This is a genomic window from Clostridium sp. (genome assembly GCF_036660475.1).
Lineage (GTDB): Bacteria > Bacillota > Clostridia > Clostridiales > Clostridiaceae > Clostridium_J.
The window spans coordinates 1-198552 of the sequence record NZ_JAVXAO010000009.1; the positions used below are offsets into that span (position 1 = coordinate 1).

Genomic DNA, 198552 nt, shown 5'->3' on the forward strand with positions numbered 1-198552 from the left:
CCTATAAACTAGACACTTTTTTTATATGTGTCCGGTCTATAGGTACCATTTTAGTACTATTTATTATTTTCCTTTGTTTTTTCTTTATCTTTGTCTTTATCTCTACCATAATACTTGTCTATTTTTTCAACTACGTCCTTAGGTATTTCTCTAGGAACTGGGAATATCATAGAATTAACTATCTTCTCAGCAAATAGACCTACAAAACCTGTTAATTTTTCTATTTCTTCTTCTGCCATAAACTCCATTACATCATGTCTACTGTGATAAAACGCCGCCCCAGTTGCCCCGAATCTAGCAAAACTTATTGATGGAACTTTAGAATCTGCATATGGTGTAGAATCACTTGAGTATACATCCTGTTTTACTTCCATTGGAAACCCGACTTCTTTAGCCAAATATTCCGTCATATAACAAAGCCCTTTATCAGCTGTCACCATTGCATGATTTGTTCCTAATACTGGACCACCCATATCAACATTTATTGCTAACCCAACATTTTCAAGTTCCTTTTCATGCTCTTTAACATAAAATTTACTTCCTAAGAGACCTCTTTCTTCAGATCCAAACCATAGAAATTTAACTGTTCTCTTTGGCTTGTCCTCTATGAACTTTCTCAATATTTCCATAATAGCAACGGTTCCTACCCCATTATCATAAACACCTGTACTAAACGGTACGCTGTCATAATGAGCTACAAAATGTATCTCTTCCTTTGGATACTCAGTTCCCTTTATAGTTGTCATAACATTATAAGAATCCGTTTCTCCTTCATCTTGTACTAATGTAAATCTAATTTTTGTAGCCTTTCTACTGACTAATTCAATAGCATCCTTAACTCTTAAAGTAAGCCCTAGAATCTTCCCAAACTGCAAATGCCTTGGTCTTAACATTCTCTCATCTAAATCTGTTTTATCTTCTTCATCTACTGCAGTTCCACTAAAAGCTATAAATCCCTTAACTCCCGCTTTAGTAATATTTTCATAAACCTCATAATTCATCTTATTCACTAAAACTATTTTATCCTTCACATCAGCAAGATAAGCTTTTTCAGCTTGCTCTATGTATAAAAGTTCACATTCCATCCCCTCTTCTAATGTGCTCCCTGACATACCATAGCCCTTAACTGTATATTCCGCTTTATATGGCTCCAACACTTCTAGTTTAGCTGTTTTAATCACATAATGCGGAACTTTAAAAGCTTCAAGCTCTGCCTCAAGTCCCATACTTCTAATTTCATCCGCTAAAATATTAGCTGCCATAACCTCTTCCTTTGAACCGCTTGTCCTTACAAATCCTATTTTCTTTAAAAGCTCAACTTCTCTTTTCCCACTAATTTTCATATCCCCACATCTCCTAATCTAATTTATTATTAAGGATAAGTTATCAAATGTGTTCTACTATCTACCCATCCTTTTCAACTTTATTATATATATTTTACCATAAAGTAAATTGTTTTAATATTGAAATAGACAGATAAGATTTTATTCATCTTGTCTGCCTATTAAATAACCAATTTTTCACATTTAAACTATTTTATCTAAATTTACACCCTTTGTTGTATCAACAGCCATAGTATCCATCATCTCTTTCATTCCTACTGCCATTTCTTTCCCTGTGTTCATCTGAAGTTTAATAAGTGATAACTGAACTGCAGTAGCTAACGCTCCTTGATTCATGCTCATTGACATTCTTCCTATATCCATATATGTCAACCCCTTCTATTTCTATTTCTTCTTCATTTAATTTTGAATATTTCTTAATCTTCTCAATTGATTCTCCATCTATTAACATCTCAGTTAGTGTCCATTTTAAAGGTTGCCCTTTTCTTAACACATCCACATTATAGGGTACATTTTAATTTATTTGTTTACGGATTTTTTTCATAATAGTTTTAATATAAAAACCCCTTGAGTCTAACCTTGCTAAAATAAGATTATAAATTTTTTTGCATTTTTTAAAATTAAAGCTTAAGTTTAAAATATATATTAGTAGAAACCAGCAATTTCCCTAGATGTATTACGGCTACATTCCCTAAGGACATAAAAACACACAAATCTGTAGAATTTAAAATAACAAACATAAATTTAATTTTATATATGTGAGTTAGTATTAAAGAATATCTACAGGACATAGAAATGAGCGGTACCTTCCTTTGCTACTTTAATTGATATTTCAATTTTAGTAAAAACAATTAGCCATTAATAGCGGCGATTCTTTAATGCTTACGTTTATACAATATAAAAGTCATATTAAGTTTGTTATTGTTTTAAATTTATAATAAATCTAAAAAATTTACTATTTCAGTATCTTTATTAATTATAGTTTCAATTTGTTTTTTAATCTCATCAATGTATCCAAAACTAAAAACTATTAATATATCAACTTGATTTTCTTTTAAGTAACATGGGTCCACTATTTGTATATGAGTTTTCGGCGTATATAATCCCTGCATCATTGTATTATTATCACAAATAAATAATAATTTATTTCCATTTGGAATAGCGGCTAATGTCATTACGCCTCGGCCTCCCGCCCCAAATCCTGCTATTTTTTTACCCCTATTAACATTATCGCTTATAAACCTGTCAATTTTATTCAAACTTAAACTTAGGTCTTCGGAAAATTTTTCATATTCATTAAAATTTTTCGTTATTTTTTTTCTTGATTTTATTACTTCATTTTTTTTATTTTTTAATTTGGCTACAACTAATAATGAATTTGCTCTTTTCTCATTTTCCTTTAATAAATTAAAATCAACAACTTCAAAACCTACATTTTCTAAAATGACTTTAATAGTTTCTTCTGATAAATAAACTGTATGCTCATGTTCAAATAAGCAATATTCCTTTCTCTTTAGTATTAAATCCAAATTGTGAACCTCTAACACAATTAGTCCATCATCATTCAAAATCTTACTTATAATATTTAATGCATCCATTGGATCCGGTAAATGATCAAAAGTGTATTCAAGTATTACTAAATCAACCTTATTAAATTCCTTCAAAATACTTTCAGCTGCACTATTATCAAATAAACCATGGTAAACGGAAACCCCCCTGCTACGGCTTATATTACATAATTCCAGGGATGGTTCAACCCCTAAAACCTTCGCCCCTTTAATTTTAAAATAGTTTAATTGACTACCATCACTTGAACCAATCTCCAATATTTTACTCTGACTTGTTAAATTATAATTTTCCCACAATTTATCACATAATTTATGCATGAATCTATTAGCTGTTTCACTGCTATTTACACTATAATTATAATCATTGTAATATTCATTGCAAGCTATATCGAGCGATGTTTGTGAAACCAAACAATTTTCACAAACATTTATATTTATATCATACAAAACCTCATTACCTATCTTATTGATATCCATATTGTCTGTTAATGGCATCTGTTTGAGTGTAAGCCATTTTCTTAATTTTTCATTCTTACATATTCTACATGTATTTCTCTTAATTACATTAATTTTATCCATATCAATCAATCCTTCTTGCTTTAATATACTAAATAACTATACATTCAAAACCAACCTTCTACCCTTATTTTTCCAAACATATTTGAATGTTTAAATCGCATCTTTGGAGCCCTATACATACTTAAAAGTTATCAATGAATTTAATTACTTAAAGCTTTAATTACATAATTATATATGCTATCTTCATCTATATTATATTGTTTTCTAAAATACTCCCTACTCCCTGATGTATTCGCATATGTATCTGGTATACCAAATGATTTGAATACTATTGGCTTACTTATATTTTCTGTTATCACTTCTGATATAGCAGATGCTAGTCCACCTATTATGCTATGTTCCTCTATTATAAAAATATAATTTGTTTTTTCTATACATTCTTTTATAATGTCTCTATCAATTGGCTTTATAGTATGCATACTTATTAACTTAACACTATAGTTATCCTTTTTTAGCTTTTCAGCAATTTTTATAGATTGTTCTAACATATTACCAGTAGTTATTATTGAAATTTCATTTCCTTCAAATATCTCAATTGCTTTTCCTATCTTAAATTCTATGTTTTTATTCTTATGCAATATGGGCTCATTATTTTTATTTAACCTAATAAATGTAGGTCCTTCTATCCTAAGTACCTGTTCAACCGCACACTCTGTTTCAAATGGATCTCCCGGGCATATGACCTTCATATTTGGTAACGATCTCATTATTGAAATATCTTCTATAGAATGATGTGTAGCTCCTTGAGGACCATAACTTAATCCCCCACCTACACCTACAAGATTTACATTCAAATTTTGATAACATAAATCCACTCTTATTTGCTCAAAACACCTCATTGTTAAAAATGGGATTATTGAGTAACAATAGACCTTTTTCCCATTAAGTGCTAATCCTGCCGCAATTCCTATCATAGTTGATTCTGCTATTCCTACATTGATGAATCTTTCGGGAAATTCCTCTTGAAAATTTTCAAATACAGAAAATCCCAAGTCACCCGTTATTAGATAAATCTCTTTATCATCCCTAGCCATTTCTGTAAGCTTATTTATAAATGTCGACCTCATTTAAACTAACTCCTCCATTGCTGTTTTATACTGTATTCCATTTGGAGACTTGTAATGCCATTCCATTCTATCTTCCATAAAAGAAACACCTTTTCCTTTTACCGTATGTGCTATTATTACGATTGGCTTATTTTCTACTTTGTACGCATCTTTTAACGCTATGTATATCTCATTTAAATCATGTCCATTTATTTCTTTCACATTCCAATTAAACGCTTTCCATTTTTCTCCCAAAGGATATAATGAAGCAACCTCATCTACCCTTCCTAATCCTTGTAAATTATTATTGTCTATGATAACAATTAAATTATTTAATTTATTTGTTGTAGCGAATATTGCGGCTTCCCAAATACTCCCTTCATTGCACTCCCCATCTCCCATTATCACAACTGTCTTACATTCTTTATTATCATTTTTATCACTTAATGCTAACCCACACCCCATAGCTAACCCATGGCCTAATGACCCTGTAGAAACCTCAATTCCTGGCAAAGCATTTTTCTTAGGGTGACCACTTAAAGGCGATCCATCCATATAATATGTATCTAATATCTCTTCATCTATTAATCCACTTCTAGCTAAAACAGAATATAATCCCATTGATGCATGTCCTTTACTTAGTATTAGCTTATCTCTATTTCTATCTTTATAATTATCCTTGCTAATATTTAATATTTTAAAATATAGTATTGTTAATATATCAACTATTGACAATGATGAACCTACATGGGAGCTATTAGCTTTGTATGACATATTAATTATATCTTTTCTTATTACTTTGGATATTACTGCCAATTTGTTTATTTCATTCTGAACCATAATTTTATACTCACCTCCTAAATATCTTCATATAAGTTCATATTTTTACGATACCACTTTATACTCTCTCTAATTCCACTATTTACATTGTATTTTGGTATCCAATTAAATTCTTTTTTTACTAAACTCATATCTGCCTCCCAATTTAGGGTGTCAGATTTTCTACCATTTAGTTCACCCCATATAGGTTTTACTTCTGTTTTTGATTCCTCTATTATTATTTTAACTACCTCTTCAACAGAATACTGTCTAGCACTTCCCAAATTGTACACTTTACCACCTATATTTCCTTTAAATGCTACAATTTTCAAAAATTCTATAACATCCTTTATATAAATAAAGTCTCTAACCGCTATCCCATTTGCCAATTTAGGATTTTTATTTTTCAAACATGATAATATTACGCTTGGTATGAGCCTACTTTTATCTTCATATTCACCATAAACTGAAAATAATCTAACTGTTCCTATTGGTTTATTTTGTGTTTTATTAATCATATTACAATACATAGTTGCAGCAGCTTTCGAAACACCATACATATTAATAGGTTCCAAAAAATCTACTTCTTTCATTTTGTCGCTTTTAACACCGTATTCAGACGAACTTCCAACATTTACAAAAGATTTATAATCTACTTCTGTTAAAGCTTCCACTAAGTTTTTTGTTCCTATTATATTTGTTTCTACTATCAAATTATCATCTTCTTGAAAATAGTATGCACCATATGTAGCTAAATGAAATATATATTTTGGTTTAATAATTTCTGCTATTTTCTTTAATTCACTCTTGTTTTTCATATCACAATAGTAAATTTTCACTTTTTTTATAACCTTGCTCAATCTCCAAAGATCTGAAGTTTGCCTAACTATAATACTTACATTGTAGTTTTCACTAATTAAATTTTCCACCAAACACGCCCCAACAAACCCGGCTGCGCCTGTAACCAATATTTCCATCTAAATATCACCCTCTAAATCTTATATGTTCATCATTATTATATGTGTTGTTTCTGGTAAATGTATAACCGCAATATTACTGTTATCTACTAAAAATTCATCTACTGCTTTTTTTACCCCTGTAGCGCCCTCTTCTTTAGCTGAATAATCATGTATAAGAAAAAATCCTCCACTACATAATTTGGGATAAAAATAATTTAAAGATACCTTGCATGATTCATAAGTATCACAATCATAATATATAAAAGAAAACCTATTTTCATCTATGTCTTTAAAAACATTAGGTATAAACCCCTTTTTTATATTAACATCTTTAAAATCTTTAAATAAATCGACTACTTCTTCAAAAATCACATCTTTAAACATGCTTTTCAAGAACATTGGGTCATGTTGAGATATATAATCTTTAAACCCCTCAAAAGAGTCAACAATGTAATACTTTCTATAATCCTCATTAATAGTTTTATATAATGTTATAAAATATGAAAGTCCACATTTATATGCACCTAATTCAATTATACTACCCTCTATATTTTTAGTCTTTTTAATTATAGACATCATTATCCACGATCCTATTACCGCTGATTGATTATCTATTCTTAAATTTTTTAAAATACTTTTTGTAAACAAATAATCTTTTTCCTCTAAACATACATCATATTTACTAAGTTTATTTTTAATTTCATCTTTAATAAGTACGCTATATTCATCAAAATCATCCTTGTACCTTAATCCCATATTAGTTAATTCTTCACTTATCTCATTAACAACTTTAGATGACATTGCAAATATTATGATTTTAAAATCTGTATTTTTTTCATCACTTAAAAATTCCTTTAAATATTCTTTTCTATATACTTTAATTCCATATATATTATCTTTATCGAAATAACTATCTACTGCAAATAAAATATTTTTTCTTTTATCACTATTTTCATTTAAGTAATTTCTAAATGCAGCTCCAACTCCATATACAATAATATTTTCCATTACTTTGCCCACCTTTCTAACACACATTCCTATTTGCTACTTTTAAAAAATTTATATAATCTTTGATTCCAATAAAACTAACTTTTCACTAAGTTTTACACCTTATAAGCATAAGTTTAATTATGAATTTTAACTATACACTATTTCACTGACTCGTAACCTTCATCATTATTATTTGGATAAACAAACTAATAAATCCTTCTAAATACCACAATATAAAAATATCTGTTCTACACACAACTCATACATATTTTTATTTTTAATTATGTAGTTTTTATACCATTCAATTGTTAACTCAACACTTTTTTCTACACTTAACTTCGGCTTCCATCCCAAGTTACTTTTCGCCTTAGTGCAATCTAAACTTAATAAATTCGCTTCGTGAAAAATGTCATTATTATGTGCATTCACCCATTTACCGCTTCCCCAATAGTCAACTATTAGTTCACAGATTTTAGAAACTTTAACTGTTGAATTATTATCTGGGCCAAAATTCCAACCACTGCAATAATCGACACCATTTTCATACATTTTTAAAGCAAGACTTAAATATCCACTTAACGGCTCTAATACATGTTGCCACGGCCTAACTGATTCCATATTTCTTATTTGAATTTCCTTATGTCCAATTAAATTTCTTATACAATCTGGCACTAATCGATCCTTTGACCAATCTCCCCCACCTATAACATTTCCTGCTCTTGCTGATGCAATTGACTTAACATGACTTCCGTATATTTTGGGATCCATATATGAATTTCTATATGAAGAAATTAAGAGTTCACAACAACCTTTACTTGAACTATATGGATCATGCCCCCCCATTGGATCATTTTCCCTGTAGCCCCAAATTTGCTCTTTATTTTCATAGCACTTATCAGTTGTTATCATTACGCCTACCTTAACTGACCTTGTTTTCCTTATACATTCCAATACATTCAATGTACCTATTACATTTGTCTCATAAGTTTCCTTAGGTCTTTCATAAGCTAATCTTACAAGTGGTTGTGCCGCTAAATGAAAAACTATTTCTGGCTTATATGTTTGAAAAACTTCATAAAGTCTTTCTTCATCCCTTATATCACCTCTTATATCTACCACTTTTTCACTTAATCCCACAGCCATAAAATTATCCTTGCTTGTATATGGATCTAATCCATATCCGATAACCTTTGCTCCTAATTCATTCAGCCATATAGATAACCAAGACCCCTTAAATCCAGTATGCCCAGTAATCAATATGGTTTTATTTTTATAAAAACCATTAAATATATCTACTCCCATACTTTCCATTCACATTCTCCATTTCCCCACATTTTATTCACTACTTCAACATCTTTAAATGTATCTATAGCTGTCCAAAATCCTTTATGTTCATATACCGCAAGTTGTCCATCTTTTGCCATATTTATCAATGGTGATTGTTCAAAAAAACAATCTTCACTTGGTAAATATTTGAATATGTTTTTATTTAAAACCATAAATCCGCCATTAACCATATCTTTTAGTATTGGCTTCTCTTTAAATGACTTAACTATACCATCTTCAACTTCCATTAGTCCAAATGGAGAGATTGGATGTACCCCTGTCAATGTTGACATTCTCCCCTTTTTTCTATGAAATTCTATAAGCTTATTAATATCAATATCGCTCAATCCATCACCATAAGTAAACAAAAATTCATCTTCATCTATATATTTTTCTACTTGCTTTAATCTTCCACTTGTCATAGTTTCAATTCCTGTATCCACAATTGTAACATTCCAATTTTCCTCTTCGCTTGTATGATAATTTATTTCTTTACTACCATTTATCTTTAATGTAAAGTCATTATTTCTCCAATACATATCCATAAAATACTGCTTTATCATATCACCTTTATATCCAACACATAATATGAAATCATTTATCCCATAGCTTGAATATATTTTCATTATATGCCATATTATAGGTTTTCCTCCTATACTAACAAGGGGTTTAGGTCTATACTCTGTTTCTTCTCGCATACGTGTACCCTTACCACCACAAAGAATGACAACCTTCATTAGTTTTCACCTGCTTTTCCTATATTCTGTATTAATTCATAAATCTCCTCAAAATAAGTTTCACCTATATAATATTCCTTGAAATATTCTTCAAATCCATCCATATCAATATCAATTTTATTTTCAATTATATTCTTATACCATGGCAATATTGTCGTTTGTAATATCTTTTGCTTATCATTTTTTATATTTTCTTCACACAACCCATATTCCTTAAAATAATTCAAAATATCTAAATAATTTTTTATAAAAACTCTTCCAAAATTATATCCCGCTGGCTTATTTCCTTCATAATAAAAAATAGAACTTTTTATAACAATGAACTCAGGAGAACTCATCAATATCTTGTATTGTAAATATATTTGATTAAAACAGCTATCTATAAATTTAAATGGTTCTTCAACAACTTTGTAATCTTCTCTTTTTATTATTATAGAAGAAATAAACCCAGAATTAATTGAAGTCTCCCTTAAAAATTCATTAATCCCACTAAATGCCTCTATTTTATTATCGCAACTTATTACATTCAGAAAAAATAATGACTGTTTAGTATTAGTGTTTATAATATTCATTAGTTGATATATAGTATTATCTTTAAAATAATCGTCATCACCATGTAACATAATATATTTACCTTTAGATTTTTCAATGACTAATGCAACATTTTTATCTGCTCCAATATTATTTTTATTTTTATTATAAGTTATATTATTGTATAACCCTTGATATTTTCTAACCACTTCATCAGTATTGTCTTGAGAATCATTATTAGAAATGAAAATTTCAAACAGACTGTCATTCCCTATCTGGCTATATATAGAATGTAAGCACTTGTCTAATTCCTTTGCTCTATTAAATGTTGGTATACATATAGATATCAATGGTTGTTCGGCTCTGTTTTTTAATACTCTATCAACTTCATTTTGATTCTTAACCCTAATCCACTCTTGAGTATCTGTATCATAGATTTTTAGTATTTTTGCTGGACTTCCCCCAACCACCGAATAGTCTGGTATATCTTTTGTCACATAACTATTCGCTCCTACTACACATCCTTTTCCTATATTAACATTTCCAACTATAGTTGCATTAATTCCTACCCAAGAATTTTCACCTATATTAACACTATTGGTTACAGATGTAATACCTTGATTCATAATTGGTATTCCTATATTTTTATAATTATGTTCACAGTCTGCTATATATACATTAGGTCCAATGATTACATTCCGCCCAATGACACATTCATTCGAAACTGATATTGAAAATCGACTCCCAATACTACACCCATCATTGATTATTATTTTAGCTTTTTTATTTTTATTTGGCATACAATCATTAAGCCAACATCCATCTTTTATCGTTACATTATTTCCTATTGATACAGCATCAATATTATTTATATTAAACCCTTCCCCTAAACTTGAGTTTTCTGACAACTTGTAAAATTTCACACACCCATTTGATATATCACTTTCTTCTCTGTCATGATAATCTTTCAATTTATTTTTCTCAGTAAATTTATCATTTTTCAAGACATAACTTTCTTTTTTTTTCCTGCAAACTGCAATTAAATACATCGGCTCAAAATCTTTAAATTCCTCTATCCTTTTACACTCATAATCCTTTATATTATTCAGTCTAGAATAATCAATTTCTTCTTTCCCAAAGATTTGTCTAATATATTTATTTTTAATAATTTCTATATTTTCATTTACAGTCTGCCCATACAATTTAACTATATCAAACTTCGACGATAACTTTCCAATAAATTCAAGCGGTGAATATTCAAAAGAATGATATATGTTTTGCGGTTTTTCCCCAGATAATAACCCTGGATTTGTCGCATTTCTATTAGGAGTAGATACAATAAATATCCCCTCATCTGCTAATATTCTATTTGCTTCACTTATCAAATCATCTCCACACTCAATATGCTCTATTGTCTCAAATGATACAAATACATCTGCACTACTATCAGGCACATTTAGTCTTGTTACATCTCCAACTTCAAATTTTACATTTTTATACTCTCTGTAATTGTGCTTTGCGCTATCTACTGCCTCTTCTGAAATATCAAAACCCCTTACGCTCCTAGCTCCTGCCTTCGACAAAATCATTGACCCATATCCACTCCCTGAGGCTGCATCTATTACTATTCTATCTTTAACATATTCACTTGCTAGGTTGTATCTATTTAAATGTTCCAACATAACATCGCTATAATTTTCACGCACAAAATCATTAATTACTAATCTCTCGCCTGTAAATTGTATATTTTCCTGATTATCAACTTCATTTTGAGTAATAATCTGTGAATTAACACTTATATTATTACTCAATATATTAATACAATTCCTCATATCTTTTTTTGAAACTATTATTATATCAAACACTAAATCACCAAAATTTATATCATCTGAATTTTGAATATTTGTTAATATATTTAATTTATTCATAATGCTTAAAGTTTCTTTATTATTTTCCACCCCATAAATATTAGCATGTGGAATAACCTCTTTTATCTTAGTTAGTGTAGCCCCTATTCCACAGCCTATGTCTAAAACATTAATTTCCATATGCTTATTTAACATACTTACATCTATTTTAGCTAAAAGATCATATCTTAAATTTAATACTTCTTCACTTCTAAATCCCCATTTTTCTTCAAACTTCTTAGAATTAGTTGCTATTAATTTATTATATTTACTTGCATCCTTCGAAAAACTAACACTACCAAAATGATGAATATAGGTATCTTTACAAAGCAATAACTTATATCCTTCCATTACAATTCTAAGGCTAATATCATCATCCTCAAAATTTCCTGGTGTAAATCTTTCATCTAATAATCCTACTTTATCTAATACATTCCTCTTAATTAACATAGCAAACCCAACTAACTTTAGTCTTTGTTCATAAGAATTTTCATCAGCTATATTATTTTTCAAAGCAAAATCCATATATCCATCAAAGTCATCATAAGTTTCGCTAATTTGTTGATAATAAGATACACTATTACTTACAGCACCTGTAGCTCCAATTTTTTCATCAGAATACAATCCCATTCTTAAGTTAAATATAGAATTTGGCATTATTACTGTATCATTATTTAAAAGAAAAATATCATTGTTATTTTCTGCAAGTTCTATACCTTGATTGCAACCTGCTGGAAATCCTTTATTTTCTTCATTTAATATGTATTTTATTCCTTGCTGTTCTTTTATCCATTCAGCGGTTCCATCTGTTGACTTGTTATCTACTATTATAATTTCGCACTCTTCACCACTAGTATACTTTTTAATACTATCCATACAAACTTTTGTATAATCTAGATTATTGTATGTTAAAATAACTATAGAACATTTATTAACATTAATATCAAAGCTAGTTTCCAACTTTTTTTTTGCGGCTAAAATAACATCTCTATTGTTTTCATGTCCAGTATTATATAGTGCTTGTTCATAGCACAGAAATGCTCTATCATACTGATTATGCATTTCATATAAATTCCCCATGGTGAAGTATAAATCACCATTAAAGATGTTGCTCTTTAATCCTTCTCTAATGCATTCTAAAGCTCCACTATAATTTCCCTTGTATATTTCAACAATTGCTTCCATGCTTGCTACTTCATCGTCAGATCCAATAATATTTTTATATTGTAAAATTGTCTCTTCTGCTTCTTGTAACTTTCCTTCTTCTATGTAATTTTGAATTATTCCCTTTATTTCTTCATTATTCATATAAGTTTCCCCTTATTTTAGATTCTAAGTAATTTATTACGATAATTTATATCGTTACAATTCTATTATCGTGATTTCCGTTTAAAACTTTACACATATTTCACAGATTCGACATTTCACCACTAAACTAAACCTCAAGCCTATGCTATCAATTTTATATTTTATAAATAAACTTATCCACCTCAATCTACTTATCTCTAAAAGTTTTTTCATAGCAACTCACCAAACTAGTAATATTCTGTATAAAAAAAGTAGTACTATGAACCTAATCGTCATAATACTACTTTTAAAATTTTAATTATATATTATCTTAATAACTGAAGAACCCCTTGTGGTTGTTGATTAGCTTGAGAAAGCATTGCTTGTGCAGCTTGGTTAAGAATGTTGTTTTTAGAGAATGACATCATCTCTTTCGCCATATCAACATCTCTTATTCTTGATTCTGCTGCTGTTAAGTTTTCTGAAGCATTGTTTAAGTTAGCTATTGTATGCTCTAATCTATTCTGTACAGCTCCTAACTTAGATCTCTCAGCAGAAACTTTTGATATTGCATCATTTACTGTACAAATAGCTGCTGTAGCATTAGCTACTGTACCTACTGAAACTGCTGTTGTTGTTACTCCTAATGCAGTAGCTCCCATATTAGAGAATGTAACTGATATCTGTTGTCCACAGTTAGCTCCTACTTGGAAAGTAACTCCAGTACTTGCACTAGCGAACATCGCTTGTGTGTTGAATTCTGTTTGAGTAGATATTCTATCAATTTCTTCTGTTAAAGCAGTTAACTCTGATTGTATAGCAGTTCTATCATCTGATACATTTGTACCATTAGATGCTTGTACTGTTAACTCTCTCATTCTTTGAAGAATGTTGTGAGTTTCATTTAATGCACCCTCTGCTGTTTGTATCATAGAAATACCATCTTGAGAGTTTCTTGAAGCTTGATCTAATCCTTTGATTTGACCTCTCATTTTTTCAGATATTGAAAGACCTGCAGCGTCATCTCCAGCTCTGTTAATTCTTAAACCTGAAGATAATTTCTCCATAGATTTTCCTGCTGCATTAGTATTGATTCCCATGTTTCTGTGTGCGTTCATTGCATTCATATTGTGGTTGATAATCATAATATATTCCTCCTTGATTTTGACGGACATCCTTGTCCTAAATATTATTTTAAACCTTCTTCATAAATTATAAAGAAGAAATTTAACAAGTTTAGTTTTTAAGATCAATGGGTATATGCTTTATATCTTATATATAATTAATCGGAACACTTTAATGGAACTTTATACTATTGTAAATAATTTTTGTAATCTATTCCCCTATTATTCCTTTTATTTCAGCTACTATATTAATATCACTACAAACTTCTAAAGCTTTTTTATAGTAATAATCTTTCTCATCATTTCTTTGAATATTTTCAAAAACTTGCGCTAAATTATATAGTGATTCAAATTTATCTATACTCAACTCAACTGATAGCCCAATATTAATTAATGAATCATCAATTTCTCCATTAAAAAATTCTACAACACCTAAAGCATTTTTTATATCACCATCAAATAAAAATATCTTATCTATCTCCTTAAGTACACTTTTAGCTTCCCCTACCATATTCGCATCAACAAGCCCTTGAACTTCCTGTAATATATTTAGCTTTTCTTCTTTCATTTCAATAGTAATTTCTTTATCATCCATTTCTTTTATGTATAATTCTATTAATCTCTTATATTCAGGGTATTCTCTCAAAATTTTTCTTAAACCTTTCACATAAACTAATTTATTAACTGTGTATTCTTTAAGATTTTTTTTCAATTGTATCCATAATACTTCATCTCTTTTCAGAATTTTGTTATAATTTTCATCTTCCAAAACTTCTTCTTTATATATTCGCTTAATGTATAAAAATTTATTTATGTATGATCTATTTACTAAAGCCTTATACTTATTTTCCTCTATCGAATTGCTTCTTAAAAGCATATCTTCAACTTTTACTAGTAACATTAAAACATTGATATTGCTTGAAAGTAGATTTTCTTTACTATAATCGTATAAAACATTTAAACAATCATACTCTTTAGCCATATAATTAATATAATTATATTGGTCCCGACTTTCAAACTTCTCCAGATATTGTAATACACTATTACTATCTGTTACAGCTATTTTGAAAATTTCCCCCTTATATTTAGCAAATCCATCATACTTTACGTTATAATCATTGTTTTTGATTCCTTTATATTTAAAATTAATATAAAAATCCAAATTATTGTTTAGGCCCAATAACTTAGTATATATATCAAGTATTTGCTTGTCTAATTCTTCAAACCCTATTCTTTCCACAATCGAAATAATACTATCAATGTCTTTATCTTCAAATTCTGTAGTTTTGTAAAATTCAAAAACCTTTGAATACTTCTCTCTTTTAATTAACGAATATATGTAAACTTCACTTAAACTATTTTTATCTGATAATCCACTTAATTTATTATAGTATTCTTCAATTTCAAACAATTTTCCCAATTTAAAGTCAACCGTTATTTTATCTTTTATTACTTCATCTTTTTTACAATAAGAGTTGTTATTAACAGATATATCTTCTGGTATATATCCATTCTCTAACTTGGTATATAATTTAAAATATTTACTAATATATGTACTAGCTTCATCATACTTACTTAAAGCGATATACGATTTTAATAAAATATAGTAAAAATCCAAATGTTCGTTACTATATTTTATAGCTTCCTTAGCCACCTCTATAGCTTTCTCATTATTACCTTTTGAAACCAACGTCATTGCTAAAAAATGATATACATACAAATATCGTTCTTTATGATCTTCTTTTTTCACTAAATTATAAGCTAAAGTTATATTTTCAAAAGCTTTTTCGTTTTTATTTGCCATGCCATAGGTTTGCGCTAATTGAAAATAAGTATATATAGGTTCTTTTCCATCCTCTAAATCCTTTAATAACAATTTTAAATTTCTTTCATACTTATATTTCATAAGATTGAATGAAGTTGTCGAATAGCCATAATGTGTAAGCATTATATTAGTTAGCGCTACTGGTTGTGTTATTTTAGGTTGTTCATGAACTCTTCCTTCATAGCAAAACCCATCTACATTTTTAAATAACCTAACCAAAGTCCCCATCAAGTAGTCATTTTTATTTTCAGATAACATATTTTTAAACTTTATAGTTGCCGAGTTATAACCTTTGTAATTACCAGTATTAAAAAACTCTATTAAATACTTTACGTCTTCCAAAACCTCATCTGCATCTAATACTAAAATCCAATCTCCCTTACAATATTTAATGCTTCTATTTCTCATTTCCGCAAAATTATTTTCCCATTTATGTTCATAAACTTTTTCAGTGTAATCCATAGCTATATTAATAGTTTTATCCTCACTACCAGTATCCACTACTATAACCTCATAATCCAGTTTATCTTTCAAACCCTTTAAAGCCTCTAAACACTTCCCAATATTCTTCTCTTCATTTTTAACTATCATAGCTATACTCAATAACATAGTAACTACCTCCCTTGTATATATTAACTCCTTAAGTTCAAATTATATTAACATTTTTCGAATATTGCAATATACTTAAGGCTAAATGAAAAAGTAGTATTATGAATATATTCATCATAATACTACTTTTAAAATTTCAGTTATATATTATCTTAATAACTGAAGAACCCCTTGTGGTTGTTGATTAGCTTGAGAAAGCATTGCTTGTGCAGCTTGGTTAAGAATGTTGTTTTTAGAGAATGACATCATCTCTTTCGCCATATCAACATCTCTTATTCTTGATTCTGCTGCTGTTAAGTTTTCTGAAGCATTGTTCAAGTTAGCTATTGTATGTTCTAATCTATTTTGTACTGCTCCTAATTTTGATCTCTCTGCAGAAACTTTTGATATTGCAGCATTTACTGTACTAATAGCTGCAGTTGCAGTTGATGATGAAGTTACCACCACAGATGCTGCTGTTATTCCCAATGATGCTGATCCCATATTACAGAATGTAACTGATATCTGTTGTCCACAGTTAGCACCTACTTGGAAAGTAACTCCAGTAGTTGCACTAGAGAACATCGCTTGTGTATTGAATTCTGTTTGAGTAGATATTCTATCAATTTCCTCTGTTAAAGCAGTTAATTCTGATTGTATAGCAGTTCTATCATCTGATACATTTGTACCATTAGATGCTTGTACTGTTAACTCTCTCATTCTTTGAAGAATGTTGTGAGTTTCATTTAATGCACCCTCTGCTGTTTGTATCATAGAAATACCATCTTGAGAGTTTCTTGAAGCTTGATCTAATCCTTTGATTTGACCTCTCATTTTTTCAGATATTGAAAGACCTGCAGCGTCATCTCCAGCTCTGTTAATTCTTAAACCTGAAGATAATTTCTCCATAGATTTTCCTGCTGCATTAGTATTGATTCCCATGTTTCTGTGTGCGTTCATTGCATTCATATTGTGGTTGATAATCATAATATATTCCTCCTTGATTTTGACGGACATCCTTGTCCTAATATTATTTTAAACTTTCTTCATTTATTCTGAAGAAAAGATTTAACTATTAATGTTTCTTAGATAATCATTATTTAGTTTTTAGACTATACTTATTTATTCGAATCATTTATTAATAACTTTACACTTTAAGAGTAATTATTTATAGAAAATCATATAATTTTCTATAAATATCTAAAATATTTCTTATATTATATATTTTTATCATATTCCTCTATATAATTTTATATCTCCTTACTAAAAAAACTAACATTCCCAAACTTATTTCCATAACTATTGTTAGCTATCTTTTTCTTTTTTAAACTTCGGATTTCTTCCTTGACTTTATCCTTCTCAATTTTTAATATGGCGAAGGCTCTTTTTTCTATTTCCATTAAATTTAACTCATCTGAAATAGCTATTAATTCCTTTTTATCAAAACTCATTTCCTTGAGTCGATCTATTAACTTTTCCCTCTTATCTAAGTAACTAGCCCCGTCCCCATCATTATTGATCTCACAAATAAAATTAAGTGTAGCTTCCTTATATTCTAATAAAATATCTCTTAATTCCATATTTTATTGTCCTAACTGAGACATAAGGTAACTTTGTTGAGAGTTAAGCTTATTCATCATAGTTTCTAAGACCGCATACTTAGAGTATAGTGCTTGCTCTCTTCTTTTGAAATCTTTCTCCATATCCTTCATTTTTCTATCATATGTCTCCATTTTTTTAGTTAACTCATTAATCCCTGCTGAAGATGTGCCTTCAACACCAGCTTTCTTGATTAATCCTGCTGATACAGTAACTGTTTCATCATATAAAATCTTTTTTAATCTTTGGGCAATACCAGTTTCATTATATTTGCTTGTTTCATCTGTAATTGAACTGTCTGGCATAGAAATAAACTGATTCATTACACCCGCAAGATCCTTTTCTAATGCCTCCGTTAATTTACTTTCATCAATAGTAAATGTTCCGTTTTTAGTTCCCTGATAATCTTTTACAGGCGCAATCCCAATTTTCTCTAGATTACCACCTTCAACTAAACCTCTCATTGCAGATTTCATACTATTAGCTATCCTAGTAACATCAGAATCTCTATTTAATTGTCCCTTTTCAACCTTCTCATTCCATATCTTAATTTCTGTCTCTGACATCTCTTTTTTCTGTTCATCTGTTAGCGGCTTAAAGCTCTTATCATTTTTAGTCATTGTTAATGAGTTTAGCCTCTCCATCATTTTGTTGTAATCATTAACAAATCCAACAATCATATCTTTAATTCCTGATACTTGATTTTTACCTGTTATATTTACACCATCTTTTGGTATTTCTCCATTAATTGTAAATGTTATACCATCTAATGTAACAGTGTTTGAATTTCCTTTATGAGTATAAACTCCACCTTTATCATCTTTTATTATAATATTGGCATTAGTACCACCTGTAACTGTCGTTCCTTCTGCTTCAACCTTTTTAACATCAAATTTACTATTCACTCCTGCATCTGCTGATGTTAATTTTATATTACCACCAACCACTTCAGCTGTAACTCCTATATTATTATTTTTAAATAGGTTATTTAAGTAATCCTGTTGTTCTTTGTCTGTACCCGTCGGCAAATTTATATTCACAGCATTTCCATCAATAATAAACTTCCCATTAAGATTACCTTTAACTATAAGCACTTCTGATTTAGTAGCATTTTCTCCATTCTTAAATGGTATCTCTATTCCTCCTGCTTCAATTTTAGGTATTTTATCGACAGCAAGTTCACCTAAAACAGTATTATCTATCTTTAATTTTCCACCTTCATAAACTGCTTTTAGATTTTTGCTACTTAGCTTTTCATTTAATATTTTTATTCTATCTTCATCTGTTGCAGCTTCAGGAAATTCTAATCCGATAAGTTCACCATTAATTTTAATTCCCTTTAAATAATCCTCTAATTCCTTTCCAGTCTTTCCAACATCTAAAGTCACAGTACCTGCCGTTGCATCTTTGCCTAGAGTACCTGTACCAATCGGTGTTGTAGTTCCTCCAATCGTGAATGTACCATCTTTACCCAACACTGTAGATTCAAAAACAAATCCACTCTTATTTCCACCAGTTTCACCGCCAGCTAAATCACTATATCTAACTGTTACGTTTATCCCTTTTGCTTTTAACTGCTCATTTAAATCTTTAGCTTTTTCTCTTTCTGTAGCACCATTTTTCAAAGTAAACTTTTCTCCATTGACAACCACTTCAGTCCCTAATTCAGTTACTGTTGCCTTCGCTGCTGTGGCTGAAGTACCTGTAACTGTGTACTTACCTGCTTTTGCATCACTACTTCCAGTCACTGTTACCGCACCTGCATTAGATGATTCAAATGAAACCCCTTGCCAATTCTTACTTAGAAGTATACTATCACTCTTAGTAACATCAAAATATTTATTATAGAAATCTCTAGATGAACTAATAACTTCTCTATACAGCTTTTGTTTAATTTCAAGAATTTCCTTCTGTTGTTGCTGCTGTTGAATCTTTATCCTATGTGGTCTCATAGTATCCTTAACAATCTGGTCTACATCAAGCCCAGTGGCCATTCCTGTAATTCTCATTTTTTCTTCCTCCTTCTTAATCTACAGTGTTTTCATACTCAAAATTCTTTCAAACACTAATTATGTTGTTAATGTTTATATGAAACTTATTTTCTCTTTTTAGAAACTTCGTATGCTTCATTCCATATTTCTCTAACTTCCTCAATAAGCGGAATAACCTCGTCCATAATCTTTGCATCCTTTTTAATGTTCGCTTGAAAAAGTTTCTCATTTATAAAGCCATACACATTAAACATCTGCTTTGCCCAATCACCCGCATTAGTATCAATGGTTATTCTAAGTTCCGTAAATATATCCTGGGTCCTAGTTATACTTTCATGAGCACCTTTAATATCTCTCTCTTCTATTGCTAATTTACCCCTTTTAGCAAATTTCACTGCCCCATCCAATAACATTATTAACAATTGCTCCTTTGAAGCATAATTTATACTATTATTTTTATAAGCATTATAGGCGTTAGCACCTGCATTATACATTTTATTTTCCTCCTAGTTTTAAGCCTTCTTATCTATTAATACTCCAACCATTTCACACATTTTCGCCACCATATCAATAATTTTCTTCGATGGTAATTCTAACACTACTTCCTTAGTATCTTTATCAATTATTTTTATCATTATTTGATTAAACTTATCATGAACAGAGTACTCCGCGTAGACTCCTTCATCCTCTATGACCTTGTTAAGCTTATCAACTGCCTTATTCACATCTTCCTTAGTGTAATTCTCATTTTTACCATTTGATGAGTCCTTACTTATATTTCTAATATCTACACCTATATTTTGCACCTCACGAACCGCTCTTGTACCTTCCATGGCTTTTACAACATTTGTTCCATTAATCTCCATGATTATTCCCCCAAATATATTATTCAAATTTTTTAATTACATTTCTTCTTCCCTGAATTATGCAACTTTAAACGCCCCTACTTTTTACCTTTTAAAACTGCTAATAAATCCATATCGATTGTAGCAGCCTCTTTATTGGCTTCCCCAACTTCTTTATATAATTCACTTCTTAAAATCTTTATTTCGCGTGGTGCATCAATAGCAATTTTTACAGATCCATCATCTAATTTCGCTATTGTTATTTCTATATCATCACCAATTCTAATACTTTGACCTTGTTTTCTTGTTACAACTAGCATACTATCACTCCTTAATTAAGGGATGTTTAATGCTATAGTTTTCCCTATCCAAAATCATTTGATACCCCTGGTTGTTTTTTAAATTTATTATTATAGGAGCTTTTAAATTCGTAGTAATCTTTTTCACATTACTATGAAGAGTAACCGTATTTAAAATTAATACATCCTCTTCACTATCTATCTTAAGTTCTTTTATAACACCTTCTGGCAATTCAATCTCATAATCCACCTTGAAATCAAAGGGCATTACTGTTACAAATCCTACACTTTCATTGTCCGTAGATTTAAGTAACTTAAAAGGGCTATCTGCCTCTACATTTGTAAGCTTGAATTCTTTTAAATCTTCAAAACCCGGAATCCCACGATTAAAAGTGATTATTTTCTCATGAAAATCACTATGGCCTATGTCTAACGTCATGGTATCACCTCCATCTTGTTCCTCTCATAATTTTAATATTTGATTTAACTTATTGTTGAATATAATGCCTAATCCACCCTAAGTTAAATCAAATTTGAAACTCCTTCTCATATTCATTCGAATGAGTAACTTTCACTAACAAAATCATAGATTTCGAGTGTCAGTTATCTTAAAAAGTCCAATATTGATGGTTGAAGAATCTTTGCACTAGTTTGTAGTGCTGCCATATATACAGTCTGTGCAACACCCATCTCCATACTCTTTTCTACAAAGTCAATATCTTCATTAGCAGATAATATCTCTGTAAGATTCTCATTCTGTGCCACATTTAAATCCTTAGCACTTTCCATTCTATTTTGCATAGCTCCAACCTTCGAGTTCAGACTAAGCATATTATTAATAATTTGATCAATCTGTCCAAGATTTTCTCCAACAACCTTATCTTTACTATCAACGCTACTTAAATTGTTAATAATATCATCAAGTACTTTTGAAACATCTATATTTACGACATTACCATCTTTATCCTTAGTTTTAAAATTTAGCACCTCTAAAGCATTAACATTGTAATCCACCGTTACGCCTGATGAAATTTCTATTTTTAAGGATTGATCTATATTTGCTTCGCTACCACTAACAGATATTGAATTTTTCTTAGAAGATACAGAAATATCAAAACTACTACCGTCTGCAACTTTTGAAAAATCTAAATCTACCCCATCTACAGTAATTTTATTTCCATCCAATACTTTGTCTACACCATTAATTTTCACTGTACTGTTTATTTTATCTAGATTCTCAACCTTAATAGTTCCCGGTGTTTGGCCTTTGTATTTATCTGCATTACTAATTCCAACATCTAAATTTCCAGAAGTCATTTTAATTTCTTCAACCTTCACAGGCTTTGAAGCTCCATCTTTCCCACCAAATATGTACTTTCCATCGAAGCTTGTATTTAAAATCTGTCCAAACTCTGCAACCTTTTCATTTATCTCATCCTTAATTGCAGTAAGTTCGTTGCTTCCATAGGCTGCATTTCCTGCTGATACCATAAGTTCTCTTATTCTTTGAAGACAGCTTGTACCTTGACTTAACGCTGTATCTGTTGTATCCATCCAATTTGTAGCATCATCTATGTTTTTGTTATATTGCTTATTAGCATTTACCTCAGTGTACATTTGCATAGAACGAGCTACTCTAAAAGGATCATCTGAAGGTTTTGAAAATATTTTCCCTGTGTCTAATTGTTTTTGCAACTTGCTCATATTATTTAGGTTTGTATTCATATCGCCTAAAAATCCAGTTACCATTACTCCATGAGTTATCCTCACTAATATCACCTCTATATTAAACTTTTTATTTCATTTTAAAATATTATTAAAACTGTTATGGATATTATCTCAACTTAATTAATATGATTACATCCCAACTCTTATTTAAAATAATTTATCTTTCACTATCTAACAAGTCCAATCACTACATCCAAAAGCTGATCAACTGTAGATATTACCTTTGCATTGGCTTGGAATGCATGTTGAAATTGCACTAGATTTATCGCCTCTTCATCAAGAGATACCCCTGAAGTTGAAAGTCTTCTCTCTAAAAGACCTTTTAATAGTGAACCTTGATTTTTAACAATTCTACTTGCTTCTTGAGATTGAACTCCTAGTTTGTTTATAGTATTTTTAAAGAAACTTTCAATCTTTGTTCCTGAAGCTATTGGTTTAGAAGTAGGAACTCCATTTGGTTTTACATCAAAATGTTCAGCTACAAATTTTGTATAATTATAGTCTCCTCCACCTTGTATTTTAGCAATATTTAAGGCATAATCCCTTAATCCTGCAATAGCCAAGGCTCTGTCACCATCTGTAGATCCTGAACCACTATTTGCACCAGTTTGTATCTTCATAACATCCTTTAATAAATCTGGATTTATAGTTATATTCGCGGCTGTAACATTCTCAAACTGCTGCTCAAATGTCAACCCTGTCTTACCAATAGTAGTTGAATCCACAAAAAATGGAACTTTTGGATCTATTCCTTCAGCATGGACAGCATTAACTGCAAATGCAATACTTTTTGCTAGCGTATTTACCTGATCTATATACCCATCTACATCCTTTGATACTGATTGAAGTCCACCTAATTCTCCTGAAGGTGGATTGAAAATATGCTTACTATTAATAGTTATAATCGGATTTCCAGCTGCATCTAAATTCCCAGTATTTGTCCCTGCAATACTTCCATCCTCATTTGTAATAATAACTCGGCCTTCACTTAAAGCTTTATGTTGCTCTGGTGATAATTTTATAGTTTGGGTTACTTTGTTCTTCTCGGAAGTTGTATCCCCATTTTTATAATATGAAACTTCATATTCTCCCGCTGTTGCTGTTTCTTTTATTTGACTAACATACCCTAATTTATTTACCGGTTCTGAATCTTTATTTTTAATGAAGTTAATTAAATCATTTCCTTCTGGCTTACAAGTTACCCCGTTTAAACTTTGACTTTTTGTATCTATACCAAATTTTGTACTAAGTTCATCTAAAAGAGCATCTCTTCTATCGAGCAAATCATTTGGATTATTCCCTGCTATAGTAACAGTTATAATTTCCTTATTAACTGAATTTAATTGATCTAATGTAGTATTGATGTCAAATAAACTACTTTGAATTTCTTGTATAGCGTTATTCTTAGTATCATCTAGTTTTTTATAAGTATGATTAATCTCATCCATAAGAGCTTTTGCCTTCTGTGCAACTACTGTTCTTGCATCGGACTTGTCTGGATTCTTTGAAAGTGTCTGCCACGCATCAAAGAACTGCGACATTAACTCTGATATACCCGTATCTGAAGGTTCGTTGAAAATCCCCTCAACCTGTGAAAGATACTCTTGTCTTACCCCATAAATTCCAAGATGAGAACCTTCTTTTCTAATTTGATAATCTAAAAATTGATTTCTTGTTCTCTCTATGGATACCATTGATACTCCTGTACCAATCTGTCCAATCCCACCAGCTATTGTTTGTGGTCTTGCTGTTTGAAGAACCACGTGTTGCCTTGAAAACCCTGGTGTATTCGCATTTGATATATTATGACTTGTTGTATTAATAAACTGCTGTTGTGCAAACATACCAGTCTTTGATGTATTTAATGTTGCAAATAATCCTGACATTTGTATCCTCCTTATCTTTTAACTTTTCCATATCCATTGTAAGTGGCTACTTCCTGTTTAGGCCCCACCATAGCTAACATGGAATTTGTATAGCTAAGACTCTGTTTTATCAAGAGCTCATTGCTCTCCTTTTGTATTATTAAATTATTTAAGCTATTAGTTATTTTTGAATAGACCTCATTAAGCTCATCATCCCCTAATGTTTCCAGTATAATCTTAATAGAGTTTTGTCCTATAAGGCCTCTTCTTCTACCTTCACTTCTAGCTAGATTTCTACTACAATCATCTATATCCTTAACTATTCCCTCAAGCTTAAATACATCTTGATTAACTAGCAATTCATGCTGAAATTCTAAAACATCTACAAGCGCATCTATAGTCGCTAGTTCCTCCTCCAATATACTTCTAAGCTGATTTTTCATCTATTGTCCACCTTTCATCGACTTATTTATTTTTTGAAGGTGCCTGCCATAGCCTTCGCTAAAACCTTTGAATCCACCGTATATGTGCCATTTAATATGTCACTCTTGATTCTTTCTACCGCCTCACTACTCACACCTATACTCTCATCCTCCATAGCTAACTTATTTAAGCTCTTGCCTACAGAGGACAACTCACAAGTATCCTTTATAGGTTCTTTAGCCAAATTAGAATTATTCTTATTTTCAACTTTCCCATTAGTTTTATAGCTATTTACGTACAGAGCGTGAATGTTTCCGTTATTAATTTTCATGATTTCACTCCCAACTAATTCTCTATAATGTTATAGTCGGTTACATATCCCAAAAGTTTATAGAAAAAAGAAAAAAGTCTTTATTTATAAAGACTTTTTACTCTTTCTTCTCCACTGGCAATTTCAGTGATTTTTACTCCGAAGTTTTCATCTACTACAACTACTTCTCCGTAAGCAATTCTTTTTCCATTAATATAGATATCCACTGGCTCTTCTGCAAGTTTATTTAACTCTATTAGTGATCCTCTTGAAAGTGCTAATATATCTCTAATATTTTTCTTGGTTCTTCCAAGTTCTACTGATAGTTCTAATGGAACATCTAGTATTAAATCTATGTTCTTAGGCATATCTGTAGTTCTAACCTCTTCAAGTTGTCTAAAGGATGCCTGTTTTACATTTACTGGTTCTTCATAACGCTGATTTGAACCTGAATTTCTATCATTACCGTAACTTTGATTCATTTCTCTTGATTGCATACCTCTGTCATTATACCCATAATCCATAACTGGTTCCTTTGGTGCTACTGAATTATTTATAGTAGGTTCTACATAAGCTGACTCAACTGAAGATGTGCTCATCGTAGATCCTTCTGACCCTTCTGTTCCCATCATGATACTTACTATTTTTCTAGCCGTTGGAATAGGCAATATTTGAACGATATTACTATCTACTAAATCACCTATTGTCATTCTAAAGGATACCTCAACAATTTCATCATCATTATCTATTTTTACAGATATAGCCTCTGTATTTTCATCACATATTGCAGAAATTGGTGGAGAGATATTAACCTCTCTACTAAACATAGTAGCCATAGATGTAGCTGATGAACCTATCATTTGGTTCATAGCCTCTTGTACTGCGCTTATTTCAAGCTCTGAAAGTTCCTCTGGTGGGGTTATAATTCCATCTCCACCCATCATAAGATTTGCTATAACTGCAGCATCCGAAATATTAATTATAAATAAATTACCACCATCTATTCCGCTAGTAAATTGTACATCTAGTACTACATTTGGGGTTTTAAAGTTTTTTCTTAACTTATTTAACGTCGTTATACTTATAGTTGGAGTTGTAATATTTACAGGCTTTCCTACTACTGCTGAAAGTGCTGTAGCTGCTGTACCCATAGATATATTTCCAACCTCACCCAGTAAATCCTTCTCTAACTCAGATATTACTTCAACCTCAGTGCTATCTGACGAACTACTACCACCATTTAATAGTGCGTCTATTTCTTCCTGTGAAAGAAATGAATTATCCATCATTCTCAACTCCCTTGTCCATATATTCAATTATTTGAACTGCTTTGTTCTTACCCTTAAGACCAGGCTTAGCCGCAAACATAAGTTCATCCTCCACATAAATATCTACAGTGCTGTCACAGCTTCTATTTAATGTAATAATATCTCCCGTAAATAAATTCAAGAAGTCATTTACTGAAATTTTTGTCTCTCCTAAAACAGCTTTCATGCCTACATCAACATTTTTTATCGTTCTGTTTATATTTTTCTTAGCTTCTTCTCCCTGACCTTCATCAACTGTACTAAACCAGTTCTTAATTACTAATTTGTCTAAAACCTTCTCTATACTTATGTATGGAATACATATATTTATAAATAAATTAGTGTTAAACATCTCTACCCCAAAGGTTATAAGTGCTACTGGTTCATTTGGTGCAAGAATTTGATTTAGTGAAGGATTTGTTTCCATACTATCCATAATCGGTTCCACATCCATCACATCTTCCCACGCTAATTTAAGTTTAGAAATCAGTGATTGGTTAATGTGTTTGATTATATTCTTTTCTATATCCGTAAGTTCCTTGAACTTAGGAATCTTTCCACCTTTACCACCTGCTAAAACATCATATATTCTAAGTACAAACTCCTCATTAGTCTCTAATATTATTTGTCCATCTAATGGAGGCATTCTAAATAAACTAAGAACTGTAGTTGTAGGAATAGAGTGTATAAACTCTTCATAGGTGATTTGCTCCACACTTTCTATTTTAACTTTAACATTAGTCCTAACCTGCGCCGTTAAATAATTTGATATAATTCTAGCATAGTTGTCATGTATAACTTCTACCGCTCTAATTACATCCTTTGAAAACTTCTGTGGTCTCTTAAAATCATAATATTTTATCTTTGCTATCTGTTCCTCTTTTTCAATATCACTTTCTGCTAAATCACCCGATGATAATGCAGATAATAGTGCATCTATTTCACTTTGCGATAAGGTTTCTGCCATATTCAACCTCATTTCTACCCATTGGGTCTATTGTAGTAGCTTATCAATATCTATCATTGTTATTATTTGATTTCCAATATTCAATACGCCTTTAATAAATGGTCTTTCTTTATCTTCATGAACTTTTTTTATAGTTTCTTCATCAACATTCATAACTTCTTCCACATGATCAACTGTTATTCCAACCTGTTCCCCATTAATCTCCAAAACTATAATATTGTTATTACTTTCATCACTTTTTTTCATACCTAGTATGAGATTAATATCTAATACAGAAAGTATACTTCCTCTTAGATTTATTAAACCCTTAATATACTTTTCTGATTTTGGAACTGTTGTTATTTTCATTAGTCCATTTATTCCTTGAACCTTGCTTGTTTCTACAGCAAATCTTTCATCACCTATGGTAAAAACCACAACTTGCACCTAAACTCCCCCTTAACCTAATACTTTTTTTATTGCTTCAAGCACTCTATCTGCTTGGAAAGGCTTAACAATAAAATCTTTAGCTCCTGCTCTTATTGCATCCATTACCATACTTTGCTGTCCCATAGCACTACACATAACAATTTTTGCACTTGGATCAAAAGCTTTAATTTGCTTTACAGCCTCTATTCCATCCATCTCAGGCATTGTTATATCCATAGTAACTATATCCGGTTTCTCAGATTTATATAACTCTATTGCTTTAAGTCCATTAGCTGCTTCTCCAACAACCTCATATCCATTCTTTTCCAATATATCCTTGACCATCATTCTCATAAAAGTCGCGTCATCTACAATTAATACTTTTGCCATTTTAATAACCTCCGTTAATTTAATCCTAATGATTCTAATATTTTTTCTAAAGACCCTGGCATAGGGATAAAGTAAAAATCCCCTTTTAATTTTTCATTTTCTTGAGTAAATCCTGTTTCAATATCCAGTACACAGTCATTAAACTGGCCTGCCTCAATAAAACTTGTGGACAAAACTGCTGACAGCATGTCCTTTGTTACCGCTGGCACCGATGGAAATAATCTTAAATTTGTCATCTGTCCTATTGCATTCATATAGGTGGCGAATATTATGTTTCCTAACTCTCCAAGAACTGAATACCCCATTTCATTTAACTCATCTACATCTTGTTCGCCAACTAATATTTCTGCTATCCTCATCATTGTGGTTGTGTCAAATACAAATAGTATATTACCTGGTGCTTCTCCAAGTACCCTTGCAATTACCGCATAAACTATGGTTTCTTCATCAACTCTTTCAAATATATCTTCCAGAGAAATAACATTTACCTTAGGTACAGATATCTGTATTTCTTTACCTAGAATCTGAGCCATAGCTGTAGCTGCATTACCAAGTCCAATATTTCCAATTTCTCTTAATGCATCTATCTGCAATTCATTAAATTCCATGGTAAATTCCCCCTAAATAAGTGCAGCTACATCTAAAATCAAGGTCACTAAACCGTCACCTAGGATAGTAGCACCAATATATTCTTTTGTTGATTTTAAAATATTTCCAAAGGATTTTATAACTATTTCTTTTTGTCCTAGTAAAGAGTCCACCACTAATGCAAATTCTTTTTCTCCCACCTTAGCCAGTATTATATACTTTTTGCCATAATTTTCACTCTCAATACCTAATTTATCATTAATTCGCACTAATTTAAATACTTTATCGTTATAAACTACAATTTCTTTATTATTAGTCTTTTTAATTTGCTTTTCATCATACTCCATAACCCTATCTATAAACCCTAGTGATATTGCCATGGTTTCTGTACCAACCTTTACAAGTAAGGATTGTATTATCTGAAGTGTAAGTGGTAACTTAATTATAAATGTAGTTCCCTTACCTGTTTCACTTATAACATCTACAGTTCCACCAAGACTAGAAATTTTTGTTTTAACAACATCCATTCCCACTCCTCTTCCCGAAATATCTGTTACTACTTCATTAGTACTAAAGCCTTGTGCAAAAATAAGGTTTTTTACATCGCTATCAACCATACCTTCAGTATTAATTCCCATCTTTTCAGCCTTAGCTTTTACTCTTTCTACATCAATACCATTTCCATCATCCGATACCTTAATTACAGCCTTTGTTCCTTCAGAGTACGCTGTTAATTTAATTTTACCTACTGGATCTTTCCCCTGGGCTATCCTTTTCTCCCTAGATTCAACTCCATGATCTGCTGCATTTCTAAGTAGATGTATTAGAGGCTCTCCAATTTCTTCTATTACAGTTCTATCTAGTTCCGTATCTTGCCCTTTAACCTCAAAGTCAATTTCCTTATCTAGCTCCATTGATAAATCTCTTATCATCCTTGGGAATCTATTAAATACTACATCTAGTGGTAGCATTCTTATTTTCATTACTAATTCTTGAAGATCTGTAGTAGTCCTTGCTACCTGCTCCAAGGTTTCATTAAGTTCTACAATCTTGTGATTTGCAGTTATCTGTTCTAGTCTTGTTCTATGAATTACTAGCTCTGATACCATATTCATAAAATTATCTAATCTTTCTAGGTCGACCCTTACAGATTGTCCAACACCCTTATTTTTCTGCTTTGTAGTAGTCTTTACATTTGTTTCTTGATTATGCTTCTTTGAATCTACTTGTGAAGCCATTGAATTAGTAGTCTTACTCATATCATTTACATCTACTACTTTTCTTGAACTTACCTTTTGAGTATTAGACTCAAGTACTTCTTTTTCTTTAATTTCAACAGACTGCAATTTTTCAGCCCCTGAACTAGTTACAGCTACTTCATCAATTACATCATTCTCATCTTTTTCAATAAATTTATTTATCTTGGTTTCATTCTCTTTAGCCACTAAACCACTTATATCATTTACTATAACATCCCTCATCTCTGATATATTGGTAACGGCATTGCTAATAAAATTTAATTGTTGTTGCGTTATAAATATTAAATCAATTTCGAAATCAAAATTCTCACTCTCTAAATCCTCTAAGTTAGGATTTGATTTTATTATTTCACCATATTCTTCAAGTGTTTGAAATAATATGAATGCTCTAGCTGACTTTAATATAGTTTTTTCATCTAGCTCTACATGGATGTGATAAGCATTAAAATTGTTTATCTTCGCTTCTTTTAAAATATCTAAATCATACTCATTTATATTCAAATTAAAGGATTCTAATTCTTTTTCCTTATCTTCATTGACAAAATCACTTGTAATTTTAACTGCTCCAACCGATTCCGGAACTTCTGCTTCTATATTTCTACCGTCAACACATTGTCCATTCGCAATATTTACAAGCTCTGTTATTATATGATCAACTTGAAGATTCCCTTCTCCTCCATCTGATATATCGGTTACCATAGCTTCAAGCACATCTAGACAACTAAATAAAACTGTTACAACTTCATGTGTTACTTTAATTTCACCATTTCTAAACTTTGATAAAACATCTTCCATCTTATGCGTTAGCTCAGCCATTCTTGTATAACCCATAGTAGCAGCCATACCCTTTATTGTATGTGCAACCCTAAAAATTTGATTTAATATCTCTATATCCTCAGAATCATTTTCTAGTATAAGCAATGATTCATTTAATAATTGTAAATTATCACTTGACTCTTCTAAAAACATGGATAAATATTGGGAAGTATCCATTTTAACCCTCCTTAATCTTTCTTGTAACCCATCTATTAAATAAGCTTTAAAATTTGTTTATCTAGATGCTATTGTTATATTAAAAAGTTATTTATCTAAATGTTAATACCATATTTCACTACTCTTTAAATCACAGTTTTTTATATATAAATGTTGAAAGTTTTTCAAAACCAAAGTCTTTGTAACCATATATACTCTCTGTAGCCCCTATAAATAAAATTCCACCTGGATTTAAAGATTTTGAGAATTTATTATATATTTTTTCCTTTACCTCATTGGTAAAGTATATAACCACATTTCTGCATATAATTATGTCAAAGCCACCTTCATATTGGTCCATTATAAGATCATGTTTTTTGAAGGTTACTAAGTCCTTAATTTCCTTATTTATTATAAATTTATTATTTTCACATCTAAAATATTTTTTTAATTGTGCTTCTGGTACATTTTTAATATCTGAACTTACATATTCTCCAGCTTTAGCTTTGATTAATATATTACTATCTAAATCCGTAGCCAATATTTTATGATTTACATTTGGAGTTAACTCTCTTAGCATCATTGAAACCGAATAAGGTTCTGCCCCTATAGAGCATGCTGCACTCCAAATTTTAAGTGGTCTTTTATAATTTAATTCACTTTTTATAAGAGTATTTAACTCTTTAAATATTTGCGGATTCCTATAAAATTCAGTAACATTTATTGTTACATAATCCAAAAATCTACCTCGAATTTCTTTGTCACTTTTAATCATTATCATATATTCATCTAAGGATTTAGCCCCTGTTCTAGTCATTAATGTGAGTATCCTTCTATGAAGTTGATTAGACTTATATGCTGATAAATCTATATTGAATTCCTTTAACGCCCACTCTTCAAATTTTGTAAAGTCCATTTCTTTATCACATCCTCAGTACTATATTAGTGATTTTTTTACTAATATCATAAAGTGGAATCACCTCATCTACCATATTAGTTTCATATGCAGCTTTTGGCATTCCATATATTACACACGTAGATTCATCCTCTGAAATAGTTATCCCTCCAGATTTTTTTATCTCTACGATACCATTAGCTCCATCTTTTCCCATTCCAGTTAGGATTACTCCTAATATATTTTCTTTATATACCCTAGAAGCTGAAATAAATAGTTTGTCCACAGCAGGTCTAACACCCCATATCGATGGCTCTATATTTAAAGATATAACATTTTTATCTACCTCCATATGTTTTCCCCCCGGTGCTACATAGACTACATTCTTCTCTATTCTCATACCCTGAGTTGCTTCCACTACCTTCATTTCAGAGAATTTATTCAATCTTTCTGCGAATGCCTTTGTAAATCCAGCTGGCATATGTTGCACTACAAAAATTGGAACATCCAAATTCCCTGGTAACGTTGTAATCAAATTAAACAATGCCTTAGGTCCTCCAGTAGAGGCTCCAATTACTACTGCTGAAACCATTTTGTTTTTAATATTATTTCTGCTACCAGTTCTAATGCTAGTTCTTGAATTTTTGTTGTTTGGCAGCTTACTTATACCTGCCAAGCTAACACTATTTTTTTCTACCACATCAATTTTTACTGTAGTTTTTATATCTTGTTTTCTAATATATTTAGTTCCTCTAATTTTTGAAACTAACATATCCTGAACCTCATTAATATTTAGAGATATTGACCCAGAAGGTTTTTGAACAAAGTCTGTTGCTCCCTGTGCCAAACATTCCATGGTAACTTCAGCACCATCACCTGTTAAACTACTAAGCATTATTACCTTGGCTTTAAGATTAAGTTCGATTATTTTCTTTAAAGCCTCTATTCCATTCATTTTAGGCATTTCCACATCCAAAGTGATAACATCAGGAACTTGTTTTTCTAATTTTTCTAAAAGGTCCAGTCCATTTCTAGCAATATCTATAACTTCCATATCTTCTTCCATATTTATCATATCAGAAATTATCTTTCTCATTAATGCCGAATCGTCTGCAACTATTACACTAATCTTTTGTGTCATATGTAATCACTCCAATCTAATCTTTATACAACCCTTATTCCTTGACCCACAGTTTTAATATGTAAATCTCCATTTTCAGTATCAAAAGTTATAGTTCTTCCTTTGTTTCCACCAATATCTTCAGCATCTATTGGTATTCTTTGTTCCTTTAAAATTTCTTTAACTGCCATACTATTTCTAGCACCTATATCCATATTTATTTTACTATCTGAGAAGTTAAACATAGCTGCTCCCCCAGCAATCTTTGCCCTCAGATTTTTTGCCTCCGCTCCATTATCTATTAATTCTTTAATTAAAATAGGTATTGCGAGATTAGCAAATTTTATTTCATTGGAGATCTTGTTAAACTTTAAGCTATCTGGCAACATAATATGAGCAAGACCTCCAATTTTATTTTTTTTATCTATAATTGCTATTCCAACACAAGACCCTAGTCCAATAGTCATAATTCTATCTGGTGCTTTAGCTGTTTTATAATCTGCAATCCCTACTTTTATTTCTTTATAATCCATATTCTATCCTGTAATTTTTTCTTTTTCTTCTTTTGAGAGTAGTTCATTTAGGTTGAGAATTAAGATAATATTGCCTTTATCTTTTATTAATCCCTTTATATATCTTTTTGATATATTTGAAGATATATCAGGAGTTTTTTCTAATTTATCTGCACTTACAGTGATTACTTCATTTACTGCTTCAACTATTACTCCTATAGATTTATCACCATTTCTAGCTACTATTATGGATCCTTTTTTTTCCTTGCCATCGCTACCTAATATTCCAAACTTTTTGCCTAGGCTAATCACCGGAAGTATACCTTCTTGATAATTAATAACTCCTTCTAAAAAACTCTCTGAATCTGGAAGCTTAGTTGGCTCCTCATAATTCAGTATACGCTCAACATCTGTAATATCAGCTGCAAAGCATTGATTTCCTAATCTAAATATAAGTAATTTGAATTCTTCTCCCAATTTTACCACTCCTAAATTTTAAACTTGTCCACAACTAAATTTCTTTCTTTATTTATATATACATGAACATTTTTACAACCTTCATCTAATATTGTCATTGCTTCTCCAACTATGAACTTAGTGTTTATATGAGCTACATCACAGTATATATGTCCAGTTTTACCAACTGATAACTCTGTGCTAACGCCTGAGCTTGAACCAACGGTTTTAGCCCTTATTTCATTTACAGCATATACTTTTCCACCTCTAAGTTCCGATTGTCCATCTCCTGTAAAGCAAACACTATCCTCTGCATGTATATAAGATTTATATATACCCTTACCCTCTACTATCAAGCTTCCCGAGCATTTGATATTACAATCTTGTATATACCCAATTGTTGCATTTGATTTAATATCTGTCATATCATTTATACTTGAAATCTTTTCATCTATTAACTTACTTATTACTTGCAGTTCTTCAGCCTTGCTTATCAATATATAATTCCTTGTAACATATTTTATCCTAAGTATTTTAAACACTTTATTGTTTTCATCGTTAACTTGCCCCATTATCGTCAACAACTTTTTAATTTTCATATTAAAGTCTTTAAATTTACTTTCTATAACAAGCTTTATTATTTGCCCATCTGAAACAGAAACCTTTAACCCTTCATTATTTTTTATAGCTAATACTCCACTATATATTTTCTTAAAACTCTCAGAAACCTCACTTAAACTTTTCACATAATCCCCTAGTTCTGAAACTTCACTTATAACTTTAATATTAGAAGAGATTGCACTGCCTTTTATATTTAAATTCCCTTGAGACCAAATTTCACATCTAACTGCATTGCCATTAACTACCATAGAATTACCAGCCTTAACCTTCATTCCCTCTTTTATGTCTCCACCAACAACTACATCCCCTATGAAGTTAATGTCCCCCGTTGATATATCAACATCACCTATGACGTTATGCAAATTATTAACTTGAAAAATGCACCCCTTAACCTGAGGTCTTCCTTCAATTGTAGCCACAACAGTATCCTTATCCGAAAATTTACAGCCGGTTTTTACCATCATATCCTTTACTATTCTCTTTGGCGGTGACACCGTCTGAGAAAATAAATTAATTCCAACAGTTCCATCTTTTCCAACTGTGCGTTTTGCAAGAATTTGATTTTCCTTTACACTGGATATATTCCCTATGGATTTAAAGTTTACATTGCCATGTTCATCTGACTCAAAACTTCTGCTCCCACATTCAAAGTATATATCAAGAGTATCGTCTACTGGATTAATCGGTTCTCTACCTCTTGCTACAACTAAATCAACAACTTCAGACATCTGCAATGTAGATCTTAAAGCCTTAATATCTATTCCATATATTATACCCTTAGCCTTTAGTTCTCGTAAAATTTCATCTTCTTTAAACCTAGGTGGAAATTTTTCTTCCTTTACTTTAGCTTTTAATACAATTGATTTTTTTTCTTCAGTATCTTCAAGCTCATATGTTACTTTAGGAGAATATTGTATTGATATTGTTCCTATCATTTTATCTTCACTGATATTAATATTAAGCAGTCTTTCGCTATTGCTTTCCTCAAAGATAACTTCAATGCTACTTTGTGAATTCACTTTCGCTCTTTCTGCAACCTCTTTTCCATCTACCCATAATCCAATACTTTTATCCTTTATAATCCATGGTTCTTCAGAGTTATTAATATCACTTGTAATAATAATCTTTCCATTTACCACTTTTGCAGTTCCTGGGGAAATATTTTCTTCCATATTACCACCCCTATTTTCAATAAGTCTATGTTTTAATTAACCGTTAAATGATAAGATACCTTAATCACCCTTGTATTATCCCTTAGCCTTTATAATTTTTTTCATATCCAAACAATTTAGCTGAGCTAACATGAAGTCTTATCAACGGATTTTAAATCATAGCTTAATATTTAAAAACATAAAAAAACAATACTAAAATATACTATAATATATTATCGTATTGTTCCTGCTATACTTTACTATTTAATTGCCTTATAATTTTTTAAATTTTCTTTTATTTTTATGTCAAATTGATTTTTTATTTTATATATGGTATCTATAATTGATGAGTATTCAATGATTCCTTCAATTTCCCTTATGGGCAAAACGTTAGGAGATGTTCCTGATATGAAAAGTCCGTCCACCCCTTTTATATTGTCATAATTAATATTTTCTTCTTTAACCTTTAGATTAAGTTCTTTACATACTTTTATTATCTGTTCTCTCGTTATACCTGGAAGTACTCCATCTACTGGTGCTGTAAATACTTCATTTCCCTTAACCATAAATATATTAGATTTACTTCCTTCAGTGATATTACCTTCATGATTCACCAAAATAGCTTCATAACAATTACTTTCTTCAATTTTTCTATTCACCTTTTCTCTGAAAGAATTATCAATAACCTTAGCATTAGGATTATTGCGTTCACCAAAGTATAAAATCGTTTTAACTCCCTTCCTATACATCTCTTCAGTTGGATAGGAATGTTTTATAGAAAACATAAAAATATTTTCTTTATTAATCACTATCTTAATATTTCCATTCTCAACATTATTAGAGTTGATCAAATCATCCACAATTTTATTAACTCTATCCATTGTTATTGTTTTACTTTCCTTTGCTAATTCCAAGGATTTTTCAAATCTTAGTAAATGCTCTTTTAAAAATATTGGTACTCCATCAATAATCCTAATAACCTCATATATACATTTACCGTCTACCACATATTCTTCATTAAATTTTTCACTCGCGTAAACATGATCATTCTTTATAAAATATTCATTAATGCATGATTCCATACCTATCGCCACCTTAAAATTTCTAAATCATGAGTTTTTTTATAGTTAATCAAATATCCTTTTCCAACTAAATTAAGAAGAGGCAAATCCGAAAGTGAATCTGAAAACATATATGAATTTTTAAAATCGACCTCTATATTATCCTTTTTCAGTTCTTCTTTAAGCCTTCTAACCTTTTCTTCACCCTTACAATTTTCACCCACAACCCTTGGAGTAAACACTCCATCATCCATATTAAATTTTGTTCCTATAACCTTATCTACACCTTCAATATTATAAAATTCACTTACATAAAATTCAGGAGATGCAGAAATAAGGTACACCTTATATCCATTTTTCTTAAAATCCTTAATTGCCTTAATTCCGTCCTCATACAATATGTTTGAAATCTGATTTTTATAGAAATCCTTAACTAAAGCTTTTAATTCTTCTTCCTTAGTTCCTTCTAAAAACCTCAAAAACTTCTCCTTGGTTTTACTAGCATTATAAACCTTAATGCCGTAAAAAAGCCCTGTAACTATATGAGAAGGTAAATACCTTAATAATTTTTTATCACGCTTAACCATATATTTATATAATTCCATAGATGTTTCTTTTCTTGTCAAAGTATAATCGATATCGAATATAGCCAACTTTTCCATTTACTATCAACAACCCTCTTTTTTTAATTATAGATTTCAAATTATAAATTATAATTTATAATTTGAAATCTGTATCTTCCGTTCTTTAAAAATCCTTAAGGATCTTATCCTAAATTTTTAATTCTTAATTTTAAATTGTAAAAAGCCGCTATTAAATAGCAGCTTTTAATTTAATCAAATTAGTTTTCATTAGTCTCATTTGCAATTGTTTCTTCGTAGTATGCTCTTGCTTCATCATACTCATCATCTTCTGGAACAACTAATTCTCCAACTTCATCGTCTCCAACTACTTTGAATAAGTATATTGATCCATCATCTGGATTTTGAACTAAAGCATATTCGTTTTCTTTGAATAAGAAACCATCAACGATTTCACATGAAGTTACATTTCCTTCTTCATCTTCTAATTCAACGAACATTGATTCGTGCTCTCCACATCCACAACCACAACCTTCTTCTTCGTGATCATGACCTCCACAACATCCTTCGTGAGACTCTTCGTGATTGTGTCCTCCACAACATCCTTCATGAGACTCTTCGTGGTTGTGTCCTCCACAGCATCCTTCATGAGCTTCTTCGTGGTTGTGTCCTCCACAGCATCCTGTTTCTTTTTTATCTTCACTATGACCGCAACATTTATTTCCCATATTAATTGCCTCCTTAAATAATTTTTCTTTACAAGTAATTTTCCTTTTAATTGTACCCTTAAATCTTAAATTTTAGAAGGGTTTTTAAAATAATTTTTTGTTAAAATTTTAAAAAAAGCTGACAATAGGTTGCCCTAGGTCAGCTTTTCATGTTTTTTTGTAATATAAAGTATTATTTTAGATTAACTATATTATTGAGCTGCAAGTTTTTTATAGCCTGCTAATCTCTCTTTAGCATCTTCCTCAGTCTTAACAAATAATTCTTCTGCTACTTCTGGGAATAATTTTTGAAGTGATGCATATCTTACTTCACTTAATAAGAAATCTTTAAATGATTCTGTTGGTTCTTTAGAATCTAATGTAAATGGATTCTTTCCTTCATCTTTAAGATTTGGATTGAATCTGTATAGACCCCAATATCCACAAGCAACAGCTTTCTTAGATTCTAATTGAGTTGCACCCATTCCACCTTTAATTCCGTGGTTAATGCATGGAGCGTAAGCAATTATTAAAGATGGACCATTGTATGCTTCTGCTTCTCTTATAGCTTTAAGAGTTTGAGCTTGGTCAGCTCCCATTGCTATTTGAGCAACATATACATATCCATAGCTCATTGCCATCATTCCAAGATCTTTCTTCTTAGTTCTCTTACCTGAAGCTGCAAATTTTGCTATAGCCGCAGTTGGAGTAGATTTAGAAGACTGTCCACCAGTGTTTGAGTAAACCTCTGTATCAAATACAAATATATTTACATCTTCTCCTGATGCTAGAACGTGGTCAACACCGCCGTATCCGATATCATAAGCCCAACCGTCTCCACCGAAAATCCATTGAGATCTCTTAACGAAGAAGTCTTTGTGTTTGTATAATGCTGCCATTGATTCACAACAATCTTTATTTGCTTCAACTAATGGAAGAAGTTTTTTAGTTGCTACTTTTGAACCTTCTGCATCATTTTTATTTTCTAACCATTCATTTAAAGCTGCTTTTAATTCATCATTTGAAGTTTTTCCTGCTGCTTCAATTACTAGGTCAGTAAGTTTTTCTCTTAATTGGTTTGATCCTAAGAACATACCTAATCCATACTCAGCGTTATCTTCGAATAAAGAGTTAGCCCAAGCTGGTCCTTTACCTTCTTGATTCTTAGTATATGGAGTTGAAGGAGCACTTCCTCCCCAAATTGAAGAACAACCAGTAGCATTAGCTATCATCATTCTATCTCCAAATAATTGAGTGATAAGTTTAGCATATGGAGTCTCTCCACATCCTGCACAAGCACCACTGAACTCTAAAAGTGGAGTTTCGAATTGGCTTCCTTTAACAGATGCAACACCTAATAAGTTTTCTTTTTTAGGCATTTTAACTGTGAATTCCCAAGGACCTTTTTGATCCATTTGAGTGTCAAGTGGCTTCATAACTAAAGCTTTTTGTTTAGCTGGGCAAACTTGTGCACAGTTTCCACATCCAACACAATCCTCTGGAGATACTGACATAGTGAATTTCATTCCTTTGAACTGTCCACCTTTAGCATCTGCAAGCTTTATAGCTCCTGGCGCAGTCGCAAAATCTTCTTCTGTTCCAACATATGGTCTTATTGTAGCATGTGGGCATACATAAGAACATTGGTTACATTGAATACAGTTCTCTGGTATCCACTCTGGTACGTTAACAGCTATACTTCTTTTTTCATAAGCTGCTGTTCCGTGATCAAAAGTACCATCTTCTCTTCCTGCGAATGCACTTACTGGAAGATTATCTCCCTCTTGTCTATTCATAACTTCAACTATATTTTTTATGAAGTCTGGTTTTTCTACGTTAGTTGTTTTTTCCTCAACTGCATCTTTCCATGAAGCTGGAACTTCAACTTTAACTATAGCATTAACTCCTGCATCTATAGCGTCGTTGTTCATTTTAACAACTTTCTCACCCTTATTACCATAAGAGCTTTGAACTGCATCTTTAAGATATTTAATAGCTTCATCTACTGGTATTATTTCAGCTAATTTAAAGAATGCTGCTTGGCAAATCATGTTAATTCTTCCACCAAGACCGATTTCTTGAGCAACCTTTACAGCATTTATAGTGTAGAACTTAATATCATGTGCTGCAATGTATTTCTTCATAGCTGCAGGTAAATTTTGCTCTAACTCTTCTTGATTCCAGATACAGTTTAATAAGAATGTACCACCTTCTTTAATTCCTGCTAATACATCATAGCTATGAACATATGATTGGTTATGACATCCAATGTAGTTAGCTTGGTTAATTAGGTATGGAGATTTAATTGCTTTCTTACCAAATCTTAAGTGAGACATTGTTACCCCACCAGATTTTTTAGAATCATATGCAAAATATGCTTGAGCATACATATCTGTATGGTCTCCTATAATTTTAATTGCACTTTTGTTAGCTCCAACTGTACCGTCAGATCCAAGTCCCCAGAACTTACACTCTACTGTTCCTACTGGTGTAGTAGATATAGTTCTTGTAATTTCAAGTGATGTATTTGTAACATCATCTATAATTCCTATAGTGAATCCATTTTTAAGATCTTTTTCATTTAAATGATCAAATACTGTAACGATTTGAGATGGAGTAGTATCTTTTGACCCTAATCCATATCTTCCACCTATAATAACTGGTCTTTCAGCGCTATCATAGAATGCATTTCTTATGTCTTGGTATAATGGCTCTCCAGCTGATCCTGGCTCCTTAGTTCTGTCAAGTACAGCAATTCTCTTAACTGTAGTTGGCATATGTTTGAAGAAATGAGTTAATGAGAATGGTCTAAATAAATGAACTTTTAGTAGACCTACTTTTTCTCCTTGAGCTGTTAAGTAATCTATTGTTTCTTCAATAACGTCACATACAGAACCCATTGCAACAATTATTCTATCAGCATCTGGTGCTCCATAATAGTTGAAAGTGTGGTAATCTGTACCGATTTCTTTATTGATTTTTTCCATGTAGTTTTCTACAACATCTGGTATTGCATCGTAGAATGGATTTGCTGCTTCTCTAGTTTGGAAGTATACATCTGGGTTTTGAGCTGTTCCTCTAGTTACTGGATGCTCTGGGCTTAAAGCATTGTTTCTGTAAGCTTCAACTGCATCTTTGTTTAGGAAGTTACCTAGAGTTTCATAATCCCAAGTTTGTATCTTTTGTATTTCATGTGATGTTCTAAATCCATCGAAGAAGTGTAAAAATGGTACTCTTCCTTCAATTGCTGCTAAGTGAGCAATTGGAGCTAAGTCCATAACTTCTTGAACACTATTTGTTGCTAGTAGAGCAAAACCAGTTTGTCTTGCTGCCATAACGTCTTGGTGATCTCCAAATATTGAAAGTGCTTGAGACGCTAACGCTCTAGCAGTTACATGTAAAACTCCTGGAAGTAATTCTCCCGCAATTTTATACATATTTGGTACCATAAGTAATAGTCCTTGTGATGCAGTAAATGTAGTTGTTAATGCACCTGCTTGTAATGAACCGTGAACTGCTCCAGCAGCTCCTGCTTCTGATTGCATTTCCATTAATTTTAGTTCTTGTCCAAATACATTTTTTCTTCCTTGTGCTGCCCATTCATCACAGTGTTCAGCCATTGGTGATGACGGTGTGATTGGGTATATTGCTGCTACATCAGTATATGCATACGCTACGTGAGCTGCGGCCGTATTACCGTCCATAGTTTTCATTTTTCTCATTGTAAGCAACCTTCTTTCTTTTTTAAATATTTTAATTAGCAAAATCATAATACCAATTTAAATTGTTAAAATGCTATCACGAATTTACTTATATTTAGCATGTGTTAAGACGCTTAAACTTTCTATCCATTAATGATAATGTTTAACACGCCTCTTACACTTAAATTATACCCTAATTACAATAAATTTCAACCCTTTAACTCGAACATACTTTGTTAATTTAAAAATTATCCATCAATTCACTCTCTTCTGAATATTTTGGAACATAAATGTTATAATTTTTAAATTTCAATTCCTTTGCTAGAGATTCAATATTTTCACCCTCTCCATGCACAATAAATATTTTTTTAGGCACTGAATTCATACTCTCTACCCAGTTAATTAATCCCTTCTTATCAGCATGACCCGATAGTCCACCTATATAATGTATCTTTGCTTTAACTTCTATATTTTCACCACCAATACTAACTTCCTTATCTCCCTTCAAGAGGTTACTTCCAATACTTTTATTTCCTTGGTAAGATGTAATTATAATTCCACATTCACTTCTTGCTAAACTATTTCTTAAATGTTTTGATACCCTACCTCCATCATACATACCACCAGCAACTATAATCACAGCTCTTGACTTAACACTATCCAGCTTCTGTGACTCTTCAGTACTTTCAGTAAAGTGGAGACCTTTAAATTCCATAGGGTCATCGCCCCTCTTTATAAGTAGTTTCGCATCTCTATCAAAATAATCCTCATATTTTCTAAATATTTTAGTTATATTTGAAGCCAATGGACTGTCAACATAAACATTACATCCTTTGATTTCTCCACTTTCAATAGCACTATTTAACATATATATTATTTCCTGAGTTCTTCCTAATGAAAAACAAGGTATTATAAGGTTTCCTTCCCTATTCATAGTCTCTCTAACAATTTCTAAAAACTTAGGATAATTATCTTCTACCTCATGAATTTTATTACCATATGTACTTTCAATAATTAAGAAATCACCTTTAATATGATTTTGAGGATCATTTAAAATATCCTTGTTTATATTTCCTAAATCCCCACTATATATAAGTTTATTCCATTTACTTGCATTGACTTTGATTAAAATTTCACATATTGCAGATCCAAGTATATGCCCAGCATCTTTTAAAATTATTTTTATATTATCTTCAAGAATAATTTCCTCACCATAATTATAAACAATAAACTTATCTAAAGCTGCATTCACATCTTTCTCCTCATATAAAGGAATTAAAGGTTCTAGATTTTCCTTCTGCCTTGATAAATTATTAAAATATGTTTCTTCACCTTGAATTTTAGCTGTATCCTTTAAAAGATATTCACATAAATCCTTAGTTGGACTCGTACAAATAACTTTCCCCTTAAACCCACGCTTAAATAGTAACGGTATTCTTCCACTATGGTCCACATGACTATGGGATAATACTACATAGTCAATTTCTTCAGGATTAAAATCAAATACTTCATTATCATATTTATTTGTATCATGACTTTGAAATAATCCACAATCTAAAAGTATATTTTTATCATCAACAGTAAGTAGATGACATGAACCTGTAACACATTCCGTTGCACCCAAAAATCTTAATTTCACCATAATATAAATAATCAACTCCACTTCATATTTAGCCATGTCTTTACTTACTATTATGTACATATTCAATAGTATTTATTTTTGCAAAAATAAATACTACACCAACAATTTTGTCAGTGTAGTATTACTTATTATCATTTACCACTTATCATTATTCATCACTACTTATTACCACTCATTACTATTTATTGCTATATTCCTCTATAAGAGTGATTATATTAGAAATACTATCTCTTTGAGTACTATTACTCATTTTCGATATATATATTTCCTTATTTGCATTTAAAGCTTCTACTTTTTCTAAAAGCTCCAAAGCATTTAAATTTTCTTCTTCTATAACTACGCTATACCCAGACTTTTCAAAAGCTTTAGCATTTAAAATCTGATCCCCTCTACTAGCCTTCGCTGATAATGGTATCAAAATATTTGGCTTTTTAAGTGCTAAAAGTTCAAATATAGTATTAGAACCAGCTCTTGAAATTACTATATCCGCTAAGTTCATTAAATCTGATAGCTCGTCTTTAATATATTCATATTGAACATATCCCTCTGTTTTATTAAAATTTCTATTTAAATTTCCTTTTCCACATAAGTGTATTACATTAAATTTTTCTAACAAATCTTTTAAAGATTCTCTTACGCATTCATTTAAAATTCTAGATCCTAAACTTCCTCCAGTAACTAATATTACTGGCTTTTTATCTTTGAATCCACAAAACTCCCTAGCTTTTATTTTACTTCCACTAAAAAGTTCTTCTCTAATTGGAGAACCTGTAAGTACAGCCTTCTTCTTATTAACATGTTCCATGGCCTCTTTAAAAGTCACACAGATTTTTGTAGCATAAGGCATGGCTATCTTGTTTGCAAGCCCTGGTGTAATATCCGATTCATGTATTATTATTGGTATTCTATTAAAATAAGCTCCTAAAACTACTGGTACCGATACAAATCCACCCTTTGAAAATACTATATTAGGTCTTTCTTTTTTAAGTATAGCTTTGGCATCAAAAACGCCCTTTATAACCTTGAATGGATCTGTAAAATTCTTAACATCAAAATATCTTCTAAGTTTACCACTTGATATTGTATGATATTTAATTTTCTTTTCTTCTATAAGCTTTCTTTCAATACCATTCTCAGTTCCTATATATTGAATTTCATAGCCTAATTCCTTTAACCTTGGCATAAGCGCAATATTAGGAGTAACGTGTCCCGCTGTTCCTCCACCTGTCATAATGATTTTTTTGTTACTCAATTTAAAATCCTCCTAGATTAACATAGTAAAAACTAATTTTATCTCAAAGCCAAGTGTTCCTTACTATGTGAATTTCACATTACACTAGCTATATTATCTTTCTTATTAAGTTATGCCACAGATGCCTGTAAAAGTAAAGACAAAATGATAATTTTACATGAATATTAATACAATATAAGTAAATTACTCTGAATCTTTCCTTTGTTTCCTTCGTTTCTCTTAAATAATCTTTTTATATCCGGGTACAATACTATTATCACAACAAAGGAGGTGAAAACAAAATGACAAACAACAAATCTTCAAACAACCCAGTTGTACCTGAAGCAAAAGCTGGATTAAACAAATTTAAAATGGAAGCTGCACAAGAAGTTGGCGTTAACTTAAAAGAAGGATACAATGGAGACCTAACTTCAAAACAAGCTGGTTCTGTCGGCGGACAAATGGTTAAGAAAATGGTTGAATCTTATGAAAAAAATCTATAATTAACATTTGTAAGTAGCATGTGGTAAATTTATTATTTAAGAAGTTGACAAATGATTTTAAATAATAAGGGTTTCAAATAGTATGTTTGTTAACTTCTACTAACTTAATTTTAGAGGAGGAATGTAAAATGACAAGCAAAAGTAGATTATTAGTACCAGAAGCAAAAGCAGGTTTAGACAGATTTAAAATGGAAGCAGCTCAAGAGGTTGGAGTTAACTTAAAAGAAGGATATAATGGAGACTTAACTTCAAGAGAGGCTGGATCAATCGGCGGACAAATGGTTAAAAAAATGGTTGAATCTTACGAAAGAAATTTATAGAATAAATTAAATCTAGTAAATATTCTAAGTAATAAGTAAACCCCTAAATGGAGAGAGGCACCAATCGGTGCCTCTCTTTCATTTTAAGTTAGAATCTAAATCTTCATTTAGTTATTAGAACTCACTCGTCTAAATTTATATGAAGATAAGTTTTCTTTAATCTAAATGCATATGAAGATCAGCTTCCCTTATTTAGACACTCTAATATTTTTAACTTTAAGTTGTATACTTCTATTTCCCATAAATTCGTTAATATCAGGCTGAAATAACACATCTAAAAATAATCCTTCTGGTTTCATTAAATGACTTGTAAATCCATCACCATAAACTGATCTAAGTATATCCTCAACCTCTTCTTTTTTATTAAAATATAATCCATCAATACTTCTATCCGTATCTTCAACACTAAATCTAAATTTTACATGCTGCTGCTCACTACCTATAAACCTTATTCCATTAACCTTTACCCTAATTGATCCAAGGACAGGTCCCGGATTTCCCTTTCCAAAAGGTTCAAGTAATTCAAATTCATTTACAACTACCTCATCCACATAATTTAACTTTATAGGTGAATCCACCTTAATTTTCATAGCTAAATCATTATCATCTAATTTGCAATTTTTATTAATAAGTTCTCTAAATTTCGGAATATTATCTTCCTCTATGGAAAGTCCTGCCGCCATAGGATGTCCTCCAAATTTATAAAGAAGTTCCTTGCATTTCAGCATTTCTTCAAACATATTATACTCATCAATAGATCTTCCAGATCCCTTAGGCATTTCCTTACCCTTAGTTAATACGAAAGCTGGTCTACCATACTTTTCTTTAACTCTCCCAGCCACAATCCCTGCAATACTCTCATGAATATTATCCTTATAAACAACTATTACTTTATCATTTATCAAAGAACTATTTTCTATATCATAACAAACCTGTTCCACACTCTCCGTCGTTAAATCTTGTCTTTCCTTATTAAGATTAAACACCTTTGTAGAAATTTCATTTGCTAAACTTTCATCCTTACACAGCAATAACGCCAAAGACATCTCAGCGGTTTCAAGTCTACCTGTAGCATTTATGCAAGGTCCTATATTGAAGCCCACATTATAACAGCTAACCTGTTCTTTAATTCCTATAATTTTTTTAAGGGCAATAATCCCCTTATTATTAGTATTGGATAGAATTTTAAGCCCTTCCTTGGCAATGATTCTATTTTCATCTACCAAATCCACCACATCACAAATAGTTCCAATTGCTGCAAACTCCAAAAGTTCACTAGTATCATCCATAGACTTATTCAAAGTCTTGTATAGTGCCAATGAAAACTTATATGCAATTCCAGCTCCACAAAGAAGTTTAAAAGGATAATTGCAATCAGATCTCTTAGGATTTACTAAAGCATCACTATTGGGTAATATAACTCGCCTTTCACCATCTGCTTCTTCAAAAAGCAGTTCATGGTGATCTGTAATAATAACTTTTAACCCAAGCTCCTTAGCTCTTTCAACCTCTTTTATAGCAGATATGCCATTATCACAAGTAATTATAAGATCATAACCATCACTTGCAATAGTCTCAACCCTAGAAATGCTCATACCGTAACCTTCATTTTCTCTATGAGGTATATGATAATCTACATTTCCACCACAATTTTTAATAGCAGTATACAGAATAGCAGTACTAGTAACTCCATCCGCATCATAATCCCCATACACCATGATCTTTTCATCATTATTTATAGCCTCAACCATAATATCTATAGCTTTATCCATATCCTTTAGCAAATATGGATCATGAAGATTGTTCAAAGAATTATTTAAAAAGCCTTTAATCTTCTCCGAGCTATCAAACCCTCTATTAATTAACACCCTAAGTGTAATAGGTGTAATCTTCGTATCATTATATAATTTATTTATAACATCCATTGAACACTTTGTTTGCTTCCAAATTGTTTTCAAATAATCACCAACCCTTTTTTTCAATGTAAAATATAATTCATAATTCATAATTTTTAATTTTTAATTTTTAATTCCTAACTACAGAAACCGTTTCATTTTTGAACACCTTATTTATCATAGCAAGAATTTCATCTTCACTGCAACTATTTAAATTATAAAATTCATTGAATAGTAATTCACCTTTATCATACATTATCTCATAAACTACTAAATGCATAGATAAAACTATAGATTTTTCTAGAGCCAGCATCCTTTTAAGATTTTGACTTTTTTTATACTTTTTGAAAAATTCCTGATTGAAAATTCCTTTAGCACACTTAACAACTTCTATGCTGCCCTCAATTATACCTTGAACTACTTCAATATTTTCCTTTGATGTAGATAAAGTTATAGTATATAACTTTATGCCTTTCTCATTCTTAACTCTACCTTGAATATCATAAACTAAACCTCTCTTGGTCCTAATTTCATCATACAAAATTGAACTAGTTCCATCTGCAAAATATTCATTAAATAGATGGAGTAAAGTCACCTCTCTTTCAGAAATCTCATGGATAGGAAAAATATATTGAAGCTTGCAACCATTAATAGTATTATTTTCTTCTTCGAAAATACCATTTTTAGGATTTTCATAAAGAGGTAATTTACATGTTTCTAGTAATGATTTATCCAAACTACTTAATGTATTCTCTTCTTCAATACAAACGCCCAAGGCACTATTTATTATAGTTAAAACCTCTTCAACCTCCAAGGATGTCACCACAGATATAACACAATTATCAGCAGTATAAAACCTTTTATGATAAGCCTTAATATCTTCAAGTGTTATATCTTTTATTGTTTCTTCCCTACCAATAATTAGATTCTTAATTCTTCGTCCCTCAAAGCTATTATAAAAAAGAAAATCCTCGCAATGCTGAACCACATCATCGCTCCACTCTTTAAGCTCCTCTAAAATAACAGACATCTCTTCCTTAAAACCATCCACCCTAAAAGCAGGATTGAAAACCACATCACTATAAACCTGAAAAGCCTTTTCAAAATCCTCCCTCAAACAGCTACCATAATAAACAACATAAGGATAATTCGTCATAGCATTATGGAACCCAAGATACTCATTACACAAATCATTAATATCCTTCTCAGTCCTTGTATCCGTCCCCTTAAACACCATATGCTCCACAGCATGAGCAATACCTAAATTATCATTCCCCTCAGTATTTGCACCAGCCTCAAAACCTATAGTAAAAGACGTAATATTCCCCGGAACTCTCTCATATAAAACCTTTATCCCATTTAAACTCAATGTCTTTATCAAATTAACACCTCAATTTTCACTAATTTCTTACCTACACTTTTTATGCTTCAACATAAATATAAGAAGTAACCCTATTGATTACTTCTTAATTATAACTTAATTGACAATCTAAATCTTTGATTTAGCCTTCGAAATGATTGTCTTATATTTTACCTTATTGTTGAAATTGGACTTCAATATTATCTACACGCAACATCATTTGATATACCTTCCAAATGATTGTCTTATGTTTTATCTGATTGTTGAAATTGGACTTCAATATTATTGATAGCAAAGCCATTTGCATAAGTAAGAATCTAAATCTTTGATTTAGCCCTTCGAACTTATTCATTTAAATGTATATGAAAATGAGATTCCTTAATCATACTCAGCGATACGAAAGGTAAAAGCGTTAAAAACTACAAAGTGTCTGAGCTCATGCGAGTTTTTGTAGTTTAGCTTTTTCCTTGAGTAGAGTGCTAGTAAATAAATGTCTCGAAACGGCTTTGCAGCAATAATATAAGTCCAATTTCAACACTCCATAAAACATATCTCTATTTCACTACTTCTACCGTTTCTATAGCATCATCCATGAATACTATTAGGTTCTTCCCTCTACCAGCTCTATTTTGCAATGGTACAGTTCCTATATCCACGAATTTCTCTTCACCCTTCACAGTAGTTATCTTAAGATTTTCCTCGGATAATCCTACACATAACTCCTTATTGTTACCTGGCTGTATTTGACCCTTAGTTCTCGCAAACACTACTCTATCATCATCTTTTAAAGTTATTCCCATAACTCCCGTAGCATTTTTACCCATAGTACTTATAGAATCTAAAGAGAATTTAATACACATACCTTTTCTTGTAAGGATAACACCCTCACCTTCTTGATTTTCTATTTGAACCTTAGTTAGTTTATCTCCATCAGTTTTGAATTTATATCCTGAATTATAGCTATAATCACCTATGAATTCTCTAACTAAAGTTTTCTTTACTACACCCTTTTCAGTGAAGAAATAAATTTTTTCTTTATCAGAAGGCTCACTATTTGAAGTTGCAACTACGGCAACTATTGGATCTTCCTCATTGTAATTTGAAAATAATTTTCTTATATCAATGCCCTTTTTATCTATATTTTGTATCATAACTGAAGGAATTTTAAACAAATCGCCATTCTCAGTAAAGAATAATAATTCACTATTAGAACTAGCAGTTGTAATTATGTCTTCTCCACTTCTTCTGTTTGATACTCTAAGAAGTCCTTTTTTACTTAAGGTTACATAGAACTCTCTATAGTTAAATTCATTTACATATTCACAGGTTGTTATATAGTCACCCTCTGTAATAGTTACAAGGGATTTCCCAAGAATTCCTCTATCAACTAGCTCTAGCTTTGGCTCTTCAACTGTAAAACTGAGGCCCTTTGCAGTATTTATTAATATAAAGGCTTCTTCTCTATCCTTAGTCACCATTTCAACCCTTGTTAGTTCTTCTTCTTTTCTAAGTTTAATACCCTGAAGCTTAGAATAATTTGTGCTAAATTTGCTTAGTTCCGTTTTCTTAATAAGCCCTTTAGATGTGATAAACATTATATCCCTTGGAATAGAGAAATCACTTACAGTGTAAGCTCCTATAATCTTTTCCTTATCTAAATTAAGCCCCTTAATAAACTTTTGAATTCTCTCACCCTTATCTCTCCACTTAAATTCAATTAAATTACCAACTCTACATTGATACATATTCCCTAAATTCGTGAAGATACACAGAGTATCTCTAGTATTACATTCAAAGAAGAATCTATTTAAGTCTCCTTCTCTATATTCAATATCTTCAGTATTTTGGCTAGTTCTCACAAAGGATTTAACTAAGGTTCTCTTAATGTAACCCTCATTAGACATGGTAACTACCACATCCTCCTCTACAATAAGCTCTTCTAAATCTATCTTAGCATCACTATCATCCTCTAGAATTGTAGTTCTTCTTGGATCATCGTGGATTTCTTTTACTTCCAATAATTCTTTCTTTATAACCTTTATAAGTTCTTTCTCACTACCAAGTATCTTCTTAAGAACTTTAATTCTAGCTTCAAGCTCCTTATGTTCCTTCTCAAAAATCTTTATTTCAAGACCTGTAAGCCTATAAAGCATAAGTTCTAAGATTGCTTCCGCTTGATGTGATGTAAATCCGAATTGATTTACTAAGTTCTCACCAGCATCCTTCTTAGATTTTGAAGCTCTAATCGTTTTAATAATTTCATCCATAATACCAATAGCCTTAATAAATCCTTCTACAATATGGAATCTCTTCTCAGCTATTTCAAGATCTCTTTGAGTTCTTCTTGTAACTATATCCTTTTGGTGTCCTATGTAATACTTAATTATAGTCTTAAGTCCCATAGTTCTTGGCTTTCCGTCTGCAAGGGCCACCATGTTAAAGGATATATTGCACTGAAGTTCAGTTTTCTTAAATAAATACTTAAGAACTCTTTCAGCTGTTTCATCACTAGTATTTTTCTTAAACTCTACAACAGCACGGATTCCATTTCTATCAGATTCATCTCTAATATCAGCTATTGACTCCACAGCTTTACCGTGCTTTTTATCTCCAGTTAAATCAGATATAGCTTGAAGTAATCTAGCCTTATTCTTTCTATAAGGGAATTCTGTAATTACAAGGGCAATTCTTCCTGATTCTAAAGTTTCAAAATGAGTTTTTGCTCTTAAAACTACCTTTCCTTCTCCCGTCTCATAGGCTGCTACTAATGAATCTATTCCCATTAGTATTCCACCCGTCGGAAGATCTGGTCCCTTTATATGCTGCATAAGTTCTCTTGTTGTAATCTCTTCATTATCAGCATATGCAAGAGCTCCATCAATAACTTCACCTAGATTGTGTGGTGGTATATTTGTTGCAAGACCAACAGCTATACCAAAAGCTCCATTTACTAGAAGATTTGGATATCTTGCTGGCAACACTGTAGGTTCCTTCTCTGTATCAGAGTAGTTATCTGTCATATCAACTATACCTTTATCTATATCTTTAAGCATCTCCATAGCAATTTTCGAAAGTCTAGCCTCCGTATAACGCATAGCAGCTGCATTATCTCCATCAATAGATCCCCAGTTTCCATGTCCATCTATCAACGGTTTTCTTGTACTAAAATCTTGAGCAAGTATTACCATAGCATCGTAAACCGATGAATCACCATGTGGGTGATACTTACCAAGGATATCTCCAACTATTCTTGCAGATTTATAATAAGGCTTATCTGGAAAAGCCTTTAGCATGTATGCTCCATATAAAATCCTTCTATGAACTGGCTTCATTCCATCTCTTACATCTGGAAGTGCTCTATCCTTAGATACTTCTACCGCATAAGGAAGATAGTTATCTGGCATAGCCTCATCTATAGAAACATCAATAATATTATTATCTATTGGAATAGGTTCTTTTTTCTTCGCCATAATAATACCTCCTAAAACTCACCGTGATTATACATATAATTTCTTCTTGGCTCAACTACATCCCCCATGAATAAGGACACCATTTTTTCGGCCTTTGCCGCATCATCAATGGTAACCCTTTGAAGTGTCCTGGTTTCTGGATTTAATGTAGTATCCCAAAGTTGGTCTGCGTTCATCTCTCCAAGACCTTTATATCTCTGAATAAGAGCGCCCTTACCAATTTCCTTTTTAGCCTTATATAATTCTTCATCATTATAAACATACTTATGAACTTCTCCACCCTTAGTCATCTTATATACCTTATAAAGAGGTGGAAGTGCAATAAATAAGTTTCCATTTTGAATCATTTCCTTCATATATCTATAAACATAGGTCATCCATAAAGTCCTTATATGATATCCATCCACGTCCGCATCACTAAGTATTATTATTTTCCCATACTTTAATTCTTCAGTCTTATAATTTTCAAGAACGCCTGTACCAATGGCTGTATTGAATATTCTAAGCTCTTCACTAGCAAGAACGTTCTCCAACTTCTGCTTTTCAGTATTCATAATTTTACCTTTAGAAGACATTATACTTTGGAATCTTCTATCTCTGGCCTGTTTTGCAGAACCTCCCGCGGAGTCTCCCTCAACTACTATGAATTCCGTGAACTCTTTATCCTTTAAAGTACAAACCGCTACCTTACCTGCTAATGGTGAAGTCCCATTACCAATTTTCTTTCTTTCCGCATCATTTATCTTCTTAATTTTTTCTCTTCTTGCTGCGGCTGAAATAGCATTGTTAATAATTGTGGTTGCAAGTTCTTTATTATCTTCAATCCATTCACCAAGCTTTGTATATGCAAGCTCATTCATCACAGAGTATGCTTCTACATTTCCAAGCTTAGTCTTTGTTTGACCTTCAAATACAGGATTAGTGATTTTAACCTTAACGATGGCAGTCATACCTTCTCTAATATCATCACCTTCAAAATCCTTATCCTTTTCTTTTAAAAGATTAAGTTTTTTACTTCCCTCTTTAAAAGCCCTAGTCATACCAGTTTTAAAGCCCGTCTCATGAGTACCCGCTTCCTTAGTTGGTATATTATTTACATAACTAGCTATATGTTCTGTTGTAGAATCAGTAAACTGTATACACACTTCACCCGACACTAAAAGCCCATTAATCTCTCTCTCTCCAAGGAAAATTATTGGGTCCTTATGAAGAACCACCTTACTTTCATTTAAATAATCAATGAAATCTAAAAGCCCTCTCTCTGAATGATAAACCTTTTCCACAACTTCTTGCTTTCTTTCATCTCTAAGAATTAAAGTAATTCCTTTGTTTTGGAATGATAACTCCTTTAATCTCTCATCAATTATTTCAAATTTGAAATCTACAGTTCCAAAAACTTCACTATCAGCTAAAAAGGTTACCTTAGTACCTGTATCCTTAGACTTACCTATAATCTCTAGCTGAGTTTCAGGGGTTCCCGGCATGTCCCTTTTAAGTTCTTTGTCATATCCGTAATGAAATCTTTGCTTATATACATTTCCCTTTTGCTTTACTTCAACTTCTAACCACTTAGATAGGGCATTTACAACCGCAGCTCCAACTCCATGAAGCCCTCCAGAAGTTTTATAATTATTATTATTAAATTTTCCTCCAGTATGAAGCTCTGTATAAACCATCTCCACTCCAGATTTATTTTTAACTGGATGTATCCCCGTAGGTATACCTCTTCCATTATCCTCTATAGTAACCGTTTTATCTCTATTTAATGTAACCACTACCTCATCACCAAAACCGTTGGCAACTTCATCGATAGAGTTATCAAGTATTTCCCATATACAATGATGTAGACCCTTTGTTCCAGTTGATCCGATATACATTCCAGGTCTAACTCTTACTGGCTCTAATTTCTCAAGTGATGTAAGATCCGTAACTTCATAGGATCCTCTACTATTTACTTTCTCTGTCATTATATCCCTCCTCAAATGAGCTACAATTGTTATTGTATAACTTTATATTAAACTAGTAAAGTTTTTTCTTTAAATTTATGAAAACTTATGTTCTCATACCCTTTTTAAATGGCTTAATTCCTATAATATTTCTAATAAAAAAACTTACAATTAAATGTTTAAATGGATGTTCCTACAAATTAATTGCAGGAACTCTTTAACATAAATCATAAGTATTTATTAGAAATATTAAAGTGTTTCAAGAAAAGTCTTTAGCTCCGTTACCCCTTGTTCTACACTATTTATAATTAATTTTTTAGCATAATCGTATTTATCTGAACTGTGAGTATATAATGGATCGTAGTATTTTACCATAAGCTCTTTAACCACTTCATCAAACTCATCATTTTCAACCTTTTCGCAATAAGCTTTTATATTCTTTTCGCTTATATGCTTTTGAAGTTTATTCAAAGCTTCGCAAATCTCATCTTTACAACTGCTACACTTTGTATATTCATCTACTATTATCTGGCTTCTAAACTCAATAGGAGCATCAATAAACACATGTATTCCAGCCTTCATATCTTCATGAATGTAATCAGGAATTAAAACTCTTCCTATTCTCTTACTCTCAGCTTCAATAAATACATACTTCCCCTTAACAGCCTTTAGTTCTTCATATACATTAGACTCAAACTGTTTCTGAGTAGTTCCAGCCCCAAGTCCAACTGAACCTAAAATAGAACCTCTATGATTTGCGCATCCCTCTAAATCTAGCACATCATAGCCATCCTCTCTAAGCTTTTTAAGAATTTCAGTCTTTCCAACTCCAGTATTTCCATGAAGCACTATATAAGTAACCTTTTCATTAACCTTAGGTAGTTCCTCATTAATAAAAGCTCTATAGCTCTTATAGCCCCCGTGAATTCTTCTAACTCTCATTCCAAGTGCACATAAAAGATCCGTAATAGAGGCACTTCTCATTCCGCCCCTAGCACAAAACAGCACCACATCTTTATGCTCTTTCTCTAATTTTTGAATTTCATCATATATATAAGGAAGTTTTTTTGAAACAATGTCAACTCCCATTTTTTTAGCTTCATCAGTACTTTTTCTTGTGTAGATAGTCCCAACTACTGCTCTCTCCTCATCATTAAAAAGAGGAATATTTACAGCACCATTAATAGTAGCCTCTTCAAACTCACCGCTACTTCTAACATCAACGAGCACATAATCTCCAGTTAAATCTTTATATTCCACTGTCTTTGACATATTCATTCCTCCAAATTTAAGTAAATATCTATACTCCTACTCGGAGTCACTTCAATATACAATCTATATTTTATTGCAATTATTCCATAGGATTTTTAAATAATTGCAACTTTATCTATTCTATATTGTAATCAATGATATGTCAAATTCTAAGTAACACTCCACTCTTTAAGACAAATCTTAACATCATTTATTACTTCCTCTTTGTTAATTTCATTTAGAATCTCATGTCTTCCACCTTCATATAGCTTATGAGATAAATTAACAATCCCAAGTCCCTTAAATGTTTCTACTAGTGATAATATCCCCTTACCATACTCACCAACAGGATCCTTATCCCCACTTAATATTTTTACTGACAACTCTTTCGGTATTGCACTAAGATTTTCTTTTCTATGGATAGCCTTCATTCCTTTTAAAAGATCATAGAAAAAAGAAATAGGAAACTCTGCACCACAGTAAGGATCTAAAATATATTTTTCAACTTGATATTCATCTCTACTTAACCAATCAAATTTAGTCTTTTTATTTTCTACTTGATTATTATAACTACCAAATCCAATATTATCAATTAGTTTCCCACTGGCTCTTCTTCCTTTTAAACCCATGATTACTCCTGCTAATGCTATACCAAAATTAGTTATTGGAGCTGGTTTACCGCCAGTTCCTGAAAGAATTACGCCACTTACAGTATCTCCATAAATTTCCATATATCTTTGTGATATGAATGACCCCATACTATGCCCAAATATAAATACCTCTACCCCTGGATTTTCATCCCTTATAAACTTATTTATCTCTCCCTGATCATGAACCATAGTGTGAAACCCATCATTATCACTTATATATCCCAAAGAATTCAAATTTTCAGCTGACTTTCCATGGCCTCTGTGATCATCTCCATAGACAACAAAGCCCTCTTTCACTAATTCACTAGCAAATTCATCATAACGAATAGCATGCTCAGCCATTCCATGAATAACTTGTACCACACCCTTAGGTTTTATCCCTGTCACCGGCTCCCACTTATATAAATAGATTTCCTTACCATCTCTCATTTTCAATATTTTTTCTACATATGCCATTATATTTTCCCACCTATCACTGTACTATTAATTAAATTATATATAAGTTTTTCTAATGTTTCAACCTTCATAAGACATACTAATATTTATATTAGATTAAACTGCTACATCTACTTCTTGATCTGAAACATCACTTACCATATTATTTATCCATTGATTACCTCTATACCTTTTCACAACAATAATACACTTTGTAATTTCCTCTATTCCAGCCACTGCTACCACCATATATATCGGTAAGTGAAGAATAAATGCTGCTACAAATGAAAGTGGAATTCCTATTCCCCACAAGGTTATACCTTGTACAATAGCACCGTACTTTGCATCTCCTCCGCCTCTGAGAATACCAACTACTAATATTACTGCAAAAACTCTGAATGGCATTAAAAATGAATATACATAAAGAATTTTAAGAGCATTCCCTATTACCTCTGGTGATACTTTAAATATGCCTAGTATCATTGGAGCTGTTATTGCAAGGATTCCTGCTAAAACCACTCCAGTAATTAATGACATTGCGCATAACCTTCTCGAATATAATAATCCCTGTTCCTCTCTTCCAGCACCAATTTCTTTACCTATAATTACAACTGCTACATTTGCAAGCCCAAAGGTTATGACCATAAATAAATTATACACTGTTGTACATATTTGAATTGAGGCTGTAGCCTGGGTTCCAATTCGACCATAAATTATTGCATAGGTTATATTTCCAAATCCCCAGCAGGCTTCATTTAATAAAACTGGTAGCATAGTTGCAAATACACATTTAACTAAATCCTTAGGTATGTTAATTAAAGCTTTCACCTTAGCCGCTAGTACATTGCCAGACATATATGTATATGAAACTAGTAATAAACACTCAGCTGTTCTAGCTATAATTGTGGCAATAGCTGCACCCTCAACACCCATAACAGGGAACCCTAGTAATCCAAATATAAGTACTAGATTAAGTCCCCCATTTACAATTAACCCCACAAAACTAGCCAGCATTGGAAGCATTGTATTTTCAACGCTTCTAAGCGCAGCTGCATACGTAAATGATATAGCTGTAAATATGTAACTAAAACAAACTATCCTAAGATAACTAGATCCTATTCTAATTACCTCAGGATCTATATTGAAAATTGAAATTATTTTCTCTGGTATAATTATAGCCACTAAAGTGCAAATCAAAGCTATAATTGTACCACTTAAAAGTCCCATCCCTAAAACCTTCTGAATATTATACTTATCTTTTTTACCCCATAGTTGTGCTATAAATACTGCACAACCAGAACTAATTCCCATAATGAATAAACTAAAAATAAAATAAACTTGGTTGGCAATCCCAACTGCTGCAAGTTCTACCTCCCCAACTCTTCCAATCATCATTGTATCCAGCATGTTTACAGAGGAGGCTATAAGATTTTGCAATATAATTGGTAATGCTAAAAATAACACCATCTTATAAAATTTCTTATCATTAAATAATTCCTTTAAATTTTCCTTTTTCATCATTAGTAGTCTCCTTTCGCACAAAAAAGTTCCCCCAATTGAAGATTATCAAAGTGGGAACTTCATCACTTATGTTTTTTAAATTTTAATTCTAAATCCTGCATTCTCAATTTTTAATTTTGCATTCTCAATTCTCAATTTTCAATTCCTATTTGCACATCATAAGGTTAAGAATAACTCTATCTGCATCAGCCATTCCAATAACACCTAAATCCGCCATATTTCTTATAGTTCTTTCCACATCTTCATGAACAATTCCATCGTTAGATGAAACTTCTATGCCATCTACTGCAAGAGCTGCACATAAAACCGCTGTTCCTACTGCTGTAGAAATTTTAAGAGCACAACCTGGCTTTGCACCATCACATACCATACCTGATACATCCGCCACCATATTTTTTATAGTTTTATTTATTGCCTCTAAATCTCCACCTAGCATATAAACCATGGCACAACTTGCCCCGATTGAAGCCGCAACTCCACATCCACACAGTGCTGAAAGTCTACCTATAAAACTTTTAACATGAATAGTTATCAGGTCACTAAGCGCTACGGCTCTAACTAACATATCATCACTAAGCTTTAATTTTTCTGCCACTGCAATTACAGGTAATGTAGCTGTTAATCCCTGATTCCCACTTCCTGCAGTACTCATAACCGGTAATGTACATCCATCCATTCTAGCATCTACCCCAGCTGCAGTAATTCCCATAGCATAAGTTTGTAATGAATCACTAAAAACTCTATTGTTTTTATTATTCAAAATAGTTTTTCCCGTTTTAAGCCCATAATCATCATTTCTTCCTGAATCTGAAACTTTTCGATTCATCGCTATCCCTTCCATTAAAAATTCTATCTCTTGGTAAGGCACAGTTTTTATAAATTCATATATTGACTTAACACATAAATCTTCACCGTGATTTATACTATCCGAAATAGATGTATTAACATCCTTTATCTCAAATAGTACATTCCCATTCTTTGTTATAAGGACTATATTATTATGTTTATTTTTAATAATAACTGAAGAACTATCCTCTCCAATATGCCCGATTACTTCTATATATAATTTTTCTGGAGCAGTAGTAAGTTCCACTTTAATCTTGTCATTTGCTAAATATATCTTAGCTTTATCTATATCATCTTTAGTTGCATCCTTCAGAACCTCAAGTCCTGCATCAGGATTTCCGCCAATAGCTCCAAGTGCTGCTGCAATGTTTAATCCAACCATTCCTGTTCCTGGTATTCCTACTCCCATTCCATTTTTAAGAATATTACCACTAACAAGTACTGTAATTCTCTCCGGAATTCCCCCTAATGCTTGTCTACATTTTGCCGTCGCCAACGCAAGTGCTATTGGCTCCGTACACCCTAGTGCCGGTATAACTTCTCTTTTAAGAATATTTATGTATGCCTCTTTCATTTTTAACATCCCCTCTTAATATCTTATATGCCGATATATGTAAATTTATCGCATTTTTCATTTTGATAAATTATTACAGTGATTGAAGTCATTTAATGGTTTACACCCCCCAATTATAACATAACTGAGAATCTAAATCTATGATTTAGCTCTTCGAAGTTACTCATTCGAATGCATATGAGAAGGAGTTTAAGGTTACAGTCCTCTAAAGTGCTCTGGTTTAAATCCCTCTTGCCCCTGTAAAAAATTCTTAATATCTAACAATAGTTGCTCTTTATCCGCTCCTAATATACCAGCTAAAGGTGCATAATTCGAAGCATGATTACTTCTAAATACACAATTAGCAAGATTTAATCTACTAACGAATTCATAAATTTCTACCATAACTTCCTGAGGATTTAAAAGCGTAAGTTTCCCTTCTATCACCTCATTATAAATAGGCGCATCTTCTGGTGTCATCAACGTTAACAAACCTAAATAATCAGGATCTATCCCATTAATAACCCTAGCAGAGTTTATCGCATGATTTTCCCAATTTTCTTTACCACCTAAACCATTTATCACTGTACAAGATAGTTTAATACCAGAGGCTTTGATTTTACCACCGGCTTCTATAAGTTCTTCAGCGGTTGCGCCTTTATTAACTCTAGTTAGCACATCATCGTCACCGCTCTCTATTCCTAAGTAAACCATAGATAGACCTTTATTCTTTAAAATTTCAAGATCATCTTGAGTTTTTAAAATAATAGACTTAGGACTTGCATATACAGTAACCCTTTTGCACTCCGGAAATAGACCTTTAATTTCATCAAGGATAGCTACTAAAATCTTTGTAGGTATGATTAAAGCATCTCCATCTGCTATAAATATTTTTTCTATATATTTATAGTTCTCCCTTGCCCATTTTAAGTCCTGAATAATATCCTCTAACTTCCTAATTCTAAACTGTTTCGCCTTATACATATTGCAAAAACTACATTTATTGTGGGAACATCCAATGGTCCCTTGTATAATTAAACTTCTACCTTCACTAGGCGGTCTATATACCGCACCTTCATATCTCATATAAAGCTTCCTTTCTATTACAAGAAGAAAGTTTCAAAATTCACTTAAGAGTGTATTTTCTCTCAGTAATTCTTGAAACTTCATCTTTTTCAACTTAATTTTAGTTAAAACACAAATTTAAAATTTTTGTTAAAACTCATATACATATAATCAAATGTAATGTAATAGTTAACAAATTTTAACTCATCCTAATGTTTAGTCTTCAACGTGGTGGTGATCCTTTATGTGGTTCATACAATATTCTTTATGTCCACTACATTTTGAGCAATATCTAAACTCCATGTTTGGATCTTCTCTATCTGTAATTCCACAAACAGTACACTTATGACGCACATAATCCTTCATTTCTATAACCTTAAACCTATCCTTATTCTTCTTCACAACTTTCCTTCGCTTAAATAAAGTTATAAAATCCTTACCAAAGAATATAAAATAGTTTGCAAGTGATGCTAGTACCATAAGCTTAATATCAAATCCACCCATTACAAAGCTTTGTAATATAAGAATAGCATCAAAAATAGCTAAGTATTTCATTTTAACTGGTAAAACAAAGAACACAAGAACTTCATGATTAGGATATATAGATGCAAATGCTAGGAATAAAGTTAAATTCAAGTAAAATGTTGTAGCATATTCCCCACTAATAAGTGAAACTATTACTGTAGCAATTACCCCTACTAAATAATATATATTAAATTTAAAACTTCCCCAAGCCTGTTCAAGTCCTGTTCCAATTATAAAGTAGAAATACAAAGTAAATAAAAGCCAAAATGCTGAACTATCCGGTGGTATTAATACAAACGTAAATACTCTCCAAATTTGCCCCTGCATAACTTCCTGCGGTATTAATGCTAAATTTCTTATCAGTCCCGGATTTATTGACTCTAATAAAAACACTGCTAGATTTGCAGCTACTATGTATTTCATCAATCCATGTATTGAATACTTTCCGTATTTTCGTTCTAATTTATCTAACCACTTCATCCTTACCTCTCCCTCCATAAACATAAGTACATTTTATCATATTTTTCTATTGTAGCAAATTAATTTAAACTATATTCCATGTGAACTTATTATTAATTTAAAATAATTGTCTTATTATAACTTTTCATATCTTTTTCCCCTTGATTTTGTTATAATCATTTAATATGATTAAAATCATATTAATATGAAAGAGGTGCTTAAAATAAAGAATAATTATAAAAATATGAATAACGAGTATGAAATTCAAGATAGAACTGCTTTAATTACAATCTATAAAAAAGATGGAACTCCACTTATAGCTAAAATTGATAGTGAAGATGTAGACAAAGTAAAAGCTATGGGTACTTGGTTTGCCGAATGGCACAAGGATTTCAATAGCTACCTTGTACAAAACTTAGGACCATCTACACTTAACGGTAAAACTAGAACTATAAAAAGAAGCTTACAATCTGTAATTATGAACGTTGATCCTAAAGCTCCAATAAGACACGTTAATGAAGATACTTTAGACAACACAAAATTCAACTTAGAGGTTGTTGAAAGAAACAGTAAAAATGAATATGACCTAGTAGGTAACGATGAGGTTGCTATAATACTTAAAGATAAGTACGGAAAACCTGAAGAGAAAGCATTAATCTCAAAGGAAGATTTATTTAAAGTATTAGATGACAATCACAGTTGGGTTTTTTATAAACACTTCGGTAACCCATGTGTAGTATCAAACACACCTGAAGGCAGAATTTTTATGGATAAGTTAATTATGAATGTTGAATCTAATGTAACTGTTCACCACATAAACCTTAATCCCCTAGATAACAGAAGACACAACCTAGAAGTTGTAGAAAACGAAGAAGATTAAATTTCAAACTACTATCTAACTAAATATAAAAAAGGACTTCATATTATCTTTACTAAAGAATTAACACCCTCAAATGGTGTTAACTCTAGATAATATCGAAGTCCTATTTTAGTGCTGCTAAATTTTACATTAAATTCCATATATTTAATGTAAAAAATCCATCAAGGATTTTACCCTAAATTAAAAATCTATAATTTATAATTAAAATTTACAACTCAAGGAATTTCCCAATAAATTCATCAGCCAATTTTAACTCTGCCTCGCTAGGCACAAAGTTAACCTTAAATCCTGGCTCTATAGTCTTAAATTTAAGACTCTTCAATCTAGCTGTTAGCATGTCCACACCTTCACCACTCCAACCATAAGATCCGAAAGCTCCAGCAATTTTCCCACGATTCACAATGGCACTAACATGGGCAAGTAAATCCCAAGCCGGCTCAACTGCATCTTGATTTATTGTTGGAGAACCAATAAGTATACCACTAGCTCTATCAACTAAAGTCACAAGTTCCTCCATAGTACATGCTGTTATTTCATGAACCTCTGCTTTAATTCCAGTTTTTTCTATAGCTTCTCTAAAATAATGTGCAACCATCTCAGTATTTCCATAAGCTGAAATATAGAATATCTGAATATTTTTTTCTTCTATTATATAAGGCTTTGCCCACTCTCTATACATCTTTTTATAAAGTTCAACATTATCAATGTGCACAGGTCCATGACTCGGTGCAATCATTCTAGTTTCTAAATCTTGAATTTTATCTAAAGCCATGTTAACGAACCTTTGAAATGGACTCATTATAACATCATAGTAATATTTCATTTCATTTCCATAATCGCTATCACATATATCAGTGATACACTTAGAAGGCGAGTAATGACATCCCATAACATCACATGTAAATAAAATTTTCTCCTCTACCAAGTAAGTGAAAATACTATCTGGCCAGTGAAGATTTGGAGCTGAAATAAATCTAAGTGTATTCTCTCCAAGAGAAAGGTCACCCTTTGCATCCATAGAATTAAACTCTTTATTAATTATCTTACTAGTATATTTTAAAGCAGCCTTAGAGCCCATTACCATAGCCTCTGGATATTCATTTAAAAGTTCCTTTAAAGAACCACTATGATCCAGCTCGGTATGTTGAAGTATGATATAGTCAATCTTCCTATCTCCAATAATAGCTTTAATATTTTCTAAATACTTCTTAGAAAATCCAGTCTTAACAGTATCTATTATAGCGATTTTTTCATCTACAACTAAATACGAATTATATGTTGTCCCCTTTTTTGTCTCCATTATTATATCAAATACTCTAAGTTCTTGATCATTAACCCCAACCCAGTGAACAGACTTGCTAAGTTTTAACGGTTCCATTTTATTACCCCCATTTATTTTACACACTAAATGCTGAAATTATTTACTTATTATTCAATAAATTTATATTTTTTAACATTTGATATACATTATATCACTATAATACATGATTTTATATATATTTAATTAAATTTATGCATTTTATCCTTCATTTTAATTGTTAATTTAAAGTGAATAACTTTTTTCCTTCATTTTTAATTCTAAATTCCTAATTCCTAATTCCTAATTCCCATTATACAATTCCTTCAATTTATCACTAATGCTCTCAGCAACCTTCAGATTTCCACTTTCATTTAACATTATGTTATTTGTAGTGTACTGTGCTATATTACTTGATTCAATTCCACTTTCATTAAATAAATCTATAACCTTAACTGAATTCTTTTCACAAACTTCTTCAATGGCTTTAGCATAATCATCTAGTTTACTACCAACATTATTTGCCTCTGGATAGCTTGGTTGATTTGGAACCTTTCCATGCTTTAATGGTGTCAAAAACACTATTTCAATTTCTGGCTTTAATGATTTAAGTTTATTAATGACACTTTGAATATTTCCATAAAAGCTATCTTTTTTATCATCATCGGCCTTAGTACCTATAATCTTATTGTTTGTAAAATCATTAGTACCTCCCATAATCATTACTAAATCTATATCCTTTAAAGTTTCAACACTAATATTATTAACCATCTCTTTAAGAAGTAGCCCATTATTAGCTAAATTAGTTACCGATGCCATATCTGTAAGTTCTTTAACCTTTCCTTGATAAATTCCACTCTTAGATACCCCATCACCAAGGGATAGAATTTTTTTATCCTTTAATTCAAACTTATCTTTGATATCATCCTTCTCCCCAGTATTATTATCACTTTTATCCTCAGATTCCAATGGTTTAACTACCGTATTAATATATATCTCATAATCATTCTTTAGTTTTACAAGTTCATCCTGATCTCTATTACTCTTATATATACCCATGCCCAAAACACCTATTAGAGAAAATAATAACACTATACATGTAGTTATTTGCATTCCCTTATTTTTCAACTATATTCCCCATTTCTTCAGTTTTTTCTAAAGAAGCCACTAACTCCTTCAAATATTCAGTAAATCCTTCTTTTAATTCAGGTTTTCTTAAAGCAAATTCAACTGTAGCTTGAAGGAATCCAAGCTTATCTCCCGCATCATATCTTTTACCCTTAAAATCATAAGCATACATATCCTCTTCTTTTACTAATCTAAGGAGAGCATCTGTGAGTTGGATTTCCCCACCTTTACCTGGCTCTGTTTCTTCTAATATTTCAAATATCCTTGGAGTTATAATATATCTACCTAATATTGCCACATTAGAAGGTGCTTCTTCTACCGATGGTTTTTCCACTAGATTATCAACCTTATATACCCTGTCTGCCACATTAGTTCCACCAACGATACCATACTTATTTACAGCTTCCTCAGCTACTGTTTGTACTCCTAATACTGATGTTCCATAATTCTCATAACAGTTAATAAGCTGTTTTAAACATGGATTTTCATCATTGTATACAATATCATCCCCTAAAAGCACTGCAAAAGGCTCATCACCTACAAAAGTTTTAGCGCAGTGTATAGCATGTCCAAGTCCTTTTGGTTCCTTTTGCCTTATAAAGTGTATATTAATCATATCTGATATATTTCTAACCACTTGAAGCATATCTTCTTTACCTGATTTTTCAAGCTCCAATTCTAGTTCTATAGACTTGTCAAAGTGATCCTCTATACTTTTTTTATTTCTACCTGTAATTATAAGAATTTCTTCTATTCCTGATGCTACGCATTCCTCAATTATATACTGAAGAGTTGGTTTATCTACTATTGGCAACATTTCCTTTGGTTGAGCCTTTGTAGCTGGTAAAAATCTTGTACCTAGCCCTGCTGCTGGAATTATTGCCTTGCGAATTTTCTTATTCATTTATTATTCCTCCATATTCTCTACACATCATATATTTTCTACATTAGCATAAAACTTATGTCCTTATTATATCTTAAAAATACGATGAAATAAAGATTGAATGAAATTATTTACATTTCATCCTATTTTATATTTCCAACAGAATAAGACTCCGTTAAATTTATCTTTAACAGAGTCTTTTCTATTTTTCTTATTCTTCTATTTTTCTTATTCTTTATTTCCTACTTTTCTTCCTCATCTTTTTTTCTACCCCTTAACGCAAAAACACCTACCCCTAAAAGCACAGCTCCTGTGGCCATAATAGCTCCAGCTCCAATGATTGACCCAGTTTGAGGAAGACTTGGCTTCTCTGGTTTCTCTGGTTTCTCTGGCTTTTCTGGTTTATCCTTACTATTTACTGTTACCTTGCAAATATCAGTATATCCACCCTCTTCACTCTTAACAGTAATAGTAGCTTCACCTGCTCCTACAGACACTAATTTTCCATCTACAACCGTTACAACTTTTTCATCTGATGATGTCCATGTAACATTTTTATTGGTTGCATTCTCTGGATTAAATGTTACTTTTAATTGTATTGACTCACCATTTTCTAATTTAAAATTATTTTTATTAAGTTTAATGGATTTCAATAAAATATCTGCTGGTGATACTGTCACCTTACATGTGTCTATATATCCACCATCTTCACTCTTAACAGTAATAGTAGCTTCTCCTGCGCCTACAGATACTACTTTTCCACCTACCACCGTTACAACCTTTTCATCTGATGATGTCCATGTAACATTTTTATTAGTTGCATTCTCTGGATTAAATGTTACTTTTAATTGTGATGATTCACCATTTTTCAATTTAAGACTCTCTTCGTTAAGGCTAATGGATTTTAATAAAATATCTGCTGGTGATACTGTTACCTTGCAAGTATCGGTATATCCACCTTCCTCACTCTTAACAGTAATCGTAGCTTCTCCAACGCCTACAGATACTACTTTTCCGCCTACCACCGTTGCAACCTTTTCGTCTGATGATGTCCATGTAACATATTTATTAGTTGCATTTTCTGGATTAAAGGTTACTTTTAATTGTGATGACTGACCATTTTTTAATTTAAGATTTTCTTCATTAAGACTAATTGATCTTAACATGATATCTTCTGGTGATACTTTAACTATGCATGTATCCTTAAACTTTCCATCCCTAGTTTCTGTAGTAATCACTGCTTCGCCTGCACCCTTAGCTACAACCACACCATTTTCAACTGTCGCAACACTATTATTTGAAGATTTCCATATAAACTCTTGAGGTCCTGCATTCTCTGGTAGTACACTTACGTCTAATGTACTTCTACCTCCAACCCTTAATTCTAGAATCTCCTTACTTAACTGAATACCTTCCACTGGTTTCCAATCAACTCTATGGAATTTGTTATCTTGGCACTTATATTCAATATCATCTTTGAATATTCTAACCTTAATTTCATAATCACCAGCTTTTTTACTTATCCAGTTTAACTTTTTATTATTAGACTTTTCTTGAACCACAGTCCAATCCTTATCAGCTTTTTCTCTAACTGCAAATTCATACTCAAATTCAACCTCATTAGTAGGTGGCACTGCCTCAAAAGAAACGATTTCTCCTACTGTAGATTTTTCCTTATCCATATTTAATACAACATTATACTCTGGAGTCTCATCATAGTAACCACAGCTTTCAAGAACATCTATAATGTCTCTTCCATCAACTATAGCTTGTGGAACCTTAGAATCTGCCCTTGTTAAATCCTGCTTCATATAGTTGTAACGTAACAATTCCATATCCCATCTATCAACTATACCATCTTGATTTAAATCAGTAACAAGATTCTCTTCACTACTTTGTGCTATAGCTTCCTCTGGACTACTAATCTGATAAACCTTAGCAATTTCACTAGCATCAACAACATCTATAGCTCCATCACCATTAACATCTCCCATATTTGGTACTATTGATGGTGCCATAAAGTTATAGGTAGTTATTCCAAAGACATTTCCGATTCTCTCACCATTATTATTTACTTTACTACCTGGTACATTCATTACACAATTAAATCCACCTGGAGTTTCTACTATAACCTTATAGTTTCCTTCAATTACAGGAAGATCATTAAATGCGAATACATGATTTCTTCCACTCATCTCATCAAGTCTAAGGTAAGTTGGTGCATATTTCTTTCCACTAGGATCTATTGCATAAATGTCTGCCTTAGTCATTCCAGGCATTGGAGTCATAGTCATTCCATAGATTAAGGTTCTTTCCTTAGATTCGATATCCATATTTTTATACATAGTCCCTGTTTTTACATCTACAACGTCACCCATGGAATTTTTAAATTCTCCACTAGTTCCCTTTAGATTAGAATATAAATATTGAGTATCATCCATTAAATCATCACTTACACCTATGAGACTTTCTACTTTATAAGTAATATCAAATAACTTAATATCTCCACTTAACCCCTTAACATTATCTCCTGTTAATTTAAATTTCATTTCAAATTGTTGTGTATTTTCATTATCTTCAGTCACAATTAACACTGGCTCTGCTATAGTTATGTCATTATTATTTTTACTTAATAGCGCTGTTAATTCCTTAGATGCCTTTATTGAATCTATCGCTAATTTAGCATCCCCATTACTTCTCATGATAAACTTGCCTTCTACCACATCATCACCGTTATTTAATGTAATAGATGTGTTTAATTTAGAACCCTCACTTAATTTTTTATCTTCAACATCTAATGATAAATATTTAGTTCCTTCTTTAATTAAAGTATGCATATATGGAGCATTCATTACCTTACCAGCATTAGCATAGCTAAGTTCTACATTAAAATAACCACTATCTAAATCTGCTTTTTCAACTCCAGCAATCATTATTTCCCCATTAGGTTTAGCCATAGTTCCCATTCCAGTTTGGTCACCATCTGGATAAATACCTCTAGCAAAAAAAGTATTAACTTCTTCTTGCTTTATATAATCAAGACCACCTTCAGTCTTCATTTTGTTTACTATTTCATTATAAACATTAGCTTTTATCCAAATACCTTCATGTTCCTTGCCATCGTACCAAACTTCCTTCGTGAACATATCCTCTGTTACTTCTGTTATTCCTGGCTTATAGTTAGTAAATTCAATCTTATCTCCACTAGTGTCATTAATTATCCCCATCGGAAGTGTATCTTTGAAGGTTTTTCCATTAGGAGTTTCAGCAACAACTTCTAAATCGTACATTCCACTAGGTAATGGAATTTCCTCTTGAGATATTTTATCACCTATCATTTTTCTAACCTTACCATTTGGAACAAAATTTTCTATTGCTGCATCCATTCCCTCTGGCATCCAGCTAACATCCTGCTTTCCAGCATAACCAACGTATTCCCCAGTTGTTCTATCCTTAACATACCCATGAATAGTTTTAACTTGCTCATTGAATTGTACAAGTATGCTTATATCACCTAACCCATAGAAAGTATTTGGATTCCTATTAAATAGTGCGGAAGAAGTAAATCCTGTAATACCCTTAGCAAATCCACCTTGCAATTCTGGATATGATAGTTTTGTAAATCCATTTTTTACAATAGTTCCACTGAAAGGCATTTGGTAATCATTCTTTTCATTTCCAACCTCTGTAAAGTGTATAAAGCCTTCATAAGTCCCATACTCTAGTTGTTTCGGTGCTGATAAAGTCGCGTTAAAAGTCTTACTACTACCAGGTTCAACTGTAATAGTTTTCTCCACGTTTAACACTACACCATTTTTAACTGCATCCTTAGCCCTACTAATATTATCTGAATACTCTACATCTATATTGTAAGTCTTCGCTGACTTTGAATTATTCTCTATTGTCACTGGAATAGTTTTTTCAATATTTCCCTCTTCTACTACAAAAATCTTTCCATATGAGAGCATACCTGTCACATTATTCACTTCTTCAAATTCCTCTCCTGCAACAGTCTTATATTTACCGCTGAAAGATACTTTTTCATATACAGCATCATAAGGACTTACCCTACCAGCTCCTGTTTCATGCACACTATAGCTCACTCCACTCTTTTGATGAATATGCTTAGAAGTATTCATCATTGCAAGCTTTACATCCTCTGGTGTATAATCAGGATTATTTTGTAGAATAAGAGCTGCTATCCCCGCTATGTGAGGTGCTGCCATTGAAGTACCACTCATTCTTTGATAAGCTAGGTTATAATTTTCTACATTATCATCCTTATCATTTATGAATTCAGGAGCTGTTGAATATACTTGAGATCCAGGTGCTACAATATCCGGTCTAATTTCATAGGTTTGTTTAACTGGCCCAACTGAGCTAAAGGATGCAACTTCATCACCCTCTATAGTTACCTCTTTATCGAAGGTTACTTTAAGTTTTTTAGGTAGCTGATTTTTAAGCTTATCTCCATCAGCCTTAGACATACCAATTGTGTTTGCATATATTGTCTCTCCTATATATGGAATTTCACTAGTTGTCACATTATTAGCTATAATAACTAACTCAGCACCTGCATCCGTAGCATTTTTAACCTTCTCTGCAAAGGTTAAAGTTCCTCTATCAATTAAAGCAATTTTATCTTTTAAATCCTTTCCAGTAAAATCTCCTGGATTTCCAATGCCACAATGCACAACTTCCAATTCTCTATCATACATGTCCCCAATTTTATAAGTTAAACTTTCGCCAATTAAATCCCCACTTAAGGCTAATTCACCTATAGTAAGTTTGTATCTATTATAATCAAAGTCAACAGTACTTGCTCCAACAGCTATTGGTAATTGAGCAGTTCCAGGTGTTCCAACAGTTCCAGATGCTGGACCAGCATTTCCATTAGCAATTACAGTTACAACACCAGCTAAAGTAGCATTATTAACTGCTGTAACCATAGGGTCAAAAGGTCCATTATTCCCTGGTGCCCCCAATGACATATTTATTACATCCATACCATCTTTAACAGACTTTTCAATCGCTGCTATAATCCCTGAAGTTGACCCTGAACCTCTTGGTCCTAGAACTCTATAACCATAAAGTTCAACCTGTGGAGCAATACCTAGAACTGGCAGTTCTGACTCTTTATTTTCACTTGTTCCTGCAATAGTCCCTGATACGTGAGTTCCATGAGAAGTATAATAAGCATTTCCATCAAGAATTTCTGGCTCGCCACTTTCTTTCCAATCCTTATAAGTAGTCTCCATTGGATCTGCATCGTTATCTACAAAATCCCAGCCAGTAGTAGTATCTATATTTTGAGTTTTCGGGTCGCCATCTTTAGCTCTAAAGCCTTCGTAAGCATTAGTTAAATCTGGGTGATTATAATCAATACCAGTATCTAAAACCCCAACTTTAATTCCTTTTCCATTAATACCTTCCTTATGAAGGTCATCAACATCTAAAAAAGGAACTGAATCCATCATATATGGCTCTATTTGATTATCATCTGCTGATTTTACCATTTCTTCCACTGGTAACTCCACCTGAACTTGATAATCTTTATGAATTCTCTTAACAACATCGGATTCCAAAAGCTTCTTTATATCCGTACCCTTAATATTTAAAGCAACCCCATTAAATACATCCTTATACCAGAATTTAACCTCTGGCTGTTGTGATGAATAAGTTACCAGCATCTTTGAAAGATATGCTTCAAATAATCTATGATCCCTATCAACCTTGGTCTCAGATAATCCATAGCTTTTCACATTTTTACTTTTAGCCATAGCTGTTGGTTCACTAATAAACTCAACTATTATTGATACTAACTCATCAGATGTAGTATCAATATCCTCCCCTATGATAAGTTCATCTTTGGACATATCCCCCTTTAAAGCCCCTTGCATCTTCAAAGACTCTGATAATTTCGAATAATCCCTATCCTCACTTCCCCTTGTGATTCCTAAAGCTAATGAACTAAAATTATTGCTTACAAATGCTACCGTAAGCGCTGTAACTATTAGCTTCTTAATTCTTTTTCCTTTCATACACATTCCCCCCTTGATTAAACTTAAAAATATTCAGTGCCCATTTTAAATGTAAATTATTTACATTTATATGTATATACGATACAAACAATAAAAAGTTCTCGTTGCAGGTAAAAATTTACAATTATTTTTCTATACCTAATTAGAATTTATTTTTTTCAATTCTTAATATTTCAACAAAATAGCACAGAAACTAACGCCTTAGCTTCTGTGCTATTTTGTTTGTATTAAATTACATACCACCTTGAGAAACTGATAAAGGTAAGTTTAACGTGGAAAATAACAGCGGACATGACCCTTGCTATTGGATTATTTCCTTATAAATAACTAAGCTATTTACCAAAAAAGTACCCTTTCATTCTATCCTTTGTTACATCTAAGTCAGTTACATAGTAGTATATATTATTTATCATATCTCCACCTGAGTACTCAGCTTCTGGGAACATCCGCTCTTCCATATTTGCCTGATATCCACCTTTAATTACCTCTGTTGCAATACTTAACATATCTGTTCCACTTAAGGTAGTTTTTAAATTTGAAGATAGTTCATTTATCATTGGCATTACATCTGTAAGTTTAATATCTCCACTCTTAGCTGCTAACTTTAAAAGTATCTCTCGTTGTCTTTCAGTTCTTTTAAAATCTCCACCCTCTGTAGACCTTATTCTTGAATATGCAACTGCTTGTATGCCATTTAGATTATAAGTTCCAGCCTTAGTTATAGGGTCACAGTCAACACCCTTAATACTTGCAATCTCACTTATAGATCCATTAATCGTTGCAGCCTCTTCCTCATCAACTTCAATTTCAACTCCACCAAGCCTATCAATAATTTTTGCCATGCCAAAGAAATTAACTACTGCAAAGTTACTAATATTTAAATTGAAGTTTTCATTTAGTGTTTTTACCATGAATGTAGGTCCTCCATAGGCATAGGCATGATTAATCTTATCCATTCCATAACCTTCTATACTAGCATAAGTATCTCTAGCTATAGAACCTAGCTTCATGGATTTATTTTCTCTGTCAATTGATAATACCATAATAGAATCTGCCCTTGTGCCTGTATCATCCTTTAAGCTTCTTGTATCCACACCCATTAAAGCTATATTTATAAATCTATCCCCTGAACGAAAAGTTCCATAATTAACTTCTGGTACACCTTCCTTCTTATCATCTACTATAGGTGCTGGAGTTGTAGTTAGTCCTAATTCCGACTCCGTTGGATTTACCTTTTCTATGTTTGAATATATCCTATAACCGTAAAACCCTGCTGAAAATACCGATAATATAAATATGGCTATTATCGAAATTATTATGATATTCTTTGATTTTATTTTCCTTTTATGATTTCTTTGATTATCTTCCATATGTTATTTTTAGTAAGAGTATATAAGTTAGCACGTACTCTCACTAATTCTAGCCTCCTTTTTATTATTTCTATATATATCTTTACATTATTACCATTATATACCATATTGAAGTCAATTTCACCTTTTATATTTTTATATTTTCTATATCCTTATAATTTTTATGGTTTTACAGTTCAAATTTCATTTATCTACTAAGTAATTTTTTTCTTATCAATATATATGTGCTTAAATTCTATAATTTCGCACAATAAAATACCCCCTTTATAAAAACAGTTTTACTATTTTAACCGTCTACTATAAAGGGAGCATATCAATCTCTATGCTATTAACTAATTATTTTATTGATTTATTTTAAATTTAAGCTTATCCTCTTCCCTACTATATCCTTTAAATATTTTTTCTAATTTTATACTCATAACTTTATTAAAAGGATACTCAAAGATTTTTAAAGATAATATAAAGGTTAATACTATTGCCAAAGATATATAAAACACCTTCCAATATTTTGGAAACTCGCCCATTATATATCTATTCAAATTATATTTGTGATATACATCTAGAACCATATAATGCAAAAAATATACTTGCAATGTTCTTGTCCCAAATTTAGTTATAAACAGTTTTCCTTTGGGTACTATATATATCAAAGCTAATGAAATCAATGTGGATAATGCATATATGGCCATTCTATAGATACCTCCATATATTGGTTCATTCAGCTTTACATATGAATTTCTTCCTGAGAAAAACCATCTAAAACGATAAACATCATCCCCAAACTTCATAATAACAACAATAGCTATTAGAGTTATAGCTAATGATACCCACTTTAACTTATTACACTTTAAAATTTTTATTATATTATCTTCATTAAAATAATACCCCAGTATAAAGTAGGGATAAAAGACTACAACCCTTGATAAACACATAAAATCTGAAACACTATCATCATAACCTATTAATACTCCAAGTAAAATAGCTGCTACTATTACATATACTGGTTTAATATTTTTTATTATATAGGTAACACATAACCACATAGCCATAACAAATAAATACCAAGGTACTCCACCTTCGGAAAAAAAGTTAAATTTCACATTAGCGCTGCCAAATCCATATTTATAAAGAATAAAAAATGATAGTTTCAAAAGAAAATAAAGGAGTAAATAGGAAAATACTTTTTCTATTTTAAATCTTTCCTTATTTATCACTGACTTTGAAAAGTATCCTGATATAAATATAAATAAAGGCATATGAAAACTATAAATAAATACATACAGTTTCCTCATACTCAAAGATGACTCTGTATAAAAATCAATTGCATGTCCAACAACTACTAGCAGTATTAATAAGAATTTTAAATTATCCCAAAATATAATCCTACCCCTATCATCTCTTTCTATATAGATATTATTTTTCTCCAAATCATCAGCTAAATAACTCATAGTTCACCTCTTCACAGTTTTTACTGCAAAACCATATTACCACATTTTTGCAATAACATCCTTAGTTTTTTATAACTTTTATCATTTTAGTTTAAAATCTAATTAAACATAGCTTTATCTTCCTCTAAGAGGATCAACCTGTGCATCCGCAATGCTTACCTTTTGTAGGTATTCTATCACATTACCTATTTCACTACATTTTTTCATAATGTAATAATTAGGCTTACAACTTTATCTGTATGTTTTACTAATTATTTCCACATTGTCAATCAGTCTCTTTTTCATGGTCATTTGCTCACTAAATATTCTATAGTTTTATTTCCTAACATAAGTAGGAATTTTTTCCTTGATTAACTCTATAATTTCCTCTTTACACATATAATCAACATTCTTAAATTCATTTATAGATGATTCTATAAACTCCATGTCAGCATCCTTAGTTTTTTCCACAAAAATCTTATGATGTTCTGTAGACGTTAATGCTATTTCACCCATAAGCAGCTCTTCATAAAGCTTTTCACCTGGGCGTAACCCAATGTATTCAATCTTAATATCTACATCTGGTCTAAAGCCTGAAAGGGTTATTAAATCCCTTGCCAAATCTACCATCTTAACTGGATTTCCCATATCTAAGACGAATATCTCTCCACCTTCCGCTAGTCCTCCTGCTTGAATTACAAGCTGGGCAGCTTCTGGTATTGTCATAAAGAATCTAGTTATCTCTGGATGTGTTAATGTAACAGGTCCACCCTTTTCTATCTGATTTTTAAATAGTGGGATAACTGAACCATTACTTCCTAAAACATTTCCAAATCTAACTGCCACAAAGTCTGTTTTACTCACATCATTAAAAGCCTGAATTATAAGTTCACAAAATCTCTTTGTAGCTCCCATTATGTTTGTTGGATTTACAGCCTTATCTGTGCTAATTAGCACAAATCTATGAACACCATACTTATCTGCACATTTAGCCACATTATAGGTACCTATAATATTATTCTTTATAGCATCACCCATATTATGCTCCATCAAAGGCACATGCTTATGAGCTGCCGCATGGAATACCACCTGAGGTTTATATTCATTAAAAACCTGTTCTAGTCTTACTAAGTCTCTTACTGAAGCTATTATTACATCTTTATTTACCTCAGGACAATTTCTATTAAGCTCCATTTGTAGGTCATAGGCATTATTCTCATAGATATCTAAAATCACAATTTTCTTTGGTGAAAACTTTGTAATTTGTCTAACTATTTCCGAACCAATACTTCCACCACCACCAGTTACAAGTACTGTCTTGCCCTTTATATATTTATCAATATTCTCTGACTTTAACTCTATAGGTTCTCTTCCTAATAAATCATTTATATCCACATTATTCATATGCTTTAAATCTACAGCATCATTTATAAGCTTGTACACTCCAGGCATAGTCTTAATATTGCTAGTATACCGGGTACATATCTCTAGAATTTCCTTTTGTATCCCCTTATCTACCGAAGGCATTGCAACCATAATTTCATCAACACTATTTTCTTTGCAAGCATTTATTATTTTATTTCTATCACCTAATACCTTTATACCATGAATTCTCTTTCCTACTTTATCTTTATTGTCATCTATTAATCCAACAATATCATAATCTAAGCTACTACTATTTTTAACTTCCTTTATAAGAAGGGCACCAGCATCTCCAGCTCCTATTATAAGTAGATTTTTCTTCTTGTATGCAGATTTTCCATTACCACTATTCTCAACTATCCTATACAAGAATCTAACTCCACCTAAACTAATTACACTCAAAATCCAAAATATAATATGAGCTGACAATGGAAATCTATAGTATTGAGTTTTAAAAACAGTATAGTTTATAAAACGTCCATAAATCATAAACACTAAATTAATTAAACTTACAGAACAAACTATAGATATCAATTCATTTATTGAAGCATATCTCCAAATATTTGTGTATAGCTTAAATAATACATTAAAAATAATAGTAAAAACCACTACAGGTAGTACGGATAGCCAAAACAATTCTATATATGCAGGTTGAATTTTAAAGTCAAACTTTAATAACAACGCTACATATAAACTAATCATAATAAGGACTGTATCTATAATAATAAACTTTCTCTCTTTAATATATTTCACAACTTATACCTCCAACCATTTACTACTTAAATATATATTTTCCACAAACATCTATTTCTGTTTGATTTGGCATCGTAATAACATAAATATATTTTATATTCTAAAAAACAACCAATTCACTGGGTTTTTTTCATTTTTTCTAGCCCATGTCGTATTATTAGTATTATTTTCCCAATAACCTTGATAATACATTTCTTCTTCTAACCTGTTGCCCTAAAAAATCAGTCTCTTCATTGTTTAAAATATTTTCTCCTGCCTTATGTATATCTGACATATAGCCATGCTGGAGTTTATCTATTTTTAAAACTCCTAATTTTATATCTGTTGTTCTTCTTTCTACACCATGCGCATCGGAACCTATTACGTTATATATTCTATTATTTACAAATAACTCTGCCGTCTTTCTCACATCTTTTCCAAAATAACCCATAATGCTACCTATATTAAGCTGAGCTAGAAATCCCTCCTTTACAAACATATTTATAAGTTCCGGTTTCTTTATTAGTTTTTGATATCTCTCAGGATGTGCAAGAATTGGTACTATGCCCTTTATCTGAATCTCATATATATTATCTATAACTTTTCTAATATTAAAATCACCCATAGGCAGCTCTATAAGCATATATCTGCTATTATTTATAGTTCCTATATCTCCTGATTTATACATCTCTAATATATAATTTGTGTAATAAACCTCTTGACCACAGTAAACTTCTATTTGCAAGTTATTTCTATTCGCTAACTTTTTAATTTCTTCTACCCTAATATTAACTTCACCATAATTTACCATATAATTATCTTTTAAAAAGTGTGGTGTAGCGACTATCCTTTTCGTCCCATGTTCAACTGCATTTCTCAACATTTTTATAGTCATTTCCTCATCTTTAGAACCATCATCCACACCATATATAATATGACTGTGGAAATCTGTAAGTTTATCTTCATTTTTATAAAACTTTGTATTATTCATATTTTTTTCATCTTCCCCATAAATTTAAATTCTAAGATTTTAGATTCATTTTGTATTTTTTTTATTACTCATTATTATTATCTCATTTTAAATTATACCACTAATAAACCATTTTATCCATTTTTTTCTACAAGCTTAAGGAATCTATATTTTAAAGTCCTTATTCTAAGGTAACTAAATGAATTTAACTATCTATGGATAATATCTTTATAAAGACTTCTTACTATTTATTTTGCATGATAATTGGTAGAACATATTTTTATTGTATATTATATATCACAACTATTCTTTCATCACAAAAACACCATAAAATTAAATTCTATGGTGTTAGATCTCTTTTGCTTATTAACTTTAATTGAAGATTTCATTTAACTCCAGTATCTTACTATAATCTCCAATAAACCATTTCATCATTATTTATAGATTTTCTATCCATTATTCCTTTAACATCTATAAATACATTTTTTTCTTCTATAACGTTTGAAGCTGCTACTTCATCTAATACTTCTGCTTTATATAGCCCTGTGAAATCACTTATAGTCATCTCTCTATAATTATGGTGAGAAACTGCAAGTATTACAGCATCCATTCCATGGATATCTTCCATATCTACCATATCAAGGCCATATTCATGCTTTATCTCTGCTTTAGAAGCAACTGGATCTGCTACTACTACATTTACTTCATACTCTGCTAGTTCATGTATTATATCAACTACTTTAGTATTTCTTGTATCTGGACAATCTTCCTTAAATGTAAGTCCTAGAACTGCAATTTTCGCACCTTTTACTCTTTTATTAGCTTTGATTAAGCTTTTAACAGTATTGTCTGCTATAAATTTAGCCATTCCGTCATTGATGTTTCTTCCTGCTGCTATAACCTTTGACTCTATTCCAAATTCTTTAGCTCTATGGATTAAATAGTATGGGTCTACTCCTATACAGTGTCCTCCAACAAGACCTGGATTTAACTTTATAAAGTTCCATTTACTACCTGCTGCATCTATTACAGCTTTAGTGTCTATTCCCATTTCATCAAAAATCATTGCAAGTTCATTTACAAATGAAATATTTACGTCTCTTTGACAATTTTCTATTAACTTAGCTGCCTCTGCAACTTTTATGCTCTCTGCTCTATATACACCAGCTTCAATTACAAGTTCATAAACCTTAGCAACTTTATCTAAAGTCTCTTCATCCATTCCTGAAACTATTTTAACTATATTTTCTAATCTATGAACCTTATCGCCTGGATTTATTCTCTCTGGAGAGTATCCTATTTTAAAATCTTGTCCACACTTAAGTCCAGATTCCCTCTCAAGTATAGGTACACATATCTCCTCAGTTACCCCTGGATAAACTGTAGATTCAAATACAACTATAGAACCTTTAGTTAAGTTTCTACCAACAACTTCACTAGCCCCTATTACTGGTCTTAAATCTGGAGTTTTATCTTCATTTGTAGGAGTCGGTACTGCAACTATATGAAAGTTGCACTCTTTTAGCTTAGCTTCATCATAAGTAAAGTCAACAGTTGATGCTTTTATAGCCTCATCTCCAACTTCCTTAGTTACATCTACTCCGCTCAAGTACATTTCTATTTTCTCTTTATTAACATCAAATCCAACTACAGGAACCTTCCTTGCAAAAGCAACAGCTATTGGCATTCCTACATATCCAAGTCCAACTAAAGATATTTTTAAATTTTCCATATATTTATCTCTCCTATTTTTAAAATTATGAATTATGAATTATGAATTTAAAGCCTTCGCTCAATTATAAATTTTTAATTTCTAATTACCATAGAATTCTTTTATGCAATCACAGATGTATTCTGCTTCTTCATTTTTAAGCTCTGGGTATATTGGTAGTGCAAGAATCTTTCCACACATCTTCTCTGTTACAGGGAATTGCCCCTCTTTATATCCAAGATATTCAAAACATTTTTGAAGGTGTAATGGTTTTGGATAATAAACGCTAGTTCCTATACCTTTTTCTTTTAAGTAATCAGCCAAGCCATCTCTATCATCTGCAAATATATTAAATACATAGTAAACATTTTGCTGATTTGCAGCTTTGATACCTTGAACTTTTACTCCCTCTACATTTTTAAGACCTTCTGTATAAAGTTTTGCTACTCTGTTTCTGTTTTCTATAGCATCGTTCATATACTTAAGTTTTACCTTTAAAATTGAGGCTTGCATAGCATCAAGTCTTGAGTTATATCCTATATAGTCGTAGTGATACTTCTTAGATGCTCCATGAACTCTAAACATACGGCATAAGTCAGCAAGTTCATCGCTATTTGTAACGATCATACCTCCATCTCCATATCCACCTAATGTCTTAGTTGGGAAGAAAGAAAATACACCCATATCTCCTATTGTTCCTGCATGTTTATATTCTTGGTCGCCCTTCATCTGCCATCTCATACCAAAGGCTTCAGCAGCATCTTCTAGAACTTTCAAATCATTCTTTTTTGCAATATTCATTATAGAATCCATATCACACATTTGATTAAATAAGTGAATTGGAAGAACTCCAACTGTATTCTCATTAATTGCTGCTTCTAATTGATTTACATCCATCCCACAAGACTCTTCATCTATATCTACAAATACTGGTTTACCACCGTGCTTTGCAAGGCATGAAGTAGATGCTAGAAATGTAAATGGTGTAGTTACAATTTCTTTATTATCTTTAAATCCTAATATATCAGACGCCATAACTAAAGCATCAGTCCCAGATGCCACACCTATAGCATGTTTAGCACCAGTAAAATCCTTTATTTGCTCTTCAAATTCTTTTACTTCATTTCCTAATATAAATGAACCATTCGTTATAACTCTTTTTATTGCCTCATCGAACTCATCCTTCTTTTGTAAATATTCTCTTTGAGATTCATAAAAGTTAACTTTCATTTATTAATCCTTCTTTCAATAATTTATTTTAATAAGAAAGGTTTTAAATTATAAATTTAAAATTATAATTTATAACAATTTCTTAATTTCTGATTCTTAATTTTTAATTTCAAATTTTCTCAATTCTAATCGCTTCCTAATTTTCAATTCTCAATCTCCAACTTCAAATTCTCAATCTCCAATTTTAAATTACAACATATGACTATAAACATATTACTATAACTTAATGATATTGTATAGTATATTGTTTAAAGTTAATTCCCTATCTTAGGTGAAGTTTTTATAAATTCTAGATTTCCATGAACCTCATAACTTCCTAAACTCTCAGGAATTACTATACTTTCACAATACTCTATATCTATAACTCCATTCTCATATAGTATTTTCCCATTTCCCTCTACACATGTAAGAATGTGAAGAAAATTTTCAGTTTTTTGTGTTAAAACCTTGTCCACCTTGAATTTTTCCATTTTAAAATAATCACATTGAATATTAGCCCCATTGCATTTACTTTCATTCTTTATTTTAGCTTCATAAACCTTCCCTTGCAATGAAAAATCAATAACATCTAAAGCTTTCTTTACATGGATTTCTCTTCCCCTGTCATAGTCATAAACTCTGTAGGTTAAATCACAGCTTTGTTGCACTTCAAGTATGGTGCAGTTTGCACCTATTCCATGGATAAGACCACTAGGTATAAAATATACTTGTCCTTTTTTAACCTGAACCTTATTTAAATACTTATCAAGGCTATTATCCTCCAAAGCTGCCTTAAACTCTTCCTTCGTGCAGTTCCTTGTTCCAAAAATTATATTAGCTCCAACTTCCGCATCCAATATATACCAAACCTCAGTCTTGCCTCTTGAGCCCTCATGTTTTAAGGCGTAGTCATCCCCTGGATGGACTTGTATAGAAAGTTTGTCCTCTGTGCTTATAATTTTAAGTAAAAGCTGGAATTCTTCATCCTTTTGGTTTTTACCCATAATCTCTACAGGATATCTTTTTATGGCCTCCTCCAAGGTTAAACCTTTTAGCCAGCCATTTTCAATGACACTCTTACCATTTTCATAGCAAGACACATCCCAACTCTCCCCTATATTTACAGATGTGAGATTGCTTCTAAACTTTTCAAAACCTCTGCCACCCCATATTTTATCGTAATATAGATTATTTAATTTTAGTGGATACATAAATATCTTTTTCATGCTAATTCATATACCTTTCTTTTACTTCTTCAATATTACATCTATTTTCTATTATCTATGGTTAATATTATTTATATCTAGTCTACATTTTAATTTATTATTAAAATGTAACTTTAATGTTATCTGTATTTAATATTCCTTTAATAAAAAACCACCAAAGTTTCCCTTGATGGTTTTTTTAACGAGATAAGTCTATAAGCCGAGTTCTGTATTTGACAATCATCTATCTAGGCCTACTATTACTAATAGGCTCCAGCGATACACCCGGGGACAGGACGGGCCGCCCTATAATGTCCCGCTTTCGATCTTGCTCCAGATGGGGTTTACATAGCCGCAAAGTCGCCATTGCGCTGGTGAGCTCTTACCTCACCTTTCCACCCTTACCAGTACATATAAAATGCCTTTGGCGGTATATCTCTGTTGCACTTTCCTTAGAGTCGCCTCCACTGGGAGTTATCCAGCACCCTCGCCCTACGGAGCTCGGACTTTCCTCTCCTGATTTCTCAGCAGCGATTGTCTGGCTTACTCGCAAGATTTATATTAACATAGATTTTATTTTATTGCAATGTATTTATATGTAAGTAGATTTCAATCCTTATTTATCAATAATTCTATGTAGTAATGTTACCCCAAATTATAAGGATCCTTAGTTGCCTTAGAGATAACTATCTCTACCGCCTTAGCTTCTATAGCTATCTCTAACAACTTAGAGACCGCCATTAATGCTGGCCATTCTGAACCAAAGTGCCCTACATCTATTATAGCTAAACCCATCTCAGTATAATCAGATACAAAATGATAGGTAGTATCCCCTGTGATAACTAAATCCGCTCCCATTTCATAGGATTTTTGCATATAATCCTGTCCACTGCCATTTATTAATGCAATTCTTCTTACCTTTTTATCTAAATTACCTGAAAACCTCAAGGATTTCAAATTCAATTTATCCTTAATTAATTTTACTATTTCCTCTAAGTTTTTCTCTTCTTTAAAATCAACCATTCTACCTATGCCTATTTTGTCACAATTAGGACTTTTATCAATTATTTCCCCGGAATTAAATCCAAGTAATTTAACAAATGTATCATTCAATCCTCCACCTACAGAATCTAAATTTGTATGACTAGAGTATAATCCTATATTATTTTTTATTAAGGATATAATCTTTTTCCCCTGCAAAGTATCTGTAGTTATAGTCTTAGGCTTTATAAAAAGTAACGGATGATGAGTTAGAATTAACTGCGCTCCAAGGTTTTTAGCTTCCTCTATAACATCCAATGTACAATCCAAAGCAATGAGCACTTTATCAACCTTAGCATCCTTATCTCCAACCATAAATCCCACGTTATCATAGCTCTCCTTAAGGTTCACAGGAGCTATCTTCTCCATTATGTTTATAATATCTTCTATTCTTGCAGTCATAGCATCCTCCGATTTTTTCATTCTTTCAAGTTATTAACTCGTATTTTATCTAAATGTTTGGATTCAAAATTCTATATTTTAAACTTTTGAATCTAAGACAAGATTTATTTCATGAATTCTTAGGCCCAGTTCTTTTTTTCTACTTTTCGCGTTTTCAGTGTCACCCTTAAGTCCTTCATATATAGTAACATATTTATCTTTCTTGAAATTTAGATACTCTCTGTAAACTTCATCCTTCTTCTGAAGAAGAATTTTACTTACTTCATAATATATAGGTTCAACAGTTTTAACATTATTGGCCCATTTTATTTTCAGAATTTCATAATACTTTTCTTCATCATATATTATCCACTCATCTAAGATTTCACATCCACTTTTATATAGATATTCTCTTAATACCTCTGGATTTTGCACTGGTTGAACTATAGCATATTCTAGCTTTTTAAACACATCTTGACTCTCTTCTAAAATATCTCTAATTAAATTTCCGCCCATACCCGCAATTACTGCTGCTTCAACCTCGCCTGGCCTTACTGTTTTAAGTCCACCACCTAGTCTACAATGAACCTTCTCACTAAGATTATTATCAGAAAGATTTTTTCTAGCCTTCTCTACAGGACCCTTATTTATATCGCTGGCAATTGCAAAGTCTATTTTATTATTTTTAAGTAAATCTAATGGCACGTATCCATGATCCGTACCCACATCTACCATAGTTCTTACACCAGTTACTAAACTGCTTATTAATTTTAATCTTTTGCTAATTATCATATTTCCACCTTAATTTCTTTATTCTTTCACCATTATTTATACTATTACATTTCTTATATGCTTTCCAAGACTCTATTTTAATTATACTTTTCACTACTTATACTAATTTTAATAATATCATTAAAATTAGCTCCAACATTATCTAGCAAAAGATAAGATGAAGCTAAAACAACTACTAAGATATAACAATAGCCCCTTATATGACCATTGTCATAAGTTTTATCTGCAAGCCTAAGAAAACTATGGCCACAAATAAGGATATATACATATACCTAAAGGCTGCTTTTTTATCATATTTTGCACAGAAATGCGCTGCGTAATACATACAGAAGAGCACCGCCATATTTAATAACCCATAAGTCATTTGCGAAAATGCAAATTGTTTATCAGTGCCAACCTCTACAGCTTTTCCGGCTCCATTCATAACTAGTGGCATCACATCCGGCAACTCATTTAGTATATATAGCATTAGAGGTGTAAATGTAATAATTAACACTATAGCACTAGTTATAAATAACGTAATCATAAACTTTCTTTCCTTATATAACTTAGGCACCTTATTATAACTCTTTATCCAAGGAGTTTTCCCTATACCACATTCCCTTAATCTCACTTGAAAGCCTTCGAAGTCTTTAGGTGATATTGCATAGTTAACATCACCTGGATCCTTAGTTTTCAAGTATATAATCCTTGAGGTATTTGTTACAAACAGCCGTGTAGTACCTAAATCCTTAATTGCAATTCTGCCTATAGCAATTTTATTTGCAGTCATTCCCGAAAGCGCAATTCCCTTTATTTTACCTTCACCTACCGTATAACTCTCAACTATCCCAATTGGCAAAGTAACCTTCTTAAGTCCACCTATACAGGATATTTTAATTTCACTTTGTGAAACCTGATATTTTACAGTGAACCAAACTCCTATGTGATATAAATAGAATATATTGCATATCAGTAATATGGTTTTTATTAAAGTCAGTATTAGATAGGAATCTAGAAGGTATATTGTTAGAAACCCTACTATATTTAAAGCTACAATAGTCAGTATTGTTGGAATTATTTCCATTTTTTTATTTGCGTCAAAACTATTCACGGGTTTACCTCCTTAAAACTATATATATCTATAATATAATGAATTAGTGTGATTTGTCCATTACATTTTATTTTCCCCAGTTTGATTAATCCCTCAATAACCAAATAATCAAATGTACTTAATTACCTGTTACCTAAATATATTTATAATTATATAAAAAATACCAAGAAAATAGCTTCCCGCTATTACCTTGGTACTTTTTACTATACTTTTTAGAAATTCAAAATGTAAAATTTTTAATTTTAAATTGTTAATTTAAAATGTTAGTCTAGGTAATCTTTTAATTTCTTACTTCTACTTGGATGTCTAAGTTTTCTTAAAGCTTTTGCTTCAATCTGTCTAATTCTTTCTCTTGTTACGTTAAATTCTTTTCCAACTTCTTCAAGAGTTCTAGCTCTTCCATCATCAAGTCCAAATCTAAGTCTTAATACTTTTTCTTCTCTTGGAGTAAGTGTTCTTAACTGACTTATTAATTGTTCCTTTAACATTGTGAAGGCTGCTGCTTCAGCCGGTGCTAGAGCATCATCATCTGGTATGAAGTCTCCAAGATGTGAATCTTCCTCTTCTCCTATTGGAGTTTCAAGGGATACAGGCTCTTGAGCTATTTTCATGATTTCTCTAACTTTATCCACTGTCATATCCATCTGCTTTGCAATTTCTTCTGGAAGTGGTTCTCTTCCAAGTTCTTGAAGAAGTTGTCTAGATACTCTTATAAGTTTGTTTATTGTCTCTACCATATGGACAGGTATTCTAATAGTTCTAGCCTGATCTGCAATTGCTCTTGTTATAGCCTGCCTAATCCACCATGTAGCATAGGTACTAAACTTAAAACCCTTACTGTAATCAAACTTCTCTACAGCCTTTATAAGACCTAAATTTCCTTCTTGGATTAAATCTAGGAACAACATTCCTCTTCCAACATATCTTTTTGCAATACTTACTACTAATCTTAGGTTAGCTTCTGCAAGTTTTTTCTTTGCATACTCATCACCATTTTCTATGAGCTTTGCAAGTCTCATTTCTTCCTCACCTGATAACAATGGAACTTTTCCTATTTCTTTAAGGTACATTCTAACTGGATCATCTATAGCTATTCCCTCTGGAATTGTTATATCTAATTCTACTTCTTCTTCTTCCTCTTCCTCTTCCTGTTCAGGTTCTCCGATTACGTCTATGCCCATAGATTCAAATACTTCATACATTTTTTCTATTTGTTCTGGATTTAACTCTACGCCCTCAACCTCATCCATTATTTCTTTATATGTTAAACTCCCTTTTTTCTTGCCCTTTTCTATAAGTGTCTTTACTAGAGCAACCTTTCCGGCTTTATCCTTCATCCAATTACCTCCCTTCTGTTACTTTAAATTTACTATTTCCTTTTGTATCTTCATTAATTCCCTTGCTAATGCCATTGATTCTTCTACTTGGCCGTTGGATTCATATGTTTTAACTTTACTCATAATTTCCCTTTTCGACTCCTCTAACTTGTATTTTTTAATTTCTTTTATACAGTCATTTATCATTTTTTCAATTGAGCTTTTATCTATGTCAACTTTGCACTCTTGAATTTTTATCCATTCTTTAGTAAATTCACTATCTTGCATTGTTTTCATGTCTATAATATTGAATAGTTCCTTTTCTGTACAACCACGGTTTTCTTCTATGGTTTTATATATTATTTTATGGGCTTCCAAAATAAAATCCTCTGTATTTATATTGCTACAAATTTTATTTAATAAAACCTTATCCATTGCAAGGTTTAAAATAGTTCTTGCCCCTTTTATAAAAGCAGGCTCTAAATATAATTTTTGCCCATTTCTTTCATTTATATTATTATTTTTGTTATTTTCTATATATTTATTATCATTTTCTTTCAAATACCCTAAAATAGTTCTTTCTTCAACTCTACTTTTCTCTGAAATCTGCTTTATATATACAGCACGTTCCAAAGCATCCAAACTCTTTAGTATTGGTATTACACTTTTTAAATACCTTAATATCATTTCTTTTTTAGAAAAATCTATCCCTTTTTCAGCCGCTTTTAGCTTGAAATCTATAAGTGGAAATGCTTCATTTACAAGATTCAAAAACTTTTCTCTTCCATTGATCCTTATATATTCATCTGGATCTTTCCCCTTTGGAATTTGAAGAATTTTAAGTTCAAACCCTGATTTTTGGAGCATTTCTAACCCTCTAGTAGTAGCATTTTGCCCTGCTACATCTGAATCAAAGGACACAATAACAGTATCCACATATCTCTTTAACAATTTGCATTGGCCTTCAGTAAGAGCTGTTCCTAGAGTGGCAACTACATTTGTTATATCTTGTTGAAATAGTGAAATTACATCCATATAACCTTCAACCATAATAATAGTTCTAGAGCTATTATTTTTTATTGCTAAATTCAGTCCATAGAGATTAGTCCCCTTATGAAATATAGGTGTTTCTGGTGAGTTTAGATACTTTGGCTTGGAATCATCTAAAACCCTTCCCCCAAATCCAATTACTCTTCCAGTAACATCGAATACAGGAAACATTATTCTATTTCTAAATCTATCGTAAATATTTCCCTTTTCATTTTTCGTCGTAAGTCCTAATTCTAGTATTTCTCCCTCACTATAAGATTTTTGTTTTAAATAACTTCTTATTCCTTGCCAGTCATCTAATGAGAATCCAATACCAAATTTTTTTATTGTAGCGTCACTTATTCCCCTTCCTTTAAGATAATCATAAGGTTCTTTAAATCTCTTAAGGTTACTATAAAAATATCTACCAGCTTGAACGTTTATATCATACATCCTTTTATATTTTTCTCTAGCACCTGAATTGTTTTCAGATGAATCATCTTCATCTAAAACAATACCAACCTTTTCCCCCAGAACTCTTACAGCCTCCGGGAAGGATAAATTTCTTGTCTTCATAACAAAACTTATAACATTACCAGCCTCACCACATCCAAAGCATTTGTAAATTTGTTTCTCGCTAGATACAGTAAAGGAAGGCGTTTTTTCGTTATGAAAAGGACATCTACCTGAATAGTTGCGCCCCGTCTTTTTAAGGGGTATACTTTCCGAAATTATGTCTACTATATTATTCTCATCTTTTATTCTTTGTATTATCTCCTGTGAAAACATGGTCACTCCACCTAACGATAAATTCCTAAACTCTATAATTCGACATAAACTTTGAAATTCCTTTATTATATATTATTTTTTATTAATATGATATTTCATTGTTAATATTCCCTGCTATTATATTCTTTATAGCATAGGTTTTTCCTTCACAAGTAAAAATATTTATCTTTTTTAAATTGATAGATTTACTAATTCCAAATTTCATTTATATTCTATAATAACCTTAAAACTAAGCTTCAATACCATTACTTTTAATTTTAAAACATCAAATGTTAGAAAATTTATTCTTCCTTAACTTGGTATATATATTTCCTTAAAAACATCTATACAATACTCATCACTCATTCCAGCTATATAGTCAGCTACGCCTTGATAACTGCCCTGTTCTCTTGAAATGTTTTTATAAAATTCCGGAAGTTTGTTCTGATTTTTATAAAAATACTTATACAGTTCATTAAGAATAAATTTTGCTTTATCTCTCTCTTCTCTTAAAAATTCTCCATTATAAACTTCTTTAAACATAAAATTTCTAAGCTCTTTAAATTTTTCATCCACACCCTTAGATAAAGCTACCCTATTATAATCATTTTCTATATTTTCTATAGTTGTATAAATACAATCCTTAACTAGAGCATTTATTCTCTCTCCATGAGTATATCCTAAAACCTCAAGTATATGCTTTGGTATATCCTCCACTGATAATATTGAAGCCCTTATAGAATCATCTATATCGTGATTTACATAGGCAATTTTATCACTGTATTTCACAACCTGTCCCTCTAATGTTTCTGCTCTTTTACTACTATCTGAAAATCCACTATGATATAGTATCCCATCTAGTACTTCCTTGGATAAGTTAAGACCTTGTCCATTGTTTTCTATGCACGTTAAGACTCTTACACTATTCCTATTATGCGTAAATCCATTTGGCAATATTTCATTCAACACTTCTTCACCGCTATGAGCAAAGGCTACATGTCCAATGTCGTGACCAAGGGCGATTGCTTCTATTAAGTCTTCATTTAATCCTATACCCCGTCCTATTGTTTTTGCTATCTGCGCCACCTCTAAGGTGTGGGTAAGTCTGGTTCTATAATGATCACTCCAAGTTTTAATATATACTTGGGTTTTTCGTTTTAATCTTCTAAAGGATTTACAGTGTATTATTCTATCTCTATCTATCATATATGCAGTTCTAATCTCATCAAGCTCTTCTTCTCTTTCTCTTCCATTTGAATATCTTGATTTTGCACCTTGCTGTATTATAGTCATCTCTTCTCTTAATTCTATTTTTTCTCTAATATTCATTAATTACACCAACCTCCTTTTAATGCTAATTTTTATTACTACTATATCTTCTTTGCTTCATATACAAATTCCTCTATTTTTCTAGAATCTTTTACATATTTTTTACCCAAAGTTTAGACATTTCAATATTATATTATATTTTCTCACGTATTAATACTGGTAATAATATCTTGAAACTAAAGTTATACAACTTATTCCTCAATTTTTAATTTATAATTTATAATTCTCAATTCATAATTCTCAATTCATAATTCATAATTCATAAATTATAATTTATAATTTTTAACTCCCACCAATATATTATATGACTTAACTCCATTTATAATTAATAGATTTTAATTATTATAGTATCATAATTAAAACTTATTTGTTTTTGGATATATTTTAAATAATTCCCACATAAACTATGTTTAAGGAGGGATATACGATGAACAATGTAATAGTAGATAGTTCCACAATTGATTTATTATCTCCAACTAATATTAAAAATAATGTTCTGCCATATTATGATTTATCCTTTGATAGCAAAATATATCAAGTAAAATTTAAAGATACAGATAAGCAAAGAGCTGTTTACAAGATATATAGTAACGGCAATGAATATTGCCTCAAGAAAATCTATTATGAAGTTGATGAACTTCTTTTTATTTACTCAGCCTTGGAGTGGCTTTACAGAAATAACATAAATGTACCTAGAATATTATCCACTAAAACTCATGGCAGATATGTAAACTATCATGGCATGTTATTTATACTTACCGATTGGCTCAAAGGAGCTAAATGTGATTTTGATAATATAGAGGATGTAAATCTTGCTAGTAGAAATCTTGGAAAACTCCACTCTATTTCCCTTGGCTTTGAACCAATCTTAGGAAGTAAACACAAATGTGGCTTTAATAATCTCGCTCAATCCTTAACCAAACATACTCTTCAATTAATAAACAACGAAAAACATACCAAAAATTATAATGATTATTTCTCAAAAATATATATGCTTAGCTTTACAGATAGTATGACTCTAGCTACCTTGGCCTGTAATATCGCAAACACTATCGATATCTCAAATCTCTCTAAGTCTATCTGCCATAATGATTATGTGAGCAAAAACCTCATTGTCAACGATGGTGAAATCTTTGTAATAGACTTTGATAAGTGCAAAGATGATTATTGTGCCCTTGATATATCCTATTGTTTACGAAGACTCTTAAGACGCGAGAACACTTGGTGGAATTGTGACCTTGCTATAAATTTTCTTCAGCAGTATGAATTAAATCACACTTTAACAATTGATGATTACAAATATATACTTGCCTATTTAACTTTTCCTCAGAAATATTGGAAGTTATCTAGGGATTACTATAGTAATATTTCAAAGTGCAACAAACAAGCCTTTGTTAATCTTTTAAATAAATGCGTATGCCACAATGATATTCACATAGATTTCAGCTATAAACTTTTAAAGTACATTGAAGCAAAGTTTGATGTTTTAATCTAATATCCATAAAACCTTATCACCCAATTAAAATATATACACAGTAAAAATATGCATAAAAAATAAGGCCGACAATATGTCAGCCTTATTTTATAAAATAATATTATTTACAGCAGCATCCGCAGCTTTTCTTTCTTGGATGATTTATTTGTGCTTGTGCAGCAGCAAGTCTTGCAACTGGTACTCTAAATGGTGAGCAAGATACATAGTTCAATCCTATTATATGACAGAATTCAACTGATGATGGATCTCCACCGTGCTCTCCACATATTCCAAGTTTTATTTCTGGTCTAGTAGTTTTTCCTAGCTCTACAGCCATTTTAACTAATTTACCTACACCATTTTGATCAAGTCTTGCAAATGGATCAGACTCATATATGCTCTTATCATAGTAGTGCTTTAAGAAGTTTCCAGCATCATCTCTTGAGAATCCAAATGTCATTTGAGTTAAATCATTTGTTCCAAATGAGAAGAATTCAGCTTCTTTAGCGATTTCATCAGCTGTTAATGCAGCCCTTGGAATCTCTATCATTGTTCCTACCATGTATTTCATTTCTATTCCAGCTTCTTTAATTATTTCATCTGCTACTCTAGTAACGATGTCTTTAACATATTTAAGCTCTTTTATTTCTCCTACAAGTGGAATCATGATTTCTGGTACGATGTCATAACCTTTTCTTGTTTTAACATCTATAGCAGCTTCAATTACCGCTCTTGTTTGCATTTCAGCTATTTCTGGGTAAGATACGGCAAGTCTGCATCCTCTATGTCCCATCATTGGGTTGAACTCATGTAATGAATCAACTGTAGCTTTTAACTCTTCGAAAGTTAAGCCAAGCTCCTTAGCTAATTCTTTTATCTCTGCTTCTTCATGAGGAAGGAACTCGTGTAGTGGTGGATCTAAGAATCTGATAGTCGCTGGTCTTTCCACTAACTCTTCATATATTCCAATGAAGTCTTTTCTTTGCATTGGTAATAATTTTTCAAGAGCCGCTCTTCTTGTTGATTCTTCTTTCGCAACGATCATTTGTCTTATAGCCATGATTCTGTCTGCTTCAAAGAACATGTGCTCTGTTCTACAAAGACCTATTCCCTCTGCTCCAAATTTCACACCTTGAGCTGTATCTCTTGGAGTATCTGCATTTGTTCTTACTTTCATTGTTCTTATATCATCAGCCCATGCCATGAAAGTTTCAAAGTATCCATTAATTTCAGGCTCAACTGTTTTTATTTGTCCTGCATATACATTTCCTGTACTTCCATCGATAGAGATATAATCTCCCTCTTTATAAGTAACTCCATTAACTTCAAAAGTCTTGTTTCCTTCATTTACTTTTAATTCTCCACATCCAGCAACACAGCATGTTCCCATTCCTCTAGCAACAACAGCAGCGTGAGAAGTCATTCCACCTCTTACTGTTAATATACCTTCTGAAGCAATCATACCCTCTATGTCTTCTGGTGATGTTTCAAGTCTTACAAGAACTACTTTTTCACCACTTTCGTTAGCTACTTTTGAATCTTCAGCTGTGAAGTAAACTTTACCACAAGCAGCTCCTGGAGATGCTGGAAGTCCTTTAGCTATTATAGTTGAAGCCGCAATACTTGCTTGATCAAAGTTTGGATGTAATAATGTATCCAATTGCTTTGGATCAACCTTAAGAATAGCTTCTTCTTTTGTTAACATTCCTTCTTCTACAAGTTCTACAGCTATTTTTAGAGCCGCTTGAGCAGTTCTTTTACCGTTTCTTGTTTGTAGGAAGTAAAGCTTTCCATCTTCTATAGTGAACTCCATATCTTGCATATCTCTATAATGGTTTTCTAGTTTGTTAACTATATCCATAAATTCTTTATATACTGCTGGATTTTCCTTTTCTAAGTGCTCTATTTGTTGAGGTGTTCTAATCCCAGCAACAACGTCTTCACCTTGTGCATTCATTAGGTACTCAGCAAATATTTTCTTTTCTCCTGTAGATGGGTTTCTAGAGAATGCAACACCTGTACCTGAAGTATTTCCTTTGTTACCAAATACCATTTCTTGTACGTTTACTGCAGTTCCCCAGCTTCCCGGTATATCATTCATTCTTCTATATATTATAGCTCTTGGATTATTCCATGATCTAAATACGGCTGTAATTGATGCTATTAGTTGCTCTGTTGGATCACTTGGGAATTCTTCACCCTTAGCTTCTTTATAGAAAGCTTTAAATTTCACAACTAATTCTTTTAAATCATCTGCACTTAAGTCAGTGTCAAGTTTAACGCCTCTTGCTTCTTTCATCTCGTCCATTATGTCTTCGAAATTTCTCTTTTCAACATCCATAACAACATCTGCGAACATTTGTATAAATCTTCTGTATGAATCATATGCAAATCTAGGATTGTTTGTTTTATTTGCCATAACTTCAACAGTTTGATCATTTAATCCAAGATTAAGTATTGTATCCATCATTCCAGGCATTGATGCCCTTGCTCCTGATCTTACTGAAACTAATAGAGGATTTTCTAAGCTTCCAAATTTTTTACCGCTTATCTCTTCTAGTTCAACCATTTTTTCATGAATTTGATCTACTACTTCTTGAGATATTGTTTTTCCATCATCATAATATTTATTACAAGCTTCAGTAGTTACAGTGAACCCTTGTGGCACTGGAATTCCTATGCTTGTCATCTCCGAAAGATTAGCTCCTTTTCCACCTAATAAATTTTTCATGCTAGCATTACCTTCACTAAAAAGGTAAACGTATTTGTTGTTTCCCATGTTAAACACCCCTTAACTTTTAATATATAGTCAAATGAATGAACTAATTTATTTCCAGCTTTGAGTCTCTGATTCATTAAATTAGTTTATTCACCTTCACCCAATTTTACAAAAATCCCTGTAATGTTTGTCTTTGATACCTTACCTACTATAATGGAAAGTTCCTTTCCATTTACAATCTCATGTTTCACAACCGGTAAGCAATCAACTTGATGCTCAATTATTTTCTTCGCAGCATCAAAGGCTGAGTCTTCCTCGAATACAGTGATTATATTCGGCATCCTAGTCATTATTATTCCAACGGGGACTCTATGCATATCCGCTGTTCCCATTGCCATTTTTATAAAATCTTTTCTTGATACAGCTCCTAAAAGATTGCCTTGATTTTCAATAAACAAAGTTCCTGCATCATTTAAGAAAAGTGTTAAAATAGCTTCATATACCGTAGTTTCTTCTTTAACTAATATTGGCTTAGTCATTACATCCTTAACTAATATACTTCTTATTTCGCTATTTTTATGGTTCTTTTCTTTGTTCGTAACGCAAACATACCCCACCTTAGGTCTTGCTTGCAATATACCTGTCATGGTTAGTATTGATAAGTCTGGTCTTATGGCGGAACGAGTCAGTCCTAACTCCTTTGCTATTGCTTCACTTGTTATCGGTTGATTTGCTTTTACTAATTCTATTATATGTTCTTGTCTTTGCGAGAGTTTAATGACAATTCGCCACCTTTCAAATATGTAGTACTAACACTATAGATATACCATTAAAATAACTGTTTCTATTCTAAATAATATTTAAGTCTTCCGTTCTAGTATTAGCATTCTTTAGCTCTTTTGTAATTCATATTAATAATTAATTATTTTATAATTTTTATTAATTCTTGTGTTTATATAGTAATTAGTGTAACACACTTACTACATTTTATATTATAACATCATATTATAATAAGTAGTATAATTTTTCAATACATTTATTTATATTGTGTAAAATATTGATATTATTCACAAATAAGATATTTTCGAATAATTAAGCGTCATGTTGTATTATAGTGTGAATTTTCGCATTTATTTGTATTTTAGCAATAAAAAAATGGAGGCGCTTCCTCCATTTTTAACATTTTTTTAATTTAAAATCACTTATCCAAAGAACTACTATCACCGTGATATCTTTTCTTTAAACTTCCCATAGGTTGTCGCTATATCTTTTTTTAATTCTTGAGTTACTTCTGTAACTACTTTAACAGTTGTTTTTACCGTATTTTTCACAATGACATTTACCACTTCTATGGATTCATCTTCTTTTATTATGTCTACTTCCAAATGTGTAAATACTGCTGTAGCAGCTCCTATAACTATTAATACAGGTTGTAACAATAATGCTACTCCAACCAATATACCTGCATTTACCGGTATATTTACAAGGATATTTTCATCCTTCCTAATAATTATCTTTGCTACATTACCACTTTTAATAAGAGATTTTATATAATTTACAAATTCACTCTCAGTTACTCTCTCATTAAAGTTTTTATCTCTATTCCGCTTTATTCTTTCGCAATGAATTAATGCTTCTACTACGTCTCCATTAAATTTCTCTAAAATTGCCTCTGCTTCTTCAAAGGATAACTTTGTTTTCTCTCTTATCATTTCTATTTTTTCAAAAGTATTTCCATCCATAAATATTCCCCCTACAGTAACGATAAACTTTTAGGCTTTCTTCTGTAATTTAATTCCATGAAAGTAGATAAAATTTTCTTTATTTCAGCCTTAGTAGCTTTGTCCAAATTTAATCTCCCAACCTTTTCTAACTGTATCTTATTTAAGAATTTTAATCCATTATATGTAGCACTTGATACTTTGGTACCATACTGCTTATCACATTTATCACATACTCCACCATAATACTGAAATGATATGTAGTTAGACATATTTATACCGCATCCACAGAAAGCGCACTTTTCTAGGGAAATACCATATCCTACAGCCTTTAACAACTTTATTTCAAAAGCTCTAGCTAATAGTTCTTCATCAACCGCTTTATTTCTCATTAAATAAAAGGCCTTAACTATCCCTAAAAAAACATTATGATTTATTTCTTCTTCCATGGTAATGTCTATAAGTTCAGCGAAATAAGAGCCATAGATTAAAGTATCATAATCATTTAATAAATCTTGAAACGAATCAATTATTCGGCCTTCATTTAAGGTATATAGTGCTCTACCCTTATACAGTATATATTCCCCAAAACAAAAGGGCATGGTGTTAGAAAAATTTTTATTTTTACTTTTCCTTGCCCCTTTTGCAATAACGGATACTTTCCCCATATCTTCAGTGAATATCCACAATAATTTATCATTTTCTTTATAATCTTGAGTTTTTAACACAATCCCTCTAGTTTTAATGGTACTCACTAAATACCACCTACAATCCTATTTATTTATAACCAAGTTCCTTAAGTACAAAGGAGCTATCTCTCCATTCACTTTTAACCTTAACCCAAAGCTTTAAATTAACTCTGCAACCCAAGAATTTTTCTGCATCTTGTTTTGCATAGCTAGATATCTTTTTAAGCATAGCTCCATTTTTACCTATTATTATGCCTTTGTGCGAATTCTTTTCACATAGCATATTGGCTTCTATAAGATAATTTCCATTCTCATTCTTTTTCATAGTAAGTATCTCTATGGCTATTCCATGAGGTACCTCTTGAGATAGTAATCTTAGTGCTTTTTCTCTTATTATTTCCATAATGATAAATCTTTCTTGTTGATCAGTTATCATATCCTCTGGGTAATATTTTGGACCCTCAGGTAATTTACCAACCACTAATTCTAAAAGTTTATCTGTGTTTTTCCCATTCATTGCTGAAATTGGTATTATCTCTGCGAAGTCAAATATCTGTGTATATTGATCTAAAGTCCTCGCTACTCTCTCTGCAGAGTTTTCATCTATTTTATTTACAACTAAAAACACCGGTGTCTTACAGTCTTTTAACTGCTCTAAAATATGTACATCTGCCTTATTGACTATCCCCTCTGGACTTGTTAAAAATAGCACTACATCTACGTCTTTCATAGAATCCTTAGCTATTTTCACCATATAATCCCCAAGCTTGCTCTTTGGATCATGTATACCTGGAGTGTCTACAAATACTATTTGTGAATCATCTGTTGTTAATATGGTTTGTATATTATTTCTCGTAGTTTGAGGTCTACTTGATACTATAGACAACTTCTCCCCCATTAATTGGTTTAATAGAGTTGATTTCCCTACATTTGGTCTTCCTACTATAGTTATAAATCCTGATTTAAACATATTTCCTCCTTTATTTAAGTAAATCTTCTTTAGTAAATGCTCCTGGTAATATTTCCTCTAGAGTTTTTACTTGATACTCATCTTCATTTTTAATTAATATTATCTCTATATTTTTATCTGCAAACTCTGCAATAACCTGTCTACATATACCACAAGGTGCAGTATAAGTTGACATATCCCCTACCACTGCAATCTTCTTCATGATTTTATGACCTTCAGATACCGCTTTAAATATGGCAGTTCTCTCCGCACAGTTTGTAGCCCCATATGAAGCATTCTCTATGTTACATCCCGTAAATACGGTACCATCTTCCATCTCAATCGCAGCACCCACTTTAAACTTTGAATAAGGTGAATAAGAATTCGCTCTAGCATTTATTGCTGCTTTAACTAAATCTCTATTATCCATTTTATATTACCTCCAACTCACTGAATTTTTATTCCTACACTACTTAGTAGATTTTATACTAGTGTATAACACCAGTACTCTAGTATACACCATAAGTAATACTATTGTCCCACCCTTTAAACCTTTTATCCAAATTTTATCCTAGTAGTTGATATAATAATAATACCAATAATGATCCAAAAGCTCCTCCTAGAACTACTTCTAAAATAGAATGAACATCTGAATCAACTCTGCTTTGAGCTACTATAAATGCCAACAGGAAGGCTAACATCATTATTAAAGGTTCCGTAGTTAATAGAGTAATTGTAGTTGCAATGGCAAAAGATATAGCACTATGTCCACTAGGCATGCCACCCCTTAAAGGTGTACCTTCATCATAGAGGGCTTTAACCACCACCGTTGCAATACATACGATTACCAACATCAAAAATATCATATGTGGATTGGAATTTTTAACTTTTGATAATACGGTAAGTGAAAAAGGCAGCACCTTATCATAAAAAATTATGTAGGCCACTAATACTGCATTCATAGCAGTTATCAACACAGCTCCTGCTGCTACATTTTTTGCAATTTTGGCTAAGGGATGATAAAAATTTGTAGTGGCATCTATAGCGCACTCAACTGCTGTATTTATCATTTCTGACACTACAACCATAGTTATTGTTAGTGTTAGTATTAACAGTTCAACTTTTGTTAAATTAAAGAAAAAACATGCAATTAATACTAACATAGTTATTATCATATGTATTCTCATATTTCTTTGAGTCCGAATCGAGTAAATAATACCCTCTATAGCGTAATTAAAGCTATCCACAAGCTTTTTTACCTTCATACCTTCACCGCCTTTTTAAATCTAGTTCCTTCTATCTTTGAATTTTAAATTTTTCTAAAATTTCTTCTTCACGAGCTCTCATGATATTCTTATCATCTTCTTCCATATGATCATACCCTAGCAGATGCAGAATTGAATGAATTATAAGGTAGCACACTTCTCTTGTGAATGAATGCCCAAATTCTTCACTTTGTTCCATAGCTCTTTCAAGGGATAGCACTATATCTCCTAGCACTAGATTCCCTTCATTTAAATCAATTTGAGAAAACTCATATCCTACATAACATTGTTTAAACACTAACTTTTCATCATAGCCAAGCATTGGAAAAGATAATACATCAGTAATATTATCTTTTCCCCTAGTGTCTTCATTAATCTCTTTAATGGTTTCATTATCCACGAAAATTATACTTACCTCATAAGGTATTTCAACTTCTTCTTCTTTTAATGTATAGTTAATGATATCTTCAATAGTATTACTTAAATCTGCATCTATACTTATAAGGTTTTGTCTATCATCCATATAAATCATTTTATTCTTCCTCATCTTCGTTAATTTCTTCTTTTACCTTTATTACTTTGCTTAAATTTATTTTTTCTTTTGGATACTCTACTCTTTCATGATAAATTCCTGACAGTACTTTTAAAAAGCTCTCTTTTATCTTCTCCAAATCTTTAAAAGTTAAATCAGAATTAATAAGTTGATTTTCATCTATTCTAGTTTTTATTATATTATTTACCATTTCTTCAATTTTCTTTTTTGTTGGATTTTGTATAGACCTCACCGCTGCCTCAACACCATCTGCCATCATAACGATTGTAGATTCTTTAGTTCTTGGTGGTGGCCCACTATATTTGTAGTCACTTTCATTTATTTCATCAGGTTTTTCACTTCTATTTTTCATAGTTATATAAAAATACTTAGCAAGAGAGTCTCCGTGATGCTCGCTTATAACATCTATAATTACCTGAGGTATATTATATTTGCGTGCAAGTTTAACACCATCATCTACATGGGATAATATTATTGCCGCACTAAGTGCTGGAGACATATCATCATGTGGATTAGCTATCCCAACCTGATTTTCCTTGAAGTAGTATGGTCTTTCCAACTTTCCAACATCGTGATAATATGCAGAAACTCTTGCCATTATTGGGTTTGCGCCTATATTTTCAGCTGCCATTTCCGATAAATTTGCAACTAACACTGAGTGATGATAGGTACCTGTGGCTTCTAGAAGCAACCTTCTCATAAGTGGGTGATTAGGATTTGCTAATTCCAGTAATTTTATATTTGTTACTATATCAAAAATATTTTCTAAAAATGGCAAAATCCCTATTGCTAGGATACCTGAAATTATAGCTGATACTCCTGTAAGTAATGCCTTATTAAATATTGCACCTACATTTGTACTTAAAAAATAACCCATTGTCCCAGCAAAAATTATGTTTATAGCTCCAATAATTAAACATGAATACAATATATCATTTCTCTGCTGCACTCTTTTTAACACCATGGGAACTAATACAGCATCAATTAATGCTATTAAAATCAAATCTACAGAGAATTTCACAACAAAGGCTACAAATATTACATTCAGCACCCCTATCGTTACAGCGGTCTTCCTATCAACTAATATAGTTAATAAAATAGCTACACAAGCGAAAGGTATTGTGTATGATGATATCGCTATAAACACTCTCGCTAAGACCACAGTTAAAATTGTCAAAATACTCATTAATACAATCTTAGTATTATCCTCATATATATCTTTCCTTGTAGCTTTAATGTATTTAAATTGTATACCTAACACACCTGCTACTATTAATGTTAAAGCTAAGTATATATATATCCCTGTAGATTTACTATTATCCAAAAGATCTAAATCATTCAAAAGTTCTATTTGTGATTGAGTAATAGGTTGCCCTTCTGCTATGATTGTTTGATCCTTCTTGTACATTACAGGCACTGTATTTTTAGTTATATTTTCTTTAGCTTGCCCTGTTTGCTCATGATTAACATAGTAGGTTGTCTTTATTTGTGAATACCCTATAGCCATCGCCAAATCTTTTAAACTCTTAGAATAGCTTGAAGTATTAAATACAGTGGTTATATACCCTTGAGCTGTAACCACATCTTCCGGTCTATTTTCATGTATAGGAACTTTGTCATACATATCATTCATACATTTTACTATATCTTTATTTAGAGCATCTAACTCGCTTTCACTTAATCCTACCAAAATCCCATAATTTTCTTTAGATAAATTTTTTATAGGACTTTTTTCCTCCAGCTTTTTTATCTTCTCAGCCTTTAATTTTTCATTTTGCTCTTTTATTTTCTCAGTGTCTGCCCCTTCTCTTTCACTAATATCAACTACATTTTCTTTATTAATAGTCTTAACTTCGACAAACATATTCTGTATATTTTCGATAGCTAAGGTCCTAACCTCAGTTTTGTAGTTATAAATTTCTTGTAAGTGTCTTATCTCTTCTTCAATCTTCTTCTGTGTTGCAATCCTATCCTCAACATCCTTTGGAGCTTTAATATCAACTTTAGCTATTTCTCCAACTTCTAATGTGTATTTCTTATTTACTACCACGGAGCTTAATATTCCACAAATTATAATTGTGGTTACAATAAAAGTAATATAGGGTTTTACTTTCAGAAACTTTTTTGTACCACTGATTTTTTTACATTTCATATTAACACCTTCTTCTAGGTACTAGGTGTGACTCCCTCGCTTATATCTTCTGAAACTACAGCCTCACTACTTGCTATATCCTCTTCAACAGTGACCAACACCCTCACCTTATATTTTTCTTCTTGCTTTTCAACTTCAGATTTAACATCTAATATCTTAACGCCTCTATCCAAGTTTAATCTAATTTTATTTTCCAATTCCTTTATTACAGAATCTACATTAGTCTCAACTAGTACTTCTTCAGTTTCATAACAAGTTTCCTTTACAAATACACCCCAACTTGTTTCTATTTTATCATAATTAATATAGTTATTTAATGATTTCTTTAGATAAATTTTCTTATTATTAACATTTATAAAATAACCTACAGATTCATTTCCGGTTCTTTTAGTTTCTATCATGTTATTTTCTACTTCCTTAGTCTCCTCATAGAATGTTGTTGCATATATCCTACCTTCAGCTTTTACTGTAAATACTCTACCTTCTTTTCCTTCTTGCCCCTTAACAATTATCTCACCTTCATTAACTACTTGTCCCGGAACTTTAACTACAGTACCCGCACTTGTATACACTCTATTTATAACTCCACTTTTTCTCGCCACTAAATTCCCCGTATATTCTTTTTCCTTTATCGTTGGCGGTTCTTGCCTTTCTATAATTTCAACCTTAAGTTTTGAGCCTTCCAACCTAACTTTAACCCACATTATTTCATCAATAGCCGTAACTAAATTCTCCTCAACCTTCAACACATCTATAGACTCTTTAGTACTTCCTATCATTATACCATATTCCTTTAAAATATTTCTTACCTCTAAAGGCGCTAAGTATTTATCAGTAGTAATGTCTATTTCCCATACGAATGTTCCTAAATAATATAGCATGAAAAAGAATAGACCCACACCCACGACTAGGGCCTTTCTGCCTTTAAGCTTTAACGACAAAAAGTTTATACCCTTACTTTCTACAATCCTCAACCTTCCACTTAATTCATTTACACCATCTACCAAATAATGATAATCAGACATATTTATATCCAACGTCATAGAAAACCTATTATTTCTTTTCACACGTCTTATGTCCACTTTATTGCTCCAAAGGTAATTTAAAATCTTTTCACACTTTGTAGCCTCTATCTCCACTCTTAAAAAACTTTTATTAAAATTATTTATCTTCATCATAATCATTATACACCACAGAATTAAACTTACCCCTTAAGATTATCGTGGTTCCTCCTACAAAAATAATTTCAAAATCCCGCCCCAAAACCTTCAACAACCCCAAAGATGTTTTTATAACCAACTCGTCACTATCAAACTTAACTATCCCTTTATGATTTTCAACAGTTATCTCCTTGTCCGCTAATATAGTTATTTGTGGTAAATTAAGTGCCACGTCAACTGGCAACTCCAATCCATATACAACCCGCTCTCTTGCTTTTAATAACTTATCACTCAACTTAAATCACCTCTACATAATATTCATTTAACCTATAGTATCCACATACAAAGTTCCCCTTGTAAATTTTATGATTTCCTTTAATGATTAATTACTTAAAGTTAGATTATTATTTCTAATAATAGGCAATATTTAAACTAACGTTGATAAAAATTCCAATGAATAAAAAAAATCCACTCTTTTATTCCAGAGTGGATTTCCTAAAATCTTATTAATTTGTATTCAAACCAATTTAATTCAACTTGTGGTTCATATATGCTAGATTAATTAGGTTGAATTACAAACTAAAGATTCGCTTCAACTTAAAAGGGACTCAGTAAACTGAGTCCTTTATTTATTCAGATATTCTTTTACTATTTGACTTACTATCTTGCCATCTGCACGACCATTTACTTGAGGTCTAACATCTGACATTAGTTTTCCCATATCTTTAATGCTACTAGTACCAAGTTTCTCGGCTGACTTCATAACAATTTCTCGGATTTGTTCTTCCGTTAACTGCTGAGGAAGGTATTGTAATAAGATTTCTATTTCCGAATTAGTTTGTTCAACTAAATCTTGTCTATTTCCTTTTTGAAACTCAACCAAAGAATCTCTTCTTTGTTTAATCTCCTTAGCTAAAATATCAATGACTTTATCATCATCAACTTCTATTGCTCCAGATTTTTCAACTAGTAAAATAGAGGCTTTCGCCATGCTTATTACATTTGCTTTAAACCTATTTCTCTGTTTAATAGCATTTTTCCAGTCGTCCTGTAATGTTTCCTTAATGGATGACATTATTAAACCTTCTTTCAAATTCTACTTAAATTTTCTTTTTCTAGCAGCTTCTGATTTTTTCTTTCTCTTAACACTTGGCTTTTCATAATGCTCTCTTTTTCTTACTTCTGAAAGCACACCTGATCTTGCACATTTTTTCTTAAATCTTCTTAATGCATTCTCTAATGATTCATTTTCTCCAACTTTTATCTCTGACATTTATATCCCTCCCTCCGCTAGCTCAATTCAATTTTACTTAAAGTAGCCAATGCGAGGCCTAAATAGCACATTTTCAATTATACAATTCACATTAACTTATGTCAAGATTTTCGTCCGTTTTATTTATATATTTTTAACCTGGTGGCCATTTTAGGTTTCTTCCACCTAATAAATGAAAATGTAAATGGGGTACTGTTTGACCTCCATCTTCCAATGCATTGGTTACTACCCTATACCCACTTTTATCTATACCTAGCTTTTTTACTAGTTCTGGAATAGTGGAGAAAATATGACCAATAACCATGGCATTCCCCGTGTTTATGTCATTTGAAGATGATATATGCTCCTTTGGAATAATAAGAATATGCACTGGCGCTTCTGGGCTTATATCGTGAAACGCTAATATTTTTTCATCTTCATATACCTTGTTTGAAGGAATTTCACCTTTGGCTATTTTACAAAATAAACAATCTGACATTTTTTCACCTCAATTCTTAACTTTAAAGTCATACTTTAGTTTTTTAGTACAATGTTATGTTTTAAACAGAGTTAATAAGGAATTCATGTTATATTAATAAATCCACATTTCAACATGAATACAATAATATAATATTTTCTATCCCATATATATTATACTCCTAAACCTAATCTTAGTGCATTATATTTTTAATATTCTACCAATCATATTCTCTGATTCAATACCTTCAATTTTTGTAGACACAATCTTTCCTGTTAAACTCTCTTCACTCTCTGTTATAACCTTTATATAATTTTCCGTATAACCTACATAGTGATTCTTCTTTTCCTTTAAAGCTTCTTCATATAATACCTTCAGGTCTTTATCCATGAACCTCCCCATGAATTCTACCTCTAACGCATTATTTAAATCTATTAACTTTTTACTTCTTACATCCTTTAAATTTCCATCTACTTGGAAGGGCATGTCTGCAGCCTTGGTGCCTTCTCTTTTACTATACTTAAAAATATGCATCTTACTTAACTTTATATCTTTTAAGAACTTGTAGGTCTCTTCAAATTCCACATTAGATTCACCCGGGAATCCTGCTATTATATCTGTTGTTATAGATACATCCTTCATGTATTTTCTAAGATTGTCTACTACTTCTTTGTATTCTGCGGCTGTGTACTTTCTATTCATCCTTCTCAATGTACCATCACTACCACTTTGAAGTGAAAGATGGAAATGTGGACATAATTTTTTCAAAGCACATATTCTTTCGATAACTCCCTCTGTGAAGAATGTTGGATCAATAGATCCTATTCTAATTCTTTCTATTCCAGGAATTTTATCTATTTCTTCTAAAACCCTAACTAAGTTCCACTCTCCATCTAAATCAACGCCATAGGAAGCTGTATGAACTCCTGATAGTATTATTTCTTTAAAGCCATTCTGGCTTAAATCTTTCACTTCTTTGATTATTTGCTCAGGCTCCTTACTACAAACGGCACCTCTTGCAAAGGGAATCAAACAGTAAGTACAAAATCTATTACATCCATCTTGTATTTTAAGGAAAGCCCTAGTCTTATCTTGATATTCATTTATAGACAGTTCCTCAAACTTTTTATTTTTAAGCACGTCGCTAACTTCTATAATTTGCTTCTTCTCTTCTCTAGTTCTATTTACCCAGTAGACAACCTCACCCTTATTTCTACTGCCTAAAACTACATCTACACCCTCTATTTTAGCTATTTCATCTGAGGCTATTTGAGAATAACATCCTACTACTGCTATTATTGCCTCAGGATTACTACGTCTTGCTCTACCTATCATTTGCCTTGATTTTTTATCTCCCATATTTGTTACTGTACATGTATTTATAACATATACATCAGAATATTCATCAAAGCTTACAACTTCATATCCATCCTTTATGAATTTTTCAGCCATAGCTTCTGATTCATAAGAATTAACTCTACAACCTAGAGTATATAGTGCTACCTTCATTATATGTCTCCTCCTAAATCTCCAAGTTCGTACATTATAAGACTAAGAGCTACAAAGCCTGCGGTTTCCGTTCTTAGTATTCTAGGTCCTAATGTCACTATAAAGGCATTAAGTTCCTTTAACGTTTGAATTTCACTGTCTTCAAACCCACCTTCAGGTCCGATTATTATAGCTACATCTTTTATATCCTTATCTATCACTTGACTTTTCACATATTTCATTCCTTGATTCTCTTGATTCTCGTAAGGAACTACTACTAAATCAAATTCTTTAAGAACACTTACTAAAGCTTCAAACTCCATAGGCTGGTTTATAGTTGGAATTACACTTCTCTTACTCTGTTTACACGCTTCTAACGCTATTCTGTTCCATCTATCTACCTTCTTAAACTCTGAAGTCTCATTTCCTTTAACCACAACTCTCTCAGTGATTATCGGGGTTATTTCACTTATTCCTAACTCTGTACATTTTTGGGCTATTAAATCCATCTTCGCAGCCTTTGGCAACCCCTGAAACAGATGTACTCTTATAGGACTCTCATTATTTAATTCTACCTTTTCAAGGATATTAACTATTACTTCTTTTTTGTTTACTTCTTGTATTTCACCGATAAATTCAGCACCATTACAGTTGTTTAGGTTAACCTTATCTCCAGCCTTAAGCCTCAATACTTTATATATATGTTTAACATCATCACCTTGGATTGTACATACATCTCCAACTATGTTGTTATCCTCTATAAAAAATTTATGCATCTCTACTTTACTCCTATCAATATCTTATTTCTTTGCAACTATACAGATCCATTCTCCATCTTCCATAACTTCCTCTATGTGAAAATCTAAGGATTCTAGTTTATTAACCACCATATCTCTTTGAGTATTCAATATTCCTGAAGCCACAAAATATCCATCTTTTTCTATGAATTCTCTTACACCATCACATAAAAACATAATAACTTCCGCAAGTATGTTTGCTACTACTATATCAGCCTTACCTTTAACCACTTCCATTAAATCTCCATGAAGTATTTCTATGTTAGATATATTATTGAACCCTACATTCTTATTAGCTGATTCTACAGCCACTGGGTCAAGATCTACACCCACTGCATGCTTTGCTCCTAAATGAGCTGCAGCGATTGATAATATCCCTGAACCTGTTCCTATATCAAACACAGTAGAATTTGACTTTACATACTTTTCTAAAGCTTTTACGCACATTCTTGTAGTCTCATGAGTCCCTGTACCAAAAGCCATCCCTGGATCAAGCTCTACTACAAGCTCTCCCGATTTCTTTTCATAATCTTCCCAAATAGGTTTTACAACAATTCTATCTCCAACCTTTGTTGGTTTATAATACTGCTTCCAGTTATTTTCCCAATCTTCTTCATTGACCTTATTTGAGGTAACAATGCCCTCACCCTTATCAAATCCAAATTCGGCTAAACTATCCACACTATTTTTTATGTATTCAAGAGTATCTTTAAAGTTATCAGTCTCTTTAAAGTACCCCTTAACTAAAGCACCCTCTTGTATAGTTAAAACTGATTCATTTATAAAGTCAGCATATCCAGGATTCTTCTTTTTAAACTCCACATCTTGAACATCCTCTATAGAAACCCCTTCTACATCACAATTATAAAAGAACCCAGTCACCGCCTCTGTAGCCTCGCTACTTGTAATTACAGTCACTTCAATCCAATCTCTATCCATTTTATATACCTCCATTTTAAATTGAAAATTATAAATTTAAAATTATAAATTACCATTAATACTATGTCCCTTAGGGGAACATTTAAACATCTAATTACTTAACAAATTTCATTATACACTAATTGATGTTTAAACGAAACTTGTCTAAATTTAAAATTTTATATAAATAAAAATTGCCTCATGACTATTTATCCCCCATCAAATCAGGATAGTCTGAAGCAATTTCTTTAATTAATCTCTATTGAACAAGCCTTTTTTATGCTTTTTTTTATCTGTATTTACACCATCTTCTGGAATTTCACCACAAGCTTCCATAAATACTTTTAGCGCTTCCTCTTGCTTTTCATTTAAAGATTTTGGAACATCTACTATTACTTTAACGTAGTGATCCCCTCTACCCGCTGAGTTTACTCTTGGAACACCTTTAGCTTTTAATCTAAATACTGTTCCTGGTTGAGTTCCCGCTGGCACCTTATAGGTAACATCCCCATCTACTGTTGGAACCTTTATATCTGTTCCAAGGGTTGCACTTGCAAAGGATACATGTGTCTCCATATGAATATCAAAACCATTACGCTTAAATGTACTATGTGAAGCAACTCTAATATTTACATAAAGATCTCCTGATGGACCTCCATTTTCTCCTACTTCGCCTTGTCCTCTTAATGGCATTACATTCCCACTATCTACTCCTGCTGGAACATTTATTGTAAGATTTCTAGTTTTTCTTTCTTTTCCTGTTCCTCTACACGTTGTACATGGGGCATCTATAGTTGAACCCTTACCACCACAAGCATCACATGTAGCTGTTGTTGCAATTACGCCAAGAGGTGTTCTTCTTTGAACTTGAATCTTACCTCTTCCGTTACACTTAGAACAAGTTTTAGCAGTGGTTCCCTCTTTAGCTCCACTACCCCCACATGTTTCACATTTTTCTTTTCTTGTAACTTTAATTTCTTTTTCACAACCAAATACAGCTTCTTCAAAAGTTAAATTTAAGTTATATTCAAGATCGGCACCTTTTCTTGGTCCATTTTTATTAGCTGAAGATCCAAATCCCCCACCAAATATATCACCAAATATGTCACCAAATCCTCCAAAACCTCCACCGAAGTCAAAACCATCAAATCCTTGTGAACCATTGAAATCAGTTGTACCATATTGATCGTATCTCTGCTTTTTCTCAGCATCTGATAGAACTTGATATGCCTCATTTACTTCTTTAAACTTTTCTTCTGCTCCTTCATCTCCTTGATTTCTATCTGGATGATGCTTTAGAGCCGCCTTTTTAAATGCTTTTTTAATTTCTTCATCACTTGCATTTTTATCTATTCCAAGGACTTCATAATAATCTTTACTTGCCATATTAAAAATTCACCACCTATTTTACTTCGTTTATATATTAAAACATCCTGAATATAATTTCAACCATTCGCTAAGTTGCAATAATTGGAATCTTAACATATGTATTATTCATTAACTCTAAATTAAGGGATGATTTTTACGTCACCCCTTAATGGTATTTTATTTCTAACACTTTTACTTCTCACTAATTGCTAAGAAGTAATTCCACTATCTAAATTTTAAAAAATTAATTAGATTAGTCTACTTTAAAGTCAGCATCTACAACATTATCATCATGTGGTGCTTGCTCTGCTCCCGCTCCACCCATGTTGTTTGGATCAAATCCTTCTGCTCCTGGCTGTCCGCCCTCTGCAGCATAAACTTTTGAAGATACAGCATAGAATTCTTGTGTTAATTCTTCTGTAGCTTTCTTAATAGCTTCTATATCTTCTCCATCTTTAACTGATTTTAAAGCTGCTATTTTTTCTTCTATTTTAACTTTATCTTCTGCTGAAACTTTTTCTCCAAGATCTGTTAATGATTTTTCTGTTTGATAAACCATTTGATCTGCAGTGTTTTTAGCTTCTATTGCTTCTTTTCTCTTTTTATCTTCTTCTGCAAATCTCTCTGCTTCATTTACTGCCTTTTGGATTTCATCATCACTTAAGTTAGTTGATGCTGTAATAGTTATATTAGCTTCTTTTCCTGTTCCTTTGTCTTTTGCTGAAACTTTAACTATACCGTTAGCATCTATATCAAAAGTAACTTCAATTTGAGGTATTCCTCTTGGAGCTGATGCGATTCCAGAAAGAGTAAATCTTCCTAAACCTTTGTTGTCAGCTGCCATTTGTCTCTCACCTTGAACTATATTGATTTCAACTGATGTTTGACCATCTGCTGCAGTTGAGAATACTTGACTTTTCTTGCTTGGAATTGTTGTGTTTCTTTCGATTAATGGAGTAGCAACTCCACCTAAAGTTTCAATTCCTAGAGTTAATGGTGTAACGTCAAGAAGTAATACATCTTTAACATCTCCAGTTAATACTCCACCTTGAATAGCTGCTCCTGCTGCAACACACTCATCTGGGTTAACACCTTTTGATGGATCTTTTCCTGTAAAGCTTTTAACTGCATCAACTACAGCTGGTATTCTTGTAGATCCACCAACTAGAACTACTTTATCTATTTCTCCGATTGAAAGTCCTGCATCACTAAGAGCTTTTCTCATTGGCTCTATTGTTCTTTGAACTAAATCATTAGTTAATTCATTAAATTTAGCTCTTGTTAAGTTCATTTCTATGTGTTTTGGACCTGTAGCATCAGCTGTTATAAATGGTAAGTTGATATTTGATTGAGTAGATGATGATAACTCAATTTTAGTTTTCTCAGCTGCTTCTTTTAATCTTTGAAGAGCCATTTTGTCATTTCTTAAATCAATTCCATTTGAAGCTTTGAATGTTTCAGCTATATAGTTCATGATTTTCTCGTCAAAATCATCTCCACCTAGTTTAGTATCTCCATTTGTAGACTTAACTTCGAAAACTCCATCTCCAAGCTCTAGGATAGATACGTCGAAAGTACCACCACCAAGGTCATAAACAAATATTTTTTGGTTTGTATCCATTTTATCAAGACCATAAGCAAGTGAAGCTGCAGTTGGCTCGTTGATAATTCTCTTAACATCAAGACCAGCTATTCTTCCAGCGTCTTTAGTTGCTTGTCTTTGGCTATCATTAAAGTATGCAGGTACTGTTATAACTGCTTCTGTAACTGTTTCACCTAAGTAAGCTTCTGCATCTGCTTTTAATTTTTGAAGTATCATTGCTGATATTTCTTGTGGAGTATATTGCTTGTCATCTATACTAACTTTGTGATTTGTTCCCATTTCTCTTTTTATTGACATTATAGTTTTATCTGGGTTTGTAATTGCTTGTCTTTTTGCAACTTGCCCAACTAGTCTTTCTCCGTCTGCAAGGAAAGATACTACTGATGGAGTAGTTCTAGCGCCTTCTGCGTTTGGTATTATAACTGGGTCTCCACCTTCCATAACTGATACACATGAATTTGTTGTTCCTAAGTCAATTCCTATTATTTTTGCCATTATAATTTCCTCCTAATAATCAAATTATTTTATTATTTTACTTTTTATTATTTTAATTTTTATTGTTTTTATATACAAAATGTTTTCTATAAAGTATATACAGATTCTAATCAATTTTATCTTAAATTCATAATTTATAATTCTAAATTAATTAGCCACTCTTACCATACTATGTCTTAATACTTTGCTATCTTTTTTGTATCCCTTTTGGAATACTTCTACCACTTGGTTTTTTCCAACATTTTCATCTTCTACATGCATAACTGCATTGTGGAAGTTTGGATCAAAGTCTCCATCTGTTGCAATTTCTTCAACGCCTAATTTTTCTAAAGAACCTTTGAATTGGTTAACCGTTAGTTCAACACCCTTCTTTAGATCTTCACTACTGCCTTCAATAGTAAGAGCTCTTTCTAGGTTATCTAAAACTGGTAACATTTCTTTTAGTACGTGACCACAAGCATCTGCATAAATACCTTCTTTTTCTTTTATAGTTCTTTTTCTAAAGTTATCATACTCTGCTATAGTTCTTAATAATTTATCTTTTAGACATTCGTTTTCCTCTTTAAGCTCTTTTATTTCAGCTTTGCGATTTTTAAACATCTTCATCTCATCTTCTATTTCCTCTTCCTCATCTACCTTATCATCACAAGGTGTTTCATCACACTCACACTGAGTTTTTTCAGAAGTCTCATTTTCTAAAATTTCATTTACATCGGCTTCCACTGATTCTAAATCAGGGCTATTTTTATCTTCCATGTTGTTTTGCAATGAACTCTCCTCCCATCTATATACTTATAATGTTTTAAAATATATATATAATTATCCATATAAAATCTTATGTTAATATGGATCATATATTTTCGATATGTTTTTGTCGATTTCTTTAACAACAGTATTAAGAACCGCTACAACCTTATCATAGTGAATCCTTGTAGGTCCAATAACACCTATAGTTCCCATTATGCGACCATTACAACTGTAACTTGCTGTTATTATGCTACATTCTTTAGCACATTCCACAAAGTTTTCTTCCCCTATACTTATGTATATAGGTTCTTTACTTCCTTTGCTTAAAATTTCATTTAGATTTTCTTGATTATTCACAAGTCCTAAAAAAGCTTTAGCCTTATCAATATTATTATATTCAGGATAGTTAAATATATTTGTGGCACCTTTTGTGTAAATTTCACTAGTATTTCCAGCAACTAAAGTTTCATGAAGCACTGGAATTATACTATCAAATATTTCTTCATATCCATATAACTCACTTTTAAGATTTACTAAGAAATCTAAAGTTATTTGTTCTATGCTAATCCCCACCAGCAACTTGTTTAAAGTATTATTCACATTTATTAATCTATTATCATCTACTGGATTTGTTACTCTTATGGTATTATTTTTAATATTACCATTGTCAGTTATTATAGTAGATAAAATAATATACTTTTCTATGGCTAATAATTTTATATACTTTATACTAGATTTTTTTACTGGTGCAACCTTTAGCACTGAAGTTAACATCGTAATGTTTGATAGAACGTCTATGGCACCTTTAACGATACTGTCTACTTCACTAAGTGATATTTCTTTTATATCATGCTTTATAGATTCATGCTCTTCTTCTGTAAGACTTGTAGGACTCATAAGTCTATCTACATATAGTCTATACCCTTTATCTGAAGGGCGCCTTCCAGATGATGAGTGTAATTGTTCTAGAAATCCCATCTCTTCAAGATCAGCCATTTCATTCCTGATTGTTGCTGAACTTATTCCTAAGTCATACTTCTTAGATATGGTTCTTGAACCTACAGGCTCACCATAAGTTATATAATCATTTATAATAGCCTGCAAGATTTTTATTTTTCTTTCATCCATATCCATCTCATCACCTCTTTGTTAGCACTCACTATCATCGAGTGCTAATGACTATATTTAAAAAATATCACTTATTATATCTCATGTCAATAACATTCATAAATTATTTACAAAATAAATTCTGACATAACCTGATTACTTAATTCTATCCCTCTAGTTGTCAAAGTCATTTTATTATTTTCAACCCTCAACAACTCAAGACTTATATACTTTGATATAACCTTGTCATACTTGTCATATATAGATATTCCAAATCGTTCTTTAAAAGCCTCTAAATCTATACCCTCAATTTTTCTAAGCCCCAAGAAAATAAACTCTTCAATATCATCTTTTTCTAAATTTTTATATTTTTCAACAGATGCTGTTTTTTTATTTTTCATGTCCATTATATATGTTTCTATTTTTTCTTCATTTCTATACCTAATTCCATCTATGTAGGAATGGGATGATGAACCACATCCAATATAATTTTCTAAATCCCAATAAATTTTATTATGTTTGCACTCTAATCCATTTTTAGCGAAATTAGATATTTCATATTGTTTGTATCCACATTCATTTAAAAATTCTATACAATATGCATACATATCCCTTTCTACGTCTTCATTCGGCAGCACAAGTTTATCCTTTTCATATAACTCAAAAAATTTAGTTCCTTCTTCAATAATCAAGCTATAACAAGATAGATGCTCTGGCTTTAATTCTACAACGGTTTTCAAAGTTTCCTTCCATTGTGACAATGTTTGACTAGGAAGCCCAAACATTAAATCTACATTAACATTGTCGAATCCTGCTTTCCTCAACATATTATAACTATTTTTAAAATCATCTAAAGAATGTATTCTTCCAAGCGTCTGCAAATGACATTTTTGAACTGCTTGAAGTCCCATTGAGATTCTATTTACTCCCATATCTTTAAATATATTTAGCTGCTCCTCATTAAACGTCTTTGGATTTCCTTCTACAGTGAACTCAAACCCTTTATCTACTACATCTAATTTACTGATAGTTTCTGCTATAATTTTCCATCCATCTAAACACAAATAGGTGGGAGTTCCCCCACCTATAAATATTGTGCTTATAAGTTTTCCGTGGCATGAAATTTCTATTTCTTCACTTAAGGCTTTTGCATACTCAACCATTAAGTCATCTTTACCACCAAAGGAAGGAAAATCACAGTAATGACACTTCATCTTACAAAATGGAATATGAATGTATAACCCTACTGCTTTCATTTAATTTCTCCTTATTTTCCCTTTAAATTTATAATCTTTAATCTTTAATCTTTAATCTTTAATCTTCAACTACACACCTTAAATTATAATTTATAATTTAAAATCTAGTCTACTTTTAACACTGCCATAAATGCTTCTTGTGGAACTTCAACACTTCCAACTTGTCTCATTCTTTTCTTACCCTCTTTTTGCTTTTCAAGAAGTTTTTTCTTTCTTGATATATCTCCACCATAACATTTAGCAAGTACGTCTTTTCTCATTGCTTTTACGGTTTCTCTAGCTATTATTTTAGCTCCTATAGCTGCTTGAATTGGAATCTCAAACATCTGTCTTGGAATTATTTCTTTAAGTTTCTCTACCATAGATCTACCTCTATGATATGCTCTATCTGCTGGCACTATCATAGATAGCGCATCAACTATATCTCCATTAAGTAATATATCAAGCTTAACAAGCTGAGTTCTCTTATATCCCTTAAGCTCATAATCAAAGGATGCATACCCTCTAGTTCTTGACTTTAATGCATCAAAGAAATCATAAACTATCTCGTTTAGAGGAATATCATAGTTAATTACAACTCTAGTCTCCTCGATATATTGCATATCGATGAAATTCCCTCTTTTTTCTTGGCATAATTCCATAACTGTTCCAACATATTCTGATGGTGCAATTATTGACGCCTTTACTTCCGGCTCTTCCATGTATGCAATTTCTGTTGGATCTGGAAGATTTGTTGGGTTTGTTATCTCTAAAAGTTCACCATCATTTCTCATTACTTTATATATAACTGATGGTGCTGTAGTTATAATATCAAGATTAAATTCTCTCTCTATTCTCTCTTGAATTATCTCCATATGAAGTAGTCCTAGGAATCCGCATCTAAATCCAAATCCTAAGGCTATAGAAGTCTCTGGTTCAAAAGATAAAGCAGCATCGTTTAATTGTAGCTTTTCTAAAGCTTCTTTTAGATTCTCATACTTAGCTCCATCTATTGGGTATATACCACTAAATACCATTGGTACTGCAGGTCTATATCCCTCTAAAGCTACCTCTGCTGGTCTATTTGCTTCTGTAATCGTATCCCCAGCTCTAGCATCTTTAACATTTCTAATTGCTGCACTTAGGTATCCAACATCCCCTGCTCTAAGCTCTTCTACCTTTAATGGACCTGGAGTAAATACGCCTACCTCTGTTACATCATATACCTTCTTAGTATTCATTAACTTAATTTTAGTTCCTGGTTTTACAACTCCATCAAATACTCTTATGTATGTTACTACACCTTTATATGTATCATAGTAAGAATCAAATATTAGAGCTTTTAATGGAGCTTCTTCATCTCCAGTTGGTGCTGGAATTTTTTCTATAACTGACTTTATTACATCTTCTATGTTTAATCCTGTTTTTGCAGATATTAGCGGTGCATCATGAGCCGGAATTCCAATAACATCCTCAATTTCTTTTATAACCTCTTGTGGTCTTGCACTTTGAAGGTCTATCTTGTTTATAACTGGAGCTATTTCTAAATCATGATCTAAGGCTAAATAACAGTTAGCAAGCGTTTGTGCTTGTATTCCTTGAGTGGCATCTACAACTAGTATTGCTCCTTCACAAGCTGCTAAGCTTCTTGATACCTCATAGTTAAAGTCTACATGTCCTGGAGTATCTATAAGATTTAATATGTACTCCTCACCCTCTTCAGTTTTATATATCAGTCTAGCTGCCTGAGCCTTGATTGTAATTCCTCTTTCTCTCTCAAGCTCCATATTATCTAGTACTTGGGCTTCCATCTCTCTGGCAGTTAATGTACCAGTCTTTTCAAGTAGTCTATCCGCCAAAGTTGACTTACCATGGTCTATGTGTGCTACTATAGAGAAATTCCTTATGTGTTTTTGTCTGTTAGTTTGCATCAAATTACCCCCGTAAATTTATATATTAATTATTCACTAATTCTCCAGATTAATATCTATTAACTCAATTTTCTATGAAAGATTTCAATAATTTTCATGGTGTACTTACACCTTATTTAATCTATTATTTTACTAATTGAAGTTATTTATTATTATTATCTATGTTATAAATAAATCAAAATAAATTATACCACAATATGAAGGCTGATTGTCAATAATGTTGTATTAATATATATTGCTGAATTTTAAATTCTAAATTCTATTTGCTTTCTAATATGAAATTCTAAATCCTTAATTTTTAATTTATAATTTTCAATTCCCAATCAATTCCTCAATAGCATCGCCTATTACAGATATCCCTTTTATAAAATTAATAAATGACTCTCCCTTGAAACTTATATTAAACCCAGCCACCTTCATTGTAATATCTAATGGTTCTTTACTATAAGTAACATGAAAGCTAGAATTTTGCCTTACAACCTCTGGCAATGTTATATTAACTCTCAATACGCCATATATCAAAAATATTAAAGAAAAAACAACTACAATCTTAGTTACACTTTTACCTATTGTTCTTGAATCTACCATCCTAATTTTCCTCTCTACATTAAAATAAAGAAACTTCTACTTACCAAATATGAAATTTGGAGTGTCTTTACATGACAAGAAGTACCTCACACTAAATGATGTACTTCTTTCTTATATTTTATACGTAATTAGGACTCTTAATTTATTTCGTATTTAAATATTTTGCAAATACTTTACTCATGTATTTCATGGAGTTTTTAGCTTCCTCCAATTCATTAACATTAGCTCCAACTTCTAGTAGTACTGCATTATCACTTAAGTCTTGACTATAAAATAATATCCCCCTCTGATAAGTATAAATACTTTTCCCTCTAAATAGGCCTGGATATACCTCATTTGATATATCTATAATAGAGTTTAGATTTTTTATGTGGGCTTCATATCTTGGATCTTCTTCTGCGGTAACAAACATCAATTTAGCCACTGATTGATTTTCTAAAGTTGAAGTTACATTTTCCTTTGCAGGCCCTGAATCTCTGTGCATATCTATTATGAGGTCAAAATCACCATAAGCATTAAGGTGATTGCTTAGTGTTTCCCGAGATTTTTCATAGGCTCTATTATAATCTGCCTTATCATGTACTGTTTTGTCATGTACTACTGTAAATCCTAGTGCCTGAAGCTCTTCAGTTAGAACATCACCAACCGCTGCTACTGTAGTTGATAATCCATTATTCCCCTCTGCATATGCTTCATTAGTATGTGTGTGATATATAAGGATTTTCTTTTTAGAATTATCAGTTGGGTTCCCTATTATTTCTACAATTTTTTCCACTTTATTTATATCTGTATCTTTTAATTCAAATGGATTTATAGCTATATTTTTAACTATATTTGCATGATCTTTAACCTTATCCACGGTCTCTTTATTCTTAATATTTCCTTCATCTAAGAAACTTATTTCTCTTTTTACTATATCCAAAGGATTCAATGTAAAATTCCCCATAAACTTTGTATCATCATCATTTTTCTCTTCTCTAAACGTACTCACATTATTACCTATAAGTTTTCTGAAAAAGCTACTTATTTCTGCATTTTTGTATGCTTCATTATCCTGGGCAACAGCTCCCGTAGAAATCATTATAGATATTACCATGGTTATTGCTACTATTGCTAGTATACTTCTTGTACAATGCTTACCAAAGCCTATCGTTCTTTTATTTTTCAATTTATCCCCTCCAGTTAGATTCATATGAATTGATAATTTAAAATTCAAAATTCAAAATTTATAATTTAAATTAGAACATATATATGAGAGGTATATTAAATTTATTACAGTTTTAATTAAAAACGGCACTGAAATTAGCATTTTCCCTAGAGGCCTCAAACCTTGTTGGCCCTAAGGCTACATATGTCTAAGAACATAAAAACATAAAAACATTGATATGGTCTGATTCCATATTCGAAAAATTCTATACTTTTTATACATTAAAAAAAGGATTAAAAATAACAATTATCAATCTAATAATAATGTTCTTTTTATCCTTATTTTGAGATACCTAAATTAATTTCAGATATCTTAGTTAATTTAGGTAGGTATTTATATCATCTAAGGTAAGTGCTGGCTGAAGGGATATATTTATACCATTTGCAATTATCTTAGATACACTTTCTATAACCTTATCAATATCTTTAGGTGTCACTACCATACCGCCTAAGGATGGGTCTAAAACTTCTCTAATAAGAGCTTGCTTTTCATCTTTATCTACATCCTTTAGCATATTATAAAATGCACTTCCTTTAGTAGATGACTTTATTAAATTATCTAGTACTAAGTCAATCGTATCATTTGCAATTGTACCTGCATCTACTACTGTTGGTACGCCTATAGCAATCACAGGAACTCCTAAGGTTTTTTCACTTAGCTCTAGCCTTCTATTTCCAACTCCAGCCCCAGGTGATATTCCTGTATTTCCAATTTGAATTGTCCTGTTAACTCTCTGGGTTCTTCTTGATGCAAGGGCATCTATACAGATTACTAAACTAGGTTTTACCTTCTCAACTATCCCCTTTATAATTTCGCTAGTCTCCATACCCGTAAGACCTAAAACTCCTGGAGCTATGGCACAAACTGGTCTAATACCTTCATCTATATCATCTGGTACATATTCTTTTAAATGCCTACTAACCATTATCTTAGAGACCACTTTCGGTCCTACTGCATCTGGAGTTATATTCCAGTTACCTAGCCCCACAACTAAAGCTGTCATATCCTCCTGTAAGTCTACAAGTTTTGTTAACTCCTTAGACATAACTTCACTTACATCAATTATTCTTTGCCCATCATAATAAACAAACTCCGGAAATTCTAAGGTTACATACTGTCCAATAGGTTTCCCTATAATTTTTGCGGCTCTGTCATTTACAATTTTAACCCAAGATACTCTCACATTGTTATCTATATATTCTTCAGATTCAATTCCTGATATTTCCTCATCACTATTTTCTCCATAGATTTCTCTAGCTTCTACTGCTAAGTCAGTTCTAACGCTATACTCTATTTCTTCAGCTTGACTTTTTTCATATTCCTCCTGAATATTTCTCATTTTATCCCTATTTTTATCACTCATTATTACACCTCATCTTTAGGATTTTATTACAAACCTACTATATTTGTAATTTCATAAACTTATCTTTTCCTAAATTCTTTTTCATATACCGCATTAGGCATCTGAAAATAAATAATAAGTTAAAGATACGAAGGATACTGACTTATTATTTTTGAATATGCCTTTTTCGTCAATTAAATTATTAATAATGTTAAAGGTAATTTCTACTTGAAGTACATATAATTTAATGTTATAATAGCTTTTGTTATATGAAACTCGTACGCAGACTTCCCCAAAGCTGCTGTGAGATATGATAAAACTACAAGGGGGTGAATTAATAATGGCAAACATTAAGTCAGCTAAAAAAAGAATTAAAGTTACTCAAGCTAAGACAATGCAAAACACTATGATAAAGTCTTCTCTTAAAACAACTATAAAGAAATTTGAAACTGCACTAGCATCTAACGATGTTACTTTAGCACAAGAAAATTTCAAATCAGTAGTTAAAGCACTTGATATGGCTGCTTCTAAAGGGATAATACATAGAAACAAAGCCGCTAAGAAAAAATCAAGATTAGCAGTTAAGTTAAACGCATTATCTGCTTAATAAATAAACCGGTGATTTCACCGGTTATTTGTTTTTTTGCATTTATTTATTATTTGTTTATTTATTTTCAATTTATCTATACTTATCTTGTCATCATTGTTCTAACCATTAGCATTTCAATGGCATTTTTACTATCCACAGATTTACTTTTGATTTCCACTTCCGTATCAAGGCATAATTCCAGACTTTTCCTTAGTGCCTTTTCTGAGAATTTCTTGCTTTGCACTATCATTTTATCGGCAATATAAGGATTTAAATTATATTCCTTCACTATGGCTTCCTTCTTTGCACCATTTCCAACCTTCACTCTTATAGCAAATAACAGTTTAAATTGACGTTCTATCATAGATAGTATCTTTGGTGGCTTTTCACCCCTATAAACTAGTTGGTTCAAGGTATCTATAGCACCCTTTATATTTCTTTCAGACAGATATGATACTAAATTAAATATATCACTCTCCTTCTCATAGGGAGCCATTTTTACTATATCCTCTTTAGTTATCGCTCTACTTCCTGTATATAAAATCAATTTTTCTATTTCATTATTAACTATACTCATATTATTCTCAATAATAGAGCAAAAATATCCAAGTTCACTTTTCCCTATATCTTTACCTTTTTCTTCAAATATAGATTTAACCTTACTTTGAAATCCCTGCCCTTTCAACTTGTCTACCTTTACTATTTCGCACACATTTTGTAACTTCCTAAGCTTATTGCTCTGCTTTTCTCTATCATCTTCAAATACATAGTACATTACTAATGTAGTATAGGGTGGTATTGTTTTTAAATAGTCCCTTAGTTCATCTATATCCTTACTCTTGTCTTCCTTCTTACCGTCTTTAAGGAAATTTGCTCTATATATTTCAACCATTCTATTTTCCGCCATGAACGGTATAGTTTCGCAATTGTTAATCAAAGCATCTACACTTAATTTATCTCCTTCGATTCTATTGAAGTTAAAATCAGCAAAGGTTTCATCGATTTTAAGGTCCTTTATTCTTTTAATATTTGCTTTTATAAGTCCCTCATCAGAACCACAAAACACATAACAGTTTTTCAGATTGTTTTGTTTTAAATCTTTTTCAAATTGCTCTAAGGTTATCACTATAGTTTCCTCCGCTCATAGATATATTAAGATATACTTTTTAAAAATCGTTAAAGCACTTAACTTAAATCTTTAATTCTTAATTCTTAATTCTTAATTCTTAATTCTTAATTCATAATTCATAATTCCCAATTAGAATAACTTAATGTATATAGTTATGATATACTTTACCATTAATAATCTTATAACTTTCATAATATCGTCCTAATTTAATACTATCTTTTCTTCTTACGAGGTTTATTATATCATAATTTTTATCTTCTAGATTATATTCATTAAGACTACAACAAATAGCTTCTTCATCTTTAGAGTTTTCTTTAGATATATTTCTATCTATGTTGATTTTCGTAACTGATTCTTTGTATTTAAGATTTACTGACATTATGCCACCATTAACCTTAACATCTAAAGACTGATTTTCACTTAAATCTATACTAATCTCATCTTGAAACTCATCATATATCCTATCAATATCCCCATAATCCTCATACACATATTTAAGTTTTACCTTCTCCGGGCTTATCATTATATTTCTATTCTTATAATTAATGTGTACTATATCTACATTTTTACCTGCTATAAAATTTATCTCTGGAAAAATTATATACTGTTCCTTAATTACTAAAATCATCAAAGCTATTGGTAGATATTTAAGTGAATTTACGCCTTTTTTTATAAGAAAATAACCCAAATACAAGAATAATATGATAATACCTTCTATGTATGTAAATGAAATTGGCGTGGGTATAATATTAATAAGCATAGCCTCTATAGTTCTTATTATTAACAATATGGGATTTAACATCATTGCTATGAAATTAAATACTATTGGAATGTTTATAAATATAAGTAATAGGTTTCCCAATACTACTAAAAATGTATAAAAAGGTATCAGCAGCATGTTGGAAATTAGCCCCCCAAGGCTTACCGAATTAAACCTAAGGATGATATATGGAGTTGTAAATACTAGAGAGCTAATGCTTAAACTTAGAGACTCTCCTATTATATCTGGTAATTTATAAAGCCATCTTCTTATTTTCTTATTTAATAAAAATAATCCAAGTACCGATAAAAAGCTAAGGGTGTATCCCAAATCTAATATGTAATAAGGCTTTATAATCAGCAAGATAAAAGCTGCAAAGGCCAAGGATGAAATCCCCTCATACTTCTTTCTTACCTTAGTACTTAACACAAGCAATACTATCATTATAAATGACCTCACGGTGGAAGCTTCCCCACCGGTAAAAATTACATAGAAAAATAAAACTATAAGCGATAATTTATATCCTATAATTCCTTGAAGCACTTGGTATATCACTGAAACATGAAGTCCTGATACGCTTATTATATGTGTTATCCCTAAAACGTTAAATTCTTCTCTTTTATCATAATCGATATGGCTCGCATCTCCAGCACTTACCCCTAATATAATTGCAGCTCCGTCATCATCCGTTGCTTTCACGAGCTTCTCATATAAATTTTCTTTTAACTTATATCCCTTGTAAATCAAATCTTCCTTTAATGGTTCATACTCTGAAGCTATATAATCTCCTATAATTCCTCTTTCATAATCAACATTACTATTAAAGTTACCTTTCAAAATATATTTTCTTCCTACTTGAATTTTATCATCTTTTACAAATATCTTTAATTTTCTATTATTATAACTGCCTATATAATATCCTTTTCTTGCCTCAAGAACTCTACATTCTAAATAATTTGAAGGCTCTATTCCATTAAAGTATATATGACAGTTAATAAAGGACAACAAGAAAAACCCTATTATAACTAGGGTTAAATAAGGCTTAAAATCCTTTTTCAATAAAATTATATATACTAATCCTAATAATACAGCAGGTACGACCCCCATATAACTATAGCTAAAATATACTATAGCCCCGAAGAGTACTCCTAGATATAACTGAACCATCGGCCTATCCATAACATCACCCAAATATATTATAGCCATGGTATAATATTGTAATTCAATCCCCCTAAAATTACTTTAATTTTTTCAAGCTTGCTTTTAAAAAATAATCCTTGTAGAATTGTTTGCTGTTTTTTAAAAATAAAAAGCTTGACCGTACTATTAACTAATTCAGTCAAACCTTTTCCTATAAATATTTAATTGGAATATGTATTAATCTAACGCCCCATGAAAATTCTATATTCTCATTTTATTTATACCTTTCCTTGGATAGCTCTGATACCCTAATTAAGATATTTTTTTCTATATCACAAATTGCATCCATTAATTTATCAACATAAGAGTCTACCTTTTCAGATGCACTTCCATAATTATCTCGGTCTCTTAGTTCTGTTAATATTATCTGACATATCACAAGTACATTTTCTCCATAATTATTTACTTTTTTATCTTCTATATAGCTATTTATAAACTTATAGCTATTTAATAATTCTTCAAACCCCATTATAAATTCATCTCTGTAATAACTCTCTACATTTACCCAGTTAGGTATTGTATTGTTTTTTATTTTTTCACCTAAAATCTTAACCTTTTTATTTAAGTCAAATAATTCTTTATAATTTTTTATTTTCTCATTATTAATATTTATACAATGTTCTTTTTGAAATTTTAATCTTTCTTCTTTAAGTACTCTACTCATTATTAGTACCGATATACAACTCCCCATAGCCGCCGATATTAATGGAATTATTATCATCAATATAAACACATTACTGTCCATAATTCAACTCACCTCCAATATAATATTCGTACCATATCTGACATCCTTAAGCAACCAATCTATTTTATAGTCCTATATACTTAACGAACTCCTCAAACTCCCCTTCATTTATTCATAATTAAATATAAAGCATTTACACATTTTAACCACATGGAGCCTTATATGCTATATATATCACCTTTTAATTGCCACAAATTATATCTACTGCTTCTTTCCTTTTGTCCTTCCCATTAGCTACATTGGATATTTTGCATAAAAATAAGGTTTGAAAGTCAGCTACCTATTGGTATAACTAACTTTCAAACCTTATTATCTATTTGGCGGGAATATGTGAGAATCGAACTCACCCGTCGTGGTCTTAGCACGGCAACTCGGTTTTGAAGACCGGCAGGCACACCAGCACCTATCTACTCCCATGTCTATTTGTATTATAATATCCAATAGAGTAAAAATCAAGTATTTTTTATTATAATACTTGATTTTTCACTATATTAGTATAAAATTCTGTCGTTTTCTACACGTTTTGTGACTTTTATGCTATCTAAATGCTCTAATATGGCTATGGCATATTTTCTGTTAGTTTCTAGGAGCTCCCTTGCGGTGGCTGCTGATATAGAGCCATTTTCATTAATGCAATTTTTAATCTTTTCTTTAGCCTCTTTATAATCTTCCTTTAAAAGAGTGCAATCCTCATTTAATTTTATTAAAGTTTCATCATCTAGTAATAACTCATATACCATTTTAAATCCAGCCTTATCCTTCTCATCTTGATTTAAATCTGTATATTTTGGCGGTGAGAATTTTAAAGTTTTAAATTCATTTACTATTTTATCCTTCATCCTAGTCTGCTCTTTAGTAAGTGTTACATTAAAATCATATAAGGATACAAATTTTTCACTGACCTTTATAGTTTTTTTATCTAAGAGGATATTTAAAATATCGTCATAATTTCTTTGTTTAAGCTTTTTAGTAAAGATTTTATTCTTAACCTCTTCCTTTGACATACCAAACTTTAATGGGTTTTTTTTATGGAATTCTTCTAGAAGATTCTTTAAATCTTTACTTCTTTGATTTAAAAATTCTCCATGGATAAATATATGACTATCAGCACCATCTAATTTTATTATCACATTTTCTAATACTAATTTATCTAGTTCTTCTTCTATATTTTCCATATTCTTTCCTAAGCTCTTTAAAATAGCTACAGCATCTGGATAAGTATCACTGAGATTCTTCACAGCATTTTCAAGAATATTAGTTGTTTTTCCACTTTCTTTCAGCTCTAACTCTTTAATATATTCAGCAGTTACCTTTTTAGACTTCTTCGCATTAGGCTCTATAATAGTTCCCCCTGCAATTGTGGTCATTGGAGAATAACTTCTGATTATATATCTATCATTTCTTTGAGCTGTAAGTGGTTTTTCTAGCCTTAGCTGCACATATGCCCACTGACCTGGTTTAATTTCTTCCATATCTAATGGAACAATTCTACAAAGTATTTCCTCTGTCCCATGATATAATCTTACCCTTTGTCTACTTACTATTGACTTTTCTGCAGTTTTTATATGATATAGTTTGCAATCTATTATTAGGGATGGCTCCATAATACCTTCTTTAGCCACTACATCGCCTCTTTGCACATCTGCAACCTTTGTGTTTGCAAGGTTGATTGCACACCTCTGTCCAGCCTCTCCAAGCTCTGAAGGAATATCATGAACTCTTATGCCTCTAACCTTAGCTTTAACTCTAGAAGGATATATTTCCACAGTATCTCCAATTGATATCCTACCACTTATAATTGTTCCTGTTACAACAGTACCAAACCCACTTATACTAAAGGATCTATCTACAGGCAATCTAAAGTGTCCTTCTGTATCCTTAGCCTCAACCTCTTCTGTGATTTCGTCAATATCCTTTATTAAATCATCAAATCCCATTTTGGTTTTAGATGAAACTGGATGAATTTTGGCATTTTCTAAGAAGGTTCCTTTGAACTCTTCTTTTATATCCTCTTTTATCATTTCAATCCAATCTTCATCAACTAAATCAGCTTTTGTTAATACCACTATTCCTTTTTTAATGTTAAGCAGCTTTAAAATCTCAAAATGCTCCCTTGTCTGAGGCATTATACCTTCATCTGCAGCAATTACAAGAAGTACTACATCTACACTACTTATTCCAGCTAACATATTTTTTATAAATTTTTCATGACCTGGAACATCAATTATTCCTGCTCTTCTACCTGATGGTAAATCAAAATAAGTAAACCCTAAATTTATTGATATTCCCCTATTTTGCTCTTCTTTCAAAGTATCAGTTTCTCTTCCTGTAAGTGTTTTTATCAATGTAGTTTTACCATGATCTATGTGTCCTGCTGTACCTATAATTATGTGCTTCATATATTTTTTTCTTCCTTTCAAACCAGTATATGGGTATGCTTCATTGTTAAGTTTAGCCCAAGTATTAATTAAGGTATCTTAAAAAAATAAATAAGTCAGTATGTTTGACTTGTTATTTATTTTAAGATACCTAAGTCTTAATATCATCTTCACTGAATGATATTAAAGCCTATTTTAACGCTACTCTAAATATATTTAAACTATTTCAAATCTATGAAACACTTAACTATTTCATCAAAATCATCTTTAAATAAAGTTCTTCCATCTAAAACTAATTCATTGTTGTATACTCTTGTAATTAGTGGTATTTCTCCAAGTCTTAGTTTTTCCTCCATCTCCTGTGGTGAAAATTTATCACTACTTACCTTAATTACATAGGTTGGAATCTTTTCTGTAGGCATAGATCCTCCACCTACCATGGATTCTCCCATATCTATAGCAAATTCAAACCCTACTGTTTTGTTTTGAAGCTTTCTTTTTAGAAGTATACATTTTTTCTTTACTTCTTCTTTTGGCATTAAAATCATATTTAAAGATGGTATATTTTCTATAGCATCCTTTTCATCTATATAGTATTTTAAAGTACCCTCTAAAGCCGCTAATGTCATTTTATCTACTCTTAGAGCCCTAGTTATTTGATTTTTCTTCATCATGTCTATGTATTTCTTTTTACCTGCAATAATTCCAGCTTGTGGTCCTCCAAGCATTTTATCTCCACTGAAGGTTATTACATCAATTCCCTTTTTTATACTCTCTTGTACTGTAGGTTCATAGGTAAATCCATACTTTGTAAAGTCTATAAGGACTCCGCTTCCTATATCTTCAACTACTGGAACATCTCTTTCATTTCCTAGTGCCACTAACTCTTCAATGGATACAGCTTCTGTAAATCCAAAAACTTTAAAATTAGAGGTGTGAACCTTAAGAAGCACTCCTGTATCTTCTGTTATATTATCTTCGTAGTCATAAAGATGTGTTCTATTCGTAGTACCTATTTCAACTAGCTTTGCGCCACTAAACTTCATAACTTCAGGTATTCTAAAGGAACCTCCGATTTCGACTAATTCACCTCTTGAAACAATGGCTTCCTTACCCTTCGCTAAAGTATCTAATACTAGCATTATAGCCGCTGCATTATTGTTTACTACCATGGCAGCCTCTGCCCCTGTAATCCTCTTTATAATCTCTTCAATGTGAGAATATCTTGAACCTCTTTTCCCACTTTCAATATCATATTCAAGGTTGTTATAGTTTCCTGCAACCGTCAATACACTTTCCATAACTTTTTTCCCTAGTAAGGAACGGCCTAAATTTGTATGTATTACAGTACCAGTAGCATTTATAACTCTTTCAAGATGCATCTTATTTTTGCTATTCAATGTGTGAATGGCAAAATCTAAAACCTGGTCCGTAGTTAAACTTTCTACACTTCCCTTTAGTATGCCATTTCTATAAAAGTCTATAGATTCTCTAAGACTTTCTAATACTATAGTTCTTGAATTCTTAATTATTAGACTATTTACTATATCTTCTTTTAAAAGCTCATCTATTTTAGGTAGTTTTCTTAATAATTCTTTATTCATCTAACTTTCCCCACTTACTCTCTTAATATCTCCATATAAAGTTATGTTCTAGTAGCCATCTTAATTTAAGCTTAATATTACTGTTTACTTAAAATATAGCTACTATAAATATTATTTTCAAGATATTACTGTTATCTTCTTATTAGTTCTACCTACAATTAATTTCCCACTATAGTTAAAATATTACTATAATTGAAATTTAACTATGGCAAATGTATATGATTATTACAACGACAAGAGTTCTATTCTACTATAATTGGAACCTGACCTTTTTCAATTACCTCTCCAATTACTGCAGATTTTATCTCGAGTTCCATTAATCTTTTCATCATATCTTCTACTTGATCTTTAGATGTAGATATTAGAAGTCCACCTGAAGTTTGAGGGTCAAATAAAATATCTTCAAGCCACTGTGGTACATCTATTAGTTCATATTTTCCCTTTAGATAGTTTCTATTATTATAAGTTCCTGCTGGTACTAATCCCATCTCTGCATATTCTTTAGCACCTTTAACTATTGGAATACTGTCCTTAAATAATTTAATTGTTATATCTGAAGCTACTGCCATTTCATATCCATGGCCCATTATTCCAAATCCAGTAACATCTGTACAAGCATTAACCTTGTAATCCACAATAATTTCACCTGAATACTTATTTAAGGTGGTCATAACCTTTACAGCTTCATCATAAATTTCCTTGGAAGCAAGTTCTGCCTTAATAGCTGTGTTTACCACTCCAGTACCTATAGGTTTCGTTAATATCAATACATCTCCAACCTTACATCCATGGTTCTTTAAAATTTTATTTGGATGAACAAGTCCCATAACGGATAATCCAAACTTTGGTTCATCATCTTCAACAGTATGTCCACCTATTACTACGGCTCCAGCTTCTATTACTTTATCAGCTCCACCTTTTAAAATTTCACCTAATATATCAATGTTAAGGCAGTTAGGAAAACATACAATATTCATAGCTACTGTAGGTTTACCCCCCATAGCATAGACATCACTTAAAGAATTTGCTGCAGCTATTGCCCCAAAGGTATATGGATCATCTACTACTGGTGTAAAAAAATCCAAGGTCTGAATTGTTGCTATATCATCTGTAAGCTTATACACCGCTGCATCATCAGAAGTTTCTATACCTACCAATAAATTCTCGTCTGACATTTTAGGTAATTTATCTAGTATCTTTGAAAGGGTCTCCGGCCCTATTTTAGCCGCTCAACCAGAGGTCTTAGAAAGTTCTGTAAGTCTTTTTGCCATCTGTTTTACCTCCTTGAAATTATAGTTTAATTTTAGCACATGAAATATATGCCTTATACTAATTCTTTAATAATTTTATACTAATACTCATTTTATGTCTACCTTATCTCTTAATTTCTCCACGGTTTTCGCCCCTATTCCCGTTATATTTGCCAAATCATCTACGGAATTAAACTTTCCATTCGCCTCCCTATAATCAATTATACTTTGAGCTTTAACTTCTCCTATTCCATAAAGTGTTTGAAGTTCAGTTAGTGTAGCTTTATTAATATTTATCTTTCCCTTAGAATTTATACCTCCGCTTGTAGTTGCCACTCCATCAGTTTCTACTTCCACAGCTTCCCCATCTTCCTCACCTACTCGATATATTTTAATACATTGCTGATCTTCTAACAGTTTTGAAAAATATATCCTACCTTCATCAGCATCATCTGTTAACCCACCCGCTGCCTGTATTAACTCTCTAACTCTAGCGCCACTATCAAGTTTATATTCTTTAGGATTTTTAACTGCACCCTTTATATCTACAACAATTATTGATTTTACTTCTGAATTTTGCTTCTCTTCATCCACTGCTTTATCTTCATTTCCATCAACATTACTTTCTGCAAATATTTCTTGATAATCTTCATTTTTCTCCTTACTAGAAAAATATCCAAAACCTAAAAATACTATACTAAGAATTAGTATAGTTATAGAACCTATTATTTTCTCCCTAATTTTCATAAAAACCACCTCTTTGTATTATTTTATCCATTTTTTCTATAATTTATTATCGAAAAATAATTCTTTTTTTGTTATAATAAATTATTATATTTATTAAGGAGATTTTTATGAGAAAATATCTATTTACACTGTTATTATTTTTTGCTATAACATTGTTTAATTTTAGCGATGTATACGCTTCTACTAATCCTCCTTCAGTCACTGGTAAAAGTGTAGTTGTTATGGATGCTAAAACAGGGACAGTTTTGTATGGTTCCGAAGAAAATACTCAATATCCACCAGCTTCTACAACAAAACTAATGACCGTACTTTTAACTTTAGAAAATCTTAGTTTAAATGAAGTGGTAACCGTTGGGGATTATCCTCCAACTATCGAAGGTTCAAAAATTTATATCGACAGAACTGAGCAAATGACTGTAGAAGACATGTTATATTCAGTAATAATGGTTTCTGCTAACGACTGTGCAACTGCACTTGCTGAACATATTTCCGGTTCTGTGGAAGAGTTTTCAAACCTTATGAACAAAAGAGCTAAAGAACTTGGGTGCCAAAATACTAATTTTGTAAATCCCCATGGACTATATGATGAAAAACATAGAACTACGGCTTATGACCTAGCTCTAATCGAGAGAGAATTATTAAAACATCCTAAATATATTGAGATATCTAAAACAAAATCAAAGCAGTTAGAACCAACCAACATTTTCAAAGAACCACGCCCACTTTGGAATGATAACAAATTACTTCATGATTACTATGCATATTATTATCCTGATGTAATAGCTGGAAAAACTGGTTATACCGACGAATCGCTACATTCTTTTGTAGCTTCTGCCAAAAGAGGTGATCAAGGATTTATAGTTTCTATTCTATATGATGAGAAAAAAGCTTATTTTAGAGAAACACCTCAACTCTTTGATTGGGCCTTCGAAAACTTCAAAACTGAAAAATTATTTTCAAAGGGTGATGAACTAGGTACCTATGAAACCTCTAACGGATCAATAATACCGCTACTTGCAGATTCAGATATATTTTACGCTAGAGATTTAACCGATTCTTCTACCCCAGTTATAACTATCGATAAAACCAATCTAGATAATAAATTCTTTGATAAAGGTGATATTGTTACTACTGTATCAGCTAAATATAAGAATCAATCATACAATTCAAACATAGTGAGTAATAGTAACTATTCTCAAGAGATACTCCCTGTTATCGGTAATTTATTAACTGAAAGTAACAATACTATAAATTACACTAAGTTATTTTTTATTATAGTTGGTTCCATACTTGGATCTATAATATTTTTAATATTTACTTCACGTGTTATTAAGAAAAGAAGTTTAGCTAAGAAAAGGAAAGCTTTATTTTCTTCTGATACCTCTTATAAAAAAAGATATTAGTATAAATTATCTATATTTAAAACTGAGGAATCTACTATGTTATAACAGTAGATTCCTCAGTTTTTTATTTTTAATTTTTCATCTAAAACCTACCAAAGAATCTATAATATTAATCTAATTCATTAATTCTATTAATTTCTTCATATCCTCAGGTATTTCACTAGTAAACTTCATAATCTCTCCACTACGTGGATGTGGCAGCGTTAATGCATAGGCATGGAGTGCCTGGCGCTGTATTTTATCACTATCATCAAGTTCACAGTACAAGCTATCACCATATATAGGATATCCTATATGACTTAAATGCACTCGTATTTGATGGGTTCTTCCCGTTTCTAACCTTAATTTTACAAAGGTTGAATCATCATACCTTTCTAATACCTCATAGTGAGTAATACTCCTCTGACCATCCTCTAATACCCTTCTTCTTATCGCATCATCTTCTGGCTTACCTATGGGTAAATCTATTGTTCCAGTATCATTTGATATATTTCCATGAACCACAGCTAAATATGATTTTTCAATCATGTCTTGATCCATTGATTTAGCTAAATTCATATGTGAAAATTGATTTTTAGCTATCATTATCAGACCTGAGGTATCTCTATCTAATCTACTTACTAACCTTACAATCGAATTATCCCCATTTGATCTAAAGTGATGTATAACTCCATTTGCAAGTGTTCCCCCTGGATGATTCTTCGTTGGGTGCACTACCATAAATGGTGGTTTATTAACTATTAATAAATCATCATCTTCATAGATTACTTGTATATTTAGATTTTCACCTTCAATATTTTGAGTTTCCTCTTTATTTACAGCCACTTCAATAATATCACCTTGAGCAAGTTTATAACTAAGTTTAATTTCCTTATTATTTACCTTTACTCTTTTATCCATAGCTGAATTTCTTATAAATCTTCCTGAAAGATTTAATGTATCTTTCATATAGTTTCTTATATTTACGCCATGTCCTTCTGTTCCAACTTTATATGTAATAACGCTCATCAGTGCCACCTCTATTTTAAAATATTTAAGCCCCCATAAATGGAGGCTTAATAGTTAACCGTTTATGAATTAGTTTCTTTACTTAATAAGTAAATTCTTTGTGAAGCTAATATCTTTATTATTCTACTATTGCAATTACTTCAATCTCAATTAAAGCATCCTTTGGTAATTTTGCTGGTTGCACACAAGATCTAGCTGGTGGATTTGCTGTAAAATACGTTGCATATACTTCATTCATAGCTGCAAAATCATTCATATCCTTTATAAATACTAATGTTTTAACAACTTTATCTAAAGATGTTCCAGCTTCCTCAAGTATAGCTTTAACATTATCTAAGCATACTGCTGTAGCCTTTTGTATGTCATTATTTACGAGCTCTCCAGCTTCATTTATTGGCAATTGTCCAGAAGTATATATTAAATTCCCAACCTTCACTGCTTGTGAGTATGGTCCTAATGCCGCTGGCGCCTTTTCTGTGTTTATTATCATCTTCTCCATTTTATTGCCTCCCCAAATTAAATTATTATATATCTTCTAGATACTATATAGTATATCTAGTTAATATTAAGTTTTTTGCTCATTAATAAATAATTTCTAGCTTTAATGGTGTCTACATGTATTATTGAACCTCTAGATAATATATACATTATTGTATCCTCAAAGGATTTTAAAAGAGCTTTATCTAAATCATCATATGCTAAACTTCTAAGTTCCTTCACACCCTTATAACTTCTAGCAGGCTCTATGCAATCAGCAATATAAACTATCTTTTCAAGGGTAGACATTGCTTCTCGCCCTGTAGTATGATATTTTATTGCATTTAATACATCTTCATCCTCTACATGAAATAATTCCTTTGCAATATATGCCCCTACTATTCCATGTAAAAGCTGTGGTGATTTATAGTATACACTAGAAATAATCTGACCACTGCCTCTAGCTTTATTAATAAGTTCATTTGCAGAAAAATATTTAGCACAATCATGACATAATGCTGCCATCCTTGCTTTACTTGGATCGATCCCATAATACATCGCAAGTTCTTCACTTGTTTTCATTACACCGAGACTATGATTATATCTATCCTTTGTGAGATGAATCTTTATATATTCTTTTACTTTACTCTCATGCCACATATGCTACACCTTATTTCTATATAAATTATATTTGTTAATTATATCTTCAACTCCTCTAGGCAGAAGATAACTAACTACTTTCTGTTGTGAAATCTTTTCCTTAATATCTGTGGAAGATACATCTAAAAGAGGCATTTCCAAAAATATTATTTCTTTATTATATTTTTTTTCTAAATTTTTTTTCATTTCAGAAACACCATTCATAGTGTAACCAGTTCTAGAAAACACAACTAAATTACAGTTTCCCAATATAATATCTATATTTTTCCACTGTGTAATTGTCATTAAACTATCAACACCAATAAGAAAATACCAACTAGTTTTTGGTTCTAAAGAATTAAAATACATTAAAGTGTTGTATGTATAACTTAATTGTCGATTATTTATTTCATACTCACTTACAGTAAATTTTTTCTCTTTTTCAATGGCCGCTAGAACCATTTCATATCTAATATTTTCTTTAGTAACTACCTTACTTCTCTTGTGAGGTGGGTGTCCATTTGGCATAAATATAATTTCATCCACACCTAACTTATATAAGGCCTCATATGCAATATGAATATGTCCTATATGTATAGGGTCAAAGGTTCCTCCAAAAATTGCTTTTCTCATGTTATTACCTCTTTAAACAATAATACCATATATCAAGTGTTTTACCAATAATATCTTGGAATTTGGAATTTAAAATTATTGAGGATAATTATATATAATATGATTTTAGAGGAAGTACTACTTCCTCTAAAATTTGTTTATTTATTTACTTTTTTTTGCTACTTTTTCTACTTGCTTGCTTATTTCTGAATTCAGCTCTTCTTTGCTCATTTCTTTTTTCACTTTTTCTTATCATTATCTGTTTTTTTGACTCTACAACCTTCTCTTTAGTTATTATTGTCAAATTTTCTAAATCTATTACAGGATTTTTTCTAGATTGACGATATATAACTACTGTGCTTCCTATCGCTTGAATACCTTCGCATCTTAATTCTTCACATATAATTTCTGAAGCTTCTCTTGCAGTAATTCCGCTATTGCTTAGAGTTTTTATTTTTATTAATTCTCTTGTATCTAATGTTTCATTTATTTGTTTTAAAAAGTTATCTTCTATTCCACCCTTACCAACTTGAAATATTGGTGTTAGTTTATTTGCAAGTGATCTTAAGTAGCTTCTTTGTTTTGTAGTTATCATTTTATCCCCCTAATTATAGTAAGTACTCAAATTCGAAATCATTTAATCTAACAATTTCTTCATCTTGTATTCCCATTTTCTTTAATTCGTCTATTATTCCTTTATTTCTTAAAACCTTGTGGAAGTATCTTAGTGAGTCTGGATCATTTATATTAACACTGTTAAGTAATCTATCTACAAATGTTCCTGAAACTTCAAATATTCCTTCTTCAACTTCATTTATTTCGTAAGTAAATCTCTTCGCTTCTTGAATAAATCTGTCTTCTTCTTTAATTTCAAGCTCTTTAACTGGAATTGTTGTAAGCATTTCTGCTGCTGCCTTCATAAGATCATCTACACCCTCATTTGTAGCTGCAGAAATTTTAAATATTTTATCGTAACCCATAGCATTTAATTCTTTTTTAAAGTTCTCATAAACCTCTTCATCATATAGCATATCTGATTTATTAGCTGCAATTATTTGCGGTCTATCCCATAGCTTTACACTATACTTTTTAAGCTCTTCATTTATTTTCTTGAAGTCTTCAATTGGATCTCTACCTTCAATTCCAGATATATCAACTACATGTATAAGCATTCTAGTTCTTTCTATATGTCTTAAGAACTCAAGCCCTAATCCTACACCTTCAGCAGCTCCTTCTATAATTCCAGGAATATCTGCAATTACAAAGTTTTGAACTCCTTTGATTGATACTACACCTAAGTTTGGTTTAATTGTAGTAAAGTGGTAGTTAGCTATCTTAGGTCTTGCCTTTGATACCATTGATAAAAGAGTTGATTTACCTACATTCGGGAATCCTAAAAGTCCAACGTCTGCTAAAAGCTTAAGCTCTAACTTTATCCATCTCTCTTCTCCTGGCATTCCTGGTTCTGCAAATTGTGGTGCCTGTCTTGTAGGTGTACAGAATTTAGCATTTCCTTTTCCACCTTTTCCACCTTTACAAATTACATATGTATCACCATCATGAGCTAAGTCACACATAACCTTGTCTGTTTCAAAATCTTTTATAATAGTCCCCATAGGAACATTTATTATACGATCTTCTCCAGCTCTTCCATAACACTTAGAACCTTCACCTTTACCCCCATTTGGAGCAATGAATTTACGATTATAAGAGAAATCAAGAAGTGTTGTCATATTGCTATCTACAACTAATATAACACTACCACCATTTCCACCATCTCCACCATCTGGACCTCCAAGCGGTGCAAACTTCTCTCTTCTAAAGTGGATTGAACCATTACCACCATCACCTGATTGTACAAAAATCTTCGCCGTATCTATAAACATTATTAATTTCACCTTCCTAACAAAATATCCTAGGATATTTTTAATGATTTTTCATAAACCTATTAATATTAGTATTTACCAAAATCTTAATTTTACATATAAATCTGTATTATTTATTTAAACTTCAAACCCCTTCTCACTTTGTTCCTATGTTTAAGCTCTAAAATTTAATTATAGTTTTTAAAACTTTAAAGGAAGCTCATTGTCATATATATTCAAATGAGTAAGCTGAAGCGCTAAATCAAAGATTTAGACTCTCACCTAAAGGATGTTTTTTTATAACATAGTCCACCTATGACATAAAAAAGCACCCTTCCGGGTGCCTTATAAACTATTCGGCTATTGCAACTTCTACATCGATTGGATAAACACTAGCTTTTTTTCTGTCTCTACCCATTCTTTCAAATCTTACAACTCCATCAACCTTAGCGAAAAGAGTATCATCTCCACCTATTCCAACATTGTTTCCTGGGTGAATTTTTGTTCCTCTTTGTCTTACAAGGATGTTTCCTGCAAGTACAAATTGTCCGTCTGCACGTTTAGCCCCTAATCTCTTAGATTCACTATCTCTACCGTTCTTAGAGCTACCTACCCCTTTTTTGTGGGCACATAACTGAAGGTTTATTAGTAACATATCACTGCACCTCCTCTTCTATAACTTTAATATATTTTTCGTAATTTATTTCTAAATTCTTTAATCCTAGTAACATCGTTTCAAGTAAGACTTGTGTACTTTTTATTTCCACAGCCGATAACTTAGATACATCTAATGCTATATTTCCTTCTTCTGCGATATATGTAGGTTTCAATTTTAGCACTTCTAACACTCCTAAGATAGTTACCTGTGCTAGATTACTTACAACTCCACAAACAACATCATCATAAATTGTGATGTTTTCATTTAAATCGAAATATTCAGCATGACCATCCACATGGAACGATACTAGCATATTATCATTTCGCTTAAAATCTATACTAATCATAATTAAGCTTCTATCTTCTCAATTGCAATTTTAGTAAATGGTTGTCTATGACCTTGTTTCTTTCTGTAATCTTTCTTTGGCTTATATTTGAAAACTATAATTTTCTTAGCTTTTCCTTGTGCTACAACTTTAGCTACAACTTTAGCTCCTTCAACTACAGGTTTTCCAATTACTAAACCTTCTTCTTTTCCAACTGCTAGAACTTTATCAAATTCTATTGTTGTATCAACCTCAGCTTCAAGTTTTTCAACGAATAATACGTCTCCCTCTTGAACTCTGTATTGTTTTCCTCCAGTAAGTATAACTGCGTACATTAAATACACCTCCTCAATCCAGTCTCGCCATCTCAGGTATAACATTTAAGTTATTTTTAAGAACCTTATGTGTGCGGTCTACAAATGACATTCTATCACATAGTCCAACCATTGTAAAGAAGCTTATTAAAATTTTATAGTTTTTTATTTTAACTTGGCTTTAGTTTACCTGAAAAAACCTTTAATTTCTCTATAGTTTCAATCTGACTATGAAATACCACGGGTTCAATTTTGAAGTTATATAAACGTTCTTCAAACTTTATAAATATGTCGCAATCTAAAGCATCTAACTTTAGCGCAAATTCAAAGACATTATTTTTTATTTCTTTTTCATATATAGAATCCAATTCTATATAAATGTTTTTAATGTCTTGTTCGTCTTTTATTTTTCTTATTTTTCCCTTTAGAATATTTAGAAGATATTCCAATGAAATTTTTTGTCCCCTACCCCTACACTGTTCACATCGCTTAAACACATAATCACATATGGATTTACCATATTTTTTTCTAGTTATTTGCACTAAGTTTAATTCTGTAAATGGATATACTTTAGGACTATTTTTGTCATCTATAAATTCTTTTCTTAATATATCAATAACCTGATTTTTATCTTCTACAGATTTCATATCTACAAAATCTACAAGTATTATACCACCAAGATTTCTTAATCTTATCTGCCTTACTATCTCAATAGCTGCCTCTTTATTTGTTATTAAAATAGTATTCTCCGCAGTTGTAGATTTTGTATTTTTAGCCGTATTAACATCCACTACTGTCATAGCTTCAGTATGGTCTATTACAATGTTCCCACCACTAGTAAGATTTATTTTATTATGTCTTAGCACTAATATTTCTTTTTCTATAAGATAATTATCAAATATTGATAGAGTTCCTTCATAGAGTTCTACCTGTATATTAGCTATTTTTTTCTTTTCAATTAAATCCTTATAGTAGTTATAGTCTTCTAAATGATCTACAACTATATTTGCACCGCCATCAGTGAAATTCCTCATAACTCTACTTAGTATTCCATTATCCTTGTATAAAGGGCCAACCTTAGCTGAGTAAATAAACTTGTTATGCATTTCATTATACCTATCCACCAATTCATCAACTTCAGCTTTAAGGGTAGTAAAATCTACACCTTCTGCTTTCGTTCTAATAACAACCCCAAGCTCATCAGGCTTTAATAAGTTTTCTTCTATTAATTCCTTGAAATTAGGGGTTCTTATCTTTCTTGATATTTCAAAACGGTTATGTTCATTAGTTAGTACTACATAGGTTCCTGGAATGGATATATTTTCAGTAACTTTGGGCCCTTTTTTACCAAGTTCCTCTTTTACTATTTCAACCATGACTTCGTCACCTTTTTTAGGTGTATTTCCATGTAATTTCCCTTCAATTGACATATAACAATTTTTCTCATATCCAATATCAACAAAGGCACAGTGCATAGCAGGTACAATGTTTTTCACTACACCCTTATATATATCCCCAATTTTGGGGCTATTAGTTTCTTCCTCAACAAAACATTCTCTTAGAATGTCTCCCTGCTTTATTGCAACCTTTAATAATGATTCTTGTCTTTCAATAAATATATTCTTCACGAAACCAACTCCTAGTTATGCTGAAAAGAACTCACTTAATGGAACTAACTTTTCATTCTTCAGCCCATACATTTCAATTCTTTTTATATCAACAAAGGTATCTTCCTTTACACCCTCTAAGTGAATTTTAACAAAGTCACATAATAAACTAGCAGATAGATTTTCTCTACTTCCACAGCATATAATAGCTTCTAATGTTAATACTCCATCTTCTATTGAATGCTTTAATTCTTTAACTAATGGTTTTATATCAACTTCCTTTTCTCCAGATTTTGTTTTCTTTAAAATTTCCCACTCTGGAAGTGACATTATAGAATTAAAGTCTGCAACCACTCCATCCTCTAGCTTAATTTTCATTATATACTTTGCACCATCGATGGCAGCCATAGCTTGAGGACTCTTCACACCCTCTTTTTTCTCTACTTTTGTAACCTCTAAGAATTTAACCCCAGATACTGAATTTTCATTTAACATATCTAAAATATGATTTTCTGAAAGTTCTTCTGTAAGTACGGCATCTAGATATTCACCTATAGAATATACCCCTACGGATAATGGTTGTGCTATAGATATAGTCATATGAGGATTGAATCCCTTTGAATACTCTATAGGTAATCCTGATCTTCTTATAACTCTTTGTATTGTTCTCATTAAATCTAGGTGAGATACAAACTTAATCTCGCCTTCCTTACTGTATTTTATTAAATAACGCACCGTCAAAACACTTCCCTTCCTTAAAACTAGTATTTATTCCACACCCTGAACATTGTTGTCTGCAATCTGGTGTTAGAACTAACTCCTTAGCCTTATCATTTTCACTGATTAGGTATCTTTTACTTACACCTATATCTATGAAGTCCCATGGAAGTATCTCTTCATAGCTTCTATCTCTGTATGCATAGAAATCTCCATCTACACCACATTCTTCAAGGGCCTCCATCCAAAGTTCAAAGTTAAAGTATTCTCCCCAACCATCAAATCTAGCACCCTTTTCAAATGCTTTTATAAGTACATCACATAACCTTCTATCACCTCTTGCAAATACTGCTTCTAAGTAGCTAAGTGGTGAGTCATGCCAGTTATAGTTAATAGCTCTACTCTTAATAGAATCACGAAGGCTAGAAATCTTTTCTTTTACTTCTGGCATTTGATTCATTGGAGCCCATTGGAATGGAGTAAATGGTTTTGGTACAAATATAGAAGTACTAACTGTTACTCTTAACCCTCTTTTTCTTACCTCTTTAGGTACATTGAAATACTCATCTACAACCTTTTGTGCAAGATCACCTATACCAACTACATCTTCTACAGTTTCATAAGGAAGTCCAACCATAAAGTATAATTTAATTGTAGACCAACCCGCTTCAAAGGCACTTCTAGTTGATTTTAATAAATCCTCTTCAGTTACTCCCTTATTAATTACATCTCTCATTTTTTGACTTCCAGCCTCAGGCGCAAAAGTTAGTCCCGTTTTTCTTACCTTTTGTATTTCTTTTATAAGATCTACTGAAAACGCATCAATTCTAATAGATGGTATAGAAACACCAATCTTATCTTTTCCATGTTTTTCAATTATTGAAAATATAAGATTTTGTATATTTGAATAGTCACATATGCTTAAAGAACTTAACGAAACTTCTTCATATCCCGTATTCTTAATAAGAATCTCTAGTTCTGACATAAGCTTCTCTGTACTTTTTTCTCTAACTGGTCTATATATCATTCCCGCTTGGCAGAATCTACATCCTCTTGTACATCCTCTAAACGTCTCCATAACTATTCTGTCGTGGATAATTTCAGTGTATGGAACTATGAATTTTTCTGGGAATGTATTTTCATTGAAGTTTGTAATTATTCTCTTCTTAACTGTTTTAGGCACATCCTCATATTTAGGTGTCATTTCATTTATTGTTCCATCTTCCTTATAAGTTACATCATATAAAGAAGGTACATAAATTCCACCTATTTTTGAAATTGCTCTTAAGTACTCGGCCTTTGGTTTACCCTTCATCTCTTTATAAACATCTAAGATATCATTAGTAACCTCTTCACCTTCACCTAATACAAACACATCTGCTATATCATGTAGTGGTTCTGGGTTATAGGCACAAGGCCCTCCCATCATAACTATCGGGTATTCCTCGCCCCTCTCCGAAGCTCTAAGTGGAATATCACACATATCTAACATGTTAAGTATATTTGTATAACTCATCTCATATTGTAATGTAAATCCTAATATGTCAAAATCTCTAAGTGAATCTTTGCTTTCAAGAGTGCCTAGTGGTATGTTTCCATCTCTAAGTAATTTTTCCATATCTGGCCATGGAGCAAAGCACCTTTCACAGTAAGTGTCTTCTCGCTGATTCATTACATAATATAAAATTTTTGTTCCAAGATGTGACATTGCTACTTCATAAACATCTGGAAAGCAAAATGCATATCTAATATCTACATTATTTTTATCTTTATTATAAGAATTTAACTCTCCCCCTATATACCTTGCCGGTTTCTCGACTCTATATAGAATATCATCTGAAATTTTATTCATTTTGTATCCTCCTTAAGTTAGGGTATATCTAAATAACTGATCATTATTTTACATACCTAATTCAACTATTCATTTTATCATAAGCACATAATATTTCAAGTAACTAACTACTTTTAAACAATAGATTTGATATACTTACTATGACTAAATACCCTTTTAACACACTTTAGCTTTCTAATAACTCTTCTAGAGTTATATTTCCCAGTTCTTTTATGCCATTTAGTATATCCTCCTCATATAAAATACCTAGTACATTCATATCATCGTCTAATACAGTAAATACATTATACTTGTTTTTATCTATTAATTCTATTACTTGCAATATATTTAATTTATAATACACCGACATGTTCTTATTTTCTAAATATCCTCTACGTATAAATTTTTCTTTTTTCTTTATAATATATCCCATAATTATATACGCTATCCTCCTCTTTTCCCTATAAGAAATCGTCAATATAAACACAGAAAAAAAGGCAAGATTTACATTTAAATCCCCTTTGTATGCAGCTATTAAAAATAGCCCTCCAAATATATATCCAATTACTATACTTATATTTAAAGAAACTTTATTTGCCTTCTTAAATATAAGCTTTAAATTTAAGAGACTTCTTAGTATTCTACCACCATCTAAAGGAAATGCCGGAATAAGATTAAATATACCTATAACTAAATTGTAATTTCCAAACTCTATAAGGCAAGATATTGAATAATATTTACCTATAAAATAACTGACTATTGCAATTAAAAAATTCCCAATAGGTCCACTTAAAGATATGATAATATCATCTTTAGGACTTGCCTCTTCTAACTCCTTAAACTTTAAAGATGTTCCCATTGGGAAAATATCTATAGAAAAGCCAGAATAACCTAGTATTCTAGCTGTTATTAAATGTATACCTTCATGTATCATTATTATTATAAATCCTATAGTTAACTTACTTTTAAAGCCTACAATTAATATTAATATTATATACGGTATAAAGTATTTATTAATTCGTATCAACGGCTGCCCCCTAGTAATATTGCTACTCCATAGTTTCTAAACTAAAACACTTTCCAGGATTTAATACACTCCCCATATAAAATACCTCTATACTTACTTCGCTATTTAATTCATAAACAGATTTTCCAATCTTATCATTTGAATTTACTTCCATTCCATTTGTAACTGTAGCCTCACTTAATCCTCCATATTCTATTTCAATTCCATCTCCATGAGCTATAAGCACAGTTATGTTATCACCTGAAGTTACTGATTTAACCTTACCTGCATATGCCGACTTTATCTCAACCTCATCTACTACTCCCACTAACAATCTACTACCCTCAACACTAACTTTATTACCTTCCTTAATCATTACTGGGAATGTATAATTAGCCTTTATATATTCTTCTTTACTCTCCTCCATCGTTACAAAGGATTTAACTTCATTAAATACTTGTATTACATTTTCCTTACTAAATAGATGTGATGCATTTTCCAAAGTAAATACTTCTGATATATTTTCCATACTAATAGTACCTTTATCAAAAACACCTTGGTTTATATATGCTATACCCTTATCACACGCTTTACTTATGGATCCACCTGGATATACTTTAGCTGCTAATATCCCTATAATAAGCACAACTACAACCGCGGCTTGAATAATAAATATATTTGCAAACCCTTTCCCCATAACATTAAGATAAATCGGAAAATAATTTTTAATGTCACCTTTATAACTTACATTTTTACCATTTTTATTTTTACTATATCTTTGTGGTACATACCCCTTGCTATTCCCCTGTTTTTTTATACCCGAATAATATTTTTCATAATATTCATTATAAATACCCACTAAAATTCCCCCTCATTGGTTTTATATTTACTAATCTATGTATATTAAAAACTTTACAATTTATGAAAATAATCCAAAAAATAAAAATAAGCCTCAATTTCCATTGAAGCTTATTTTATACTTATTATTTACTATGTTCTCTTAACGATGGTCCTAAAAACCTTATGATTTATATTTTCTAATAAATTTAAATCTATCTAGCCCTTAGCGCTTTCATAAATACTTCCGCACTACCTAGGTTTGTGGCAAGTGGTATACAATGAACATCACAAAGCCTTATAAGCGCTGTTACGTCCGGTTCATGAGGTTGCGCTGTTAATGGATCTCTCAGAAAAATTATCATATCCATGTTTCCTTCTGCAAGCTTTGCTCCTATTTGCTGGTCTCCACCTAATGGTCCTGATAAAAATCTATGAACTGTGAGCCCAACTAATTCATTAAGAAGTTTCCCTGTGGTTCCTGTAGCATATAGCTCATGACCTTCTAACACCCCTCTATATCTTTTAGCAAAATCAATCATATCATCTTTTTTCTTATCATGCGCAACTAATGCAACTCTCATATACATCCCCCTAAAAATTAATTTTATTTTTCCTCATCCCTATATTTAAAGCCAATCCTAAAGAAATAAAATTGGTTAACATAGAACTTCCACCATAACTTACGAAGGGTAATGTTATTCCTGATATAGGAAGAATTCCTATGGTCATCCCTATATTTTGTATTATAGAAAATAGTAATGAAGCTACAACTCCTATGACTATAACACTTCCTGCTAAATTCTTGGAATTTTTTGCAATGTTTATAAGCTTATATAAAAGTATAGCATATAAACTCAATAGGAATATCGCACCCATTAGTCCCCATTCCTCACCTATTACAGCAAAAATGAAATCTGTATGGTTTTCTGGTACAAACTTATATTGCTTTCCATTCATAAATCCTAACCCAAATATCCCACCAGAACCTATTGCTATTTTTGATTGAATTAATTGTAATCCTTCACTCAATTCATATTTTTTTGGATCAAATACTGATAATATTCTTATCTTCCAATATTCCTTCATTATCGGTGAATTCCATATTCCTATAATAGCTACTGAAATTGAAGTTAATCCACCTGCTATTATTCTCCAATCCAAGTTTGCTATAGTCACTATACCAAGCATGATAAAAAAAGATACCATGGTAAGACCCATATCTGGCTGTATAACTATTAGAATCATTGGTATTGCAGCATAAAATGCAATTTTAGATAGAGTTTTTACATTGTTTATTTCACCCTCAGCATCTTCAATAACTTTAGCCACCATTACAATCATACCGATCTTGGCAAATTCTCCCGGTTGTATAGCTCTTTGTCCTATGCTAATCCATGCATTAGCACCATTAACAGTCTTTCCAGTAACATCATTAATAAATAGCAAGGTTACTGCTGCCCAGTAAAGTAAAGGTGCATAATTTAATAACTGCACATAATCCACTGTCAATATAAAGTATACTGCTACAAGTCCTATAATCAGCCAATAAAATTGTAATTTAGCGTAATCAGCTCCAATAGCTGAATATATATTAACTATTCCAAATAGTACAATTAAAACTACTACGGTTAAAATACCAAAATCAATATTCTTTACAAGCTTGTTATTTATCTTAAAGTTCGAAAATAATCTCATAATTTTTACATTCCTCCAAATATGTTATAATTCAATCCTTACATATGTACTCATTATAACATAAGACAAAAAAAAAGCCATGAAAAACACAGCTTTACATACTATCTAGCCTTAACTTTTTTAATAGGTATACTTGCTATAAGCGATGGAGAACTACCTTGATATTCATCACTGGTAGTCAGTCTAATTTCTATTGCTTCTCCACTGTCTATCTCTGCATAATTTGATATAGTTTTAAGAAGTTCCATTTTAATATTCTCCAAAAAATCCGGTGAAATAGTTGCCCTATCATGAACAAGAATTAATCTTAATCTATCCGTTGCAATATCCTTTGACGATACTTTTGTTGAAAAAATTTTAAATAAGTCCATATCTAGTTCCTACCTCCTCCAAATAGCTTTTTTATTGCCCCCATAAATCCCTTTGGACAGTATATTTCATCAAAATCTATAAAAGGAACATCCTCACCTAAAATTCTTTTGCCAATATCTTTAAATGCTTGTCCGGCATAAGCTGAACTATCTAAAACTATAGGTTCTCCTTTATTTGTAGAAATTGTAACCTTTCTATCATCTGGTACTACTCCTATAACTTTAATCGCTAAACATTCTTTTATATCTTCTATAGTTAACATATCCCCATTTTTAGCCATTTCAAAATTCATTCTATTGACTATAAGCTCATGTCTTTCTATACCCTTTGCATCTAATTTTCCAATAACTCTATCTGCATCTCTAACTGATGTAATCTCTGGATTTACAACTACTATGGCCCAATCAGCACCTACAATTGCATTTTCAAAACCTTGTTCAATACCAGCAGGACAATCTAGGATTACATAGTCAAATTCCTCTTTTAACTCCGTTACAATTCTTAGCATTTCATTTATGTCTACATCATTTTTATCCCTAGTCTGAGCTGTTGGCAAAAGAAATAAATTGCTAAACCTTTTGTCCTTTATTAACGCTTGCTTTAATCTACATTTTTCTTCTATAACATCAAGAAGTGTAAATACAACTCTATTCTCAAGTCCCATAAGCACATCCAAATTCCTAAGTCCTGTATCTCCATCAATTACAACTACTTTTTTGTCCATCGATGCTAAAGCCGTTCCTATATTTGCCGTAGTCGTAGTTTTACCTACTCCACCCTTACCAGATGTTATTACGATAGCTTCTCCCATTTAACAATACCTCCACTTATATGTATTTATTCACCAAATATGGCTCTACAACAATATTTCCATTTTTTATTTTAGCTACTTCCGGGTATTTCGGCTTCCCAATATCCTCCGGTGACCTAGTTATTACATTAGATATCTTCATTATCTGTGGCGTTAGTTCAAATGCTGCAATTATTGCATTATTATTTCCAGTTGAACCCGCATATACACAACCTTTTATAACTCCAAGAACTATAATATTTCCTTCTGCATATACCTCAGCTCCAGAATTTATATCTCCTACAATTACAACATTCCCTGAGTATTCAAACCGTTGTCCACTTCTTATTGTTTTCTTAACAAATTTAGTTTTACCCTCTATTACACCATTGAAAGTTTTTAGCTTAACTTCTCTAGTATCAACGAATGTACAATCCTTTATAGTAAATTCATCATATAAAAAACTTCTTATAGTTCTTAAATCTCTAGCATCCAAATATGCTAATTCGATAGTCATTTTTATGCTTGAATTACTTAAAAACTTCCTTCTGGTATCTAATTTCCCTCTCAAAGTTGCAATTAAGTGATCCATAGAACTAAATCTCTTAATATCTACATTTAAATTAAGACCATCTTTTTCACCTTTTAATTTTATTCCTTCATCCTGCATATGCAACCTCCACATATCGAGATATTTTTACTATTTCAACATTCACTAGCCAAATTCCTTCTTTATATCTTAAAAATTAAAGTTTCTTGTTGAAATACCTAAATATTTTCAAGTCTTATGACCTTTTCCTTTAAATATTTTAAAAAAGATAACAGACGGAACGAACCCACCTGTTATCTTTTTAAAATATTAACCTAATTTTTTATTACTTATATTTAAAGTCATAGCTAGGATTAATTTTTAATATCTCTTCTTTAAAATAAGCTTCAAACATAGCTTTAGCAATATTACCTTTACCATGTCCTCCATCATAAATAATTGAAACCACTATTATTTCCGGATTATCATAAGGTGCAAATCCTACATATACACCGGCAGCATCTCTTCCTACCGCTCCCTGTTTCTTAGCATCAATTATGTTTGAGGTTCCTGTTTTTCCTCCATTAGTGATTGGAAAATCTTTAAGGATAGCTGCAGCAGTACCACTTTCTCCCCCTGTAACCTCTTTCATACCTTGTTTTATTATTTCTATATTTTCTTTCTTAAATTCAGCTTGACTAATAAGTTTAGGCTCAACATCCTCAATTATCTCTCCTGTTTCTCCATCTATTATTTCATCAACCAATTTAAGTTCATATCTATCTCCACCATTTAAAAGTGTAGCAACATAACTTGCAAGTTGTAATGGTGTAAACTGGTTCATACCCTGACCAATAGACGCATTATAGGCATTTGCAGGTGTATTAATATCACTGTAACCATCAATAACACAATAAAGCGCCTCTTGAGCGATACTACTGATATCTTGTTTTGTATACCCACTATTACTTAGTTCAGGGTTTGTATTTATTATGTCTTCAACCAAGAAAGTAAATCTTTCAAGATTTTCATCATCTCTAGATTTTTCGTCTTTCTTAATTTCTTCCTTTATAGCATCCACCAAGGCTTTTTTCTTTGTATTTGTTAATTTGATTTGGTCTAACTCTTTTCCCTTACCCGTTTCTTTTTGTTGTACTATATCAAACGGCTTATATGATGCAAGTCCAGCCCTTGAGCTTACTCCTTGCTCTAAAAAATTTACTAATTTATTTATATATACACTTGCTAAAGTACTTTTACTTGATTCATAGTTATATACTTGACCGAAATTTTCCTGAATTTCTATACCTGTAGCTGCTGCTAAATCACTACCTGATGGTACTCCAAGGCCTAACTTCCATCCGTACTCTGCAATAAAATCAAGAGTATTTATATCTCCACCAGTTTTTTCATATAATCTATCCGCTACTTCATAAAAGAAATAGTTACATGATACCTCTAGTGCCTTTGAAACATTTATTGCACCATGGGAACCATGATACATATTATATATCCAACAATTACCTGAATAGTTATTTTTCTTATATTGACCTACATCATTTATTAAGGTATTTTTATCAATAACACCTTCTTCAAGTCCTGCAAGGGATGTAACTGCTTTAAAAGTTGAACCTGGAGGTACTAGCGATAACGTTCCATAATTATAGAATGGTTTTGGGAATATATCATATAGATCTTGTCTTATGGTCGTATTTCCTTCTATACTTTGGTCTATTGGAAATATCCTATTTAAAAGTATTTCTTTTCTTTCATCTAACCCTAATGTTCTTAACTCCTCATCAGTTAAAATACCTGATTTATTAGCTAAGCCTCTTTTGTCAATATATTCTCTTCCTTTAATTTCTAAATTTGGACTAAAATACTCCTCTGACAATTCCGGAGTTAATTTACCAGGAATCGTAAACACATTAGGGTCAAATCCAGGCTTACTCGCCAAGGCTAAAACCTCTCCAGTGTTTCTTATAGCTATTGCTGCTCCCCTGGTAGCATTAGTGGTATCTGCATCATTTGACGCCGTACCAAGCTTCTGAAGTTCCTTTAAAGCATCATCTAAAGCTTGTTCTGCTGCTCTCTGTATATCCATGTCAATATTTAGTTTAACTGTATTCCCTGCATAAGCTTCAACCTGACCTAAGGTTTTAACCCTACGCCCTTGCTTATTTATCTGTATACTTTCTTGCCCCTTAGAACCTTTAAGATACTTTTCATAAGCCCCTTCTATTCCTGTACTACCTACTTGATCTGTACTTATATCATAACCTTTTTCTTCATATCTTGCCTGTTCCCACGGATTAATCTTAGACATATATCCCAAAAATGCTGATCCTAGCTCACCTTCTGGATAATATCTGATAGGTTGGGTATCTATAATTATTCCTGGCAATTCTGGCTGTAATTGTTCAAATATAAATGCAGTTTCTTGATCAAGGGTATTTGCTATAACTACTGGACTATATCCAGTAAAGCTTTGCATTTTTATAGCATCCTTAATCACTATAAGTTTTCTTTCTTCTTTTAGGTCTAATTCATAGTACCTAACTATATCATAATTTTTTTCCAACGTTCTAAATGCCTCTTCTGGAGTAATTTGAAGAAGTAACTCATCCACTACCTTTGCTTCTTCAGGATTTATTTGTGAAACCTTTTTATCTTCTCCGAATTGTTCTCTTACTATAGCTTCATCAAAGCCTCTATCTCTTTTAAATCTTAACTCTAGCCACCTTCTATTAGCCTCATCTGCAGATTTAAAATTATATTCTAGCTCTCCCTTACTATTTACTATAATGGGAAAGTCATCAACCATAGGTATATTTTTTTCATCCAATATATCTAAAGCCCTAGTGATAGTTTTAAAGAAGTATTTCTTACTTTCTGTGGTTTCACTAAACTGCAAAACATAATTTTGTTTACTAGTAGCTAATATACTTCCATCTTTATCTAAAATATTACCTCTAGCTGCAGTCTTAGCCACATTTTTATAGTTTTTACTATTTGCCTGTTCTCTATAGTCCTCAGCCATTACTACTTGTAGATAAAGTAATCTTCCTAAAATAATAAAAAAGATTACTCCCATCCCCACATAGAATATGTTATATCGCTCAAGACTTCCTTTATCTTTATTACTTTTTCTTACACTATTTTTCCTTATATTACGCTTCCTTGTACTCATATTAGAATCTCCATTCCTTTTTTATAGTTTTCGTCTCACTAAATTTAAGTATCATCTTATATATAAATAAGGCTATAACCATCTCATAAATAGCTTTATAAAAAATTATACTCAAAAAGTTATTACTAATATTTAACAGTATTAGTATTCCAAAAACTCCAATACTCTTTATTATACTTAATAGGAATGTGGAGACAATAGGAATAATAGATTTTTCTTTGAAAATATTTTTACCAATTTTAGCTGCAATTAAACAAATAAACATGTTTGTTAGCATGTTTATACCTATTACATTCAGAAAATACACATCCTGTAACGCCCCTACAAATACTCCAACTATAACAGCTTCTGTATATCCATTTATAATGGAATAACAAATCATAAATACAAATAGACTACTTGGATATATATTATTTATTGCAAAAAAAGGCACTATTGAGTTATCCAAAATAAAAAGGGTGATTATTATTAAGAATAAATATATTACCTTCTTTGCTTTAATATCAATATTTAACATCTCTATCTTCCTTTGGTGCTATAATAATAAGCTGTTCAACTTTATTAAAGTCTACCATGGGTTTTACTATTGCACTCTTAGTGGCCTTGGCCCTATCCTCAGATACCTCAAGAACTTCACCTATTTTTATTCCCTTTGGATAAATTCCTCCTAATCCAGAAGTTAAAATCATATCTCCCTTTTTAATCTCCGAAGTTAGAGAAAGACCCATAATCTGAGCTAAAAATTTATCTTGATTTCCCTTGTATCCTTTTACTATGCCATTGCTTTCCTCAGTACTTAGCACATATCCTGCTACAGCAATATTTTCATTACAAAGGGATTGAACAATGCTCCAATTGCTACCAACACTGGTAACCTGACCAACTAGACCATCACCCTCGATTGCAATCATACCTTTTTTTATTCCATCATCTTCACCCTTATTAACTACATACCCATCCAGAAAATTATTTCCACTTACACTAACTATATCTGTTCCTATATAATTGTACTCATTATTAATCTGAGCGAAACTTAGCATATCTCTTAGTCTGTCATTTTCTTTTCTTAGAAGTTCATTTTGAGTACTATTCATTTTCAATTTTTCATTTTCTTCTTTTAAATTATCATTTTCTTCTTTTAAATTACTTATATTCAATATAAACCCAAAAGAATCCTTTATCTTATTACCCAATTTATAAACCGTTCCTTGAACTGAGTTTATCACACTACCTACACTATCTCCCACCACGGACATCTTGTCTTTTTGAACTGAATAACCAATTAGCCCCAAAAAGCATACTGACAGTAGTATAACTATTACTGCCAGCTTATTTTTTAATATCTTCATATTTATCTTCTACTAATAATATCTACATTATCTAATGCTTTTCCAGCTCCAATAGCAACACAATCAAGTGGTATCTCTGCTATGTTTACCGGCATATGAGTTTCGTGGGTTATTAGTTCATCTATTCCCTTTAATAAAGCTCCTCCACCTGTAAGCATTATACCTTTATCCATGATATCTGCTGCAAGTTCTGGTGGTGTTTTCTCTAGGGTAGTTTTAATTGATTCTATAATAGAGTATACAGGTTCTTTTAATGCTTCTCTTACTTCAGCTTCATTTATTTCAACAACCTTTGGAAGTCCACTTATTAAATCTCTTCCTCTGATTTGCATAACTTCTGACTCTTCACCTAAATCATAAGCTGATCCTAGTTCAATTTTTATATTTTCTGCAGTTCTTTCACCAATCATTAAATTATATTGTTTTTTTATGTACGCTATTATTGCCTGATCTAACTCATCCCCTGCAACTCTTAATGACATACTTGTAACTATACCACCTAAAGATATAATTGCAACTTCAGTAGTTCCTCCACCGATGTCTACAACCATACTTCCAGTAGGTTCATTAACTGGAAGCCCAGCACCTATAGCTGCTGCCATTGGCTCTTCCATTAAATACGCTTCTCTAGCTCCAGCACTTTTAGTAGCCTCGTATATAGCTCTCTTCTCAACTTCAGTTACTCCTGATGGGAAACAAACTACTATTCTAGGACTTTTGAAAGAATTTTTAGCTCCAACTTTTTCTATAAAATGTCTAAGCATTTTTTCTGTAACATCAAAATCTGCAATTACTCCGTCTTTCATTGGTCTAATTGCTACTATGTTTCCTGGTGTTCTACCAATCATTTTTTTAGCTTCGTTACCTACCGCTAAAACTTTACCAGTATTTTTATTTATAGCCACAACTGATGGCTCTCTTAAAACGATACCCTTACCTTTAATATATACTAATGTATTTGCTGTTCCTAAATCTATTCCCATGTCTCTTGCTTTTCCGAATAAACCCATAAAAAACATCTCCTTTCAATCTATACAATTCCTTTTTCTTTTAAACTCACATAAGCTTCATTTCCAATTATTAAATGATCCAAAACCTCTATACCAAGCATGGTTCCACATTCCTTTAACCTTTTAGTTATTAGTATGTCCTCATTGCTAGGTGTGGGGTCTCCAGATGGATGATTATGACATAGTATTACAGATGCACTACTTTGTTTTATAGCCTCTATAAAAACTTCTCTTGGATGAACAATAGAACTATTTAAGTTTCCTATTGAAATATCCTTAACTGATATAATTACATTTTTAGTATTTAGCATAATTAGCTTAAAATATTCTTTTTTTAAACTTTTCATTTGACCCATCATATAAAAGGCAGCATCCTTAGGGCTAGTTACTTTATATTCTTCCCCAGATTTAAAAGAATTAAATCTGGTTGATAATTCCACCAACGCCAAAATCTGAGTAGCTTTAGCTTCTCCGATACCCTTCACGACTTTTAGCTCTGTAATAGAAGGATTTGCAAGTCCATTAATTCCACCACAATGGGATATCAATTTATCACATAGGGTTAGAACATTATCTTCTCGCGTGCCCGTTCTTAATATTAAAGCTAACAGTTCTGAATTTGACAGATATTCTGCTCCATACCTGAGAATTTTTTCTCTGGGTCTTTCATTTTTAGGTAAATCTTTAACTCTTAGTTTGTATTCCATAACTAACTCCTTTATAGATTTACCCCCATCTCCCTCAATAACAAAAATACAGTATTCAAAGGTAATCCCACTACATTATAATAACAACCATCTATTTTCTCTACAAAAACTGCTGCATCATCCTGTATTCCGTAGGCTCCAGCCTTACCATTACATTGACCTGATTTTACATACTTTATTATCATATCATCACTGATTTCCATAAATTTAACTTCAGTACAAACACTCTTGGTAACACATTTCTTTGTTTTGCTATTTAATAAAGCTATTCCAGAATAAACTTTATGTATATTCCCACTAAGCTTTTTTAGCATTTCAAAGGCATCTTTATCATCTGTAGGTTTACCAAAAATCTTACCTTTTAAATATACTACAGTGTCACATCCCATGATAATATTTTCATCATTAGTTTTATCAAACAATACATTTTCAGCTTTTCCTTTTGCTAAGGTACAAACATAATCCTCTATATCACCATTAAACTCTAAAGAATCTTCATCAAAATTACTAACTTTAATTTCAAAGTTTTCCGTAATTCTTTTTAATAGTTCCTGTCTTCTTGGTGATGCCGATGCCAACACAATTTTCATAGTTTCCTCCTAGAATTTTTTGTATAATACTATTGCTAAAACTATTCCTATGATAGCCATTAAGTTTAACCCAAACCCTAATCCAAAGGTTAATTCTAAAACCTTCAAATCAATAACTAAAGGGTTTTTTAAGCCTATAAAATATGTCTTACCTAAAATTTCTAAGCCATTAAAGGTATTACCTAAAAATTCGCCTATAAAACTTCCGGAAATGGCGCCAAGTAGTATTATAAACACATATTCCTTAGCACTTTTATACACTTTTCCCATAAAAATATCCCCCAGTATATTCAAAATCTCCAATATACCATAACATTCATGCTTATATTTTATATCTAATATAGTTTAACATTTAATATTTTTTTACACAAGGCTATAACAAACTTTTTAAGCTTTTTTTATAAATTAAGGCTATTTGTAACTCATTGTTCACAAATAGCCTTATAATTTTATTCTTTTATAGAAATATATATTTTATATCCTAATTTATTTCTTAAATTTTATCAACTTACCATAAACGAACTTATATATATCTTGTATTTTAGATTTATCAACTTGATCCGAAAGTGTATTAATATATTCTTTCATTTCTGTTACAGAAGAATATTCTTTCATAGTTGGTTCAATAGCATTTAATTCTAAGGTCCATTTTTTAAGATCTGCCGTATTTATAGATTTAACTCCACTATCTGAAGCCTTATTTACAATTTGTAAAAGACCTTCGATAATTTCACACAATTGAGTCGTTGATCCATCTTCTAGTGGAATATTTATTGTAACCTTAGTATTATTTACACTTTTTTCTTTTAAAAGCCCCACTCCACCTTCAATATTACCACTGGAATATATTCCAAAACAAACCTTCGAAAGTTCTCCCTCTTCGCCTATAAATGGTGTTCCAATATCATCTAACTTAGACATAAGCTCCGAAGCATTTTCCTTAACCTTAAAAACTCCGCATTGCAATATATAAAAATCATAAGACGAAATTGACACTTCACCTGCTGTAGGATTATCACCCTTACTAACGTCTCCATCGCTATTGTTTTTAGATGGTTCACCAACCACTTGTCCTTCATCACTAGGCGTCTCAAATCCAAAATTACCAGAATTTTTCAATATAACCTTAGCTACAAACGTACCTAATAATAATGCAATTAATAAGGTTATTGCTAGACAAAAGAGAAAATTATTACCATTATTTTTCTTAGGTTTTATATTGTATCTTGTGTACTTCACTTTATCCCCCCTTAATAATACCGACTTCCACATCTATTTAATTATAAGTTGAAGTCCCCTATTAATTTATATATATATACCACTCAAAATATTACCTTTTCAAAGTATTTGCATACAAAAAAAAATCGACACAACATGCCGATTTTTAGTTTTCTAAGACAAATGTCTTCACTTATAATTTACAACTATTTATCTTGAAATTAAAGCTAATTTATTCACTATATTTAACTGATAATCTGACTATTCTTCTTATGAACTTTCTAGCTTTATCATAAGGCATGCCATTAATCTCCAAAAATTTGAATATTCCTAAATTGTTACTTTCAATAGATCTTAATACCCTATCTATTTTTATATAGTCATCTTCCTTCTGTCTCATAGAAGAGTTTGTCACATCACCACTCTCTCTAGATTCTCTAGTTATAATTTTTTCGCTCTCATCTATATATTTTTGAACATCGTCTTCATATTGTTCGTCTACATATATTTCCTTGGAAGATTCTTCATTTCTAGACTTTTCATCTACAAATGTTCCCAACTCTCTTCCAATTGGATTGGCGAAATTATTTCTCGGCATTATTCCCATCATCCCACACATAGATATAAACTCTTTCATTTCATTAGGTAAAGACTCATGTGTCATAGGTGCTAATGGTACAAATTCGTATTCATTATCAAAAGCCATGAACATACCCCCATTTTTATATTACAATAAAATGTATGCCCCTATACTATAATAAATTACTAAAAATCAAATAATGTCTATATTATCTCCAGGATTTTCTTTAAGCTTATCTATTGAATGTATATATCTATTAGTTGTAGCAATACTTCTATGGGCTGCAAATTCCCTCACCTTTTCTATTGTAGCCCCCTGAGTAATTGCTATAGTTATCGCCGTGTGTCTAGTTGAATGCACTTTAAGGACTTTATCAAAGTTACACTGCTTGCACACCTTTTTAATCATATAATTCAATGTACTCGGATTTAATTTTTCACCATTTCTGTTGTTAGTGGAATGACCTATAAATAAATATTCATCATCATGACCTTTGCCACTTCTATTTGTACTTTCTATATATTCCTCTATTAGCATTTTCACCTTCGGTTGAAGCTTGACCATATCTCCTTTATTCCCTTTTCTTGTGACCTCTATTATGTCATACTCTCCATACTTTTTTATATTTCCAATTTTTATATTTATCATTTCTGACTTTCTTAATGCAGTAGTTAAAGCTAATGCCATAATTGCTTTATTCCTCAAACCCAAGATTGTGCTAGTATCTATGCTACTTAACAATTCTCTACACTCATCCTCAGTTAAAAACTCTGTTACTTTATTCGTAATTGATGGTTTTTCTTCTTTCACATTTGCAAAAGGATTGAATTTTATTATTCTTTTGTCGCTGTAATTATCCTCGTACTTCATAAGCCATTTATAAAGAGCACTGAGAGAAGATATCTTCCGATTTATAGTTGCCGACGACAACTCCATAGCTTGTAAATCCATTATAAATTTTTGAACATGAAATATGTTTACTCTTCTAACATGTTCTAAACTTATATCAGACAAATTTTCCGTCCCGAAAAAATCTTTTATATCTCTCGCATACCCAATTGATGTATATTTACTTTTACCTCCCTTTATTTCTAAAAAACATTCTATAAAATGCTTTTGTCCACCTATATAAATATCTTTTTTATCATAAACCAATATTTCATTCATACTTTTCCTCCATATAATAAAAGAACTGCTAAAAGCAGCTCTTTTATTTCAATTATAACCCTTCCACTATAGTCATTATCTCTTCAAGTGCAAGTTCTTCATCAGTTCCATTTGTTGTTAACTTTACTGTATATCCCTTGTTAACCCCTAAAGATAATACTCCTATAAGGCTTTTTGCATTGGCACACTTACCATTGCATTCTATATTTACTTCGCATTTGAAATTTGTAGCTTTTTGTACTAGCAATGTGGCTGGCCTTGCATGAAGTCCCTGTGGATTGTTAATAATTAATTCCTTTGTTAGCATATTATTCACCTCATTTACGAGAATATTATTTTATGCCATTAACAAAGCTTTCTATTCTGTCTAATCCGTTCTTTATGTTATCTATAGATGTAGCATATGAAAGTCTAATAAAGTCATTTACCCCAAAAGCAATACCTGGTATTACTGCGACCTTTTCCTGTTCTAAAAGCAAATCGCTAAATACAAGAGAATCTTTAATTACATTACCATTAACTTCTTTATTTATAAGTTTAGATATATTAACCATAACATAGAATGCACCTTCTGGCTTTACACATGATAAGTTATTTATTGAGTTAATTCTATCTACCATAAAGTCTCTTCTCTTACCAAACTCTACTTTCATTTTTTCTACTTCACTTTGATCTCCATTTAATGCTTCTACAGATGCATATTGAGATATAGAACATGGATTTGATGTAGTATGGCTTTGTATATTTGACATTAATGCAGTTATTTTTTCGCTAGCTGCTATGTATCCAATTCTCCAACCAGTCATAGCATAAGCTTTTGAAACTCCATTTATTACTACAGTTCTATTATAAGCATCTTCTGACAAACTTGCTATAGAGATATGAAGATTTTCTCCATATAAAAGTTTTTCATATATTTCATCAGATATTATTATTATATCATTTTTCTTAGCAAACTCTGCAATTTTTTCTAATTCTTCTCTAGTATACGCTGTACCAGTAGGATTATTAGGACTATTCAAAATCATAGCCTTAGTATTTTTATTAACCGCCTTTTCTAAAGCTTCCACAGTTAATTTAAATGAATTACTTTCCTCCGTATCAACAAAAGTAGGAATTCCGTCAGCTAATTGAACAAGTTCAGGATAGCTAACCCAATATGGTGCTCCAATTAATACTTCATCACCTGGGTTCAATATAGCCTGAAAAATATTAGATAAACACTGTTTTGCCCCTGTTGAAATCACTATTTGAGATGTTTTATAAGTTAAATTGTTATCATTTTTAAACTTCTTCACAATTGCTTCTTTTAATTCAATTATTCCTGAAGCTGGTGTGTATCTTGTTTGACCTGCCTCCATAGCTTTTATTGCTGCTTGCTGAATGTTCTTTGGAGTGTTAAAATCCGGTTCACCGGCTCCAAATCCTATTACATCAATACCCTCGGATCTCATTTTTTTAGCTTTTGCTGTAATAGCTAATGTCAGTGACGGTGCAATTTTTGTTGCTTTTTCTGATAGTATCATTACAAATACCCCCTAATAATATTTCTTTATTTATACCTCAAAACACCCGTTTCTAGTATATGAAATTTCAATTCTACTACAACTTATCTTCCCTTCCTCATATCTTAATGAATTTTAAGATTCACTTCAGATATCTATGAAAGATAAGTTTCATAATTAAATCATATCATTTATTGTAAACGGTGTAAAGATTTTATGGTAATTTTATCATATCATTATAATCTACACAGCTTATAATGATTTCATCTCACAGTACCTAACTAAATATTAAGAGGTAAAGGATTTATATTTCCTTTACCTCTTAATATTTAGTTATTTAGGTTGAACTATTAACTTAATAGCTGTTCTTTCTTCACCATCAATCATTACATCAGTAAAAGCTGGTATACATACCAAATCTACTCCACTTGGCGCTACAAACCCCCTTGCAATAGCTACAGCTTTTACCGCTTGATTTATAGCACCTGCGCCTATTGCTTGAATTTCTGCTCCTCCATTTTGTCTTAAAACTCCTGCCAATGCTCCCGCTACAGAATTTGGATTAGATTTTGCTGAAACTTTTAATACTTCCATATTACCCCTCCTACTACTACTATTAGTTATTTACACTTTAACTTCTTATCCATGGTTACCAATATATATTTCTACATTTTTAAAAAAATTCCTTTTATTCTCACTTTATATTTTAAGTTAGAATAAATCCTAAACCATATTTATTAATATTTACGCACTAATAAAGCCTCCTATTTCAATAGGAGGCTTACTTTTTAATTACCTAATTTTACTTTGCGTATTCCACTGCTCTCGTTTCTCTGATAACATTAACCTTTATTTGACCCGGATATTCAAGTTCATCTTCGATTCTCTTAACAATATCCCTCGCTACTTCAACTGCTCCTGCATCATTAATATCTTCTGGTTTAATCATAATTCTAATTTCTCTTCCGGCTTGAATTGCATATGACTTTTCTACACATTCATAAGAATTTGCGATTTCTTCTAACTTTTCTAACCTTTTAATGTAAGCTTCAAGAGTTTCTCTTCTAGCACCCGGTCTAGCTGCTGATATTGCATCTGCCGCTTGAACAAGTATTGCCTCTAGTGATCCATACTCCATATCGCCATGATGAGCCCCTATAGCATTTACTACTATTGAAGATTCATGACATTTTTTAGCTATTTCTGCACCAATAAGTGCATGAGGTCCTTCGACTTCATGATCTACAGCTTTTCCAATATCATGTAACAATCCACATCTTTTTGCAAGTGTTGGATCTATCCCAAGCTCTGATGCCATAACTCCCGCTAAATAAGAAACTTCTATAGAATGTTTTAGTACATTTTGACCATAACTAGTTCTATATTTCAGCCTACCTAAAAGCCTGATTATCTCCACATGTAATCCGTGAATACCAGTTTCAAAAGTGGCCTGTTCCCCTTCTTCCCTTATGTCATTTTCAACATCTTTTTTTGCTTTTTCAACCATTTCTTCAATTCTTGCTGGATGTATTCTTCCATCAACTATTAGTTTTTCTAAGGCAATTTTAGCTACCTCTCTTCTAATAGGATCAAATGCTGAAAGAATTACTGCTTCTGGAGTATCATCTATAATTAAATCTACTCCTGTTAACGTTTCAAGTGCTCTGATATTTCTACCTTCACGCCCTATTATTCTTCCCTTCATTTCATCATTAGGAAGAGATACCACGTGTACTGTCGATTCAGCCACATGATCTGCTGCACATCTCTGTATAGCATATGTTATTATTTCCCTAGCCTTTTTATCAGCCTCTTCTTTTGCTTTTGACTCTACGTCTTTAATCATAATAGCAGTTTCATGCTTAATTTCTCTTTTAACTTCATCTAATAGTATTTGTTTAGCTTCATCTGAAGTTAATCCAGCAACTCTTTGTAACTCTAGCCTCACACCGTTGTACAAATCTTGTATTCCAGCTTCTAAGGTTTCTACATCTTGTTGCTTTTTAGACAGTGTTTCTTCTTTTTTCTCTATAGCAAGTGTCTTCTTATCTAAAGTTTCTTCTTTCTGAAGAACTCTTCTTTCCAATCTTTGAACTTCACTTCTTCTTTCTCTTGATTCTTTATCAAAATCAGTTCTTAATCTATGAACTTCTTCTTTAGCCTCAAGAACAGCTTCTTTTTTCTTAGATTCAGCTTCTTTTTGAGCCTCCTCCATGATCTTTTTAGCTTCTTCCTCAGACTTAGATACATTGGCTAAAGATATGTTTTTTCTCGTATAAATTAAAACAAAAATACCCGCTAGACAGATAATTAAAGCAACCGCAATAATTAAAATAATTTGACCTATATTAGGCATTACCAACACCTCCTTTGCTTTTTTTATGACATTTATTTGCAGTAAAATGAAAGCTTGAAAAGGTGCATATTCTATTCAATTCCTATTCATTATATTAAACCAGTATTTGTATTCATTTTATATTAATTTATCATCATTGTCAAGTTTATTGCTAAATACTACAATTTCCCTTTACATTGATATTTTTATAGTTTTCTTTTGTATTTTGCCACATTTTCATATAATATATGCAGTTTAATTAAACATTTTTATACATATTGTGTTATATATTTATAATACGTGCACCATTCGACTTTTCCCATTAATTATGAAATAAAAAAAGATAAATAATCCTTCAATATAGAAGTATCATTTATCTTTTTCTAACTTTTTTTATGTTTCTAGACCATACTTTAAATAAATTAACTAATTATTAAGATTCAGCGTCCACATATAAGTTTTTTACTTTTCCTTAACTTCTTCCTTAACCTTTTTATTGGCATAAATTGGAAGATTATATTTTTCTCTTATTTTAGTTTCTATTTCATCTCTTATTTCTGTGTTTTCCTTAAAGAAGTTTTTAGCATTTTCTCTACCTTGGCCTAATCTTACATCTCCATAAGCAAACCAAGCTCCACTTTTTTGAACAATTTCCTCTTTAACCGCTATATCTAGAATGTCACCTTCTTTTGATATTCCTTCTCCGTACATAATATCAAATTCTGCTTGTTTAAATGGAGGTGCAACTTTATTTTTAGTTATTTTTACTCTTGTTCTATTTCCTAGGAAAGTATCACCTTGTTTAATTGTATCAATTTTCCTTACATCCATTCTTACTGAAGCGTAGAATTTTAAAGCTCTTCCACCTGGAGTAGTTTCTGGATTTCCAAACATAATTCCAACTTTTTCTCTTAACTGATTAATAAATATTGTGGAACAATGCGATTTATTTATAGCTCCTGTAAGTTTTCTAAGTGCTTGAGACATAAGTCTTGCTTGAAGACCTACATGAGAGTCTCCCATTTCACCTTCAATTTCAGCCTTTGGTACTAGTGCTGCTACTGAGTCAATAACAACTATATCAACAGCTCCTGATCTAACTAGTGCTTCAGTTATCTCAAGTCCTTGCTCTCCAGTATCCGGTTGAGACACTATTAAATTATCTATATCTACCCCTAATGCCTTTGCATATATTGGGTCAAGAGCATGCTCTGCATCTATATACGCTGCACATCCGCCTCTTTTTTGAGCTTCAGCCACCATATGTAATGCAACGGTACTTTTACCTGATGATTCTGGTCCATAAATCTCAACTATTCTACCTTTTGGAACACCACCTATACCAAGTCCAATATCAAGCCCTAAACATCCTGTAGAAATACAGTCTATGTTTAATTTACTTTCTTCACCCAATTTCATTACTGACCCTTTACCAAATTGCTTTTCGATTTGACTCATAGCCGCTTCCAATGCTTTTAATTTATCATTATTCATAACTCCCCTTAAGGGTTCACATCCTTCCACCACGAACAACAGTTCTTATTCTTTTATTATATATGAATTATTCTATTTGGTCAAGTGTTATAGCAAAGAGCCCCTTTAAATTTCTTTTTAAGGAACTCTTTACCATTTTTAACATATTTACAGTTTCTAAACACTATTCTTTAACATTTATAACATTTTTACTCTTCACAAAATAATCTATTCCCGATATCACTGTAATAACAGCAGATAAGTATATTGCAATATTAGTAACAATTTTCAACCACTCTGGGCTGTATACACTAAGTAATAACCCCATAATTATTGCTACCATTTGAATAGCAGTTTTTAGCTTCCCCCAATTACTAGCAGCTATTACAACTCCTTGAGATGCCGCTAATGTTCTCAGTCCAGAAACTACAAATTCTCTAGAAATAATTATCACTACAACCCAAGCCGGTATTATTCCTTTTTCTACAAGCAGAACAAGTGCACAAGTTACCAAAAGTTTATCTGCTAAAGGGTCCATAAACTTCCCAAAGTTAGTTATCTGATTTTTACTTCTTGCTATATATCCATCTAATTTATCAGTTATTGAAGCTACTATAAATATTATTAATGCAATAACATCTGCAGGAACTGTATTTATCATAGCACTGATTAAAAACACTGGAACTAATATCATTCTTAGTACAGTAAGTTTATTTGCAAGATTCATCCTTAACATCTCCCATTCTCGAATTTTTACTACATTGTAGTAATTATGGATATAGAAATTTTATTAAGCGTCTTAATTAATTTTACCTTAAACTACTACTTAACAACAGTAGCTTTTAGGTCATATTCTAAGGAATCTGTTATTTTAACAGTAATAAAACTTCCTATTCTTATATTATCACATTTAACATAAATTTCACCATCAATTTCTGGTGCCATTTCATAACTTCTTCCACAATAAACACTTTTTTCTTTACTCTCAACTAATATATCGTAAATTTTTCCTATTTTTCTTTTATTTATTTCAGCCGATATATTTTGCTGTACCATCATTATTGTATCACGTCTTTGCACTTTAACGTCCTCATCTATTTGTGATTCCATCTCAGCTGCTACTGTTCCGTCTTCTTGAGAATAAGTAAATACACCTAGTTTATCAAATTTAGTATCTTTTACAAAATCCAATAACTCGTTGAAGTCTTCTTCTGTTTCACCAGGAAACCCGACAATTAAAGTTGTTCTTATTGTTATGTTTGGCATTGCCGCTCTAAGTTTCTTTATATTTTCAACTATTACTTTTTTTCTACCTTTTCTTCTCATCGACTTTAACACATCATCACTAATATGTTGAATCGGAATATCTATATATTTACACACCTTGTCATTGTTAGCCATTTCATTAATAACTGCATCCGTTAACTCTTCTGCATAACAATAAAGAAGTCTTATCCATTTTATACTATTAATCTTACCTAATTCCTTTAGGAGTATATGCAAAGTCTTCTCACCATATAAATCTACTCCATAATTAGTTGTATCTTGTGCTACTATTATTATTTCTTTATATCCATTTAAAGCAAGCTCCTTAGCTTCCTTTAGAATGTCTTCCATCTCCCTACTTCTATATCTACCTCTAATCTTAGGTATGGCACAATATGCACATACATTATTGCAACCTTCCGATATCCTTAAATATGCAGTAGTCCCACCTGTGGTAACTTCTCTTTTCCCTATATTTATATTGGTATCACTATAGCTCGTTATACAACTCTTTTCTCCAAATTCTAATGACTTCTCAATACATTGATGTAATTTATCATAGTCATTAACACCTAAAATTATATCAAGTTCAGGTATAAGTTCTAAAAGATCACTTCCATACCTTTGAGTTAAACAACCCGTAGCTATCAACACTTTACATTTTCCTTCTTTATATTTTGACATTTCAAGTATAGTATCTATAGATTCTTGCTTAGAAGTTTCTATAAATCCACATGTATTTATAAGTAATATATCTGCATTGTTTTCATCACTAACAACTTCATACTTTCTTTTCAAACTATCTATTATTATTTCTGCATCGATTCTATTCTTGTCACAACCTAAATTTATCACACCAAATTTTAACTTTTCCACTAATTATCCTCCTATGTTGTCTTAGTAACTACATAATATGCACTTACTACTTCCTAAATTTGTTATTGTAGCATTTACCATGCCACCCATTATCTGCTTGAGTCCTCTCTTCCAAGAACTTGTCTTGGCTTACTACCATTTTTTGCTGATACAATTCCTTCTGCTTCCATTTCGTCTATAATTCTAGCCGCTCTATTATAACCTATTTTAAGCCTTCTCTGCAACAGTGATGTTGAAGCTTGACCCGACTCTTGAACTATTTGTATAGCTTCATCTATGAGTTCATCACATCCATCACTACCTTTAGACTTTGTTACACTGTTTTCTATTTCTTCAATTATCTCTGTTCTGTAATGAATTTCTTTAGTTCCGTTACGAACAAATTCAACAACACGCTCAACTTCCTCCTCAGATACAAATGCCCCTTGGATTCTCAATGGCTTAGATTCACCAACTGGATAATATAACATATCACCTTTCCCTAATAACTTTTCTGCACCTGATGAATCCAAAATTGTCCTTGAATCTATCTGACTTGAAACTGCAAATGATATCCTAGATGGTATGTTAGCTTTAATCACCCCTGTAATTACATCTACAGAAGGTCTTTGAGTTGCAATTACTAAATGCATTCCAGCTGCTCTTGCCATTTGCGCAAGTCTACCTATATACTCTTCTACTTCATTTGCACACACCATCATTAAATCAGCAAGCTCATCAATTATTATTACTATCCACGGAAGTTTTTCATCTATTATCCCCTTATCTGCAAAATCATTATAGCCTTCTATATTTCTCACATTATTATCTGCAAACAGCTTATATCTTCTTGTCATTTCATTAACTGCCCAATTTAAAGCTCCAGCAGCCTTCTTTGGATCTGTAACTACCGGAATTAAAAGATGTGGTATCCCATTATAAATATTAAGCTCTACCACTTTAGGATCTATTAATAGTAACTTAACCTGTTGAGGTGTATACTTATATAGCAGACTCATTAAAAGGGTATTTATACACACACTTTTACCCGATCCCGTGGCTCCTGCTATTAATAAGTGTGGCATCTTTGTTAAATCCCCTACAACACAATTTCCTGCAATATCTTTTCCAAGTGAAAACGCTAAATTTTTCTTACTAGCTGAAAACTCTTCACTTTCTATAACTTCTCTTAAAAATACTGCAGATAATTCCTTATTAGGAACCTCAATCCCTACCGCAGCCTTACCAGGTATAGGTGCTTCTATCCTAACACCTGAAGCCGCTAAATTTAGCGCAATATCATCTGCTAAATTTACTATCTTACTAACCTTAACTCCTACACTTGGTTGAAGTTCAAATCTCGTAACAGATGGCCCCTTCGTAACTTGTATTACATTAGCCTCTACCCCAAAACTCCCTAGTGTTTCTTGAAGCTTATTTGCACTGTTAAGTAACTCCTTTTTATCTCCACTTTTTGAAACATTATTAACATTTTTATGAAGCAATTCAGGAGTTGGATGTTCATAAGTATATATTTTACCATTATCTCCAATCGGAATATCAATATTAATTATATTCTCCTGAACATTGGTTTTCTTGCTATTTCTATCTGGACTTTTTTTACTCTCTGATTCTTTAACACCCTCATCTTCATCCAACTTCATAAAGTCAATTATTTTTATTTTGGATTCATTATTTTTCACATCTTCCATTGAAAGCGCATCCACTGAAACCAGTGTAGCAGACTCATCAATTGTAATGTTTTTTTCATTCTTACTATGTTTCCTATCCTTATCTTTAATTTTTTCAAAGGTAAATAATTCTTTTATAGTAATATTATTAATTAAAACTAACGAAATTATATATAAAGATAAAAATATAATATAACTTCCTATTTTACCAAGAAACAAATAAAGAGGCACTGTAAAAACTAATGCTATAATTCCCCCATGAACTATAGAATCACTTTTAAATTGCGCAATAATTGCACTTGCCATATACCCTTTTTCATAATACAAAGGAAGGACAACCATCTCTAAAAATAGCATAGTTGTAATAAGAAAAATAATAACACCTATAGTTCTTTTATTCAACTCAAGATATCTACTTGATTTTATATAGTTTATACCCATAAATATCAGAATAAAAGGTAATACATACGCCCCTATCCCAAATAATCCAATGAATGTTTTATTTAAAAATACGCCCATATCCCCTGAAACTGATGTAGGATCTGAAACTAGTACTGATAATAACGCCAAAAATATTAACACACCTAATGTTATAAGTATAATTCCTGTAAAATCAAATAATTTATCTTTCCCCGAAACTTTAGATTTATCAATTTTATTCTTAGAGTTTGATTTAGTAGTCTTTTTATTCTTTAAACCCTTTTTATCTATCGCCATTCCATCTCCTCCAATTAATTCTTAACCCTCAAAACATATATTTTAGTCATCACTCTATATTGTACATTGAAATGAACCTATATTTCAAATTATTTTTCATTTATTTGTTTAAATTTAGAATTCAAAATTTAAGGTTTAAAATTTAAGGTTTAAAATTCAAATTTAGACTTTAAATTTTAAATAGCTTATAAATACTAATCATCTAATTAGACTTATATTAAGTATAACAAATAAAAACTGTGAACACGAAATTCATGTTCACAGTTATAACTCAGTATTATGTTACTATTTTTTTCCACCCTTAATTTCTACATCTTCATCTGAATTTTCTTTTATTAACTCTTCCAATTTATCTAAAGCTTCTCTAATACCACCTATTTCATCAATAAGTCCACATTCTACCGCCTGATCACCTATTAATATGGTACCTATATCATTTAATAGCTCATCTGTTTGACTCATTAATTTTCTAAACTGTTCTGCATCTATCTTGGAGGTTCTAACTACAAACTCCACAATTCTTTCTTGCATTTTCTTGAAATATTCGAAAGTCTGAGATACACCAATAACAAAACCATTCATTCTTATTGGATGAACTATCATAGTTGCAGATGGAGTTATGAATGAGTAATCCGATGAAGTTGCCAACGGTACTCCAATAGAATGCCCTCCTCCTATAACAATAGATACTGTAGGTTTGCTAAGACTTGTTATCATTTCTGCAATGGCAAGACCAGCCTCTACATCCCCTCCTGCAGTATTCAATATTATTAGTACACCCTTTACCTTATCATCTCTTTCTATAGCTATAAGCTGTGGAATAATCAACTCATATTTAGTAGATTTTGTTTGATTGTTCGATATATTATGCCCTTCTATTTGCCCTATTATTGGTATTACCTGTATTCTATCGTCAGCCTTAGCTACAGACATTACACCTATTTCTTTGAGATTTGCAACCTCTTCGCTTGCACCTTCCGAATTTTCATCATCTTCTTTATCATCTTCTACATCTTCATTTATAATAATTTTTTCTTTACTTTCTTTATCTTTCTTATTTCTATCTTTATTTTTTTTTTGTACTTTTGCCATAAAACAACACCTCCCAATTCACTTTATTTTGTGCATTAGAAGGTGTTAATATACTATCCTAAATTAAATTCATTGTGTAAAAGGTTAATGGCACTCTTTACCTTGTCACTTTCTACAAGACACCAAATTGTTGTATGTGAGTCTGCAGTTTGAAGTACATCTACATGGCCATCTTCTAGTGCTTTTAAAATCCTGGACATCACCCCTGGAATGCCTCTCATCTTTGATCCAATTATCGAAATTTTACTACAGTTTTCTGTGTACTCACATTTAATATCTAACTTAGATACTATGTTTTTAAACTTTTCCAAATCATACTTGCTAATAGTAAAAATCTGGTCTTTAATAAAAACACTTATTAAGTCAATACTTATGCCTTCTTCAGCCAAAGTATGGAGAACCTTATTGCAATGTTTATTTGAGTCACTACTGATTTTTATTTGAACTCTATCATCAATATGGGTTATCCCCGTTATAATTCTTGAATTTTCATCTCCACTAATAGAAATCGTAGTTCCGTCACAATCACTTAAAGTATTCTTTATAACTAGTGGTATATTGTACTTTCTTGAAATTTCTACTGCTCTAGGATGTATTACCTTAGCACCCTGGTCTGCAAATTGAAATACCTCATCATAACTAATATTCTCAATTAAAGAAGCATCTGAAACTATTCTTGGATCAGCAGTCATAATTCCATCTACATCAGTATATATTTGAACCTCTCTAGCCTTTAGCGCAGCACCTAATATAGCACCCGTAACATCACTTCCACCTCTACCAATAGTTGTTATACTACCACTAGTGCTTATTCCTTGAAACCCTGCTACCACTGGAACTTTGCCATCAGCTAATATCTTTAAAATATTTTTAGTATCCACTTCTAGTATAGACGCATTATTAAAATTATCATCGGTTTTTATTCCTGCCTCTCCACCCATTAATGGAACCGCCTGAATACCTTCCTTCAATAAATTATTACACATTACAACTGTACTTAGAGTTTCCCCACAAGACATAAGTAAATCTAATCCTCTAGGATTATTTAATTTAAACTCATCCTCAACCAAAGAAAGTAATGTGTCCGTTGCATATGGAGAACCTTTTCTACCCATTGCAGATACTACCACAACCGTATTGTAACCTTCATCTATAGAACATTTTATCTTTTTTACAACCAATTTTCTATTTTCATCACTAGATACTGATGTACCACCAAATTTCTGAACGACTATATCCATATTTACCCTCCATGTTATATATGAGATTTTCTTAGTGTCTCACCATCCACATCAATGATTATAGTCTTAGATCCGATTTTTTTTACATAATCCCAAGAAACTTCAAGCATGTCATTACTTTTGAAAAACATCTTGCTAGATTTACTATCCGAAAGCAATAATAGCTTTAGTTCACCGTTTTCATCTACCACTATATCATTATTTCCAAGAACACTATATTTATCTCCGTCATTAATATTTATAATCTCATAACGTTCCATTTCACTTAAATATCTATACTTTTCTTCCATACATACCACCCCATAATAATAATTTTTAAATTACTATGATTAATATGTTTAGTAGTTTAGAATTATGAGTAATAAACAAAACTTAGTTCAATTATAATACAACTTATGAAAATATACACTAGTATGTGATTATATTTATGCAATAAATAGCTTTTTAAATTTCATAATCCACTTTATAATCGTCTTTACCTACTTCCTATAGTGTCTTAGCACTAGTTTTTCATAGTCCATATAATAGTATATTTTCACTGGAAAATAGCAAAAAAATAAAAAGGTATCTACCTTTTTATTTTAATATATTATTCTTCTGTCTTAGTTTCTTCACTATCTTGTAACGCATCTTTTCTTGAAAGATTTACTCTTCCTTGACCGTCAATCTCAGTTACTTTTACAAGTATTTCATCTCCGATAGATACTACATCTTCAACTTTGTTAACTCTTTCGTTAGCTAATTTAGATATGTGTACTAAGCCTTCTTTTCCTGGTATTACTTCTACAAAAGCACCAAAAGCCATAATCTTAGTAACCTTACCTAAGTATATTTCGCCAACCTCTACTTCTTTAGTAATGTCTTTAATAATTTGTAGAGCCTTATTAGCACTCACACTATCATTAGACATTATTACTATTTTACCATCATCATTAGTATCAATTTTAACACCTGTATCAGCTATAATTTTCTTAATAGTTTTTCCACCAGGTCCTATAATATCTCTAATTTTATCTGGTTTTATATTTATAACATACATCCTTGGAGCATATTCTGATAATTCTGCTCTAGGAGCTGATATACATTCATTCATTTTACCTAAAATATGCATTCTTGCAGTCCTAGCATCTTCTATAGCTGTTCTTATGCAGTACTTAGATAATCCCTTGATTTTTGTATCAACTTGGATTGAAGTTATACCCTTTTCAGTACCTGCTACTTTAAAGTCCATATCTCCAAAGAAATCTTCAATTCCTTGAATATCTGTGATTACAGCTTCATCGCTTAAATCTTCACTAGTTATTAATCCCATTGCAATACCTGCAGCTGGTCTCTTTAACGGAACACCTGCGTCTAGTAATGCTAAAGTACTTCCGCATACACTTGCTTGTGACGTAGATCCATTAGAACTTAAAACCTCTGAAACAAGTCTTATAGCATAAGGAAACTCTTCTATTGAAGGTAATAATGGTTCTAAAGCTCTTTCTGCTAAAGCTCCATGACCAATTTCTCTTCTACCTGGTCCTCTTAGTGGTCTAACTTCTCCTACGCTGTATGCAGGGAAATTATAGTGATGCATATATCTTTTGAAATCTTCTTCTCCAATACCATCGATGATTTGAACATCACCTAATGCTCCAAGTGTTGCAACTGTCATTACTTGAGTTAATCCTCTTGTAAATAATCCAGTTCCATGAGTTCTTGGAAGTAAATCAGTTTCACACTCTATGTTTCTAATTTCACTAAAGCCTCTACCATCTGGTCTTCTCTTATCTTCAAGTAGCATATTTCTTACTATATCTTTTTGGATATTATATACAGTTTCACCTATATCGCTACCTTTATCTGCATACTTTTCTGCAAATTCTGCATCTATTTTAGATTTAATTTCATTAACTTTAACATTTCTTACATCTTTATCAATGATATACATAGCTTCTTTTAGCATATCATAAGAAAAGTTTCTTATATCAGCTTCTAATTCAGCATCCACTTTATATAGAAGTGGTTCTGGTTTTTCTTTTCCAAATTTAGCTCTCGCTTCTTCTTGGAAGGCTATGATACTTTGACATTCATTAAATGCAAAATCTATAGCTTCGATCATAGTTTCTTCTGGAATTTCGTCTCCACCAGCTTCTATCATCATAACTCTATCTTTTGTTGCACATACAGTTAATTGCATAGCACTTAGTTCTCTATCTTTAGATATAGGATTTACAACGAATTTTCCATCAATTAAGCCAATTGATACTGTAGCTACTGCATCTTTATATGGAATACTTGATAAAAGTAATGCTATCGAAGCAGCATTCATAGCTAATATTTCTGGTGAATTATCTTGATCTACAGATACCACTGTACAAACAACTTGAACGTCATTTCTATATCCTTTTGGGAATAGTGGTCTTATTGGTCTATCTATAGCTCTACAGTTAAGTATAGCCTTCTCAGATGGTCTTCCCTCTCTTTTAAGGAACCCTCCTGGAATTTTACCTACTGCGTATAATCTCTCTTCATATTCTACACTTAATGGGAAAAAGTCTATTCCTTGTCTTGGCTTTTCTGATGCATTTACATTTACAAGTATTACAGTTTCTCCATAACTAATAAACATTGCACAATCAGATAACTTACCAACTTTACCAAGCTCTATTTTCATTTCTCTACCTGCTACAGATGTAGTTAATGTGTTTATCATTGTTTTTCCTCCCTTCGATTCTTAAAATATATATTAAAAAATATTATTTTCTTATTTAATTAAAATAATAGAGCGGCTTTGCCGCTCTTAATTATTTTCTAATTCCTAATTTAGCAATTATAGTACGGTATCTTTCGATATCTTGCTTCTTTAAGTAGCCTAAAAGTCCTTTTCTTTGTCCAACCATCATTAGAAGACCTCTTCTAGAATGGTGATCTTTTTTGTGAACTTTTAAGTGTTCAGTTAATTCTTTAATTCTTCCTGTTAATAATGCTATTTGCACCTCTGGAGAACCTGTATCTCCTTCTGTTCTTGCATATGTTTGCATTAATTCTTGTTTTGTTGCCTTATCCATTTGTATGCACCTCCAATAGTTAAATCGCCATATGCCATGTATTCCGTTGGCATTCGAAATACCTAGCATAAGGTTCCTATGAAATTATATCAAATAATATTTGATTTGTAAATAGGAAAAGTTTTTTTAATCCTATTATTTGTAAAAAAGTATCTAAAGTAGAATATTTTCTTCGTAATCACTATAATTTTGGTTGTAAATATAGTTTTTATCTAGGATTAGCTGACTTTTTAAATTTTCAATATCAATAAATTTCTTTTCTTCTCTTATTTTTTCTATAAAATATAATTTTATTTCTTCACCATATATAGTTTTGTTGAAATTCAATATATGTGTTTCAATGCTTAATTTCTTCCCTTGTATAGTCGGATTATATCCCACATTCGTTATACCTTTGTAAAGAACACCATTATATTCTACAAATGTCCCATACACTCCACCCTTAGGAATAACATATTTTTTATCATAATTGAGATTTACAGTTGGAAATTCGATAGTTCTCCCAATCTGCTTTCCAGTAATTATTTTACCACTTATCATAAATGGTCTAGTTAAAAACCTATTTGCCTTCTCGATATTACCCTCTTGAATATTATGTCTAATTGCAGAACTGCTTGAAACTTCATCTTCAACTTTAACTGGATCAACAACTAAAAGTTCATATTCTAAAGTTTCACTGCATTTTTTTAAAAAGTCTACATCTCCAAGGTTTTTATATCCAAATCTATAATTAAATCCAACAACTATACCTTTTGCATTATAACAATTTTTTAAGCTTTCAATAAATCTATCTGGTGATATAGACATTAAATCTTTATTAAATCCCATGAAGTTCAATATATCTACCCCAAGTTTTTTAAACAAGTTGCGCTTTTCTTTATTGCTCATTATAAGTTTTGGACAAATCCCTTTATTTATCACAGATAATGGATGGTTGCTAAACGTACATACCATTACCTTTACATCTTCAACATTTTCATTCTTTTTAATTTGTTCTGCCAGCTTTTTAGCATTTGCAATTAAAGCTCTATGTCCCATATGTATCCCATCAAAGCTTCCTAGCACTATTACTGTTGGCGTTTTAATAATTTTAGTAAAATTATCTCTAATAACTCTCATAAGTACATCCCCTAAATAAACAGTTTTATTAATTTAAAGCCGACTTCTGTCTCTGATCCAATTCCTAACAGCTTATTAGAATTATTATATATAGTATAGTTGCAAAACTTTTCCACTTTACTTAAAAGTGTTTTATCATTTATAGTAACTCCATTTAATATTAATTTCTCAAATTTTTCGTTCACAACGAGTTTAGGGAATTTGCTAAATACTTCCTCTAGAGAAATTATATGCTGTAATATATTATCTTCAGTTAAATCTTCTAAATTCACACTACTCTCTAAGTTAAATGGGCCTGTTGAACTTCTTTTAAGATTCCACATCATAGCTCCACAACCTAGTTCTTCCCCGATGTCATAACATAGACTTCTGATATAGGTACCTTTTGAACACTTTACTTTTATTTCAACTATGGGACTTTCTATTCTAAGTATGTCTATACTATGGATAGTTATACTTCTGGGTTCTCTATATACTTCTTTACCTTCTCTAGCTAATTCATAAAGCTTTTTACCATTTTGTTTAAGTGCAGAATACATAGGTGGAACTTGCTGTATATTTCCTAGGAACTTACTTATAACCTTAGTTATATCTTCATCCGTAAAGTCAACAACTCCCTCTCTCAGCACTTTACCTTCCCTATCGTAGGTATCAGTAACTACTCCAAGCTTAACTTCAGCTATGTATTCCTTTGCATCTTCCATTATAAATTCAATAGCTTTTGTTGCCCTCCCCATACATATAGGAAGTACTCCACTAGCTTCCGGGTCTAATGTCCCACCGTGTCCAACTTTTTTTTCTTTAGCAAGCTTCTTTATCTTTCTTACCACATCAAATGATGTTATTCCAAGTGGCTTATTTATATTTAAAACTCCACAAATCTTTGGTTTGTTATCAGTCATAACTACATCAACTCTTTTTCTAATATTTTCCTCAATTTAATCTTTAAAGAAGGCATTTTACCTTCATAGAAAAAGCCCGCTGCTCTCACATGGCCTCCACCATTAAAAGTTTCTGCAATCTTACTTACATCTACCATTTCCTTAGATCTAAGACTTGTCTTAATTCCACCCTTACTCTCTTTAAATAGAGCAACTACCTCTACTCCATTTATCATAGTTCCAAAATGTATTACCTCACCTGAATCCATGCTTTCAAGATTCGATTTTTTTAACATATCATCTGTAATCTCCATAAATGCAACTTTGCCCCTAATTTCTAATGACAAGGTATCTATGACTTTTCCAAAAAATTTAACTTTATCAAAATCTTTATTTTCAAATACTGTTCTTTGAATTCTATTAAAATTAATTCCTGCCTTTACTACTTCGCCCGCAACTTCATGGGTTTTGCTCGTTGTGTTTGAATGTCTAAAGGAGCTTGTATCGGTAAGTATTGAAGTATAAATCGACTCACCTATCCCTTTAGTTATTTTAACATCAAGTAACTTAAGTATATCAAAAACAATTTCTCCTACTGCCGCTGATTTAATATCAACGTAATTTAAATCACCATATTTCTCATTGCTCATATGGTGATCTATATTTATAAGAGTATATTTTTTATTATCTATATCCAAATTTGCATTTATTCTTTTAAAATCTCCACAATCAAGGACTATTACAACGTCTGTACCACTTTTAACATCCTCTATCAAACCTGTAATTTCATCACTACACGGTAAGTACTCAAAAGTACTCGGTATACATTCCTTTGAAAGAATATAAGCCTCTTTACCAAGTGCCCTCAGCCCTTGAAGTAGGGCTGTGGCACTTCCTAAAGAATCTCCATCTGGTGATTGATGAAAAGTAATTCCAACATTTTTACTTTTTCCTATGATATCTAATATATCCTTAGTTATCATTTGAATCATTCTCCTTTATTTTTCTGAATAATGATTCAAGATGACTCGCCTTATCTAAGGTAGTATCAAGCTCTATAAGAACCTCTGGCACATGTCTCAATTTAACATTTTTACCTATTTCTTTTCTTATGAACCCTGTAGAACTTTTAAGTATTTTAAGAGTCTCTTGCTTTTGTTCTTCAGTTCCAAAAATACTAACAAAAACCTTAGCATAGCTTAAATCTCTTGTTACCTCTACATCTGTTACACTTACCATTGCGCTAAGTCTAGGATCTTTTATTTTGTTTTGAATGGTATTGCTAACATCTTTTTTAATTTCTTCATTAATTCGTCCGCCTCTGTAGTTAGCCATGGATTTCATCCCTTTCTATTATAGACCTTTTGGTTTAATTTCTTCCATGATATAAGCTTCGATGATATCGCCTTCTCTTATATCATTAAATCTATCAACACTAAGTCCACATTCATATCCTGCTGCTGCTTCTTTAACATCATCTTTAAATCTCTTTAAAGATCCTAATGTAGAGTCAGTCATAACTATTCCATCTCTTAGAACTCTAACTTTACATCCTCTCGTTATTTTACCATTTAGAACGTAACATCCCGCTATAGTTCCAACATTAGATATTTTATATACTAATCTTGCTTCACATCTTCCAATTACAAGTTCTTTATACTCTGGCTCAAGCATACCAATCATAGCTGATCTAATATCATCTAAAGCATCGTATATTATTCTATAAGTTTTAATTTCTACATTATCTCTATCTGCTATTACCATTGCATTATTATCAGGTCTAACGTTAAATCCAATAATAATTGCACTAGACGCATATGCTAGTGATACATCTGTTTCTGTAATTGCTCCAACTGCTGTATGGATAACTCTTACTTTTACAGTCTCAGCAGAAAGTTTTTCTATAGATTGTTTAACAGCTTCAGCTGAACCTTGAACATCAGCTTTAACAATTACACTTAACTCTTTAACCTTACCTTCTTGGATTTGGTTATACAGATTTTCCATAGAAACTCTATTAGATGTTTGGAAGTGTTCTTCTCTCAATTTTTCTTTTCTTGCATCAGCCATTATTCTAGCAGTTTTCTCATCTTTAACTACTGTGAATCTGTCTCCAGCTGCTGGAACTTCTGAAAGTCCTAATATCTCAACTGGTATAGATGGTCCTGCTGTTTTAATTTTTTGACCTTTATCATCTATCATAGCTCTAATTCTTCCATAGGTAGTTCCTACTATTATAGAGTCTCCTGATCTTAAAGTTCCATTTTGAACTAAAACACTAGCAACTGGTCCTCTACCCTTATCAAGTTTTGCTTCGATAACAGTACCTTTAGCTTTTCTATTAACATTTGCTTTTAATTCTAACATTTCAGCGTTTATTACTACCATTTCTAGTAATGTATCTAAACCTTCTTTAGTGTGAGCAGATACAGGTACACAAATAGTATCTCCACCCCAATCTTCTGATACTAATCCAAACTCTGTTAATTCTTGCTTAACTTTATCTGGGTTAGCACCTTCTTTATCCATCTTATTTATAGCTATAATCATTGGAACTCCAGCAGCTTTACAATGGTTTATTGCCTCTACTGTCTGTGGCATTATTCCATCATCAGCAGCTACTACTAAAATAACTATATCTGTAACTTGTGCTCCTCTTGCTCTCATTGATGTGAAAGCTTCATGTCCTGGAGTATCAAGGAAAGTTATTTTCTCTCCATTTACATCTACTGTGTAGGCTCCAATATGTTGAGTTATTCCACCAGCTTCTGTTGCTGTAACTTTAGATTTTTTTATAGCATCTAATAAAGATGTTTTACCGTGGTCAACGTGACCCATAACTGTAACTATTGGAGGTCTCTTTGATTTATCCTCTTCTGTTTCTGTTAAATCTGTGTCATCTGCCTCATCTTCTTGTTCTTCAGCAACATCACCAACATTACCTGCTTTTAATACTGCAGTAGAACCAAATTCCTCCACAAGTTTTTCAGCTGTTTTAAAATCGATTTCTTGATTTACTCCAGCCATAACTCCTTGGAATATTAAAGCTCTTATAACTTCAACTACTGGTTTTTTTAGCTTATCTGCTAAATCTTTTACAACTATAGTAGCTTCCATTTCAATAACTTCATCTGGAGTCTCTTCTTCTTTTTCTTCTGACTTTTTATTTGCTACTCTTCTTTGTTTACTGTTTTTTCTCTGCTGCTTATTGATATCGTCATTTATTTTTGTTTCATACTCTTCAACGATCTCTTTTTTTTCAGCTTCTTCTTTTTTCTGTTCTTCATATAATTCTTTTATAAGATTTGCGTCTTCTTCCTCAATAACACTCATGTGATTTTTAGCTTCAACACCAAACTCATCCATTAATACTGTTATAAGCTCCTTACTTGAAACTTCTAACTCTTTTGCCAATTCATATATTCTTACTTTCGCCAAAATTTTCACCCCCGAATTTACATTTTGTAATTCTCTTTCCATAACTTTATTAAATTTTTACTCATTAGTTCATCTTTTACTGCCAACACATTAATTTCCGCTCTTCCGATGGAAGGACCTAGTTCATCACTTGAAATTCCATCTATTATCGGTATATTATGGTCGTTACAATATTTTTGGAACTTGCTCTTTGTATTATCTGAACATTCCGCGGATAAAATACATAACCTAATTTTACGCCTTTTGATTTCATCTTCACAGGCATTGTATCCTTCTACTAAATTTCTAGATTTTTTTGCAATTCCTAAAAAATTCAAGAATTTATTCTGCATTAACTATCTCTTCCTTTAGTTTATCATATATTTCATCATTTATTTTGCTTTCTAGATTTCTTTCTAATCTTTTTGTTTTCACAGCCTTTTCCAAACAGCATATATCTTTGCATATATATGCCCCTCTTCCTGGCTTTTTGCCATGTAGATCTATAGATATTTCATTTTCTTTATTCTTTACAACTCTTATAAGTTCCTTTTTAGGTTTCATTTCCATGCACCCTGTGCACATTCTTTGAGGTATCTTTTTTACTTTCATAAAATAATCACCTACCCTTAAAAGGTATTTTCTTCATTTTTAAGATTTTCAGCTTGTGTTTTACTTTTAATATCTATTTTCCATCCAGTAAGTCTTGCTGCTAATCTAACATTCTGTCCTTCTTTACCAATAGCTAAAGATAATTGATTATCATCTACTACAACCTTAGCGCTTTTTACATTTTCATCCACATCTACTGATAAAACTTTAGCCGGACTTAATGCTTGAGCTATATACTCTTCTGGTAATTTACTCCATTTGATTATGTCTATCTTCTCATTTTTAAGTTCATTAACTATGTTCTGAACTCTTACTCCTTTAGGTCCTACGCATGATCCCATTGGGTCTACATCTTCATCCTTAGACCATACAGCAATCTTACTTCTTGAACCTGCTTCTCTAGCAATATTCTTTATTTCTACTATTCCACTGTATATTTCCGGTACCTCTAGTTCGAATAATCTTTTTACAAGTCCTGGATGGGTTCTTGAAACAACTATTTGAGGTCCTTTCGAACTCTTCTTAACTTCTACAATGTATAACTTTAGTTTCTCATTAAATATATAAGCCTCTCCTGGCATTTGCTCATTTGGTCCAAGAACAGCTTCTAATTTACCTAAATCAATAAATACATTTCCTCTGTCTTTTCTTAGCACAATACCTGTAATGATATCAAATTCTTTAGTTATGAATTCATTGTATATCATCGTTCTTTCCGCTTCTTTTATTCTTTGAATAACTACTTGCTTAGCTGCTTGAGCTGCAACTCTTCCAAAATCTCTTGGTGTAATTTCGATTTCTGCAATATCTTCCAATGCATATCTCGGGCTAATATCCCTAGCATCTTCTATTGAAATTTCTATTACATCATCAAATACTTCTTCAACTACTTCTTTTAATGAAAATACATGAGTTTCTCCTGTTTCTCTATTCACCCACACTCTTACATTTTGCTCCTTTGCATGAGACTTTGCAAAGTTTTTCTTATATGCTGCAACCAACGCATCCTCTATAGTGCTAAAAAGCATTTCCTCACTTATGCCCTTCTCTACAACTAATTGCTTTGCAGCTTCTATAAATTCTTCCTTAAATCCGGTGCTCATTTTATATCCTCCTTTTATAAAGTCGGGTTTAATGTAACTATAGAAACCTTTAACATCGGTAAAACAATCTCATTGTTATCGATTTCTAGTGTTAAATCTTTTCCATCAAACCCCTTTAATACCCCTTCATATTTCTTATTACCATCAACTAATGCTGAAAGCTTTACAGCTACGTCACAATCTATATATTTATCAAAATGCTTTTTTGTAAATAAAGTTCTAAATATACCTGGAGATGAAACTTCTAGATTATATTCTTCAACTATAGGGTCATCTAAATCCAACATCTCACTTACCGCTTTACTTACTAATATACATTTGTCTAAAGCAACACCATTTTCACTATCTATAAAAACTCTTAAAATATTATGTCCACCTTCGCATACATACTCTAGGTGATAAAGTTCAAAGCCGAGTTTTTCTACTATATTACTTATCTTGCCATTGAGTTTTTCCACAACGCCATTACTTTTCATAATATACTCCCTCCTCCTTATTATATTTCCTTTAAAGTCACAATATTAATCCTATTATTTATAATTAAAACATAACTTTTTTTCGTCTTAATAAATAGAGAGTAGGCATAAATCCTACTCTCCTCAAAAACTTATTATTGTAACTTCCTTGATTACCTATGATTATAACATAGGTATATTCATTATGCAATGTTTTTAAGACTTTCACACTATATATGGGATTTGAATTCAAAATTCAAAGGTTTAGGTTTAAGGTTAGAATTGTGTATTTCAAATAAACAAAGAAATTCTGAAAAAATTTCTTCCTTCACATAAAATTTTAATTTCCAATTTAACATTTTTAATATCCACAATGTTAAAAAAGACTTAATTGATTCGTTTCTGGAAGATTTCCTATGGCTCCATGATTTGCTAGTGCCTCTATTACAGTTTTTGTCGCCTTGCTCCTAATCCTCAAATCTTCTTTTGAAATAAATTCTCCATCTTTTCTCGCTTCGCCAATAGCCTTAGCTGCATTTACTCCAACTCCCACAAGCCCACTCATTGGAATCCTAATATTATCTCCCTCAATGGTAAATTTTACAGGGTCAGATTTATATACATCCACTGATAAAAATTTAATACCTCTCTTATACATCTCATAACATAACTCCAATGTAGTAAGAAGTCCTTTCTCCTTTGTTCCAATAGTATTCCCCAATGCGTTTAATTCATCCATTGTATACTTCATAGCTTCTTCACCTTTAACTACTATATCTCCATCAAAATCATCAGCTCTAACCGTAAAATAAGTTGCATAGTAAGCCTTAGGATGATGAACTTTGAAGTAAGCTATTCGTATAGCCATCATTACATATGCCACAGCATGACCTTTAGGAAACATATATTTAATCTTTTTACAAGATTCAATATACCAATCCGGAACATTGTGGTCTCTCATTATAGCTTCATATTCCTCCGACACCCCTTTACCTTTTCTAACTTTTTCCATTATGTTAAAGGCAGTTTTGGGTGGCAGATCCTTGTATATAAGATAAACCATTATATCATCTCTCGTAGATATACAATCCTTCAGAGTAGTATATCCTTCCTTTATATAATACTGGGCATTATTCAGCCAAACATCAGTACCATGGGAAAGTCCGGAAATCCTCACCAAGTCTGAAAATGTCTTAGGCTTCGTATCTAACAGCATTTGCCTTACGAATTTAGTACCAAACTCCGGAATACCATAACAACCTACTTCACACCCAAGCTGTTCTTGAGTTATTCCAAGACCTGCTGTGCCTGTAAACAAGCTTAATACCTTCGGATCCGATAATGGTACGCTCTGGGGCTTAATTCCGGTTAAATCCTGAAGCATTCTAAGCATCGTTGGATCATCATGACCAAGGATATCTAACTTTAGAAGTCTACCACTTATAGAATGATAGTCAAAGTGTGTTGTAATTATATCCGAAGTCGGATCATCTGCGGGATGTTGTATTGGACAAAAATTAAATATCTCATTATCTGCAGGTACAACCATGATTCCACCTGGGTGTTGACCTGATGTTCTCTTTACACCTGTACACCCAATTGTAAGCCTTTCAATTTCTGCATTCGTAGTATCAATAGATCTCTCATCCAAGTATTTTTTAACATATCCATAGGCCGTCTTATCCGCAATAGTACCTATAGTTCCTGCTTTAAATGTATGACCTTTTCCAAATAGAACTTCTGTATATCTATGAATATCAGCCTGATTATCCCCTGAAAAATTAAGATCTATATCAGGTTCTTTATCACCTTCAAATCCTAAGAATGTTTCAAAAGGGATATCGTGACCTTCCTTAATATATTTAGCACCACATTTTTCACAATTTTTATCTGGCAAGTCTACTCCAGAAGCTACAGATCCATCTAAAATAAATTCACTATGTTTACACTCTGGACATACATAGTGAGGCGGTAACCCATTAACCTCTGTAATATCCGTCATGGTTGCTACAAATGAGGATCCAACCGACCCCCTAGACCCAACTATATATCCATCACTAATAGACTTCGCTACCAACTTCTGTGCAATCAGATAAAGAACTGCATATCCATTATTTATTATCGAGTTTAGTTCCTTATCAAGTCTTTTTTGTATTACTTCTGGCAAATTATCCCCATATATTGACCTTACTTTATTTAATGTCATATTTCGAATTTCATCCTCTGCCCCTTCAATTTTAGGTGCATAAGTTTCGTCCGGTATAGGTTTAACAACTTCCACCTGAGATTCAATATATTGAGGATTTGTAACAACTACCTCCATAGCTTTCCTATCTCCTAAATAAGCGAACTCCCTTAACATTTCCGTGGTAGTTTTAAGATATAATGGTGGTTGTGAATCTGCATCATCAAAGCCTTTACCAGCCATTAAAATTCTTCTATAAACTTCATCTTTAGGATCTAAAAAGTGCACATCTCCAGTAGCTACAACTTTTTTATTATAAAAATCACCTAGTTCACATATCTTTCTATTTAGCTCTCTAAGGCCCTCTTCATCCTTGACCATATTCTTTCTAATAAGAAATTCATTGTTCCCAACAGGTTGTATTTCCAAGTAGTCATAAAACTCAACAATATGCTCCATGTCTTCAAAGCTTTTCCCTCCTAGGATACCTTTAAAGACTTCTCCAGCTTCACATGCTGACCCTATAATAAGCCCATCTCTATATTCCTCTATGACACTCTTTGGAAGCCTCGGTCTTCTATAATAATAATCCAGATTTGAATTAGAAATTAGCTTATATAAGTTTTTCAACCCACACTGGTTCTTAGCTAGAATTATTACATGATTAGTTTGAGCTTTCTTTATGTCAAAGGATTTTAAATACTCCTTATTAACTAAATCCATATTTGTTAATTCCATCTCACCTAACAGTTCAAAGCACTTTAATAGAATATCGCCTGTAGCCTTAGCATCATCTACTGCTCTATGATGATTCTCCAAGGATATATTTAAATGATCACATATAACATTCAATTTATGCTTCTTCAACTGAGGAAATAAAAATCTCGCCAATGGTAAAGTGTCTATAACTCCATTTTTAAATGTTAATCCAAGTCTTCTGCAATTCGTTTTAATAAACCCTGTATCAAACTCCGCATTGTGAGCTACCACTACAGCATTTTGAACAAAATCTAAAAAGCTTGGAAGAACTTCATTTATAGTTCTAGAATCCTTCACCATATTATTATTAATCCCTGTAAGCTCAGTTATTTTATACGGAATAGGTATTTTCGGATTTATAAGTTCATTAAAACTATCAACAATCTGTCCACCTTCTATCTTAACAGCACCTATCTCTATGATACTGTCTTGACTACTTGAAAAGCCTGTAGTTTCTATATCAAATACCACATATGTATCCTGAAAGTTTTTCCCCTTGCAGCCAGTGCCAATGGCAACGCCATCATTCACTAAATACCCTTCTATTCCATATATTATTTTTATATTATGTTTTTTACCAGCATCCATAGCTTCTGGAAATGCCTGAGCTACTCCATGATCAGTTATGGCTATTGCTTTATGCCCCCATTTTGCAGCCTTAGCAATAAGTTTAGATGCTGATACTATCCCATCCATGGAACTCATTGTGGTATGTGCATGGAGTTCTATTCTTTTATCCTCACTACCGTCCATTCTTTCACTAGCTTTAAGCTTAACTATTGATTTTGCATTTAGTACTAAATCCTTAGAAAATCTATCAATTTCAACTTCTCCATAAACTTTGCAACATACTCCTACCTTAAGTTCTTCTAAGAGTTTTTCTACTTCCTCATTATTTTTGGGATATATTTTAACTGTTATAGAGCTAGTATAATCTGTCACATATATAGATGGATAAATTTTACCACTTCTCGCTTCAAATACATTAACCTTAAATATATCACCAGATATAGCAACTTTACCTGATCCCATATTTAACTCTTTAATTTCCGTTACTTCTTCATTTATATTACGATTTCCATATACTACATTTGCATCTAAAGGTTCCTTGCTTTTCCCTTTGTAATTTTCTTTCCATGGATTGTTTTTCTTCTCACCTTTATTTTCTTTTGGTTTTTCCTTAATTTTTTCATTAGATTTATTAGCCAAATTAGGACTACTTGTCATTATATCGCTTACTATTCTCTTCTCTTCAATTTCCTTCTCTAGTATATAATTATCCTCTACCGCAGATTCATCATAGTATATTTCCACACTTACCTTTACATTGAACATATTGTATATTTCCATTTTCAATAGCCTATCTAGACCTTTACTATTCAACATTTTAGAAATAAATTCATTGGAAATACCAACTCTAATCTTATCTTCCTCCAATGTTTTTACAGCCTTAAGCAAACTAGTTTTTGAAGATGGAAAAGATGAGGCAAGAGAGTTAACTACATCTATCCAATACTCCCCTACCACATCTTCTATAGCTACATTTTGCACATCTTTATACCATAAAGTTTCTATGATTCCTAAATCACTAAGTTTATTTTGTACCACAACACTTATATCTTCTTTAACTGCATCATTTAAAGAGTTTTTATGTTTTAATACTACCTTTACTCTTTCACTCTGTTTTAGGTATTGAACCTTATATATTATGATATCCTCATAAATAGGAAATCTACTATCATATCCTAGAAGTTCTGATAAAGTCATTGCAGCACCTCCTATTTTATAGATTCTCCACTTCTTTTATTAGCTCATCTAATAAATGTTCTTCCTTAACTTTTCTTATAATTTCACCCTTTTTGAAGATAAGACCTTCACCATTTCCACCAGCTATCCCAAGATCAGCTTCTCTAGCTTCCCCTGGCCCATTAACAATACAGCCCATTATAGCTACCTTAATATCCTTATCAATATGACCTAGTCTTAGTTCTGCTTCTTCAGCAATTTTTATTAAGTTTATTTGTGTCCTTCCACAGGTTGGGCAAGATACAAACTTAATTCCACCGCTGATTAGTCCAAGAGACTTTAATATTTCTTTTCCAACCTTAACTTCTTCTTTAACATCTCCTGTAAGAGATACTCTAAGGGTATCCCCTATTCCTTGAGCTAGCAGAGCTCCAATTCCTACACTTGATTTAATAGACCCACGCCATATAGTTCCCGCTTCTGTTACACCTATATGCAATGGATAGTTTGTTTTTTGTGATACTATATTATAAGCCTCTATCATCTGTACTACATCTGATGATTTTATAGATATAATTATATCCTCAAAGTTAACAGCTTCTAAAATCTTAACATGATTAAGAGCACTTTCTGCAAGGGCTTCACTGCATACTCTACCATATTTATTCAATATATCCTTTTCTAGAGATCCTGAGTTAACACCTATTCTAATAGGAATATTTTTTTCCTTTGCCATCTTAGCAACCATCTCAACTCTACTTATATCTCCAATATTTCCTGGATTTATCCTTAATTTTGAAATACCATTCTCCATAGACTTTAAAGCTAATTTATAGTCAAAATGTATATCTGCAACTAATGGAATATTTATTTGCTTCACTATATGCTTTATTGCTTCTGCTGCTTCCATGTCCGGCACAGCACATCTTACAATATCACAGCCACATCGCTCCAGTTCCTTGATTTGATTTACAGTAGCAACTACATCCCTTGTATCCGTGTTGGTCATGGACTGCACTGATATATTAGAGTCTCCTCCTATATATATATTGCCCACTTTAATCTTTTTAGTTTCTCGTCTTTTCATGGCATCCTCCTAAAACTGAATAGGATTTACAATATCTTTTATTAATACAAATACCATAAGTCCCATTAACGCTAAAAATCCATAATAATTTATTGTCGCTACCTTTTCTTTATCTACTTCCTTACCTGTTATAATTTGGAATAGTAATAAGAATATCCATCCTCCATCTAGCGCAGGGAACGGTATTATATTAAATATAGCAAGTTGAACACTTAGGTAAGACATGAAATTTAATAAAGTAAGTACTCCTTGTTGTGCCGCCCTTCCTGAAATTTTAATTATGCTTATAGGCCCGCCTACATCATCTGATGAGATTTTCCCTTTAAATAATTGTCCAAAGAATCCAAAGGTTTGTCTTATAGTACTTCCTGTTTGATTAATTCCATACCCTACAGATTCTATAAAATTAGGGTCTTTTACTTGTGAATATATACCTATCATATATCTATTTTCTTCTTGATTTAATTCAGGTGTTAACTTAAATTCTAACTTTTCACCACTTCTATCAACTTTCATGTTAAGTGTATTTCCTTCTTGAGTTATAACTTCATTAAGAAAATCTTCCCAGGTTGTCACCATTTTCCCATTAGCTTCTGTTATTTTATCTCCAGCCTGTAGACCAACTTCCATAGCGGGAGAGTTTTCTACAATGCTTTCGATTATATTGGTTCTATGACCTTGAAAACCACCTACAACACTAAATAATAGTATTGCTATTATAAAGTTCATAATAGGACCTGCAGATACTATTGTTAGCTTTTGAAAAGATGTCTTATTAGAAAATGCTCTACTATCAACTACATTGACATCATCCTCTTCTCCATACATTCTTACATATCCACCTATCGGTAGCGCTTTTATAAGGTATTCCGTCTCTTTACCTTTTATAGAAAATAGTTTTGGTCCCATGCCTAATGAAAATTCTAGAACCTTTACCCCATTAGCCCTAGCCATTATAAAGTGTCCAAATTCATGACCAATAATAAGTAAACTAAATGCCAATAACGCCATTAGAATATATGGTATATTTGTTATTATACTTTGCAACATACTTCTCCCCTTCACTACATACTACTATACGTACTTCCTTAAAACATATTCTCTTACTTTCTTATCTATGTCTAAAACTTCATTCAAAGATGGGTTTTTTACATAAGAAAATTCATTCATTGATTCTTCTATTATTTCCTCAATCTGTAAATACTCTATCTTCTCATCTAAAAATAATTCTACAGCTATTTCATTAGCACCATTATATATTGCTGGCATATTACCACCAATTTTACCCGCTTTAAAAGCTAACTCTAGACATCTAAATGTCTTTGTATCCGCCTGCTCAAAAGTAAGATTTGATACCTGTGTAAAGTCAAGTTTAGCTGCTACAGCATTTTTACGCTTTGGATAATTTAATGCATATTGAATTGGAAGTCTCATATCCGTACTTCCAAGCTGGGCAATAATAGACCCATCTATATACTCCACCATTGAATGTACAATGCTTTGTGGGTGTACTATAACCTCAATATCCTCATATGCAATTCCAAACAGAAAATGAGCTTCTATTACTTCAAGCCCTTTGTTTACCAATGTAGATGAATCTATTGAAATCTTTTTACCCATATTCCACTTTGGGTGTTTCAGCGCCTCACTTGGCATTATACCAACAAGCTCTTCTCTAGTTCGTCCTCTAAAGGGCCCCCCTGAAGCGGTAAGTATTATTTTACTTACATGCTTTTTTTCATTTCCTTCCATACATTGAAATATAGCTCCATGTTCAGAATCTACTGGAAGTATTTCAACTCCATTCTCCTTCGCTTCTCTCATAACTATTTCACCTGCAACTACCAAAGTTTCCTTATTTGCAAGAGCTATATTTTTTTTTGCTCTTATAGCTTTTATAGTTGGTTTTAATCCTGCAATTCCAACTACCGAAGTTAGTACAGTATCTATTTCACTCAATGTAGCTATCTTTTCTAGAGCTTCCTCGCCTTGAAATATCTCTACTAATTTATTAGTCTCTTCACAGTATTTTTTAATTTTTTTATAACATTCATCATCTGTAACTCCTATATATTTTGGACTAAACTCATCTATAATATCCACTAACCTTTGAAAATTCCTATGTGCCGTTACACCTACTAACTTTATTTCATTTCGATCATCTCTTATTACATCCAAGGCCTGTGTTCCTATAGACCCCGTAACTCCAAGTATACTTATATTCTTCATTAGTATCTCTCCTTTAAGTTTAACCTCTATTCATCATTAGCCAGGTTCCAAATCAATAATCCGAATCACCTATAACATTTTTCACTACAAAAGAATCTATACCAACTCCATTGAATCCTTAATTGTTATATCTATATTATTCCAATTGACCAAAATGATAAGCAAATTTTTTTAATACTTTCTAGCTAAATATACAAATATTATACCTTATAACAGCCAGGAATACAAAATCTTAATATTTAATTTTTATTAAATTTCTAAATACTAATAAAAGCTAGCTCGTAGTTTCATACCACATGCTAGCTTACTTGAAATTAATATTATATTTTGAATAATAATGATAAAATACATATTATTTATAAAATTATAATATAATACGATTTTATAAATATCATCTAAACTAAAACAAAAATATTTATATAGTAATAAACAACTACCGATACAAGCAGTATGCTATCAAACCTATCTAAAATTCCTCCGTGACCAGGTATTAAATTAGAGTAATCTTTAACACCAGTGTGCCTTTTTATCGATGAAGCCACAAAATCTCCACATTGTCCAAATACACCGCCTAAAACACCTATCCACACATAATGATACAATTGTACATTAATACCATACCTACTTATTATATATCCAAAAATAGTACATCCTAACACACTTCCTAATAATCCACCTATACCACCAGCTACAGTCTTCTTAGGACTAACTTTTGGTACCAATTTCCGCTTTCCAAGATATCTTCCAAAGTAATATGCCATTGTATCACAACACCATGAAGATATAAATATAAGCCACACAAAATAGTTTCCATTCTTCTCCATGCTAAGCAATAATATAAAACTAAAGAAAACAGCCACATAAAAGCAAGGAAGAATTGTAAGTCCTATATCAATAAAATTTCTTTCCGTATTAATTACCGGAAGGATCATAAGTAAGAATACCACTAAAATAAATACATTCACTGCAATTGCTAAATTAAACCCATTTCCTATATACATATAATATGCTAAACACAATATATATCCAACAGTTGCAACCGGTTTATATCCACTAATTCTACTTACCCTATAAAACTCATACATACCTCCAAGCGATAATAGTACTACGGATATTTTTAGATAGTATCCTCCCAAAAAAATTAATAGTAATAATGGCGCTAACACTAAAGCTCCTACATATCGTTGATTCATTTCCTTCACCTCTTAATTATACTCCACCATATCTCCTGTCCCTCTTTTGAAAGTCAAAAATAGCCCTTTTTAAATCTTCCTTAGTGAAATCAGGCCAGTTTATATTCGAGAACCAAAATTCAGAATATGCACTTTGCCATAACAAGTAATTACTTAATCTTAACTCACCACTTGGTCTTATTATAATATCTGGATCCGGCATACCCTTTGTATATAAATGCTCCGATATCGAATTTTCATCAATATCTTCTATATTCATATCTTTCTTTAGTATTAGTTCAGCTATCTCTTTTACACCTTTTATAATTTCATCTCTTCCACCATAATTTAGTGCTATATTAAGGGTTAATCCCGTATTTTCCTTCGTTTTCTCTTTTGCATTGTCTATAGATTTCCTTGATTTTTCCGGAAGTTTACTAATATCACCTATAGAATTAAGCCTTACATTGTTTTTATGTAATTCATCAAATTCTTTATCTATAAATTCAACTACCAAATTCATCAATGCACCAACCTCATCTTGAGGCCTTTTCCAATTTTCAGTAGAGAATGCATATAATGTAAGATACCTTACTCCTAATTCACTAGCTTCTTGAACCACCATTTTTATATTCTTCATCCCAGCCCTATGTCCCATAGTTCTTGGAAGTTTTCTTTCTTTTGCCCACCTACCATTACCATCCATTATTATAGCAATATGAGCAGGAATTCTATCCATATCTAGTTTTATTATTTCTTTACTACCAGTACTCTTTTTTCGATTAAATATATCCAAATTTTACCTCTCCATTCCAAATATTTATGGTGTTATTATAACATAAATACTTAGTAATAAAACCTGCAATATTTGCAGGTTTTATTTTAGTCATCTTCAACGCCTTATCTATACTGACATTATTGATTTTTCTTTAGTTTCTACTTCTTTATCAACTAATTTGATAAATTTATCTGTTTCTTTTTGAATAGTGTCTTCAGCTTTTTTACATTCATCTTCACTTATTTCACTATTTTTCTTTAATGTTTTAATTTTATCATTAGCATCACGTCTTATAGATCTTATTGCAACTTTAGCATCTTCGCCAAATTTTTTAACTGCTTTAACTAAATTTTTTCTAGTTTCCTCTGTTAACTCAGGTACTATAAGTCTTATTACTTGACCATCGCTACTAGGATTAATTCCTAAATCTGATTTCAATATAGCTTTTTCTATATCTTTTAAAGTACTTTTATCCCAAGGTTGAATTACAAGTACCCTAGGTTCTGGTGCAGATACACTTCCAACCTGATTTAAAGGCACCATAGATCCATAAGATTCTACTTGAATCCTATCTAACATAGTAGGATTAGCTCTACCAGCCTTTAATGTTAAAAATTCGTTTTTTAAACTTAGAATAGTTTTGTTCATTTTGTCATCAGCATTTTTAATGATATCTTTTACCATAAAATTACCTCCACTATTTATTTATATTAGATGATACTAACGTACCAATATCTTCACCATTTACTGCTCTTATAATATTCTCCGGTTTGTCTAAACCAAATACAAGTATTGGAATATTGTTATCCATACATAATGAAGTCGCTGTAGAATCCATAACTTGCAATCCTTTTTCCAAAACCTCGATATAAGATAAATTTTCAAATTTAATAGCATCCTCAAATTTGTGAGGATCCTTGTCATATACTCCATCAACTTTTTTAGCTAATAGAATAACTTCCGCCTCTATTTCTGCCGCTCTTAAAGCCGCAGTAGTATCCGTGGAGAAATATGGATTTCCTGTTCCTGCTGCAAATATTACAACTCTCCCTTTTTCAAGGTGTCTCATTGCTCTTCTTCTGATATAAGGTTCTGCTATTTCTTTCATTTCAATAGCTGTTTGAACTCTAGTATTAACCCCTATAGCTTCTAATGAATCTTGTAATGCCAAAGCATTGATACACGTAGCAAGCATTCCCATATAATCAGCAGTAGTTCTATCCATACCTTCCCCACTTCTGCCTCTCCATATGTTTCCGCCACCAACAACCGCACCAACTTCAACACCCATATCTACTAATTTCTTAATCTGTACCGCAATAGTGTTAGCTGTATCAAAATCTATGCCATACCCTTTTTCTGCTGCTAATGCTTCTCCTGAAAGTTTAAGCATGACTCTCTTATATTTCGCAGTTTCCATATATACATTATACCTCCAACTCAATATATTTGCACCTTAGTAAGCTTAATTCCATTAAATGTAACTAGAATTTCTGCCTATTTACTAATACAAAATCGCTTTAATACCAATTATACCTACATGTAGATTTTAAAAAAAGAGAACCTAGGTTCTCTTTTATTATATTGTATTATTTACCTTGAACTTGTCTTTGAACTTCTTCAGCAAAGTTTTCTTCAGCTTTTTCGATTCCTTCGCCTCTTTCAAATCTAGCAAATTTAACAACCTCTATAGTTGCTCCAATTTTCTTTCCTTCTTCTTGAACATATTTGTTTATAGTGTAATCGCCATTTTTAACCCATACTTGCTCTACTAAACAAACTTCTTTATAATATTTACTTACTCTTCCCATTACCATTTTCTCAACGATATTTGCTGGTTTACCTTCGTTAAGAGCTTGAACTCTATATATTTCTTTTTCTTTTTCTAAAGATTCATTATCTACTTGATCTTTATTTAAGAATAATGGGTTAGCTGCTGCTACTTGCATTGCTAAATCTTTACCCACAACTTGTAATACTTCCGCTTCTTTTTCGCATCCTAATTGAACTAAAACAGCTATTTTCCCATTACCATGGATATAACTTTGAATTACTCCGTTATTAGCTACAAATTTCTCAAATCTTCTTACAGACATGTTCTCGCCTAATTTTGCAATTAAAGCTGTAACCGCATCTTGTAATACAATACTTTCATCTGCTATATATTTTTCTGCTAATAATTCTTCTACAGTTGTAGCACTAGTAGCTGCTGCCATTTTTGCTACATTATCTGCTAATGCTTTAAAATCTTCATTTGCTGCAACGAAGTCTGTTTCACAGTTAACTTCTACTACTGAAGCAACTTTCATATCTTCAGATATGTATGTTGTAACTATACCTTCTGCTGCTATTCTTCCAGCTTTTTTAGTTGCTGCTGCTAATCCTTTTTCTCTTAAAACTTCGATTGCTTTATCCATATCTCCGTTTGTTTCACTTAGAGCTTTCTTACAGTCCATCATTCCTGATCCTGTTCTCTCTCTTAACTCTTTTACCATTGCTGCTGTTATCATATTTATTCCTCCCTATATTTTCCTAATAAAAAGGTAAATGAAAGATTTCTCTCTCATCTACCTTTGAAATTTCCTATGTTTTACAACCATAGATGAGGCTGTTTAAAATTAAGTTTAAAAGATTTTATATATTATTCAGCTATTTCTTCGCCTTGTCTAGCTTCGATTATAGCATCTGCTAATCTTTCTGTTATTAATTTAACTGCTCTTATAGCATCATCATTTCCTGGGATTACATAATCAACATCATCAGGATCACAGTTTGTATCTACTATAGCTATTACCGGAATTCCTAATGTCTTAGCTTCTAGTATAGCATTTTTCTCTTTTCTTGGATCAACTATGAATAATGCACCTATATTGCTAGCTTCCATACTTCTAATTCCGCCAAGGTTTTTTTCAAGTTTTTCTCTTTCATTTCTAAGGTTTATAACCTCTTTCTTAGGAAGAACTTCAAAAGTTCCATCTTCTTCCATTTTGTCTAACGCTTCCAATCTACCAATTCTTGTTTTGATAGTTCTGAAGTTAGTTAACATTCCACCTAACCATCTGTTGTTTACAAAGTGCATGTTTGATCTTATAGCTTCCTCTTGGATAGCTTCTTGCGCTTGTTTTTTAGTTCCAACAAATAGTATATCTTTTCCTTCTGCTGATACTGATTTTATGAAATCGTAAGCTTCATCAATTTTCTTAACTGTTTTTTGTAAGTCGATGATGTATATACCATTTCTCTCAGTGAAGATGTAACGAGCCATTTTAGGATTCCATCTTCTCGTTTGATGTCCAAAGTGAACACCTGCTTCTAATAATTGTTTCATTGAAATAACTGCCATTTTAATATACCTCCTGGTTTTTTTCCTCCACTACCATCATTTTTATTAAAGACCTTAAAGGCACCTTTTAATAAATAAAGTAGTGTGTGTATTTTCTTACCTTGTGTATTGTACCATATTCAAATTTTATTTTCAATGATTTTTGCTTATAAATTTAGAGTTTATAATCAAAAATTTTAAATTAAATATAAAACTGTAAAATTTGCAAAGAATTAAGTCCACAAGGTTAATTAAGATATTTATGTAAAAATAAAAATCCCAAATAGGGATTTTTATTTTTTACTTAAGTTTGTTAAGTTCATCCATCAACTTATCATTAAGGATTTTGATATGAGTACCTTTCATTCCTAATGATCTTGATTCTATAACTCCTGCACTTTCAAACTTTCTTAGTGCATTTACTATTACAGATCTAGTTATTCCAACTTTATCTGCTATCTTAGAAGCAACTAATAAACCTTCGCTTCCATCAAGTTCATTAAATATGTGCTCTACGGCTTCTAATTCTGAATAAGATAGAGTTCCTATAGCTAATTGAACTATAGCTTTTTTTCTAGCTTCTTCTTCAATTTGAACTGTTTTAGCTCTCAGTACTTCCATACCTACGATAGTCCCGCTATACTCAGCTATAACCAAATCCTCTTCTGTAAACTCTCTTCCAAATCTAGATAATAGTAAAGTACCTAATCTCTCTCTATTTCCGTTAATTGGAACAATTGTAGATTTCATATCTTCAAAGTTACATTTAACATCGCCCTCAAAAACACAAATACCTTTACTTGCCATGTTTGCTCTAGTTGCCTCAATATTTAGCAATTTATTGTTATATGCTTCTGGGAACCTTTTTTCTTCAACAACTTTTTTCTTTACATTTTCACATTCAAATCCATGGGATAAATTATACCCCAAAACTTTTCCTTTTCTACTGATTATATATACATTGCAATCTAATACTTCGCTTAAAATTTCGCATATATCATCAAAAACCACTGGTTCTGAACCTGATTTCTGTAGTATTTTATTTAATTTTCTTGTTTTGTCTAATAATGACACTTTTTATTCCTCCTTGTGTATTGCCATAACTTCAATGACATAAAGTATTTTTTCCTTAATCAAGTTTCGAAATATTTTGTATATTTCCAAATCTTCGAATTGTTTCTCTCACATCATACCACATAGCACTTGGTACATCAAGTTCTTTTCTCAAGTTTCGACATTTTTTATTTTTAAATTTAATCCAGCTTGATTTATCATCTTTTTTTTACTGTTTATTTACTATTTCCTTATGTTTACATTCTGTGTTTATACATTCTAAGTAATCACCTTTTGCCTTGCTATACCTTTTAGCCATTACACTTCCACACTCTGGACATTTTTCGGCAGTAGGTTCATGCCAACTTACAAAATCACATTCCGGATAACTCCCACACCCATAAAACAACTTTCCTTTTTTACTTCGTTTTTCAAGAATTTTTCCTCCACATTTTGGACATGGAACATCTAATTCTCTAGCCATAGTCTTAGTGTTTTTGCATTCTGGATACCCTGGACATGCCAGAAAATCACCAAATCTCCCCTTTTTTATAACCATTAATTTACCACATTTGTCACACGGTATATCTGAAACTTTATCCTCAATTGTAATTTTAGCTATTTCTTTTTCAGCTATATCAATTGCTTCCTTTAATGGATTAAAGAATTCCGCAACAACATCTTTCCAATGAGTTTCGCCCTCTTCAATTCTATCCAGCTTATTTTCCATTTCAGCTGTAAATTCAACATCCACAATCTGTTTAAAGTATTCACTCATTAAATTATTCACAATAAAACCAAGTTCAGTTGGAACTAAAACCTTTTTATCTCTTTCTACATATTGCCTGCCTAACAATGTTGATATAGTTGGAGCGTAAGTACTAGGTCTTCCTATCCCATTTTCTTCTAAAGTTTTCACTAATGTAGCCTCTGAAAATCTTGCAGGTGGTTGTGTAAAGTGCTGTTTCTGCTCTAACGTCCTATTTTTAAGATTTTCTCCAACTTCTAAATTAGGTAATTTTAAATTTTCATTTTCTTCTTCATTTTCAGTTAAATATATTCTTGTAAATCCATCAAATTTAACTTTGAATCCCGAAGTTCTAAAGTTATAATCCCCATTATTTATACTTATTGATGTAGTATCAATAATAGCCGCTTCCATTTGACTTGCTACAAATCTATTCCAGATGAGATTGTATAACTTAAATTGATCATTACTAAGTGATTCTTTTGCTATTGCCGGACTAATTTCTACATCTGTAGGTCTCACTGCTTCATGGGCATCTTGTGAACCTTTTTTTCCTTTATAAACTTTTTTAATCTTAGGTACATATTCCTCACCATAATTATTTTTTATAAAATCAACTGTTGAAATTTGCGCCTCATCAGATATCCTTACTGAATCTGTTCTCATATAAGTTATTAAACCAACTGTTCCATATCCTTTAACATCAATACCCTCATATAATTGTTGAGCTACTGACATTGTTTTCTTAGTTGAAAAATTTATTTTTCTATAAGCATCTTGTTGAAGTGTACTTGTAGTAAATGGTGGAAGAGGATTCTTTAACTTAGATGTTTCTTTAACATCACTAACTACAAATTCACCTTTTTCTATATCATTTATTATATTATTAGCTTCTTCTTCATTATTTATAACTATTTTTTTACCCATTTTATTTTGGAGCTTAATTGTAAATGTTTTCGTATCTGATTTCTTAGATACTTTCCCCTCAACGGTCCAGTACTCTTCCGGTATAAACTTTAATACTTCCTTCTCTCTATCACATATTATTCTAAGTGATACTGATTGAACTCGACCTGCACTCAGTCCCCATTTTATCTTTCTCCAAAGTATAGGGCTTATTTCATATCCAACCAATCTATCTAAAACTCTTCTAGCTTGTTGGGCATCAAATACATTTGGATTTATTTTTCTTGGAGATTTAATTGCATTTTTTACCGCAGTTTTAGTTACCTCATTAAATTCTATTCTACATGCTTCATTGGTGTCTATCTTCAAAACCTTAGCAAGGTGCCATGATATAGCCTCTCCCTCTCTATCAGGGTCAGTTGCTAAATATATTTTTTCACTTTTCTTAGCTTGCTTTTTAATTTTATCTAACAATTCACCTTTTCCTCTAATTGTTATGTACTTAGGCTCATAATTATTTTCTATATCTACTCCTAATTGACTCTTCGGTAAATCTCTTATATGTCCCATCGATGCTTCTACTACATAATTTTTACCTAAATATTTTTTGATAGTTTTTGCTTTCGCTGGCGATTCAACTATAACTAATCGTTGCCCCATTTTAACCCCTCCATTGTAGCTTATAATTTAAAACCTTTTCAAATACTATAAGCATTTTTTATAATTAATTTCATCCATCATCTAAACCTACATAACACATTTAAAATTTTTATGTTTTACGAAACAGACATTCTAAATATACAATATTTACCATCTCTCTAAGCTACTAAAATCTATACTCCATTATTAATCTTATCTAGTATTGGCAATTCTATTAATTCTAACATAGAAGTTTCCACTTAAACATAAAATCTCCTCTTTTGCTTGCAACTCAAATAATAACTTATATAATTGATTTATGTCAATATCTGCTGATTTAATTATACTATCAATATGTATCGGATTATCATCAATTAAATTATATATTTTTTCTTCCAATGCACTCTTTATAAGGGTTTCTATATTATTATTCATACTAATTCTAGAAATATTCAATAAATTTAAAATATCTTCTATTTCAGTAAAAACATATGCCCCATCCCTTATAAGTTTATTAGTTCCTTTGCTTTCATTTGAAAATACACTTCCCGGAACCACAATAATATCTTTCCCCTGCTCTAATGCATTTCCGGCTGTTATTAATGTGCCACTTCGCTCTCCACCCTCTGTTACAACTAACAAATCACTTATACCACTTATTATTCTATTCCTCATTGGAAAATTTCTACTAAAAGGCTCTGTTCCCAATGGAAATTCACTCAAAATGCACCCACCACTTTCAATGATATCATTATATAACCTTATATTTTCTCTTGGGTATATGACATCAATTCCACTACCTAACACCGCTACAGTATTAATATTGTTTTCTATAGCAGCTCTGTGTGCAATAGAGTCTACACCTCTAGCCATTCCACTTATAATATTTATGTCATAACCTGATAATTCATTTATAATGCTATTTGTAACATCAATGCCATACCTACTACACCGCCTAGATCCTACTATGGATATACTTTTCGACTTGTTTATATTAGTTATATCACCCTTATAAAACATCCCAAAAGGAGAATCTTTATACAACTTCAAACTACTTGGATATTCTTCATCATATATTGTTGTTACATGTATATTACTTCTTTCCATATGTTCAAAAATATTATTTTCATTAATAATCTCGTATGAATTTAACAATTTCTTAATAACTTTCCCCTCTAAAATATCAGACTCCCTCAAAAACACTATATTTTTCAAAGCTTCTCCACTAGAAAATTCACTAAAAATTTTTTTCTTGTTCTCATTAGATATTTCTGTAGTCATTAACCATACCTTCAACAACTTATCCATAATTCTCTCCTCATGATTCATCATTAAATTATTTCTTGTCTTACATACTTTCTATATTGTAGTGCTTCAATGATATGATTTTCTTCAATATTTACATTCGAATCCAGATCAGCAATAGTTCTAGCCACTTTCAGTATTCTATTGTACACCCTCGTACTTAATCCATATCTATTATAAGCATATTCAAGAATTTTAGCGCAATTTTCACTTAATTTGCAATATGATTTTATGTGTTTTGAAGTCATTTCGCTATTGCACTTTATCCCATCACTTTCAAATCTATTGCTCTGTATTCCTCTAGCATTTATTATTCTTCTCCTTATAGCTTCAGATGTTTCTTCGACCTTATTACTATTTATCTCACCATATGACACTGGATTTACCGATGTAAATATATCGATCCTATCTAGCAATGGTCCAGATAATCGAGCTAAATATCTATTAATTTCATGGTCCGTACACTTACAATTATTTAAAACACCTCCATATTTACCACAAGGGCAAAGATGCAAATGTTAAGTCGGAAGTATATTGAAAAAATTCCTTCTAATTATATAGGGGAAAAAGTTGATATTAACAGGTGCCACCTTATAACTAATTTAAGACTTAACAACAACACAACTTTAAGAGAATTATCAATAGCCTTAAAGTTATCTGAAAACACGCTTAGAAATATTGAAAAAGGCAAATATAAATTATCATTTTATTATTATTTTTTATATTGTAGACACTTTAAAGTTGATTCATACTCATTTTTGAACTATTCTTCTCTTCCAACCAAAACGCTTAAAGACAAAATTGAAACACTTAAAGCTTACTATGGGTTTAGAAATAACAAACAATTAGATGCTCTACTTGAATTATATAACGGCGCTATAGATGACTGCTGCTCTAAACATATAAACTATGAAAAAATAAATACAAAACTAACAACTCGTATAAATGAATATAAAGAAGGAAGGAAGTAGCATTTTTAATACCTACTTCTTCTTTCTTTTTATTATTTTAACTTTACGTTTCCCCTTATCCTTACTAATAACAATTAACAATTAAACCATCCCCATCTTAATTAACTTTTTAAGAACAAACCCATTATAACAAACATTTGTTCGCTATGCAAACTAGCTTTTAGCAACTGTATGTTGCTTTTTCTAATATAATTATACATTTTGTTGCAAAAGATGACAAAATAATTCTTCTTGGTAAAATATTACTGAGGTGTTTTTTATGTTCGGTGATAGAATTAAGGATTTAAGAGTTGAAATGAAACTTACACAAGAAGATATTGCTATTAAATTTAATATATCTAGACAAGCAATAGCTAATTGGGAAAGTGGACTAAGAGAACCTAGCATGCAAAATATAATAGAGTTAGCTAATTTTTATAACGTATCAATCGATTATCTATTTGGACAAACATCCATAAAAGAAAACTTTAAAGCTAATAAAGAACTCGAGGAATACATTAATGACTGCATAAAAGTTTATAAAAAGCATATTAGGGCCTAGGATTTTAAGTATATTCTAAGCTTTAAATTTACTTATACCTATTTATGTATAATATCAAAATTTCTGCACATAATTT

Annotated in this window: 173 protein-coding genes, 1 tRNA gene, 1 other RNA gene and 1 pseudogene; 8 read left to right on the forward strand and 168 right to left on the reverse strand. The window is 31.6% G+C overall.

The window, feature by feature from the left end; genetic code table 11:
• Nucleotides 1–56 precede the first annotated feature (56 nt).
• From RSA29_RS12535 to RSA29_RS12730, 40 genes are all read right to left on the reverse strand, one after another.
• Nucleotides 57–1343, reverse strand: a complete 1287-nt coding sequence (locus RSA29_RS12535; RefSeq protein ID WP_346943580.1) for a M20/M25/M40 family metallo-hydrolase — start codon at nucleotides 1341–1343, stop codon at nucleotides 57–59.
• A gap of 183 nt (nucleotides 1344–1526) precedes the next feature.
• Complete coding sequence (locus RSA29_RS12540) at nucleotides 1527–1706, reverse strand: YjfB family protein (RefSeq protein WP_346943579.1); 180 nt, start codon at nucleotides 1704–1706, stop codon at nucleotides 1527–1529.
• A gap of 569 nt (nucleotides 1707–2275) precedes the next feature.
• Entirely contained in the window at nucleotides 2276–3490 is a 1215-nt protein-coding gene (locus tag RSA29_RS12545) for a methyltransferase domain-containing protein (protein WP_346943578.1), read from the reverse strand.
• A 140-nt stretch (nucleotides 3491–3630) separates the two neighbouring features.
• Nucleotides 3631–4557 carry a transketolase C-terminal domain-containing protein gene (locus RSA29_RS12550; RefSeq protein WP_346943577.1) on the reverse strand — a complete coding sequence of 309 codons (927 nt, stop codon included), beginning with the start codon at nucleotides 4555–4557 and terminating at the stop codon, nucleotides 3631–3633.
• The gene (locus tag RSA29_RS12555; protein ID WP_346943576.1) at nucleotides 4558–5376 is read right to left on the reverse strand and encodes a transketolase; all 819 of its coding nucleotides are present in this window, start codon (nucleotides 5374–5376) and stop codon (nucleotides 4558–4560) included.
• A 17-nt stretch (nucleotides 5377–5393) separates the two neighbouring features.
• On the reverse strand, nucleotides 5394–6332 hold the full coding sequence (locus tag RSA29_RS12560) for an NAD-dependent epimerase/dehydratase family protein (RefSeq protein ID WP_346943575.1): 939 nt from the start codon (nucleotides 6330–6332) through the stop codon (nucleotides 5394–5396).
• Between the two features lie 21 nt (nucleotides 6333–6353).
• Entirely contained in the window at nucleotides 6354–7322 is a 969-nt protein-coding gene (locus RSA29_RS12565; protein WP_346943574.1) for a TylF/MycF/NovP-related O-methyltransferase, read from the reverse strand.
• Between the two features lie 201 nt (nucleotides 7323–7523).
• Nucleotides 7524–8615 carry a CDP-glucose 4,6-dehydratase gene (gene rfbG / locus RSA29_RS12570; RefSeq protein WP_346943573.1) on the reverse strand — a complete coding sequence of 364 codons (1092 nt, stop codon included), beginning with the start codon at nucleotides 8613–8615 and terminating at the stop codon, nucleotides 7524–7526.
• Nucleotides 8597–9367 (reverse strand): glucose-1-phosphate cytidylyltransferase, encoded by a 771-nt coding sequence (gene rfbF, locus RSA29_RS12575; protein WP_346943572.1) that lies wholly within the window; start codon nucleotides 9365–9367, stop codon nucleotides 8597–8599. The genes rfbG and rfbF overlap by 19 nt, the downstream gene beginning before the upstream one ends.
• Nucleotides 9367–13113 carry a glycosyltransferase gene (locus tag RSA29_RS12580; RefSeq protein ID WP_346943571.1) on the reverse strand — a complete coding sequence of 1249 codons (3747 nt, stop codon included), beginning with the start codon at nucleotides 13111–13113 and terminating at the stop codon, nucleotides 9367–9369. Before RSA29_RS12580 ends, rfbF begins: the two co-directional genes overlap by 1 nt.
• 305 nt (nucleotides 13114–13418) lie before the next feature.
• A complete protein-coding gene (locus tag RSA29_RS12585) occupies nucleotides 13419–14237 on the reverse strand; it encodes a flagellin (RefSeq protein WP_346944433.1) in 819 nt (272 codons plus the stop codon).
• 190 nt (nucleotides 14238–14427) lie between these two features.
• Complete coding sequence (locus RSA29_RS12590) at nucleotides 14428–16650, reverse strand: glycosyltransferase family 2 protein (protein WP_346943569.1); 2223 nt, start codon at nucleotides 16648–16650, stop codon at nucleotides 14428–14430.
• 147 nt (nucleotides 16651–16797) lie between these two features.
• Nucleotides 16798–17616: a flagellin gene (locus RSA29_RS12595; RefSeq protein WP_346944434.1), complete on the reverse strand. Its 819-nt coding sequence runs from the start codon at nucleotides 17614–17616 to the stop codon at nucleotides 16798–16800.
• A 263-nt stretch (nucleotides 17617–17879) separates the two neighbouring features.
• A complete protein-coding gene (locus RSA29_RS12600; protein ID WP_346943567.1) occupies nucleotides 17880–18209 on the reverse strand; it encodes a hypothetical protein in 330 nt (109 codons plus the stop codon).
• 3 nt (nucleotides 18210–18212) lie between these two features.
• Complete coding sequence (gene fliD / locus RSA29_RS12605; RefSeq protein ID WP_346943566.1) at nucleotides 18213–20237, reverse strand: flagellar filament capping protein FliD; 2025 nt, start codon at nucleotides 20235–20237, stop codon at nucleotides 18213–18215.
• 86 nt (nucleotides 20238–20323) lie between these two features.
• Nucleotides 20324–20713, reverse strand: a complete 390-nt coding sequence (fliS, locus tag RSA29_RS12610) for a flagellar export chaperone FliS (protein ID WP_346943565.1) — start codon at nucleotides 20711–20713, stop codon at nucleotides 20324–20326.
• Between the two features lie 18 nt (nucleotides 20714–20731).
• Complete coding sequence (locus tag RSA29_RS12615; RefSeq protein ID WP_346943564.1) at nucleotides 20732–21085, reverse strand: flagellar protein FlaG; 354 nt, start codon at nucleotides 21083–21085, stop codon at nucleotides 20732–20734.
• A 77-nt stretch (nucleotides 21086–21162) separates the two neighbouring features.
• On the reverse strand, nucleotides 21163–21384 hold the full coding sequence (gene csrA / locus RSA29_RS12620; RefSeq protein ID WP_346943563.1) for a carbon storage regulator CsrA: 222 nt from the start codon (nucleotides 21382–21384) through the stop codon (nucleotides 21163–21165).
• A 4-nt stretch (nucleotides 21385–21388) separates the two neighbouring features.
• Nucleotides 21389–21802, reverse strand: coding sequence for a flagellar assembly protein FliW (gene fliW, locus RSA29_RS12625; protein WP_346943562.1), 414 nt, complete (start codon nucleotides 21800–21802; stop codon nucleotides 21389–21391).
• Nucleotides 21803–21966: 164 nt separating this feature from the next.
• The gene (gene flgL, locus RSA29_RS12630) at nucleotides 21967–23133 is read right to left on the reverse strand and encodes a flagellar hook-associated protein FlgL (protein ID WP_346943561.1); all 1167 of its coding nucleotides are present in this window, start codon (nucleotides 23131–23133) and stop codon (nucleotides 21967–21969) included.
• A gap of 125 nt (nucleotides 23134–23258) precedes the next feature.
• Nucleotides 23259–24977, reverse strand: coding sequence for a flagellar hook-associated protein FlgK (flgK, locus tag RSA29_RS12635; protein ID WP_346943560.1), 1719 nt, complete (start codon nucleotides 24975–24977; stop codon nucleotides 23259–23261).
• 11 nt (nucleotides 24978–24988) lie between these two features.
• Nucleotides 24989–25399 (reverse strand): flagellar protein FlgN, encoded by a 411-nt coding sequence (locus RSA29_RS12640; protein WP_346943559.1) that lies wholly within the window; start codon nucleotides 25397–25399, stop codon nucleotides 24989–24991.
• Nucleotides 25400–25425: 26 nt separating this feature from the next.
• On the reverse strand, nucleotides 25426–25710 hold the full coding sequence (locus RSA29_RS12645) for a flagellar biosynthesis anti-sigma factor FlgM (protein WP_346943558.1): 285 nt from the start codon (nucleotides 25708–25710) through the stop codon (nucleotides 25426–25428).
• A gap of 80 nt (nucleotides 25711–25790) precedes the next feature.
• Nucleotides 25791–26975, reverse strand: a complete 1185-nt coding sequence (fliY, locus tag RSA29_RS12650; RefSeq protein WP_346943557.1) for a flagellar motor switch phosphatase FliY — start codon at nucleotides 26973–26975, stop codon at nucleotides 25791–25793.
• On the reverse strand, nucleotides 26968–27963 hold the full coding sequence (fliM, locus tag RSA29_RS12655) for a flagellar motor switch protein FliM (RefSeq protein WP_346943556.1): 996 nt from the start codon (nucleotides 27961–27963) through the stop codon (nucleotides 26968–26970). Before fliM ends, fliY begins: the two co-directional genes overlap by 8 nt.
• Before the next feature lie 27 nt (nucleotides 27964–27990).
• Entirely contained in the window at nucleotides 27991–28389 is a 399-nt protein-coding gene (locus tag RSA29_RS12660; protein WP_346943555.1) for a chemotaxis protein CheW, read from the reverse strand.
• A 12-nt stretch (nucleotides 28390–28401) separates the two neighbouring features.
• Nucleotides 28402–28761 (reverse strand): response regulator, encoded by a 360-nt coding sequence (locus tag RSA29_RS12665; RefSeq protein ID WP_346943554.1) that lies wholly within the window; start codon nucleotides 28759–28761, stop codon nucleotides 28402–28404.
• A gap of 14 nt (nucleotides 28762–28775) precedes the next feature.
• Nucleotides 28776–29369 (reverse strand): chemotaxis protein CheC, encoded by a 594-nt coding sequence (locus tag RSA29_RS12670; protein ID WP_346932594.1) that lies wholly within the window; start codon nucleotides 29367–29369, stop codon nucleotides 28776–28778.
• Between the two features lie 12 nt (nucleotides 29370–29381).
• Nucleotides 29382–31601: a chemotaxis protein CheA gene (locus RSA29_RS12675; RefSeq protein ID WP_346943553.1), complete on the reverse strand. Its 2220-nt coding sequence runs from the start codon at nucleotides 31599–31601 to the stop codon at nucleotides 29382–29384.
• A 130-nt stretch (nucleotides 31602–31731) separates the two neighbouring features.
• A complete protein-coding gene (locus RSA29_RS12680) occupies nucleotides 31732–32496 on the reverse strand; it encodes a protein-glutamate O-methyltransferase CheR (RefSeq protein WP_346943552.1) in 765 nt (254 codons plus the stop codon).
• A gap of 7 nt (nucleotides 32497–32503) precedes the next feature.
• Nucleotides 32504–33616 (reverse strand): chemotaxis response regulator protein-glutamate methylesterase, encoded by a 1113-nt coding sequence (locus RSA29_RS12685; protein ID WP_346943551.1) that lies wholly within the window; start codon nucleotides 33614–33616, stop codon nucleotides 32504–32506.
• 23 nt (nucleotides 33617–33639) lie between these two features.
• Complete coding sequence (locus RSA29_RS12690; protein ID WP_346932590.1) at nucleotides 33640–34128, reverse strand: chemotaxis protein CheD; 489 nt, start codon at nucleotides 34126–34128, stop codon at nucleotides 33640–33642.
• A 3-nt stretch (nucleotides 34129–34131) separates the two neighbouring features.
• Nucleotides 34132–34584, reverse strand: a complete 453-nt coding sequence (locus RSA29_RS12695; protein WP_346943550.1) for a chemotaxis protein CheW — start codon at nucleotides 34582–34584, stop codon at nucleotides 34132–34134.
• Between the two features lie 11 nt (nucleotides 34585–34595).
• A complete protein-coding gene (locus RSA29_RS12700; RefSeq protein ID WP_346943549.1) occupies nucleotides 34596–36356 on the reverse strand; it encodes a flagellar assembly protein A in 1761 nt (586 codons plus the stop codon).
• A gap of 239 nt (nucleotides 36357–36595) precedes the next feature.
• Nucleotides 36596–37417 (reverse strand): aminotransferase class IV, encoded by an 822-nt coding sequence (locus RSA29_RS12705; RefSeq protein ID WP_346943548.1) that lies wholly within the window; start codon nucleotides 37415–37417, stop codon nucleotides 36596–36598.
• Nucleotides 37418–37419: 2 nt separating this feature from the next.
• On the reverse strand, nucleotides 37420–38058 hold the full coding sequence (locus tag RSA29_RS12710; protein ID WP_346943547.1) for an HAD family hydrolase: 639 nt from the start codon (nucleotides 38056–38058) through the stop codon (nucleotides 37420–37422).
• 179 nt (nucleotides 38059–38237) lie between these two features.
• A complete protein-coding gene (locus tag RSA29_RS12715) occupies nucleotides 38238–38705 on the reverse strand; it encodes a DUF1292 domain-containing protein (RefSeq protein WP_346932585.1) in 468 nt (155 codons plus the stop codon).
• 191 nt (nucleotides 38706–38896) lie between these two features.
• Nucleotides 38897–42406, reverse strand: a complete 3510-nt coding sequence (gene nifJ, locus RSA29_RS12720; protein WP_346943546.1) for a pyruvate:ferredoxin (flavodoxin) oxidoreductase — start codon at nucleotides 42404–42406, stop codon at nucleotides 38897–38899.
• Nucleotides 42407–42626: 220 nt separating this feature from the next.
• Nucleotides 42627–44087: an MBL fold metallo-hydrolase gene (locus RSA29_RS12725; protein WP_346943545.1), complete on the reverse strand. Its 1461-nt coding sequence runs from the start codon at nucleotides 44085–44087 to the stop codon at nucleotides 42627–42629.
• Between the two features lie 118 nt (nucleotides 44088–44205).
• Nucleotides 44206–45279 carry an undecaprenyldiphospho-muramoylpentapeptide beta-N-acetylglucosaminyltransferase gene (locus RSA29_RS12730; RefSeq protein ID WP_346932582.1) on the reverse strand — a complete coding sequence of 358 codons (1074 nt, stop codon included), beginning with the start codon at nucleotides 45277–45279 and terminating at the stop codon, nucleotides 44206–44208.
• 281 nt (nucleotides 45280–45560) lie between these two features.
• On the opposite strand from RSA29_RS12730, the gene RSA29_RS12735 reads away from it, so the two are divergent.
• Both RSA29_RS12735 and RSA29_RS12740 read left to right on the forward strand, forming a co-directional pair.
• Nucleotides 45561–45761, forward strand: a complete 201-nt coding sequence (locus RSA29_RS12735) for an alpha/beta-type small acid-soluble spore protein (RefSeq protein ID WP_346932581.1) — start codon at nucleotides 45561–45563, stop codon at nucleotides 45759–45761.
• A 128-nt stretch (nucleotides 45762–45889) separates the two neighbouring features.
• Nucleotides 45890–46081 (forward strand): alpha/beta-type small acid-soluble spore protein, encoded by a 192-nt coding sequence (locus RSA29_RS12740; RefSeq protein ID WP_150845035.1) that lies wholly within the window; start codon nucleotides 45890–45892, stop codon nucleotides 46079–46081.
• A gap of 188 nt (nucleotides 46082–46269) precedes the next feature.
• Here RSA29_RS12740 and recJ read toward each other — a convergent pair whose 3' ends face one another.
• The 10 genes from recJ to RSA29_RS12790 form a co-directional block, all read right to left on the reverse strand.
• Complete coding sequence (gene recJ / locus RSA29_RS12745) at nucleotides 46270–48087, reverse strand: single-stranded-DNA-specific exonuclease RecJ (protein WP_346943544.1); 1818 nt, start codon at nucleotides 48085–48087, stop codon at nucleotides 46270–46272.
• A gap of 19 nt (nucleotides 48088–48106) precedes the next feature.
• The gene (locus tag RSA29_RS12750) at nucleotides 48107–49357 is read right to left on the reverse strand and encodes a pitrilysin family protein (protein ID WP_346943543.1); all 1251 of its coding nucleotides are present in this window, start codon (nucleotides 49355–49357) and stop codon (nucleotides 48107–48109) included.
• Nucleotides 49358–49890: 533 nt separating this feature from the next.
• Nucleotides 49891–52806: a DNA topoisomerase IV subunit A gene (locus RSA29_RS12755; protein WP_346943542.1), complete on the reverse strand. Its 2916-nt coding sequence runs from the start codon at nucleotides 52804–52806 to the stop codon at nucleotides 49891–49893.
• A gap of 11 nt (nucleotides 52807–52817) precedes the next feature.
• Nucleotides 52818–54773: a DNA topoisomerase IV subunit B gene (locus RSA29_RS12760; RefSeq protein WP_346943541.1), complete on the reverse strand. Its 1956-nt coding sequence runs from the start codon at nucleotides 54771–54773 to the stop codon at nucleotides 52818–52820.
• 228 nt (nucleotides 54774–55001) lie between these two features.
• Nucleotides 55002–56024, reverse strand: coding sequence for a tRNA 2-selenouridine(34) synthase MnmH (gene mnmH / locus RSA29_RS12765; RefSeq protein WP_346943540.1), 1023 nt, complete (start codon nucleotides 56022–56024; stop codon nucleotides 55002–55004).
• Between the two features lie 149 nt (nucleotides 56025–56173).
• Nucleotides 56174–57109 (reverse strand): alpha/beta hydrolase, encoded by a 936-nt coding sequence (locus RSA29_RS12770; protein ID WP_346943539.1) that lies wholly within the window; start codon nucleotides 57107–57109, stop codon nucleotides 56174–56176.
• A gap of 96 nt (nucleotides 57110–57205) precedes the next feature.
• Nucleotides 57206–58609, reverse strand: coding sequence for an MATE family efflux transporter (locus RSA29_RS12775; RefSeq protein WP_346944435.1), 1404 nt, complete (start codon nucleotides 58607–58609; stop codon nucleotides 57206–57208).
• Nucleotides 58610–58754: 145 nt separating this feature from the next.
• Nucleotides 58755–60029 (reverse strand): L-serine ammonia-lyase, iron-sulfur-dependent, subunit alpha, encoded by a 1275-nt coding sequence (locus tag RSA29_RS12780; protein WP_346943537.1) that lies wholly within the window; start codon nucleotides 60027–60029, stop codon nucleotides 58755–58757.
• A gap of 195 nt (nucleotides 60030–60224) precedes the next feature.
• The gene (locus RSA29_RS12785) at nucleotides 60225–61094 is read right to left on the reverse strand and encodes a radical SAM protein (RefSeq protein WP_346943536.1); all 870 of its coding nucleotides are present in this window, start codon (nucleotides 61092–61094) and stop codon (nucleotides 60225–60227) included.
• A 195-nt stretch (nucleotides 61095–61289) separates the two neighbouring features.
• Nucleotides 61290–62078, reverse strand: coding sequence for a hypothetical protein (locus tag RSA29_RS12790; RefSeq protein WP_346943535.1), 789 nt, complete (start codon nucleotides 62076–62078; stop codon nucleotides 61290–61292).
• A gap of 223 nt (nucleotides 62079–62301) precedes the next feature.
• Here RSA29_RS12790 and RSA29_RS12795 point away from each other — a divergent pair, with 223 nt between their 5' ends.
• Nucleotides 62302–62937, forward strand: a complete 636-nt coding sequence (locus RSA29_RS12795) for a hypothetical protein (protein ID WP_346932570.1) — start codon at nucleotides 62302–62304, stop codon at nucleotides 62935–62937.
• Nucleotides 62938–63145: 208 nt separating this feature from the next.
• Here RSA29_RS12795 and RSA29_RS12800 read toward each other — a convergent pair whose 3' ends face one another.
• The 19 genes from RSA29_RS12800 to RSA29_RS12890 all read right to left on the reverse strand — a co-directional run bounded on the left by RSA29_RS12800 (nucleotide 63146) and on the right by RSA29_RS12890 (nucleotide 90081).
• Nucleotides 63146–64315 carry an FprA family A-type flavoprotein gene (locus RSA29_RS12800; RefSeq protein WP_346943534.1) on the reverse strand — a complete coding sequence of 390 codons (1170 nt, stop codon included), beginning with the start codon at nucleotides 64313–64315 and terminating at the stop codon, nucleotides 63146–63148.
• Between the two features lie 222 nt (nucleotides 64316–64537).
• On the reverse strand, nucleotides 64538–65362 hold the full coding sequence (locus RSA29_RS12805; protein WP_346943533.1) for an SGNH/GDSL hydrolase family protein: 825 nt from the start codon (nucleotides 65360–65362) through the stop codon (nucleotides 64538–64540).
• On the reverse strand, nucleotides 65352–66266 hold the full coding sequence (gene galU / locus RSA29_RS12810) for a UTP--glucose-1-phosphate uridylyltransferase GalU (protein WP_346943532.1): 915 nt from the start codon (nucleotides 66264–66266) through the stop codon (nucleotides 65352–65354). The genes RSA29_RS12805 and galU overlap by 11 nt, the downstream gene beginning before the upstream one ends.
• 221 nt (nucleotides 66267–66487) lie before the next feature.
• Nucleotides 66488–72286, reverse strand: a complete 5799-nt coding sequence (locus RSA29_RS12815) for a S8 family serine peptidase (protein WP_346943531.1) — start codon at nucleotides 72284–72286, stop codon at nucleotides 66488–66490.
• A 332-nt stretch (nucleotides 72287–72618) separates the two neighbouring features.
• Nucleotides 72619–73656 (reverse strand): LCP family protein, encoded by a 1038-nt coding sequence (locus RSA29_RS12820; protein WP_346943530.1) that lies wholly within the window; start codon nucleotides 73654–73656, stop codon nucleotides 72619–72621.
• 341 nt (nucleotides 73657–73997) lie between these two features.
• Nucleotides 73998–75104, reverse strand: a complete 1107-nt coding sequence (locus RSA29_RS12825; RefSeq protein ID WP_346943529.1) for an acyltransferase family protein — start codon at nucleotides 75102–75104, stop codon at nucleotides 73998–74000.
• Nucleotides 75105–75419: 315 nt separating this feature from the next.
• Nucleotides 75420–77207: a nucleoside-diphosphate sugar epimerase/dehydratase gene (locus tag RSA29_RS12830; protein ID WP_346943582.1), complete on the reverse strand. Its 1788-nt coding sequence runs from the start codon at nucleotides 77205–77207 to the stop codon at nucleotides 75420–75422.
• A 214-nt stretch (nucleotides 77208–77421) separates the two neighbouring features.
• Complete coding sequence (locus tag RSA29_RS12835) at nucleotides 77422–78228, reverse strand: CpsB/CapC family capsule biosynthesis tyrosine phosphatase (protein WP_346943528.1); 807 nt, start codon at nucleotides 78226–78228, stop codon at nucleotides 77422–77424.
• Nucleotides 78229–78613: 385 nt separating this feature from the next.
• Nucleotides 78614–79939 (reverse strand): nucleotide sugar dehydrogenase, encoded by a 1326-nt coding sequence (locus RSA29_RS12840; protein ID WP_346943527.1) that lies wholly within the window; start codon nucleotides 79937–79939, stop codon nucleotides 78614–78616.
• 81 nt (nucleotides 79940–80020) lie between these two features.
• Complete coding sequence (locus tag RSA29_RS12845; RefSeq protein WP_346943526.1) at nucleotides 80021–81148, reverse strand: DegT/DnrJ/EryC1/StrS family aminotransferase; 1128 nt, start codon at nucleotides 81146–81148, stop codon at nucleotides 80021–80023.
• Between the two features lie 254 nt (nucleotides 81149–81402).
• Nucleotides 81403–82353 (reverse strand): type I phosphomannose isomerase catalytic subunit, encoded by a 951-nt coding sequence (locus RSA29_RS12850; protein ID WP_346943525.1) that lies wholly within the window; start codon nucleotides 82351–82353, stop codon nucleotides 81403–81405.
• A 178-nt stretch (nucleotides 82354–82531) separates the two neighbouring features.
• An RNA gene (rnpB, locus tag RSA29_RS12855) (RNase P RNA component class A) lies at nucleotides 82532–82882 on the reverse strand.
• A gap of 95 nt (nucleotides 82883–82977) precedes the next feature.
• A complete protein-coding gene (locus tag RSA29_RS12860; RefSeq protein ID WP_346943581.1) occupies nucleotides 82978–83775 on the reverse strand; it encodes a Nif3-like dinuclear metal center hexameric protein in 798 nt (265 codons plus the stop codon).
• A gap of 78 nt (nucleotides 83776–83853) precedes the next feature.
• Nucleotides 83854–84546: a class I SAM-dependent methyltransferase gene (locus RSA29_RS12865; protein ID WP_346943524.1), complete on the reverse strand. Its 693-nt coding sequence runs from the start codon at nucleotides 84544–84546 to the stop codon at nucleotides 83854–83856.
• 196 nt (nucleotides 84547–84742) lie between these two features.
• A complete protein-coding gene (locus RSA29_RS12870) occupies nucleotides 84743–85639 on the reverse strand; it encodes a PH domain-containing protein (protein ID WP_346943523.1) in 897 nt (298 codons plus the stop codon).
• 263 nt (nucleotides 85640–85902) lie between these two features.
• Entirely contained in the window at nucleotides 85903–86976 is a 1074-nt protein-coding gene (gene rpoD, locus RSA29_RS12875; protein WP_346943522.1) for an RNA polymerase sigma factor RpoD, read from the reverse strand.
• 18 nt (nucleotides 86977–86994) lie between these two features.
• Nucleotides 86995–88773 carry a DNA primase gene (dnaG, locus tag RSA29_RS12880; protein WP_346943521.1) on the reverse strand — a complete coding sequence of 593 codons (1779 nt, stop codon included), beginning with the start codon at nucleotides 88771–88773 and terminating at the stop codon, nucleotides 86995–86997.
• Nucleotides 88774–88855: 82 nt separating this feature from the next.
• Nucleotides 88856–88978 (reverse strand): hypothetical protein, encoded by a 123-nt coding sequence (locus RSA29_RS12885; protein WP_346931917.1) that lies wholly within the window; start codon nucleotides 88976–88978, stop codon nucleotides 88856–88858.
• An 86-nt stretch (nucleotides 88979–89064) separates the two neighbouring features.
• On the reverse strand, nucleotides 89065–90081 hold the full coding sequence (locus RSA29_RS12890; RefSeq protein WP_346943520.1) for a deoxyguanosinetriphosphate triphosphohydrolase: 1017 nt from the start codon (nucleotides 90079–90081) through the stop codon (nucleotides 89065–89067).
• Between the two features lie 427 nt (nucleotides 90082–90508).
• Here RSA29_RS12890 and RSA29_RS12895 point away from each other — a divergent pair, with 427 nt between their 5' ends.
• Nucleotides 90509–91576 (forward strand): CotS family spore coat protein, encoded by a 1068-nt coding sequence (locus RSA29_RS12895; protein WP_346943519.1) that lies wholly within the window; start codon nucleotides 90509–90511, stop codon nucleotides 91574–91576.
• Nucleotides 91577–91676: 100 nt separating this feature from the next.
• On the opposite strand, the gene ppdK is transcribed toward RSA29_RS12895, so the two are convergent.
• From ppdK to gpr, 26 genes are all read right to left on the reverse strand, one after another.
• On the reverse strand, nucleotides 91677–94334 hold the full coding sequence (gene ppdK / locus RSA29_RS12900; RefSeq protein WP_346944436.1) for a pyruvate, phosphate dikinase: 2658 nt from the start codon (nucleotides 94332–94334) through the stop codon (nucleotides 91677–91679).
• Nucleotides 94335–94420: 86 nt separating this feature from the next.
• On the reverse strand, nucleotides 94421–95053 hold the full coding sequence (locus tag RSA29_RS12905; RefSeq protein WP_346943910.1) for a helix-turn-helix transcriptional regulator: 633 nt from the start codon (nucleotides 95051–95053) through the stop codon (nucleotides 94421–94423).
• A 441-nt stretch (nucleotides 95054–95494) separates the two neighbouring features.
• Entirely contained in the window at nucleotides 95495–96016 is a 522-nt protein-coding gene (locus tag RSA29_RS12910) for a DUF4342 domain-containing protein (RefSeq protein ID WP_346943869.1), read from the reverse strand.
• Between the two features lie 11 nt (nucleotides 96017–96027).
• Nucleotides 96028–96750 carry a DNA repair protein RecO gene (gene recO, locus RSA29_RS12915; protein WP_346943870.1) on the reverse strand — a complete coding sequence of 241 codons (723 nt, stop codon included), beginning with the start codon at nucleotides 96748–96750 and terminating at the stop codon, nucleotides 96028–96030.
• A gap of 22 nt (nucleotides 96751–96772) precedes the next feature.
• Nucleotides 96773–97654, reverse strand: a complete 882-nt coding sequence (gene era, locus RSA29_RS12920) for a GTPase Era (protein WP_346931911.1) — start codon at nucleotides 97652–97654, stop codon at nucleotides 96773–96775.
• A gap of 10 nt (nucleotides 97655–97664) precedes the next feature.
• Nucleotides 97665–98063: a cytidine deaminase gene (locus tag RSA29_RS12925; protein WP_346931910.1), complete on the reverse strand. Its 399-nt coding sequence runs from the start codon at nucleotides 98061–98063 to the stop codon at nucleotides 97665–97667.
• Between the two features lie 136 nt (nucleotides 98064–98199).
• Nucleotides 98200–98898 carry a diacylglycerol kinase gene (locus RSA29_RS12930; RefSeq protein WP_346943871.1) on the reverse strand — a complete coding sequence of 233 codons (699 nt, stop codon included), beginning with the start codon at nucleotides 98896–98898 and terminating at the stop codon, nucleotides 98200–98202.
• A gap of 31 nt (nucleotides 98899–98929) precedes the next feature.
• Entirely contained in the window at nucleotides 98930–99430 is a 501-nt protein-coding gene (gene ybeY, locus RSA29_RS12935) for an rRNA maturation RNase YbeY (protein WP_346931908.1), read from the reverse strand.
• A 1-nt stretch (nucleotide 99431) separates the two neighbouring features.
• Entirely contained in the window at nucleotides 99432–101603 is a 2172-nt protein-coding gene (locus RSA29_RS12940) for an HDIG domain-containing metalloprotein (RefSeq protein WP_346943872.1), read from the reverse strand.
• Nucleotides 101604–101617: 14 nt separating this feature from the next.
• Nucleotides 101618–102787, reverse strand: coding sequence for a sporulation protein YqfD (gene yqfD / locus RSA29_RS12945; RefSeq protein ID WP_346944437.1), 1170 nt, complete (start codon nucleotides 102785–102787; stop codon nucleotides 101618–101620).
• Entirely contained in the window at nucleotides 102765–103058 is a 294-nt protein-coding gene (gene yqfC / locus RSA29_RS12950) for a sporulation protein YqfC (protein WP_346931905.1), read from the reverse strand. Before yqfC ends, yqfD begins: the two co-directional genes overlap by 23 nt.
• Before the next feature lie 330 nt (nucleotides 103059–103388).
• Complete coding sequence (locus tag RSA29_RS12955) at nucleotides 103389–103838, reverse strand: GatB/YqeY domain-containing protein (RefSeq protein ID WP_346931904.1); 450 nt, start codon at nucleotides 103836–103838, stop codon at nucleotides 103389–103391.
• 21 nt (nucleotides 103839–103859) lie between these two features.
• The gene (gene rpsU, locus RSA29_RS12960; RefSeq protein ID WP_035128888.1) at nucleotides 103860–104036 is read right to left on the reverse strand and encodes a 30S ribosomal protein S21; all 177 of its coding nucleotides are present in this window, start codon (nucleotides 104034–104036) and stop codon (nucleotides 103860–103862) included.
• Nucleotides 104037–104169: 133 nt separating this feature from the next.
• Entirely contained in the window at nucleotides 104170–104514 is a 345-nt protein-coding gene (locus RSA29_RS12965) for a histidine triad nucleotide-binding protein (RefSeq protein ID WP_346943874.1), read from the reverse strand.
• A 180-nt stretch (nucleotides 104515–104694) separates the two neighbouring features.
• On the reverse strand, nucleotides 104695–106002 hold the full coding sequence (gene mtaB / locus RSA29_RS12970; RefSeq protein ID WP_346943875.1) for a tRNA (N(6)-L-threonylcarbamoyladenosine(37)-C(2))-methylthiotransferase MtaB: 1308 nt from the start codon (nucleotides 106000–106002) through the stop codon (nucleotides 104695–104697).
• Nucleotides 106002–106757 carry a 16S rRNA (uracil(1498)-N(3))-methyltransferase gene (locus tag RSA29_RS12975; protein ID WP_346943876.1) on the reverse strand — a complete coding sequence of 252 codons (756 nt, stop codon included), beginning with the start codon at nucleotides 106755–106757 and terminating at the stop codon, nucleotides 106002–106004. The genes mtaB and RSA29_RS12975 overlap by 1 nt, the downstream gene beginning before the upstream one ends.
• 24 nt (nucleotides 106758–106781) lie before the next feature.
• Nucleotides 106782–107717 carry a 50S ribosomal protein L11 methyltransferase gene (gene prmA / locus RSA29_RS12980; protein ID WP_346943877.1) on the reverse strand — a complete coding sequence of 312 codons (936 nt, stop codon included), beginning with the start codon at nucleotides 107715–107717 and terminating at the stop codon, nucleotides 106782–106784.
• A 231-nt stretch (nucleotides 107718–107948) separates the two neighbouring features.
• Nucleotides 107949–109082 (reverse strand): molecular chaperone DnaJ, encoded by a 1134-nt coding sequence (gene dnaJ / locus RSA29_RS12985; protein WP_346943878.1) that lies wholly within the window; start codon nucleotides 109080–109082, stop codon nucleotides 107949–107951.
• A gap of 235 nt (nucleotides 109083–109317) precedes the next feature.
• Nucleotides 109318–111162, reverse strand: coding sequence for a molecular chaperone DnaK (gene dnaK / locus RSA29_RS12990; protein WP_346943879.1), 1845 nt, complete (start codon nucleotides 111160–111162; stop codon nucleotides 109318–109320).
• 147 nt (nucleotides 111163–111309) lie between these two features.
• Nucleotides 111310–111930, reverse strand: a complete 621-nt coding sequence (gene grpE / locus RSA29_RS12995) for a nucleotide exchange factor GrpE (protein WP_346931897.1) — start codon at nucleotides 111928–111930, stop codon at nucleotides 111310–111312.
• A gap of 72 nt (nucleotides 111931–112002) precedes the next feature.
• A complete protein-coding gene (hrcA, locus tag RSA29_RS13000; RefSeq protein WP_346943911.1) occupies nucleotides 112003–113037 on the reverse strand; it encodes a heat-inducible transcriptional repressor HrcA in 1035 nt (344 codons plus the stop codon).
• A 107-nt stretch (nucleotides 113038–113144) separates the two neighbouring features.
• Nucleotides 113145–114272 carry a radical SAM family heme chaperone HemW gene (gene hemW, locus RSA29_RS13005; protein WP_346943880.1) on the reverse strand — a complete coding sequence of 376 codons (1128 nt, stop codon included), beginning with the start codon at nucleotides 114270–114272 and terminating at the stop codon, nucleotides 113145–113147.
• A 104-nt stretch (nucleotides 114273–114376) separates the two neighbouring features.
• Nucleotides 114377–116182, reverse strand: coding sequence for a translation elongation factor 4 (gene lepA / locus RSA29_RS13010; RefSeq protein ID WP_346931895.1), 1806 nt, complete (start codon nucleotides 116180–116182; stop codon nucleotides 114377–114379).
• 312 nt (nucleotides 116183–116494) lie between these two features.
• On the reverse strand, nucleotides 116495–116770 hold the full coding sequence (locus RSA29_RS13015; RefSeq protein WP_346943881.1) for a hypothetical protein: 276 nt from the start codon (nucleotides 116768–116770) through the stop codon (nucleotides 116495–116497).
• Between the two features lie 142 nt (nucleotides 116771–116912).
• Nucleotides 116913–117938, reverse strand: coding sequence for a stage II sporulation protein P (locus tag RSA29_RS13020; protein ID WP_346943882.1), 1026 nt, complete (start codon nucleotides 117936–117938; stop codon nucleotides 116913–116915).
• A gap of 355 nt (nucleotides 117939–118293) precedes the next feature.
• Nucleotides 118294–119316 carry a GPR endopeptidase gene (gene gpr / locus RSA29_RS13025; RefSeq protein WP_346931934.1) on the reverse strand — a complete coding sequence of 341 codons (1023 nt, stop codon included), beginning with the start codon at nucleotides 119314–119316 and terminating at the stop codon, nucleotides 118294–118296.
• Between the two features lie 343 nt (nucleotides 119317–119659).
• Between gpr and rpsT the strand changes: the two genes are divergently transcribed.
• A complete protein-coding gene (gene rpsT, locus RSA29_RS13030) occupies nucleotides 119660–119926 on the forward strand; it encodes a 30S ribosomal protein S20 (RefSeq protein WP_346931892.1) in 267 nt (88 codons plus the stop codon).
• A gap of 82 nt (nucleotides 119927–120008) precedes the next feature.
• On the opposite strand, the gene holA is transcribed toward rpsT, so the two are convergent.
• The 8 genes from holA to RSA29_RS13070 form a co-directional block, all read right to left on the reverse strand.
• Nucleotides 120009–121034: a DNA polymerase III subunit delta gene (gene holA, locus RSA29_RS13035; protein ID WP_346943883.1), complete on the reverse strand. Its 1026-nt coding sequence runs from the start codon at nucleotides 121032–121034 to the stop codon at nucleotides 120009–120011.
• Nucleotides 121035–121176: 142 nt separating this feature from the next.
• Nucleotides 121177–123003 carry a ComEC/Rec2 family competence protein gene (locus tag RSA29_RS13040; protein ID WP_346943884.1) on the reverse strand — a complete coding sequence of 609 codons (1827 nt, stop codon included), beginning with the start codon at nucleotides 123001–123003 and terminating at the stop codon, nucleotides 121177–121179.
• Nucleotides 123004–123211: 208 nt separating this feature from the next.
• Entirely contained in the window at nucleotides 123212–123742 is a 531-nt protein-coding gene (locus RSA29_RS13045; protein WP_346943885.1) for a hypothetical protein, read from the reverse strand.
• Between the two features lie 318 nt (nucleotides 123743–124060).
• Nucleotides 124061–124157: transfer RNA gene (locus tag RSA29_RS13050), tRNA-Sec, on the reverse strand.
• A gap of 76 nt (nucleotides 124158–124233) precedes the next feature.
• Nucleotides 124234–126141, reverse strand: coding sequence for a selenocysteine-specific translation elongation factor (gene selB / locus RSA29_RS13055; RefSeq protein WP_346943886.1), 1908 nt, complete (start codon nucleotides 126139–126141; stop codon nucleotides 124234–124236).
• A 200-nt stretch (nucleotides 126142–126341) separates the two neighbouring features.
• Complete coding sequence (gene selA / locus RSA29_RS13060; RefSeq protein ID WP_346943887.1) at nucleotides 126342–127724, reverse strand: L-seryl-tRNA(Sec) selenium transferase; 1383 nt, start codon at nucleotides 127722–127724, stop codon at nucleotides 126342–126344.
• Between the two features lie 242 nt (nucleotides 127725–127966).
• The gene (selD, locus tag RSA29_RS13065) at nucleotides 127967–128995 is read right to left on the reverse strand and encodes a selenide, water dikinase SelD (protein WP_346943888.1); all 1029 of its coding nucleotides are present in this window, start codon (nucleotides 128993–128995) and stop codon (nucleotides 127967–127969) included.
• Nucleotides 128996–129082: 87 nt separating this feature from the next.
• A complete protein-coding gene (locus RSA29_RS13070; RefSeq protein WP_346943889.1) occupies nucleotides 129083–129721 on the reverse strand; it encodes a ComEA family DNA-binding protein in 639 nt (212 codons plus the stop codon).
• Nucleotides 129722–129828: 107 nt separating this feature from the next.
• Here RSA29_RS13070 and RSA29_RS13075 point away from each other — a divergent pair, with 107 nt between their 5' ends.
• Nucleotides 129829–131124, forward strand: a complete 1296-nt coding sequence (locus RSA29_RS13075) for a D-alanyl-D-alanine carboxypeptidase family protein (protein ID WP_346943890.1) — start codon at nucleotides 129829–129831, stop codon at nucleotides 131122–131124.
• 114 nt (nucleotides 131125–131238) lie between these two features.
• Here RSA29_RS13075 and RSA29_RS13080 read toward each other — a convergent pair whose 3' ends face one another.
• The 65 genes and pseudogenes from RSA29_RS13080 to RSA29_RS13400 form a co-directional block, all read right to left on the reverse strand.
• Nucleotides 131239–132132, reverse strand: coding sequence for an RluA family pseudouridine synthase (locus RSA29_RS13080; protein ID WP_346943891.1), 894 nt, complete (start codon nucleotides 132130–132132; stop codon nucleotides 131239–131241).
• A gap of 118 nt (nucleotides 132133–132250) precedes the next feature.
• On the reverse strand, nucleotides 132251–132631 hold the full coding sequence (locus RSA29_RS13085; RefSeq protein ID WP_346931881.1) for a RidA family protein: 381 nt from the start codon (nucleotides 132629–132631) through the stop codon (nucleotides 132251–132253).
• A gap of 56 nt (nucleotides 132632–132687) precedes the next feature.
• The gene (gene yqeK / locus RSA29_RS13090) at nucleotides 132688–133269 is read right to left on the reverse strand and encodes a bis(5'-nucleosyl)-tetraphosphatase (symmetrical) YqeK (RefSeq protein WP_346943892.1); all 582 of its coding nucleotides are present in this window, start codon (nucleotides 133267–133269) and stop codon (nucleotides 132688–132690) included.
• Between the two features lie 3 nt (nucleotides 133270–133272).
• Nucleotides 133273–133881: a nicotinate-nucleotide adenylyltransferase gene (gene nadD, locus RSA29_RS13095; protein ID WP_346943893.1), complete on the reverse strand. Its 609-nt coding sequence runs from the start codon at nucleotides 133879–133881 to the stop codon at nucleotides 133273–133275.
• A 289-nt stretch (nucleotides 133882–134170) separates the two neighbouring features.
• A pseudogene (gene yhbY, locus RSA29_RS13100) lies at nucleotides 134171–134455 on the reverse strand (ribosome assembly RNA-binding protein YhbY); the annotation flags it as partial.
• A gap of 13 nt (nucleotides 134456–134468) precedes the next feature.
• Nucleotides 134469–135746 (reverse strand): GTPase ObgE, encoded by a 1278-nt coding sequence (gene obgE / locus RSA29_RS13105; protein ID WP_346931878.1) that lies wholly within the window; start codon nucleotides 135744–135746, stop codon nucleotides 134469–134471.
• Nucleotides 135747–136077: 331 nt separating this feature from the next.
• On the reverse strand, nucleotides 136078–136380 hold the full coding sequence (rpmA, locus tag RSA29_RS13110; protein WP_346931877.1) for a 50S ribosomal protein L27: 303 nt from the start codon (nucleotides 136378–136380) through the stop codon (nucleotides 136078–136080).
• Nucleotide 136381: 1 nt separating this feature from the next.
• Nucleotides 136382–136729, reverse strand: a complete 348-nt coding sequence (locus tag RSA29_RS13115; protein WP_346943894.1) for a ribosomal-processing cysteine protease Prp — start codon at nucleotides 136727–136729, stop codon at nucleotides 136382–136384.
• A 2-nt stretch (nucleotides 136730–136731) separates the two neighbouring features.
• Nucleotides 136732–137043, reverse strand: coding sequence for a 50S ribosomal protein L21 (rplU, locus tag RSA29_RS13120; RefSeq protein ID WP_346931875.1), 312 nt, complete (start codon nucleotides 137041–137043; stop codon nucleotides 136732–136734).
• A 149-nt stretch (nucleotides 137044–137192) separates the two neighbouring features.
• Nucleotides 137193–138650: a ribonuclease E/G gene (locus tag RSA29_RS13125; protein WP_346943895.1), complete on the reverse strand. Its 1458-nt coding sequence runs from the start codon at nucleotides 138648–138650 to the stop codon at nucleotides 137193–137195.
• Nucleotides 138651–138665: 15 nt separating this feature from the next.
• Nucleotides 138666–139364 (reverse strand): TIGR03936 family radical SAM-associated protein, encoded by a 699-nt coding sequence (locus RSA29_RS13130; protein ID WP_346943896.1) that lies wholly within the window; start codon nucleotides 139362–139364, stop codon nucleotides 138666–138668.
• Complete coding sequence (locus tag RSA29_RS13135; RefSeq protein WP_346943897.1) at nucleotides 139339–141198, reverse strand: TIGR03960 family B12-binding radical SAM protein; 1860 nt, start codon at nucleotides 141196–141198, stop codon at nucleotides 139339–139341. Before RSA29_RS13135 ends, RSA29_RS13130 begins: the two co-directional genes overlap by 26 nt.
• 166 nt (nucleotides 141199–141364) lie before the next feature.
• Nucleotides 141365–142204 carry a site-2 protease family protein gene (locus RSA29_RS13140; RefSeq protein WP_346943898.1) on the reverse strand — a complete coding sequence of 280 codons (840 nt, stop codon included), beginning with the start codon at nucleotides 142202–142204 and terminating at the stop codon, nucleotides 141365–141367.
• 22 nt (nucleotides 142205–142226) lie between these two features.
• Nucleotides 142227–143042: a M23 family metallopeptidase gene (locus RSA29_RS13145; RefSeq protein WP_346943899.1), complete on the reverse strand. Its 816-nt coding sequence runs from the start codon at nucleotides 143040–143042 to the stop codon at nucleotides 142227–142229.
• Nucleotides 143043–143235: 193 nt separating this feature from the next.
• Nucleotides 143236–143604, reverse strand: coding sequence for a methylglyoxal synthase (mgsA, locus tag RSA29_RS13150; RefSeq protein WP_346931870.1), 369 nt, complete (start codon nucleotides 143602–143604; stop codon nucleotides 143236–143238).
• A gap of 10 nt (nucleotides 143605–143614) precedes the next feature.
• Nucleotides 143615–144718 carry a rod shape-determining protein RodA gene (gene rodA, locus RSA29_RS13155; RefSeq protein ID WP_346943900.1) on the reverse strand — a complete coding sequence of 368 codons (1104 nt, stop codon included), beginning with the start codon at nucleotides 144716–144718 and terminating at the stop codon, nucleotides 143615–143617.
• A gap of 101 nt (nucleotides 144719–144819) precedes the next feature.
• Nucleotides 144820–145089, reverse strand: coding sequence for a cell division topological specificity factor MinE (gene minE / locus RSA29_RS13160; protein ID WP_346931868.1), 270 nt, complete (start codon nucleotides 145087–145089; stop codon nucleotides 144820–144822).
• Nucleotides 145090–145091: 2 nt separating this feature from the next.
• Complete coding sequence (gene minD, locus RSA29_RS13165; RefSeq protein WP_346931867.1) at nucleotides 145092–145901, reverse strand: septum site-determining protein MinD; 810 nt, start codon at nucleotides 145899–145901, stop codon at nucleotides 145092–145094.
• 16 nt (nucleotides 145902–145917) lie between these two features.
• Nucleotides 145918–146550: a septum site-determining protein MinC gene (locus RSA29_RS13170; protein WP_346931866.1), complete on the reverse strand. Its 633-nt coding sequence runs from the start codon at nucleotides 146548–146550 to the stop codon at nucleotides 145918–145920.
• Nucleotides 146551–146755: 205 nt separating this feature from the next.
• Nucleotides 146756–149599, reverse strand: coding sequence for a penicillin-binding transpeptidase domain-containing protein (locus tag RSA29_RS13175; RefSeq protein WP_346943901.1), 2844 nt, complete (start codon nucleotides 149597–149599; stop codon nucleotides 146756–146758).
• Nucleotide 149600: 1 nt separating this feature from the next.
• Complete coding sequence (gene mreD, locus RSA29_RS13180; RefSeq protein WP_346943902.1) at nucleotides 149601–150116, reverse strand: rod shape-determining protein MreD; 516 nt, start codon at nucleotides 150114–150116, stop codon at nucleotides 149601–149603.
• Entirely contained in the window at nucleotides 150103–150948 is an 846-nt protein-coding gene (gene mreC, locus RSA29_RS13185; protein WP_346931863.1) for a rod shape-determining protein MreC, read from the reverse strand. The genes mreD and mreC overlap by 14 nt, the downstream gene beginning before the upstream one ends.
• A 2-nt stretch (nucleotides 150949–150950) precedes the next feature.
• Nucleotides 150951–151958 (reverse strand): rod shape-determining protein, encoded by a 1008-nt coding sequence (locus tag RSA29_RS13190; protein WP_346943903.1) that lies wholly within the window; start codon nucleotides 151956–151958, stop codon nucleotides 150951–150953.
• A 20-nt stretch (nucleotides 151959–151978) separates the two neighbouring features.
• On the reverse strand, nucleotides 151979–152665 hold the full coding sequence (gene radC / locus RSA29_RS13195) for a DNA repair protein RadC (RefSeq protein ID WP_346943904.1): 687 nt from the start codon (nucleotides 152663–152665) through the stop codon (nucleotides 151979–151981).
• A gap of 11 nt (nucleotides 152666–152676) precedes the next feature.
• Entirely contained in the window at nucleotides 152677–153255 is a 579-nt protein-coding gene (locus RSA29_RS13200) for a Maf-like protein (RefSeq protein WP_346943905.1), read from the reverse strand.
• 9 nt (nucleotides 153256–153264) lie between these two features.
• A complete protein-coding gene (locus tag RSA29_RS13205; RefSeq protein ID WP_346931859.1) occupies nucleotides 153265–153525 on the reverse strand; it encodes a DUF4321 domain-containing protein in 261 nt (86 codons plus the stop codon).
• A gap of 216 nt (nucleotides 153526–153741) precedes the next feature.
• A complete protein-coding gene (locus RSA29_RS13210; RefSeq protein WP_346943906.1) occupies nucleotides 153742–154494 on the reverse strand; it encodes a hypothetical protein in 753 nt (250 codons plus the stop codon).
• Nucleotides 154495–154705: 211 nt separating this feature from the next.
• The gene (locus RSA29_RS13215; protein WP_346943907.1) at nucleotides 154706–155179 is read right to left on the reverse strand and encodes a hypothetical protein; all 474 of its coding nucleotides are present in this window, start codon (nucleotides 155177–155179) and stop codon (nucleotides 154706–154708) included.
• 66 nt (nucleotides 155180–155245) lie between these two features.
• Nucleotides 155246–156220, reverse strand: coding sequence for a tyrosine-type recombinase/integrase (locus RSA29_RS13220; protein WP_346943908.1), 975 nt, complete (start codon nucleotides 156218–156220; stop codon nucleotides 155246–155248).
• 52 nt (nucleotides 156221–156272) lie between these two features.
• Nucleotides 156273–156527, reverse strand: a complete 255-nt coding sequence (locus tag RSA29_RS13225; RefSeq protein WP_346931855.1) for an HPr family phosphocarrier protein — start codon at nucleotides 156525–156527, stop codon at nucleotides 156273–156275.
• Nucleotides 156528–156552: 25 nt separating this feature from the next.
• Nucleotides 156553–157746 carry a pyridoxal phosphate-dependent aminotransferase gene (locus RSA29_RS13230; protein ID WP_346943909.1) on the reverse strand — a complete coding sequence of 398 codons (1194 nt, stop codon included), beginning with the start codon at nucleotides 157744–157746 and terminating at the stop codon, nucleotides 156553–156555.
• A 312-nt stretch (nucleotides 157747–158058) separates the two neighbouring features.
• The gene (locus RSA29_RS13235) at nucleotides 158059–158319 is read right to left on the reverse strand and encodes a stage V sporulation protein S (protein ID WP_346931853.1); all 261 of its coding nucleotides are present in this window, start codon (nucleotides 158317–158319) and stop codon (nucleotides 158059–158061) included.
• A 208-nt stretch (nucleotides 158320–158527) separates the two neighbouring features.
• A complete protein-coding gene (gene rny, locus RSA29_RS13240; RefSeq protein WP_346931852.1) occupies nucleotides 158528–160081 on the reverse strand; it encodes a ribonuclease Y in 1554 nt (517 codons plus the stop codon).
• A 441-nt stretch (nucleotides 160082–160522) separates the two neighbouring features.
• A complete protein-coding gene (recA, locus tag RSA29_RS13245) occupies nucleotides 160523–161554 on the reverse strand; it encodes a recombinase RecA (RefSeq protein WP_346931851.1) in 1032 nt (343 codons plus the stop codon).
• A gap of 163 nt (nucleotides 161555–161717) precedes the next feature.
• Nucleotides 161718–162260, reverse strand: coding sequence for a CDP-diacylglycerol--glycerol-3-phosphate 3-phosphatidyltransferase (pgsA, locus tag RSA29_RS13250; protein ID WP_346931850.1), 543 nt, complete (start codon nucleotides 162258–162260; stop codon nucleotides 161718–161720).
• 95 nt (nucleotides 162261–162355) lie between these two features.
• A complete protein-coding gene (rimO, locus tag RSA29_RS13255) occupies nucleotides 162356–163675 on the reverse strand; it encodes a 30S ribosomal protein S12 methylthiotransferase RimO (protein WP_346944324.1) in 1320 nt (439 codons plus the stop codon).
• Between the two features lie 89 nt (nucleotides 163676–163764).
• Complete coding sequence (locus tag RSA29_RS13260; RefSeq protein WP_346944323.1) at nucleotides 163765–166062, reverse strand: DNA translocase FtsK 4TM domain-containing protein; 2298 nt, start codon at nucleotides 166060–166062, stop codon at nucleotides 163765–163767.
• Nucleotides 166063–166347: 285 nt separating this feature from the next.
• Nucleotides 166348–167154, reverse strand: coding sequence for an ATP-dependent Clp protease proteolytic subunit (locus RSA29_RS13265; protein ID WP_346944322.1), 807 nt, complete (start codon nucleotides 167152–167154; stop codon nucleotides 166348–166350).
• A gap of 53 nt (nucleotides 167155–167207) precedes the next feature.
• Nucleotides 167208–168395: an aspartate kinase gene (dapG, locus tag RSA29_RS13270; RefSeq protein WP_346944321.1), complete on the reverse strand. Its 1188-nt coding sequence runs from the start codon at nucleotides 168393–168395 to the stop codon at nucleotides 167208–167210.
• 14 nt (nucleotides 168396–168409) lie between these two features.
• Complete coding sequence (locus RSA29_RS13275; protein WP_346931846.1) at nucleotides 168410–168685, reverse strand: YlmC/YmxH family sporulation protein; 276 nt, start codon at nucleotides 168683–168685, stop codon at nucleotides 168410–168412.
• Nucleotides 168686–168984: 299 nt separating this feature from the next.
• Complete coding sequence (locus RSA29_RS13280; RefSeq protein ID WP_346944438.1) at nucleotides 168985–171093, reverse strand: polyribonucleotide nucleotidyltransferase; 2109 nt, start codon at nucleotides 171091–171093, stop codon at nucleotides 168985–168987.
• Nucleotides 171094–171184: 91 nt separating this feature from the next.
• Nucleotides 171185–171448, reverse strand: coding sequence for a 30S ribosomal protein S15 (rpsO, locus tag RSA29_RS13285; protein ID WP_346931844.1), 264 nt, complete (start codon nucleotides 171446–171448; stop codon nucleotides 171185–171187).
• A gap of 153 nt (nucleotides 171449–171601) precedes the next feature.
• Entirely contained in the window at nucleotides 171602–172567 is a 966-nt protein-coding gene (locus tag RSA29_RS13290; RefSeq protein WP_346944191.1) for a bifunctional riboflavin kinase/FAD synthetase, read from the reverse strand.
• 11 nt (nucleotides 172568–172578) lie between these two features.
• On the reverse strand, nucleotides 172579–173448 hold the full coding sequence (gene truB, locus RSA29_RS13295; RefSeq protein ID WP_346944193.1) for a tRNA pseudouridine(55) synthase TruB: 870 nt from the start codon (nucleotides 173446–173448) through the stop codon (nucleotides 172579–172581).
• Between the two features lie 23 nt (nucleotides 173449–173471).
• Nucleotides 173472–174431: a bifunctional oligoribonuclease/PAP phosphatase NrnA gene (locus RSA29_RS13300; RefSeq protein WP_346944190.1), complete on the reverse strand. Its 960-nt coding sequence runs from the start codon at nucleotides 174429–174431 to the stop codon at nucleotides 173472–173474.
• Nucleotides 174421–174783, reverse strand: coding sequence for a 30S ribosome-binding factor RbfA (gene rbfA, locus RSA29_RS13305; RefSeq protein ID WP_346931841.1), 363 nt, complete (start codon nucleotides 174781–174783; stop codon nucleotides 174421–174423). Before rbfA ends, RSA29_RS13300 begins: the two co-directional genes overlap by 11 nt.
• Before the next feature lie 18 nt (nucleotides 174784–174801).
• The gene (infB, locus tag RSA29_RS13310) at nucleotides 174802–176886 is read right to left on the reverse strand and encodes a translation initiation factor IF-2 (protein ID WP_346931840.1); all 2085 of its coding nucleotides are present in this window, start codon (nucleotides 176884–176886) and stop codon (nucleotides 174802–174804) included.
• Between the two features lie 17 nt (nucleotides 176887–176903).
• Nucleotides 176904–177218, reverse strand: coding sequence for a ribosomal L7Ae/L30e/S12e/Gadd45 family protein (locus tag RSA29_RS13315; protein ID WP_346931839.1), 315 nt, complete (start codon nucleotides 177216–177218; stop codon nucleotides 176904–176906).
• Nucleotides 177208–177477 carry a YlxR family protein gene (locus RSA29_RS13320; protein ID WP_346931838.1) on the reverse strand — a complete coding sequence of 90 codons (270 nt, stop codon included), beginning with the start codon at nucleotides 177475–177477 and terminating at the stop codon, nucleotides 177208–177210. Before RSA29_RS13320 ends, RSA29_RS13315 begins: the two co-directional genes overlap by 11 nt.
• A 17-nt stretch (nucleotides 177478–177494) precedes the next feature.
• Entirely contained in the window at nucleotides 177495–178580 is a 1086-nt protein-coding gene (gene nusA, locus RSA29_RS13325; RefSeq protein WP_346931837.1) for a transcription termination factor NusA, read from the reverse strand.
• Nucleotides 178581–178594: 14 nt separating this feature from the next.
• Nucleotides 178595–179056, reverse strand: coding sequence for a ribosome maturation factor RimP (gene rimP, locus RSA29_RS13330; RefSeq protein WP_346931836.1), 462 nt, complete (start codon nucleotides 179054–179056; stop codon nucleotides 178595–178597).
• A 355-nt stretch (nucleotides 179057–179411) separates the two neighbouring features.
• Nucleotides 179412–183746, reverse strand: a complete 4335-nt coding sequence (locus RSA29_RS13335) for a PolC-type DNA polymerase III (protein ID WP_346944189.1) — start codon at nucleotides 183744–183746, stop codon at nucleotides 179412–179414.
• A gap of 16 nt (nucleotides 183747–183762) precedes the next feature.
• A complete protein-coding gene (gene ispG / locus RSA29_RS13340; RefSeq protein ID WP_346944188.1) occupies nucleotides 183763–184812 on the reverse strand; it encodes a flavodoxin-dependent (E)-4-hydroxy-3-methylbut-2-enyl-diphosphate synthase in 1050 nt (349 codons plus the stop codon).
• Between the two features lie 9 nt (nucleotides 184813–184821).
• Nucleotides 184822–185862, reverse strand: coding sequence for an RIP metalloprotease RseP (gene rseP, locus RSA29_RS13345; RefSeq protein WP_346944187.1), 1041 nt, complete (start codon nucleotides 185860–185862; stop codon nucleotides 184822–184824).
• Between the two features lie 24 nt (nucleotides 185863–185886).
• On the reverse strand, nucleotides 185887–187041 hold the full coding sequence (locus RSA29_RS13350) for a 1-deoxy-D-xylulose-5-phosphate reductoisomerase (RefSeq protein WP_346944186.1): 1155 nt from the start codon (nucleotides 187039–187041) through the stop codon (nucleotides 185887–185889).
• 395 nt (nucleotides 187042–187436) lie between these two features.
• Nucleotides 187437–188234: a phosphatidate cytidylyltransferase gene (locus RSA29_RS13355; RefSeq protein ID WP_346944185.1), complete on the reverse strand. Its 798-nt coding sequence runs from the start codon at nucleotides 188232–188234 to the stop codon at nucleotides 187437–187439.
• A 16-nt stretch (nucleotides 188235–188250) separates the two neighbouring features.
• Nucleotides 188251–189009 (reverse strand): isoprenyl transferase, encoded by a 759-nt coding sequence (locus RSA29_RS13360; protein WP_346944184.1) that lies wholly within the window; start codon nucleotides 189007–189009, stop codon nucleotides 188251–188253.
• A 108-nt stretch (nucleotides 189010–189117) separates the two neighbouring features.
• The gene (gene frr / locus RSA29_RS13365; protein WP_346931830.1) at nucleotides 189118–189675 is read right to left on the reverse strand and encodes a ribosome recycling factor; all 558 of its coding nucleotides are present in this window, start codon (nucleotides 189673–189675) and stop codon (nucleotides 189118–189120) included.
• Between the two features lie 13 nt (nucleotides 189676–189688).
• Nucleotides 189689–190411, reverse strand: a complete 723-nt coding sequence (pyrH, locus tag RSA29_RS13370; protein WP_346931829.1) for a UMP kinase — start codon at nucleotides 190409–190411, stop codon at nucleotides 189689–189691.
• 169 nt (nucleotides 190412–190580) lie between these two features.
• Complete coding sequence (gene tsf / locus RSA29_RS13375) at nucleotides 190581–191501, reverse strand: translation elongation factor Ts (RefSeq protein ID WP_346944183.1); 921 nt, start codon at nucleotides 191499–191501, stop codon at nucleotides 190581–190583.
• A gap of 131 nt (nucleotides 191502–191632) precedes the next feature.
• On the reverse strand, nucleotides 191633–192334 hold the full coding sequence (gene rpsB, locus RSA29_RS13380; RefSeq protein ID WP_346931827.1) for a 30S ribosomal protein S2: 702 nt from the start codon (nucleotides 192332–192334) through the stop codon (nucleotides 191633–191635).
• A 279-nt stretch (nucleotides 192335–192613) separates the two neighbouring features.
• Nucleotides 192614–193387: a GTP-sensing pleiotropic transcriptional regulator CodY gene (codY, locus tag RSA29_RS13385; protein WP_346944182.1), complete on the reverse strand. Its 774-nt coding sequence runs from the start codon at nucleotides 193385–193387 to the stop codon at nucleotides 192614–192616.
• 208 nt (nucleotides 193388–193595) lie between these two features.
• Nucleotides 193596–195680 carry a type I DNA topoisomerase gene (gene topA, locus RSA29_RS13390; protein WP_346944181.1) on the reverse strand — a complete coding sequence of 695 codons (2085 nt, stop codon included), beginning with the start codon at nucleotides 195678–195680 and terminating at the stop codon, nucleotides 193596–193598.
• 192 nt (nucleotides 195681–195872) lie between these two features.
• Nucleotides 195873–196967: a DNA-processing protein DprA gene (gene dprA / locus RSA29_RS13395; protein WP_346944180.1), complete on the reverse strand. Its 1095-nt coding sequence runs from the start codon at nucleotides 196965–196967 to the stop codon at nucleotides 195873–195875.
• 23 nt (nucleotides 196968–196990) lie between these two features.
• Nucleotides 196991–197479: an ATP-binding protein gene (locus tag RSA29_RS13400; RefSeq protein ID WP_346944179.1), complete on the reverse strand. Its 489-nt coding sequence runs from the start codon at nucleotides 197477–197479 to the stop codon at nucleotides 196991–196993.
• On the opposite strand from RSA29_RS13400, the gene RSA29_RS13405 reads away from it, so the two are divergent.
• A complete protein-coding gene (locus RSA29_RS13405; protein WP_346944178.1) occupies nucleotides 197480–197935 on the forward strand; it encodes a helix-turn-helix transcriptional regulator in 456 nt (151 codons plus the stop codon).
• 259 nt (nucleotides 197936–198194) lie between these two features.
• Nucleotides 198195–198476 (forward strand): helix-turn-helix transcriptional regulator, encoded by a 282-nt coding sequence (locus RSA29_RS13410; protein ID WP_346944177.1) that lies wholly within the window; start codon nucleotides 198195–198197, stop codon nucleotides 198474–198476.
• Nucleotides 198477–198552: the final 76 nt, after the last annotated feature.

What these genes read in the sequence shown, in the direction of transcription:
- fliS (WP_346943565.1), bottom strand. Translation starts at nt 20,713, where the DNA reads ATGTATAATGCAGGTGCTAACGCCTATAATGCTTATAAAAATAATAGT.
- hrcA (WP_346943911.1), bottom strand. Translation starts at nt 113,037, where the DNA reads ATGGATGAAAGAAAAATAAAAATCTTGCAGGCTATTATAAATGATTAT.
- nifJ (WP_346943546.1), bottom strand. Translation starts at nt 42,406, where the DNA reads ATGAGAAAAATGAAAACTATGGACGGTAATACGGCCGCAGCTCACGTA.
- RSA29_RS13085 (WP_346931881.1), bottom strand. Translation starts at nt 132,631, where the DNA reads ATGGAGAAGATGATAATAAACACAGAAAAGGCGCCAGCGGCATTAGGA.
- RSA29_RS12690 (WP_346932590.1), bottom strand. Translation starts at nt 34,128, where the DNA reads ATGGATTATAAAGAAATAAAAGTAGGGATTGCAGATTATAAAACAGCT.
- nusA (WP_346931837.1), bottom strand. Translation starts at nt 178,580, where the DNA reads ATGAGCACCGGATTTAAGGAAGAATTTATAGAAGCTGCAAAGCAATTA.
- yqeK (WP_346943892.1), bottom strand. Translation starts at nt 133,269, where the DNA reads ATGTGGCATGAGAGTAAAGTAAAAGAATATATAAAGATTCATCTCACA.
- RSA29_RS13040 (WP_346943884.1), bottom strand. Translation starts at nt 123,003, where the DNA reads ATGGCTATAATATATTTGGGTGATGTTATGGATAGGCCGATGGTTCAG.
- mtaB (WP_346943875.1), bottom strand. Translation starts at nt 106,002, where the DNA reads ATGAAGGTAGCACTATATACTCTAGGTTGTAGAGTTAATTCTTATGAA.
- RSA29_RS13080 (WP_346943891.1), bottom strand. Translation starts at nt 132,132, where the DNA reads ATGAGCGTTATTACATATAAAGTTGGAACAGAAGGACATGGCGTAAAT.
- era (WP_346931911.1), bottom strand. Translation starts at nt 97,654, where the DNA reads ATGTTTAAATCAGGATTTATAACTATAGTAGGAAGACCAAATGTAGGG.
- RSA29_RS12585 (WP_346944433.1), bottom strand. Translation starts at nt 14,237, where the DNA reads ATGATTATCAACCACAATATGAATGCAATGAACGCACACAGAAACATG.
- RSA29_RS13275 (WP_346931846.1), bottom strand. Translation starts at nt 168,685, where the DNA reads ATGGAAGAAAAGTATAGATATTTAAGTGAAATGGAACGTTATGAGATT.
- dprA (WP_346944180.1), bottom strand. Translation starts at nt 196,967, where the DNA reads ATGGATAAGTTGTTGAAGGTATGGTTAATGACTACAGAAATATCTAAT.
- RSA29_RS12685 (WP_346943551.1), bottom strand. Translation starts at nt 33,616, where the DNA reads ATGACACAAAAGATTAGTGTAATAGTTGCAGACGATTCGGCATTAATG.
- RSA29_RS12910 (WP_346943869.1), bottom strand. Translation starts at nt 96,016, where the DNA reads ATGGATGGAAATACTTTTGAAAAAATAGAAATGATAAGAGAGAAAACA.
- RSA29_RS12555 (WP_346943576.1), bottom strand. Translation starts at nt 5,376, where the DNA reads ATGGTTCAGAATGAAATAAACAAATTGGCAGTAATATCCAAAGTAATA.
- rpsU (WP_035128888.1), bottom strand. Translation starts at nt 104,036, where the DNA reads ATGTCAGAGATAAAAGTTGGAGAAAATGAATCATTAGAGAATGCATTA.
- RSA29_RS12665 (WP_346943554.1), bottom strand. Translation starts at nt 28,761, where the DNA reads ATGGCAAAAGTATTAATTGTAGATGACGCGACTTTTATGAGAATGATG.
- minE (WP_346931868.1), bottom strand. Translation starts at nt 145,089, where the DNA reads ATGGACTTATTTAAAATTTTTTCAACAAAAGTATCGTCAAAGGATATT.
- RSA29_RS12580 (WP_346943571.1), bottom strand. Translation starts at nt 13,113, where the DNA reads ATGAATAATGAAGAAATAAAGGGAATAATTCAAAATTACATAGAAGAA.
- topA (WP_346944181.1), bottom strand. Translation starts at nt 195,680, where the DNA reads ATGGGGCAACGATTAGTTATAGTTGAATCGCCAGCGAAAGCAAAAACT.
- RSA29_RS12940 (WP_346943872.1), bottom strand. Translation starts at nt 101,603, where the DNA reads ATGAAATGTAAAAAAATCAGTGGTACAAAAAAGTTTCTGAAAGTAAAA.
- RSA29_RS12885 (WP_346931917.1), bottom strand. Translation starts at nt 88,978, where the DNA reads ATGAAATTTGGAATTAGTAAATCTATCAATTTAAAAAAGATAAATATT.
- selB (WP_346943886.1), bottom strand. Translation starts at nt 126,141, where the DNA reads ATGAAGCACATAATTATAGGTACAGCAGGACACATAGATCATGGTAAA.
- mreC (WP_346931863.1), bottom strand. Translation starts at nt 150,948, where the DNA reads ATGAAGATATTAAAAAATAAGCTGGCAGTAATAGTTATACTACTGTCA.
- selA (WP_346943887.1), bottom strand. Translation starts at nt 127,724, where the DNA reads ATGAATAAAGAATTATTAAGAAAACTACCTAAAATAGATGAGCTTTTA.
- rpsB (WP_346931827.1), bottom strand. Translation starts at nt 192,334, where the DNA reads ATGGCAGTTATTTCAATGAAACAATTATTAGAAGCAGGTGTTCACTTT.
- mnmH (WP_346943540.1), bottom strand. Translation starts at nt 56,024, where the DNA reads ATGTCAAAGACAGTGGAATATAAAGATTTAACTGGAGATTATGTGCTC.
- RSA29_RS12845 (WP_346943526.1), bottom strand. Translation starts at nt 81,148, where the DNA reads ATGAAAGTTAACTTTTATGAATCTCAAAGAGAATATTTACAAAAGAAG.
- RSA29_RS12790 (WP_346943535.1), bottom strand. Translation starts at nt 62,078, where the DNA reads ATGAAGTGGTTAGATAAATTAGAACGAAAATACGGAAAGTATTCAATA.
- RSA29_RS12795 (WP_346932570.1), top strand. Translation starts at nt 62,302, where the DNA reads ATGAATAACGAGTATGAAATTCAAGATAGAACTGCTTTAATTACAATC.
- RSA29_RS13115 (WP_346943894.1), bottom strand. Translation starts at nt 136,729, where the DNA reads ATGATTAGTATAGATTTTAAGCGAAATGATAATATGCTAGTATCGTTC.
- RSA29_RS12550 (WP_346943577.1), bottom strand. Translation starts at nt 4,557, where the DNA reads ATGAGGTCGACATTTATAAATAAGCTTACAGAAATGGCTAGGGATGAT.
- RSA29_RS13355 (WP_346944185.1), bottom strand. Translation starts at nt 188,234, where the DNA reads ATGAATCAACGATATGTAGGAGCTTTAGTGTTAGCGCCATTATTACTA.
- RSA29_RS12860 (WP_346943581.1), bottom strand. Translation starts at nt 83,775, where the DNA reads ATGACTGCAAGAATAGAAGATATTATAAACATAATGGAGAAGATAGCT.
- RSA29_RS12600 (WP_346943567.1), bottom strand. Translation starts at nt 18,209, where the DNA reads ATGGAATTAAGAGATATTTTATTAGAATATAAGGAAGCTACACTTAAT.
- RSA29_RS13335 (WP_346944189.1), bottom strand. Translation starts at nt 183,746, where the DNA reads ATGACTTTATCAGAACTTCTAGGATATGATAGTAGATTTCCTATTTAT.
- RSA29_RS13175 (WP_346943901.1), bottom strand. Translation starts at nt 149,599, where the DNA reads ATGAGTACAAGGAAGCGTAATATAAGGAAAAATAGTGTAAGAAAAAGT.
- dnaK (WP_346943879.1), bottom strand. Translation starts at nt 111,162, where the DNA reads ATGGCAAAAATAATAGGAATTGACTTAGGAACAACAAATTCATGTGTA.
- RSA29_RS12965 (WP_346943874.1), bottom strand. Translation starts at nt 104,514, where the DNA reads ATGTCAGATTGTTTATTTTGTAAAATAGCCAAAGGTGAAATTCCTTCA.
- RSA29_RS12865 (WP_346943524.1), bottom strand. Translation starts at nt 84,546, where the DNA reads ATGATAATTAGCAAAAGATTAAAATTAATAAGCAGTTTAGTAACTGGT.
- RSA29_RS12535 (WP_346943580.1), bottom strand. Translation starts at nt 1,343, where the DNA reads ATGAAAATTAGTGGGAAAAGAGAAGTTGAGCTTTTAAAGAAAATAGGA.
- yqfD (WP_346944437.1), bottom strand. Translation starts at nt 102,787, where the DNA reads ATGATTATGATGAAGATAAATAATTTTAATAAAAGTTTTTTAAGAGTG.
- rimP (WP_346931836.1), bottom strand. Translation starts at nt 179,056, where the DNA reads ATGAAAAGTAATGGCGTTGTGGAAAAACTCAATGGCAAGATAAGTAAT.
- RSA29_RS12595 (WP_346944434.1), bottom strand. Translation starts at nt 17,616, where the DNA reads ATGATTATCAACCACAATATGAATGCAATGAACGCACACAGAAACATG.
- ispG (WP_346944188.1), bottom strand. Translation starts at nt 184,812, where the DNA reads ATGAAAAGACGAGAAACTAAAAAGATTAAAGTGGGCAATATATATATA.
- mreD (WP_346943902.1), bottom strand. Translation starts at nt 150,116, where the DNA reads ATGTTAAATATTGATATTAAAGCAAAGAAGGTAATATATTTATTCTTA.
- prmA (WP_346943877.1), bottom strand. Translation starts at nt 107,717, where the DNA reads ATGGATAGAGATTGGATTGAAGTGACTGTAATTACAAGTAGCGAGGCT.
- RSA29_RS12590 (WP_346943569.1), bottom strand. Translation starts at nt 16,650, where the DNA reads ATGTTATTGAGTATAGCTATGATAGTTAAAAATGAAGAGAAGAATATT.
- csrA (WP_346943563.1), bottom strand. Translation starts at nt 21,384, where the DNA reads ATGCTAGTTGTAACAAGAAAACAAGGTCAAAGTATTAGAATTGGTGAT.
- rseP (WP_346944187.1), bottom strand. Translation starts at nt 185,862, where the DNA reads ATGTTGCAAAGTATAATAACAAATATACCATATATTCTAATGGCGTTA.
- lepA (WP_346931895.1), bottom strand. Translation starts at nt 116,182, where the DNA reads ATGCAAACTAACAGACAAAAACACATAAGGAATTTCTCTATAGTAGCA.
- RSA29_RS13260 (WP_346944323.1), bottom strand. Translation starts at nt 166,062, where the DNA reads ATGGCGATAGATAAAAAGGGTTTAAAGAATAAAAAGACTACTAAATCA.
- dapG (WP_346944321.1), bottom strand. Translation starts at nt 168,395, where the DNA reads ATGGATATAGTCGTTCAGAAATTTGGTGGTACATCAGTATCTAGTGAT.
- RSA29_RS13215 (WP_346943907.1), bottom strand. Translation starts at nt 155,179, where the DNA reads ATGGCTTTTGATAATGAATACGAATTTGTACCATTAGCACCTATGACA.
- RSA29_RS12735 (WP_346932581.1), top strand. Translation starts at nt 45,561, where the DNA reads ATGACAAACAACAAATCTTCAAACAACCCAGTTGTACCTGAAGCAAAA.
- RSA29_RS12890 (WP_346943520.1), bottom strand. Translation starts at nt 90,081, where the DNA reads ATGAATATTAGAGAAAAAATAGAATTAAGAGAAGAGATGACTATAATA.
- RSA29_RS13015 (WP_346943881.1), bottom strand. Translation starts at nt 116,770, where the DNA reads ATGGTAGATTCAAGAACAATAGGTAAAAGTGTAACTAAGATTGTAGTT.
- hemW (WP_346943880.1), bottom strand. Translation starts at nt 114,272, where the DNA reads ATGAAAGCAGTAGGGTTATACATTCATATTCCATTTTGTAAGATGAAG.
- rplU (WP_346931875.1), bottom strand. Translation starts at nt 137,043, where the DNA reads ATGTACGCAGTTATACTTACTGGAGGAAAACAATACAGAGTTCAAGAG.
- RSA29_RS12675 (WP_346943553.1), bottom strand. Translation starts at nt 31,601, where the DNA reads ATGGATACTTCCCAATATTTATCCATGTTTTTAGAAGAGTCAAGTGAT.
- dnaJ (WP_346943878.1), bottom strand. Translation starts at nt 109,082, where the DNA reads ATGGCAAGTAAAGATTATTATGAAGTCCTTGGAATAGATAAAAATGCA.
- nadD (WP_346943893.1), bottom strand. Translation starts at nt 133,881, where the DNA reads ATGAGAAAAGCAATTTTTGGAGGAACCTTTGACCCTATACATATAGGA.
- RSA29_RS12615 (WP_346943564.1), bottom strand. Translation starts at nt 21,085, where the DNA reads ATGGAGATTAATGGAACAAATGTTGTAAAAGCCATGGAAGGTACAAGA.
- rbfA (WP_346931841.1), bottom strand. Translation starts at nt 174,783, where the DNA reads ATGGCTAACTACAGAGGCGGACGAATTAATGAAGAAATTAAAAAAGAT.
- rfbF (WP_346943572.1), bottom strand. Translation starts at nt 9,367, where the DNA reads ATGAAGGTTGTCATTCTTTGTGGTGGTAAGGGTACACGTATGCGAGAA.
- RSA29_RS13410 (WP_346944177.1), top strand. Translation starts at nt 198,195, where the DNA reads ATGTTCGGTGATAGAATTAAGGATTTAAGAGTTGAAATGAAACTTACA.
- RSA29_RS12835 (WP_346943528.1), bottom strand. Translation starts at nt 78,228, where the DNA reads ATGAATAATACAAAGTTTTATAAAAATGAAGATAAACTTACAGATTTC.
- RSA29_RS13200 (WP_346943905.1), bottom strand. Translation starts at nt 153,255, where the DNA reads ATGAAAATTGTGTTGGCATCGGCATCACCAAGAAGACAGGAACTATTA.
- RSA29_RS13300 (WP_346944190.1), bottom strand. Translation starts at nt 174,431, where the DNA reads ATGATAACTAAGGATATATTAGATATCATAGGAAAAAGTAAAAATGTT.
- obgE (WP_346931878.1), bottom strand. Translation starts at nt 135,746, where the DNA reads ATGTTTATAGATACGGCGAAGATTTTTGTACAATCAGGTGATGGTGGT.
- RSA29_RS12740 (WP_150845035.1), top strand. Translation starts at nt 45,890, where the DNA reads ATGACAAGCAAAAGTAGATTATTAGTACCAGAAGCAAAAGCAGGTTTA.
- RSA29_RS13405 (WP_346944178.1), top strand. Translation starts at nt 197,480, where the DNA reads ATGTTAAGTCGGAAGTATATTGAAAAAATTCCTTCTAATTATATAGGG.
- RSA29_RS13315 (WP_346931839.1), bottom strand. Translation starts at nt 177,218, where the DNA reads ATGCAGAATAAATTCTTGAATTTTTTAGGAATTGCAAAAAAATCTAGA.
- RSA29_RS12930 (WP_346943871.1), bottom strand. Translation starts at nt 98,898, where the DNA reads ATGAAGGTAAAAAAGCTTGTGGATAGCTTTAATTACGCTATAGAGGGT.
- RSA29_RS12850 (WP_346943525.1), bottom strand. Translation starts at nt 82,353, where the DNA reads ATGAAAAAGATATTTATGTATCCACTAAAATTAAATAATCTATATTAC.
- RSA29_RS13320 (WP_346931838.1), bottom strand. Translation starts at nt 177,477, where the DNA reads ATGAAAGTAAAAAAGATACCTCAAAGAATGTGCACAGGGTGCATGGAA.
- RSA29_RS12775 (WP_346944435.1), bottom strand. Translation starts at nt 58,609, where the DNA reads ATGATGAAAAAGGAAAATTTAAAGGAATTATTTAATGATAAGAAATTT.
- rpsT (WP_346931892.1), top strand. Translation starts at nt 119,660, where the DNA reads ATGGCAAACATTAAGTCAGCTAAAAAAAGAATTAAAGTTACTCAAGCT.
- RSA29_RS12800 (WP_346943534.1), bottom strand. Translation starts at nt 64,315, where the DNA reads ATGGAACCGTTAAAACTTAGCAAGTCTGTTCACTGGGTTGGGGTTAAT.
- RSA29_RS12780 (WP_346943537.1), bottom strand. Translation starts at nt 60,029, where the DNA reads ATGAAAGAGGCATACATAAATATTCTTAAAAGAGAAGTTATACCGGCA.
- recA (WP_346931851.1), bottom strand. Translation starts at nt 161,554, where the DNA reads ATGAATAATGATAAATTAAAAGCATTGGAAGCGGCTATGAGTCAAATC.
- RSA29_RS12565 (WP_346943574.1), bottom strand. Translation starts at nt 7,322, where the DNA reads ATGGAAAATATTATTGTATATGGAGTTGGAGCTGCATTTAGAAATTAC.
- ybeY (WP_346931908.1), bottom strand. Translation starts at nt 99,430, where the DNA reads ATGATTTATATGGATGATAGACAAAACCTTATAAGTATAGATGCAGAT.
- RSA29_RS12560 (WP_346943575.1), bottom strand. Translation starts at nt 6,332, where the DNA reads ATGGAAATATTGGTTACAGGCGCAGCCGGGTTTGTTGGGGCGTGTTTG.
- RSA29_RS12895 (WP_346943519.1), top strand. Translation starts at nt 90,509, where the DNA reads ATGAACAATGTAATAGTAGATAGTTCCACAATTGATTTATTATCTCCA.
- fliW (WP_346943562.1), bottom strand. Translation starts at nt 21,802, where the DNA reads ATGACGTTAGACATAGGCCATAGTGATTTTCATGAGAAAATAATCACT.
- RSA29_RS13225 (WP_346931855.1), bottom strand. Translation starts at nt 156,527, where the DNA reads ATGCTAACAAAGGAATTAATTATTAACAATCCACAGGGACTTCATGCA.
- fliD (WP_346943566.1), bottom strand. Translation starts at nt 20,237, where the DNA reads ATGAGAATTACAGGAATGGCCACTGGGCTTGATGTAGACCAGATTGTT.
- dnaG (WP_346943521.1), bottom strand. Translation starts at nt 88,773, where the DNA reads ATGTTTTCACAGGAGATAATACAAAGAATAAAAGATGAGAATAATATA.
- RSA29_RS13075 (WP_346943890.1), top strand. Translation starts at nt 129,829, where the DNA reads ATGAGAAAATATCTATTTACACTGTTATTATTTTTTGCTATAACATTG.
- RSA29_RS12755 (WP_346943542.1), bottom strand. Translation starts at nt 52,806, where the DNA reads ATGGCGAAGAAAAAAGAACCTATTCCAATAGATAATAATATTATTGAT.
- RSA29_RS13220 (WP_346943908.1), bottom strand. Translation starts at nt 156,220, where the DNA reads ATGAATGAAATATTGGTTTATGATAAAAAAGATATTTATATAGGTGGA.
- RSA29_RS12830 (WP_346943582.1), bottom strand. Translation starts at nt 77,207, where the DNA reads ATGATTAGTTTATATGTAGCGTTGTTATTAAAGTTTGACTTTAAAATT.
- recJ (WP_346943544.1), bottom strand. Translation starts at nt 48,087, where the DNA reads ATGAATTATGAATTATATTTTACATTGAAAAAAAGGGTTGGTGATTAT.
- pyrH (WP_346931829.1), bottom strand. Translation starts at nt 190,411, where the DNA reads ATGGAAACTGCGAAATATAAGAGAGTCATGCTTAAACTTTCAGGAGAA.
- flgK (WP_346943560.1), bottom strand. Translation starts at nt 24,977, where the DNA reads ATGTCAGGATTATTTGCAACATTAAATACATCAAAGACTGGTATGTTT.
- rpmA (WP_346931877.1), bottom strand. Translation starts at nt 136,380, where the DNA reads ATGTTACTAATAAACCTTCAGTTATGTGCCCACAAAAAAGGGGTAGGT.
- RSA29_RS13170 (WP_346931866.1), bottom strand. Translation starts at nt 146,550, where the DNA reads ATGCAGGATGAAGGAATAAAATTAAAAGGTGAAAAAGATGGTCTTAAT.
- RSA29_RS12820 (WP_346943530.1), bottom strand. Translation starts at nt 73,656, where the DNA reads ATGGAAGATAATCAAAGAAATCATAAAAGGAAAATAAAATCAAAGAAT.
- RSA29_RS12640 (WP_346943559.1), bottom strand. Translation starts at nt 25,399, where the DNA reads ATGAAAAATCAGCTTAGAAGTATATTGGAGGAGGAACTAGCGACTATA.
- RSA29_RS12705 (WP_346943548.1), bottom strand. Translation starts at nt 37,417, where the DNA reads ATGGAATCATGCATTAATGAATATTTTATAAAGAATGATCATGTTTAC.
- RSA29_RS12645 (WP_346943558.1), bottom strand. Translation starts at nt 25,710, where the DNA reads ATGAAAATTAATAACGGAAACATTCACGCTCTGTACGTAAATAGCTAT.
- RSA29_RS13045 (WP_346943885.1), bottom strand. Translation starts at nt 123,742, where the DNA reads ATGGACAGTAATGTGTTTATATTGATGATAATAATTCCATTAATATCG.
- RSA29_RS13205 (WP_346931859.1), bottom strand. Translation starts at nt 153,525, where the DNA reads ATGGGAAAAGTGTATAAAAGTGCTAAGGAATATGTGTTTATAATACTA.
- RSA29_RS12710 (WP_346943547.1), bottom strand. Translation starts at nt 38,058, where the DNA reads ATGGAAAAGTTGGCTATATTCGATATCGATTATACTTTGACAAGAAAA.
- RSA29_RS12815 (WP_346943531.1), bottom strand. Translation starts at nt 72,286, where the DNA reads ATGAAAGGAAAAAGAATTAAGAAGCTAATAGTTACAGCGCTTACGGTA.
- RSA29_RS13135 (WP_346943897.1), bottom strand. Translation starts at nt 141,198, where the DNA reads ATGAATAAAATTTCAGATGATATTCTATATAGAGTCGAGAAACCGGCA.
- tsf (WP_346944183.1), bottom strand. Translation starts at nt 191,501, where the DNA reads ATGATAACAGCAGCAATGGTAAAAGAGTTAAGAGAGAGAACAGGATCA.
- ppdK (WP_346944436.1), bottom strand. Translation starts at nt 94,334, where the DNA reads ATGGGAAACAACAAATACGTTTACCTTTTTAGTGAAGGTAATGCTAGC.
- RSA29_RS12840 (WP_346943527.1), bottom strand. Translation starts at nt 79,939, where the DNA reads ATGGAAAATTTAAAAATATCTTTAGTTGGACTTGGATATGTAGGAATG.
- rpoD (WP_346943522.1), bottom strand. Translation starts at nt 86,976, where the DNA reads ATGAAGGATAAAGCCGGAAAGGTTGCTCTAGTAAAGACACTTATAGAA.
- mgsA (WP_346931870.1), bottom strand. Translation starts at nt 143,604, where the DNA reads ATGAGAGTTGCATTAGTTGCGCATGATAAGAAAAAAGATGATATGATT.
- RSA29_RS13190 (WP_346943903.1), bottom strand. Translation starts at nt 151,958, where the DNA reads ATGGGTTTATTCGGAAAAGCAAGAGACATGGGAATAGATTTAGGAACA.
- RSA29_RS12545 (WP_346943578.1), bottom strand. Translation starts at nt 3,490, where the DNA reads ATGGATAAAATTAATGTAATTAAGAGAAATACATGTAGAATATGTAAG.
- rodA (WP_346943900.1), bottom strand. Translation starts at nt 144,718, where the DNA reads ATGAGATTATTTTCGAACTTTAAGATAAATAACAAGCTTGTAAAGAAT.
- RSA29_RS12680 (WP_346943552.1), bottom strand. Translation starts at nt 32,496, where the DNA reads ATGGACTTTACAAAATTTGAAGAGTGGGCGTTAAAGGAATTCAATATA.
- frr (WP_346931830.1), bottom strand. Translation starts at nt 189,675, where the DNA reads ATGGTAAAAGATATCATTAAAAATGCTGATGACAAAATGAACAAAACT.
- RSA29_RS12785 (WP_346943536.1), bottom strand. Translation starts at nt 61,094, where the DNA reads ATGAGATATGAAGGTGCGGTATATAGACCGCCTAGTGAAGGTAGAAGT.
- RSA29_RS13350 (WP_346944186.1), bottom strand. Translation starts at nt 187,041, where the DNA reads ATGAAGAATATAAGTATACTTGGAGTTACGGGGTCTATAGGAACACAG.
- RSA29_RS13230 (WP_346943909.1), bottom strand. Translation starts at nt 157,746, where the DNA reads ATGATACTATCAGAAAAAGCAACAAAAATTGCACCGTCACTGACATTA.
- pgsA (WP_346931850.1), bottom strand. Translation starts at nt 162,260, where the DNA reads ATGAATCTTGCAAATAAACTTACTGTACTAAGAATGATATTAGTTCCA.
- RSA29_RS13290 (WP_346944191.1), bottom strand. Translation starts at nt 172,567, where the DNA reads ATGAGAGTTATTAGAGATAATTTTACTAAAATTATTAAAACGCCAACA.
- RSA29_RS12700 (WP_346943549.1), bottom strand. Translation starts at nt 36,356, where the DNA reads ATGGAAGAAAATATTTCCCCAGGAACTGCAAAAGTGGTAAATGGAAAG.
- RSA29_RS12955 (WP_346931904.1), bottom strand. Translation starts at nt 103,838, where the DNA reads ATGTCATCCATTAAGGAAACATTACAGGACGACTGGAAAAATGCTATT.
- gpr (WP_346931934.1), bottom strand. Translation starts at nt 119,316, where the DNA reads ATGAGAAATATTCAGGAGGAATATGAAAAAAGTCAAGCTGAAGAAATA.
- galU (WP_346943532.1), bottom strand. Translation starts at nt 66,266, where the DNA reads ATGAATAAGAAAATTCGCAAGGCAATAATTCCAGCAGCAGGGCTAGGT.
- rpsO (WP_346931844.1), bottom strand. Translation starts at nt 171,448, where the DNA reads ATGGATAAGGCAACAAAACAAGAATTAATGCAAACATATGCAAGAACA.
- RSA29_RS13070 (WP_346943889.1), bottom strand. Translation starts at nt 129,721, where the DNA reads ATGAAAATTAGGGAGAAAATAATAGGTTCTATAACTATACTAATTCTT.
- fliY (WP_346943557.1), bottom strand. Translation starts at nt 26,975, where the DNA reads ATGGATAATTCATTTCTTTCACAGGAAGAAATAGACGCACTATTAAAT.
- RSA29_RS12770 (WP_346943539.1), bottom strand. Translation starts at nt 57,109, where the DNA reads ATGGCATATGTAGAAAAAATATTGAAAATGAGAGATGGTAAGGAAATC.
- minD (WP_346931867.1), bottom strand. Translation starts at nt 145,901, where the DNA reads ATGGGAGAAGCTATCGTAATAACATCTGGTAAGGGTGGAGTAGGTAAA.
- RSA29_RS12715 (WP_346932585.1), bottom strand. Translation starts at nt 38,705, where the DNA reads ATGGGAAATAAATGTTGCGGTCATAGTGAAGATAAAAAAGAAACAGGA.
- rny (WP_346931852.1), bottom strand. Translation starts at nt 160,081, where the DNA reads ATGCCTAATATAGGTCAAATTATTTTAATTATTGCGGTTGCTTTAATT.
- fliM (WP_346943556.1), bottom strand. Translation starts at nt 27,963, where the DNA reads ATGGCAGAAACCTTATCGCAAAGTGAAATAGATGCACTATTATCTGCA.
- RSA29_RS12925 (WP_346931910.1), bottom strand. Translation starts at nt 98,063, where the DNA reads ATGGATAATAGAGATTTAGTTAAAGCAGCAATAAATGCTAGAGCGAAT.
- RSA29_RS12825 (WP_346943529.1), bottom strand. Translation starts at nt 75,104, where the DNA reads ATGAGTTATTTAGCTGATGATTTGGAGAAAAATAATATCTATATAGAA.
- rfbG (WP_346943573.1), bottom strand. Translation starts at nt 8,615, where the DNA reads ATGGAAAGTATGGGAGTAGATATATTTAATGGTTTTTATAAAAATAAA.
- RSA29_RS12725 (WP_346943545.1), bottom strand. Translation starts at nt 44,087, where the DNA reads ATGTACATAATAGTAAGTAAAGACATGGCTAAATATGAAGTGGAGTTG.
- RSA29_RS13280 (WP_346944438.1), bottom strand. Translation starts at nt 171,093, where the DNA reads ATGATAAACACATTAACTACATCTGTAGCAGGTAGAGAAATGAAAATA.
- radC (WP_346943904.1), bottom strand. Translation starts at nt 152,665, where the DNA reads ATGGAATACAAACTAAGAGTTAAAGATTTACCTAAAAATGAAAGACCC.
- RSA29_RS13265 (WP_346944322.1), bottom strand. Translation starts at nt 167,154, where the DNA reads ATGGCAAAAGTACAAAAAAAAAATAAAGATAGAAATAAGAAAGATAAA.
- RSA29_RS12670 (WP_346932594.1), bottom strand. Translation starts at nt 29,369, where the DNA reads ATGGAATTTAATGAATTGCAGATAGATGCATTAAGAGAAATTGGAAAT.
- RSA29_RS12540 (WP_346943579.1), bottom strand. Translation starts at nt 1,706, where the DNA reads ATGGATATAGGAAGAATGTCAATGAGCATGAATCAAGGAGCGTTAGCT.
- RSA29_RS12975 (WP_346943876.1), bottom strand. Translation starts at nt 106,757, where the DNA reads ATGCATAAATTTTTTATAGAGGATAACAACATAGTTGGAGATGTATGT.
- RSA29_RS12760 (WP_346943541.1), bottom strand. Translation starts at nt 54,773, where the DNA reads ATGACAGAGAAAGTAAATAGTAGAGGATCCTATGAAGTTACGGATCTT.
- RSA29_RS13235 (WP_346931853.1), bottom strand. Translation starts at nt 158,319, where the DNA reads ATGGAAGTATTAAAAGTTTCAGCAAAATCTAATCCAAATTCTGTAGCG.